The organism is Xanthomarina spongicola, assembly GCF_003148645.1.
GTDB lineage: Bacteria > Bacteroidota > Bacteroidia > Flavobacteriales > Flavobacteriaceae > Xanthomarina > Xanthomarina spongicola.
This window is the reverse complement of sequence record NZ_QGGP01000001.1, coordinates 1-230,686: the sequence shown is the minus strand read 5'-3', so window position 1 is coordinate 230,686 and position 230,686 is coordinate 1. Positions and strand designations below refer to the sequence as shown.

196 protein-coding genes, 1 tRNA gene and 2 pseudogenes (1 of these 199 cut by a window edge) are annotated in these 230,686 nt (G+C 31.5%); 97 read left to right on the top strand and 102 right to left on the bottom strand.

The genetic code is table 11. From position 1 onward, the window contains the following. The 4 genes from LX78_RS00990 to LX78_RS00975 all read left to right on the top strand — a co-directional run. On the top strand, nucleotides 1-76 hold the final stretch of the coding sequence (locus LX78_RS00990) for an antibiotic biosynthesis monooxygenase family protein (RefSeq protein WP_109680774.1). The gene continues 236 nt to the left of window position 1, outside the view; 76 of the gene's 312 nt are visible here — the last part of the coding sequence; the start codon falls outside the window, past its left edge; the stop codon is at nucleotides 74-76. 218 nt (nucleotides 77-294) lie between these two features. Next, entirely contained in the window at nucleotides 295-2,247 is a 1,953-nt protein-coding gene (locus LX78_RS00985; protein WP_109680773.1) for an adenylate/guanylate cyclase domain-containing protein, read from the top strand. Between the two features lie 118 nt (nucleotides 2,248-2,365). Next, nucleotides 2,366-2,965, top strand: coding sequence for an HD domain-containing protein (locus LX78_RS00980; protein WP_109680772.1), 600 nt, complete (start codon nucleotides 2,366-2,368; stop codon nucleotides 2,963-2,965). Between the two features lie 267 nt (nucleotides 2,966-3,232). After that, complete coding sequence (locus LX78_RS00975) at nucleotides 3,233-8,413, top strand: MBG domain-containing protein (protein ID WP_109680771.1); 5,181 nt, start codon at nucleotides 3,233-3,235, stop codon at nucleotides 8,411-8,413. An 85-nt stretch (nucleotides 8,414-8,498) separates the two neighbouring features. Here the strand turns inward: LX78_RS00975 and LX78_RS00970 are convergent, their stop codons facing one another. The 3 genes from LX78_RS00970 to LX78_RS00960 are packed head-to-tail and all read right to left on the bottom strand — an operon-like array spanning nucleotide 8,499 to nucleotide 10,153. Continuing rightward, nucleotides 8,499-9,026, bottom strand: coding sequence for a YciI family protein (locus LX78_RS00970; protein ID WP_109680770.1), 528 nt, complete (start codon nucleotides 9,024-9,026; stop codon nucleotides 8,499-8,501). Nucleotide 9,027: 1 nt separating this feature from the next. Further along, complete coding sequence (locus tag LX78_RS00965) at nucleotides 9,028-9,495, bottom strand: CYTH domain-containing protein (RefSeq protein ID WP_109680769.1); 468 nt, start codon at nucleotides 9,493-9,495, stop codon at nucleotides 9,028-9,030. Next, the gene (locus tag LX78_RS00960; RefSeq protein WP_109680768.1) at nucleotides 9,488-10,153 is read right to left on the bottom strand and encodes an NAD(P)H-binding protein; all 666 of its coding nucleotides are present in this window, start codon (nucleotides 10,151-10,153) and stop codon (nucleotides 9,488-9,490) included. The genes LX78_RS00965 and LX78_RS00960 overlap by 8 nt, the downstream gene beginning before the upstream one ends. 41 nt (nucleotides 10,154-10,194) lie before the next feature. On the opposite strand from LX78_RS00960, the gene dinB reads away from it, so the two are divergent. Further along, nucleotides 10,195-11,301 (top strand): DNA polymerase IV, encoded by a 1,107-nt coding sequence (dinB, locus tag LX78_RS00955; protein WP_109681343.1) that lies wholly within the window; start codon nucleotides 10,195-10,197, stop codon nucleotides 11,299-11,301. 2 nt (nucleotides 11,302-11,303) lie between these two features. Here dinB and LX78_RS00950 read toward each other — a convergent pair whose 3' ends face one another. After that, nucleotides 11,304-13,094 (bottom strand): M61 family metallopeptidase, encoded by a 1,791-nt coding sequence (locus LX78_RS00950; RefSeq protein WP_109680767.1) that lies wholly within the window; start codon nucleotides 13,092-13,094, stop codon nucleotides 11,304-11,306. Nucleotides 13,095-13,176: 82 nt separating this feature from the next. Between LX78_RS00950 and LX78_RS00945 the strand changes: the two genes are divergently transcribed. The 12 genes from LX78_RS00945 to LX78_RS00890 all read left to right on the top strand — a co-directional run bounded on the left by LX78_RS00945 (nucleotide 13,177) and on the right by LX78_RS00890 (nucleotide 23,548). Continuing rightward, the gene (locus LX78_RS00945) at nucleotides 13,177-13,722 is read left to right on the top strand and encodes a hypothetical protein (RefSeq protein WP_109680766.1); all 546 of its coding nucleotides are present in this window, start codon (nucleotides 13,177-13,179) and stop codon (nucleotides 13,720-13,722) included. After that, nucleotides 13,706-14,851, top strand: coding sequence for an aminotransferase class I/II-fold pyridoxal phosphate-dependent enzyme (locus tag LX78_RS00940; protein WP_109680765.1), 1,146 nt, complete (start codon nucleotides 13,706-13,708; stop codon nucleotides 14,849-14,851). The genes LX78_RS00945 and LX78_RS00940 overlap by 17 nt, the downstream gene beginning before the upstream one ends. Beyond that, complete coding sequence (locus LX78_RS00935; RefSeq protein ID WP_109680764.1) at nucleotides 14,848-15,261, top strand: putative signal transducing protein; 414 nt, start codon at nucleotides 14,848-14,850, stop codon at nucleotides 15,259-15,261. Before LX78_RS00940 ends, LX78_RS00935 begins: the two co-directional genes overlap by 4 nt. After that, nucleotides 15,258-15,866 (top strand): dethiobiotin synthase, encoded by a 609-nt coding sequence (gene bioD / locus LX78_RS00930; RefSeq protein WP_109680763.1) that lies wholly within the window; start codon nucleotides 15,258-15,260, stop codon nucleotides 15,864-15,866. The genes LX78_RS00935 and bioD overlap by 4 nt, the downstream gene beginning before the upstream one ends. A 135-nt stretch (nucleotides 15,867-16,001) precedes the next feature. Beyond that, nucleotides 16,002-17,267 (top strand): adenosylmethionine--8-amino-7-oxononanoate transaminase, encoded by a 1,266-nt coding sequence (gene bioA, locus LX78_RS00925; RefSeq protein WP_109680762.1) that lies wholly within the window; start codon nucleotides 16,002-16,004, stop codon nucleotides 17,265-17,267. A 63-nt stretch (nucleotides 17,268-17,330) separates the two neighbouring features. Next, on the top strand, nucleotides 17,331-17,612 hold the full coding sequence (locus tag LX78_RS00920; protein WP_109680761.1) for a GIY-YIG nuclease family protein: 282 nt from the start codon (nucleotides 17,331-17,333) through the stop codon (nucleotides 17,610-17,612). 38 nt (nucleotides 17,613-17,650) lie between these two features. Then, entirely contained in the window at nucleotides 17,651-18,859 is a 1,209-nt protein-coding gene (locus LX78_RS00915; protein ID WP_109681342.1) for a beta-ketoacyl synthase N-terminal-like domain-containing protein, read from the top strand. Nucleotides 18,860-18,916: 57 nt separating this feature from the next. Continuing rightward, nucleotides 18,917-19,489 (top strand): hypothetical protein, encoded by a 573-nt coding sequence (locus tag LX78_RS00910; protein ID WP_109680760.1) that lies wholly within the window; start codon nucleotides 18,917-18,919, stop codon nucleotides 19,487-19,489. 3 nt (nucleotides 19,490-19,492) lie between these two features. Further along, complete coding sequence (locus tag LX78_RS00905; RefSeq protein ID WP_109680759.1) at nucleotides 19,493-20,920, top strand: flotillin family protein; 1,428 nt, start codon at nucleotides 19,493-19,495, stop codon at nucleotides 20,918-20,920. A gap of 56 nt (nucleotides 20,921-20,976) precedes the next feature. Further along, nucleotides 20,977-22,071 carry a biotin synthase BioB gene (gene bioB / locus LX78_RS00900; protein ID WP_109680758.1) on the top strand — a complete coding sequence of 365 codons (1,095 nt, stop codon included), beginning with the start codon at nucleotides 20,977-20,979 and terminating at the stop codon, nucleotides 22,069-22,071. A 39-nt stretch (nucleotides 22,072-22,110) separates the two neighbouring features. Beyond that, nucleotides 22,111-22,977 carry a cupin-like domain-containing protein gene (locus tag LX78_RS00895; protein ID WP_109681341.1) on the top strand — a complete coding sequence of 289 codons (867 nt, stop codon included), beginning with the start codon at nucleotides 22,111-22,113 and terminating at the stop codon, nucleotides 22,975-22,977. A gap of 40 nt (nucleotides 22,978-23,017) precedes the next feature. Further along, the gene (locus LX78_RS00890) at nucleotides 23,018-23,548 is read left to right on the top strand and encodes a DUF6646 family protein (protein ID WP_109680757.1); all 531 of its coding nucleotides are present in this window, start codon (nucleotides 23,018-23,020) and stop codon (nucleotides 23,546-23,548) included. 56 nt (nucleotides 23,549-23,604) lie between these two features. Here LX78_RS00890 and LX78_RS00885 read toward each other — a convergent pair whose 3' ends face one another. Further along, the gene (locus tag LX78_RS00885) at nucleotides 23,605-24,078 is read right to left on the bottom strand and encodes a regulatory protein RecX (protein ID WP_109680756.1); all 474 of its coding nucleotides are present in this window, start codon (nucleotides 24,076-24,078) and stop codon (nucleotides 23,605-23,607) included. A 113-nt stretch (nucleotides 24,079-24,191) separates the two neighbouring features. On the opposite strand from LX78_RS00885, the gene LX78_RS00880 reads away from it, so the two are divergent. Further along, the gene (locus tag LX78_RS00880) at nucleotides 24,192-30,005 is read left to right on the top strand and encodes a T9SS type A sorting domain-containing protein (protein ID WP_170109778.1); all 5,814 of its coding nucleotides are present in this window, start codon (nucleotides 24,192-24,194) and stop codon (nucleotides 30,003-30,005) included. Between the two features lie 66 nt (nucleotides 30,006-30,071). Here LX78_RS00880 and LX78_RS00875 read toward each other — a convergent pair whose 3' ends face one another. The 4 genes from LX78_RS00875 to gdhA form a co-directional block, all read right to left on the bottom strand. Beyond that, nucleotides 30,072-32,489, bottom strand: coding sequence for a TonB-dependent receptor (locus tag LX78_RS00875; protein ID WP_109680754.1), 2,418 nt, complete (start codon nucleotides 32,487-32,489; stop codon nucleotides 30,072-30,074). An 18-nt stretch (nucleotides 32,490-32,507) separates the two neighbouring features. Next, on the bottom strand, nucleotides 32,508-33,230 hold the full coding sequence (gene recO / locus LX78_RS00870; RefSeq protein ID WP_109680753.1) for a DNA repair protein RecO: 723 nt from the start codon (nucleotides 33,228-33,230) through the stop codon (nucleotides 32,508-32,510). After that, a complete protein-coding gene (gene porZ, locus LX78_RS00865) occupies nucleotides 33,230-35,578 on the bottom strand; it encodes a type IX secretion system anionic LPS delivery protein PorZ (RefSeq protein ID WP_170109777.1) in 2,349 nt (782 codons plus the stop codon). The genes recO and porZ overlap by 1 nt, the downstream gene beginning before the upstream one ends. 117 nt (nucleotides 35,579-35,695) lie before the next feature. Continuing rightward, complete coding sequence (gdhA, locus tag LX78_RS00860) at nucleotides 35,696-37,039, bottom strand: NADP-specific glutamate dehydrogenase (protein WP_109680751.1); 1,344 nt, start codon at nucleotides 37,037-37,039, stop codon at nucleotides 35,696-35,698. 236 nt (nucleotides 37,040-37,275) lie between these two features. Here gdhA and LX78_RS00855 point away from each other — a divergent pair, with 236 nt between their 5' ends. Continuing rightward, on the top strand, nucleotides 37,276-38,100 hold the full coding sequence (locus LX78_RS00855; RefSeq protein ID WP_109680750.1) for a THC0290_0291 family protein: 825 nt from the start codon (nucleotides 37,276-37,278) through the stop codon (nucleotides 38,098-38,100). 56 nt (nucleotides 38,101-38,156) lie between these two features. On the opposite strand, the gene LX78_RS00850 is transcribed toward LX78_RS00855, so the two are convergent. Then, on the bottom strand, nucleotides 38,157-39,296 hold the full coding sequence (locus tag LX78_RS00850) for a cystathionine gamma-synthase (RefSeq protein WP_109680749.1): 1,140 nt from the start codon (nucleotides 39,294-39,296) through the stop codon (nucleotides 38,157-38,159). A gap of 90 nt (nucleotides 39,297-39,386) precedes the next feature. Between LX78_RS00850 and LX78_RS00845 the strand changes: the two genes are divergently transcribed. Next, entirely contained in the window at nucleotides 39,387-40,103 is a 717-nt protein-coding gene (locus LX78_RS00845; protein WP_109680748.1) for a DUF3298 and DUF4163 domain-containing protein, read from the top strand. Here the strand turns inward: LX78_RS00845 and LX78_RS00840 are convergent. Next, complete coding sequence (locus tag LX78_RS00840; protein ID WP_109680747.1) at nucleotides 40,098-40,553, bottom strand: DinB family protein; 456 nt, start codon at nucleotides 40,551-40,553, stop codon at nucleotides 40,098-40,100. The two genes, LX78_RS00845 and LX78_RS00840, sit on opposite strands and share 6 nt — an antisense overlap. A 106-nt stretch (nucleotides 40,554-40,659) precedes the next feature. On the opposite strand from LX78_RS00840, the gene LX78_RS00835 reads away from it, so the two are divergent. Together LX78_RS00835 and LX78_RS00830 are read left to right on the top strand one after the other, a co-directional pair. Further along, nucleotides 40,660-41,013 (top strand): arsenate reductase family protein, encoded by a 354-nt coding sequence (locus LX78_RS00835; protein ID WP_109680746.1) that lies wholly within the window; start codon nucleotides 40,660-40,662, stop codon nucleotides 41,011-41,013. Further along, on the top strand, nucleotides 41,006-41,902 hold the full coding sequence (locus tag LX78_RS00830; RefSeq protein WP_109680745.1) for a DMT family transporter: 897 nt from the start codon (nucleotides 41,006-41,008) through the stop codon (nucleotides 41,900-41,902). Before LX78_RS00835 ends, LX78_RS00830 begins: the two co-directional genes overlap by 8 nt. Here LX78_RS00830 and LX78_RS00825 read toward each other — a convergent pair. Then, nucleotides 41,891-42,370, bottom strand: a complete 480-nt coding sequence (locus tag LX78_RS00825) for an acyl-CoA thioesterase (protein WP_109680744.1) — start codon at nucleotides 42,368-42,370, stop codon at nucleotides 41,891-41,893. The genes LX78_RS00830 and LX78_RS00825 overlap by 12 nt on opposite strands. Before the next feature lie 112 nt (nucleotides 42,371-42,482). On the opposite strand from LX78_RS00825, the gene LX78_RS00820 reads away from it, so the two are divergent. Genes LX78_RS00820 through nadD form a run of 3 tightly spaced genes read left to right on the top strand, consistent with a single transcriptional unit; the run spans nucleotide 42,483 to nucleotide 44,558 of the window. Continuing rightward, nucleotides 42,483-43,340, top strand: coding sequence for a YicC/YloC family endoribonuclease (locus tag LX78_RS00820; RefSeq protein WP_109680743.1), 858 nt, complete (start codon nucleotides 42,483-42,485; stop codon nucleotides 43,338-43,340). 42 nt (nucleotides 43,341-43,382) lie between these two features. Next, nucleotides 43,383-43,976 (top strand): guanylate kinase, encoded by a 594-nt coding sequence (gene gmk, locus LX78_RS00815; protein WP_109680742.1) that lies wholly within the window; start codon nucleotides 43,383-43,385, stop codon nucleotides 43,974-43,976. A gap of 3 nt (nucleotides 43,977-43,979) precedes the next feature. Next, nucleotides 43,980-44,558: a nicotinate (nicotinamide) nucleotide adenylyltransferase gene (gene nadD / locus LX78_RS00810; RefSeq protein WP_109680741.1), complete on the top strand. Its 579-nt coding sequence runs from the start codon at nucleotides 43,980-43,982 to the stop codon at nucleotides 44,556-44,558. 158 nt (nucleotides 44,559-44,716) lie between these two features. On the opposite strand, the gene lysM is transcribed toward nadD, so the two are convergent. Both lysM and LX78_RS00800 read right to left on the bottom strand, forming a co-directional pair. Beyond that, a complete protein-coding gene (lysM, locus tag LX78_RS00805; RefSeq protein WP_109680740.1) occupies nucleotides 44,717-45,214 on the bottom strand; it encodes a peptidoglycan-binding protein LysM in 498 nt (165 codons plus the stop codon). A 165-nt stretch (nucleotides 45,215-45,379) separates the two neighbouring features. Continuing rightward, nucleotides 45,380-46,321, bottom strand: a complete 942-nt coding sequence (locus tag LX78_RS00800) for a nicotinic acid mononucleotide adenyltransferase (RefSeq protein ID WP_109680739.1) — start codon at nucleotides 46,319-46,321, stop codon at nucleotides 45,380-45,382. Between the two features lie 131 nt (nucleotides 46,322-46,452). Here LX78_RS00800 and LX78_RS00795 point away from each other — a divergent pair, with 131 nt between their 5' ends. Continuing rightward, nucleotides 46,453-47,454: an NAD(P)H-dependent glycerol-3-phosphate dehydrogenase gene (locus LX78_RS00795; RefSeq protein WP_109680738.1), complete on the top strand. Its 1,002-nt coding sequence runs from the start codon at nucleotides 46,453-46,455 to the stop codon at nucleotides 47,452-47,454. Between the two features lie 109 nt (nucleotides 47,455-47,563). Here LX78_RS00795 and LX78_RS00790 read toward each other — a convergent pair whose 3' ends face one another. The 7 genes from LX78_RS00790 to LX78_RS00760 form a co-directional block, all read right to left on the bottom strand. Then, nucleotides 47,564-47,959 carry a hypothetical protein gene (locus LX78_RS00790; RefSeq protein WP_109680737.1) on the bottom strand — a complete coding sequence of 132 codons (396 nt, stop codon included), beginning with the start codon at nucleotides 47,957-47,959 and terminating at the stop codon, nucleotides 47,564-47,566. 10 nt (nucleotides 47,960-47,969) lie between these two features. Further along, complete coding sequence (locus tag LX78_RS00785; RefSeq protein WP_109680736.1) at nucleotides 47,970-49,388, bottom strand: efflux transporter outer membrane subunit; 1,419 nt, start codon at nucleotides 49,386-49,388, stop codon at nucleotides 47,970-47,972. 6 nt (nucleotides 49,389-49,394) lie between these two features. Further along, nucleotides 49,395-52,538: an efflux RND transporter permease subunit gene (locus tag LX78_RS00780; RefSeq protein WP_109680735.1), complete on the bottom strand. Its 3,144-nt coding sequence runs from the start codon at nucleotides 52,536-52,538 to the stop codon at nucleotides 49,395-49,397. Nucleotides 52,539-52,546: 8 nt separating this feature from the next. Further along, nucleotides 52,547-53,665: an efflux RND transporter periplasmic adaptor subunit gene (locus LX78_RS00775; RefSeq protein WP_109680734.1), complete on the bottom strand. Its 1,119-nt coding sequence runs from the start codon at nucleotides 53,663-53,665 to the stop codon at nucleotides 52,547-52,549. A gap of 12 nt (nucleotides 53,666-53,677) precedes the next feature. Beyond that, nucleotides 53,678-54,181 carry a GbsR/MarR family transcriptional regulator gene (locus LX78_RS00770; protein WP_109680733.1) on the bottom strand — a complete coding sequence of 168 codons (504 nt, stop codon included), beginning with the start codon at nucleotides 54,179-54,181 and terminating at the stop codon, nucleotides 53,678-53,680. Nucleotides 54,182-54,338: 157 nt separating this feature from the next. Beyond that, the gene (gene pheS / locus LX78_RS00765) at nucleotides 54,339-55,358 is read right to left on the bottom strand and encodes a phenylalanine--tRNA ligase subunit alpha (RefSeq protein ID WP_109680732.1); all 1,020 of its coding nucleotides are present in this window, start codon (nucleotides 55,356-55,358) and stop codon (nucleotides 54,339-54,341) included. A 35-nt stretch (nucleotides 55,359-55,393) separates the two neighbouring features. Next, the gene (locus LX78_RS00760; RefSeq protein ID WP_109680731.1) at nucleotides 55,394-55,750 is read right to left on the bottom strand and encodes a hypothetical protein; all 357 of its coding nucleotides are present in this window, start codon (nucleotides 55,748-55,750) and stop codon (nucleotides 55,394-55,396) included. 51 nt (nucleotides 55,751-55,801) lie between these two features. Here LX78_RS00760 and LX78_RS00755 point away from each other — a divergent pair, with 51 nt between their 5' ends. Further along, nucleotides 55,802-56,329, top strand: coding sequence for a CvpA family protein (locus LX78_RS00755; protein WP_109680730.1), 528 nt, complete (start codon nucleotides 55,802-55,804; stop codon nucleotides 56,327-56,329). A gap of 48 nt (nucleotides 56,330-56,377) precedes the next feature. Here LX78_RS00755 and LX78_RS00750 read toward each other — a convergent pair whose 3' ends face one another. The 14 genes from LX78_RS00750 to LX78_RS00680 form a co-directional block, all read right to left on the bottom strand. Beyond that, nucleotides 56,378-58,243: a SulP family inorganic anion transporter gene (locus LX78_RS00750; RefSeq protein WP_109680729.1), complete on the bottom strand. Its 1,866-nt coding sequence runs from the start codon at nucleotides 58,241-58,243 to the stop codon at nucleotides 56,378-56,380. 10 nt (nucleotides 58,244-58,253) lie between these two features. After that, a complete protein-coding gene (gene can / locus LX78_RS00745; protein WP_109680728.1) occupies nucleotides 58,254-58,889 on the bottom strand; it encodes a carbonate dehydratase in 636 nt (211 codons plus the stop codon). A 178-nt stretch (nucleotides 58,890-59,067) separates the two neighbouring features. Next, nucleotides 59,068-60,930, bottom strand: coding sequence for a SulP family inorganic anion transporter (locus tag LX78_RS00735; RefSeq protein ID WP_109680726.1), 1,863 nt, complete (start codon nucleotides 60,928-60,930; stop codon nucleotides 59,068-59,070). 21 nt (nucleotides 60,931-60,951) lie between these two features. Beyond that, a complete protein-coding gene (locus tag LX78_RS00730) occupies nucleotides 60,952-61,575 on the bottom strand; it encodes a DUF2490 domain-containing protein (protein ID WP_185117698.1) in 624 nt (207 codons plus the stop codon). A 62-nt stretch (nucleotides 61,576-61,637) separates the two neighbouring features. Continuing rightward, nucleotides 61,638-62,267 (bottom strand): carbonic anhydrase family protein, encoded by a 630-nt coding sequence (locus LX78_RS00725; protein WP_109680725.1) that lies wholly within the window; start codon nucleotides 62,265-62,267, stop codon nucleotides 61,638-61,640. Between the two features lie 106 nt (nucleotides 62,268-62,373). Next, entirely contained in the window at nucleotides 62,374-62,673 is a 300-nt protein-coding gene (locus LX78_RS00720) for a hypothetical protein (protein WP_109680724.1), read from the bottom strand. Between the two features lie 64 nt (nucleotides 62,674-62,737). Continuing rightward, nucleotides 62,738-63,496 (bottom strand): tetratricopeptide repeat protein, encoded by a 759-nt coding sequence (locus LX78_RS00715; protein ID WP_109680723.1) that lies wholly within the window; start codon nucleotides 63,494-63,496, stop codon nucleotides 62,738-62,740. Beyond that, nucleotides 63,493-65,268 carry a BatD family protein gene (locus LX78_RS00710; protein WP_109680722.1) on the bottom strand — a complete coding sequence of 592 codons (1,776 nt, stop codon included), beginning with the start codon at nucleotides 65,266-65,268 and terminating at the stop codon, nucleotides 63,493-63,495. Before LX78_RS00710 ends, LX78_RS00715 begins: the two co-directional genes overlap by 4 nt. A 28-nt stretch (nucleotides 65,269-65,296) precedes the next feature. After that, a complete protein-coding gene (locus tag LX78_RS00705; RefSeq protein ID WP_109680721.1) occupies nucleotides 65,297-66,160 on the bottom strand; it encodes a tetratricopeptide repeat protein in 864 nt (287 codons plus the stop codon). A gap of 139 nt (nucleotides 66,161-66,299) precedes the next feature. Beyond that, complete coding sequence (locus LX78_RS00700; RefSeq protein ID WP_109680720.1) at nucleotides 66,300-67,337, bottom strand: vWA domain-containing protein; 1,038 nt, start codon at nucleotides 67,335-67,337, stop codon at nucleotides 66,300-66,302. Between the two features lie 185 nt (nucleotides 67,338-67,522). Then, nucleotides 67,523-68,527 carry a vWA domain-containing protein gene (locus tag LX78_RS00695; protein ID WP_109680719.1) on the bottom strand — a complete coding sequence of 335 codons (1,005 nt, stop codon included), beginning with the start codon at nucleotides 68,525-68,527 and terminating at the stop codon, nucleotides 67,523-67,525. After that, entirely contained in the window at nucleotides 68,527-70,188 is a 1,662-nt protein-coding gene (locus LX78_RS00690) for a BatD family protein (RefSeq protein ID WP_170109776.1), read from the bottom strand. The genes LX78_RS00695 and LX78_RS00690 overlap by 1 nt, the downstream gene beginning before the upstream one ends. After that, nucleotides 70,189-71,055 carry a DUF58 domain-containing protein gene (locus LX78_RS00685; protein ID WP_109680718.1) on the bottom strand — a complete coding sequence of 289 codons (867 nt, stop codon included), beginning with the start codon at nucleotides 71,053-71,055 and terminating at the stop codon, nucleotides 70,189-70,191. Between the two features lie 120 nt (nucleotides 71,056-71,175). Then, the gene (locus LX78_RS00680) at nucleotides 71,176-72,177 is read right to left on the bottom strand and encodes an AAA family ATPase (protein ID WP_109681338.1); all 1,002 of its coding nucleotides are present in this window, start codon (nucleotides 72,175-72,177) and stop codon (nucleotides 71,176-71,178) included. Between the two features lie 195 nt (nucleotides 72,178-72,372). Between LX78_RS00680 and LX78_RS00675 the strand changes: the two genes are divergently transcribed. Together LX78_RS00675 and LX78_RS00670 are read left to right on the top strand one after the other, a co-directional pair. Beyond that, a complete protein-coding gene (locus LX78_RS00675; protein WP_109680717.1) occupies nucleotides 72,373-73,125 on the top strand; it encodes an SDR family NAD(P)-dependent oxidoreductase in 753 nt (250 codons plus the stop codon). A gap of 32 nt (nucleotides 73,126-73,157) precedes the next feature. Beyond that, nucleotides 73,158-74,291 (top strand): ATP-binding protein, encoded by a 1,134-nt coding sequence (locus tag LX78_RS00670; protein WP_109680716.1) that lies wholly within the window; start codon nucleotides 73,158-73,160, stop codon nucleotides 74,289-74,291. A 13-nt stretch (nucleotides 74,292-74,304) separates the two neighbouring features. On the opposite strand, the gene LX78_RS00665 is transcribed toward LX78_RS00670, so the two are convergent. From LX78_RS00665 to LX78_RS00630, 8 genes are all read right to left on the bottom strand, one after another. Next, nucleotides 74,305-75,495 carry a DUF1501 domain-containing protein gene (locus LX78_RS00665; RefSeq protein WP_109680715.1) on the bottom strand — a complete coding sequence of 397 codons (1,191 nt, stop codon included), beginning with the start codon at nucleotides 75,493-75,495 and terminating at the stop codon, nucleotides 74,305-74,307. A gap of 1 nt (nucleotide 75,496) precedes the next feature. Further along, on the bottom strand, nucleotides 75,497-76,870 hold the full coding sequence (locus tag LX78_RS00660) for a DUF1800 domain-containing protein (RefSeq protein WP_109680714.1): 1,374 nt from the start codon (nucleotides 76,868-76,870) through the stop codon (nucleotides 75,497-75,499). A 108-nt stretch (nucleotides 76,871-76,978) separates the two neighbouring features. Continuing rightward, nucleotides 76,979-79,423: an FG-GAP-like repeat-containing protein gene (locus LX78_RS00655; RefSeq protein WP_109680713.1), complete on the bottom strand. Its 2,445-nt coding sequence runs from the start codon at nucleotides 79,421-79,423 to the stop codon at nucleotides 76,979-76,981. Between the two features lie 11 nt (nucleotides 79,424-79,434). After that, nucleotides 79,435-80,499 (bottom strand): hypothetical protein, encoded by a 1,065-nt coding sequence (locus LX78_RS00650; RefSeq protein ID WP_342766609.1) that lies wholly within the window; start codon nucleotides 80,497-80,499, stop codon nucleotides 79,435-79,437. A gap of 140 nt (nucleotides 80,500-80,639) precedes the next feature. After that, nucleotides 80,640-81,629 carry an aspartate-semialdehyde dehydrogenase gene (locus LX78_RS00645; RefSeq protein ID WP_109680711.1) on the bottom strand — a complete coding sequence of 330 codons (990 nt, stop codon included), beginning with the start codon at nucleotides 81,627-81,629 and terminating at the stop codon, nucleotides 80,640-80,642. A 116-nt stretch (nucleotides 81,630-81,745) separates the two neighbouring features. Beyond that, nucleotides 81,746-82,147 carry a large conductance mechanosensitive channel protein MscL gene (gene mscL / locus LX78_RS00640; RefSeq protein WP_109680710.1) on the bottom strand — a complete coding sequence of 134 codons (402 nt, stop codon included), beginning with the start codon at nucleotides 82,145-82,147 and terminating at the stop codon, nucleotides 81,746-81,748. A gap of 62 nt (nucleotides 82,148-82,209) precedes the next feature. Continuing rightward, a complete protein-coding gene (gene alr / locus LX78_RS00635) occupies nucleotides 82,210-83,316 on the bottom strand; it encodes an alanine racemase (RefSeq protein ID WP_109680709.1) in 1,107 nt (368 codons plus the stop codon). A gap of 2 nt (nucleotides 83,317-83,318) precedes the next feature. Next, entirely contained in the window at nucleotides 83,319-83,957 is a 639-nt protein-coding gene (locus tag LX78_RS00630; RefSeq protein WP_109680708.1) for a thymidine kinase, read from the bottom strand. A gap of 104 nt (nucleotides 83,958-84,061) precedes the next feature. On the opposite strand from LX78_RS00630, the gene LX78_RS00625 reads away from it, so the two are divergent. The 3 genes from LX78_RS00625 (at nucleotide 84,062) to LX78_RS00615 (ending at nucleotide 86,126) form a co-directional block, all read left to right on the top strand. After that, nucleotides 84,062-84,802, top strand: a complete 741-nt coding sequence (locus tag LX78_RS00625) for a hypothetical protein (RefSeq protein WP_109680707.1) — start codon at nucleotides 84,062-84,064, stop codon at nucleotides 84,800-84,802. Further along, entirely contained in the window at nucleotides 84,802-85,473 is a 672-nt protein-coding gene (rsmI, locus tag LX78_RS00620; protein WP_109680706.1) for a 16S rRNA (cytidine(1402)-2'-O)-methyltransferase, read from the top strand. Before LX78_RS00625 ends, rsmI begins: the two co-directional genes overlap by 1 nt. 83 nt (nucleotides 85,474-85,556) lie before the next feature. Further along, complete coding sequence (locus LX78_RS00615) at nucleotides 85,557-86,126, top strand: uracil-DNA glycosylase family protein (protein WP_109680705.1); 570 nt, start codon at nucleotides 85,557-85,559, stop codon at nucleotides 86,124-86,126. An 80-nt stretch (nucleotides 86,127-86,206) separates the two neighbouring features. On the opposite strand, the gene LX78_RS00610 is transcribed toward LX78_RS00615, so the two are convergent. After that, a complete protein-coding gene (locus LX78_RS00610; RefSeq protein WP_109680704.1) occupies nucleotides 86,207-86,809 on the bottom strand; it encodes a carboxymuconolactone decarboxylase family protein in 603 nt (200 codons plus the stop codon). Nucleotides 86,810-86,932: 123 nt separating this feature from the next. Here LX78_RS00610 and LX78_RS00605 point away from each other — a divergent pair, with 123 nt between their 5' ends. The 4 genes from LX78_RS00605 (at nucleotide 86,933) to LX78_RS00590 (ending at nucleotide 91,510) form a co-directional block, all read left to right on the top strand. Beyond that, nucleotides 86,933-87,355 carry an OsmC family protein gene (locus tag LX78_RS00605; protein ID WP_109680703.1) on the top strand — a complete coding sequence of 141 codons (423 nt, stop codon included), beginning with the start codon at nucleotides 86,933-86,935 and terminating at the stop codon, nucleotides 87,353-87,355. 81 nt (nucleotides 87,356-87,436) lie between these two features. Beyond that, entirely contained in the window at nucleotides 87,437-89,128 is a 1,692-nt protein-coding gene (recJ, locus tag LX78_RS00600) for a single-stranded-DNA-specific exonuclease RecJ (RefSeq protein WP_109680702.1), read from the top strand. 12 nt (nucleotides 89,129-89,140) lie between these two features. Then, nucleotides 89,141-90,241, top strand: coding sequence for an OmpA family protein (locus tag LX78_RS00595; RefSeq protein ID WP_109680701.1), 1,101 nt, complete (start codon nucleotides 89,141-89,143; stop codon nucleotides 90,239-90,241). After that, entirely contained in the window at nucleotides 90,242-91,510 is a 1,269-nt protein-coding gene (locus tag LX78_RS00590) for an MFS transporter (RefSeq protein WP_109680700.1), read from the top strand. Here the strand turns inward: LX78_RS00590 and LX78_RS00585 are convergent. Beyond that, complete coding sequence (locus tag LX78_RS00585) at nucleotides 91,507-92,259, bottom strand: UDP-2,3-diacylglucosamine diphosphatase (protein WP_109680699.1); 753 nt, start codon at nucleotides 92,257-92,259, stop codon at nucleotides 91,507-91,509. The genes LX78_RS00590 and LX78_RS00585 overlap by 4 nt on opposite strands. A gap of 189 nt (nucleotides 92,260-92,448) precedes the next feature. Next, nucleotides 92,449-92,907 carry a 6-pyruvoyl trahydropterin synthase family protein gene (locus tag LX78_RS00580; RefSeq protein ID WP_109680698.1) on the bottom strand — a complete coding sequence of 153 codons (459 nt, stop codon included), beginning with the start codon at nucleotides 92,905-92,907 and terminating at the stop codon, nucleotides 92,449-92,451. A gap of 94 nt (nucleotides 92,908-93,001) precedes the next feature. Between LX78_RS00580 and LX78_RS00575 the strand changes: the two genes are divergently transcribed. Further along, nucleotides 93,002-93,643 carry a 2OG-Fe(II) oxygenase gene (locus tag LX78_RS00575; protein ID WP_109680697.1) on the top strand — a complete coding sequence of 214 codons (642 nt, stop codon included), beginning with the start codon at nucleotides 93,002-93,004 and terminating at the stop codon, nucleotides 93,641-93,643. Nucleotides 93,644-93,744: 101 nt separating this feature from the next. On the opposite strand, the gene LX78_RS14750 is transcribed toward LX78_RS00575, so the two are convergent. From LX78_RS14750 to LX78_RS00565, 3 genes and pseudogenes are all read right to left on the bottom strand, one after another. Then, complete coding sequence (locus LX78_RS14750) at nucleotides 93,745-93,921, bottom strand: hypothetical protein (RefSeq protein WP_170109775.1); 177 nt, start codon at nucleotides 93,919-93,921, stop codon at nucleotides 93,745-93,747. 18 nt (nucleotides 93,922-93,939) lie between these two features. Continuing rightward, nucleotides 93,940-95,274 carry an MATE family efflux transporter gene (locus LX78_RS00570; RefSeq protein WP_109680696.1) on the bottom strand — a complete coding sequence of 445 codons (1,335 nt, stop codon included), beginning with the start codon at nucleotides 95,272-95,274 and terminating at the stop codon, nucleotides 93,940-93,942. Continuing rightward, nucleotides 95,271-95,771, bottom strand: a pseudogene (locus LX78_RS00565) (GNAT family N-acetyltransferase). Before LX78_RS00565 ends, LX78_RS00570 begins: the two are co-directional and overlap by 4 nt. 57 nt (nucleotides 95,772-95,828) lie before the next feature. Here LX78_RS00565 and LX78_RS00560 point away from each other — a divergent pair. From LX78_RS00560 to LX78_RS00550, 3 genes are all read left to right on the top strand, one after another. Then, complete coding sequence (locus tag LX78_RS00560) at nucleotides 95,829-96,626, top strand: universal stress protein (protein WP_109680695.1); 798 nt, start codon at nucleotides 95,829-95,831, stop codon at nucleotides 96,624-96,626. A gap of 90 nt (nucleotides 96,627-96,716) precedes the next feature. After that, nucleotides 96,717-96,959, top strand: a complete 243-nt coding sequence (locus LX78_RS00555; protein ID WP_109680694.1) for a GIY-YIG nuclease family protein — start codon at nucleotides 96,717-96,719, stop codon at nucleotides 96,957-96,959. Then, nucleotides 96,950-97,023 (top strand) — tRNA-Ala (locus LX78_RS00550). The genes LX78_RS00555 and LX78_RS00550 overlap by 10 nt, the downstream gene beginning before the upstream one ends. A 22-nt stretch (nucleotides 97,024-97,045) precedes the next feature. On the opposite strand, the gene LX78_RS00545 is transcribed toward LX78_RS00550, so the two are convergent. From LX78_RS00545 to LX78_RS00525, 5 genes are all read right to left on the bottom strand, one after another. After that, nucleotides 97,046-97,900 (bottom strand): alpha/beta hydrolase family protein, encoded by an 855-nt coding sequence (locus LX78_RS00545; protein WP_109680693.1) that lies wholly within the window; start codon nucleotides 97,898-97,900, stop codon nucleotides 97,046-97,048. Continuing rightward, entirely contained in the window at nucleotides 97,900-100,656 is a 2,757-nt protein-coding gene (locus LX78_RS00540; protein WP_109680692.1) for a PD-(D/E)XK nuclease family protein, read from the bottom strand. Before LX78_RS00540 ends, LX78_RS00545 begins: the two co-directional genes overlap by 1 nt. Before the next feature lie 66 nt (nucleotides 100,657-100,722). Further along, the gene (locus LX78_RS00535) at nucleotides 100,723-102,084 is read right to left on the bottom strand and encodes an OmpA family protein (protein ID WP_109680691.1); all 1,362 of its coding nucleotides are present in this window, start codon (nucleotides 102,082-102,084) and stop codon (nucleotides 100,723-100,725) included. A gap of 125 nt (nucleotides 102,085-102,209) precedes the next feature. Next, nucleotides 102,210-103,403, bottom strand: coding sequence for a glycine C-acetyltransferase (gene kbl / locus LX78_RS00530; RefSeq protein WP_109680690.1), 1,194 nt, complete (start codon nucleotides 103,401-103,403; stop codon nucleotides 102,210-102,212). 21 nt (nucleotides 103,404-103,424) lie between these two features. Next, nucleotides 103,425-106,571 (bottom strand): UvrD-helicase domain-containing protein, encoded by a 3,147-nt coding sequence (locus LX78_RS00525; protein WP_109680689.1) that lies wholly within the window; start codon nucleotides 106,569-106,571, stop codon nucleotides 103,425-103,427. Nucleotides 106,572-106,694: 123 nt separating this feature from the next. Between LX78_RS00525 and LX78_RS00520 the strand changes: the two genes are divergently transcribed. Beyond that, a complete protein-coding gene (locus tag LX78_RS00520) occupies nucleotides 106,695-107,303 on the top strand; it encodes a superoxide dismutase (protein WP_109681337.1) in 609 nt (202 codons plus the stop codon). A 502-nt stretch (nucleotides 107,304-107,805) separates the two neighbouring features. Here LX78_RS00520 and LX78_RS00515 read toward each other — a convergent pair. The 4 genes from LX78_RS00515 to purN form a co-directional block, all read right to left on the bottom strand. Next, a complete protein-coding gene (locus LX78_RS00515; protein ID WP_109680688.1) occupies nucleotides 107,806-109,704 on the bottom strand; it encodes an amidophosphoribosyltransferase in 1,899 nt (632 codons plus the stop codon). A gap of 69 nt (nucleotides 109,705-109,773) precedes the next feature. Continuing rightward, entirely contained in the window at nucleotides 109,774-110,700 is a 927-nt protein-coding gene (locus LX78_RS00510) for a PfkB family carbohydrate kinase (RefSeq protein WP_109680687.1), read from the bottom strand. A 75-nt stretch (nucleotides 110,701-110,775) separates the two neighbouring features. Beyond that, nucleotides 110,776-111,417, bottom strand: coding sequence for a ribonuclease H1 domain-containing protein (locus tag LX78_RS00505; protein WP_109680686.1), 642 nt, complete (start codon nucleotides 111,415-111,417; stop codon nucleotides 110,776-110,778). Then, a complete protein-coding gene (purN, locus tag LX78_RS00500; RefSeq protein ID WP_109680685.1) occupies nucleotides 111,410-111,976 on the bottom strand; it encodes a phosphoribosylglycinamide formyltransferase in 567 nt (188 codons plus the stop codon). Before purN ends, LX78_RS00505 begins: the two co-directional genes overlap by 8 nt. A 277-nt stretch (nucleotides 111,977-112,253) precedes the next feature. Between purN and LX78_RS00495 the strand changes: the two genes are divergently transcribed. From LX78_RS00495 to LX78_RS00455, 9 genes are all read left to right on the top strand, one after another. Continuing rightward, nucleotides 112,254-112,487: an acyl carrier protein gene (locus tag LX78_RS00495; protein WP_007647141.1), complete on the top strand. Its 234-nt coding sequence runs from the start codon at nucleotides 112,254-112,256 to the stop codon at nucleotides 112,485-112,487. A 13-nt stretch (nucleotides 112,488-112,500) separates the two neighbouring features. Continuing rightward, nucleotides 112,501-113,751 carry a beta-ketoacyl-ACP synthase II gene (gene fabF / locus LX78_RS00490; RefSeq protein WP_109680684.1) on the top strand — a complete coding sequence of 417 codons (1,251 nt, stop codon included), beginning with the start codon at nucleotides 112,501-112,503 and terminating at the stop codon, nucleotides 113,749-113,751. An 8-nt stretch (nucleotides 113,752-113,759) separates the two neighbouring features. Further along, nucleotides 113,760-114,500 carry a ribonuclease III gene (gene rnc / locus LX78_RS00485; RefSeq protein ID WP_109681336.1) on the top strand — a complete coding sequence of 247 codons (741 nt, stop codon included), beginning with the start codon at nucleotides 113,760-113,762 and terminating at the stop codon, nucleotides 114,498-114,500. Nucleotides 114,501-114,601: 101 nt separating this feature from the next. Next, nucleotides 114,602-115,087 (top strand): IPExxxVDY family protein, encoded by a 486-nt coding sequence (locus tag LX78_RS00480; RefSeq protein WP_109680683.1) that lies wholly within the window; start codon nucleotides 114,602-114,604, stop codon nucleotides 115,085-115,087. Further along, entirely contained in the window at nucleotides 115,087-116,529 is a 1,443-nt protein-coding gene (pyk, locus tag LX78_RS00475; protein ID WP_109680682.1) for a pyruvate kinase, read from the top strand. The genes LX78_RS00480 and pyk overlap by 1 nt, the downstream gene beginning before the upstream one ends. Nucleotides 116,530-116,598: 69 nt before the next feature. Continuing rightward, nucleotides 116,599-117,855: a Y-family DNA polymerase gene (locus LX78_RS00470; RefSeq protein WP_109680681.1), complete on the top strand. Its 1,257-nt coding sequence runs from the start codon at nucleotides 116,599-116,601 to the stop codon at nucleotides 117,853-117,855. Between the two features lie 6 nt (nucleotides 117,856-117,861). After that, nucleotides 117,862-118,302 (top strand): LexA family protein, encoded by a 441-nt coding sequence (locus LX78_RS00465; RefSeq protein WP_109680680.1) that lies wholly within the window; start codon nucleotides 117,862-117,864, stop codon nucleotides 118,300-118,302. Nucleotides 118,303-118,331: 29 nt separating this feature from the next. Further along, complete coding sequence (locus LX78_RS00460; protein WP_109680679.1) at nucleotides 118,332-120,143, top strand: sodium:solute symporter family protein; 1,812 nt, start codon at nucleotides 118,332-118,334, stop codon at nucleotides 120,141-120,143. A 122-nt stretch (nucleotides 120,144-120,265) separates the two neighbouring features. Next, a complete protein-coding gene (locus LX78_RS00455; protein WP_109680678.1) occupies nucleotides 120,266-120,742 on the top strand; it encodes a hypothetical protein in 477 nt (158 codons plus the stop codon). A gap of 83 nt (nucleotides 120,743-120,825) precedes the next feature. Here the strand turns inward: LX78_RS00455 and LX78_RS00450 are convergent, their stop codons facing one another. The 4 genes from LX78_RS00450 to LX78_RS00435 all read right to left on the bottom strand — a co-directional run bounded on the left by LX78_RS00450 (nucleotide 120,826) and on the right by LX78_RS00435 (nucleotide 127,195). Next, complete coding sequence (locus LX78_RS00450; protein WP_109680677.1) at nucleotides 120,826-121,119, bottom strand: F0F1 ATP synthase subunit epsilon; 294 nt, start codon at nucleotides 121,117-121,119, stop codon at nucleotides 120,826-120,828. A gap of 97 nt (nucleotides 121,120-121,216) precedes the next feature. Then, nucleotides 121,217-122,725 carry a F0F1 ATP synthase subunit beta gene (atpD, locus tag LX78_RS00445; RefSeq protein WP_109680676.1) on the bottom strand — a complete coding sequence of 503 codons (1,509 nt, stop codon included), beginning with the start codon at nucleotides 122,723-122,725 and terminating at the stop codon, nucleotides 121,217-121,219. Nucleotides 122,726-122,907: 182 nt separating this feature from the next. Further along, a complete protein-coding gene (locus tag LX78_RS00440) occupies nucleotides 122,908-124,425 on the bottom strand; it encodes an SGNH/GDSL hydrolase family protein (protein WP_109681335.1) in 1,518 nt (505 codons plus the stop codon). Nucleotides 124,426-124,444: 19 nt separating this feature from the next. Next, a complete protein-coding gene (locus LX78_RS00435; RefSeq protein ID WP_109680675.1) occupies nucleotides 124,445-127,195 on the bottom strand; it encodes a TonB-dependent receptor in 2,751 nt (916 codons plus the stop codon). A gap of 241 nt (nucleotides 127,196-127,436) precedes the next feature. On the opposite strand from LX78_RS00435, the gene LX78_RS00430 reads away from it, so the two are divergent. From LX78_RS00430 to LX78_RS00425, 3 genes are read left to right on the top strand one after another with little or no spacing between them, the layout of a single operon-like run. Continuing rightward, on the top strand, nucleotides 127,437-128,750 hold the full coding sequence (locus tag LX78_RS00430; protein WP_109680674.1) for an arylsulfotransferase family protein: 1,314 nt from the start codon (nucleotides 127,437-127,439) through the stop codon (nucleotides 128,748-128,750). 6 nt (nucleotides 128,751-128,756) lie between these two features. Further along, complete coding sequence (locus LX78_RS14745) at nucleotides 128,757-128,900, top strand: hypothetical protein (protein ID WP_170109774.1); 144 nt, start codon at nucleotides 128,757-128,759, stop codon at nucleotides 128,898-128,900. Further along, on the top strand, nucleotides 128,900-130,288 hold the full coding sequence (locus LX78_RS00425; RefSeq protein ID WP_245881452.1) for a sulfotransferase domain-containing protein: 1,389 nt from the start codon (nucleotides 128,900-128,902) through the stop codon (nucleotides 130,286-130,288). Before LX78_RS14745 ends, LX78_RS00425 begins: the two co-directional genes overlap by 1 nt. A gap of 10 nt (nucleotides 130,289-130,298) precedes the next feature. On the opposite strand, the gene glmS is transcribed toward LX78_RS00425, so the two are convergent. From glmS to LX78_RS00410, 3 genes are read right to left on the bottom strand one after another with little or no spacing between them, the layout of a single operon-like run. Further along, the gene (gene glmS, locus LX78_RS00420) at nucleotides 130,299-132,146 is read right to left on the bottom strand and encodes a glutamine--fructose-6-phosphate transaminase (isomerizing) (protein ID WP_109680673.1); all 1,848 of its coding nucleotides are present in this window, start codon (nucleotides 132,144-132,146) and stop codon (nucleotides 130,299-130,301) included. 6 nt (nucleotides 132,147-132,152) lie between these two features. Next, complete coding sequence (locus tag LX78_RS00415; RefSeq protein ID WP_109680672.1) at nucleotides 132,153-133,733, bottom strand: DUF4270 domain-containing protein; 1,581 nt, start codon at nucleotides 133,731-133,733, stop codon at nucleotides 132,153-132,155. A gap of 24 nt (nucleotides 133,734-133,757) precedes the next feature. Next, nucleotides 133,758-134,567 carry a glycogen/starch synthase gene (locus LX78_RS00410; RefSeq protein WP_109680671.1) on the bottom strand — a complete coding sequence of 270 codons (810 nt, stop codon included), beginning with the start codon at nucleotides 134,565-134,567 and terminating at the stop codon, nucleotides 133,758-133,760. 108 nt (nucleotides 134,568-134,675) lie between these two features. Here LX78_RS00410 and panC point away from each other — a divergent pair, with 108 nt between their 5' ends. From panC to LX78_RS00360, 10 genes are all read left to right on the top strand, one after another. Next, nucleotides 134,676-135,524: a pantoate--beta-alanine ligase gene (gene panC / locus LX78_RS00405; protein ID WP_109680670.1), complete on the top strand. Its 849-nt coding sequence runs from the start codon at nucleotides 134,676-134,678 to the stop codon at nucleotides 135,522-135,524. A gap of 13 nt (nucleotides 135,525-135,537) precedes the next feature. Further along, complete coding sequence (gene panD / locus LX78_RS00400) at nucleotides 135,538-135,888, top strand: aspartate 1-decarboxylase (RefSeq protein ID WP_109680669.1); 351 nt, start codon at nucleotides 135,538-135,540, stop codon at nucleotides 135,886-135,888. Between the two features lie 2 nt (nucleotides 135,889-135,890). Further along, nucleotides 135,891-136,877 carry a lysylphosphatidylglycerol synthase transmembrane domain-containing protein gene (locus LX78_RS00395; protein WP_109680668.1) on the top strand — a complete coding sequence of 329 codons (987 nt, stop codon included), beginning with the start codon at nucleotides 135,891-135,893 and terminating at the stop codon, nucleotides 136,875-136,877. A 65-nt stretch (nucleotides 136,878-136,942) separates the two neighbouring features. Beyond that, nucleotides 136,943-138,091, top strand: a complete 1,149-nt coding sequence (locus LX78_RS00390; protein ID WP_109680667.1) for an alpha/beta hydrolase — start codon at nucleotides 136,943-136,945, stop codon at nucleotides 138,089-138,091. A 93-nt stretch (nucleotides 138,092-138,184) separates the two neighbouring features. Beyond that, entirely contained in the window at nucleotides 138,185-139,543 is a 1,359-nt protein-coding gene (radA, locus tag LX78_RS00385; RefSeq protein WP_109680666.1) for a DNA repair protein RadA, read from the top strand. A 121-nt stretch (nucleotides 139,544-139,664) separates the two neighbouring features. Further along, nucleotides 139,665-140,297, top strand: coding sequence for a hypothetical protein (locus LX78_RS00380; protein WP_109680665.1), 633 nt, complete (start codon nucleotides 139,665-139,667; stop codon nucleotides 140,295-140,297). A gap of 79 nt (nucleotides 140,298-140,376) precedes the next feature. Beyond that, nucleotides 140,377-143,781: an isoleucine--tRNA ligase gene (gene ileS / locus LX78_RS00375; RefSeq protein ID WP_109680664.1), complete on the top strand. Its 3,405-nt coding sequence runs from the start codon at nucleotides 140,377-140,379 to the stop codon at nucleotides 143,779-143,781. Between the two features lie 4 nt (nucleotides 143,782-143,785). After that, nucleotides 143,786-144,166 (top strand): TraR/DksA family transcriptional regulator, encoded by a 381-nt coding sequence (locus tag LX78_RS00370; protein WP_109680663.1) that lies wholly within the window; start codon nucleotides 143,786-143,788, stop codon nucleotides 144,164-144,166. Between the two features lie 99 nt (nucleotides 144,167-144,265). Beyond that, complete coding sequence (locus LX78_RS00365; protein ID WP_245881451.1) at nucleotides 144,266-144,886, top strand: DUF4097 family beta strand repeat-containing protein; 621 nt, start codon at nucleotides 144,266-144,268, stop codon at nucleotides 144,884-144,886. 66 nt (nucleotides 144,887-144,952) lie between these two features. Further along, complete coding sequence (locus LX78_RS00360) at nucleotides 144,953-145,573, top strand: lipoprotein signal peptidase (protein WP_109680662.1); 621 nt, start codon at nucleotides 144,953-144,955, stop codon at nucleotides 145,571-145,573. Here the strand turns inward: LX78_RS00360 and LX78_RS00355 are convergent, their stop codons facing one another. The 4 genes from LX78_RS00355 to LX78_RS00340 are packed head-to-tail and all read right to left on the bottom strand — an operon-like array spanning nucleotide 145,574 to nucleotide 148,422. Continuing rightward, complete coding sequence (locus LX78_RS00355; protein WP_109680661.1) at nucleotides 145,574-146,137, bottom strand: 5-formyltetrahydrofolate cyclo-ligase; 564 nt, start codon at nucleotides 146,135-146,137, stop codon at nucleotides 145,574-145,576. 10 nt (nucleotides 146,138-146,147) lie between these two features. Further along, nucleotides 146,148-147,122, bottom strand: coding sequence for a succinylglutamate desuccinylase/aspartoacylase family protein (locus LX78_RS00350; protein WP_109680660.1), 975 nt, complete (start codon nucleotides 147,120-147,122; stop codon nucleotides 146,148-146,150). A 5-nt stretch (nucleotides 147,123-147,127) separates the two neighbouring features. Then, a complete protein-coding gene (gene rimK / locus LX78_RS00345) occupies nucleotides 147,128-148,000 on the bottom strand; it encodes a 30S ribosomal protein S6--L-glutamate ligase (protein ID WP_109680659.1) in 873 nt (290 codons plus the stop codon). Continuing rightward, nucleotides 148,000-148,422, bottom strand: coding sequence for an ATP-dependent zinc protease family protein (locus LX78_RS00340; protein WP_109680658.1), 423 nt, complete (start codon nucleotides 148,420-148,422; stop codon nucleotides 148,000-148,002). Before LX78_RS00340 ends, rimK begins: the two co-directional genes overlap by 1 nt. 112 nt (nucleotides 148,423-148,534) lie before the next feature. Here LX78_RS00340 and uvrC point away from each other — a divergent pair, with 112 nt between their 5' ends. The 10 genes from uvrC (at nucleotide 148,535) to LX78_RS00290 (ending at nucleotide 163,130) form a co-directional block, all read left to right on the top strand. Next, nucleotides 148,535-150,325 (top strand): excinuclease ABC subunit UvrC, encoded by a 1,791-nt coding sequence (uvrC, locus tag LX78_RS00335; RefSeq protein WP_109680657.1) that lies wholly within the window; start codon nucleotides 148,535-148,537, stop codon nucleotides 150,323-150,325. Continuing rightward, complete coding sequence (locus LX78_RS00330) at nucleotides 150,325-152,556, top strand: patatin-like phospholipase family protein (protein WP_109680656.1); 2,232 nt, start codon at nucleotides 150,325-150,327, stop codon at nucleotides 152,554-152,556. The genes uvrC and LX78_RS00330 overlap by 1 nt, the downstream gene beginning before the upstream one ends. A gap of 225 nt (nucleotides 152,557-152,781) precedes the next feature. Next, complete coding sequence (locus tag LX78_RS00325) at nucleotides 152,782-153,936, top strand: homogentisate 1,2-dioxygenase (protein WP_109680655.1); 1,155 nt, start codon at nucleotides 152,782-152,784, stop codon at nucleotides 153,934-153,936. Nucleotides 153,937-153,950: 14 nt separating this feature from the next. Continuing rightward, nucleotides 153,951-155,111 carry a 4-hydroxyphenylpyruvate dioxygenase gene (hppD, locus tag LX78_RS00320; protein ID WP_109681332.1) on the top strand — a complete coding sequence of 387 codons (1,161 nt, stop codon included), beginning with the start codon at nucleotides 153,951-153,953 and terminating at the stop codon, nucleotides 155,109-155,111. Between the two features lie 146 nt (nucleotides 155,112-155,257). Then, nucleotides 155,258-156,040, top strand: a complete 783-nt coding sequence (locus tag LX78_RS00315) for a DUF3108 domain-containing protein (RefSeq protein WP_109680654.1) — start codon at nucleotides 155,258-155,260, stop codon at nucleotides 156,038-156,040. After that, entirely contained in the window at nucleotides 156,040-156,963 is a 924-nt protein-coding gene (locus LX78_RS00310) for a tryptophan 2,3-dioxygenase family protein (protein ID WP_109680653.1), read from the top strand. The genes LX78_RS00315 and LX78_RS00310 overlap by 1 nt, the downstream gene beginning before the upstream one ends. After that, nucleotides 156,921-158,216: a M23 family metallopeptidase gene (locus LX78_RS00305; protein ID WP_170109773.1), complete on the top strand. Its 1,296-nt coding sequence runs from the start codon at nucleotides 156,921-156,923 to the stop codon at nucleotides 158,214-158,216. The genes LX78_RS00310 and LX78_RS00305 overlap by 43 nt, the downstream gene beginning before the upstream one ends. Before the next feature lie 5 nt (nucleotides 158,217-158,221). After that, on the top strand, nucleotides 158,222-159,865 hold the full coding sequence (pgi, locus tag LX78_RS00300) for a glucose-6-phosphate isomerase (RefSeq protein ID WP_109680652.1): 1,644 nt from the start codon (nucleotides 158,222-158,224) through the stop codon (nucleotides 159,863-159,865). Between the two features lie 162 nt (nucleotides 159,866-160,027). Continuing rightward, a complete protein-coding gene (locus LX78_RS00295) occupies nucleotides 160,028-162,586 on the top strand; it encodes a TonB-dependent receptor (protein WP_109680651.1) in 2,559 nt (852 codons plus the stop codon). 103 nt (nucleotides 162,587-162,689) lie between these two features. Then, complete coding sequence (locus tag LX78_RS00290) at nucleotides 162,690-163,130, top strand: hypothetical protein (protein WP_109680650.1); 441 nt, start codon at nucleotides 162,690-162,692, stop codon at nucleotides 163,128-163,130. 58 nt (nucleotides 163,131-163,188) lie between these two features. Here LX78_RS00290 and LX78_RS00285 read toward each other — a convergent pair whose 3' ends face one another. Continuing rightward, nucleotides 163,189-164,241 carry an endonuclease/exonuclease/phosphatase family protein gene (locus LX78_RS00285; protein WP_109680649.1) on the bottom strand — a complete coding sequence of 351 codons (1,053 nt, stop codon included), beginning with the start codon at nucleotides 164,239-164,241 and terminating at the stop codon, nucleotides 163,189-163,191. Between the two features lie 138 nt (nucleotides 164,242-164,379). On the opposite strand from LX78_RS00285, the gene LX78_RS00280 reads away from it, so the two are divergent. The 3 genes from LX78_RS00280 to LX78_RS00270 all read left to right on the top strand — a co-directional run bounded on the left by LX78_RS00280 (nucleotide 164,380) and on the right by LX78_RS00270 (nucleotide 169,067). Further along, on the top strand, nucleotides 164,380-167,169 hold the full coding sequence (locus tag LX78_RS00280) for a TonB-dependent receptor (RefSeq protein WP_109681330.1): 2,790 nt from the start codon (nucleotides 164,380-164,382) through the stop codon (nucleotides 167,167-167,169). 37 nt (nucleotides 167,170-167,206) lie between these two features. Continuing rightward, nucleotides 167,207-168,607, top strand: a complete 1,401-nt coding sequence (locus LX78_RS00275; protein ID WP_109680648.1) for a DUF5689 domain-containing protein — start codon at nucleotides 167,207-167,209, stop codon at nucleotides 168,605-168,607. Nucleotides 168,608-168,689: 82 nt separating this feature from the next. After that, nucleotides 168,690-169,067 carry a hypothetical protein gene (locus LX78_RS00270; RefSeq protein ID WP_245881450.1) on the top strand — a complete coding sequence of 126 codons (378 nt, stop codon included), beginning with the start codon at nucleotides 168,690-168,692 and terminating at the stop codon, nucleotides 169,065-169,067. A 13-nt stretch (nucleotides 169,068-169,080) separates the two neighbouring features. On the opposite strand, the gene LX78_RS00265 is transcribed toward LX78_RS00270, so the two are convergent. After that, the gene (locus LX78_RS00265) at nucleotides 169,081-170,043 is read right to left on the bottom strand and encodes an endonuclease/exonuclease/phosphatase family protein (RefSeq protein ID WP_109680647.1); all 963 of its coding nucleotides are present in this window, start codon (nucleotides 170,041-170,043) and stop codon (nucleotides 169,081-169,083) included. 75 nt (nucleotides 170,044-170,118) lie between these two features. Here LX78_RS00265 and hflX point away from each other — a divergent pair, with 75 nt between their 5' ends. Then, nucleotides 170,119-171,330 (top strand): GTPase HflX, encoded by a 1,212-nt coding sequence (hflX, locus tag LX78_RS00260; protein WP_109680646.1) that lies wholly within the window; start codon nucleotides 170,119-170,121, stop codon nucleotides 171,328-171,330. A gap of 43 nt (nucleotides 171,331-171,373) precedes the next feature. Here hflX and LX78_RS00255 read toward each other — a convergent pair whose 3' ends face one another. The 18 genes from LX78_RS00255 to LX78_RS00170 all read right to left on the bottom strand — a co-directional run bounded on the left by LX78_RS00255 (nucleotide 171,374) and on the right by LX78_RS00170 (nucleotide 187,793). Continuing rightward, the gene (locus LX78_RS00255) at nucleotides 171,374-172,315 is read right to left on the bottom strand and encodes a DUF3078 domain-containing protein (RefSeq protein WP_109680645.1); all 942 of its coding nucleotides are present in this window, start codon (nucleotides 172,313-172,315) and stop codon (nucleotides 171,374-171,376) included. Nucleotides 172,316-172,428: 113 nt separating this feature from the next. Further along, nucleotides 172,429-172,941 carry a DUF2480 family protein gene (locus LX78_RS00250; protein ID WP_109680644.1) on the bottom strand — a complete coding sequence of 171 codons (513 nt, stop codon included), beginning with the start codon at nucleotides 172,939-172,941 and terminating at the stop codon, nucleotides 172,429-172,431. A gap of 87 nt (nucleotides 172,942-173,028) precedes the next feature. Beyond that, nucleotides 173,029-173,355 carry a DUF59 domain-containing protein gene (locus tag LX78_RS00245; protein WP_109680643.1) on the bottom strand — a complete coding sequence of 109 codons (327 nt, stop codon included), beginning with the start codon at nucleotides 173,353-173,355 and terminating at the stop codon, nucleotides 173,029-173,031. After that, nucleotides 173,355-173,777, bottom strand: coding sequence for a SufE family protein (locus LX78_RS00240; protein ID WP_109680642.1), 423 nt, complete (start codon nucleotides 173,775-173,777; stop codon nucleotides 173,355-173,357). Before LX78_RS00240 ends, LX78_RS00245 begins: the two co-directional genes overlap by 1 nt. Before the next feature lie 51 nt (nucleotides 173,778-173,828). Beyond that, nucleotides 173,829-174,602: an META domain-containing protein gene (locus LX78_RS00235; protein WP_109680641.1), complete on the bottom strand. Its 774-nt coding sequence runs from the start codon at nucleotides 174,600-174,602 to the stop codon at nucleotides 173,829-173,831. An 86-nt stretch (nucleotides 174,603-174,688) separates the two neighbouring features. Next, on the bottom strand, nucleotides 174,689-175,735 hold the full coding sequence (locus LX78_RS00230; protein WP_109680640.1) for a zinc metalloprotease: 1,047 nt from the start codon (nucleotides 175,733-175,735) through the stop codon (nucleotides 174,689-174,691). Between the two features lie 173 nt (nucleotides 175,736-175,908). Then, nucleotides 175,909-177,123 (bottom strand): aminotransferase class V-fold PLP-dependent enzyme, encoded by a 1,215-nt coding sequence (locus tag LX78_RS00225; RefSeq protein WP_109680639.1) that lies wholly within the window; start codon nucleotides 177,121-177,123, stop codon nucleotides 175,909-175,911. Further along, nucleotides 177,123-177,743, bottom strand: coding sequence for an outer membrane beta-barrel protein (locus LX78_RS00220; protein WP_109680638.1), 621 nt, complete (start codon nucleotides 177,741-177,743; stop codon nucleotides 177,123-177,125). The genes LX78_RS00225 and LX78_RS00220 overlap by 1 nt, the downstream gene beginning before the upstream one ends. Before the next feature lie 53 nt (nucleotides 177,744-177,796). Then, the gene (gene sufD, locus LX78_RS00215) at nucleotides 177,797-179,110 is read right to left on the bottom strand and encodes a Fe-S cluster assembly protein SufD (protein WP_109680637.1); all 1,314 of its coding nucleotides are present in this window, start codon (nucleotides 179,108-179,110) and stop codon (nucleotides 177,797-177,799) included. 152 nt (nucleotides 179,111-179,262) lie between these two features. Beyond that, nucleotides 179,263-180,015 (bottom strand): Fe-S cluster assembly ATPase SufC, encoded by a 753-nt coding sequence (gene sufC / locus LX78_RS00210; protein ID WP_109680636.1) that lies wholly within the window; start codon nucleotides 180,013-180,015, stop codon nucleotides 179,263-179,265. A gap of 55 nt (nucleotides 180,016-180,070) precedes the next feature. Continuing rightward, complete coding sequence (locus tag LX78_RS00205) at nucleotides 180,071-180,466, bottom strand: hypothetical protein (RefSeq protein WP_109680635.1); 396 nt, start codon at nucleotides 180,464-180,466, stop codon at nucleotides 180,071-180,073. A gap of 70 nt (nucleotides 180,467-180,536) precedes the next feature. Next, nucleotides 180,537-181,985 carry a Fe-S cluster assembly protein SufB gene (gene sufB, locus LX78_RS00200; protein ID WP_109680634.1) on the bottom strand — a complete coding sequence of 483 codons (1,449 nt, stop codon included), beginning with the start codon at nucleotides 181,983-181,985 and terminating at the stop codon, nucleotides 180,537-180,539. 9 nt (nucleotides 181,986-181,994) lie between these two features. Next, complete coding sequence (locus LX78_RS00195; protein ID WP_109680633.1) at nucleotides 181,995-182,324, bottom strand: HesB/IscA family protein; 330 nt, start codon at nucleotides 182,322-182,324, stop codon at nucleotides 181,995-181,997. Between the two features lie 254 nt (nucleotides 182,325-182,578). Then, nucleotides 182,579-183,085, bottom strand: a complete 507-nt coding sequence (locus LX78_RS00190) for a DUF4251 domain-containing protein (RefSeq protein WP_109680632.1) — start codon at nucleotides 183,083-183,085, stop codon at nucleotides 182,579-182,581. 2 nt (nucleotides 183,086-183,087) lie between these two features. After that, on the bottom strand, nucleotides 183,088-184,161 hold the full coding sequence (locus LX78_RS00185) for a cytochrome-c peroxidase (protein WP_109680631.1): 1,074 nt from the start codon (nucleotides 184,159-184,161) through the stop codon (nucleotides 183,088-183,090). Nucleotides 184,162-184,171: 10 nt separating this feature from the next. Continuing rightward, nucleotides 184,172-184,954, bottom strand: a complete 783-nt coding sequence (locus LX78_RS00180) for an MbnP family protein (RefSeq protein ID WP_109680630.1) — start codon at nucleotides 184,952-184,954, stop codon at nucleotides 184,172-184,174. Nucleotides 184,955-184,958: 4 nt separating this feature from the next. Further along, nucleotides 184,959-186,299, bottom strand: a complete 1,341-nt coding sequence (locus LX78_RS00175; RefSeq protein WP_109680629.1) for a hypothetical protein — start codon at nucleotides 186,297-186,299, stop codon at nucleotides 184,959-184,961. Between the two features lie 12 nt (nucleotides 186,300-186,311). After that, nucleotides 186,312-187,793 (bottom strand): choice-of-anchor B family protein, encoded by a 1,482-nt coding sequence (locus LX78_RS00170; protein WP_109680628.1) that lies wholly within the window; start codon nucleotides 187,791-187,793, stop codon nucleotides 186,312-186,314. 222 nt (nucleotides 187,794-188,015) lie between these two features. Here LX78_RS00170 and thiL point away from each other — a divergent pair, with 222 nt between their 5' ends. Next, nucleotides 188,016-189,062 (top strand): thiamine-phosphate kinase, encoded by a 1,047-nt coding sequence (gene thiL / locus LX78_RS00165; RefSeq protein WP_109680627.1) that lies wholly within the window; start codon nucleotides 188,016-188,018, stop codon nucleotides 189,060-189,062. Here the strand turns inward: thiL and LX78_RS00160 are convergent. Beyond that, complete coding sequence (locus LX78_RS00160) at nucleotides 189,052-189,321, bottom strand: hypothetical protein (RefSeq protein ID WP_109680626.1); 270 nt, start codon at nucleotides 189,319-189,321, stop codon at nucleotides 189,052-189,054. The two genes, thiL and LX78_RS00160, sit on opposite strands and share 11 nt — an antisense overlap. Nucleotides 189,322-189,381: 60 nt before the next feature. Then, nucleotides 189,382-190,158 carry an alpha/beta hydrolase gene (locus LX78_RS00155; RefSeq protein WP_109680625.1) on the bottom strand — a complete coding sequence of 259 codons (777 nt, stop codon included), beginning with the start codon at nucleotides 190,156-190,158 and terminating at the stop codon, nucleotides 189,382-189,384. Nucleotides 190,159-190,200: 42 nt separating this feature from the next. On the opposite strand from LX78_RS00155, the gene brnQ reads away from it, so the two are divergent. Next, nucleotides 190,201-191,481 carry a branched-chain amino acid transport system II carrier protein gene (gene brnQ, locus LX78_RS00150; protein ID WP_109680624.1) on the top strand — a complete coding sequence of 427 codons (1,281 nt, stop codon included), beginning with the start codon at nucleotides 190,201-190,203 and terminating at the stop codon, nucleotides 191,479-191,481. Nucleotides 191,482-191,492: 11 nt separating this feature from the next. Here brnQ and LX78_RS00145 read toward each other — a convergent pair whose 3' ends face one another. Both LX78_RS00145 and LX78_RS00140 read right to left on the bottom strand, forming a co-directional pair. Next, complete coding sequence (locus tag LX78_RS00145) at nucleotides 191,493-192,533, bottom strand: DUF481 domain-containing protein (protein ID WP_146192532.1); 1,041 nt, start codon at nucleotides 192,531-192,533, stop codon at nucleotides 191,493-191,495. Between the two features lie 117 nt (nucleotides 192,534-192,650). After that, nucleotides 192,651-193,940, bottom strand: a complete 1,290-nt coding sequence (locus tag LX78_RS00140) for an aminopeptidase P family protein (RefSeq protein WP_109680622.1) — start codon at nucleotides 193,938-193,940, stop codon at nucleotides 192,651-192,653. A 273-nt stretch (nucleotides 193,941-194,213) separates the two neighbouring features. On the opposite strand from LX78_RS00140, the gene LX78_RS00135 reads away from it, so the two are divergent. From LX78_RS00135 to LX78_RS00110, 6 genes are all read left to right on the top strand, one after another. Then, complete coding sequence (locus LX78_RS00135) at nucleotides 194,214-194,885, top strand: succinate dehydrogenase cytochrome b subunit (protein WP_109680621.1); 672 nt, start codon at nucleotides 194,214-194,216, stop codon at nucleotides 194,883-194,885. Between the two features lie 12 nt (nucleotides 194,886-194,897). Further along, nucleotides 194,898-196,910: a fumarate reductase/succinate dehydrogenase flavoprotein subunit gene (locus LX78_RS00130; protein ID WP_109680620.1), complete on the top strand. Its 2,013-nt coding sequence runs from the start codon at nucleotides 194,898-194,900 to the stop codon at nucleotides 196,908-196,910. Between the two features lie 31 nt (nucleotides 196,911-196,941). Further along, nucleotides 196,942-197,304 (top strand): four helix bundle protein, encoded by a 363-nt coding sequence (locus LX78_RS00125; protein WP_109680619.1) that lies wholly within the window; start codon nucleotides 196,942-196,944, stop codon nucleotides 197,302-197,304. 41 nt (nucleotides 197,305-197,345) lie between these two features. Further along, nucleotides 197,346-198,092 (top strand): succinate dehydrogenase/fumarate reductase iron-sulfur subunit, encoded by a 747-nt coding sequence (locus LX78_RS00120; protein WP_109680618.1) that lies wholly within the window; start codon nucleotides 197,346-197,348, stop codon nucleotides 198,090-198,092. 99 nt (nucleotides 198,093-198,191) lie between these two features. Next, a complete protein-coding gene (locus tag LX78_RS00115; RefSeq protein WP_109680617.1) occupies nucleotides 198,192-199,961 on the top strand; it encodes a MutS-related protein in 1,770 nt (589 codons plus the stop codon). A gap of 69 nt (nucleotides 199,962-200,030) precedes the next feature. After that, complete coding sequence (locus LX78_RS00110) at nucleotides 200,031-200,636, top strand: hypothetical protein (protein ID WP_109680616.1); 606 nt, start codon at nucleotides 200,031-200,033, stop codon at nucleotides 200,634-200,636. Nucleotides 200,637-200,771: 135 nt separating this feature from the next. Here the strand turns inward: LX78_RS00110 and LX78_RS00105 are convergent, their stop codons facing one another. Next, nucleotides 200,772-201,665, bottom strand: a complete 894-nt coding sequence (locus LX78_RS00105; RefSeq protein ID WP_109680615.1) for a thioredoxin family protein — start codon at nucleotides 201,663-201,665, stop codon at nucleotides 200,772-200,774. A gap of 193 nt (nucleotides 201,666-201,858) precedes the next feature. Between LX78_RS00105 and LX78_RS00100 the strand changes: the two genes are divergently transcribed. Together LX78_RS00100 and LX78_RS00095 are read left to right on the top strand one after the other, a co-directional pair. Next, nucleotides 201,859-202,830, top strand: a complete 972-nt coding sequence (locus LX78_RS00100) for a sensor histidine kinase (RefSeq protein ID WP_245881449.1) — start codon at nucleotides 201,859-201,861, stop codon at nucleotides 202,828-202,830. After that, nucleotides 202,827-203,522, top strand: a complete 696-nt coding sequence (locus LX78_RS00095; RefSeq protein WP_109680613.1) for a LytR/AlgR family response regulator transcription factor — start codon at nucleotides 202,827-202,829, stop codon at nucleotides 203,520-203,522. The genes LX78_RS00100 and LX78_RS00095 overlap by 4 nt, the downstream gene beginning before the upstream one ends. A gap of 53 nt (nucleotides 203,523-203,575) precedes the next feature. On the opposite strand, the gene LX78_RS00090 is transcribed toward LX78_RS00095, so the two are convergent. After that, nucleotides 203,576-205,663 (bottom strand): S46 family peptidase, encoded by a 2,088-nt coding sequence (locus LX78_RS00090; protein WP_109680612.1) that lies wholly within the window; start codon nucleotides 205,661-205,663, stop codon nucleotides 203,576-203,578. A gap of 97 nt (nucleotides 205,664-205,760) precedes the next feature. Here LX78_RS00090 and LX78_RS00085 point away from each other — a divergent pair, with 97 nt between their 5' ends. The 3 genes from LX78_RS00085 (at nucleotide 205,761) to LX78_RS00075 (ending at nucleotide 208,156) form a co-directional block, all read left to right on the top strand. Continuing rightward, nucleotides 205,761-206,903, top strand: a complete 1,143-nt coding sequence (locus tag LX78_RS00085; protein ID WP_109680611.1) for a methionine aminotransferase — start codon at nucleotides 205,761-205,763, stop codon at nucleotides 206,901-206,903. Nucleotides 206,904-206,974: 71 nt separating this feature from the next. Then, the gene (locus tag LX78_RS00080; RefSeq protein ID WP_109680610.1) at nucleotides 206,975-207,373 is read left to right on the top strand and encodes a hypothetical protein; all 399 of its coding nucleotides are present in this window, start codon (nucleotides 206,975-206,977) and stop codon (nucleotides 207,371-207,373) included. 3 nt (nucleotides 207,374-207,376) lie between these two features. Further along, entirely contained in the window at nucleotides 207,377-208,156 is a 780-nt protein-coding gene (locus LX78_RS00075) for an amidohydrolase (RefSeq protein ID WP_109680609.1), read from the top strand. On the opposite strand, the gene LX78_RS00070 is transcribed toward LX78_RS00075, so the two are convergent. Beyond that, a complete protein-coding gene (locus tag LX78_RS00070) occupies nucleotides 208,143-209,750 on the bottom strand; it encodes an Ig-like domain-containing protein (RefSeq protein ID WP_170109772.1) in 1,608 nt (535 codons plus the stop codon). The two genes, LX78_RS00075 and LX78_RS00070, sit on opposite strands and share 14 nt — an antisense overlap. Before the next feature lie 57 nt (nucleotides 209,751-209,807). Beyond that, nucleotides 209,808-210,485: a ComF family protein gene (locus LX78_RS00065; RefSeq protein WP_109680608.1), complete on the bottom strand. Its 678-nt coding sequence runs from the start codon at nucleotides 210,483-210,485 to the stop codon at nucleotides 209,808-209,810. A gap of 160 nt (nucleotides 210,486-210,645) precedes the next feature. On the opposite strand from LX78_RS00065, the gene LX78_RS00060 reads away from it, so the two are divergent. Both LX78_RS00060 and LX78_RS00055 read left to right on the top strand, forming a co-directional pair. After that, the gene (locus LX78_RS00060; protein ID WP_109680607.1) at nucleotides 210,646-211,530 is read left to right on the top strand and encodes a coiled-coil domain-containing protein; all 885 of its coding nucleotides are present in this window, start codon (nucleotides 210,646-210,648) and stop codon (nucleotides 211,528-211,530) included. 63 nt (nucleotides 211,531-211,593) lie between these two features. Beyond that, entirely contained in the window at nucleotides 211,594-213,135 is a 1,542-nt protein-coding gene (locus tag LX78_RS00055) for a glycine--tRNA ligase (protein ID WP_109680606.1), read from the top strand. A gap of 108 nt (nucleotides 213,136-213,243) precedes the next feature. Here LX78_RS00055 and LX78_RS00050 read toward each other — a convergent pair whose 3' ends face one another. The 5 genes from LX78_RS00050 to LX78_RS00030 form a co-directional block, all read right to left on the bottom strand. Then, nucleotides 213,244-215,217, bottom strand: a complete 1,974-nt coding sequence (locus LX78_RS00050; RefSeq protein ID WP_109680605.1) for a heavy metal translocating P-type ATPase — start codon at nucleotides 215,215-215,217, stop codon at nucleotides 213,244-213,246. A gap of 10 nt (nucleotides 215,218-215,227) precedes the next feature. Beyond that, complete coding sequence (locus LX78_RS00045; RefSeq protein ID WP_109680604.1) at nucleotides 215,228-216,373, bottom strand: efflux RND transporter periplasmic adaptor subunit; 1,146 nt, start codon at nucleotides 216,371-216,373, stop codon at nucleotides 215,228-215,230. Nucleotides 216,374-216,376: 3 nt separating this feature from the next. Continuing rightward, complete coding sequence (locus tag LX78_RS00040; protein ID WP_109680603.1) at nucleotides 216,377-220,693, bottom strand: CusA/CzcA family heavy metal efflux RND transporter; 4,317 nt, start codon at nucleotides 220,691-220,693, stop codon at nucleotides 216,377-216,379. Between the two features lie 68 nt (nucleotides 220,694-220,761). Continuing rightward, entirely contained in the window at nucleotides 220,762-221,151 is a 390-nt protein-coding gene (locus LX78_RS00035) for a hypothetical protein (protein WP_109680602.1), read from the bottom strand. A 56-nt stretch (nucleotides 221,152-221,207) separates the two neighbouring features. Further along, a complete protein-coding gene (locus LX78_RS00030) occupies nucleotides 221,208-224,642 on the bottom strand; it encodes a hypothetical protein (RefSeq protein WP_109680601.1) in 3,435 nt (1,144 codons plus the stop codon). 121 nt (nucleotides 224,643-224,763) lie between these two features. Between LX78_RS00030 and LX78_RS00025 the strand changes: the two genes are divergently transcribed. From LX78_RS00025 to LX78_RS00005, 5 genes and pseudogenes are all read left to right on the top strand, one after another. Beyond that, nucleotides 224,764-225,531 carry an exodeoxyribonuclease III gene (locus LX78_RS00025; protein ID WP_109680600.1) on the top strand — a complete coding sequence of 256 codons (768 nt, stop codon included), beginning with the start codon at nucleotides 224,764-224,766 and terminating at the stop codon, nucleotides 225,529-225,531. A gap of 5 nt (nucleotides 225,532-225,536) precedes the next feature. Beyond that, on the top strand, nucleotides 225,537-226,496 hold the full coding sequence (locus tag LX78_RS00020) for an OmpA/MotB family protein (RefSeq protein ID WP_109680599.1): 960 nt from the start codon (nucleotides 225,537-225,539) through the stop codon (nucleotides 226,494-226,496). Between the two features lie 18 nt (nucleotides 226,497-226,514). Continuing rightward, nucleotides 226,515-228,680 carry a tetratricopeptide repeat protein gene (locus LX78_RS00015; protein WP_109680598.1) on the top strand — a complete coding sequence of 722 codons (2,166 nt, stop codon included), beginning with the start codon at nucleotides 226,515-226,517 and terminating at the stop codon, nucleotides 228,678-228,680. A 33-nt stretch (nucleotides 228,681-228,713) separates the two neighbouring features. Further along, the gene (locus LX78_RS00010) at nucleotides 228,714-229,751 is read left to right on the top strand and encodes an aldo/keto reductase (protein ID WP_109680597.1); all 1,038 of its coding nucleotides are present in this window, start codon (nucleotides 228,714-228,716) and stop codon (nucleotides 229,749-229,751) included. A 223-nt stretch (nucleotides 229,752-229,974) separates the two neighbouring features. Further along, nucleotides 229,975-230,686, top strand: a pseudogene (locus LX78_RS00005) (hypothetical protein); the annotation flags it as partial.

Here is a 230,686-nt window from a genome sequence, read left to right as displayed (position 1 = left end):
AAGAAGTCAATGGTACAACTGGTATCATGTTAGAATTTGTAAGGTAGAACGTGAATACGATTTTGACTTATCGTAATGAAATCCATCACAACTTAGGTTACTATTTATCATTTTTAATAAGGCTTTACGTAGACTAGAGAAATTAGAATATTCGTATTAATAATGAAAACTTGTAGACTAAAAAATTACTAAGCTCTTGTTTATCCATTTGAAAATGACTTAATTAATTGGTTTATATAGAATAATTTCCTACATTTAACTATTCCCTAAAACTTATTTTGACCCACAACTTTGATGAATCGTACGACTCTATATTCAATCATCTTGTTTTGCATTACGCTAAATTCTTTTGGTCAAAACGACAAAAGTATAGAAGATCTTAAGCAGCTTGTTGTTAAACAAGCCGATGATAGCACAAAAGTTAATACCTTATTAGAGATATCTTCACAGCTTTTTCGATCTCAACCAGACTCATCTTTTGTTTATTCTCAAAAAGCCATTAATCTAGCTACACAAATTAATTTCAAGAGAGGTCTAGCCTATGGACATAAAAATATGGGGCTTGGCCATTATATTAAAGGTGAATTCTCGGATGTCTTGATTCATTGGGAAAAATCATTAGAAATTTTTGAAACAATTAATGACCAAAACGGAATTAGTAACTTACTTGCTAATCTAGGTGCTGTTTACGAAACGAAAGGAAACGACCCTAAAGCTTTAGAATATTTACTAAAGTCTGTCAAGATTGCAGAAAAGATTCAAGATTCTTCAAGAATGGGGACAGCTTACCTGAATATTGGAGCTGTTTATTCTAATGAAGAAACAACTTATGAAGATGCATTTAAATCCTTTAATAAATCCAAGATTATATTTAGTAAAATAGGATACGACGAAGGAGTTGGAGCTGCTGCTATTAATATAGCAGAATTATACTTAAAAAATGGCAATCCACAAGATGCATTACTTCACCTGAATGATGCTTTGGAAGCTTATTCTAAAGCAGGAAGTAGTCTTTCACACACATATAATAGTATGGGCAAGGTCTATAAAGACCAAAAAAAATATGATTTAGCAAAAGAATATCATCTAAAAGCTATAGATGCAGCAGATCTTAATGAGGCTAAATCAGACAAAACTAAGGCACTTATAGCATTAGGAGAAGTTTTAATAGAGCAAAAAGCCTATTCAGAAGCTATTAAAAATCTTAAAGAAGGGCTTGATTTAACAAAAACTACAGGTGTCTATAGAGATAAAAAGAATGCATATGAAGGGCTTTCTAAGGCTTACTCAGGAATGAAAGATTATAAAAATGCATATAGCTATCAGCAACTTTTTACTTCTATAAGCGATACTATTCGAAACGAATCCTATGATGAATCTATAGGCAATATGAGATTTAGGTACGATTTAGAAAATAAAGAAAAAGAAATAAAACTTCTTAATATAGATAATGAACTCAAACAAGCCCAGATTGAACGTGCTACAGCGTCAAAAAGGTTGTTATATGCACTAGCAGCACTTCTTTTAGCAGCAGTAGGAGGTGTTTTTTCACGTTACCGATTTATTCAAAAATCTAATGCATCTCTAGCTAAAGAACGAAACAAAAGTGATAGCATTCTATTAAACATTCTTCCAAAAGAAACAGCCGAAGAATTAAAAGAACAAGGATTTATTAAGACAAAATATTTCAAGGAAGTAACAGTTCTTTTTACAGATTTCAAACAATTTTCTTTAGTAGCAGAAGAGATATCTGCAGAAGACCTCGTTCAAAGTTTAGATTATTTTTTTAAGAAATTCGACAACATTACAGAAAAACACAATCTTGAGAAAATAAAAACCATTGGAGATGCCTATATGTGTGCAGGAGGGCTTCCTACAGAAAACACTTCGCATGTAGAAAATGCTTTTGCTGCTGCTTTAGAGATTATGGAATTTGTTAGAGAAACTCAAAATAATCCACCAGAAGGTATATACCCTTTTGAGATTCGTATTGGAATAAATACAGGTCCTGTTGTAGCTGGTGTTGTTGGAATCAAGAAGTTTCAATATGATATTTGGGGCAATACAGTTAATATAGCTGCGAGGATGGAAAATAATTCTAAACCAGGAAAAATTAATGTTTCAGAAAATACCTACCAACACTTAAAAAACAAATATAATTTCACTTACAGAGGTAAGATAATAGCGAAGAATGAACAGTTGCTTAGCATGTATTATGCAGAAGAGAATATTGGTAAGAAAACCTGATAAATGATTATTTTAAAATAATATTTTATAAATTAGTATTAATTCTAATCGATTTTGGGGATGATCGAAAAATATACAATGGTAATAAAAAGAAAATCATTCTTAAAATTGTAAGTACATGGATCTTGATAACAAAAAGACATATCCAGATATTTGTTTTCAAATTCTAAATGAATTGAAACAGAAATTAGCACCACATTTAAGATATCATTCTTATAAGCATATCGTTGATGTTGCTAATGTATGTGATAAATATATTAAGCTGTATAGAATAGATGATAATATGGCTAAGCTAATCCGAATTGCTGCCATTTGCCACGATTTTGGCTACACTGTTTCACCTATAGATCATGAAGAGCGTAGCATTTTGTTAATTGAACCAATTCTCAATTCTATTCTTACTAAACAGGAATTAGAAATTGTAAACGGTATGATAAGGGCAACAAAGATACCTCAAGAACCAAAAACTTTTTACGATAAGATTCTTGCTGATGCCGATTTGGATTACTTAGGAAGAACTGATTACGATGAACTTAGTGAAAACCTACACCAAGAATTTTTGCATTTTGGAATTATTAGCACAGAAAGAGAATGGTTAGATTTACAAATCAAGTTTCTCGAAAATCACAAATTCCATACACTTTATGCAAAATTAAATAGACGGAAATTAAAGCTGAGTAAATTAAAAGAATTAAAACAAAAAAGGTCTAGTCTTTAACTGCTACTAAACAAGTCATTTTTTAAATGAATTAGTTATTTCTGAACGCTTGACAAAGCTAATTTGTAGGATAAGAACTCCTTTCTTGTTAATTATGTGTTAAAACGAATAGATAACTTCTGTAATGGTTTTTTATTTAATTGATAATGTGTATATTACAAGCTCCTAAGAATGATTTATAGCTTACTCCTCTTCTATAAATGACTTATATAAGCCAATGAGAATCGTTGGTGCATAAACCTATATGGTTATTATAAGTCTAACACTATGAAATCAACAACAACAAGTGGTATATTCTTTACCACAAAAGCAATCAACAAAATTATTTTATCAAGTTTATTTTTTCTGTTAACTACTGTATGGGTATATGGACAGAATTATACAACTACAGGTTTATCAAGTAATTGGGAAGATGCCATAGCATGGGATTGCTCTGGTGGTCCATGTAACAATAACCCATTTCCAGATTACGAAATAAGCAATTCTACAATTACCATAAATCATGATATGGTTTATAATTCCAGTAACCCAATTAAATTGAGGAACAATGCAGAACTGTACATTTCTAATAATGCAAAATTTACAAGTGCAAGTAATCTCAATATAAACCAAGGAGGATTGTTGGTTGTGGATCAAGGGGAGATTTCTATTGGTCCTGGAGTTCTTAAAAATAAAGGTACTATTCAGCTAACAAATGCCTTAATGTTAAAATATGGTAACTTTATTAATGATTCCCAATTACAATTTTCTAATGCTTGTGTCCAACTTGTAGGTGGTAATTTTTTAAATGGAGGAATTGTGTCTGGTCTTGGTAGTGTAAAGACTGCAGATGGTTCAATTAACAACTCTGGTACTTGGGATACGAATGTTATTTATTTTTACAGCCAAAGTGGTAGCGGACTTCCAGGATCTATAAGTACTGAAGAAGAAGTGGCTGCAGTGTGTGCTTGTGCTCTTATAAATTGCGATATTCTTCCTGGTTATCCACCAAATTCTAAAGTTAACGAAATTATTGGGTCTGCATTAACATCGCTATTCAATAACTATAATCCCAATGAACCAACAAATGAGTTTATATACACTATTAATGAAAATGGAGAAGTGTTAATTGAAATAGTCACGTTTAATGGTCAATTCAATGCTGTAGCATCTTTTCTTAACACTTTTGGAGTAAATACGAGTGATTATATTTCAGATGTCTATGATCCACAAGATGATGAACGCGTTATAACTACATTTTTTCCTATAGCAAATTTAGAGGATCTCAACCCAAGATCAGACATCATTAATCAAGTATATGAGGTTTCTCCTCCCATGCCAAACTCCGGACTTATTGATAGTCAAGGAGATATTGCTCAAAATTCAAATACTGCAAGATTAGGATGGAATTTAAGTGGTGATGGTGTTAAAATAGGAGTGCTTTCCGATAGTTACGACAGGAAATCTGGAGTAATATCAGGGATGAGTTCTGCTTTGCAAACAGACATTGCCAATGGAGATATTCCAGGAGATCAAAATCCTGTAACTGTTGTTCAAGATTATCCTTTTGGTATTGCAAGCGACGAAGGGAGAGCAATGCTTCAAATTCTACACGATGTTGCTCCTAGTGCAGAATTGTACTTTAGAACTGGATATATTTCAGAAGGAAACATGGCAGCAGGAATTGCCGAACTTGTTGCGCTAGATTGTAATGTTATAGTAGATGATCTTACTTACATGAGAGCACCATTTTTTAGAGATGGTATTGTTTCAGATGCTATTAATGAAGCAACAGCTAATGGTGTAAGTTATTTTACCTCAGCAGGTAATTTTGGGTCTAAATCATATCAATCTACATTTACCGCTTCTTCTTCTAATCCATTGCGTCACGATTTTGGAGGGAATAATTCTATGCAAAATCTAACTTTAGATGTGGGATCATATATTGTTGTTTTACAGTGGGATGACGATTTTTATTCTTTCGGATCTAATACTGGAGCTACCAACGACTTAGATATTTATCTCTCTGGGAACGATGGTAGTATCCAATACGGATTTAATCGAAACAATATGGGTGCAGATCCTGTAGAAATTATGCCGTTTACCGTTGTAAACCCTACCACAACTAATATTGTTATTGAAAGAGCTTCTGGAACTGGAGCTGCACCACTCTTCAAGTATGTTGTTTTTAGAGCAGGAGACAACGGAAATTTTGAAGCTGTTCCAGCAGCCAATAGCTCAACAATTATTGGTCATGCAAATTCAGAAGGAGCCATTACAGTTGGAGCTGTTCGTTATGATAATACTCCAGATTATGGAGGAGTATTTGCAGCTCAGCAATCATCGTCTCTAGGTGGAACAGTAACAAACGGACAACTTAGAAACAAACCTGATATTATGGCGCCAACTGGAGGAGATACATCTGTAAACTTAGGCGCTCCTGATTTTGATGGAAACTCATTACCTAATTTTTTTGGTACTTCGGCTTCAGCACCACATGCTGCTGGTGTTGCAGCATTAATAATTGAAGCTAAAACAAAATTTGGTGTCGATGTTTCAAATTCTGATTCGAGCTTAAGTGTACGAAATTTGCTTACTGATAATGCTATAGATATTGCACCTTCTGGGTTTGATAATAAATCAGGACATGGTTTCTTATCGGCAGACAGTGCTATTGGTGCGTTTTCGAATCCGTCTCCAAACCTTATCAGATTTAATTTAGAAAATTTAGATATGTCTGTCTACACTCCTGGCGATGTGGCTTTCGAACTTATTTTAGAGGGTAATTCATTCCATGAATCATCTGTAGTAATATTTCGTGGGGAAGAATTGCCAACAACGTTTATTGATGAAAATACACTGTCTGTAATAATACCCGAATTTTTTGGTAATCCACCTATTTATGTATTTACAGAACCAGGACCATTAACCAATGGAGAAGATGGAGGAGAATCAGAAGCATTAACTTTCAATGACACCATTGTAACTGATGTATTAGTGCAGCCTGATAATGCATCACGAAGATATGGTGAAGGAAATCCACAGTTTACTTTCACAACTATGGTAGGCGATACAGAAAACGCACTTCTGCAAGAAGAGTTAAACATTTTATTACCATCTGTCTCAATATCAACTTCTGCTATTAATAATTCGAATGTGGGTATATATGCTATAGAATTGAGTTTAGAGAACATTAATGTTGGTTTATTAGAATTATACAATTTTATTTTGGAACCTGGTGTCCTAAATATAACACCAATGCAAGTTACAATAAAGCCTCAGAATTTAGATGCTATAACTTATGGCGATGCTTTGCCAGAAATTAGTTTTGACTATACTTTTGGAAATCCAAATGAAACAGATTTAGATGTTGATGAAGACGTAGCAGATACTTTTGCATCAAATCATGTTAATGCACTTTCTTTGGTAAATGGAATTTCCTTAGTAAATGGGCTTTCTTTGGTAAATGGAATTTCTTTAGTGAATAACGAGCCAACCATCAATGGTCTTTCATTAGTTAATAAAACATTTTTTGTTTCGCAGAGCACAGTAAATCAATCAGATACTGTTGAGCAGAATGGTTTATCCCTTGTAAATGGTAATGGTAGTGAAAAATTAGTAAATTTTGGAGCTGATATATTTTCTGAAAATGCTATTGCTAGTGGTGAATTTTCGACCATAACCAATGGAATCTCCTTAGTAAATGGTCTATCACTTGTAAATGGTCTATCACTTGTAAATGGAGTTTCTCTGGTAAACGGTGTTTCCTTGGTTAATGGAGTTTCATTAGTTAACGGTTTATCACTTGTAAATGGTCTTTCCTTGGTCAATGGAACAGCTCTTGTCAATGGTACTCCGTTAGTAAACAGTGAAGGCAATTCTATTTTGAATGCTTTCGAGAATATTATTGTAATATTAAATGGCGATGATGCTTCATCTGAAACACCTATCGATATTAAACCTATTAATGTTATAACTGGAATTGATGCTGGTACTCAGTATATTATTCCTGGTGGAGTTTTAGATACAAATTTTGAAATTAGATATGAACCAACTTCTTTAGAAATACTACCAGCCAATTTAACTGTTACAACAGAAGATGCAATAGTTACTTATGGAGATGAGCAAATTACTCCAACTGGAATAATTGATGGATTGCAATACAGTGATACATTAGAAAATGTTTTCCCAGACGGAATAGTTTATAGTGTAGACTGTATACAATGTGGCGTTTTAGAAAGTCCATATTCTTTTCAGGCTTCAGCAATCAATAGTTCTCCAAATTATAATATTACATTTGTTGATCAAGGTGTTTTAACCGTTAATCCATTCGATTTAACAATTACTGTAGATGATGCAACGATTACATATGGACAGTCAAATTTACCTTCATTTGGTATAAGCACAAGTCAAGAAGTTTTACCTTACAACGAGACAATTGAGGAGGTTTTAGGGGAATTATCGTTTACTCCTGACGATTCTTGTACTTCTGAAACAGTTATTACAGTAAGTCATTCACTACCAGCATATAATTATAATATTACGTATGAATCTGGAAATTTAACTATCGAGAATGCTGAACTTAATATAGAGATTGGATCATTTTATATTTTTGAAGGAGACACAGTCCCTACTGATTTTAATATTATAGCAAATGGTCTTGTTTGTAATGATCCATCTCCTACAGCAACTAATTTTATTGTTACAGATCAAAACGGTGTGGTTCAAACAGGTAATTTAAATAGTGGAACATATAATGTGATCGCAGATTTAGCCAGTATATCTGGTTATGATAATTACACAATTACACAAACTTCTGGATTGTTGTTTGTAAATCCATTAGTTGGATGCAACAATCGTATTACTGCTTCTGGTATTTGCCAAAGCCCAGCAACTTTACCTGATAATCCAAATATAGTTAGTTTGTTACAATTTGAATATACTAACAGATTAGAGGTGCCAATATATATTCCAAATGGAGCTAATAATCTTTTAAGAGGTAATGCACAATTTGTTGGGTCTCCTCCTGAACTATTTTTGCCAGGTACTCATACATTTAATATTTATACCAATGGTGGTAGGTTACAATGGGAAGTTAAAACACAAGGCTGTAACAATGCCTCTAAGTCGGCTAATGGATCAAATGCAGATCCATGTACTGAGTCTTTGCGTTCAATTACCAGTGAATCAACAACAGTAGCACAATTTAATAACCTACAAAATGAGAGCCAAATTAGTTTTTATCCAAATCCAGCTAATGATTTTATTAATCTTAAAGTTTCTGAAAATGCAGGCGTTGCAAACCTTCAGATTTTAGATCAAACGGGAAGAATATTGTTTAATCAAGATTATTCATTAAATGAATCATCCAACATTCAAGTTGATGTCTCAGATTTTAATTCAGGAATATTATTTTTCATTTATCAGCATAAAGAAAATAGATCTGCATTTAAAATAATGAAGAAATAAATTAAGTTTATATACTTCATAAAAAGAAGCTCAGACCTAAGTTTAATCTTATAGTCTGAGCTTATATTTATTTAAGAGATTTTAATTAACGTAGAGAATAACCTTTGGCACACCACCAAGGATGCACTTCTATAACCAATCTTCCAGCTTTTACCATAGGATCTAAATTTGCCAAACTATCTGCCATTTTAAGTGTTGGAACATTATAAACTGTGATGCCACGAAATTCACTATCGTCTCCAAAAGGACCAATTAAATCGGCAAAACCTTCTTCGTACATCCTTCCTAAATGTGCCATATGTGCTTCTTGAAGTAAAGCAGCCTCTTCTTCGTTTTGAGATCGAATAGGACCACTTTTTAAAAAGGCCATAAAATATTGTTGCATTAAAATGGTGTCTTGTGTTTTGGCATCTACATAATCGAAGGTTTGATAGCCTTTTGCTGTTAATTCTTCTTTAAGTTCTTTAATAGTTTTTTCAACATCTACAGGAGTATTTTCTTCAATGATTGTATCTGTTACAATTTCAAAATTTTCTATTGCACCTTCTTTATGTTCTTGTTTACAAGCTATAAATGCTATGACACATAAGATTATTAAAAAGAGATTTTTCATGTTACCAGGTTTTAAATGGATGTTTACTTAATTGCGAATTGTAATATTTAATATCTCCAGTCACTTCTTTTCCTAACCAAGTGGGTTTAGTGAAAATTTCAGTGGTATGATTTAATTCAATTTCAGCAATAACAAGTCCTTTGTTGTCACCAAAAAACTCATCGACTTCAAAGGTGTGATTTCCTGATTTTATAAGGTATCTGGTTTTTTCAATCATGCCTTTTTCACATAGCTTAAAAAGCGCTTCAGCATCTGTTTTAGAAATTTCTTTTTCCCATTCAAACCTAGTTAAACCATCATTAGAAGACAAACCTTTCACTGTTAAGAGACCTTGATTATTAGTCAATCTAACACGAACCGTTCTGTCTTTATCTGAATTTAAAAAGCCTTGCTTAATGCTTATTTTTTTATAGGCCTCGTCTTTATAAGTATCACTTTTTATTAAAAATTTACGTTCTATTTCAATCATTATTTTTTACTAATTTTTTTATATCATTAGAAACAATTCTTCCAGAAGGATGGGAACTATTTGCTAAAATAACCATTGATTTTGCTATGGTTATAGGATGAATTGATTTGTATTTTGAAAGCGAACCGAATAATAAAGGATTTAAAATTTTCATAAACAGTTTTGCTATAAATTCTCCAACTCTTTTTTCGTTTCTATCTCCACCAATTAATGAAGGCTGTAAGATATATGTACTAGGTATTTTTTCCAATAAGACAGCCTCTTCCATTCTGCCTTTGGTTCGGTTATAAAAAATGGTACTGTGTTTATCTGCACCTAAAGACGAAACAACTATAAAAGTATTGATATCATTCTCTTTGCAAAGTTGAGCAGCCATTACTGGAATTCCAAAATCTATTTGTAGATAATGTTCTTCGTTTGGAGTTTTGGCTTTTGTAGTACCAATACAGCAAAACACCTCGTCTGCTAAGAAGATATCTTTATAAGATGTTAAGTCTAATAAATCAACTATATGTTCTTCAATCTTAACATGTTTTATATTACATGACGTTCTTGAAAAGAGGATTATTTTACTATATCTGCTATCTATAAGAAGTTGTTCTAACAACAAACCTCCTGTAAGTCCAGTTGCTCCTAAAATGATTGCTGTTTTACTCATTTCGATATGTAATTTTGATAAAGATATTATAAATTTACATGATGCCAGACAATTTACCAATTCGAAAAATTATTCATGTAGATATGGATGCCTTTTATGCGTCTGTTGAGCAAATGGATAATCCTGAACTAAAAGGTAAACCTGTTGCTGTTGGTGGTGGAGGAACGCGAGGTGTTGTTAGTGCTGCAAGTTACGAGGCTAGAAAATTTGGAGTAAGAAGTGCTTTAAGTGGCGCACAAGCTAGACGAAACTGTCCAGAGTTAATTTTTGTAAAGCCTCGATTTGACAGATACCATGAAATATCCAAACAGGTTAAGAAGATATTTTACGATTACACAGATAAGGTAGAACCTTTATCTTTAGACGAAGCTTATTTAGATGTTACTGAGAACAAAAAAGGTAATCCAAGTGCCAGTTTAATTGCCAAGGAAATTAGAGAGCGTATTTTTAAGGAAGTGGGCTTAACAGCTTCAGCAGGAATTTCAATTAATAAGTTTGTAGCTAAAGTGGCTAGCGATTACAACAAACCTAACGGACAAAAAACGGTAAATCCAGAAGAAGTTATAAGTTTTTTAGAAGCTCTTGACATTAGAAAATTTTATGGTGTTGGTAAAGTGACTGCTGAAAAAATGTATCAATTAGGAATCTTTACTGGGAAAGATTTAAAATCTAAAACCTTAGATTATTTAGATACAAATTTTGGGAAATCTGGAAGATTCTATTATTACATAGTTAGAGGGATTCATACATCTGAAGTGAAGCCTTACAGAACCAGAAAATCATTAGCTGCTGAGCGTACGTTTCATGAAAATTTATCGAGTGAAATCTTTATGCTTGAAAAATTAGATCATATAGCTCAAGAAGTTTCCAAGCGTTTGACTAAAAGTAAGGTGTCTGGAAAAACAGTGACTTTAAAAATTAAGTATAGCGATTTTACACTTCAAACTAGAAGTAAAACATTGCCTTATTTTATAAACAATAAAGACATTATTCTTGAAACAGCGAAAGACTTACTATACCAAGACAAGCTAAATAACTCTGTTAGGCTGCTTGGTATTTCTTTATCTAACTTAAATACAGACAAATCTAAAAAACCAATTATTGTAAAACCTAAGGAAGTTAGCGTGCAATTAAAATTTGACTTTTAAGCTTATTCCTTAGCCTGCAACCAATTTTCTCTATTAGTTTTCAAATTTTTATCTAAAGGTTTTTTATCACTTTCCATTAAAGAAATGGTATAAGACGTATCAACCTGAAGTGTTATCGTGCTTGTTTTTGTTTCTCCAAATCGTTCAAAAACTATGTCAACAGTGTCGTTCACTTTATAGGATGTAAGAAGTTCGTTTAAATCTATATCTTCATTAATTTCAGTAGCACCAACTTTTATTAGTTTATCGCCTTTTTGAAGTCCAGCATTATATGCAGATGAATTTATCCTAGGGTTATTCATTAATTTCCCATGTCTTACATAAACACCTAAATCTACTTTTGAGTTATCGTTACTCAAGTTGACACCAACGGTTTCAAATAAACGTTTAAAATCTGGCATCCCACTTTTATAAATATAGTTGTTAAAGAAATGGTTTCCGAAGTCTTTACCAGCATATGCATTTAGCGTTTCGTTTAAGTTTGCAATTGTATAAAACGTTTTAGTTTTTCCATAGGTTTGCCAAACCAGTTTCATATAATCGTCAAGGCTCAAGCCTTTTTCCCTTAAAGATAAATCCAAAGCCAGACCCAACATACTTCCATAAGAATAATAAGAAATAAAGGTGTTTTCTCGATTGGTTTCATCAACCGATTTGGCTGCATCAACAAAAGGAGCTTGATAGCTCATTTCTATTGGATTAAAAAAATCTCGACCTGGAGAATTCCACACATAATTAAAAGCGCCTGTTAATCCAGTTATGTAATTTGGTTGCGAAATAATTCCTGCACGACACAAGGTTAAATCGTCGTAATAGCTAGTAAAACCTTCAGCAAACCAAAGTTCACCACTCATATTAGCTTCTTCAAAATTAAAGGGCTCCAAGCTTTTAGGACGAATACGTTCAACATTCCAACAGTGAAAAAATTCATGAGAAGCAGTCCCTATATTTTGATTTATTCCCCCTTTTGCTAAACTTCTAGTGCTTACCAAATAAGTGGAGTTCCTATGTTCCATGCCATCTCCAGTAGCATTTGGCATATAACACGCTAGAAAAGTGTATTCACCATAATCGAAAACTGGTAATTCGCCATAAATAGCTTTTTGTTGAAGCACTACTTTTTTAATATGGTCGAAATAAGTGTCTAAATCTTCATTAGTAGCTGCATCATCGTGAAGTATTAATTTAACAATTTGATTATCTACTTGAAAAGAACGCGTTCTATAGTTGGTGATTTCTGTAGGACTATCCATAAAATATTGCAGGTTTTTTGCATAGTATGTATTGTCTTCAAGATGTTTTAATTGTGTTGCCACTTTCCAATTTAAATCTTCTCGAACATTAAAAGTGATTTCCATTTCGTTTTCAGACAACTCAGGAACATACATAAACGTAGCTGGCATGTTTAAATGCGCATGAGTTTCATCTATTTGTGCATAGGTTCCATCTCCATGATTTGCAAATAAAGTATAACTAACTTTTATAGTTCCATCGTGTCCAGAAACGTACCATGCATATGGATTTGGACGAGTTATTTTTAATAAGTTTCCTTTGCCATCAGTTACTTTTACGTTATAGACATTTTTTGCAAACTCGTGTATGGCATAGCGTCCAGGGGACGAACGACTCATTCTAAACTCTACCTCATCTGATTTTAAATCAGTAAATGTTACTTGAATACTAGCTTCATGATGTATAGCGTTTTCAAATGAAATATCATATTTTGAAGACACTTGAGCATTCACTAGAATTGAAAAAAGGAATATTATTAAGAGTAATTGAAATTTTTGCATGGAAGTAAATTTAAGGCTCTAATATACTGCTTTTACTGTTTTATTGTTGATTAAAACAAATCTCATTAGTTATATTTGATATATGAATAATGAGAACATTATTATTTCTGAAAGCAATAGACCTTATTGGCAATTAATTATTGCGGCAGCATTGTTCACTTTGAGCTTAGCTTTTATTGTCATGTTATTTCAAAATATAGACCTAGAGAATAAAGGCAAGAGATTAGCAGGAAACATTGAATTAATTTTAATATTGTTTTTATTAGGAACAACATTTTGCTCGCAAAAAAGAGTATACTTAGATTTAAAAAAGTTAAAAATAAAAGCATCTTATGAGGTTGGCCCAATAAAAATTGGGAGATGGCAACCAATAAAAAACTCAGAATATGTTTCTGTATTTCTTAGACCGAAATCAGACGGCAGCACTGTATTTGAAGTGAACCTTTGGTATGAAAGAGTGAAACATATAGAGCTTTATGAAAGGGATGATTATATGGATGCATTTAAAATAGGTTATAATATATCTGAAAAACTGAATATAGATTTATTAGATGCAACTGTTCCAAATGAAAGCAAATGGATTGATAAAAACGAATGGAAAAGCAAAATAAATGAACAACTTTCCTAAAAAACTACAAGAAAAAATCAACCAACGTAAAGCACAAAACATGTTACGTCAATTAGGCACAGAACATGATTTGATAGATTTTTCGTCTAACGATTATTTAGGATTTTCAAATTCTAAAGAAATTTTCGACATGACGCATCATTATTTAGAATCACATAATTTGCATAGAAATGGTTCCACTGGATCTCGTTTATTGTCAGGAAATTATGAGTTTTATAATGAAGTTGAAGCCATGCTTTGCGAGTTTCACAATTGCGAGTCTTCTTTAATATTTAATTCTGGTTACAATGCTAATTTAGGATTCTTTTCATCGGTTCCACAACGTGGTGATATTATTTTATACGACGAATACATTCATGCATCCATAAGAGATGGCATCACCATGAGTCATGCAAAATCATATAAGTTTAAGCATAATAATTTAGATCATCTGGATGAGATGCTGAAACGAGTTCAGCATGACGAATCTGTAATATATATTGTTACAGAATCCGTGTTTTCCATGGATGGCGATTCTCCAAATTTAGTTTCTTTAATAAATATTAGTAAAAAGTATAAAGCTTTTGTTGTAATAGATGAAGCACATGCCACAGGCGTTTTTGGCGAAAAAGGTGTAGGCTTAATTCAAGAATTAGGATTAGAAAACCAAGTGTTTGCTAGATTAATAACTTTTGGAAAAGCACTTGGAAGTCATGGAGCAGCTATCTTAGGAAGCAAAGAACTTACGGAATACTTGGTGAATTTTGCACGTTCGTTTATTTACACCACAGCACTTCCTCCACATACGTTAATGACAATCAAGTCTGTTTATATGGAATTGCCCAAAACACACGAAATATCGAAATTACATAATAACATTACCTTTTTTAAAGCTGAGATTATTAAAAATAAGATTCAGCATCATTTTATAAACAGCAATTCAGCAATTCAATGTTGTTTGGTTTCTGGGAACGAAAATGTAAAAGCTCTTTCAAACCAACTCTTAAAAAAAGGATTCGATGTTAAACCTATTCTTTCGCCAACAGTTCCAGCAGGAGAAGAACGCTTGCGTTTTTGCTTACATAGCTTTAATTCAGAAAAAGAAATAAAAGATATTTTACAGTTATTAGCCTCACTTTTAAAGATATGACAGACACATTTAAAACCATTGCCAGATTTCAGTATTCTTCTGAGGCACAAATTATTAAAGGTCGTCTTGAGGCCGAAGGGATTGAAGTTTTCCTTTCCGATAATTTAACAATCGACACAGATCCGTTAGTAAGTAATGCCATTGGAGGCGTTAAATTAAAAGTATTATTAGAACAAAGTGACGAAGCTATAGAAATTTTAGAATCCATTAGAAAATATTCTATAGACGACGAAGGGAATTCTATAAATTGTCCAAACTGCAAAAGCGAAAAAATAGAACTCTTTTCTACAATTAAAGATGCCAAATCATTAATATGGTTTATTTTTGGAGTCTTATTTTCATCGCTTCCATTTTATACCAGACATAAGTATCGATGTGAAGCCTGCCAAACCGAATTCGATTTAAAATGAAAACCTATTTTGTTACAGGAATCTCTACAGATGTTGGAAAAACCATAGCTTCTGCTATTATAGTTGAAGCACTTCAAGCAGATTACTGGAAACCCATTCAAGCTGGAGAACTAGATAATTGCGATACTAAAAAAGTAGAAAAATTAGTGTCTAATAAAAAGTCAAAATTCCATCCAAATAGTTATGCTTTAAAAACACCTATGAGTCCTCATGCAGCTGCTGATATCGATGCCATTGCTATAACTATAAAAGGAATTATAGAACCAAAAACCAAGAACCATTTGGTCATTGAAGGCGCTGGAGGTTTGTTGGTTCCAATTAATAGTAAGCAAACGGTTTTAGATATTATAAAGCCTGAACATCATGTTGTTGTGGTTTCCAGACATTATTTAGGAAGCATCAATCACACGCTTTTAACGGTAAATCTGTTGAAAGAAAAAGGTTTTCAAGTGTCTATTATTTTTAGTGGGAAAGAACATAAAACAACTGAAGATATCATAAGAAAAATGACGAAAGCCCCAATTATTGGACGAATAGATGAAGAGCCATATTTTGATAAAAATGTGATTTTGGAGTATGCAGAACTATTTCGAAGCAAGTTGTAATTTTCGTCGCACTGAACTTGTTTCAGTGTCACATAATATTTATGAAATTAGTAATACATTTTTACTAATTTAAAGAAAGTTCAAAAGAATAAAATCAAAACAATAAGATGCTGAAACAAGTTCAGCATGACGCATATGACATTAAAAGAAAGAGATAAAAAACATCTTTGGCATCCATTAACGCAACATAAATTGCATCCAGAAACAATTGCGATAACAAAAGCAAAAGGTTGTGTGTTAACAGACGAAGATGGCAAGGAATATATAGATGCCATTGCGTCTTGGTACACCTGTATGTATGGCCATTGTAACGAATTTATTACAAGTCGAGTTTCAAGTCAGATGCAACAACTCGATCAAGTTGTTTTTACGGGTTTTACTCACGAACCAGCTATAAAATTATCAGAAGCTTTAATCCAAATTCTTCCTAAAAATCAGAATAAATTATTTTTTAGCGATAATGGTTCTACCTCTGTTGAGATAGGCATTAAGATGGCTTTGCAATATCATTTTAATAAAGGTGAAAAACGGAACACGTTAATAGCTTTCGAAGATGGATTTCATGGCGACACATTTGGGGCTATGAGTGTGTCTGGATTATCGGTTTATAATGGACCATTTGCAGATTTCTTTTTAGATGTTAAGCGAATTCCAACACCTAATGGAACCAATCACGAAGCTATTTTAAATGCATTACAATCGCTTCTTGAAACACAACAAGTAGCAGGTTTTGTTTACGAACCTTTAGTTCAAGGAGCAGCAGCTATGAAAATACATGATGCAGAAGGCTTAGAGCTTATTTTAAAGTTTTGTGAAAAGAACAATATTGTTACTGTTGCTGATGAAGTGATGACTGGTTTTGGAAAAACTGGAAAACACTATGCTTCAGATTATATGGAAACCAAACCAGATATTATATGTTTGAGTAAAGCTTTAACAGCTGGCTTAATGCCAATGGCAATCACGTCTTGTTCGCAAGAAATTTATGATGCTTTTTATAGCGATGAAATAGGTAAAGGCTTATTTCATGGACACACATATTCTGCAAATCCATTAGCTTGTACTGCAGCTTTGGCTGGAATTGAATTGCTACAATCTGAAGAAATTCAGAATAATATTATAAGAATTAAAGCATCACATGAAGCCTTTAATTTACGAATCAAAAATCATCCAAAAGTAAAATCCACCAGACAATTAGGTGTTATTTTCGCTTTGGATTTGAATACAGAAATGGCTCGATATGGAAATTTAAGAGACAAGCTCTTTTCATTCTTTTTAGACAAAGGCGTTTTTCTTCGTCCATTAGGCAATACCATTTACATTCAAGCACCTTATGTTGTTTCAGATTCGCAATTAGAAAAAGTGTATCAAACCATTGAAGAAGCTTTGTCAATAGTTTAAATTTGTAAGGTCAGTATAAAATGAAACGTCACACTGAACTCGTTTCAGTGTCACATAATATTTATGCAATTAAGTTACACTTACATATTAACAAATAAATATAGAACCACTTTCTATATAGGTGTTATTGCTAATTTATCGAAAAGATTATATGAGCATTATGAAGGAGTTGCTTCAGTCTATACAAAGAAATACAATATAAAAGATTTAATCTATTATGAAGAATTCACAGATATTAATCAAGCAATTGCAAGAGAAAAACAATTGAAAAATTGGCATAAAGAGTGGAAATTAAATTTAATTAGAAAGTTTAATCCAACTTTAAAAACATTAAGTTATCAATAAAAAATGAGATGCTGAAACAAGTTCAGCATGACAACAAAATGATTCAACCCATTTCCATTACTAGCTTAGCAACTATTTCTCCCCTTGGTAAAACAACAGATGAGATTTGGCAAGCTTATAAAAACAAACAACATTATTTTTCAATTAAAGATAATAATTACGTTGCCGAATTACCTGCAGAATTAAAAGCTGAAATTAAAAAGTTAAGAGCATCAGACGTTAAATATAAGGCTTTAGACAATTCGGTTTTATATGCTATTTATACATCCAGAGAAGCCATAAAACAAGCTGGTTGGATAGCTTCCGATGATTTTGGAATTAATATTGGTTCTTCAAGAGGAGCAACAGAGCTTTTTGAAAATCATCATAAGTTTTTTCTTAAAAAAGACAAAACAAAACCATTAAGCTCTCCAACAACTACGTTAGGCAATATTTCATCTTGGGTAGCTCATGATTTACAAACACAAGGCCCAGAAATCTCACATTCTATTACCTGCTCCACAGCGCTACATGCTTTATTAAATGGTATTGCTTGGCTTAATTCTGGGATGTGTAAGAAATTCTTGGTTGGTGGTAGCGAAGCGCCTTTAACAGCATTCACTATTTCGCAAATGCAAGCTCTTAAAATTTATGCGAAATCAAATAGTTTAAGTCACCTAGAGCTCAGTCGAGAGGTTGATATAGGTCTCGACTGCGCTCGACCAGACATTCCAGAATCTTACCCATGTCGTGCCTTAGATCTAAATAAAAATAAAAACACAATGATTCTTAGCGAAGCTGCTTCTATGGCTTGTTTAGAAAAAGGTGAAAATCCGAATGCATTAGCAACAATTAAAGGGATAGGTTATGCCACTGAAATCTTGGAACACAACGCCTCGTTATCAACAAATGCTCTCTGTTTTCAACGCTCCATGAAGATGGCTTTAGGAGATTTAAATCCAGACGAAATAGATGTTATTGTTACTCATACTCCAGGAACTATAAAAGGAGATATTTCTGAATTTAATGCTATCAAAAAAATATTTTGTAACAAAACTCCCTCATTGACAACTAATAAGTGGAAGATTGGTCATAGCCTTGGTGCTTCAGGAATGTTAAATATAGAAATGGCTATTTTAATGCTAAAATACAATGAGTTTGTTTCTGTTCCTTATATCGACGAAGTAAAACCAAAACGCATCAAAAACATCTTAATTAACGCAGTTGGATTTGGTGGAAATGCCGTGTCAATTCTTCTTTCGAAATAATATGAAAGACCAACAAAAGGTCTTATATTTCGTTTTTAATTTTTAATTCTTAATACTATGATGGATTGGTTTTCAAATTTAGAATTATTTGCCAAAATTTATTGGAGTATCGCTTTAATTGGGTCATTTATTTTTGCTATAACAATGGTTTTAACTTTTGTTGGAGGAGATACAAGTGAATTAGATACAGATGCCGAAATTGAAGGAGATACAGGAATGGGATTTCAATTTATCACTTTTAAAAACTTAATAGGTTTCTTTACTTTATTTGGTTGGAGTGGTATTGCTTGTATAGATGCTGGTTTTTCTAAACCAATAACAATTGGTGTCTCATTAATTTGCGGATTAATTATGATGGCCATTATGGCAGCCATGTTTTTCTATATGCGAAAACTAAATGATAGTGGCACTCTAGATTTTAAAAATGCTATTGGTGCAGTAGGTGAAGTTTACTTAACAATTGGAGCAAACAGATCTTCAATTGGTAAGGCTCATGTTAAAATACAAGGTGCTTTACGAGAATTAGAAGCACTTACAGATGCTGAAACCGATTTAAAATCTGGTTCAGTAATAAAAGTAAAGAATATTACAGATAATGGAATTTTAATTGTTGAACAACTAAACAAATAATATATGATTTTAATTACTACTCAAGACGCTTTTAGTCTAGGTTTTCCAATAGCAATTATTGCTGCCATTTTATTTATTTTCTTATTTTTTATTGTTTTAGTTAGACGTTATAAACGCTGTCCTTCAGATAGAATTTTAGTTGTTTATGGAAAAGTTGGTGGAGGTCAATCTGCAAAATGTATTCATGGTGGAGCAGCTTTTATTTTACCTGTAATTCAAGATTACCAGTTTTTAGATTTAACGCCTATCTCAATTGAAGTTAATTTAGTAAATGCCCTTTCAAAACAAAATATTCGAGTAAATGTTCCATCAAGATTCACCATTGGTGTTTCAACAGAGCCTGGAATTATGCAAAATGCAGCTGAAAGGCTACTAGGTTTAGGGCAAAATGAAATTCAGGAATTAGCACAAGAGATTATTTTTGGTCAGTTACGTTTGGTTGTTGCATCCATGGATATTGAAGAAATAAATTCTGATAGAGATAAGTTTTTAACTAATATTTCTGAAAGTGTTGAGTCTGAGCTTAAAAAAGTAGGATTAAAACTTATAAACGTAAATATAACTGATATTGTTGACGAGTCTGGTTATATTGAAGCACTTGGAAAAGAAGCTGCAGCACATGCAATTAATGCAGCTCGTAAATCGGTAGCAGAGAAAAATAGAGATGGTTCTATTGGTGAGGCAAATGCAGTTCAAGACGAAAGAACGCAAGTGGCTGCTGCAAATGCGCAAGCAGTAGAAGGTGAAAATACGGCAAAAATTGCAGTCGCAAATTCCGATTCATTACGTCGTCAAAGAGAAGCAGAGGCAGAACGTGTAGCAATCGCATCAGAAAAAGTTCAAACAGCAAAAGCATTAGAAGAATCTTATGCAGCAGAACAGGTAGCAGAAGTAGCTAGAGCAGAACGAGAACGTTCTTCTCAAATGGCAGATGTTATTGTACCTGCTGAGATTGATAAAAAGAAAGTTGAAATCGATGCAGAAGCACGAGCTGAAAATATAAGAAGAATAGCAAAAGGTGAAGCTGATGCTATTTTGTTTAAAGCTCAAGCCGAAGCACAAGGATTGTTTGAAGTATTAACTAAACAAGCAGCAGGTTTGGACCAAATAGTAAAAGCAGCAGGCAACAACTCTAAAGATGCTGTATTATTATTAATTGCTGATAAGTTGCCTGAGTTAGTAAAGACTCAAGCTGAGGCAATAAAAAACATTAAAATTGATAAAGTAACTGTTTGGGAAAATGGTGGTGGAAAGGATGGAAAATCGTCAACTGCAAATTTTCTATCTGGAATGTATCAATCTGTCCCTCCTTTACAAGAGATGTTTAATATGGCCGGAATGCAGTTACCAGAATATCTAAAAGGAAAAGATTTAGAAGACAAATCTGATCCTGATAAAAAAGATGTTGATAATTCTAAAGATAAAAAGTAAAATAAAATTCCACCCCAAAGGTGGAATTTTCTATTTTTACCCAAATTATTGATTTTATGAACGAGATTAGACACAACTGGACTAAAGAACAGATTTTAGATATTTACAACAAACCTATGATGGAATTGCTTTACGAAGCAGCAACTATTCATAGATTGCATCACGATCCTAATGTGGTTCAGGTCTCTACATTACTTTCAATAAAAACCGGAGGATGTTCAGAAGATTGTGGTTATTGTCCTCAAGCTGCTCGTTATCATACCAATATTGAAGGCAATGACTTAATGAGTGTACAACAAGTAAAAGCACAAGCATTACGCGCTAAAGAAACTGGAAGCTCTCGAGTATGTATGGGAGCTGCATGGAGAAATGTTAAAGATGGCGAAGAATTCAATCAGGTTTTAGAAATGGTTAGAACCATTAATAAACTCGATATGGAAGTGTGTTGCACATTGGGAATGGTTACAGAAAATCAAGCAAAACGTTTAGCCGAAGCTGGACTTTATGCCTACAATCATAATTTAGATTCTTCAGAAGAATATTATAAAGAAGTTATTTCAACTCGTGGATATCAAGACAGATTAGACACGATTGACAATGTACGTAAAACCAATGTTACTGTTTGTTCTGGAGGAATTATTGGCATGGGTGAAAATGTGGCAGACAGAGCAGGTATGTTGGTGGCTTTATCAACTTTAAATCCACAACCAGAATCGACGCCAATTAATGCGTTAGTTGCTGTTGAAGGAACGCCTTTAGAGGATGAAAAACCCGTTGAAATTTGGGACATGATTCGTATGGTGGCAACTACCAGAATTGTGATGCCAGAAACACAAGTACGCTTAAGTGCTGGAAGAACACAAATGAGTCGCGAAGGGCAAGCCATGTGCTTTTTTGCTGGAGCAAATTCTATATTTGCAGGTGATAAGTTATTGACAACACCTAATCCAGATGTAAATGAGGACATGAAAATGTTTAAATTGTTAGGAATGAATCCTCAAAAACCATTCACTAAAAAAGTACAACCACAAACGGTTGAAGCAACAGAATCTGAATATCAGGCTTTAGGTGAAAAACCTAGATGGACCAGACCTGAACATAAAATTGAACGTAACGAAGCTGCCAAAGAAAAAGCTAAAACTTTAAAATAGGTTAGGCTTGAATATTTTTAACCTCTTAAATAAAAGATGTTGAAATTGAACCTCGAAGATATTCCACGTGTTAAATCTATCTCTAAGAAAGATTTTTTGGAACACTATTATAAACCACAAAAACCTGTGGTACTTGAAGAATTTATAGAAGATTGGCCAGCATATAATACATGGAATTTAGACTATTTTAAAGAAATTGCTGGAGATAAAATCGTGTCTCTTTATGACGACAGACCTGTTTCCTGCGACGATGGGTTTAATGAGGCACATGCTAAAATGAAACTAAACGATTATATCGATTTACTTCAAAACGGCTCAACAAAATATCGCATTTTTTTATGGAATATTTTAAAAGAAGTTCCTCAGCTTCAAAATGATTTTACTTATCCAGATTTAGGTCTAAAACTTTTAAAAAAACTTCCTATGTTATTTTTTGGAGGAAAAGGGACACATACGTTTATGCATTACGACATTGATCTGGCTAATATTTTTCACTTTCATTTTGCTGGCGAAAAAGAAATTATTTTATTCGACCAGAATCAAAGCAAATATTTGTATAAAATCCCACATGCATTAATTACTCGTGAAGACATTGACTTTTCAAATCCAAATTTTGAAAAATGGCCAGCATTAAAACAAGCAAATGGCTATAAAACTAATTTAAAACACGGTGAAGTTTTATATATGCCAGAAGGATATTGGCATTATATGAAATATAAAACAACGGGATTCTCTATGAGTTTAAGAGCAATTCCTAGACACCCAAAACATTTAAGTAAAGCTATTTATAACGTATTTGTTATGAGACATTTTGATAACTTAATGAGGCGACTTAAAGGCCAAAAATGGATTGACTGGAAAAATGAGCAAGCTGTTAAAAAAACCACTGCTACTTTAAATACTTAATCTTATATTTGCCCAAATTTTAAAAAGTTAAAAAGTATTTATGAAAAGAATAATAATAATTACCTGTATGCTTACTGCATACTTAGTAAACGGACAAGCTTTTAGTGGTAAAGGAGATCAAAAATTTCAATTAGGCGCTAATTTTCAATCGCATGCTACAGGTCTTAATGTAAGTTATGACTACGGATTAGGAGAAAACATATCTATTGGTGTAAGTTCTAGCTATGCCTTAGGTGTTTCAGGAGATTTACAAGATGGTGTAAAAGATCCATCTGGAAATACAGTTGTAGAAAAAGCAGGATTCGATGATCGTTTTGATTTAAAAGCACGTTTTAATGCCAATATTGGTAATGTTATAAACATTGATGAAAATTTTGATTTGTATCCAGGCTTAAATTTTAGTTTAAAGAATTTTGGTGGTCACCTTGGTGCTCGTTATTTCTTTACAACTGGTTTTGGATTGTATACTGAAGCTCAATTTCCTATAGCAAAATATAAAGACAACTTAACACCAGCACAAGAACTTAATAATCAGTTTTCCGTAAATTTAGGAGCTGTATTTAATTTATAATTTACAAAAACACAGAATAAAAAAAGCCTTTTATAAATACGTATAAAAGGCTTTTTTTATTGAATTAACTCATGTACTTTCCCATAAACTAAAGGACTTTCCCAGCCTCTATAAAGTAAATAATCAGCCAGTTTTTTTCGTTTTTTATACACATTTGGTTCTTTTATGTTTGCAGCTTTTTTTTCGGCTAAAACATGAAAAGTGTTTAAGTAGTCTGTATCTGGAATTTCTTTAAAAGCTTCTTTAATATTAAACTTACTAATCTCTCGTTTTTTTAATTCTAGCTCCAAACGTTTCCGTCCCCATTTTTTAACACGAAACTTGCCACGAACATAGCTTTTTGCAAAACGGGTTTCGTTTAAAAAATTGTGTTCTAATAAGTGAACCACAACCAAATCTATAGCTTCTGGAATCATGCGCATATTTCGAAGTTTTTGCACTACTTCTTTATGGCAACGTTCCTGGTAGACACAGTAGTTTTCAAGGGTTCGTTTGGCCTGTTCTAAGGTGTAGGTTCTAACCGTTTTCATAACTGCAAGATAATAACATTTTGTTAACAACTAACATTCTGTAAGACATGGATTTATCTATAATTTGTACTATATTTGTACGTTTGTCTTGGCAAATAAAAAAAATTTCCCCTATGATTAAGAAATACCCTCTTGTATTAGTAGCTATTTTTTGCTTTGTTTTGTCTGGTTTTGGGCAATATTCAGGCACTGGGACTTTTACAAAAATTACTTCACTAACAGATCTAACGGATGGTTACTATGTTGTTGCAGAAGATGAAGAAGGTTTTGCAATGAATAACTCACATAATGGCACATTTTTAGACAGAACAGTCATTTCTCCTTTAGGTACAACAATTACAGATCCCTCAGTCACAATTGTATGGAAGATAGAAACCAACAGTTCTGGAAGAAGTATATTTAATGAAGATATCTCAAAATATGTTTCTTACACGGGATTTAGCAACAATGTTCAAATAGTTGACAACGTAACTACAAATAATCAAAGGTGGGATGTTACATACTCTGGAGGTTCATTTATTTTTACCAATGTTGCTGTTTCAACAAGAATTTTGCAATACAACCCTAGCTCACCAAGATTTGCTTGTTATGCTAGTAATCAACGAAAATTTGTGTTATTTAAATTGGACACACCAACTGGTCCAAACATCACTGCAACACCAACCAACCTAGCAGGTTTAGATTATATATTAGGTGCTGGCCCTTCGGTTCAACAAAGTTTTGATATTGAAGGAACTTTATTAGTTGCTGGTACAACTGTTACATCTTCATCCATAAACTTCGAGGTGTCTTTAACTTCAGGTAGTGGATATGGTAATTCTGTAAGCGTTCCTGCAGGAACTTTAAATGGGACTACTACCATTTATACACGTTTAGTTGCAGGGTTAGCTGTTAACACATATAGTAGTACTATTACAATTTCTAACTCAACTCCTGGCTTAGGCACAACACCAACTATTAACGTTAGTGGCGAAGTGTTACCTCCACCACCTGCTAATGATTTATGCAGTGGAGCCATAAGTTTATCGCCAACTTCCACGTGTACTTATATAACTTATACCAATGTAAATGCTACAGATAGCGGAGAAGGTAATCCGGGTTGTGCAAATTACAATGGGGAAGATGTTTGGTTTTCTGTGGTTGTACCTGCAACAGGAGAAATTACTATTGACACTAATAATATTGACTTTACTGATAGTGGCATGGCTCTATATTCTGGAACTTGTGGAAGTCTGTCATTAATTGAATGTGATGATGATGGTAGCTTAAATGCTAATATGTCATCTATTTACTTTAATAATATTTCATTAGCAGGGACAACGTTATATATTAGAGTTTGGGAATATAATGGTGGTACCACTGGCGATTTTGGTATTTGTATAACCACACCAACACCTTGTGTTGCGCCTACAGGACAACCAACTAATTTAATTTTAAGTAATATAACAGGTTCGTCTATAGACGGTTCTTTTACCGCTACTACTGCCGATGAGTATTTGGTTGTTGTAAGTACATCAGCTACTCTTGGAGCTAATCCCATAAATGGAACAACTTATTCTGCAGGTGATACTATTGGTTTAGGAACAGTAGTTCAAAGTTCAAATGTTTCAATGTTTACAGCAACAGGATTATCCCAAACCACACAGTATTATTTCTTTGTTTTTGCATTAAATGATGCTAGTTGTTCTGGAGGACCTGCTTATAATACAATTAATCCACTAACAGGAAATTCAACGACTATAACTGGACCTTGTTTAGAGGAAGATTTTACAGGATGGAATCATAGTTATTCAAACTGGACTGAAACCACTAGTGATGGTACTTGGAATTCAAATGGCTGCTATGCTGGAAGCAATAGAGTGCAATTAAATGATGTTGGAGATTGGTTAGAATTGCCTCCTATAAGTAATGCGCAAACTTTTGAATACGAAACGGCAGTAAGTTCAAGCTCTTCAGGTACTCAAGATGGTATGATTCTTCAGTATTTTGATGGAAGTATTTGGGTTGATGTTCAGCAAGATTATTTTACATCCACTGTTTATTCTACAGTTATTGTAAATTTACCATTTGCTGTTTCTAATGGTACCAATATTAGATTGAGATTATACCGTTCAGACGACTATCGTGTACAATTTATTAATAGTATTAAGATATACTGTGGCACTCCATGTACACCTCCAGCTGATCCTTCAGGTGTTATATCAAGTATAGATGCTCCTGACTTTTGTGAAACAGCAGAATTGGCTTTTTCAGGTTCTCCACCTTCAAATATTATTTACTATTGGCAAACAGATGCTTCAGGTATAGATATGACTGATGACGCTGCCAATGCATTAGATGTTACAATTAGTGGTGATTTTTATGTAAGAGCCTATAATACTGTAACATCATGTTGGTCTACTGGAGTTATTGGCCCATATACTGTTACAATAAGTAATCTACCAGATGTTACAGATCAACCAGATAATATTAATGTAGCAAATGGAGCCAATGCAATTTTTTCAGCTACTGTTACTGGAGCTATAAGTTACCAATGGCAAGTAAGTATAGATGGTGGGACTAACTGGACCAATACTGGTACAAACTCAAATACACTTACTGTTTTAAGTGCAAGTATTAGTATGCATGGTTATCTATATAGAATAGTAGCAACTAATTCATGTGGAGACACGGTATCTGATGAAGCTGTTTTGTTTGTACATAGTGGTTCGCCTTGTATTGAGGAAGATTTCAATAGTTTTCCAGATACTGGTTGGACTAATAGTGGAACTATAAATGAAACTTCAGGTGCACATTCAGGAGCTTCACAGCCATGTAGAGTATTTGGCACAAACGATGCTATTATTACTTCACAGGCCGATTATCCTACGATATTAGAATTTTATCAGGACGCATCTGTTGCTGCAAGTGGTAGTTTTGCCACGGTTGATTATCGAATTGGAACCGGAGCTTGGACTCTATTACATAGTTTTAGTGTTACTGAAGCTGGAAAAACAGAATTAGTAGACTTAACAGATGTCTCAGGTGTAAACTTAGCTTCTTTTGCTAATGTTCGTTTTAGGTTTAACTCTACATTTAATAGTTGGTATCTTGATGATGTAAAAGTGTATTGTACACCTTGTACACCTCCGACTACAACAACTAGTATTGACCTATCTTCTGGACCCATTGGAACATATGTAACTATTTCTGGTAGTCAATTAGGAACGGCTACAGTAAGTTTTAACTCAACAACGCTTACTCCTATATCACAAAACACCAACGAAATAGTTATACAAATCCCTCATAATGCAATAGATGGCAGCATCATTATTAAAACTAATTCTATTGTTTGTGACTCTGCTTTTCCTTTTAATGTAATAGATCAAGAATTAAGTTGTCAGACAAATATAACACCTCCTCCTACTGATTTATTTATTTATGAATTGTTTGATGAAGATCAAAACATAGATGGCTCAGGTGGTGCTTGGGGAAATGGTGGAATGATTACTGTTTTTAATGGTACTTTAGAAATTAAAGATTTAAGTGAATATAGACTTTATAGAAGTACTGATTACTCTAATACTGGAAGTTTTCCTTACTCTTTATGGCATTCGCTTTCAGGTACCTTAGCACCAGGAGAGATTTACCGTATTTGGATAAACGGAAGTAATTGTAGTGATTACGCTACACCTTATGAAACTGAATTTATTGGTTTCAATGCCAATGATGGTGTTGAATTACGAAAAGATAACGGTTCAGGTAGCTATATTACCATTGATCAGTTACATACTGCAAATATTGTAGGTTATCATTATTTAAGAGATTTAAGTGTAGCTAAACCTGTTGCTACATACAATTCAGCTGATTGGTCATTTACAGATATTTACCCTTCATCCCCTTACTGTGTTGGTGCAGGTCAAGCTCCAAATTTTGAAGGTGGTACACCAACAATATTATTAGACACACCAACTACTACATGTAACACTTTTGAAATTACTGCTGATGCTACTGAAGGTTATACAGGGATCTTTTCTGCAGATTCTTATGATTTAACTTTTCAATGGTATTACTATGATGGTATAAATGATATGTGGAATCCAATAAGTACTGGAGGTGATTATGTTGTAGTAAATTCAGCTAGTCAAAGTACTTTAACTATAAATAATATTTTTACTAAAACAAATTATCAATTCTATTGTGATGTGAGCGAAGGAAGTAGCTGTTCTACTGCAAGTGAAGCAATAAAAATAGAATTGAATAGAACCACTTGGAACGGAACAGTTTGGACACCTACGACACCAGATATCGATACTATCGCTATAATAAATGATGATTATGACACTGGAGATGGTACAAATGGCCAAACTAGTTTTGATGCTTGTAGTTTAATTATAAATCCAGATAATACTTTAATAGTAAGGAGTGATGATTATGTAAATGTGAATTTTGACGTTACCAATAATGGTACATTTATGATAGAAAATAATGGCTCTTTAGTACAAATTGATGACTCAGGAGTAAACACAGGAAATATCAATATGGAACGTAAAGCATCGGTTGATAATTTAGATTATGTGTATTGGTCTTCTCCTGTAAGTAATTTTGATGTAAATAATATTTCAACAACACAATATATTTACAATTGGAATCCAACTTTTAATAACACAAATGGGACCCAAGGAAACTGGATTCCTGCTAGTGGAAATATGGATTCAGGAGTTGGTTATATTGTTAGAGGATTTGGAAGTCAAGCAGCTCCTGTTAATCCAGGAGATTTAAACTTTACAGTAGATTTCCTAGGTGTCCCATTTAATGGCTTAACAACTGTTACTGTTTCAAGAGGAATAGATAAAGACAATATTGATGATAACTGGAATTTAATAGGAAATCCATATCCTTCTGCTGTTGATGTATTTTTATTTTTAGACCACATTCCAAATAAAAATGCATTAGATGGTTTTGTGCATTTTTGGACACATGGCAACGACCCAATATATACCCAAGATCCATTTTATTACGATTTTGGATCCAATTATACTGCTACAGATTACATAGCTTATAATGCTGTTGGTGCAGGTAATGGACCAGGTAATATATCGATTGCAGCCGGACAGAGTTTTATGGTAAATATGTTAAATGGTACTAACTCTACAGATGATTCAGCTTCAACTAATATTGAATTCAATAATTCAATGAGAAATAAGGCTTTTGATAATTCTCAGTTTTATAGAACAACGGAGCCTAGTTATAATGCAGCAGAAAGACATAGAATTTGGTTAGATTTAGTTTCAGAAACTCAAGGGACTAATAGAATTTTAGTTGGTTATGTGGATGGAGCAACTATGGAGCGTGATAGAATGTATGATGCTATAACTTCTGTATCAAGCAATCAATATTTATATTCATTAATAGATGAAACACCATTTATTATTCAAGGACGTTCATTACCTTTTAATGATACGGATGCTATTCCATTAGGTGTAAACATAGTTGAGCAAGGGAATTATCATTTTGCTATTGCTTTTATTGATGGTTTATTTGAAACAGATAATCAAATCATTTATCTAAAAGATAATGAATTAGGATTTATACATAATTTAATTGAAGCGCCATATTCTTTTGTTTCTGATGCTGGAAATTTTAACAATCGTTTTGAAATAATATTTAGAGATTCTTCCCTTTCTATAAATGAAGAAGAAATTTCAGCGAATAGTGTGACTATCATAGAACATCAAAATGACGAGGTACAATTTAAAGTACCTAATCAATATGAGATAAAAAAGATTGAAATAATCGACCTATTAGGAAGAACTATTTACAATTTAAAAGGAAACAGTAATTCTGAAACGTATAATCTTTCTAACTTAAGTCAAGCAACTTATATTGCCAAAATAACCTTGACTAATGGACAGGTTATTAGTAAAAAGGCAGTGAAAAGAAAGTAAGGATTTAAGCCAATAAAAAGGCCACTACAGACATCTTGTAGTGGTTTTTTTTGTTTTAAATAGACTTTATAAACTATACATTAACGAGACAATGAAGTTTCTTCCTGGTGAAGCAATTCCAGAGGAATAGGTCTTATAACGTTGGTCTGTAATATTCTCTAGGCTCGCAGTAATAGTAGCAGACTTTGTTATTTGGTATTGAGTTCTTAAATTCAAGGTGTACCAAGAAGGTGCGTATGGATTTCCGTTTTCATCTAAGGCATACATATAATCCTTGTCTTGTTCTGAAGGAGCTAATTGATAAAAAGATAACTCGTTATTATACTCTGCAAAAGCATCGACTAAGAACTTGTTTTTTTGCCAGATAAAATGTGTGTTTCCAAAATTTGGAGAAACATGTCTTACTGGGATTTCTGAACCATTTTCGTATTCTTCTTTTCCTCCTGTAACGTTATATTGAGACGTTAATTTAAACTGTTTGGAAAAATTTAAATGAATTCCAGCTTCAAAGCCATAAATTCTAGCATCAGAAGCATTTTGAATAGCTTGAACATTGCTCAATTCGCCATCGTAGATAATTTCGGTTTCGCCATTTAAGCTGTAATCTTTTCTCACTAATGCTTGATCTAAATAGGTGTAATAAGTTGCTAAATCTACTACTAAGATATTGTTGAAATTTAAGGTCAAACCTAGCTCGCCTCCATAAGCATATTCGGCCTTTAAATCTGGATTTGGAACTACAACCGAACCAGGTTCTGAATCGAAAACTTTACCAATGTCGTCTATATTTGGTGCTCTAAACGCCGTAGAGAGGTTAAATTTCCATTGTATAATGTTATTCGGTATCCAGCTAATTCCAGCCGATCCAGTAAGTGCTCCAAAGTTTAAATTGGTTTCGTTGTATGGCAAATTGAGATAAAGATTGTTTTCTGAAAAATCTGCGTGCATGAAAATATAATTATAGCGTAAACCAGATTGAAGAATGAATTTTTCGCTTGGCTTGAACTTTACACTCGTATAGGCTGCAACAGACTGCCAATTTGAACCATTTGGATATCTTGATACAGTTGGTTCAGTTTCATTTGTTTCAATATTTAATATCTCGCCTCTAGATTTTACTTTGTTATAAACATATTCTACTCCATAAAATAATTCGGTTTTAGCTGACAGTAATTTTTCGAAATCTGCATTAAAAGAGAATGCATCTACGGCTTCTTCTCTAATATCTTTTAAGTTTGATTGATAACTTCTATCGTTTCTACTTTCTTTAAAATTTTGATATGCTAGTGTCGTTTGAATTTTATCGTATAAGTTAGAATTACTACGAATTTTTGTCATTTGTATATTTCCCATAAACCATTCCTGTGGACCATAATACCATTCGGCTGAACGCAATTCATCACCACGATACCTTATAAGCCTATCGTATCTAGAATAATCTGATGTTGTTGAATAATAAAGCCCTAAATCGAAACTTAAATTCTCTTGAGGCTCAAAGCGCACTTTCTGTAATAAGTTTATTTGGCTGAATCCAGTTGGCACTTGTATTTTAGGATTTGAATTTGCGACTATTTCATCTACGCCATTGTTAGATACAACATATTCCGGTCTTAAATAATCTTCAGGACCATGGCTTCCCATTCTTAAATCGTTGAAATTAGAATAAGAAACACTTGATAAGAAAGCCCATTTTTTTAACCCAAAATTCAAATCTAAATGACCTGTTTTTTCTTCATTTGCTGAAGCATATCTGGCAATTGCATTGGCTTTAAAATAAGTTTTATTAGAATAAGATAGCTGAGGTTTTTTAGTATAAAAACTCATAACACCACCAATAGCATCACTTCCATATACAACAGAACCAGCTCCTAAAGTAATTTCGGTATTTTGTATGGTAAACGGATCTATTGAAATAACATTTTGCAGATTCCCACTTCTAAAAATGGCATTATTCATTCTAACACCATCTACTGTAATTAGTAATCTGTTAGTTGAAAAACCTCTAATCATAGGGCTTCCTCCTCCTAACTGACTTTTCTGAATATATACATTTCCACTGCTTTCTAATAAATCAGCACTTGTTTGCGGGTTTATTAATTGAATTTTTTTAGCATCAATACTAATAATTTTTTGGGGAATATCTCGTTTGCTTTGTTCGAATTTAGAAGCCGAAATAACCACTTCATCTAAGCCTTCGATTTTAGCTTCTAATAATACGATATGGTTATTCTCGATTATTTTTGATTTATTTGATTCTATTTTTAAATGAAGCAAATCTTCAAAATAAATAGTTTCGAAATCAGAAAAATTATCTAAAACGGCTTTACCATCAAAATCAGAAATAGTTGATTTGGTTCTAGAAGCATTATATATAGAAATTCCTGCAATGGGCTCCTTTGATTCTTGTTCTAAAATTTGAATTTCTTGAGCTTGAATAGTTCCAACAAAAAAAATCCAAACAAAAAATGATAAAATAAATTTCATTCTCAGTTGGTTAAATAACTATGTATTAAATATTTGATTAAAAATCTGCATAGATTGAGGTTTTCTAAACCCATCAAGATGCAACTCAAAATACGTTAGCATCATTTTTAAAAAAGATTGCCTTTGTTTTGAGTTTATTTTTATTGAGTTTAACTCATCAAAATTTGTGCCTAAAAGCTGTTTTAAGAGGATTATATTTTCACCTGAAACAGAATAAATATTATTTTTTACTTTTTCAAATGTCCCTTCACTTAAATTAAAATATAACTCACTGCTTTTGGCCATTTCTGGATAAAACCCTAGATGTTTTGTGAGTTTTAACAAAAAGAGCAAGTGAAAGTTAGAATATTCATCATGTGTATCAAGCCACTGAAGAGTTGTTTCTAAGTATGTATAGAGTTGTTCGTTTGGCTCTTCTTCTTTTAACGCACTTGTTAATGTTTCGGCTAAAAAAAACACAATAGAATTTTTAATAACATGTGTTTGTAAACTGGTGTATAAATATTGAGTTCTAACCTCTTTGATATTTTGTAAAGATCTGTTTTTCTTATGTAATGTAACTAGTTGTAATTGAGATAATAATTGAAAATAAGCAGATTTTGAATTTCCTTTTTTTGAATTGGAAACATTTCTTAAGATATAACTAACAAGACCAAATTTTTGAGTATAACATTTAATTATTAAGTCGTTATCTCTGTATTTTATTTTCGATAAAACAATGGCGTTTGTATTAGTTAGCATTACCTCACTACCATTAATTTAATAACTTTAGTCTCGAAAGTTTCTAAATCATTCAACATTACCATATATACTCCTGAAGCTACAGTATTGTTCCCTAGATTTTTACCATTCCAATAGGCAGTTCCTCCATCTATTTCCAAATTATAGCCTTGATAGCGTAAATTTGTGTTAGATTGAGCTTCAGCAACAAGATTTCCTTCAATATCTGTAATCTTAATATTCATGCTATCTGTAATACCTCTTATTTTCACCTTTTTATTATTTATATCGTAAGATGGCCTAACAGGGTTTGGAAAAATAAAAGCGTTTTCTAAAGTTACCTCTGTTTGCGAACCACCTGCATTATATGAAACTAATCCCTTGTCAGTAGCAATATATACAACACCAGTAGCATCATCTAAGGCAACATCAACTACATTATTTGTAGGGAGTGGAGAATTGTCTTTTGTGAAATGATATATAGTTTGTTGTCCATCTGAGGAGAAATAAAATAATCCAGCTCCAATTGTTCCTATCCATTTGTTGTTTGATCCATCTACTTCTATGTCTGAAACGTACGTTTGAAACAGGAGTTCTTTTGGAACACCATCATCCAAAATAATAATTTGTTGTGCTTCAATGGCTGAATCTGTAAAAAATGCTGATGTATTATATAACACTCTTAAGCCACTAATGGTTCCAATCCAGATTTGATTCCTTTTATCAATTGCTACTGAGGAAACAAATGTTGTTGGCATGTTTTGCTCTTCAGTGTTTATGCTTTTTAATTGAATGCCATTATTATTGTTAAAACCAATTAGTCCGTTATTATAAGCTCCAATCCATTTCGTGCCATTATTATCCACTTCTATATCACTATAACCCCATTCCCCATCAAAGGCATCAGGTATTAAATCAGTAAAATCAAAACTATCCCATTGACCTGAATTAGGATCATAAGAAGTTAATGGTTCTGCAACTCTTCCTGTCATAGTCCATAATACACCACTTGAATCGAAAGTTGAAGCACTTACCCTAACACTTCGAAAATTAGGGTTTGTGGGATGAATTGCAGAATGCAAACCACTATTAGATTCATCGTATAATATAGTTGGCGAATCGTTATTTACTTCAATTAAACCATCTTCAAAAGAACTAATAAATACCTGTTGATTATTGAAGGGGTTAACAGAAATTTTATTTAAATTTCTGGCACCTAAAACACTATCGTACGGGATATTAATCCAAGTTTCATTATTTAAATGACTGAATCCTCTTTCTTTTTCTGGATATGAATTATACGTTAAAGAATAATCACCAAATGTTACCCAAAGATTATTTGGAATTGTTTGAATAGCAAAAGGGCTGTTCAATAATGGGCCATCTGGATGGATTTCAGTAATATCATTATGATTAAAATAAGCTATTTTTAAGAGGCCAAAATCTTCTGTACCAATATACATATAGTCACCATCCATTGTAGTTGCCGAAAATTTAGTAGGGTATTCTACTGGTATAGGAATAAGGTCTATTTGTTCAAACTCACCATTAAAAAAATAAGATTCGTTTTTTGTAGTTAAAAATAGATTGTTATTTACATTTCTAAAATCTATTGTTTGATCTGGGATTTGAACTAAAAATTCTAAATTAGTGTCTACTACTCTATAAACTTTTCTATTTACTTTAACAGTGTATACATCACCTTCATCTGTAGATTCTACTGCTGCAACATTCCCTCCACTGATTATTTCCCATTCTTGAAAATCTATTAAATTTGTACTATTAACTAGAGCTCTTTTAAGACCACCACTATTAATGCAGGCTGCATAAATATAGTCTCCAGAGACTGCAGTTTGTCTAACAATTATTTGTGAACCTCCACTACCTATAAAATAAGTATCACCAAATTCAAGTCTTGACAAGTCATAAACTGAGATGCCATAGTCTGTTGATATGTAAACAAACTCATTATATTCTTCAAAATGATTTATTTTTTTATCTGTAGGAGGTATGGTTGGTTTATCTAAGATATCTACAACAGTTAAAATATTTTCATTATTATCTAAAGCAATTTCAATAAGCCCATTTACATAGCCTATTATTAATAATTCATATGCTTCACTATAGTAAATTTTTGAAATTTCTTCACCAGACAAACCATTTATGGTAGTAAGCGTCTCTAATTCAGATGTTTCTAAATCATAAGTAAAAATAGCGTTTTCAGCAGCTACATATATTTTGCCATTTCCTTTTGAGACATCTTTTACATTTAGATAAGAAAAATAACCATCCCAAAGCGCAGAATAATCTTGGGCTATAGAAATTAAAGGAATAAATAAAATAAATAATAAAGAGACTCTTTTATTCATACTAATTTTTAAACTTTCAAATATATCTATATATAACGAGTTTTATAAATAAAACATATAATTTGAACAAAAAAAAGCTCCCATTTAGGAAGCTTTTATTTTAAATTCTATTAAAAATTATACAACACCTTGTCCAAGCATGGCATCAGCAACTTTAACAAACCCAGCAATGTTGGCACCTTTTACATAATCAATATAGCCATCTTCTTCAGTCCCATACGTTACACATGATCCATGAATATTGTCCATTATTTGCTTTAATTTAGCATCTACTTCTTCGCGAGTCCAATTTAACCTTAATGAGTTTTGACTCATCTCTAATCCTGATGTAGCAACTCCTCCAGCATTTGAAGCTTTACCTGGTGCAAACATAACTTTTGCATTTTGAAAAGCTGAAACACCATCTGGAGTTGTTGGCATATTAGCACCTTCAGCAACTACTTTTACATTATTGTTAATTAGCATATTTGCTTCAACATCATTTAATTCATTTTGAGTTGCACATGGCATGGCAACATCACAAGCTACACTCCATGGTCTGGCGCCTTCATGAAATGTTGCTGAAGGATATTTATTCAAGTATTCACTTATTCTCCCTCTTTTAACATTTTTAATGTCTTGCACAAAGGCTAATTTCTCAACATCAATACCATCAGTATCATGAATATATCCAGATGAATCTGATAAAGTAACTACTTTTGCTCCAAGTTCTGTCGCTTTTTCACAAGCATATTGAGCTACGTTTCCAGACCCTGAGATAACAACCGTTTTCCCTACAAAAGAATCATTTTTAGTAGCGAGCATATTTTTTGCAAAATAAACACAACCATAACCTGTGGCTTCTGGTCTAATTAATGAACCTCCAAAGGATATACCTTTACCTGTTAAAACACCTGTAAATTCATTTCTAAGTCTTTTATATTGACCAAACATATAGCCAACTTCTCTACCTCCAACTCCAATATCTCCTGCTGGAACATCTGTATTTGGACCAATGTGTCGAAATAATTCAGTCATAAAAGATTGGCAAAAATGCATTACCTCATTATCACTCTTTCCTTTAGGATCGAAATCACTTCCTCCTTTTCCTCCACCCATTGGTAAAGTTGTAAGAGAATTTTTAAATACTTGTTCAAATCCTAAAAATTTTAAAATACTTAAATTAACAGATGGATGAAAACGTAAACCTCCTTTATAAGGTCCTATGGCAGAATTGAATTCTACACGAAACCCTCTATTAACCTGAGTTTTACCTTGGTCGTCAACCCATGGAACTCTAAAAATAATTGTGCGTTCTGGTTCAACCATACGCTCTAATAGCATTTTATCTTGGTATTTAGGATTAGCTTCAATAAACGGAATAACAGTTTCAGCTACTTCATGAACAGCTTGTAAAAATTCTGGTTCATGTCCATTTTTTTCTTTTACAAGATTTAAAAATGCATCTATTTTATTTTTCATTTAAGTAATTTTTAATTATGATGAGCTAATTTTATTTTTTCAATGACAAATATACATTAACTTTAAAAATTATATATTATTTTTTTATTTTTCACAATGTTAATTGAATAATTATTAGATTTAACCGTTTAATAACGAACATTCCAATTAAATTGTGTTTTATCTGATTTTTTTGGTGTTTTGTCGAGTTTTTTTATATTTGTTTTATGACACCCTCTAATTTATCGAAAGTTACTATGTTCAATTTGAAACAATTATCCGTAATTATATTCCTACTTATTGGGTCTCAAATGAGTTTTTCCCAACTTGGATTTTCGCATGAAATTGGCGCTATAGTAGGTCCAGTACAGTTTCGTTCTGATTATGGTGTTCGAAATAATGAAGAAACTAATATAGGAAATACAGGAGTAGGTATAGGCTTAATACATTATATTAATTTTGCCTATAGAGCTGATTGTAACTGTTATTCTACAGATACATATTTTAATGATCATTTTAAATTACGAAGTGAAATTTCTTGGAATAAAACTAAGTTAGATCACTTTGGGCAATGGGTTGCTCCTGACAAAACAAGTGAAAATGCAGATAGATTAAGAGCTCATAGTGGTGAGGCTCAAAATTTTGATATTGGTATGCAGTTAGAATACTTTCCTTTAAGTATTCGATCATTTCAAGCCTTTAGCTATCGTTTTGCACCATTTATAAGTTTAGGGATTCATTATACAGCTTATAATCCAAAATCTAGTTCGACTAGAGGAGATGTTTTAAACGAAGATACTATTTATTCTTATTGGTATGCAAATGAAACTTATTTACCAGCAATCCCTCTTGGCGAACAGAGAGAATATCCAATAAATTTAGATAAAGGAAGTACATGGTCTTTAGTAACTAGCGTTGGTGTGAGATATAAATTGACACCACTTTCTGATTTAATGCTTGATTTAAGATGGCAATATTTTGGAAGCGATTGGATAGATGGTTTTAACCACCAATTAGATAGCAATAAATATAACGATTGGTTAATATGGTTAAATTTTGGATATATATATTATCTGGATTAATCTCTAAAACAAAATATATAAAAAAAAATCAAGAAAATTTCTTGGTTTTATTATTTTTAATTGATTGCTTGTTTTAAATCTGCAATTAAATCATCTTCATCTTCTATTCCAACACTTAGTCTTATTAGTGAATCTAAAACACCTGTTTTTTCACGTTCTTCTTTTGGAATACTAGCATGTGTCATACTTGCAGGATGACCAGCTAAAGACTCAACACCTCCTAAAGATTCAGCTAGTGTAAATATTTTCAATTCCTCAACAATTTTAATAGCCTTTTCATAATTATTTCCTTTTGTTGTAAAAGAAATCATACCACCAAAATCTTTCATTTGCTCTTTAGCGACATTGTGATTTGGATGACTTTCCAATCCTGGCCAAAATACTTTTTCTACTTTTGGGTGATTTGATAAATATTCTGCAACTGCTTTCCCATTTTCACAATGACGTTGCATTCTAATATGAAGTGTTTTAATCCCTCTTAAAACCAAGAAACTGTCTTGAGGACCACAAACTGCTCCACTTGAATTTTGAATAAAATATAATTTCTCTGCTAGTTCTTTATCTTTTACAATTAGTGCTCCCATTACTACATCACTATGTCCACCAAGATATTTAGTTGCAGAATGCATTACAATATCTGCTCCTAAATTTAAAGGCCTTTGTAGATATGGCGTAGCAAATGTGTTATCTACGGCTAAAAGCAAATCATGTTTTTTTGTAATTGAAGCACACGCTTTAATATCAATAATATTCAACATTGGGTTTGTTGGAGTCTCAACCCAAATAAGTTTTGTGTTCTTATTAATATAGTTTTCAATATTTGTAGCTTCTTGCATGCCAATAAAATGAAACTTGATGCCAAATTTCTTATAAATTGAAGTGAATAACCTATAAGATCCACCATATAAATCGTTAGTTGAAATAACTTCATCTCCTGATTGTAATAATTTCAAAACAGCATCAATTGCTGCTAAACCAGAACCAAACGCTAAACCATGAGTGCCATTCTCTATGCTTGCAAAAGCATTTTCTAAGGCATTTCTAGTTGGGTTATGAGATCTTGAGTACTCATAACCTTTATGTCCTCCTGGAGTAGATTGAGCATAAGTTGATGTTTGGTAAATTGGAGGCATAACAGAACCATAAGCTGGATCGTGTTCTTGTCCTCCATGTATTGTTTTAGTGTTGAATTTCATATGCTTAAAAACTTTTAACAAAGTTATAGTTTAATTCGGTCTATTCAAATGCAATAATTATCTTTAACAAGAACTTAATTCATTTGTTCCATGCGATTTAAATTTTTAGTTTACACATTGATTATTTCTTTATTTTCTCAAACTTGTAAAGAGGAAAAAACTCTTGAATTTAAAGAAATTAACGTTACAACAAGTGCAAATAAAGTTGTAGAAATTAATATTCCAGAAGCGATTGGCGATGAAGAGGTTGCTAATGCAATTAATAAAAGAATAAATCAAATTATTGTATCTTCTTTAATTCCAAAGTCAGATAATAAGTCAACTACAATGACAGTAACTGAAAGTATAGACTTATTTAATAATGAGTATGTAGCTTTTAAAACTGATTTTCCTGAGAGCGTAATGGAATGGGATGCACAGATAGATGGTGAAATTATGTACCAGTCTGATGAAGTTGTTTCAATAGCCATAACTTCCTATATGAATACTGGAGGAGCTCATGGGAATTTAATTATCAACTTTTTAAATTTTGATGTATATACAGGAAAACAATTAAAAAACGAAGATTTATTTCAAGACTACCTTAGCTTTACAGAAATAGCTAAAGACTATTTTAACGAAGAAATAGCCGATAAAAAAGAGTTGTATTTTGAACCAGATAATTTTAAATTACCCAAAAATATAGGATTTAATGAAGAAGGCGTTATTCTCCTTTACAATACCTACGAGATTGCTCCATATTCTTCTGGAATAACAGAGATAAACATTCCTTGGGAAGACTTACAGAGTACTTTAAACTTTTTATAAAGATTTTTTTAAGGCTAAAATATATCCTAAATGGATGCCTTCATGAAAGTTATTAAAATCGATAGCTTCATCAACATTAGTTAATGTACTTTTAGTAGTAACAGTATATTCGTTATACGTTTGAAACACTTTATTGTTGTAATCTTCCTTAGTTTTTTCAATAGTAGAAAATAACAAACCTTTAATTAAATCTACTTCAGCATAAGTTACATCACGTTCTGGTTTTGTTCCTTTTCTATACATTTCAATCATTTCATCGGATAAAAGCATAGGTATTCCAGATAAATTATATACCAATAATTGTTGTGTTACAATTGTATGAGCAACATTCCAAATAATATTGTTATTGAACCCTTTTGGCACTTTATTTAGTTCCTCTAAAGTAAAAGTCTCTAAAAATGTTTTAAATATTGCTCTGTTTTTTGTGGTAATATCGAAAGCCCAATCCATGATTCTAATTTTTATTTAAAAGTAATTATTTTTCAATAAAAATGGGTTTTCTTTGCATAAAGAAATTAAGTTTTAATTAAAAAATACTCACGATGGTGAGCGCTAGATGAAAAAAGTATATTACTTAAAAACGTGTAGTACCTGTTTAAGAATTTTAAAAGAGCTTAACCTACCAACAGACTTTATTTTACAAGACATTAAAACTGAAGAAATTACTGTAAAGCAACTAGAAGAAATGAAGAAACTTTCAGGTTCTTTTGAAGCTCTTTTTAGTAAACGAGCAAAGCTTTATAAAGAAATGGATTTAAAAAACCAGATACTTAAAAAAGCAGATTACAAACAATATATTCTAGAACATTATACCTTTTTGAGTCGTCCAGTAATTTTATTTAACAATCATATTTTTATAGGAAATTCTAAAAAAACAATAGAACAAGCCAAACAAGTGATTCATGGATAAAACCAGAATTTTTGCATTAATAGGCGTGTTTTTAGTTCAAGTTATTTATGGCTTTACGTTTACGTTTGCAAACAATGTAATAGATGAAGGGTTTATAAGACCTTTTGGGTTTATCTTTCTAAGGGTTCTAGGAGCAGCTATTTTATTCTGGATACTAAGTATTTTTACTCCAAAGCAAAAAGTTGATCCTAAAGATTACATCACATTTTTTTTAGCATCCATTTTTGGAATAGCCTTAAATATGCTTACTTTCTTTAAAGGCTTAGAATTTACAACACCTATACATGCATCGGTAATTATGACTGTTGTGCCAATTGTTGTACTTGTTCTTTCAGCATTCTTCTTAAAAGAAAGAATTACAGGTTTAAAAATTATTGGAATACTTCTTGGTTTTTCTGGAGCAATAGTTTTATCTGTTTATGGTAAATCTTCACATGTTGCAGACAATATTCCATTTGGAAATTTATTAGTTTTTATTAATGCTGTATCTTATAGTATATATCTTATAATTATAAAAAAACTAACTAATAAATACCATCCTTTTACTTTTATTAAGTGGCTGTTTTTGTTCGGATTCATAATAGTTTTACCTTTTGGATATGGAGAGTTTTCTCAAATTGTATGGTCTTCATTTACACCTTATATCCTGTTTTCTGTAATATTTGTTGTTGTTGGAGCTACTTTTTTTACATACCTATTAAACCCAATTGCTTTAAGACATTTAAAAGCTTCAACAGTAAGCACATTTTTATATATTCAGCCTGTAATTGCAAGTATTTTTGCTTTATTAATGGGAAGCGACACCATGAATATGATTAAGATAATTGCAGCTTCATTAATTTTTACAGGTGTTTATTTAGTAACTAAAAGACCAAAATTAAGCAGTTAAATGAACAGGTTTTTTTCCGAAAACTCTGGTATCTGCTTTTGTAAGTATTTTAAAAGTGTTTGTTTTAGGAAAGTTGTCTTGAAGCTTAAATAGTTTTTTTGGTAATCCAGTTAATTTTCTTGTTGTAAAGTCTATCCAAGCTCCAAGCATTTCGCAATGTGCTATGTTTTCGCCTTTATGGTTATAAAAGTTATGGTCGAATTTAAAAAACATGCCATCCTCACTTAAGCCAGATGCTTCTAAACTAACGGTTATTGGTTGCCCTAAAAAAGCTTCTTTAAAATAATACATATGCTCGTAAAAAACCACTGGACTTAAATTGTACTCTTCTATGGTTTTCATATCCAACCCTTTTTCAATAAAGAAAGCCATTCTGGTATGACTCATAAAATTAGTATAAGCACTATTCGCTAAATGTCTATTTGCATCCACATCACTCCATCTAATTTCAAACTGTTTTGTGTACATATTTATTTTTTTATAGCACAAAACTACATAATCTTATTATGCATGAATAATAAAATTAGTGTTTTCTAAGCTCTTAGTTTTACCTACCTTTGTACAACTATAAAATAAGTTTATGATACACTCCATGACAGGTTATGGCAAATCAGTTTTACAATTGCCAACCAAAAAAATCACGATTGAAATAAAATCTCTTAATAGTAAGAATCTGGATTTAAATGCCAGAATGCCTTCAATCTATAGAGAAAAGGAATTGAGTTTAAGAAAACTTATTGGTAGCAGTTTAGAACGTGGGAAAATAGATTTTTCAATTTATGTTGAAATGACTGGAGAAGAAACCACAACACAATTAAATAAAAGCGTTGTTAAACAATACATCAAACAGCTAAAAGAGGTTGTAGATGGAGACGAAACAGAACTTTTAAAAATGGCAGTTCGTTTTCCAGATGCATTAAATACAGAACGTGATGATATTGATGAAGATGAATGGCATACTATTTTAAATGAAGTTAAAGTGGCCTTGAAAAACATTGACACCTATAGATTAGACGAAGGAAAAGCATTAGAAGCAGATTTTAGAATCAGGTTAAAAAATATTGAAGATTTACTGGAACAAGTTATTGCTATGGATCCAGAACGTATTGAAGGCGTTAGAGAGCGTTTACGTAAAGGAGTTGAAGAGCTTAAGGAAAAGGTTGACGAAAACAGATTTGAACAAGAATTAATGTTTTACATTGAAAAATTCGATATCACTGAAGAAAAAGTACGACTAAAAAATCATTTAGATTATTTTAATGCTGCATTAAGTTCTGATGATTCTAATGGAAAAAAATTAGGATTTATAGGACAAGAAATGGGTAGAGAAATAAATACTATTGGCTCTAAAAGTAATTATGCACCAATGCAAAAGCTTGTTGTGCAAATGAAAGACGAATTAGAAAAGATTAAGGAACAATTATTGAATGTACTTTAGATTAAAATTTAAAGCACTTAATTCAAAATTAAAAAAATATTAGTGACAAATAACAATTTAAACAAAGGCAAACTTATTGTATTTTCTGCTCCTTCAGGATCTGGAAAAACAACAATTGTTAGACACCTTTTAAAACAAGAAAAATTAAATTTAGAATTCTCAATTTCTGCAACTTCTAGAGAAAAACGAGGCGAGGAGATAGATGCTAAAGACTATTATTTTTTAACAGCTTCAGAATTTAAAAGCAAAATAAAAAACGATGAATTTCTGGAATGGGAAGAAGTTTATCGCGATAATTTTTATGGTACTTTAAAAACAGAAGTAGAACGTATTTGGGCAAAAGGCAAACATGTTATTTTTGATATTGATGTATCTGGAGGTTTGCGAATTAAAAGAAAATACCCCAAAGAGACACTTGCAATTTTTGTAAAACCACCAAGTATCGACGAGCTTAAAATAAGATTAAAAAAACGCAAAACAGAAAGTGCAGATAAAATTAATATGCGTATTGCAAAAGCATCTGCTGAGCTTGCAACAGCTCCTTTATTTGATGTGATTATTGAAAACGATAATCTAGAAAAAGCTCTTACGGAAGCTGAATCTTTAGTTGGTAATTTTGTTGAAGAGAAACAATAAATTATGAAAGTAGGACTTTATTTTGGCTCTTTTAATCCTATTCATATTGGGCATCTAGTTATTGCTAATCACATGGTGGAACATAGCGATTTAGATAAAGTCTGGTTTGTTGTAACACCTCATAATCCGTTTAAAAAGAAAAGCTCTTTACTTGATAACTACCAACGTTTAGAAATGGTTTATAGAGCGACTAAAGATTATGATACTTTAAGTCCAAGCGATATTGAATTTAATTTACCACAACCAAATTATACCATAAACACGCTTGTTTATTTAGAAGAAAAATTTCCAGATTACGAGTTTTGTTTAATTATGGGAGAAGACAATTTAAAGAGTTTTCATAAGTGGAAAAACTATGAATTGATTTTAAAAAATCATGATATTTATGTCTATCCACGCTTGTCTGAAGGAAAAGTAGAAACTCAATTTGATGCACATAAAAAAATACATCATGTAAATGCTCCAATCATGGAGTTGTCTTCAACATTTATTAGGAATTCTATAAAAGAAGAAAAAAACGTGAAACCTATGTTGCCAGAACATGTCTGGGAATATCTGGATGAAATGAATTTTTATAAATAAAAAAGAAGTTATCTAAAAAGTAAATTATTCGTCAAACTGAACTTATTTCAGTTTCTCATAAATCTTGAATATTATCAAGTTAAGATTCTGAAATAAATTCAGAATGACGGTATTCAATCTTTTTAGATAACTTCTTTAATTTTATCAAGTTTTAATGTTTAATCTAAAGCAGGAATACGTAATACCTGACCTGGATAAATTAAATCTGGGTTTTTAAGCATAGGCTTATTAGCTTCAAAAATAACAGGATATTTCATAGCATTTCCATAATAATTTTTTGCTATTTTTCCTAAGGTATCTCCACTAACAACTGTATGAAATTGTGCTTCTGGCTCAGGATTTTCAACTGTCATTTGGTCATCTACAGTAGCAATTCCGTTAGAGTTACCTACTACTAAAACTACTTTTTCTTTTGTAGCTTGGTCGAAAGCAGCTCCTGTAATAGTTGCTTTATCGTCACTAATATGTACGTTTAAGTTTTCAACTTCTAATCCTAAATCGCTAATAGTTTCTTCTAATTTTTTGGCAGCAGCCTCTTCAGACTTTAACTTAGCAGCCATTGCATCTGCAGCTTTTTCTGCAGCTTCTTCTGCAGTTGTTTTACCAATTCCAAAAACTTTTGCTCCTGCATCTTTAATAAATGAAAATAATCCCATAGTTCTCTGTGTTTTAAATGTTTTAATTAATTATTGTAAAGTTTAAAAAAATCTTTTTTAAATCCTATTTAAAGAAGCAATAAACATACCAAAAAAAGAAACTGTTCGAATTTTACTTCAAACAGTTTCCTTACCAATTAACTAACTTAACTAACCAATCTTTATTTAATCTCTAGAGCTTTCTCTAGGGTTTTCTTTTTTCTCAAATTTTTGCTTTCTCATTTTAGGTTTTTCTTGTATTTGTTTCCCTTCAGCATTTCTCATGAATTGAATGTAACCTCTTCCTGTAAATTCGTAAGTTGTGCCAGACGAAGGATGAAACAATTCTATCCTTGCATCATTAATAACGTGTAAATCAAAAAATTCATTGCCATAAGAATCATAATTTAAGGTTAAAGTTTTCGAATACATATTACTTGTATTTCCTACGTAATAAACTCCAGTATAATCCCAATATATATTTTCTGGATTGCTAATATTATAATCTTGAGAGCTTCTAAATTCCGAGTCATTTCCACCAGCTAAAAACTGTAAATAGTTTTCATTATCAAACTCATTAATATCACCTTCTAGACTTGTATATGTTTTTTCCCAAGCTTCATATTCCTGTAAGAAATAATGGATGTTATCGTAAAACACATAATCGTAATCGAAATTTGAACGTTGATAGCCTCTTAAAAAATACGACGTATCGTTATATGGATTATACAATTCTATGGTATTGCTATTAATTTGATATACATCGAAAGTTTCAAAACCATCAATAACATGATACACATCCAAAATAGTTCCATAAGCATCATAAGTTCCAACTGGAATTCCAAATCCGTTTCCTTGACTACCAAAACCAACTAAATTATTATTAGCATATAGAGTACCATTTCTAAAAGAAATTGTAAAAGCCATTTGTAAAAAAGGCGTTTGTCCATATCCAATAGTTTCGTTAATATCTACATACCATAACTCATAAGAGCTTAATAATTGATTTAAGGATATGGATGGAGGAGGTGTAGGATTATTATGATTAACGTGTAAATCTTCTGTATAACACGAAGTAAATAGTGTTGCTATAATTGCAAATCCGAAAAGTAATTTTACCGTTTTCATAAGCGTCGTTTTTTTAGTTACTACTTTAACGAATTCAAAACACGTGCCAAAGATTTTGATGCTTTCCTTTTAAACATCATAAAAGAGTCAAATTTTATGTATTTTTGATTTTTAATATTTCAATAAAAAACATGGAAAAGCCATTAAAATATGCCGTTTTTGGTTCAGGAAGTTGGGCAACTGCAATAGTAAAAATGTTATGCGAAAATTTAGATGAGGTTGGTTGGTATATGCGAAGTACTTACACTAAAGAACATTTAATTAAAGAACAGCACAACCCAAGTTATTTAAGTTCAGTCGAATTTAAAATTGAACAGCTTAAGTTAAGTAACGACATTAACGAAATGGCAGACTATGCAGATATGCTCATTTTTGTTATTCCGTCTGCTTTTATGCACTCTGAATTAGAAAAACTAACAACAGATGTTTCCAACAAAATTATTGTGTCTGCTGTAAAAGGAATTATTCCAGAATCAGGACTACTTGTTGGCGAACATTTTCATGATATTTATAAAATTCCATTTAAAAACATTGCAGTTATTGCTGGCCCTTGTCATGCTGAAGAAGTAGCACTAGAACGATTATCTTATTTAACTATTTCTTGTGCAGATGCCAATAAAGCTCAAGAAATTGCCGATAAATTATCTAGTAATTATATTAAAACCAAAATTAGTGACGATGTTATTGGTACAGAGTATGCAGTCATGTTGAAGAACATTTATGCCATAGCAGCAGGAATAGCTCATGGTTTAGGTTATGGAGATAATTTTCAAAGTGTGTTAATGAGTAATGCCATACGTGAAATGAAACGTTTTATAAAGAAAACTCATAAAATGAAACGTAATATCAATAACTCAGCTTATTTGGGCGATTTATTAGTAACAGGTTATTCTGTGTTTTCAAGAAACCGTATGTTTGGAAACATGATAGGTAAAGGCTATACAGTTAAATCTGCACAAATGGAAATGAGCATGATTGCTGAGGGTTATTATGCCACTAAAAGTGCTTATTTAATAAATGAGAAGAATAAAAAGAAAACACGTTTGCCAATAATAGATGCTGTTTACGATATTTTATATCAAGGCAAAGACCCTAAAATAACTTTTAAAAAGTTGACTGATAAGTTAGACTAACCAACTTGACTCAATCAAAAGAATAGACGAACATTGTTTCTATCTGTTTACAAGTAAGCACATTGTAATTAAGTCAATAAATCGGATTCATATACTAACGTAAACGAAACTATTTTACCAAAACCCCTTTAGCTTTCATTAAAGGTATTGGTTGTAGCGCCTTTAAATTAATCGTGTTTTTTCTAAACAAGAAGGTTTTATCATACATGGTGTTTCCTTCAAAAAAAGTCACTTTAAACGTGTTGTTTAAAGCAAATAGATCTTCTTGCATGAGCTCTATTTTTGCGTAACTTTTTTTAGGAAGTACATCGAGTTTTTTTCGAAATATTGAGGTGGTCTTTTCTTCAGAATAGCCACTGGTTACTATAAGTACCATCTCTAAATCAACATCCTTATCGTTAATTATATAGGCATTCCAATCCTGGGTTTTATAGATGTCATTGTATTCGTTTACAACTGCTACGTAAACGTTTTCTACTTTTGGAATGATGATGTCTTTTTTCATAAGCAACTATTTATTTCCAACCTCCACCAAGGGCTTTGTATAAATTAACTACAGAAAGCAATTGTTCTAATTTGGTATCAATACTATTTAATTCGGCAGCTAATTCATTTTGTCTAACGGTTAGTAAATCTAAATAAGTAGCATAGCCATTATTTAATAATTCTTCAGAGTTAGCTTCAGCACGTCTTAAAGCTTCTACCTCATTTCTTCTGTAAATAAATTTTTCTGTTTCGGCATCATATGTATAAAGTGCTTCCGAAACTTCTTTTCCAGCTTCTAACAAGGTTCTTTTAAAATTTAAAAGCGCTTGTTCTTGCTGAGCTTTAGAGACTTCGTGTTGTGTTCTTACTTTTCTTTGATTAAAAATAGGTTGTGTTAAACCACCAACTAAATTAGCGAATAAAGAGTTGGCATTAAACCAATTTTGAAACTCTAAACTTTGAAATCCTCCAGATGCACTTAAGGTTAAAGATGGATAGAAATTTGTTAAAGCCACGTTTGTTAATTCAAACGATTGAATAAAATTGTATTCGGCAGCCATAACATCTGGTCTGTTTCTTAATAACAAATATGGCACACCAAGTTTCATGTCTGTTGTAATTTCTTGAGTTTCTAAAACACCTCTTTCGTAATTTTGAGGCTGCTTTGCCAATAAAATACTAAGTGTGTTTTCGGCTCTAAAAATCTCTCTTTCAATATCTATTTGAATGGCTCTTGCATTATTGTATTGCGCAATATTTTGATCTACTGCAACCTGTGTCTCCTGTCCAGCATCTTTAAGAGCTTGAATAGTAGCGACACTATTTTCTCTGGTTTCAACTGTTTGCTTCGTAATTTTTAATTGCGCATCTAAGGCTAACAATCTGTAATAGGTTGTTGCAATACTTTCAATAAGTTTGGTTTTAACAGCTTGATGTGCAGCCACACTTTTTAAGTAACTAGCTTGAAATGCTCTTTTATTACTTCGAATTTTACCCCAAATATCTGCTTCCCAAGAAAGGTTTGCTACCATTTCATATTGCTCTAAAGAACCATTGAAAAAACTACCAAACTGACTGTTTTTAGACAGTTCTTGATGCGTAACTGTTGCTCCACCATTTAATGTTGGTAAATAACCAGCGTTGCCTTGTTTCATATAAGCTTCTCCAGCAATAATTTGTTGTAAAGCAATTCTAATATCAATATTGTTCTCTAAGCCTTCTTCAATATATTGCACTAAATAAGGATCTGTAAAAACTTCTTTCCAGGACACATCTGCCATAGACAAACTGTCTGTTGGCAAATTATCTGTTCTGTAAAGATTTTCGGTTTCATCTTTTAAATCTGGTCGTTCATAATCTTTAGAAACAATACAACTCTGTAAAGTAAACACCGTAAATACAAGAATACCTCCTCTAAAAAATAAACGTTTATTTAAAACTGTTTTCATAATAATTTATTCTTGATGTTTCTGATTAACGGCTTCTGGAACTCCAGTGACTTTTTCTTGTAACCATTGAAAAACAACAAACAAGACTGGAATAACAAACACTCCTATAACGGTTCCAACTAATAAACCACCAACAGCACCTGTACCAATAGAATTGTTTCCAGCTGCACCAACTCCTCTAGCAATTACTAATGGTGTTAATCCTAAAATAAAGGCAAAAGAAGTCATTAAAATTGGACGTAAACGTACTTTTGCTCCATCTATGGCAGCTTCAACTAAAGACAAGCCATGATGTCGTCTTTGTACAGCAAACTCTACAATTAATATAGCATTCTTGGCCAAAAGACCAATAAGCATGATTAAAGCAATTTGGAAATAAATATTATTTTCCAAACCTGTAAAATAGGTTGTAGCATAAGCTCCAGCTACACCAATTGGTAATGAGAAAATAATAGAAAGTGGTAATAGATAACTTTCGTATTGTGCAGACAGTAAGAAATACACAAATAGGATGCTAATTAAAAATATAATTGTTGATTGTCCTGCTGAAGCAATTTCTTCACGAGTAATTCCTGAATAAGCTACTTGATAGCCTTCTGGTAAATTAGTTTCAGCTAATTGATTGATGGTTTTAATAGCATCTCCAGAACTAAATCCAGGAGTTGCTGCACCATTTACAGTAACCGCATTAAATAAATTGAATCTGTTTACAGTTTGTGGTCCATATACACGATTGAAAGAAACGTATTGCGAAATAGGTGTCATTTCGCCACTTGGTGTTTTAACCATCATGCTGTTTAAGCTAGCTTCGTCTGTTCTATCTTCTGGTAAGGTTTGAATAAACACACGGAATTGTTTTCCAAATCGGCTAAAATCGGCTACATAATTCCCTCCAATATAACCTTGCAAAGCAGATAAAATAGCACTTGTTGAAATTCCAGCTTCTTTAGCTCTTTCTACATTGATGTTTAATTCCAACTGTGGAAAATTAGTACTAAAGGAATTGGAAGCATAAGCAATTTCAGGTTGCTGGCTCAAGAGCTTCACAAAATCGGTTGCAGTAGCATCCAGTTCTGCTAATGGTCTGGCATTTCTATCTAATAAACGCATTTCAAAACCATCTGCACTACCAAAACCAGGAACACTTGGAGGTGTGAAAAAGATAATTTTAGCATCTGGAATCATGGCTGCTTTTTGAAACAATTGCCCAATAATACCATTGACAGATTCTGCTTCAGTTTCTCTATCGTCCCATGAATCAAGTATTATAAAGCCCATTGCATTAGAACTTCCTTCACCAGAGAAAAAGTTTCTACCACTAATAAATGAAGCTCCTTTAATTCCTTCAATGTCTTTAATCATTTCGTATAAGTTATTATTAACTTGAAAGGACCGATCTTGTGAAGCTCCAGGTGGTAATTCGGCATTCATAAAAATAACACCTCTATCTTCTGAAGGCACAAATCCGGTTGGAATGACTTTATTGGCTGCAATAATTCCAAAAACGCTTACGCCTAAAATGGCAAACGTAATCCATTTGTGCTTTATTAAAAAACCTAAAGATTTGGTGTACTTTTCTGTTGTTGCATTAAACGCTGTGTTAAATGCTGCATAAAAACGTTGTAATAACGATTTCTTTTTATGCTCTTGCTCGTTATGTGGTTTTAAGAAAATAGCACATAATGCTGGTGTTAAGGTTAAAGCGTTTAATGCTGAAATAAAAATGGCAATCATTAAAGTAACTCCAAACTGCTCGTAAAACACACCTGAAGGTCCTTTGATAAATGTGATAGGTATAAATACTGCCATCATAACTAAAGTAATGGATACAATAGCTCCACTAATTTCACTCATGGCAGAAATGGATGCTTTTTTAGCATCTTTATAACCACCTTCTAATTTGGCATGTACGGCTTCTACAACCACAATAGCATCATCAACAACAATACCAATAGCGAGAATTAATGCGAATAGCGTTAGTAAGTTGATAGAGTAACCCAGCACATTTAAGAAAAAGAAAGTACCAATAATAGATACTGGAACTGCAATAGCTGGAATAAGCGTGGATTTAAAATCTTGTAGAAAGATAAAGACAACAATAAATACCAGTAAAAAAGCTTCTAATAAGGTATGTAATACTTTTTCTATGGAGGCTGTTAAGAATTTATTAGTATCGTAATTTACCAAATAATCTATGCCTTCTGGGAAATCTTTTTTAAGTTCATCTAACTTGATATAAATATTTTCAATAATTTCTTGTGCATTAGAACCTGGTGTTTGAAAAACCCCAAAGTTGACAGCTGGATTTCCTTTTGTTCTGGAAACCGAAGAATAAGAAAAAGCATCCAACTCGACTGTTGCAACATCTTTAACACGCAAAAATTGACCATCGCCTAGGGCTTTGATTACGATATCTTCATAATCTTTGGCCTCTTTGTAACGTCCTTTATATTTAATAACATACTCGAAAGCTTCACCACTATTTTGACCTAAAGAACCAGCAGCTGCTTCCAAACTTTGTTCGTTGATAGCTTTTGTAACATCTCTTGGCTCAATTTTATATGCTGCCATTTTATCTGGATCTAACCAAATACGCATGGAATAATCTTTAGCACCAAAAACATTGACTGCTCCAACACCATTGATACGTTGTATTTCTGGTTTAATGTTGATGTTTAAATAGTTTTGTATAAAGGTATCATCATACTCAGGGTTTGTGGAAAAAATGGCTGTATAGAGTAAGGCAGAATTTTGTTGCTTTTGTGTAACAACACCTGCACGAATTACTTCTGAAGGTAACAGTGCATTTGCTCTTGCTACTCTGTTTTGTACGTTTACTGCTGCAATATCTGCATCATAACCTTGTTCAAAAAACACTTGAATGGAAGCACTTCCAGAGTTACTAGCTGTTGAGGTAATATAAGTCATTCCTTCAACACCATTAATCTGCTCTTCAATAGGAACAATAACACTTTCCAAAATAGTTTCAGCATTAGCTCCTGGATAGAAAGCGTTCACTTGTACTGTTGGTGGTGCAATATCTGGATATTGTGTTATTGGTAATTGTGTGAGTCCTAAAACACCTAGAATAACAATGATTATAGATATAACTGTAGATAATACAGGTCTTTCAATAAATTTTTGTAACATAATAAGATTTATTTAAAAATGGTCTCAAAAGAATTTACAATACTATCCATTGATTTTTCAATTGGCTTAATCTTGCTTCCTGGACCCACTTTATTAAGTCCTTTTGCTAAAATAGTTTCACCAACTTCTATCCCTTCACTTATAATATATAAGCGATTAGCTTCTTTTAAAATAGTGATAGGTTTATCTATTAAAGAATCACCTATAACTTTATAAACAAAAACCTTTCCTTGTCTTTCAAATGTTGATTCAGCAGGAATAACCAACACATCTTCAAAAGTTCTAGGGACTAAAATAGTTCCACTACTTCCATTTCTAAGCAAGCCTTTTTCATTTTCAAATTTTGCTCTAAATGTGATAGTTCCAGTTTGAGTATTAATATCTCCAGTAATTGTTTCAATTTTCCCAGATTTTTCAAATAGTTTCCCGTTTGCTAAGCGTAATTTAACTTCAGGGAATTTTTCTATTTTTTCTTCAGCTGTTTCTCCTTTAGCTTCTTCCATAAACGTAATAAACTCTTTCTCATTCATTGAAAAATAAGCATAAACTTCATGAATAGAAGACACATTTGTTAAAGGTTGTTGATCTTGAGCACTTACTAAAGCCCCTTTTCTATGATTAATAGAACCTACAACACCATCTACGGGACTTTTTACATTTGCGTAATTAATATTTGCTGCGATACTATTATAAGCACTTTGGGCTTGAAGTAGTTTGGCATTTGCTGTTTCTAGTTGTACATTACTAATAATGTTTTTTTCTACTAAGGGTTTTAATTTATCTACTTCAACTTGAGCAGCATTCACATTTGCTTTTGCAGCATTGGCATCTTGGCTTAAAGATTGTGTTTCCAACCTAAATAAAGATTGCCCTTGCTTAACAACCTGTCCTTCTGAAACTAATACTTCTTTGATGTATCCAGATACTTTTGGGCGTACCTGACTATTCACTTTCCCTTCAATACTTGCTGGAAAATTTTTATGAGTTGTAACATCTTTTTTAACAACTTTAACTACTGGATATGGTAATACTGGAGGAGCTTTTTGTTCCGGTTTATTTTTCCCACAGCTTAAAACAAGGAAACTCACAGTTAGTATTAAAATGGAGTATAAATTATTCTTTTTCATTTTTGAAGGTATTTAAAGATCGAAATGGTTGCCTGTTATTTTTGTTCTTAATTTTTCTATGGAAGCTGATGCTTCATCTATAAAATTGATAAAATCGCTATGAAAGTTTAAATCGAATTTTTCTTCTTCATTATCGATTTTTTGCAGATTTATAATTTCCTTATAATTCTTAATTTCTATGTGTAACTCGCGTTCTTCTTGCCATTCAGTTATCATTTTATTTATATTCTGAATGATGGCGTCCTTATTAATTACAAAATATTTTTTGCGATCTCCTGTTTTAGTGAAATACACAATTTTTTTTAAATCTAGTAAATGATTAAGGTGGGTAGAAATAGTACTTTTACTGGCACTAAGGTTGGTTACCATGTCTTCAAAAGTAACTCCCTTTTTACCCGTTAGAATAATGTAAGATAGCATACGAGAGGCAACAGGTGCTAACTGTTCTTTGTTTTCAAAATGCACGCCTAATTTTTCTACTAAGCGCATTTTTTCTATACATATATTTTTTTTCATTAGTAAATGTTAGAATACAGTTTGATTATCCTGAAATTTCTATGCAAATATATAAGTATAGTTCGGTTTTAGCCGAACTAAACGAAGTTAAAAGAGTGTTAAATAAAAAAGTCAATGGAATTCCATTGACTTGTATATATAATATTGAGACTTTTTATTATAATGCTGATTTGAACTGCTCTAAAAAACGCACATCGTTTTCACTAAATAAGCGTATATCGTTAATTTGATGCAACAACATTGCTATTCTGTCTATACCAACACCAAAAGCAAACCCTGAATATTCTTTTGGATCAATATTGCAATTTTCTAATACGTTAGGATCTACCATACCACAGCCACCAATCTCTAACCAACCAGTTCCTTTAGTAATTCTGTAATCGGATTCTGTTTCAAGTCCCCAAAACACATCAATTTCTGCACTAGGTTCTGTAAACGGGAAATAAGATGGACGTAATCTAATTTTAGATTTCCCAAACATTTCTGTAGTGAAGTATTGTAAGGTTTGTTTTAAATCTGCAAAGCTTACATCTTTATCAATGTATAATCCTTCTACTTGATGAAAAAAACAATGAGAACGAGCCGAAATAGCTTCGTTTCTATAAACTCTTCCTGGAGAAATAGTTCTGATAGGAGGTTTGTTGTTTTCCATATAACGTACTTGAACCGAACTGGTATGTGTACGCAATAAAATATCTGGATTTGTTTGAATAAAAAACGTGTCTTGCATATCTCTAGCAGGATGATATTCCGGCAAGTTTAATGCTGTAAAGTTGTGCCAATCGTCTTCAATTTCTGGACCTTCGCTTACATTAAAACCTATTCTAGAAAAGATATCGATAATTTGATTTTTAACAACAGATATAGGATGACGAGCACCAATATCTATAGGTTCTCCTGGACGAGATAAATCGCCATAAATCCCTTTTACTTCTTCTTTACTCTCGAGGTCTTCTTTTAAAGCATTTACTTTGTCTTCAGCCGTTTTTTTAAGGGCATTAATAACCTGACCAAATTCTTTTTTCTGGTCGTTTGCTACATTTTTAAATTCTTTAAAATAGTCGTTAAGCAACCCTTTTTTACCTAAATATTTTATACGGAAAGCTTCAATCTCTTCTTTAGATTGAGATTGGAAAGCCTCTGCTTCGGCTATTAATTCTTTTATCTTATCTATCATGATATGGTTGAAAATGAGGGCAAATTTAAGAAAACTTACTCTATATACTTTGCTTCAACAAAATAATTTACAATAGCCTCTTTCATTAAAACGCTTTGTTCTCCAGCTTTTAAAGTTGGTAACTGTTCTTTTACTTTATAATGTGGCCATTTTTCTTCATCAAAAAAATCAAACTCATAATATCCATAAGGCTCTAAGAGTCTGCAAATGGCTATGTGCATGAGATCTAATTTATGGTCTTTTTTAAAAGTTCTATCAAACTGACCTAATTCTTGAACGCCAATTAGGTAAATAATAGCGTCTAAATCTAATTGGTCTCCATCTGCAAATTGATTGGATAGTTTGTTTACAATCAAATCCCATCGTTGTTTTAATTCCTCGTCTCTTGACATAATAATTTTAAAGTTGCAAAGTTAATTTATATTTGTTTAAAATCTATAATTATGAATGTTTTAGATATTGTTTTGGTAGCCCTATTACTTTTTGGCTCTATAAAGGGTTTTTTAAAAGGGTTTTTTGTTGAAATTGCATCATTGATTGCTTTAATTGCAGGTATTTATGGTGCTATTCATTTTAGTAATTATGCCTCAGAATTTTTATTAGATCATGTAGAATGGAGCGAAAAAACAGTTAACATAACTGCATTTGCAATAACGTTTATTATTATAGTGTTAGCCATTTCTTTAGCAGGAAAGGCATTAACTAAATTAGCAGATTTTGCAGCTTTAGGCTTATTTAATAAAATACTAGGGGCTGTTTTTGGTGCTTTAAAAATTGGATTAATTTTAAGTATTGTCTTAATTATTTTTGATAAAATGAATAAAACCATTCTTTTTGTTGATGAAGATAATATAGAAAACTCAACTCTCTATAATCCAGTAAAATCTTTAGCACCTATGATTTTTCCTAGTATAATAAATAATGTTACTGAGGAAGGCAAAGAACAAGAAACAACCAAAGAAGAAATATAAAAAAAGCCACTATTAAAGTGGCTTTTTTTGATATAGTTTAGAATTGGATTATGCTTTATTTTTTACATTAGCTTTAACCCATTTTAAACAGTCGTTAAAATTGTCAAACAAGTGCTCTTCTGGAATTAAATCAGGAATAATATCTATGCGTTCCATTAAATATCTTGGCTGATTTAAGAGCCCAACAATTAATATATTCATGTTATTCTTTTTTAAATCGATTAAGACATCTTCCAAAGCATATAATCCTGATTGATCTATATAAGCCATTCTTCCAGTTCTAATAATAACTGTCGATGCTGTTTTTGGGATTTGATCTGCAAGAATTTGGAAATCGCTAGTAGTCCCGAAAAATAGAGGTCCTTTAATATGTTTAATAAAAACTTCTTGTTTTAAGTATTCTGGAAAGTTAGCTTCATCATCCCAAGCCTTTTCATTAGCTAAAGATTTTACGTCTGAACGTTCAGTAGTAAGATCCCCAATTTTTTTCATAAACATTAAAGAAGCAAAAATTAATCCAATACCTACAGCATAGACTAAATTCCAAAAGGTAGAAAGCAGTAATACAACTATCATGATTAATACTTCTGAGCTCATTTTTATAGGCCCTAATTTTATGTCTTTAGCCATACTTGGAATGGCTTTAAGTCCTTTATAGTCCATAACACCAATTCCAACAGTAATTAGTATTCCAGCTAACACAGCTGCTGGAATTTGTGATGCAACAGGTCCAAGTAATAAAAGAATTAAAAGCAACATGACACCAGATATCATTCCAGATAATCTGGTTTTTCCTCCAGCATTTATATTAACAACCGTTCTAATAGTTGCACCAGCTCCAGGTAAACCTCCAAATAAACCAGCAATACTATTTCCAATACCTTGACCAATAAGTTCTTTATTTGGATTATGTCTTGTTTTAGTTACATTATCTGCTACAACACTAGTTAATAACGAATCTATTGCTCCAAGTATGGCAAGTGTAAATGCTGTAAAGATGTATGGGGTTAAATTACCAAAATTAAATTCTGTAAAGACTCTTAAATTTGGAATAGGGAAGCCTCCAGGAATTTCTTCAATAGGCCTATAATTTAATCCAAAGCCAATAGCTATTCCAGACATGATTATTAATGCAACAAGAGTGCTTGGAATCACTTTTGTGATATACTTAAAGCCATAAATTATAAAAATAGTACCAAGGGCTAATAATAATTCCAACCAATTTATATGTTGAAGTGCTCTTGGAATAGCCTTAACAGAACCTAAAGCACTTGATGCAGAATTTCCTGCTAGAATTTGAGATTCTTTTAAGATGGCTTCTTCAGTTATTTGTTGAGCTCGTTTATTTATCTCATTGAAATTTTCTAAAACTAAAATACCTTCACTGGATTCTTCTTTTAGTATGTCTTTAAGAATCATTTCTTCAGCTTTTGACTTATATTGGTTAACCAGATCAACATCTTCACCTGGATAGTATCCAACTGCTGGAAGTATTTGAGTTATTAAAATAATAAGTCCAATGGCTGTCATGAATCCTGAAATTACAGGATAAGGTATGTATTTAATATATTTTCCAAAACCAAAAACTCCAAGTGCAACTTGCATCAATCCAGCCAAAATAAAAACGGCTAAAATAATAGGAAGCGATTTGCTAACATCTCCTTCATTTACTGCTAAAAGGCCAGCAATTAAAACCATACTAACAGCTGTTAGAGGTGCAGTAGGACCTGAAATTTGAGTTTTAGTTCCACCAAAGAAAGCTGCGAAAAAACTTAAGAAGATTGCACCATAAAGCCCAGCACTTGGGCCTAATCCAGAAGAAACGCCAAAGGCTAAGGCTAATGGTAAAGCAACAATTCCTGCAGTAATACCTCCAAAAGCATCACCTTTAAAATTTGAAAAGAAATTTTTCATTTAAAAATATTTAAAAATTAAGTTGGTATACATCATCTAATTCAGAATCATTACTGATATTAACTCCTAAGTCTTTTACTATTCCGGAGGTAAGTGCATAAACCCAACCATGAAGACTTAATTCCTGTCCATTTTTCCATGCAGATTGAACAATAGAGGTTTTAGAAAGGTCGAAAACTTGTTCATAAACATTAAATTCAACAAATTTATTAAATCGTTCTGTTTCATCGTTTATTTCATCTAATTCATTTTTATGAACTCTATAAACATCTTTTATGTGTCTTATCCAGTTGTCAATTAGTCCTATGGAATCATTTCCCATGGCAGCTTTGACACCTCCACAACCATAATGTCCACAAACAATAATATGTTTAACTTTGAGTACATTAACGGCATAATCCAGTACACTTAGCATATTCATATCTGTATGTAAAACCATGTTTGCTATATTTCTATGAACAAAAACTTCACCAGGTTTTGCACCTATAATTTCGTTAGCAGGAACTCTACTATCTGCACAACCAATCCATAATAATGGTGGAGTCTGACCTTTAGATAAATCAATAAAATATTCTTTATCTAATTGTAATTTATCATTCACCCATTTTTTATTATTATCTAATAATTGTTTATAAAAATCTTTCATGTAATTGCTGTTGAAGTGTTTATGAATATGATTAAATTATTGTTTGGTTTAAAGATACTATTAATAATTTTTATTGAAGTTGTTTGCCAACTTTTTAGAAAAAAGGTTAAGTCTAAAAAATATGGAAATAAAAAAAACCACTCAGAAGAGAGTGGTTTTTAGTATTAATTAGCTGAACTTAATGCTTGTCTTTTACATTATCTTTAATCCAAGTAACGCAATCTTTGAATGTAGTAAAAATGTGTTCTTCCGAAATTAAATCTGGAATAATATCAATTCGTTCCATCATATACCTAGGTTGTTTTAATAAACCAACAAAAAGAACAGTTATGTTTTTATTTTTTAAATCTAGAAGCATATCTTCCATAGCATATAAACCAGATTGATCCATATATTGCATACGTCCTAAACGCATAATGACAAATGATGCTGTATCTGGAATTTGTAATGTAAGCTGTTGAAATTCACTAGTAGAACCAAAGAATAAAGGACCTTTCAGGTGTTTGATAAATACTTCTTCTTTAAGTTTTTCAGGAAAGTTTATTTCATCTTTCCAAGCCTCTTCTTTTAAAGGTTTTACATCACTTCGTTCAGATGTTACATCTCCAATTAATTTCATAAACATTAAAGAAGCAATTACTAATCCAATACCAACAGCATAAACAAGGTTCCAAAATGTTGAAAGTAGTAATACAATTAGCATTATTAAAACTTCTGAGCTTAACTTAAATGGACCTAATTTTATATCCTTTGGTAAACTAGGAATGGCTTTTAACCCTTTATAATCCATAACTCCAATACCTACTGTTATTAATATACCAGCTAAAACAGCTGCTGGAATTTTTGATGCAATGGGTCCAAGACCTAACAAAATAATTAATAACATAACACCAGCAATCATTCCAGATAATTTGGTTTTTCCACCAGATGTAATATTAACTACTGTTCTAATAGTTGCACCTGCTCCAGGAATTCCCCCAAATACGGCAGCTACACTATTACCTATTCCTTGACCAACTAATTCTTTATTAGGTTTGTGTTTTGTTTTTGTCATGTTATCTGCTACAACACTTGTTAATAAAGAATCTATAGCTCCTAATAACGCTAGAGTTAAAGCAGTAAATATATAGGGTGTGATACTATTTAAATTAAATGACGTAAATATTTCTAAATTAGGAATAGGTAGTCCACTTGGAATTTCTTCAATTGGTCTATAATCTAAACCAAATCCTACTGCAATTCCAGACATAACAATTAAAGCAACTAATGTACTTGGAACAGCTTTTGTAATTCTCTTAAAGCCATAAATAATAAAAATAGTTCCTAATGCTAAAAATAGCTCCAACCAATTAATATTTTGAATGGCTCGAGGTAATGCTTTTATAGCTCCTAAGGCTCCTGATGCTTCTTTAGCAGCTAGTGTTTGAGATTCTTTTAAGATTGTTTCTTGAGAAATTCCTTCAGCTCTTGAAATAGTTTCTTTAAAATCTTCTAATACAAGAATCCCTTCTCCAGCTTCTTCTTTAAGTATGTTTTCTAAAATAACCTCTTCTGCTTGTGGTTTAAATAGATTAACAAATTCAGCATCTTCCTTTGGGTAATAACCTAATGAAGGTAAGACTTGAGTTAATAAAATAATAACACCAATGGCAGTCATAAACCCAGAAACTACAGGATATGGAATATACCTAATGTATTTCCCTAACCCTAAAGCACCAAGACCTATTTGCATTAATCCTGCCAATAGGAACACAGTTAAAATAATTGGCAAAGCCTTGTTTACATCGCCATCGTTGACAGCTATAATTCCTGCAATTACAACCATACTAACAGCTGTCATAGGAGCTGTTGGTCCAGATATTTGTGTATTAGTACCTCCAAAAAGTGATGCAAAAAAGCTAATAAATATGGCTCCATATAATCCTGCTGTTGGGCCTAAGCCTGAAGATACACCAAAGGCTAAAGCCAAAGGTAATGCAACAATTCCTGCAGTAATCCCTCCAAATGCATCACCTTTAATATTTGAAAATAAGTTTTTCATTTTTTCTTTGATTTAACGTTCTTAAAAATTTACGAATGTGATAATGTTTAATTGATCTGTACTACCAATTTCAAAAAATTGGTTCATATAACCCAATTCCATTCTTACAGAATCATTGATTTTGTATCCAAACCCTCCATATAGTCGGTTTCTGTCAAAAATAGGAGACTCAGTGTTAAGAAAAATTTCGTTATATGCTGAAAGGTACCATCTATTAGTTTCCTTTTTGCTTAAAGGTATATTTACACCTAAAAAATAACGTAGTCTTAATCTAAAGTCATCTTCTACAAATCGCTGTTCAAATCTGTAACGATGTTGAACAGTCAAATTTTTATAATTCTGTTTTGTAATCAATTGTTGATAAATACGATTTTCATTGACCTGCTCCTTCTCATCAGAACCTCCAATATAATTTTCTGATAAAATATAACCATAACCTAATAATATATTTGTTTTTTCAGTTAGATTATATCCTAAACCAACACGCAATAATAATTGTTCTAAATCGCCAATAGCATTATAATTTCGGTATTGAACTTCGTTATGAATATTCCATTTAGAATTAATTTTCTTATTTCCAAAATAAATCATCCAATTACCAAAATTACTATCTTGTCCAATAGAGTAAAGTGGTAGCATAAGCATTACTGATAATGCTACTATTTTAAAATCAATTATTTTTCTTTTTTCTATCAATTTATCCCATTTTATTCATAAAAAGTAACTGCTCCAGAATTAATATCGTACATAGCTCCAACAATCATAATTTCTCCAATGTTTTGCATTTCAGCTAATACATCACTTTCTTCAATAATTCTTTCTATAGATAATTCTACATTTTTTGCAGAAACATTATCCACGAAGTCAGTGTTTGACGAATTTCTCAAGCTTTTATCTTGAGGGTTCACTACTGCTTTTACTGCTGGTTTAATTTTTGCTAGCATACCAGTTAAGTTCCCAAGTTTAGCATCGTCGCAAGCGCCTTTTACTGCTCCACAGCTAGTATGACCTAAAACAACAATAAGTTTAGTGCCTGCCAGTTTACATGCAAATTCCATGCTCCCTAAAATATCGGAGTTAACAAAGTTACCTGCTATACGAACGCTAAAAATATCGCCTAAACCTTGATCAAAAACTAATTCTGCTGAAACTCTAGAATCTATACAACTTAATATGGTTGCAAATGGAAATTGCCCATCACTAGTATCGTTAACTTGTTCTAATAAGTTTCTATTAGCCTTTAAATTATTTTGAAATCTTACATTTCCTTCTTTTAAATACTCTAATGACTTTTGTGGTGTCATTGTTGCTTGTGTTTCTCTTGTATGTGCTTTCATTGTTATTAGTTTTTAAACATAAAATAATTGAGCTTTTTAATCTTTTTTTGGATTAAAAGCTAGTATTAATTAAATCTTGGGTAGACTAAACTACCTTTCCTAAAAATTAAATATTTAGTTGTGGAGGTGGTGAGATGAGATTTAGATGGGGTTTTGCATATTTTTTATTGCAATAACCAACGCTATTTTCAGTAGAGTTAAAAACGAAATCTGATTCGTTAGATTTTAAATTTGAAAATAAAATCTCTTTATCTATTTGTTTTTCGTGTCCTCTTTCTTCCTCTTCTGAAGTCGAATAAACAATAGAAATATCAATAGTGTCATCAACTATCATAATAACAGTTGGTGTTACTATAAACAGTATAAATACTACTGATAAGAATATAGAAACTACTTTTTTTGACATTTCAAATTTTATTAAAACGAGCGCTAATATAATAATTATAAATATTAACAATGTTGCCTAAATATTAAATCTCATTTAAAGCTTTAATATCTTGATTCAAAATCCAGCCTGTCTTCCCGTCTGATAGTTTAATTTTTTTCCAATTATTGACTGTGTCCAAAATTTGAACCTTAGTGCCTTCATGCAAAATAAATGCTTCTGTGCTACGTAAATTGGGCTCACTTTTAACTTGACTTTCCTGAACAAATACAATAGCAGGACGGTTTAATTTATCTAGATTATCTTTATGAAAAGCAAAAAGCAATGTTATGCAGGTTAAGCCAATGCATACCATACTAGAAACAAAAGTTAAACGCTTTGTTGTTGTAGAATAAGCAAAATAATAGAATAGAAAAAGTAGAACAAATAAGCATACAAATGCTACTGATGTTTTAGCCCAAAAATCAAAACTTAACTTGTTTGTTATGTTATTAAGATAGTTTGTAAGCCCAACTTCAGGAACAGAACCAATAGCATCAATGGTCATGTTTCGAGCAAAACCAAGATTGTTTTGAATTTCTTTATCTGTTGGATCTAGTTGTAATGCCTTTTCATAATAATAGATGCTAGGAGCAATATGATTTAATTTATAATGTGCATTGGCTAAATTGAAATATAATTCAGATGAATGCTCCCCATTATTTAATATAGCTTCATATTTTAAGATAGCTTGATCATAATCTCCTTCATTATATAGCGCATTTCCTTGCTCGAATAAAGAGCTGTTTTGAGCAAAAGAAAAAGTGCTTATAAAAACAATATATATGTAAATTATTTTTTTCATTTAAATTGTTTATCTATTGCTGAAATTGTTTTGGCAGCTTTATCATAATCTTGCTGCATTTCTACATTTGTAATAGGAGTATACCTTGCTAATTCGCAGTTCTTTAAATTACCTTTAAATTCTGAAACTTCAGCATGACTTACCTGTCTTGAAACTAGTAATTTTTCAATTTTATCTTTAGATAAATCGCTAGTTTCTATATTTAATTTAGCTTTTAAATAATTATGTAGTGCTTTTTCTAAAGCTACATAGAAGGCTTCTTTTTTTCCTAAGGCTTTTTTAGCTTCTCCTAAATAACGTTTTGCTAATTTATCGGCTTTTCTAATTTTATTTCCAACAATATCTGCATCTCGTTCTTGTTTTTTCTTTCTTATAATAATTGCCAACGGAATAGCCAAAAGAGGCAATAATAAACCTGTCCAGAAACCTGTAGATTTAAAAAAGTAATTTGGTTTTACGGAAGTTAAATTAGCATCAGTTTTTATAAATGCAAATTGTTGGCTGTTAACAACAACAGGTTGCTTGCCATTATTTACGGAAGCTATATTATTGTCTGAAGAGGTTGTGTTTGTTGGACCTTCTAGGACATTAATTACTATTTCTCCTGAAGAGATGCGTTTATAAGATTTTGTTTTTAGATCGAAATATGAAAATGAAATACTAGGAATTGGATACTTGCCTTTGTATTGTGGTACAATAGTATAAGCATCTGAAATGCTGCCTTGCATACCATTTAAATTAGTTGATACATTTTCAGCATGTTCTGGTTCATAAACTTCTAAAGAACTAGGCAAAGTTAACTTTGGTAATTCGAATAATTTTAAGTTTCCATTTCCTTTAACTTCCACTCGTGCTTGTAAAGATTCGGATGCATTTAATTCGGTTTTAGAAGTAATAACATTAAACTGAAAGTCTCCAACAGCTCCAGTAAAATCGTTTGGTTTTCCTGCAATAGGTAATTCTTTTACATTTATAGATCTACTACCAGCTGAAATGGTTTTATGAACCTGAGTCATTAATCGTCCTCCAAAAATATCTCTTCTGTTTGTTGGCACTTCAATTGTAACATCTAAACTTAATGGCTCTATTTCTAGCTTACCAGTTTTTTGAGGATACAATACTGTTTTACGTAAAACAACAAACCTATAATCTTCTCCTTTAAAAGTGCCATTTTGAACTTTTAAACCTTTGATATCAATGTTCTGACTCCAAAAATCGTTGTATCTTGGATTGTCTATTTCTCTCCAATTGCTAACTCCTGTATCTGGCGAGACATAAAGCTTATAAACAACAGTAATAGCTTCGTTTAAATATGGGTTAGTATTAGAAACTTCGGCTATTAAATGAATATTATCTTCAGCAATTGTTTCCGGATTATTTTCATCGTTTGGATTATTTACAGCAGCAGTTACAACAACATTTATTGGTGTGGTTTTGTAGATTTCGCCATCTATCTCAATAGTTGCTTGATTAATACGAAAAGAACCTCTTTTTTTAGGTGATAAAAAATAGCTGTATGTTTTTTTATAAGACCTCTTTCCATTAATCCAAGAGGTGCTTACTGCTTGATTTGGCCCTCCAATAACAGTGAAGTTTTCAAAATCTGGAGGATTGAAATTATCTCCATCTTGATTCATTTCAAAATCAACACGCAATCTTTCGTTTATACCAAGCTTTTTCTTACTTACTTTAGCCTCAAAAGAGACTTGAGCACTTGCAAAACTAGTACTTAATACAATTAAAATTAATGTTATGTGTTTTAATAATTTCATTTCTAGATAAGAATTCACAAGATTAAATTTACCAATCTTTCTCTGTTTGAATTTTTACTCCTTTTTGTTTTTCGGCATTCATTTTTTCCTGAACCTTTTGTTCTTGGTTATTCATAGCCTCTAATAAATTCTTTACTTGCTGAGGAGACAACTGACCTTGTTGTGGTTGTGGTTTTTGTTGCTCTTTTTCTTGATCATCTCCTTTGCCTTGATCCTTTTTGTCATCTTTAGGCTTTCCTTCATCATCTTTTTGGTCGTCACCTTCTTTTTTATCTTGATCGCCTTGATCTTTATTGTCTTCTTTGTTATCGCCTTCTTCTTTGTCTTGTTGGTCTTCGTTTTCTTTATTCTCGTTTTGGTTTTGATCCTGATCTTGATCTTTGTTCTGGTCGTCTTTACTATCGTCTTGTTGCTCCTGATCGTCTTTTTGATCTTCAGCACATTTTTTTGCTAAAGCTAAATTATAACGAGTTTCATTGTCTGTTGGGTTATTTCTCAAAGCATTTTTATAGGCATCTACAGCTTCTTGACATTTATTTTCTTTCATCAAGATGTTGCCAATATTATGAAATGCTTTATATTTTTCTTCTTTAGAGGTCGCACTTTTGGTTGCTTGTTGTAATCTATAGAGAGCTTCATTATAACTTCCTTCATTAAAATAAGATGTTCCTAAATTATAAGCACCAGCAACGGAAGTAGGTTCTTTAGATATGGCTTTTCTATAAGCCATTTCAGCTGAAACAAAATCGTCATTAACAGCTAATTCATTGCCTTCATATACATAATTATTAGCTTTTTTTAAAGCCTCTTTCTGTTCCTTTTCTTTGTCCTTATCTTGGGCAAAGCTGGTAACTGAGATAATAGTGAATATGTAAATTAAAAACCGTTTCATTTTTATTTTAAGCTATTTAAGTCTTGTGTTTAGCAATTTCAAATATATAAAACACTTGTACTATTGATAGTTAAAGGTTTTATAAAATTTCTTGCTATAATTGGAGTATTATTTTATTAATTTCTAGCTTTTAGAGTAGCTAGAGATTTTCGTTAAATAAATTTAATTTCTTTAACCAAGATGTTTTACGTTCAAGTAAGAAGATATCTATAAATAAAAAGACAATAGCAAAGATTAAAAACCATTGAAACTGGTCTTTAAAGTCTGCAAATTGTTTGGCTTCAAATTCTTTTTTATCCATTTTATTTAAAATATCTCTAATGTTTTCTACTACATCGTTGGTGTTATCTCCATTTATATAAGCACCATTGGCTTCGTCTGCAATTGCTTTCAGCGTTTCTTCGTTTAATTTAGTAATAACAGTTTCGCCATCCTTATCTTTTTTATAGTTTAAAACAACACCATTTCTTTTTATTGGTATAGGCCCTCCTTTTATGTTTCCAACACCAATTGTGAAAATTCGAATGCCTTCTTCGCTTGCTTCCTCGGCTACTTTTGCTGCTTCTTCACTATGGTCTTCACCATCTGAAAGAATTATTAATACACGATTAGTTTGCTCATCATCGTCATAATAGGTTTTTGCTAATTCTATTGCTTCGTTAATAGCTGTCCCTTGCGATGATAACATGTCTGTATTCATGTTTTGCAAGAACATCTTTGCAGAAGCATAATCTGTAGTAATTGGTAGTTGTGGAAATGCCTTGCCTGCATAAGCTATAATTCCAACACGATCGCTTGCCAGATTATTAATGATTTGTGTAACTAATTGTTTCGATTTTTCCAATCTGTTTGGCGCTATATCTTCAGCCAACATACTTTTTGAAACATCTACAGCAAAGACAATATCGACACCTTCACGTTTAACTGTTTCTAGTTTCGTACCAATTTTTGGATTTACTAATGCTATTGCTAAAGAGGCTATAGCTAAACATAAAATAATAAGTTTTAATATAGATTTAAAAAGTGATTGGTTAGGGCTTAGTCTTTTTAATAATTTCTTATCTGCAAATGTCTTTTGAGCATGACGTTTCCAAAGTTGAAGCACCAAAAAGAGTAGGATTATTACTGGAATAACCGCTAAAACCCAAAACCATATTTTTTCTTCTAATTGATACATGTTTACTTTCCGTGAATGCGGAAATCTTTTTAATTATTATTTATTTTTTTGTGGATTCGGTTATTACTACGAATGCACAGATATTTTTATTTAAAGACCTTTCGACTGCGCTCAAGGTGACATTTTAATTGTTATTTATTTAACACCTACAAGGTTTTTGAAATCTAGCAGGATATTCTAAAAACTTAAACAAAACTTCTAAAAATTGTGAATCTTAATAATAACTCAAAAAGTAATAGCATGCCAGCTAGTAATACTAGTGGTCTGTATTTTTCTTCGTAATTATAATATTTAAATTCTTCTATTTCTGTTTTTTCAAGCTTGTTTATTTCGTCGTAAATCTCAGCGAGTTTTTTGTTATTTGTTGCTCTAAAGTATTTTCCTCCTGTAACTTCAGCTATTTCTTTTAATAGCTCTTCATCTATTTCCACTTGAGCGCGACCATACTGTAAATTACCATTAGGCAAAATACCCATTGGTGTTAGTGCCATTCCATTTGTGCCAATACCTATAGTATATGTTTTTATACCATATTCTACAGCTAGTTCACTAGCAATTTTAGGATCTATAAAACCAGAATTATTAACTCCATCTGTTAAAAGAATTATTATTTTACTTATGGCTTTACTGTCTTTTAATCTGTTTACTGATGTGGCTAACCCCATTCCAATAGCTGTTCCACCTTCAATTACGGTATTGTAATTTATGCTTTCTAAAGAACGTAATACAATGGCTTTATCGCTAGTTATTGGTGTTTTTGTGTAGCTTTCTCCTGCATATTCTACCAAACCAATTCTATCGTTAGGTCTCTCTTTAATAAATTGAGCAGCCACTTGTTTTAAAGCTTCTAATCTATTAGGTTTCAAATCTTTAGCCAACATACTTGCTGAAACATCTATTGCCATAACAATGTCTATACCTCTTGTAGTTTTAGTCTTTGTAGACACATCTACTGTTCTTGGTCTAGCTAATGCTGTTATTAAAAGTGCTAAAACCAATAATCTTAGTACAAACAAAAAATGTTTTAATTTAGGAAGAATGGAATTTCCAGTTTTAAATCCTTTAAGGCTTGAAATTTTAAGTTCGGCTGTTTGTTTTTTATATTTAAAAAGATACCATACCACAGCTAATGGAAGTAATAAAAACAACCAGAAAAACTCTTTATTTAAAAATTCAATTCCTTCAAACATTATTGTGCTGCTTTTTTAAGTTCAATAGAATTAATAATTCTCTCAGATATACTATCTGCATAGGTATCATCCATTGGCCAGATTACCATGATTTGTTGTAAAACTTCAGAATTATCTGAAATAAACTGAAGTAAAGCGTAATGCGCTTCTTTGTAATTATCTGAATTTGAAACAGGAATTTTTAATGTCCCATAAGTTTTTAAACCTTCAGCTCCATTTGGAGTTGCAAATTTTTCTTGTTTTACAAATATGTCTGTAATACCTGCTTCTTCTAATTTTGTAATGCTTTCTTTGGCAATATTAATTGGATCTATTTTTTCTTCTTCTCCTTCTTTTTGCTTTGGAAAGGTTGTAGTACTTAAAGAGATATGAAAATTATCTTGAATAGTTCCATAAACAAAAGTTGTTGTTTGTATTTGCGATTTTATATCTTCTGGAATAGGTAGATTTTCTCTCTTTAAAACCTTTGGTGTTGATATTTCGATTGGAGGTATTCCGTATTCACTTCTTACCCAATCGCCTTCAAGTAGTTCTTTACTATCATGACCAATAAGCGTATCTTTTATATTTGTAAAACCATATTTTAAACCAAATCCTACAAAAATAGCCACAAGTAAACCTAAAATAGCAACTCCAGTTATTATTTTCTTTTTACGGTTCTTTTTACGTGCTTGTTCTTCTTTATATTGTTCGTTTAGTAGCTTCTCTTCTTCTGTTGGTTCTGGCAAGGCTTCTTTAACATGATCTATTTCTAAATCTATGGTTTTTCTGTCTAATTTAGCTAATTCAATGTCTGGTGCAGATTTAGCAAATTTTACTAAATCGGCACGTTTTAATATGCTATCTAGATTTTTAATATCTTCTTTGCTAATGTCTATTTGATTACCATCTTTAAGCAAATTTAATCTATTGATTAATTCATCTGTAGTACTTTCTAATGCTCGATCGTAGACTTTTTCGTCTAGATATTTTCGAATAATAAAAGTTAATTCTGAATAGTATTCTTTTAATTCTGAATGTTCTAAATAATGACTTTCATCTAACTGTTTCAAAGCTAATTTAGCTCTCTCATAAGGAGGAAGTAAGGCTATTTTTTCTTCTTTTGTTAATGGTTTTCTTCGCCATATAAACCAATATATTAAACCACCTACAATACCAATAATAACTAATATTAATAATAAAGTTTTCCACCAATCACTAGCACTTTTTTCTACTTCAATTAATGGTTTAATGTCATACAGTCCTTGTTTGGTTGTGTCTATAGCAATGTTATTTACTAACACCTTTAGAGAATCTGTGAAGAATGTTTTATCTCCAATAAGTACTTTTTGCTTAGGAATAATATAGCTGCCAGAATCAAACTGAGTTAAGCCATATTTTTTAATAAGTTTATAGGTTGCGTCTTTTTTTGTAGTATCTACTTTATAGGACTCTATCATTTCTAAAGGAGAAAATGTTTGTCCTTCAGGAAATACAACTAAATCTGTAGTATCTGCCTCAACTTGTATTCTAAGTGTAATTTGCTCTCCAATTTTTATTTTAGTAGAGTCTATTGATGATGTTATTTGTTGAGAAAAAGAGACATTATAAAAAAGGCAAAAGAAAAAAGCCAGTAAAATACTGCTCTTAAAAATTGTCTTATGTTGTGATTTATAATTCATTTATCCTCTTCTTTTAAAATAGCCAAGCAATTTCTTTACATAACTTTCATCTACACGACAATCTAAAGAACCTGCACCAGATTTGGTAAAACTTTCTTTAAAATAATCCACTTTATTATTGTAAAACTTGCTATAATTACGTCTTACAGTTTTTGAAGTTGTATTTACAAGCATGTACTCTCCAGTTTCCCCATCTTGCATTTGTACCATACCAAGGTTAGGTATAGCTTCTTCGCTTTTATCAAATACTCTAATTCCTGTAACATCATGTCTTCCTGAAGCAATTTTTAGCGTTTGCATATAGTCGTCTGCAATAAAATCGCTTAATAAAAACACAATGGCTTTTTTCTTCATGACATTGGACAAAAACTTTAGAGCTTCAGCAATATTGGTTTGTTTGCTTTTAGGTTTAAATTCAATTAATTCACGAATAATTCGAAGTACATGAGAACGCCCTTTTTTTGGAGGAATGTATAATTCTATTTTATCTGAAAACAGAATCAATCCAATTTTATCGTTATTTTGAGTTGCTGAAAAGGCTAGGGTTGCTGCTATTTCAGTTACTATTTCGTTTTTAAATTGCGATTCTGTACCAAATAATTCTGAACCAGAAACATCAACCATGAGCATCATTGTTAGCTCACGTTCTTCTTCAAATATTTTAATATGTGGTTCGTTATAACGAGCAGTTACATTCCAATCGATATTTCTTACATCGTCTCCATATTGATACTTTCGAACTTCAGAAAAAGTCATACCACGACCTTTGAAGGTTGAATGGTATTCACCTCCAAAAATATGATCAGACAAACGACGTGTCTTAATCTCTATTTTTCGTACTTTTTTTAGTAATTCTTTAGTATCCATCTATTCAGTAAACAGTTTTCAGTCGCAGTATTCAGTTATCAATAAACCGTCAAGTTTTCTTTTAAGTATTCAATTATGAGTAAGCAACTGCTAACTGTAACTGAATACTGAAAACTCTTTTTATGGTACTTCTATTTCGTTTACAATTTTATTGATAATGTCTTCGGAAGTAACATTTTCAGCTTCGGCTTCGTAGGTGATTCCAATTCTATGACGTAACACATCATGAACTATAGCACGAACATCTTCTGGAATTACATAGCCACGACGTTTAATAAACGCATAGCATTTTGCAGCTGTTGCAAGATTGATACTTCCACGAGGAGATGCACCAAACGAAATTAACGGTTTTAAATCGGCAAGTTTATATTTTTCAGGATAACGTGTAGCAAACACAATATCTAGAATGTATTTTTCAATTTTTTCGTCCATGTAAACTTCTCTAACAGCTTTTTGAGCGTTTAGAATTTGTTGTACAGAAACTACAGGGTTTACTTTATCGAATGCACCTTTTAAATTGGCACGAACAATAAGTTGCTCTTCCTCCATTTTAGGATAATCAATTACTGTTTTTAGCATAAAACGATCTACTTGAGCTTCAGGAAGAGGATATGTTCCTTCTTGTTCAACTGGGTTCATTGTAGCCATTACTAAAAATGGTTTATCCAGAATAAAAGTTTCGTCTCCAATAGTTACTTGCTTTTCTTGCATGGCTTCAAGTAAAGCAGATTGCACTTTAGCTGGTGCTCTGTTAATCTCATCTGCTAAGACAAAATTGGCGAAAATAGGTCCTTTTTTAATAGTGAAGTCGTTTTGCTTCATGTTATATATTAAAGTACCTGTTACGTCTGCTGGAAGTAAATCTGGAGTAAATTGGATTCTGCTAAAGCTCCCATCAACAGCTTGAGAAAGTGTATTAATTGCTAATGTTTTTGCTAAACCAGGAACACCTTCTAGTAAAATGTGTCCTTGTCCTAATAAACCAATAAGTAATCTTTCGACCATATGCTTCTGACCAACAATTACTTTGTTCATTTCTAATGTAAGTAAATCAACAAAAGCACTTTCCTTTTCAATCTTCTCGTTAATTGTCTTAATATCAATTGTACTTGTATCTTCCATCATTTTTTAATTTTTAATCTCTCGAATATAGTATCCTTAATTGAGCCATGCAAATTGTTAAATTTTTTGCTTTCTTGTTGTTAATAATTGGTTAAAAATTAACATGTTTAGATAACTTTAAGACTATTATGTTTTATAATTTTAAATTCAATTAAAATCATTCTAGATTTAAAGGGAATGAAAACTATATTTTAAATGAAAAAAATAGCCTTAATTACAGGAGCAACTAGTGGTATTGGAAGAGCAACAGCTCATGAGTTTGCAAATCATGGAATTCACTTAATATTATGTGGAAGGCGTGAAGAACGACTAGAAACCATTAAAAAAGCATTAAAAAAACAGACAGAAGTTTACACGTTAAACTTTGATGTTAAAGATAAGAATGAAACCTTTAAGGCTATTGAGTCTCTTCCAGATGAATTTAAAAATATTGATATTTTAATTAATAATGCAGGAAATGCACATGGACTAGACTCAATTCAATCAGGTAACACAGATGATTGGGATGCCATGATGGATATAAACGTCAAAGGCCTATTGTATGTAAGTAAAGCTGTAATTCCAAATATGACTAATCGTAAAACTGGGCATATAATTAATATTGGGTCTTCGGCTGGAAAAGAAGTCTATCCAAAAGGGAATGTGTATTGTGCTAGTAAACATGCTGTACTTGCTATTACTGAAGGTATGCGAATAGATTTAAATGAATATGGAATAAAAGTTTGCGCCATTAATCCAGGATTGGTAGAAACAGAATTTTCACAGGTTAGATTTAAAGGAGATGCTATTGCAGATAATGTGTATAAAGGATACAAAGCCTTACAACCTCAAGATATAGCTGAAATAATTTATTTTGCTATTACTCGTCCACCACATGTAAATATTGCAGATTTATTAGTGTTTCCAACTGCTCAGGCTTCATCGACTATTGTAAAGAAAGAGTTTTAATTAAAAAAATCCTGCTTTCTCAGGGAGTGAACATGATTAACAAGCGCCTACTTATTAAAAACCTTTTAGCTCATAATGATGAGAATAGTTTTTATGATAAGAAACGTATTATAGATATTAGTCATAAAGAAGGAAAAGCAAAATTTTTAAAACATGTTTGTGCACTTTCAAACAGTAATCCTAAAAACAACTCATACATTGTTATAGGTGTTGAAGATGAGGACAGCAACATTATAGGAGTCGATTTTTTTGACGACAGTAAAATTCAAAACCTTATCAATGCATATCTATCAAATCCACCTATTGTTCAATACGAAAACATTCCGTTTCCACACTTGCCAGACGATAAGGTTGTTGGTCTAGTAACTATTAGATCTATTGATAAAATTACGTCTCTTCGAAAAAACATATGGAAATATTATGGAGGCTCTGTGTTTTTTAGAGATGGAAGCATGAGTATGCCAAAAGTTTTTGATATTGAAATTAAAGATGTTAATTCTGCAATAGTTTCAGCAATTGAAAGTCATTCGCAAAACAATATTGAACATACACTTGATGGTGTTTTCGATTTTTTAAAAACACGACAAGATTTCAATCCACAATATAAGGTGTTTAAAGAGTATTTTGTTTTGTGTTGGTCTGGACTCAAAAAAACAGTTAAAGACGAAGTGTTTTATTCCAGAGTAGATATTAAATTAATAAACGAACAAGTGCGTTTGTTTTATTCAACACTTGATGAGGTTTCTATATCTTTCGATGAGGATTCATTTAGAATTATTGAATATGTAAATTTAGGTCTTCAAAATTCTTATAAATATTATCCTTTAGAAGAAACTGTTATAAATTTCTCTAATAATGTAAGTTATAATATTGATACAACTTTAATTTTTGAAGCACCACAATATGATAAAAAAGTACTTCATCATATATACAATGCCAATAATGCTATTTTAGAAAAATTAAAAAAAGGGATTTCGCTTAATAAAAATGAAGCACAAGATTTAAAGAATCTTCCAGCTACTTATCTTATCTGTTATTTAAATCTATTTCATGAAGCTATAGATAAACTTCATGAAGCTAAACCGTATTTAAAAAATTATAACGAAGAAATGTATATGCTTTATAAAGAGTCTGTTAGAATTTTAAGAAAAGTGAAGTATAGCTAATTCTATAAGTATTTTAAATAAATTCTAAATGATTAAAAGATTCATTCAGGACAACATCATCATTTACATTGAGCCATTTCTTTAGAACAGTTGCATAAATGGTTCTAAAATCTATTTCAAACTTAATATCTCCATTATCATCTAAATCTTCTAAACTACCCATTTTGTTGTAAATTCCAGGAGTCTTTAAATTTTCACCAATAATAAAAAGTGTATTGGCAGAACCATGATCTGTCCCGTTGCCACGATTTTGTTTTACTCGTCTTCCAAATTCAGAAAAAGTTAAAATTAAGGTGTCTTTGAAGGTGTTTTTAGATTTTAAGTCTTTTACAAAAGCATCTATACTTTCTGCATACGCTTTTAATAATCTTTTATGAGTATTTAACTGATTTACATGTGTGTCGAAACCATCTAATGAGGCATAATAAACTCGGGTATTTAATCCTGAATTTATAAACTGAGCTGTTGTTTTTAATTGTTTTGATAATGTATTTTTAGGATATTCTATATTTGATGAAGTTGTCTTACTTGTTTCAAAAATATATTTTGCAGAAGACTCAGTATTTATCATAGTTTTGTATAAATAGCCTAGATTATGTTCGCTTAAATGGGAGTCTTCATAATGTTTCGCCACATTTTTTAAATAAGGATCTTGAGTAGTTCTAAATAAAAGATTTGGGTTTTTAACTGCCATTCCATTTTGGAATTCACCTTTTAAAGCCAATGAAAGACTTTGGTTAATATCTATTGCTGCAGTGGTTTTTTGATTGAAGTTATCTAAATATCTGCCTATCCAACCACTTTGTAAATATTGATTTGAATCACTGGCTGTTTGCCAAATATCTGTAGCTCTAAAATGAGATCTGTTTGGATTTGGATAACCTACATTGTTTATTATTGATAGATAACCATAATCGTATAGTTTTTTTAATGGGAGTAAACTTGGATGAAGACCTAACTCATTATCTAAGTTAATAATGTCCTCTTTTTTTAAACCAATAATTGGTCTTGATTTATAATAATTATCGTCTCTAAAAGGAATTAGCGTATTTAAACCATCATTACCACCAGAAAGCTGAATAATTACTAGGCGTTTATAGCTAGTTTCAGAAGTAATTAAATTGCTAAAAGCTTTAACAAAGCTTGGTACGAAGAACAAACTGCTTGCTAATGATGAGTTTTTTATAAATTTTCTACGATTCATTTTAACACATTTGATATTCTGGTAAAGACATTACTTGTACGCAATATTCTTGCTTACTTTTTTTGCTTAAACGATTTAAATAATCTTGAACACCACTATTAATTGGGCATTGTAGCAAATAATTACCCAACTCTTCAATTTCAACATGTTGATAATTACTTTTAAAAACTTCCCAATTAGCTGAAGCTTTAATTATGGAGTCCCCTTTTCTATTTTCGTAATACTTTTTATAAGCATCGTAAAAGTCTCCTTTTTCTTTGGTTTCAATTTTTGCATTAGATAATAAAACTGAAGGTAGTTTTAAACGAATCATCAATGTATTGCTATCTATCCAACTTTTTCCACCTTTCCATCCAGCGACATTAGGTGGATACAAAAGAAGTTGCCCTAACATTCCTTGAATGCCAAGTATTTGTTCTGTTTCTTTAAAGGTTACAGGAACTGTATGGGATATTCCAGCAATTAAATCAATTGGCGATTTTATTTTATTTCCAATATGTTCTGGACTATAAAACCAATCTTGAGTAAACATATAACGCAAAACAGTTTCTATATTATAATTTGGAAAGAAAACATTCGTCATGTCTTCAATATGAGTTTTATTAATAGTTGTATTTACAAAATAGCGATATAATTTGGTGCAAATAAATCTGGCACATTGTTTTTGTTCTAAAATAATATCAATTATATCGTCTCCATCATAATGTCCAGCTTTACCAAAAACATATTTAAAATCATTATTATGTTGATTCTCTCTAAACTCAAAATCTCCTTCAAAATCGTAATTGTAACCTGTAAATGCTTTTGCAATTTCCTTGATGTCATCTTCTGAATAATTTCCAACTCCAAGAGTAAATAACTCTAAAAGTTCCCTTGCAAAATTTTCATTAGGTCTCCCTTTTTTATTTTGTTTTAAATCCAGATAATCTATCATAGAAGGCTCTTTCGAGATGTCTTTTAAAAAATCTTTAAAATTACCAAGTGCATGATATCGAAGTGTGTTATTAAACTTTTGGATATAAAGAATATACCTGTCTTGACACACAAAATGATTAGCCCAGAATAAAGTCATTTTTTCACGTAACGTTTCTTTAGAATTTGAAACTCTATGAATCCATGCATGATTTAGCTCTTTAACCTTTAGTTTACTTTTTTCAATATATGCTCTATGAATTTTGTTTGTTTTATTAAACTCTTTGTAAGTAAGTGTATCAAACTCAGGTGTATTTATCTTTAAAGGATTAAAGCTTTTAGATTCAGAAAATAGCATATCAACAATGTCTTCTCTATTTTTATTCAATAGAGATTGAAGTGCTTTTGGATCGATACCAAATCCAGCTCGCCAATATAAATGTTGAATATGTTCCTTTTTCATGATTAAGTTATCATTCTAAATGATATTTATTAACGCAAAAACCTTTCCAAATAGTTTATAAACAAAAAAAGTCACTCATTTGAGTGACTTTTTTTGTTTCACATAAGTTTATTTTTTAACAAATTTTCTATTTATCACTTTTCCTTTTTCCTCTAATCTAATAATATAGATGCCACTATTAAGTTGTGATACATCTAAAGATTTATTTAGAAGTTTAGAACTAAATATTTTCTTCCCTGTAATATCGAAAATAGTTGCTACTTTATTAGAAATATCAGCAGTAGATTCAAAATACAGTAAGTTTTCAGTTGGATTTGGATACATCACTAAGTCTGTAAGTGTTTCATCAACAATCGTTAAAGATTGACCTTCAACTACAGAATGCAGCATATTAATATCTGGATTTAAAATATTATCTATTACTCCAGATGGCCAGTAAATAACCATATTATTAATTACGGTATCTGTTCCTAAACCAAAATGTGCAGTTAAAGAACTCATATATTCGAAACCTTCACCACTTCTTACATCTCTAATTTGTGTTCCAGAATCTGTATGAATTTCTATTCTTGCTCCAATTCCATTGTAATTACTTTGAACACCAATAGTGATAATTTTAATATAGTTATTGCCATTTCCGCCATTATTTTTATATAAGTTACCATTAAAAACGTCTAAAAAACCATCGCCATCTATATCTCCTATAGCTCCACTTGGTGGCATATCAGTCGAAATAACAGTAAAGGAATTATCGCCATTATTAAGTAATATTCTACCATTAGATAAGATATCTACATAGCCATCGTTATTAAAATCTCCAGGCGCATTTTCTATACCATAAGGAGCACTTCCAACATTTGCAGTTGCAGTAGCATCAGTAAAAGTGCCATCTCCGTTGTTAATCATGTATTTATGAGCGCCATCAGATCCAGAACTTGCACCAACATAAACATCCATGTCTCCATCGTTATCAAAATCTGCCCAAGCAGAAGACCATGTTTGAACTGGATCTGCTAGTCCAGCTGCGGTTGCAACATTTACAAAATTACCATTTCTATCGTTTCTCCAAAGTTCATTAATTTTATGAGTTACGTTTCCACCACGGCATTTTGCTATAAACATATCAATATCTCTGTCGTTGTCATAATCAATCCAAACAGTTCCATAATTTCCTCCATTTGGATGCGTACCTAATCCGTTTGGCACAGCTGCCGAAGGGCCTTGATAATAGGCTAAACTGCCATCCAATCCACTTCCATTATTAATAAAATACACATTTGGTTGTACATCATGACAAACAAAGGCATCTAAATGGCCATCGTTATCTATATCAACAAAATTTGAACGTTGAGAAAATACATAAGCAGTAGTTACATCAGATTGTGAATAAGCTGTTCCGTCATTATTAGCCTTTAAAAAAGATACACCATTTCCTGCTGCATACAATAAATCGTTATATCCATTTCCATCTATATCTCCTGCAGCCATACTCCAAGTTGGGCCATAGTTTGTTGGAGCAGAATAATTTGTATAAGAAAACCCACCAACTGTTTGATAATTTATATTTAAGTTTGAAGAAGAAGCTGCAATTAAATCGTCTAATCCATCATTATTCATATCAACAACTGCATAACTTGTTCCACTCATAGAAATGCTATTGTCTCTAATAAAAACAAAGTCACCTGGATTTGGTGGTGGTTCTAGAGTTCTAAAATCAATAGAAACCCACTCACTATAGCCATCGCTAACACAATTGGCTCTTATATATGCCTTATAGTTTGTATCGGCATTTAGTCCCGAAGCAGGATAAGGATTGTTTAAATTCGTGCTAATTCCTGAAGTTGGAGGAGTTGCTCCTGAAAGTTGAACAACAATTTGCCAAGAAGTTTCCCCTTGACCTGGTTGCCAGCTAATATTAGCAGAATTATCTGTAATACTTGTTACATTTAAATTTGAAACTACCAAGCAATCAGGTGGATTTGAAGATGTAATAGTAGGAGAGGCATAACACATACCCCAACCAAAAGAACCATTATCATTATAATGAATTCGATATCTAAATCCAGTTAATTGTGTACTTGTAAATGAAGAGATATTTAATTGTGTACTATTAAAAGGGTCAAAAGTCCCTGCACAAAAATCTACATTTGGTGGATTAGTTGTGTCTGTTCCATAAGCAGAGCCCCAATTGTTCCAGGTATTTGCATCTGCATCCCAATACTGTAAAGTAATGGTTTCTGTTTGATATACATTTAAAACATATGTTGAAGTAATATTTATAGTAGTTTCCCCTGCGTTATAAGCATTGGTTAAATTAATTACTGGTGATTGAACTGCTATATTATTTATAGAACCGCCACCTCCTTGATCATCATCAAAAGAAAAATTCGCTGAATCTGTAGTAGGATTTCCAGTAAATATTAAAGGGTCAGAATCAAAAGACCCTGCCAAATCCCAATTTGAGTTAGGCCAGTTAGCATTTTGATTTAAAACTTGTGCTATAGAGCAAAAGCCACTTAATAATAAAGTGATTAGTAGGATAGTTTTTTTCATGGTTTAATTATTTAATTGCATTGCATTGTTAAAGAGTTTATCCACTCTTCAATTAATTGTACACCTTCTTGGTGTTTTAAGGTTCTGCCTAAAAGAGGCATTCTTTCCGATTCTTCAACCGAATTCATTCTATAATATAAAACAGATCTACCATAAGATCCTGGATTGACAATATGAGTTAAACCTGAACCAGGTATTTCTGTGTCTGGCTCTACACAAATTCCTAAATTAATAGGAAGGGCTGAAGATTCAAAATCAAATCTTACAGGTCTGTATGCACAATGTGCCTCTTCTGAATGGCAGTGAGCACAATTAATATCTAAATATGATCTAGCTCTTAAATTTAAAGGTTGTGACACATCGTCCCAACTGGGTAAAGACACAATATCGTCTGGATAAGTATCTTCTAAATAACCCATTTCTACCCATTTTTGTAGTTGATTTTTAGTTTCATTCCCATAATTAAAAAGCTTATTTAAGTTTCTTGGTTTTGGGCCAATTGGAATTGAAACATCTCCTGTTTTATGACAAGTATGGCATTCTGCCCCAGAAGGCACTCTGAAATTTACGCTATTTGTTATACTGTTTTCATTCCATTGAATGTAAACGTCTCTTCCATTTAAATCAAAATCTGCTTCTGTTTGCTCTTCATTCCAAATATATTCTGCAAATACCCACCCTTCAGCTTTTTTAATCATTAAACGCGTTTCGATAATTTTTGTATAATTATCTGGTAGCACATTTTCATAATAAAAATTCTTTATTAAGACTGTTCCAATTGGAAAATCTAAAATATCGCCATCACTTATGTAATTAGCACTAACATTATCTGGCATCCAAATAAATCTCTTTTTATGAGCATAATCAGAAAAAAGTGGTGAGCTCAATTCGTAAGGGACTACACCATAAACAGGGTTTAATTCTTTAAGAATACCATCAAAAAAGTTATATTCTGATAGGGTTTGATATGGTACCTCATCTATATTAAAATTTACTGGAGAAGTTTGCTCAGGTTCTGGTGTTGGATTTGGAATATAATCATCATCTGAAGCACAAGAATAGAAACTTATGCACACAAATAAAAATGCTAATAATCTTATGTAATTTTTCACCATTTATCTTAAAAGAGGCTTCTAAGATAGGAAAAAATTACAATTGTTTAATAATAAATAGATTATAAATACTTATATAATAAACAAAATAAAAAAGGAAACTGTTAGATTAAATTATTAGCAACTAAATATTCAGCAATTTGAATGGTATTTGTTGCAGCTCCTTTTCTTAAATTATCGCTAACAATCCAAAGGTTTAAAGTGTTTGGTTGAGATTCGTCTCTACGAATTCTTCCTACAAAAACATCATCTTTTCCATTGGCATAAATTGGCATTGGATAGGTGTTAGTGTCAATATTATCTTGTACAACAACACCAGGAGTATTATTAAGTATAGTTCGTATTTCAGACACATTAAAATCTGATTCAAATTCAACATTTACTGCTTCACTATGGCCTCCAGATGTTGGAATACGTACTGCAGTTGCTGTTACAGAAATGGTTTTATCGTTTAGAATTTTTTGTGTTTCTCTAACCAGTTTCATTTCTTCTTTAGTATACCCATTGTCTTCAAACACATCGCAATGTGGAAGTGCATTTTTATGGATAGGATAAGGATAAGCCATTTCGCCTTTCACTCCTGAAAGCTCATTTTCTAATTGTTTAATAGCTTTCATTCCTGTTCCAGAAATTGATTGATAAGTAGAAACAACAATTCGCTTTATTTTATATTTTTTATGTAAAGGAGCTAAAGCCATAACCATTTGAATGGTCGAGCAATTTGGGTTAGCTATAATTTTATCTGCTTTAGAAAGTGTATTTGCATTAATTTCTGGAACCACTAATTTTGTGCTTAAATCCATTCTCCAAGCTGAAGAATTATCAATAACAGTAGTTCCAATCTCTGCAAATTTAGGAGCCCATTCTAAAGATGTTTCTCCTCCTGCAGAAAATAAGGCAATATCTGGCTTCATTGAAATAGCAGAAGCTAAGGAGACAACTGAGAATTCTTTTCCTTTGAATGAGATACTTTTCCCAACAGATTTTTCTGAAGCAACAGGAATCAATTCTGTTATTGGAAAATTTCGTTCTTTTAAAACCTCCAACATAACTTCTCCAACCATTCCTGTGACTCCAACGACTGCTACTTTCATAAAATAATTATTTATGAAACAAATTTATAAATTTATTCATGTTGAAGTTTAAAAAAAATCATAAAAAAACAGCTTCTACATGAAGCTGTTTTGTAAAACTTAATAAACGCTAAAAACTATTTTTTCAATGCGTCTCTAATTTCTTTTAAAAGATCGTTGTCTGATGGTCCAGCAGGTGGAGCAGGAGCTGGCTCTTCTTTTTTCTTCATGCGATTAATGCCTTTTATTACCATAAACATTACAAAAGCAACAATAATAAAATCGATAACATTAGTTAAGAAATCACCATATAAAATGGCTACTTCACCAGCAATTTCACCAGCATCATTAGCAACTCCTTCGGTAACTACATATTTTAAATCTTTAAAATCTGTATTAAAAATTAAACCAACAAGAGGAGAGATAATTCCAGCAGTAAATGATGTTACTACTTTGTTGAAAGCTGCTCCCATAACAAAGGCAACTGCAATATCAACCAGGTTGCCTTTCATGGCAAATTCCTTAAAGTCTTTTAACATAATAGTGTTTTTTAATAGTTAGTGTAAGTGACTAATTTAAATAAAAAAAACAGAAAAGAAAACTATTTAATTATTAATCGCTTAATACGTTGCGAAATAGCTGTAATTATTTCGTAAGATATTGTATTTGCTCTTTCGGCAAATTGTGATGCATTAGGCTGTTTCCCAAAAACAATAACCTCATCACCTTCTTGACAATCAATATCTGAAACATTTACCATAATCATATCCATACAAACATTTCCAACAATGTAGGCTGGGTTTCCATTTATAGTTACAAAGCCTTTTCCGTTTCCATATTGTCTACCAATACCATCTGCATGGCCAATTGGAATCGTTGCAGTTTTTAAATCAGAATCACTTTTAAAAGCCCTGTTATATCCAACAGTTTCTCCTTTTTCTATGGTATGGATTTGAGAAATAACAGATTTTAAAGTTGCAATTGGAATGAAATTTTTATTTTCTTTTTCTGAATTTCCAAACCCATAAATTCCAATACCACTTCTAACCATATCTAAATGTGCTTCTGGATAATTTAGAATACCAGAAGTATTACACAAATGAAGCATAGGTTTATAACCAAAAGTATTAATAAATAATTCTGTAATGGATTGAAAAGATTGGATTTGTCTTAAAGTGAATTCATTTTCATTCAGATCTTCACTAGCTGCTAAATGAGAGAAAATGGATTTTACTTTTACAGAGGCAGTTGTTTGTAGTTTATTATAAATCGCTTCAATATCTATTTCATTAAAACCCAATCTGTTTAATCCAGTGTTAAATTTTATATGAATGGGATAATTTTGTTGTTGTTCATTAGTAGCAACTTCAAGAAAATTATTAAAACTATTAAAATTGTACAAACTAGGTTCTAGACAACGCTCAATAAGTGTTTTATAATTTATAGGTTGAGGATGCAGTACTAAAATAGGTTTGGTAATTCCAGCATCACGTAAAGCAACACCTTCATTTGTATATGCTACTGCAAAATAATCAACATCTAATTTTTCTAAATACTTAGCAATTTGGTTAGCATCACTACCATAAGCATATGCCTTTACAACTACTAATAATTTAGCGCCTTTGGTTATTCTGGATTTTAGATATTCAAAATTATGTTTAAGTGCTCTTAAATCAATTTCTAGGACTGTTTCTTGAGTTCTAGGCATACTTATATGTCTGATTTTGGAGAAATTTCTTCAGCGTCATTCACCTTCATATTTCTTACTTTATCTCGTGTCATTGCTTTATAAAAAGCAGCTCTACTTAAGGGTTCGTATTCATCTACTTCACCAAGTAAAACCAGATTATCATTTTTAGACAATCTATAGCTGTATTGAGCTAAATTTCCGGTTCTAGTGCATATAGCATGTACCTTTGTTACATATTCTGCAGTTGCCATAAGATTTGGCATAGGTCCAAACGGATTGCCTTTAAAATCCATATCTAATCCAGCAACAATTACTCGAACACCTTTATTTGCTAAATCGTTACAAACCCGAACAATCTCGTCATCAAAAAATTGTGCTTCATCAATACCAACCACATCGCAACCATCAGCCAGAATAGGAATATTAGCTGCTGCAGGAACAGGAGTTGATCTAATTTCGTTAGCATCGTGAGACACAACCATATCTTCATGGTATCTAACATCTACTGCAGGTTTAAAAATCTCCACTTTTTGCCTAGCAAATTGGGCGCGTTTAAGCCTGCGAATCAATTCTTCTGTTTTTCCAGAGAACATGGAACCACAGATTACTTCAATCCAACCAAATTGTTCTTTATGATTTACTGTATTTTCGAGAAACATTTTGTAATTTTAACACTAAAACGAAGACTTATTTCGTTTTGTATAAAGGTGGCGTAAATTTATTAAAAATCAAAAGCATAAAATAGATTAAATTTTAAAAAGTTATGAAGAAGAAACTTGAAGCAGAATTAATGAGTATTGCTCATAGGATTTTGAAGTTAAAAGGGAAAGATGATATAGACGAAATGCATAAAGAAGTAGCAACACTTTATGAAAAACTAACTGTTTTAAAATTCGCTAAAGAAAATCTTAACAACGAATTACCTACTATTGGTAGCGATTCTTCATTCTTTGGAATGTTGGATGTGGCATTTAATAACAAAGTGAGCGATAACATAGAATTTGAAAATAAAACCTATGTCAATTTAGACGATAGAGAGCAAGATGATATTATGGAACCAGCTATTGAAAAAATTAAAGATATGGTAGCCCAAATGCCAATTGAAGCTCAGCATGTAGATGCCATTTTTGAAAAAGCAATCCCAAAAAAACAGTACCATAAAAGCGATTTAGAAGAAATTACTGCTGGTTTTGAGGAAATTCCAGAATTTGAGCCAGTAACTAATGAAACTAAAAAGGATCAAGTAAAAAAGTCTTTAAACGATAAACTGAAAGGTGGAGGCTTAAATATAGGGCTAAACGATAAGCTAGCTTTTATTAAACATCTGTTTAATGGTGAAGCTTCAGATTATGATAGGGTTCTTTCTCAATTAAATACCTCTAGCTCTTTCAAAGAAGCTGAGAGCCTTATTCAAAATGTAGTGAAACCAGACTATAATAATTGGAAAGACAAAGAAGAATTCGAAATACGTTTTATGGAAATTCTAGAAAGTAAATTTAATTAATGAGTAAACTCTATATTGTTCCTACTCCAATAGGAAATTTAAAAGACATGACTTTTAGGGCTGTTGAGGTTTTAAAGGAAGTCGATTTAATTCTTGCTGAAGACACACGTACTTCTGGAAAATTATTAAAGCATTTTGAGATTACTACACCTTCTCAATCGCACCACATGCACAATGAGCATAAAACAGTTGAAGGGTTGATTAATAAAATTAAAAGTGGTGTCACCATTGCATTAATTAGCGATGCTGGAACACCAGCTATTTCAGATCCTGGTTTTTTACTTACTCGAGCTTGTATTGAAAATAACATTGAAGTAGATTGCCTTCCAGGAGCTACAGCTTTTGTTCCAGCTTTAGTGAATAGTGGTTTGCCAAACGATAAATTTGTTTTCGAGGGCTTTCTGCCAGTAAAAAAAGGCAGACAAACAAGATTGTTATTGCTAGCTAAAGAAACCAGAACCATTATTTTTTACGAAAGTCCACACAAACTCATTAAAACTCTTACTCATTTTTGTGAATATTTTGGTGACGACAGACCTGTTTCTGTATCTCGAGAACTCACCAAACTCTACGAAGAAACCATTCGAGGCACTGCTAAAGAAGTTCTTGAATACTATACAAATAAACCACCAAAAGGAGAAATCGTGATTGTGGTTGGTGGTAAAAAGTGAAGTATTCGTCAAACTGAACTTGTTTTAGTTTAGCATTTTGAGATTCTGAAATTAATTTAGAATGAGGCTTAGTTTTAAGTAAAATGAAGGAATTACTAAAAGATATTAGGCAATGCACCATTTGCAAAGAATATTTACCTCTTGGTCCTAGGCCTATTGTGTCTGCACATCCTGATGCTAAAATTATTATTATTGGTCAAGCACCAGGAACAAGTGTTCATAAAACCGGAATTCCTTGGGACGACCCTAGTGGTAAACAATTAAGAAAGTGGCTCAATGTAACAGAAGAAATTTTTTACGACGAAACTAAAATAGCTTTAATGCCAATGGGATTTTGTTATCCAGGAAAAGGCAATAGTGGCGATTTACCTCCAAGACCAGAATGTGCTCCACAATGGCATCAAAAATTATTGGATAAAATGCCAAACCTGCAATTGGTTATTCTTATTGGCATGTACTCTCAAAAATATTATTTAAAAGAAAAAGCAAAACGAACCTTAACTGAGACTGTTGCCGAATACAAAACTTATTTACCAAGGTATTTGCCTTTGCCACATCCAAGTCCACGAAATAGGTTTTGGCTAACTAAGAATCCTTGGTTTGAGAAGGGGGTTATTCCTGAGTTGCAGGAAAGAGTAAAGACATTGATTTAAAAAAATCTCACTATCTCTAGTAAGGTTTTATTTAATATTTTTAATGAGTCTAGATTCCTGCCTACGCAGGAATGAGAAAACTAATATTGCGAGCCATCGTGTTTTCCAACATTGTAACCATGCTTTCCTAAGTATTTATTGCCACTTTCTACAGCACCTTCTTCAATACTTGTTCCCATGCTGTCGTTCCATCTGTTTAAGTAGCCAAAAAGTGAAATAACACCTAGCATTTCTACTATTTCTCCTTCATTCCAATGTTCGTACAAGCGTTTTTTAATATCTGCATTCACGTTGTTTGGTACTTGACTTGCAGCCAAACTGAAATCTAATGCAGCACGTTCGGCCTCGTTAAAAGCTGGATGTGTTCTGTATTCCCAAATATTATCTAGTTGTTCTTGTTCAGCTCCATAACGCTCTGCAGCACGAATAGCGTGTGCCTGACAATATCTGCAGCCAGTAGAGTTACTAGAAACCCAAGCAATCATACGTTTTAAAGCAGAAGTAACTCTACCTTCATTAGCCATAACAGCTTTATTTAGGTTAATAAAGGCTTTAGAAATAGCTGGTCTTCGTTGCATGGTTAAAACCGAATTCGGACAAAACCCTAGTGTTTCATTAAAGAATTCTGCTAATTCTTTGGTTTCTAAATCGTGTTCTGCTGATAATGGTGTTACTAATGGCATAGTCTAAATTTTATTGGTATTTTTGATTAATAGAGCACTTAAAGTGTGCTAAAGTTATAAGTATTTAAAGTTTTAAACAACAACTTTAAGTATTTTAGACACTCTTAACTTAAAACTATAAAAATGACTAATAAAGTAATAACCCACTGGAAAGGTAATTTGCAATTTGAATCGGATAATCCCAACGGAAAAACTGTCCTAATGGATACTAGTCCAGAACATGGTGGACATAATTCAGGTTTAAGTCCGAAAGCTATGATGCTTTCAGCGCTTGCAGGTTGTTCAGGCTTAGATGTGGTTTCCATTTTAGATAAAATGAAAGTGAAGGTTTCCGATTTTAGAGTGGATACTTATGGTGAATTAACCGAAGAACATCCCAAATATTATCATTCAGTTTCTGTAGAATATCATTTTTATGGTGAAAATCTAGATGAAAATAAAATTAAAAAAGCTGTCGATTTATCAATTGAGAAATACTGTGGTGTTATGGAAATGTTTCGCAAGTTTGCAACAGTAAAAACATCTATTCATTATCATAATAAGTAATAATTGTCATGCTGAGCTTGTCGAAGCATCTCTATGCGAAATTATACACTACTTTAAGAATGGCTTAAATGTTAAAAAAATATGCGTTGGACGCTTAAACCAAAACCAGAGGCTAAAAAATTAGCTCATTTAAAGCAATCTCTTCAAGTAGATGAGGTTGTAGCTACTTTATTGTTGCAACGAGGTATCGAAACTTATGAAGAAGCTAAAACCTTCTTCAGACCTAGTTTAGACCATTTGCACGATCCGTTTTTAATGAAAGATATGGATAAAGCTGTAGAGCGTATAGAACTAGCTTTATCTAAAAAAGAGAATATTCTGGTTTTTGGTGATTATGATGTAGATGGAACGTCTTCAGTCGCTTTAATGTCAACCTATTTAAAAACAAGAACAGAGCTGGTTGCAACCTATATTCCTGATAGATACGATGAAGGTTATGGAGTATCCATTAAAGGTATTGACTTTGCTGACGACAACGATTTTTCACTTATTATTGCTTTAGATTGCGGTGTCAAAGCCATTGACAAAGTAGCCTATGCCAAAGAAAAAGGCATCGATTTTATAATTTGCGATCATCACAGACCAGGAACAAACCTTCCAGAAGCCATTGCTATTTTAGATCCAAAACGAGACGATTGCAACTATCCATTTAAAGAACTTTGTGGATGTGGCGTAGGCTTTAAACTTATTCAAGCTTTGGCTTTTAAAGAAGGGAAGCCAATTGAAGAATTAACTGAATATCTGGACTTAGTTGCCACAGCTATTGGAGCTGATATTGTTCCTATTGTAGGTGAAAACAGAGCTTTAGCTTTTTTGGGACTACAAGTAATCAATACCAATCCACGACCTGGAATTAAAGCCATTATCAATCAAGTAAAAAAAGAAGAACTTACTATTACAGACGTTGTTTTTATCGTGGCTCCAAGAATAAATGCTGCTGGACGCATGAAGCATGGTAATTATGCAGTGACTTTATTAAGTGAAACAGATTATGATTTAGCCGAACAATATGCTGAAGAAATAGAAACCTTCAATACAGATAGACGTGAAGCCGATCAGAGAATTACAGACGAAGCCCTTCAACAAATTGAAAACAACCAAGAACATGAAGGGTTTACAACCGTTGTGTATCATGAAACTTGGCACAAAGGTGTTATTGGAATTGTAGCTTCTAGACTCATAGAAACTTATTACAGACCCACTTTAGTATTTACAAAAAGTGGTGATAAACTAGCTGCTTCTGCACGTTCAGTTTCTGGATTTGATGTCTATAACGCTTTAGAAGCTTGTTCAGAACATATAGAACAATTTGGTGGTCATAAATATGCGGCAGGACTAACTTTAAAAGAAGAAAATTACGAAGCCTTTAAACAAGCTTTTGAAGATGAAGTCTCGCGAACTATTGATAAACACTTACTTGTTCCAGAAATTAAAATAGACTTTAAAATAAATCTTCAACAAATTGATAATAAGTTATGGCGTATTTTATGTCAGTTTGCGCCTTTTGGCCCAGGGAATATGACGCCTATTTTTATGTCGGAAGATATTAAAGATACTGGATATGGAAAATGTGTTGGCGAAGATGATAAACACTTACGCATGACTGTGACTCAAACTGGAAATGAAAAAATAGTCTGTATTGGTTTTAATTTGGGAGACAAGCTAGAACTGATTGAAAATAAAAAACCTTTTAAAATTGTTTATTCTATTGATGAAAATCATTGGAATGGGAATGTAAGCTTGCAATTAAAATTGAGAGATATTAGAGAATAATATTTTTTATAGATGATGAAAACAATTTACATCCTGTTTTTCAATTTTATTTTGATGATTTGTCAATCTCAAAACCTTGTTCTTAATCCAAGTTTTGAAGAAAATAAGTACTGTTCTGAATTATTAGGGAACTTTAATAAAAATGTTTCTAACTGGTCTATACCAAATTTAGGATCTACAGATTATTTTCATTCTTGTAGTAAAGCAGTGGGCTTTGAAAATTTCTTTGGAAGTCAAAACCCTATGACTGGTGAAGCTTATTCAGGAATGTATGTTATGGCTCCAGAAGACTATCGTGAATATATACAAGGAGAGCTTTCTAACGCTTTAACAAAGGGAGAAAAATACACTCTATCATTTTATATTAGCTTAGCCGAAAATTCAAGCCATACCATAAAAGATTTAGGTGTTTTGTTTTTAAAACAACCATTAAATAAGACCTCAGATAAAGTAATTAATATCAACAACGTTTTAAATGAGGTTGAAAGCAGTCATTTTGTTTTAATAAATAGCCTTCAGTATTATACACAAAAAGAGACTTGGGAAAAGGTAACTTTTGAATACGATGCAAGTGGGTTTGAACAATTTTTTATTATTGGAAATTTTGATACAAACAAAAAAATAAGAACCATTAAAATACAAGGAACTAAAAATCCAGATGCATCCTATTACTATTTTGATGAAATAAGTATCAGTCCTTTTGAAGTTGAAACTGCTAGCAGCATCGTAGTCAACACAATAGATGACAATCAACTTTTAGAGAGAAATAAAGTTTATACACTTAAAAATGTGTTGTTTGATTTTGATAAATCTGACTTATTGGATTCATCCATTACAGAACTTGATCAATTATCTCGTTATTTAGAAAAACATAAAAAATTACAAATTGAAATTTATGGTCATACAGATAATGTTGGTTCACAAGAAAGAAACGATAAACTATCTCTATTACGAGCAAAAACAGTTGCCTTATACCTAATTTCAAAAGGATTAAAACCTGAACGAATAATCGCTCAAGGTTATGGAAACAGGTTTCCGTTAACTACAAATGATACTGAAGCAGGTCGTGCCTTAAACAGACGTGTGGAGTTTAAGTTAATTTCAAAAAAATAAATGCAAAAAAAAGATCCTTACGCAGCTTTACGATTTAAAGAATTTAATATCTTTTTATTGGTAAGATTTGCATTAGTGTTTGGTTGGTCCATGCAGTTTGTAGTTATAGAATGGCAAGTTTATGCGTTGACTAAAAACCCATTATCTTTGGGTATTATAGGTCTTTGCGAATTTTTACCTGCTTTTTTTCTCGCGCCATTTGCAGGACACATTGTTGATAAAAAAGAAAAACGAAACCTTTTCACGCTTTGCATTGCCCTATTTTCATTAATAAGTTTTGGATTGTTTTGGCTGACTTCGGCTACTATAGAATCTTCATGGGAAACAAATACAATTTTATATGGAATTTATGGATTAGTATTTTTTGGTGGTGTTTTGAGAGCTTTCTTCGGTCCAACTATTTTTTCACTCATTGCACTTCTTGTTCCTAAAAAAGCATATCCTAATGCAGCAACTTGGAGTAGCAGTACATGGAAAGGAGCTAATGTTTTTGGCGCTTTGTGTGGAGGATTTTTAATAGCTTGGATTGACGTGCATTACACACTCGGTATCATATTTATTTTGGTAATGACAGCATTGGTATTGGTGTTACGAATAAGTCAAAAGCCAATTTTAAACAAAGGAACTAATGAATCAGTGAAAGAAAGTTTAAAAGCGGGACTTAGTTTTGTATTTAACGACAAAGTCATTTTGGGTGCATTAACCTTAGATATGATTGCTGTTTTGTTTGGTGGTGCAGTTGCAATTTTTGCAGTATTTGCAACAGATGTTTTAGATGCTGGACCAAAGGGATTTGGCATATTAAACGCAGCACTTTCTTCTGGGAGTATTATAACTATGTTAGCGACAACATATATACCGATTACAAAAAATACAGGAATGAAATTGCTTATTTCAGTATTTGGTTTTGGCATCTTTATGATAATTTTTGGAGCGTCAAAATTAATGTGGCTTAGTGTTCTAGCATTGTTTTTTTCGGGTGTTTTTGATGGTATTTCAATGGTGGTACGCCAAACAATCCTTCAACTTAAAACGCCAGACAACATGAGAGGTAGAGTAGGTGCTGTAAACTCCATGTTTGTGGGCTCTTCTAATGAACTTGGAGCTCTTGAAAGTGGTATAGCTGCAAGAATTTTTGGTGCGCCATTAGCAGTTATACTTGGTGGTACAATAACTCTTGTTATTGTAACTATAATGGGCATTAAAAACCAGCCTTTGCGTAATCTCGATTTAACAAAAGATATTGAATTGCATGAGAAAGATGATTAATACTCCTTCAACTCCATAGTTTCCCCATCAAAAACACCATAGGTATAATAACTTATCCAATCGCCTAGATTGATGTATTTTGACTTGTCGTTTAAGTCAATATTTAAAGGCAAATGTCTGTGACCGAAAACATAATAATCTCTGTGTTTTTCCTCTTGCTTTTTTTTGCAGTATTGCACGAGCCATTCGTTTTCTTCGCCAAGAAACTTAGCATCTTCATCACCAGAAATTAGTTTATTTTTTACAGACATATATTGTGCTAACTTGACACCTAAATCTGGATGCAACCAACGAAACAACCATTTACTAAACGGATTAGTAAACACTTTTTTCATGCGTTTATAACCTTTGTCTCCAGGACCTAAACCATCTCCATGACCAATTAAAAACGTCTTATTATTAAAAGTAAATTCTTTGGGTTTATGGTAAACAGGAATGTTTAGTTCTTCTTCAAAATAACCATTCATCCAAAGATCATGATTACCAACAAAGTAGTAAATAGGAATTCCAGAATCGCTTATTTCGGCTAATTTCCCAAGAGTTCTTGTAAAGCCTTTTGGTACAACGGTTTTATATTCAAACCAAAAATCGAAGAGGTCACCAATTAGAAAGATAGCAGCAGCATCTTGTTTTACTTCATCTAGCCAAGCCACAAATTTCTTTTCACGAGGACGTGATAGCTCTTGTGTAGGAGCTCCTAGATGATTATCTGAAGCGAAATAGATTTTTTTTCCTTTGGGAATTTGCATGTAGTAAATATAAATAATTCCTGCAAAAGCAGGAATCTTATTGTAATTGTTTACTCTTTTTAATTGAAACTAAGTAACTGCGTTAAGGATTGAGCAATTGTTGGAGCTCCTTGAAAAGAGCGACTTGCGAAAGCCTGACCTTTAGGGAACGCCCAAATCTTAGTTTTTATAGTTTAGAGATCTCTGTTTTTACAGAGAATTATTATCACTCGCATACCATTCTGCAAAACTAGTATCTGTTTCTTGTAGTTTTAAAGAATGTAATGCAATATGACTTGGTAATTGGGTTTTAATTTTATTAGCAAAATCAATCACCATCATTTCACTGGTTGGTTGGTAGTCTACTAAAAGCACGTTATGGCCTCTGTCTTCAAGCTCTTTTGCCAACTCTACATGTGGTGTGTTTTTATTAAAAACTGTAGCATGGTCAAAGACATCAACAATTTCATTTTTTACTATTTTTTTAAGATCACCAAAGTCTATAACCATTCCAAACTTTACATTATCTGTATTGGAAATGGGTGTTCCTATTACTGTAACAGACAGTTTATAACTATGGCCATGGACATTTTTACACTTACCGTCGTAACCATAAAGTGCATGACCAGTTTCGAAAGAAAATTGCTTTGTTATTCTAATTTTACTCATTATCAACTTTATTATGTGTGCAAAGATAGTTGTTTTGTAAAAGCAATTGATTTATAGATTACATTTGCCCACTTTTTTTAAAACTATTAAGAAAATGAATCAGCTTTTTGAAGAAATTGCTTTTGTAGAAAATCCTCAATATGAGCGTATTATTAATGATATTCTAGAACAGAAGTATTGTGTTGTTGAAGATTTTTTTACTGCAGAAGATGTTTTAATTTTAAGACAGTCTTTAATAGAAAAGCATGAAGAAAATGCCTTTAAGAAAGCAGCAATAGGCAATCGAGTAAACGAAACTATTATAAATTCTATACGTGGAGATGTTATTCTATGGATTGATGAGTTGAAAGCAAACGAAGCTGAAATGTTATTTTTTAATAAGATTAACAATCTGGTTAATTATTTAAACAAAACCTGTTTTTTGGGCATTTTACATAAAGAATTCCATTACGCTTTGTATCCAACTGGAACGTTTTATAAGAGACATATAGATACCTTTCAAAACGACGATAGGCGTAAACTTTCTATTGTATGTTATTTGAATGAAGATGGTTGGTTGCCTGAAAATGGAGGCGAACTGGTACTATATCTAGATGAAAACGGTCAAGAAATTGAAAAAGTGATCTATCCATTTCCAGGACGAGTTGTTATTTTTGAAAGCCAGATTATAGAACACGAAGTAAAACCAGTAAATACAGAAAGATTGAGTATCACAGGTTGGTTAAAAACGCGATAGCTTAACGATTTTTTCTTCGGTTATACACATAAATAATTATTAGCACAATTGCCAATACTAGAAACAATCCGTTTCCACCTAAAAAGTTTAAAAAATCCATATTAATTTTTATTTTTTCTGTTTTTATTATATCTAAACAATAAATAAGCTATAATTACAAGGGTTACAAAAGGCAACATACTACCTATAAACACGCCAATTTCATAAGAGTTATCTGGAGCTTCTTTTATTTTTTCGTTGATATCTATTTCTTGAAATAAGCTTATTATAGAAAACATCTTTAATTTTTTGCTAAGTTAATGGTTTTGTGAAAGTGGTAAAAATTCTTTTCTAAATTTTATAACCAATGGGAAACCTCTAAAAATAATCCAAAATGTTAATGCAATAAAAATAGCATTCAATTTTAAATCTAAAGAGTCTAACCAAAATAGTATAGGCACAAAAATAACAAATGTTGAAATTAATAAGAGATTCCTTAAATCTTTCATTCTTCCTAGGCCTTTAAACATGCCATCGAAAATAAAAGCAATAGCACAAAGTGGTTGCATTGCTAAAACAATCCAGAACACATTTTCAAATTGATTCAAAACGTCTTGGTCTTTTGTAAAAATGGTGCCAATTGAATAATAAAAAAGACTTCCTATAATTGCCATGGTTATTCCTAAGAGAACACCATATCTAATTAGCTTATTACTTAAAGAGATTAACGATTTATAATCTTTAGCGCCAAACAATTTACCAGAGAGTATATTACCTGCACTGGCATAACCATCTATTATAAAAGCCCCTAAAAACCATAAATTTATAGCAATTGTGTATGCAGCTATATAGTTTTTACCATAACCTGTTGCAAAACTAGTAGCAAAATATAGTGTAACATTTAGAGCTAATGTTCTAACAAAAAGGTTAAGAATCATAATAATAAATCGATTGATTTCTTTATTAAAAGGAAAACTTAATCTTAATGAAATTGGTGTTTTTTTAAGTAAATAATAAATAGATAAAAGAGCCATAATAAATTGTGCTACAACACTTGCATAAGCAGCTCCTTGAATATGCATTGCTGGTATATAACCTTCAATTCCATATACTAAAATAAAGTCTAAAAGGATATTTGTAATTGCTCCAACAATAGCAATTATCATTGGGTAATAGGTGTTTTGCAATCCTCTAAAAGTTCCAAAGACAGCAATAGTGAATAATGTAAATGGAAAACCAAACACACGAATTTTATAGTAAATAACACTATAATCTAAAATTACATTTGAAGCATTATAGAGTCTAAAAATTTGTTCTGCAAAAGGATAAGTAACTAAAATAATTAAGATACTTAAAGAGGTAATAATAAAAATAGCCTGAGCTGGTAAATTTTTAACCTTATCTAGATTATTGGCTCCTACATATTGAGACATGATAGAAGAAATAGCACTTCTGGTTTGACCTAAAACCCAAATAAGCATTGAAATAAATGCACCAACTATTCCAACAGCCGCTAAAGATTCTGTAGCATTTAAAGACATATTTCCAACAATTGCTGTATCTGTAATAGATAAAATTGGCTCAGAAACTCCAGAGATTAATGCTGGAATAGCTAATTTATTAATATGTTTTAAACTTATCTTGGTACTCATAGAACTAATTCATAACAGTAAAAAGGGAATTTACTTTGTTTTGGGAAATATACTTCACCTACACGTTTATAGTTGCGAAGTTCATAAAATTTTTGATTTCGCTTGTTTTGCGAAAAGGTATCCAATCTAATTGATGTAAACTGATTTTTTTAGGCAAAAGTTTCAGCAAATTCCATTAGTTGTTGTGCAAAACCTTTTTCTTGTTGATTTGGATGAACTGCCAATCTATGAATATACAGATTATTTATATTAGGTGTTAACCATTTTATTGGAATATATTCTTCATCCACAAAAGAAGAAATTACAACACATCCAATTATAACAGATTGTTTTTCTAATACATACAATTCGTTTCTTAACACATCATTTTCAAAAGCTAATTTGTTAGGATAGTTTTCATTCCACTGATTAATGCCATTATTTATCATAAATACAGCACAAGCTTTAGTTATTTGTAAAATGCTATCAATATCTTTATAAGTAGCTTTCCGAATCATTTTTAATGTTTACTTTTGCAAAAATTATCGTGTAAATTTAGTTTTTAATTATTGATTATGAAGAATATATTAGTCCCAGTTGGTTCGTCTAAAAATGCTGTTAGCCATTTACAATATGCTGTTGATTTTGCTAAAGCTTTTGGTGCAAGATTATTTGTAGTACAAATTTATGACATCTATTCTAAAGCCGGAACAATGATTAAGGTAGATGATATATTAGAACGTGAAAGCTTGCTATTTTTAAAAGCACATATTGCAAAGGTTGATACTAAGGGAGTTGAAATACATGCCAAAACCTATAAGGGTAAATTAGTGGAAACTATTGAAGCGAAATCTAAAATTTTGAACATCGATCTTATTATGTTGGAACCTAGAACTAACTCTATTAAAGAAGAGGTTTACTTAGGAAAAACATCAGGTAAAATTATTAAGCAAACTAATATTCCTGCATTGATAGTTCCTGAAGGCTATGTATTTAAGCCGATTATTTATATTTTAATGGCACTAAAATCTGCAGTAATTAAAAAGGATGACGCTTTAAAACCATTAATAGATATTAAAAATCAATTTAAATCTATCATTAATTTACTGTTAGTAAAAACTCCATTTCACAATGATGGTGATTTTGATGTAGATGAAAAATTATCAACATTAATTACTAACACCACATTTGCTGAAAATGCCACAACTTTTCAAGGAGTTTTAGAACATTATAAAGAAAATGATCCAGATTTATTATGTGTTGTTAGACGTAAACGAGGATTTTTTGCTAAGCTTTGGGAAAAGAATACTATTTTGAAAAAAGATTTTCAAAGTAGCACTTTACCAGTTTTAGTTTTAAGTGGGTTAAAATAAACTTTATTTGGGGGATTAGCTCAGTTGGCTACCCGCCTGAACGAATTCATTCGGGCAGGGAGCGCTCTAATCAAGAGTAATAATTGAATAATGTATTGTGTATATATTCTTTATAGCGACACGTATGATAAATATTATGTAGGAATGTCGCATAATGTGCAGAGCAGATTAAAAGAACACAATAGAGGGAAAACGAAAAGTACAAAAGCTTACACTCCATGGAGAGTAGTTCACATTGAAAAATTTGAAACTAGAATATTGGCTAGAAATAGAGAAGTATATTTAAAAACGGCTGCTGGTAGAAAGTGGCGAAAAAGTAATTTGGGGGATTAGCTCAGTTGGCTAGAGCGCTACGCTGGCAGCGTAGAGGTCATCGGTTCGAATCCGATATTCTCCACAATCAAAAAAGTCTTTATGTTTCATAAAGACTTTACTTTTATTAAAAAACCAATAGTTACTTCAACTACAAGTTCTAGTTTTTCTGGAAGTTTATTTTCTTGCCAAGGATGTTTAGAATCAAATACATGATTCGTGTTTTCTAAGGGAAATAGAACACTGTTAGGATTCCACGAGTGTAATGTCTTTGCTTCATCAATTGAAATAGAAGTGTCTGAGTCTCCATGAATAATTAAGTGTGGAATCTTAATTTTTTTTGTAGCTAATTCAATATTTAAACGCGCTTCATTTGCTTTATAATCTTCATAAAACTGGTAATTATGAGGCATTTTCTGTTTTGTTCTTCCGTTTAGAACATATTTAACACCATCTTTTTTCCACTGCTCTAAATCGCCTATAGTAGCAGTTCTACTTCCAAAATCGCACACACTTGCCCAAGTAATTAAAGTTGTAATTCTAGAATCTTCTGATGCTTTAATAGTTACTATTCCTCCTCCTCTTGAGTGGCCAATAAGTGTGACATTTTTTTTGTCAATTTCATCTGAAAAAGGGTTGTTTTCTGAAAGCAAATAATTTAAAAAATCATCAAGATCGTTGAGTTCTTTTGTATAATTGTTTTCTGCAAAGGCATCTAAGTCTGGAAAATCTATTGGGTTTTCAACGGTTCCTCCATTATGTGAAAAGTTAAATTTCACGAAAAAGGAGTGTTCCTTTTTAAAAACATCAGCAACTAAATCCCAGCTTCCCCAATCTTTAAATCCTTTATAGCCATGACAGAATATAACAAGAGGCTTTAGCTTGGCTGTTTTATTAAAATAAGCATCCCAAACAATAGGTCTTTGGTTTTCTCGATATAAAACAAGGTTTTTTTGTGTCATTAGATTTCTTTTTCAATAAAATCTATCTCTGGATTACAGATTTCAATAATGAGTTTTTTTAATTCTATTTCAAATTCTTGAAGTATTTCTTCTGATATTAGAGTTATTTTATTTCTATCATGCGAACTTTCTTTTTTAGAAAATTTTAAAAAACCAGCACTTAAATTTTTAAATGAAATAATTCCTGCTTCTAAAGGTAAATTTGCTTTGCCTTCTTTAACCATGGCATAAGCATATGTTAAAACTTGAAAAGATTTACTGAATTTAATGTAATCTGTAGTTATATCTTCCCAATTAATAACAGAAACTTTGCTGTTATCTACTTTGCCGGATTTGTAATCTATAATTCTTGTTGTACCATTTAATTGATCTACACGATCGACTTTTCCTGTTAAATAGACTGGAAAATCTATTTCGTCTAGCTTTAGAAGCACCTTATTTTCACTTTCAATTGCAATAATTTTAATTTTATTACCATTTTTTAATTCTTCAATTTCTATTTCTAAGAAGTTATTTAGATATCTTTTAGCTATTTCAAAAACAATCAAATTTTTACCTTTTGTAAGATCTCCATCTTTGTAAATCTCTTTAAAATGATGAATTACTCGATCATTTATTTTAGGTTTCATTTCATTTATAATATCTATTGTAAGAAAAATGCCTTCTAAAGGTTTGTATAAATCTTCGAGTGTGTTATGTATAACACTCCCTAAAGTATTGGCAGCTACAGTTTCTTCAACCTCATCGTATTCTTTTATTTTAAGAATCTTTTGGTTGTAAAAATCTATTGGGTTTCTTATATAATTTGTTAATGATGAAGGTGAAAATCCTTTTTCAGCAATTTCTTTTAATCTTTTTAAAACACCATCATCCTTTTTAACTTGAGATAATTGTTTGTTAGTATTAGTTACTATTGGAAGGACCATTTTATGAGTAATGCTATGGATGTCTTCTAACTCTAATTGTGTAATAAATCTACTTTTTTCACCTCCATTAAGGACATCTGCTTCTGTATTATAAAGAATATGAACGTTTTTAGCACGTTGTATTAATCTGTAGAAGTGATAAGAATATACAGCGTCTTTTTCTTTAAATGTTGGAAGGTTGTATTGTAATTTGACATCAAAAGGAATAAATGAATTATGACTTTTTCCTGCAGGCAAAACACCTTCATTAACTGAAGAAATGATTACTGTTTCAAAATCTAATACTCTGGACTCAAGCATGCCCATAACTTGTAGACCTTCTAAAGGCTCTCCTTTAAAATCTAAAGTTTCTGTGCTTAACAAGTTTTTGTAAACTTCAAAAAGAGAATTAATACTTTTTAAATGCGAATATTTTGTATTCAATCTAATCATCTCATTAAATAGCTCATTAAACCGATAAAGATATTCTAGGGATAATATGTGCTCCTGCTTATTTGAATCTAAACATGTTTTTATTTTAAGTATTAGATTTTGAGTCTGTTTTAGGGCAGTCTCTGCGTTGTTTTCCCAGCTTGAAAAAAGCAAGTCTATAATTTCTTCAAACGGATTAGAAAGTGCCTTTAATTGGTTTATATTAAGATAAACTAAATTATTTTCTTGTATTGTTTCAATTATTTCTGAAACTTTAGTTTTATTATTATAGTCAAATAAACAACTAATGTTTTGATGAGATAGGATGCTAATTACATCTTTATAGTAAAACGAAGCATTAGATGTTTTGTGTAGATAAAATAATTTTTCAAAAAGCGAGGCCAATGGAATCGAACTTAAAGGCGAACCCATTGTAATGTTTAAAGCATTAATATTTGATGGAAGTGAATTTAAAACTGGAAGTAATAATGTTTCATCGCTTAAAATAATTGCTGTGTTACTTAAATTTACCTGCTCTTTGGTTAGATGTTTTAATATTGAACCTATTTGTTTGGCCTGACCTATATTTTTTGGAACACCATAAATTGAAATATTTTTTTCTTGGGTGTAATTATTTGTAATCCATTTGAATGTATTGGATTTAAAATAGGACCATTTTTTATGATAGTTTCTAATAAACATACCAGCATCATGTATTGGATTTTCAAAAAACGATTTCTCAATATCCCAATAAATGTCTGCTATTCCATTCTGAAGGAGCTCTTGAATAATAGTTTCTTCAGCAGTATTAAGTGCATTAAATCCTAAAAACACTAATTTTTTATCTGAATTATTCTGTATATATGTTTCAATATTAGAAACAGATTCTCTATAAATAAGGCCTTGATAACCAACATTACTTTCAATTAGATGTTCTGTAAAATGATTGTAATAATCTATAAGCTTATTCCAAAAGGACAAATAATTTTTTACTAAATCTGTTTTATTTTCTTGTTTAGACCAATGGTTTAATTCTTGAATAGCATTTAGATATTCGAAGATTTGTTTTTGAGGAATGAGATAACGGTCAATTTCGTTAAAATCTTGAATAATTATTTGAGCCCATTTAGAAAAGGTTTCAAAATTGTCCTGATTAGATTTATCAGTTAATTTAAGATAGACACTATAAAATTCAAATAATAATTCGGTATTAGAAATAAGTTTTAATTGAGAAAGTTCTGTAGTAAACTCTTCAATGCTTAATATTTTAGGCGAGAATATAGTTTTATTAAAGACACTTGTTATTTTATGTTTAAGAAAAACGCCAGCTCTTTTACTAGGAAGTATAAATGTAATATTAGAAATGTTTTCATTTCTTAATTGTAGTTCTTTTAATACCTCGTAGATAAATGTCTTCATGGTATAAAAATAGAAAACGCCTCGATATATCGAGGCGTTTTCCTATAGAATTTAAGAGTGTTCTAATTAATTTTTGTTTAAATTAATTTCTACTCTTCTGTTGTTAGCTCTTCCAGCTTTAGTTTTGTTAGAATCTATTGGTCTAGATTCTCCATAACCTTTAGCATTAAGTCTATCAGAAGCAACTCCATTAGTTATTAAGTAATTCATAACTGAACTTGCTCTTTCTTGAGATAGTTTTTCGTTTAAAGCTTCACTACCTACACTATCAGTATGACCTTCGATGTTAAAGTTTGCATTAGGGTATTCATTTAAGATACCAATAATGTTTTGTAATACACCAGCAGACTGATCTTTAATAGTAGCTTTACCTGTATCGAATAAGATAGTTTTAGCATAAGCATTTAATGCTTTCTTCACTGCTTCAGGTAACTCTGGACAACCATCGTTAGCAACAGTACCAGCGATATCTGGACATAAATCGTCTTTATCAATTACACCATCACCATCTCTATCTGGCCAAGGGCATCCGTTGTTTGCAGCAGGACCAGCTTCGTTTGGACATTTATCATCTTTATCAGCAATTCCATCACCATCAGTATCAGGACAACCGTTTAATTCTTTAGGACCAGCAACTGTTGGACATTCATCTAAGTTATCTGGAATTCCATCACCATCAGTATCAGGACATCCATTAAATTCAGCTAAACCAGCTTCGTTTGGACAATCGTCTTTGCTATCTTCAATACCATCTCCATCAGTATCAGGACATCCATTGAATTCAGCTAAACCAGCAACTTCTGGACAAGCATCTTCTCTATCGTAGATTCCGTCACCATCAGTATCTTTTCCACCAAATTTAAATTTTAAACCTGCAGTGTGTTGGAAGTGAGAAGATAAGTAATCTTCAAATGCATGTTTGTAAGTACTTTGGAAAGAAAAACCAATATTTTCTGTAAACCATAAATTTAGACCTAAAGCACCATTTAAAGTACCAGCTCCAATAGTGTCTACCCAAGTGTAACCACCACCTACTCCTAAGTAAGGCTCAACTACATTTGAATTAATTAATTTTGCGAAACTATAAGTTACAGTTCCATCTAATCCATAGTAAGATAAGTTTCTTACATCTGAATCACCAAACTTTTCAATTTTATTAATAGATCCAGTTACTCCAAAAGAGAAACCATTGCTAAAATACTTAGAAAGTGTTAGGCTTGATAAAGAAGGTAAGATATTCCAGTGGTCACGAGCATTAAAGTACTCATCAAAATAATCTCCAAGTGGAGCATCTTCACCTGTAGGGTAGAAATCAACGGCGTTTACTCCTACAGTAATAGCCCATGGATTGTTTTCATCTTGTGCATTAATGCTGCTATAACTTAACATAAGCAACATTGCGAACAATAATCTGCTAAGATTTTTCATATTCAAAAGTTTAATTTTTAAGTGTTAATTGTAAGCAAAAGTAAGTTGTTAAATATTATTAACAAAGACAAATATAGAAAAATATTGAATATTTTACCTAAAATCTGCTCGATTGTCTAAATTTTTTAAATAATTTCTAGTTGTTTCCCTACTTTTATGAAGGATTCTATAGCTTTATCAAGGTGTGATTTTTCGTGTGCTGCTGAAAGTTGAACTCTAATTCGAGCTTTTTCTTTTGGAACAACAGGAAAAAAGAAGCCTATAACATAAATTCCTTCTTTTAAAAGTAAATTAGCCATTGTTTGAGATAATTTGGCATCATATAACATAACAGGAACAATTGCAGAGTCTCCATCTATAATATCAAATCCTGCTTCTTTCATACCTTTTTTAAAATATTTGGTATTCCATTCTAATTTATCTCTTAAGGATGTATCGTTTTTTAACATGTGGAAAACCTTAATTGAAGCACCTACTATTGCAGGAGCTAAAGAATTAGAAAACAAATACGGTCTTGATCTTTGACGTAATATTTCAATTATTTCTTTTTTACCTGTTGTATATCCACCCATTGCTCCACCTAAAGCCTTGCCTAGAGTCCCAGTTATAATATCTATTCTGTCTAAAACACCTTTTTCTTCAAGTGTTCCTATTCCAGTTTTACCAATAAAACCAGTTGCATGACATTCATCAATCATTACTAAAGCATCGTATTTATCTGCTAAATCGCAAATTTCATCTAAAGGAGCTACTAATCCATCCATAGAGAACACACCATCTGTAACAATAATTTTAAAGCGAGCACCATTTTTATTGGCTTCAATGAGTTGCTTTTCTAAATCTGCCATATCGCTATTTTTATAACGATATCGAGCAGCTTTGCATAATCTAACTCCATCTATTATTGAAGCGTGATTTAATGAATCTGAAATAATGGCATCTTCAGGGCCAAATAAAGGTTCAAAAACTCCTCCATTAGCATCAAAAGCTGCTGCATATAAAATAGTGTCTTCAGTATTATAAAAATCTGCAATCTTATGTTCTAATTCTTTGTGTATATCTTGAGTTCCACAGATAAATCTAACAGACGACATGCCAAATCCATGCGTATCCATAACGTCTTTTGCTGCTTGAATAACTTCCGGATGTGATGATAGCCCTAAATAATTGTTTGCACAAAAATTTAAAACAGTTTCGCCAGTGTTTAAAGTTATTTCAGCTCCTTGAGCCGATGTAATAATGCGTTCTGATTTAAACAAACCATTGTCTTTTATCTCTTGAATTTCGTTTTCTAAATGTTCTTTTATTTTTCCGTACATATTCTAGATGTTTTTACAAATTTAAAATTCTTTTATTTGAATTCCTTCATTAATATATATAAGTATCTTTTTTACTGTTTTAATATTCATCTCAAGCAGAATGTTTTCGTAAGTAATTAATTGATTCAAGTGCTTTGAATCTTCGTTTCCTGCTTTATAATCAATTATAGTTGCTTGGTTTTTTGAATCTATAACTAATCTGTCTAAACGAAAGATTTCTCCAGTTTTAGACAGAATATCTCTTTCGTTATAAATGGTTACATCATCAGAAAAATAAGTATTTAAATCTTTATGAGTAACTATTTGTAATACTACTTCTTTTAGAATAATTGCTTGTTCTTTAGAAATCATGTTTGAACCTATAAATTCATCTATCACAAAATCAATATCTGTTTTTGTTTTAATTTGAGACATGATATTATGAATGAGATTTCCTTTTTCAATGGCTTCCTTTTGAATAGTGTCCCATAAATATCCAGAGTTAGTTACTATTTTAATGTTGTGTTCGTGTTTTGGTGTAGAAATAAAATCCTCTTGCTCAATCGTGTTTTTTAAATCAAGCTTCTTATCTGAAGTTTTTTGTGGACTTCCAAAAGTATAATGTGATTGATTGTCATCCCAAAGGTTTAATTGGTTTAAATATTGGATTAAAAAACCAGAATATGTTTGTTTATTAACCTCGTCTTTTTTATTGATATCTTTTTTAGTAATAACATATAGCTGTTCTACAGCTCTTGTTAATGCTACATACATAATGTTTATGTTGTCTAATTCAAGATTTGATCTTCGTCTATTGTATATCTGGTTTCCTGTTTCTCCAAAATTTTCAAAATCGCTTGAAAAATTTAAAAGAGCTCGTGAAAATCCTTGAAAATCTTCTGGATTTAAAGGAAACCATTCTTTTGGCTCAATTTCTTTATAAATATCTAAATCTGCATAAGGAAAAATCACAACTGGAAATTCTAAACCTTTAGATTTATGGATAGACAATATTTGCACTGCTTCCTGACCTGGAGGCAAAACAATACTTAACTTATCTTTCTTTTTATCATAATAGTCAATAAATCCAGATAAATCTGGTTGGTTTTTTTGTGAATATTCAAAAACTACATCTAATAAATACTGTATATAAGCATTAGATGTTTTAACTAAGTTAAAAGTTCTAACAATTGTTTCCGCTAGATCAAACAAAGACAATTGTAATAAGTTGTTATGTTGAATATGTATGTTGAAAGTTTTTAGAGATGTAAATAATTCGTCTAAATTTAAATTGATGTGTTTTTCGAAAAACGGATGTTTTTCATCAATATGGAGTGATAATGCTAAATAATTTAATACCTGAATTTTTATTTCGTTGTTTTTTGGTTGTAATAAGAGTTTCAGAAAATTAATAACAAATTCAACTTCCGTAGAATTGTTAAGCAATAATGTATCAGATGAAATTAGAGGAATTTTATGTTCGTTTAAATAATCTGCAATTGCAACTCCTTGCTTATTCTTTCTAACCAGAATACAAATGTCGCTTAGGGCAAATCCGTTTTGTAGACAAAAGGTTATAGTCTCAAGTGTTTTTTCAGAATAAATACTATCTGTATCATCTTCTTTGTTTATTTCTAAAAAATCTAAACTAACAAAGCCTTCATTATTTTTAGTAACATCTTGTTCAGCATTATTATATATGTTTGCATGACTTTCCGAACTAAAAATAGTTCCAGCTAGATATTTAAAGAACCCATTGTTGAAATTAATAATTTCTTGATAGCTTCTAAAATTTTGAGGTAAATTAAGAATAGTTTTTTCTGTGTGAAACGGATTAGCATCATTAAACAGATCTATAAATTGTTCTGCTCTTCCTCCACGCCATCTATAAATAGCCTGTTTAGCATCTCCAACAATCATTAAAGAACCTTTTTCGTTATTAAAATTTTCTTGAGATAATTTATTGTCTATTAAAGGAATTAAATTTTCCCATTGCAGGACAGAAGTGTCTTGGAATTCATCAATAAAATAGTGATTGAATTTTTCACCTAATCGCTCATAAACAAAAGGTGTTGGCTGTTCTTTTATTTCTTGACTTATCATGTTGTTAAATTCTGATATAAGCACTTTGTTCTGCTCTTCCTTTAATACGTTTAATTCTTTATTAATGGAACTTAAAACCGAAAGTGGCGTTATATTTCTATAAAATGCTTTTAGAAACTTATGCTGGTAAAACAGTTTTTTAGTTTTATTAAAACTAGATGCAATTTCAGGCTGAATGTCTTCTATTATTGAAGCAATATCTTGTGTAACCCGTTTGGGGTAAAGCGTTTTGTTTTCTATGTCTTCTTGCCATTTTAAAGTAAAATTTACAGAGAAGTTTAAGTCCACTAGTTTTTGAAAGTGTTTTGGTAAATAACTTCCTGAAAAATCATCAAATTGCAAACCTGCCTCTTCAATTAGGGTTAGTGTTTTTTGTGCAGTATTAACAATAGTTTTCTCAGTTTCCTTAATATTATCTTTTAATAGTAATTTAATTCCTTTAAAATCGGTTAGAGTTTTACCTTCAAGTTTATCAATAAAAGGAATGTCGTTCTCATTAATAAGTAATTTAGATATTTTATTAAAATCGTAGGACACGTCCCAACTTTTATCATCATCTGCTTTTTCTATGGCAAAGTCGATTAAAATTTTTGTTAATTCTTTTTCAGTACCTGCTTTTGCTATTAATCTATTTACAGCTTCAGTTAAAAGTCCTTCTTGATCTAATTCTACCTCAAAATTTAAAGGTAACTTTAAATCGTAAGCAAAAGTTCGTATAATTCTATGTGTAAAGCCATCAATGGTAGAGATATCAAAAAAAGCATAATTATAAATTATGGTGTCTAATAAGATTTTAGCTTTTTTGTGAACATCTAAAGGTTTCATATGTAATTCTTCACAAATAATATGAAACATGCTACTTGAGCTATTTAATATAGTTTCAGATGAAAAAGATTTTAAGGTATCTATAATACGTTCTTTCATCTCACTAGCAGCTTTATTTGTAAAAGTAATAGCAAGAATCTGTTTAAAGGTATCGTTATAAGGTGATTTTAATATAATCTTTAAATATTCTTTTACTAGCGTAAATGTTTTGCCACTACCAGCTGAAGCATTATAAACTAGAAAAGAATTCTTATTATTCATGAATTAAAATTTTACACAAGATAAAAACTATTGATGATTAGATAGGTATTTATTATTTTTAATTGGTTTGATTTATCCGTAAATTTGAAAGAATTAAATATTAACACTAAAAAACATAAGATTATGGCTTTCGAATTACCGAAATTAAAATATGCATATGATGCTCTAGAACCAAATATTGATGCACGTACAATGGAAATACACCATTCTAAACATCATCAAGGCTATACAAATAATTTAAATAATGCAATTGCAGGAACAGATTTAGAAGGAAAAACAATAGAAAATATTCTTACTAATCTAGATATGAATAATAAAGCTGTTAGAAATAATGGTGGAGGTTTTTATAATCATTCTTTATTTTGGGACGTTATGAATCCAGAAGGGAAAGGTTATTTGTCTGGAGAATTAAAAGAGGCAATTATAACTGCCTATGGATCTGTTGATGCTTTTAAAGATGTATTTAGTAAAGCAGCTGCAACTCAATTTGGATCAGGTTGGGCATGGTTATGTGTACATAAAGGAGGAAAAGTTGAAGTTTGTTCTACACCAAATCAAGATAATCCATTAATGCCAGGAGTTACTTGTGGAGGTACTCCAATTTTAGGATTAGATGTATGGGAACACGCTTACTATTTAAATTACCAAAATAGAAGACCAGATTATATCAATGCATTTTTTAATGTAATTAACTGGAATGAAGTTGAAAGACGCTATGCTGAAGCTAAATAGTTAAAGCAATTACTTGTTATAAAAAAAAAGCAAACTTGATCGTTTGCTTTTTTTTATGTGGTGATTTCTAAGAAATATATAAATAAGTGATTTTCCTTGTTGTTGTAAAATGAAAAAAGGTGAACGAGAGTTCACCTTTTTTGCCCCAAATCTACCATAAACTTAACCTACTTATGTTATGGTGCATCAAATATATGGTTGTTATCTTAGAATTGAGAAAATTATTAGATAAACTACTTATAAATTAGTCTAAAAGAGTAATTAAGAAAGAATTAGATGAAAACTTAGAATAAAAAATGAAATTTAGATGTAAAATAAAAAAAGGCGAACGATAGTTCACCTTTTTTTGCCCCAAATCTACCATGAACTTAACCTACTTATGTTATGGTGAATCTAAAGTAGTTTTATTTTATTTAAACTTTTGCATATATCAGTTGAAATGCAAATATTTTAGATAAAAGCACTTATTTCTTAGACAAAGCGTTAATTATTAATAGCTTATCTAGTAAGCTCTTTCTTTATTTCCTTCATAAAAATTAATAAAAGCTTTGTTTACAACTCTATTCCCTCCAACAGTTGGATAGTTGCCAGTAAAATACCAATCGCCTAAGTTTTTAGGACATGCCTTATGTAAACTTTCAATTGGTTGAAAAATGGTCTCTACTTTAGATTTTATGGTATTATCGCAAATTAATTCAGCTATTTTATTTGAAATGGTATCGGCCGAAAATTCAGAATAAAGGTCTTTTACAAAGTTTCTAACATCTTTATCATCTAAATCTACTTGAGCTTTACATTTTTTATAAACCTCCTCGACTAAATGATACTTATTATTTTCTTTTAGTAATTCTAACATAGCTCTAAAAGCTATTAAATCTTCCAATCGTGCCATATCAATTCCATAACAATCTGGATAGCGAATTTGAGGAGCAGAAGAAACAACAATAATCTTTTTTGGGTTTAATCTGTCCATCATTTTAATAATACTCATTTTTAGAGTCGTACCTCTAACAATACTATCGTCTATAATAACAAGGTTATCAGTAGGTTTTATAACTCCATAGGTAACATCATAAACATGTGCTACTAAGTCGTTTCTGCTACTATCCTCTGTAATAAATGTTCTTAATTTAACATCTTTAATGGCAATTTTTTCAATACGAGGTCTTTCGCTTAAAATTTCTGTAACTCTTTCTGCTGAAAGGCCTCCTTTACCATCTAAAATAGCTTGGGTTTTTTTCTCGTTCAAATGTTCTTCAACAGTCTCAATCATTCCAAAAAAAGATGTTTCTGCAGTATTTGGAATATAAGAAAATACGGTGTTTTTTGTGTCATTATTAATAGCTTGTAACACTTTTGGCATTAATAATTTTCCTAGTTTTTTTCTTTCTTGATAGATTTCTGCATCACTTCCTCTAGAGAAATAAATGCGTTCAAAAGAACAAGCTTTTCTCTCTAATGGCTCTATTATTTTAACTATAGAGACTTTGCCTGATTTTTTAGTAATAATAGCATGTCCAGGTTCTAATTCTTTAACATCTTCAAAATCGACATTAAAAACTGTTTGAATTACTGGCCTTTCTGAAGCTACTACAACAACTTCATCATCTTTATAATAATAAACTGGTCTTATTCCTGCTGGATCTCTTAAAACAAAAGAATCTCCATGACCAAGAAGTCCAGCCATAGCATAGCCACCATCCCAGTTTTTTGACGAGCGTTTTAATATTTTAGCCACATTAAGTCGTTCTGCAATTAAAGGAGAGCATTCAATTTTACTATAGCCTTCTTTTTTAAGTTGTTTGTATTTTTTTGCAACAGCATCATCTAAAAAATGACCAATTTTTTCCATTATGGTTATGGTATCTGCCATTTCCTTTGGATGTTGTCCAATTCTAACAAGCTCTTTAAACAGCTTATCAACATTAGTCATATTAAAGTTTCCTGCTAGAATGAGATTTCTATGCATCCAATTGTTTTGTCTTAAAAATGGATGTACGTTTTCAACACTATTTTTACCATAAGTTCCATATCTAACATGTCCAAGTAAAACTTCCCCAATATATGGTAAGTGCTTTTTTTGCAGAGATACATCCTCTTTATATTCAGGATGTTCAAGCATTTCTTTATTAATTCTGTCGTTTATTTGAGCAAAAATATCTTGTATAGGTTGTTGTGCAATAGAGCGTACACGACTTATATAACGATCTCCTGGGCTGGTGTCTAACTTAATGCTTGCAAATCCTGCACCATCTTGACCACGATTGTGCTGTTTTTCCATCATTAAGTACATTTTATTCACTCCATAAAAAGCACTACCATACTTTTCTTTATAAAACTCTAAGGGTTTTAAAAGTCTTATTTGTGCAATACCACATTCATGTTTTAAAGCGTCGCTCATTGTTAGTTATATTGTTGTAGTTGTTGTTTAATAATCAAAAAACGCGCTCAAATAATGGAGCGCGTTTGTTTATCTTAATTCTATATCGAATTGTGTTAAATTCTTAAATTGTTGTAAGCGTTGATGAACTTCGCTACTTTTTAATGCAACCATTCGTTCTGTACCAAATTTTTCTACACAAAACGAAGCTAAGGTCGATCCATATATTACAGCATTTTTCATATTTTCAAAAGACACATCTTCAGTTTTTGCTAAATATCCAGCAAAACCTCCAGCAAAAGTATCTCCAGCACCAGTTGGATCAAATACTTCTTCTAATGGTAAAGCAGGAGCATAAAAAACATTGTCATCATGAAATAATAAAGCACCATGTTCTCCTTTCTTTATTACTACATATTTTGGTCCCATTTCATGAATTTTACGTGCTGCTACAACTAAAGAATATTCACCAGTTAATTGTCTGGCTTCTTCGTCGTTAATAGTAATTACGTTCACTTTTTTAATGACCTCATGAAGCTCTTTTAGAGCACAATCCATCCAAAAATTCATTGTGTCTAATATAACAAGTTTTGGTTTTGATTCCATTTGCTCAAGTACACTCATTTGGACGATAGGATGTAAGTTTCCTAACATAACGATGTCCGAATTTCTGTAATTTGATGGTACTACAGGGTTAAAGTCTGCAAGAACGTTAAGTTCTGTAGCTAAAGTATCGCGAGAATTCATATCGTTATGATATTTTCCACTCCAGAAAAATGTTTTGCCTTCTTTTACTATTTCAACACCAGAAATGTCGATATTTCTATTTGATAGTAAGTCTAAATATTTTTGAGGAAAATCTCCACCAATTATAGATACTACAGAAGAATCTATATTAAAATGTGAAGCTGCTAGACCAATAAATGTTGCTGCTCCCCCTAGAATTTTATCTGTTTTACCAAATGGTGTTTCAATAGCATCAAAAGCTACGGTTCCTACTATTACTAATTTGCTCATATTGAGGTTTGAAAATTTGGTGCAAATATAAGGTATTTAGCCTCTAATACACGAAAGTTTTTTTGAAATAAATAATCACTTTCTCCCAAAGTCAGCAGGTATTTCTCCCCAAGCCTTGGTTTCCCATTTTACAATGGTTGTTTTATAACTGTTTGTTTTAAGCCATTTTACAGCTCTGTCAACCAATTCAAATAAGGCTTTGTTTTTATCGTGGCGCTCCAGTTTGGTGTTACAGGTTTTCTTTTTTATCCAACTTATGGCTGTTTTGGAATCTGTGTAAATTAGTCTATCACTATTGTTTTGTTTTAAAAAGGCTAATCCATGTACAATAGCTAAAAACTCGCCAATATTATTAGTGCCTTCTTCAAAAGGGCCTTGAATAAAAAGTTGTTTTTTTGTTTTGGTATCCACGCCTCTATATTCCATGACTCCTGGATTTCCAGAAGATGCAGCATCAACAGAAATGGAATGGTAGTTAGGTTGACCAATTTTTTTTAGTTGTTCATTAGAAAGACTTGAAGCGAATTTTTTGTTTTTACCAATATAGTCTTTGTAGTTTCCGTTTAAAGCTTTTTTAGCTGCATCAAAGGTTTCAAAAGATTTGTATTGTGCGCCTTCAAAATCTTTTATTTGTGCTTTGCAGTCATCCCAAGATTCAAAAACACCAGTGTGATGCCCTTTCCAGACTGTGTAGTATTTTTTTTTCTTTTTAGCCATTAATTAGGGAATTAACAACCTCTGGAAAATGGTTCATTTCTAAGTCATGGATTTTAGCAGCTACATCTTCAGCAGAATCAGAAGGTTTTACTTCACACTTAGCTTGAAAAATAATAGCACCTTCATCATAATTTTCATTTACATAATGAATTGTTATACCTGTTTCTTTTTCTTTATTAGCAACAACTGCTTCATGTACAAATTTGCCATACATGCCTTTTCCACCATATTTTGGCAATAATGCTGGGTGAATATTAATGACTCTGTTAGGGAATTCTTTTAATATGGTTTCTGGAAATTTCCATAAAAAGCCAGCAAGAACTATTAAATCAGGATTGTTTGCTTTTAAGATATTTAAAACATCATTTGTTTCTGTAAAAGCTATTTTATTGAAAGATAGAGCGCTAACACTTAATTTTTTTGCTCGGTCTAAAACTTTGGCATGAGGATTGTTAGTCAATACTTGAATAACAGACACATTTTTTCTGTTGTGAAAAAAAGTAATTAAATTTTCAGCATTAGTACCACTTCCGGACGCAAAAATTACAATACGTTTCATCTGTTAGTTTTTATTTTAAAAATTAATGTCAGATGTAATTCGTAAATTGAATTTACAACAATGTTCAGCAAAATTATCAAGCTCATTTCATTTTACAGATAATAAAAAGTTAATTATTCAGACAAAAAAAAGAATAAAAATTAACAATTAGAAGGCAAAATTGAAATACTTCAAGGTTATTTTAGTAAATTACCTGCACATTTTTAAAGTAAAGGTGTGTTTTAAAAATAAAGTTTTTTATTTTTGCCAACTAATTAAAACTTAAAATTAAAAGATTATGTCAGACATTGCATCAAGAGTAAAAGCGATTATCGTAGACAAATTAGGTGTTGATGAAAACGAGGTTGTAACTGAAGCTAGCTTCACAAACGATTTAGGAGCAGATTCATTAGACACTGTAGAATTAATAATGGAATTCGAAAAAGAATTTGATATCCAAATTCCAGACGATCAAGCAGAAAATATTGCTACAGTTGGTCAAGCTATCTCTTATATAGAAGCAGCAAAATAATTCACACAAATTTATGGAATTAAAGCGAGTTGTAATTACTGGTTTAGGAGCACTAACACCTATAGGCAATACCAAAGACGAATATTGGGAGGCTCTATTAAGTGGAAAAAGTGGAGCTGCACCAATAACCTATTTTGATACTGAAAAGTTCAAGACTAAATTCGCTTGTGAATTAAAAAACTTTAATGCCACCGATTTTCTTGATAGAAAAGAAGCACGAAAAATGGATCGATTTACTCAGTATGCTATGGTGGCTTCAGATGAAGCCATTGCAGACTCTAAATTAGATCTAGATGCTATCAATAAATTAAGAGTAGGTGTTATTTGGGGAGCAGGAATTGGTGGCTTGGAAACGTTTCAGGATGAAGTTTTAAACTTTGCAGCTGGAGACGGAACGCCAAGATTTAACCCATTCTTTATTCCTAAAATGATTGCAGATATAGCGCCAGGAAACATTTCCATTAAACATGGGTTTATGGGTCCTAACTATACAACTGTATCAGCTTGTGCTTCATCGGCAAATGCTATGATTGATGCTCTAAACTATATACGTTTAGGACATTGCGATGTGGTGGTTACTGGTGGAAGTGAAGCAGCTGTAACCATAGCTGGAATGGGTGGATTTAATGCCATGCATGCTTTATCAACAAGAAATGAAAGCCCAGAAACAGCTTCAAGACCTTTTGATGCAACCAGAGATGGTTTTGTATTAGGAGAAGGAGCAGGAGCAATTATTCTTGAAGATTACGAACATGCTAAAGCAAGAGGAGCAAAAATATATGCTGAAGTTCTTGGAGGAGGTTTATCTTCCGATGCTTACCATATGACTGCACCACATCCTGAAGGAATAGGCGTTATTGCTGTAATGAAAAATTGTTTAGAAAATGCTGGTGTTAAACCTGAAGAAGTTGATCATATCAACACACATGGAACATCAACACCTCTAGGAGATGTTGCTGAATTAAAAGCCATTTCTGAAGTGTTTGGAGACCATGCAAAAAATATTAATATTAACTCAACAAAATCTATGACAGGACATTTGTTAGGAGCTGCTGGAGCCATTGAATCAATTGCTGCAATTTTAGCTATGGAACATGGTATTGTTCCTCCTACAATTAACCATGAGGTTGTTGATGAGAATATTGATCCTGAACTTAATTTAACATTAAACAAAGCACAAAAACGAAACGTTAAAGTTGCCATGAGTAATACATTTGGTTTTGGAGGACACAATGCTTGTGTATTATTCAAAAAATTAGATTAAACAAACGAATGAAGAACATTCGAAACATATTAAATTCCCGTTCAAAAATTGACGGGAATTTTTTTGTGTCTATTAATAAAATTTTAGGGTTCAAACCAAAATCTTTAAATATTTATAAAACAGCATTTACGCATCGTTCTATGAATATTAAAGATAGTGAAGGCCATATTGTTAATTACGAGCGACTAGAGTTTTTAGGAGATGCTATGTTAGGAGCAGTTATTGCTTCTCATTTATACGTAGAAGTACCAAGTGGAGACGAAGGCTACCTTACTAAAATGCGTTCTAAAATTGTAAGTCGAGAACATTTAAATGAACTTGGTAAAGATTTAAACTTAATTAGCCTAGTTGAAAGTAAAATTCCGAAAGGGCAATTTGGAGATAACATTCATGGTAATCTTTTTGAAGCTTTGGTAGGAGCTATTTTTCTTGATAAGGGTTATAAATACAGTGAAAAATTTATCTACAAAAAAGTTATTATCCCTTATGTAGATATTGAAAAATTAGAAGGAAAAGTAATAAGCTATAAAAGTTTGCTTATTGAATGGTGTCAAAAAGAAAAGAAAACATTCGATTACAATGTGTACGAGGATACAGGAAACGATGATGTAAGACATTTTTCAGTGAAATTATCGATAGATGATAAAGTAGTTTCAAAAGCTAGAGCGACCTCCAAAAAGAAAGCAGAAGAAAAAGCTTCAAAACGCGCTTTTTTTGTATTTCAAAAGCAAATTTCTAAAGATTACTAAGCTTTATTTCAAAAAATGCAATAATTACTATTGTGTTAAGATTAATCAAAACTTAATATTAATAAAAGGGGAAGTCTTATCTTTACAAAACAATGTGAGTTATGGCAATTAAGAAACTTAGTTTAGAAGACTTTTTTGATGAAGCAGATTTCACTCTTATCGGCATTCACACTTCTATTGAAGATTACAGACTTGCTTATTTATTAAACACTAAATTAAATTTAAATCTTAAACGTAGAAAAAAGGATTTAGACTTCAGTAATACTTCTAAATTCCCAATATTTGAATGGGAAGACAATAAACAACTTAATACATGGAACTTGGTTTCTAATATATGTAAGATTGAGACTAATAATCCAGTAATAGGTAATAGTTTATTTAATGATACAGGTAAAGTAACTGAAACGTTTTATTTACTGCCAGAATTTAAAAAAGTGAACTATATATTAAAGATTAACGACGACCAACTAAGTTCCAAAAAGAATCAAAGAATTGTAAGTCAAATTCAAGATATTGCTCACATTGTTACAGCTTATATAATAGATGTTAACCAGCTTAAATCAAAAAACAATTTAATATTTAATTAATGTTAAAAAGAAAAAAAACAAAAATTGTAGCCACATTAGGACCAGCAACTAGCACGAAAGAAATACTAAAGGGCATGCTAGATGAAGGTGTTAACGTGTTTAGAATAAACTTTTCTCATGCAGATTATAATGACGTGAAAGAACGTATTAAAATGATACGTGAATTAAATGAAGAATTTGATTATAATGCTGCTATTCTTGCCGATTTACAAGGCCCAAAGCTTCGAGTAGGAACCATGAAAGGTGAGGTTTTTGTTAACGAAGGCGATGAAATTATATTCGAAACTGGTAAACGTTTTGAAGGAACTAAAGAACGCGTATACATGACTTACGATAAGTTTCCTCAAGACGCAAAACCTGGTGAAAGAATTCTATTAGACGATGGGAAATTAATTTTTGAAGTTATTTCGACAGATAAAAAAAGCAAAGTAAAAGCAAAAGTAATTCAAGGTGGACCATTGCGTTCTAAAAAAGGAGTTAATTTACCAAACACTAATATTTCGCAACCTGCACTTACAGAAAAAGATATTGAAGACGCCCTATTTGCAATAGAACAAAAGGTAGATTGGATGGCTTTATCCTTTGTAAGACATGCAGAAGATTTAATGCAACTGGAAGAGTTAATAAATACGCATAGCGATCATAAAATACCAATTATTGCTAAAATAGAAAAACCTGAAGCAGTAGAAAATATTGACAAAATTGTTGCTTATTGCGATGGCTTAATGGTAGCTCGAGGCGATTTAGGTGTTGAAATTCCTGCTGAAGAAGTTCCATTAATTCAAAAGAAACTAGTCTTAAGAGCTAAACAAGCTAGAATACCTGTTATTATCGCTACTCAAATGATGGAAACCATGATTTCCAGTTTAACACCAACACGTGCAGAAGTAAACGATGTAGCAAACTCGGTTATGGATGGAGCAGATGCAGTTATGTTATCTGGCGAAACTTCAGTTGGTAGTTATCCAGTTCAGGTTATTAAGCAAATGTCTAACATTATTAAAAGTGTTGAAGACTCATCATTAATAAAAGTACCTCAAATCCCTCCACATATTCGTACTAAAAGATACATCACTAAATCTATTTGTTATCACGCTGCTAACATGGCTAACGAGATTGATGCTAAAGCTATTTCAACTTTAACCAATAGTGGATATACAGCTTTTCAAATATCTGCATGGAGACCAAGTGCACATATTTTAGTATTTACCTCTAACAAACGTATTCTAACACAATTAAGTTTACTTTGGGGAGTTAAAGCATTTTATTACGACAAGTTTGTAAGTACAGACGAAACCATTGAGGATGTTAATGCTATAGCTTGTAAAAAAGGATATTTAGATGCAGGAGACATGCTTGTTAGTTTGGCGGCTATGCCAATTCAAGCAAAAGGGATGGTCAACACCTTGCGAGTAACTGAAATTACAAGTTGCAATTTATAAATAAAAATAATGTTTAAAAATTGTTGAAATCCGTTATAATCAAAATGGAATATTCAATATCTTTAAACCATGTATGCTCTTGTAGATTGCAATAATTTTTATGCTTCTTGCGAACGGGTTTTTAATCCAAGTTTGCGACAAAAACCCATTGCTATTTTAAGCAATAATGACGGTTGTGTTATCTCTATGAGTGATGAAGCTAAAGCATTAGGGCTTCCATTTGGAGCACCAATTTTTAAATGGGAAGCATTCTGTAAAAAGAATAATATAAAAGTTTTATCGTCAAACTATCCTTTGTATGGAGACATGAGTAGTCGTGTTATGTCTATTTTACAACAATTTTCACCAGATGTGGAAGTCTATAGCATAGATGAAGCTTTTTTAGAATTTAAAGGCTTTGAAGCCTATAATTTTGATGATTACGGAACACAAATTAGAAAGCGTATTTTAAAATGGACAGGAATTCCAACGAGCGTAGGTATTGCGCCAACAAAAGCGCTTAGTAAAGTAGCAAATAAAATTGCTAGAAAATTTCCAAATGAAACGAAAGGAGTTTATATAATTGATTCAGAAGAAAAAAGATTAAAAGCCTTAAAGTGGATTCTGTTAGGTGATGTTTGGGGAATTGGTCGTGGATTGCAAAAACAATTAGCAGAAAAAGGATGTAAAAAAGCATTTGATTTCACACAATTATCAGATGATTGGGTTCGAAAGAATTTTTCAATTACAGAATGGAAGCTTAAAAAAGATTTAGAAGGCATATCGAAAATTACCTTAGACGAAGTCAAGTCTAAAAAAGCTATAGCTACAACACGAAGCTTTGAAAACACTTTTTCTGATATTGAAAACATAAAAGAACGCATATCAACATTTGCAACAAGTTGTGCTGAAAAATTACGTAAACAAGAGTCTAGTTGTTACATGATAATAGTTATACTAAGTAGTGATAGACACAAAAAAGACTTAGAGCAGCATCGTGTTAGTAAAACAGTAAAATTGTCCTATCCTACAGATTCAACCTTAACTATTTGTAAGTATGCAGTAAAAGCTGCTACGTCAATTTTTAAAAAAGGAATAGAATATAAACGAGCAGGAGTTATTGTTACTGGTTTGGTACCAACTTACAACCATCAATTAAATATATTTGAACAAGAAAATCCGAAACACAAACCTTTAATGTTAGCCATCGATGGGATTAATGAAAAGTATAAGGATTATAAAATAAAACTTGGTAATCAAGATTTAGAACGTACATGGAAGATGCGTCAAGAAAGGCTCTCACCAAGGTATACAACTAATATTAACGACATTTTAAAGGTGAAATAAAACATTATGCTACTACATACATCTAAGACTTTAACTTTTTTCACTCCTGAATTTGCAGATTATTCAGGAGCCATTTTCTTCGACACAGGAATTTCGGCTGGATTTCCATCACCAGCTGAAGATTTTAAAGAAGAACGTCTTTCGTTAGACAACATACTAGTAAAAAACAAGCTAGCTACGTTTTATGCTCGTGTTAGTGGGCAAAGTATGATAGATGCTGGACTAGATGATAACGATTTATTAGTAATCGACAGAAGTTTAGAGCCAGAGCACAATAGAATTGCTGTATGTTTTTTAGATGGAGAATTTACTGTAAAACGGTTACGTGTAGAAAAAGATGGTGTATGGTTACAACCAGAAAATTCTAAATATCAGCCAATAAAAATCACAGAAGAAAACGATTTTGTAATTTGGGGAATAGTAACCAACGTAATTAAGAAGGTATAACTTTAATTTAAAGAAAACACAAAATCCTTATGGTAAATCTATCCACGCTAGATATCTCACTTATCGTTATATTTTTTGCAATTACTCTTTTTATAGGCATCTATGTTTCAAAACAATCAGGAAAAAGTGCTGCAGAGTATTTTCTATCTGGAAGAAATATGCCTTGGTGGTTATTAGGTGTTTCTATGGTGGCCACCACTTTTTCTACAGACACGCCAAACTTAGTTACAGACATTGTAAGAACTAATGGTGTTTCAGGAAACTGGGTCTGGTGGGCTTTTTTACTAACAGGCTTACTTACAGTTTTTGTGTATGCTAAATTATGGCGAAAATCTAACGTAAATACAGATATTGAATTCTACGAATTGCGTTATGGAGGTGCTCCAGCTCGTTTTTTAAGAGGGTTTAGAGCTATCTATCTTGGTATTATATTTAATATCCTTGCTATGTCTGCAGTGACGTTAGCTGCTATAAAAATTGGAGCCATTATGTTAGGTTTACAACCATGGGAGACAGTTATTTATGCTGGAACAATTACGGTTATATTTAGTGCGCTAGGAGGTTTTAAAGGAGTTGTTTATACCGATTTTATTTTATTTTTTACAGCAATGGCTGGCGCACTAGGAGCTGCTTATTATTTAGTTGGCTTGCCAGAAGTAGGTGGCTTAGAAGCGCTTCTTCAACATGAAAATGTTGTGGATAAATTAAACATCTTGCCAGATTTTAGTAATACGGAAGCACTAATAACTTTATTGATTATTCCTCTAGCTGTTCAATGGTGGAGTTCATGGTATCCAGGAGCAGAACCTGGAGGAGGAGGATATATAGCACAGCGTATGTTGGCTGCAAAAAACGAGAATCATGCTATTGGAGCTACCTTCTTTTTTAATATCATGCACTATGCATTACGTCCTTGGCCATGGATAATTGTGGCATTAGCTTCATTAGTCGTTTTTCCAGATATTTCAAGTATACATGAAGCTTTTCCTTTAGTAGCCGAAGATAAATTAGGTCATGATTTAGCTTATTCTGCTATGTTAACTAAACTTCCAAGTGGGTTATTAGGATTGGTTCTTGCATCTCTTGTAGCAGCTTATATGAGCACCATTTCTACACACTTAAATTGGGGAGCATCATATATAGTTAATGACTATTATAAACAGCAAATTAATCCAGAAGCATCTGAAAAACAATTGGTAGCTGTTGGTAGAATTGCAACTATTGTACTAATGGTTTGTAGTGCTTTATTGGCTTTAGTACTTACAAATGCTCTACAGTTATTCGATATTATTTTAATGTTTGGTGCAGGAACTGGATTGATCTTTATTCTACGTTGGTTTTGGTGGAGAATCAATGCTTGGAGTGAAATATCAGCTATGTTTGTGTCAGGAATAGTTTCTATACTATTAAACTTTACAGATTTAGGAGCTTATTATTTTGGAGCTGAGGGTCTTTTCCCTTCTTGGGCAAAATTTCCAACTGTTGTATTAGTAACAACTATTGTTTGGGTAGCTGTGACATTTTTAACCCAAGCAGAAAGTAAAACAGTATTACAGAATTTTTATAAGAGAATTCAACCAGGAGGTCCAGGATGGCATAAAATTGTTACAGAAGCAAGAGAAGAAAATATAGAACTGGTAGATGCAAAAGAAGGTTGGAGCGTGCCTTCAGGTATTCTTGCAATGTTGGTAGGATGTGCTTTAATTTATAGTATCATGTTTGCAACTGGATATTGGATATATGGCGAATACACTAATGCTTTATTATTAACTGGAGCGACTGCTGTTTTTGGATTTATACTTATAAAACTTTGGAAAAAAATAAAGGTGAATGTTTTATAGATAAAAACTTTAAATGAATAACTTCTAGTTTATCCATTTAAAGGTCAATATAGTTGTATTAGGTTAGAATGATTTTTTTTTTTTTACCTTTAAAACATTGTTAATCAGTAAATATAAAAAACATGAAGAAATTATTTATAATAAGTTTTTTATCTGTATTTGTTTTTTCTTGTAGTAATGAAGATACATATAGCACATTGGATAAGTTTGATACATCCAATTTTTCAACCAAACAATTTGTTGGAAATATTGTTGCTTTTCAAAAGAATAATGAAGTTAAGTTAGGAATTAAAGACAATAAACTGTTAGAGTCTTTTAATAATTATAGTAAAAAATTAGGCTTAGGTTTAAGTGCTGTTTCTTTACAGCTTGAAGAAATTGATAACAAGGATTATATTCGATTTTTTAATAAAGGAGGATCTGTATCTACAGTAGCCTTATTAAAAGACATTGAAGATAGTAATGGTAGATATGCTATTGGAGAAACAGTTTGTACAACTACTTCTTGTGCAAGTTGTTGTGGTTGTGTACCAGATGGCAATTATTGTTCACCATGCGATTTTAATACAGCAGATTGTAAAAGAACAACTTCAGGATAAATTTTAAAAGATTGTATAAAAAGAAGATCGTCTAAAAATAACTTTTTAGGCGATCTTATAATATATAATAGATTATAAGCTTGTTAATCTGCTAAAACAATCACTTTATTATCTTTCATTTCAATCGTACCAGATTTAATCTTTAAGGTTAAGATTTTATCATTATCGTTATGAGGAATAACTTCAGCATGTAATTCATCAAATACCAAATGGCTTTGTGTATGTGTATGAATTTTTACAGTTCCTTCTTTTAAAAGGGAGACAATAGGAGCGTGATTATTTAACATTTCAAACTCGCCATTAACTCCAGGAACAACTACAGAATCTACTTCTGAACTAAACAATGTTGCTTCTGGTGATACAATTTCTAAATACATATTATCTAAAATTTCAATTTTAAAAAACTAAATCCCGAAATTATCACGTATTGGAATTTAGACTTTTTGTTTTTGGAATTTATCAAGCTTTGCTTGATTAAGCTTCAGCTAACATTTTCTCTCCAGCTTCTATAGCTTCTTCAATAGAACCTTTAAGGTTAAACGCTGCTTCCGGCAAGTGATCTAATTCACCATCCATAATCATGTTAAATCCTTTAATAGTTTCTTTAATATCTACCAATACACCTGGAATACCTGTAAACTGTTCAGCTACATGGAATGGTTGAGATAAGAAACGCTGTACACGTCTTGCTCTACCAACAGCCATTTTATCTTCTTCAGATAATTCTTCCATACCTAAGATGGCAATAATATCTTGTAATTCTTTATAACGTTGTAATAACTCTTTTACTCTTTGAGCACAAGCATAATGATCGTTTCCTAAAATATCAGCAGTAAGAATTCTTGAAGTAGAATCTAATGGATCTACAGCAGGATAAATACCAAGCTCAGCAATTTTACGAGATAATACTGTTGTTGCATCTAAGTGAGCAAACGTTGTTGCAGGTGCAGGATCCGTTAAATCATCTGCAGGCACATAAACGGCCTGTACAGAAGTAATAGAACCTCTTTTTGTTGAAGTAATACGTTCTTGCATCGCTCCCATTTCTGTTGCTAATGTTGGTTGGTAACCTACAGCAGAAGGCATACGACCTAATAAAGCAGATACTTCTGAACCAGCTTGCGTAAAACGGAAAATATTATCTACGAAGAAAAGAACATCTTTACCTTGTCCTTCTCCAGCTCCATCACGGAAATACTCAGCAATAGTTAAACCAGATAGTGCCACACGAGCACGAGCTCCTGGAGGCTCATTCATTTGTCCGAAAACAAAAGTAGCTTTAGATTCTTTCATAACAGATTTATCCACTTTAGATAAATCCCATCCACCATCTTCCATCGAATGCATGAAATCATCACCATAACGGATAATTCCAGATTCTAGCATTTCACGAAGTAAATCGTTTCCTTCACGAGTTCTTTCACCAACTCCTGCGAATACAGAAAGACCACCATGTCCTTTTGCAATATTGTTAATTAACTCCTGAATTAATACTGTTTTACCAACACCAGCACCACCAAATAATCCAATTTTACCTCCTTTTGCATAAGGCTCAATTAAATCGATTACTTTAATACCAGTAAATAAAACTTCAGTAGAAGTTGATAAATCTTCAAATTTAGGTGCTTGTCTGTGAATTGGTAAACCAGCTTCACCAGCCTTAGGTAAGTCTCCAAGACCATCAATAGCATCACCAATAACATTAAATAAACGACCATATACATCACTTCCAATAGGCATTTGTATTGGAGCACCAGTAGCATGTACTTCTGTTCCTCTACTTAAACCATCAGACGAGTCCATTGCAATAGTACGTACAGAATCTTCACCAATGTGAGATTGTACTTCTAGTACTAATATAGAACCATCAGTTCTTCTAATTTCTAATGAATCGTAAATCTTTGGAAGTTCAGCTCCTGCTCCGAATTCAACATCGATAACTGGACCAACTATTTGTGCAACTTTACCTGTAACTTTTGACATTACTATTTTGTTTATTTATTTACTAAATTTTTAAATATGAAAAACACCTAGTTTTTCGCGCTGCAAATATATGCCTTTTAATTTAAAAATAACAGCAATTTTTTTCGCCTTTTTTAAACATAAAAAACACCTTCTTCCAATACATTAGTAGAAGGTGTTAAAAATATTATATTTTGGTTATACTATTGTAATGTAGGAGAGTAGTTAGTTGGATAATCTCCACAATCTACAAAGTTACCTGAAGCTTCAAAGTTTGAACCATAGGTGTCATCAATAGCTCTCATCATTTCATTTGCCATAACAGCATATCCTCTAGAAGTAAGATGTATACCATCTAAACTAACTAAACCACCAGTAACTAATTGTGTATTTAAAATATAATTACCACTAGAAAAGCCAGTTGTTGATGCTTGTATTAAAATGCTTTTAAAATCAACCAATGCAAGTCCATTTGCTGTTGCTACAGACTCTATAGTTGCATTGTAGGCATCTGTTGCAGTTTTAATTGCTTGTTGCTCTTCTGGAGTTAAAACCCATTTGTCAGCTAATGGAATTGCAACACCATTTACTGTTAAAGGATTTCCTGGCACAGCTTCTGTACCTATAAAGTTAGAAGCAGGTAAAACAAATAAATCATCTGCTGTTGCTTGTCTCATACTCACTAATTGAGGATTAATTCCTGTTAAATCTGTTAAATCTTCATCCATGATAACAACAGCATTTGTTTCTGACGCTTCAAACATGATGGTTCTTTGTGCAATTTCAGCATCTGCATCTTCTTGAGTCATAGCACCAACGCCTACTAAATAAGCAAATGCCTGAACAATACCTCCATTATATGGAGCATAAGCGTTATTTACTACAGCAGCAGTACCTGCATCTAATGGAATTGGATTATAAGGAACCGTTGTAAAGTGTGGTAAACTTGTAATATAAGGTACATTAGCAACTACACCTTTAGCACCATTTAAAACTAAGGCATCTACAGAGGCTGTAAATGCTCCTGCAAAAACATTAGGGTCTGTAATGTCATTATTACCATAAGTTGCAGGATTATAATTTCCTGTTTGGTCAACCCCTGTTCCACCTGATGTTGCATAGGATAATACGTCGTTTCCACCTATTTCAGATAAGGTAAAAAACGTTGGGCTTTGTCCTACAGCATCACCAATCATCGAAGCCATTGGGTTGGATGCCATACGTCCAAAATAAGGGTTGACAAAACCATATCCTTCAACTCCTAAATGGAAACTTTTTGCACCTGGAACTCCAACATTGTTAAAAGTGCCTCCTAAAACACTGTAAGCTTCTGTAGATGACATTCCTGGTAATACAGCTGGTCCTGAACCATTAAAATATAATCTTGGTCCAAAACTTCCATCTGGCAATTGCATCCCGTTAAAAAGTAACCCTCCAACATTATCGCTCATAAGTGGTTGTGAAAAACTACTCCCTCCAAGCATATCAAATTTCATTGATAAAATGTTTGGAAACGAATTTTCTTGAGTAGCAATAAATAATGCGTTATCTGAGAAACCAGCAGTAAAAGAAGCTCCTACAGCCACATAATTTGAAAAATCTGCATCACCAGCTGTAAGAGCTGGTAAAGTTTCATCCATTGAAGATGAAGAATCATCATCGTTATTACAAGCTGTAAAACTTAACAGAACAGCAAGTAACCATATATATTTAGTTTTCATAATAATTTGTTTCATGATATTATAAGTTATTAATAGTCCAAGATGCATAATAGATAGAACCAATACTACCAACACCAATTGCTGTGTAATATTCTTGACCTAAAACATTTGAAGCACCTACTTTAAATGTTGATTTAATTTTTGGAACTGTGTAATTAATTTGAGCATCTACGTTATGGTATGAAGGGATATCTCCATCTCCAAAACTAGCTTGCCATAAGTAAGCATCACTCCATCTCCAAGCTACATTAAAACCAAAATTCTTAACTACTTCTGTATGACCAAAAGACACTTTTACTTTGTTCTCTGGTGTGTTAAAACTTGTTCTAAAGTCTGGATAAGTTTCATTATCAAAATCTTCTTTTGCATAAGTATAACTTCCATATAAATCAAAACCACCAAATACATTAACACCAACTCCAATAGATCCACCAAAAGATTTTACATCGGCAGGCGAATTGGTATAAGTTTGATACACTTGGTAATCTCCATTGACAACTGCTCCAACAGATAAAGAATTATCTCCAATAGTACCATATAAAGGAGCAATAACATACTCGTTAGAAATAAAGTCTTTATACTTATTATAATACACACTTAAATCTACAGTTACTATATCTAATTTCCCTCTATAACCTAATTCAAAAGAAGATACTTGTTCTGGCTTAACAAGATCAGGATTTTCCATTTCTAAATCATCTGGATTTCCAGATTCTGCAAATGCTTCAACTGAGGATTGTGAATAAGAATTGTTATAAGCTGCAGCACCTGTTTGTGTAATGCTATTTGGTTGCCCAAAGTTAATTTGACCAGCAGCACTTACAGAATAATCTCTAGAAAATCTGTCTAAGTTATCTGGAGCAGCGCCAATTAAGACATATGGTCCAGCATCAAGACCAATAAATAAATCTTGAGTTGTTGGATTTCTAAATCCAGTTTGGAATGATGCTCTAATATTATGATTTCTATTTACAGTTAAACCAGCTGAAATTCTTGGAGACACAAAGCCATCAAAAAATTCTGATTTGTCATATCGCACAGAACCTGTTAGCTTTAATTCTAAACTTTCGTTTAAATCAAATTGTTTTTGTAATTGTGTATAAATACCATATTCTGAATAAGGGATTGAAGCATCATAATCTGTATATATTGTTCCCGAAGAATTCAAATCGTATTGTCTAAAAGAACCACCAGCTTGAACTTCAACTACATCCCAAAGATGAGTGAAATTATAATTAGCATCTGCATGGTAGTATTTTGAAGCATCTTGGAATTTAGATCCAGTTGTTAAATCAGGGTCGTTGATGCTTCTATTAAAGGCATTATTAAATCCTTCAGAACCAGGTTCAAAACGACCAGTTTCTGCTTGTGCTCTAGCAGCAGAATGTGCTTGATCTTCTGTTGCTCCACCTAGAGTAGCTGCTGCAAAAGCGCCTATATATTCACTAAACCAATCTGTATCACTTTTCCAAGCTCTGTTAATTTGAATACCAGTTACTGTCATATCATAAGAATCACCAGCTTTATCTGCTACAACATAACCTCTTATAAAGAAATTATCGTTTCTAAATTCAATTTTATGTTGTTGTTGGAAGAAATTGTCAATATTATAACGGTTAGATCCTTGATATATAGTAGAACCTGTTCCTACTTTTCCAACATAAGCAATCTCGAAATCGTCTGCCCATGGTCGGAAATATAATCCCCAATCAGCTTTAACGCTTTCTGCATTATAGTCTGTTAGGTCTTCCTCGTTATATCCAGTTCTACTTACTACTACATTAGGAATAATACCTAATCCACCAGAAGCTGCTTTTATGTTGGTAGCTACTTCATCACCATAGACATTATATCCATCATAACCTACACTTGCTCTTGTATCTCCTGTACCTGGTTTCCCTTGATAATTATTAGCATACCAATCGGTTCCTTTTAACCAACCAAAGTTTACTTTTGCAGCAAATTTATCGCTGAATTTAGCAGCAAATCTAACTCCTAAATCCCTGTATGTGTTGTCTCCAGCAGCATCTTGAGAGGTGATTCCTTGTTTGTAATAAGCACTAATACCTTGTACGTCGAAAGGGTTTTTACTTCTCATGAAAAGTATTCCGTTAAAAGCATTAGCTCCATATAAAGCAGAAGATGCACCTGGCAATAACTCAACACTCATAACATCAGTTTCAATCATACCAACTAAGTTTCCAATAGGGAAGTTTAATGCTGGAGTTGAGTTGTCCATGCCATCTACCAATTGCATAAATCGGGTATTAGCAAAAGTGGCAAAACCTCTAGTGTTTATTGAATTGAATGTCAAACTGTTTGTGTTTATGTCGACACCTTTTAAGTTCTCTAAACCATTATAAAAATCTGCAGAAGCGGTTGTTTTTAATTCTTTTAGACCAAATCGCTCTACTGTTACAGGAGATTCGAATATTCGTTCAGGAGTTCTAGAGGCAGATATTACTACTTCGTCTAGAGAAGTTCCTTCTTTTAAAATAAAATTAACGGTTTGATTGTTTGCTGTAACTTCTAATACCTCAGTACTAAATCCTACATTACTTGCTTGAAGTGAAAAAGGAGGTTCTTGACTGACAGTTAAAAAGAAGTTTCCATCGAAATCTGTTGAAGTACCTGTTGAGGTCCCAACCAAAATTACGTTTGCTCCAGGAATAGGTTGACTGTTTTCGTCCGTTACCATCCCAGAAATTGTTGTTTGTGAGTATGATACGGTACACATAAACAACAATAAAAGTGAAAGGATTGATTTCATTTTATAGTTTTAGTTAATTATTAATAATTTTAGTTAATTATATAAAGGCAATATAATTAATATTATGAAAACTTTAAGAAGTTTTTTAGAAAATTATGCACGCATAATAAGTTTTAACAAAATTGAACGTAGTCAATTGCTGTATTATTAAAATTAAAGGATAGTTGCTAGTATGAATTTTATTGCATAATTATTTGAGTTATATTTTATTATATATTTGTTAGAATAAAGATGTATTGATATGAAATTTGTTAAAAAGATAGCTATAATAATAATCCTCCTTTTTTTATTGATGGTATGGAGTGGCATTGTAAGAAATGTTAGTTTAGGGGAGCGTAGTTTAGGCGTATTAACAGAACCTGTTAAAACTTTTTCTGAAACACTGTCTAATATAAAAAAGACTTACACATATATATTTAAGGCACCAGAATATTATATTAAAACAAAAGATGCAGACGCTTTAGATATTAATAGTTTAAGCTATAATCTCTATGGCTTGTATTCATATAGAAATGGTGATGCCTTTAAAATAGAATTAAAAAATTTTAAAGACAATACTTTAAAACATGAATGGAATGTTCCTGTAAATAGGTTATCTGAGGATTATGAAGTAGATGGAAATGATAGATTATATCCAGCAACACTCATGCAGGATTTTGATATAATAGTATCTTGTAATGAAAGACCTGGACTACTTAGAATGGATTCAAATTCCAAAGAAAAGTGGTTTAACAGTGACTTTATTTTTCATCATGCTATGAATCTGGATTCTATTGGGAATATGTGGATTCCGGCCGTGAAACATGACAATGGTATTATTGTGCCAATGAAAGTTTTATTAGAAGGTCACACTACCAGCTATAGAGATGACCTGATAGTAAAAGTAGATGCTAATACAGGGGAAACACTTTATAGTAAATCCTTAACTGACATTTTTTTAGAAAACGACTTAGAATCTTTATTAAATAAGAGCCCTTATGTAAATGATCCTTTTCATTTAAACGATATTCAACCAGTTCTAGAAAGTTCTAATTATTTTAAAGAAGGCGATTTGTTTCTTAGCTTTAGAAGTTCTTCACTTGTTATTCAATATAGGCCTTCAACAAATACTGTTGAAAAAATTATTGAAGGACCATTTACTTTTCAGCATGATGTAGATATTATCTCGCCCAATTCTATTGCTATTTTAAACAATAATACCATTGTAACTCAAGTAAGTTATAGTGAAATTGAATTTAAACCAACAAATCAATCGGTTGAGCGAAAAATAAGTCATTCAAATGTACTTATTTATAACTTTGAGGAAGATACTTATAGGCCTTTATATGAAGAACATTTTATAAAGCATAATATTTTTACAGGAGCAGAAGGGTTGTATCGCATATTTCCTAATGGAGATATGTTTTTTGAAGAACAAGGCTCTGGTATATTGTGGGTTATAAATCAATCTGGTGTGGTTTTAAAAACAACCCTAAAAAGTGATATTGAAGGCTATCATTATTTACCTAATTGGACAACAACTTATTTAGAAGATGAGTTGAATTCCTTAAAATAAAAAATTATGATATTATACATTGGTCCAGGAATAGGTTTGGGCACACTTTTAATTATTGTCTTTATTATTTTATTAGTGCTTTTTGCATTTGGAGTCGTTTTATGGATTCCAATAAAACAATTTTTCCGAAAAATATTTAGAAAAAATTAATGATTTACTTTCTAATTTTAGGCTTCTCAGGGATTATATTTTCTAGTCTACTTATATATTTCAGAAAGCATTTTTTTTTAGCATTAGAGGCTACTCTGGCTTTAGCGAATGCTGTTCTATCTAATGAAGACGAAACTGTAAAACAAAAAAAATTAGTAGTGGCTTTAAAAGCTATGTTAATTTCATTAGCAATTACAATAGGCTTAATTTGTGTTATAGTTGTATTAACATGTTTACCAGTTTATATTTTTAAGTTGATTAAAAATGTAGCCACTCAAGAATTAGATTTAGGTTCTATTTGGGTAATTGTAAGTTTTTCAATTGGAACTATTATTCCGTTTTTAATAAAAAGAAAAAAACCTATTGAAGACTATTCTGAAGCATCTATACTTTTTCACAAACTCATTTTAAATAATTACAACTTATCTAAAATGTTATTTTCTTTCGATCGTAAGTTTAAAAAAGGTGAAAAGATACAAGATAAAAATACATTTTTAATAGTTTCAGGATTAGCTAGAGCAGGCACAACAAGTCTAACAGATCAACTTTTTAAAGCAGGTGCATTTAGTTCATTGGATTATTCGAACATGCCTTTATTGTTAGCTCCAAATCTTTGGAAAAAAATGTATAATCCAAAAAAAACAGATTTAAAGGAACGCAAACATGGAGACAAAATGTTGTTTGGGTTAAATACCATTGAAGCGCTTGAAGAATATTTTTTTAAAGTGTTTTTAAATGATAGTTTTATTTCTGATGCTTATTTGGAAAAACATGAAATTACTGATAATGTTTATACGAATTATATTAAATACCAATCGTTAATTAGACAAGACAACGAATCAACATATCTTTCGAAAAATAATAATATTATTTTACGATATGAATCGTTAAGAAAACTTAATAAATCTTTTAAAATTATTTTCTTATTCAGGAAGCCAGTAGAGCATGCCTATTCTTTATTAAATCAACACCAAAGATTTTCAGAATTTCAAAATGAAGATGAGTTTATGCAAACGTATTTAAATTGGTTAGGACATCATGAATTTGGACAAAACCAGAAAGTATTTAAGTTTAATAATGAAGAACTTCTTATTCCATACGACAAAAGTACATTAGATTATTGGTTAAGTGTTTGGTTAAATTACTACAATTATTTAACAAATATGGAAGATAAAGACTATATGCTTATTGAATATGAAGACTACTTAAATAAACCCAAAGAAGTATTACAATATATAGAAGGAGAAATGAACATGACTTTTAATTTCTCTAACATTATTCCATTTACAAATACAAGAGAAATAGACACCACTAATTGCAACCCAAAACTCTTAGAAACAACGGATGCTATTTATCAAAAACTTAAATTTAGAAAACTTAAATATTAAATTTAAATAATTATTCTACAGTAACTGATTTTGCCAAGTTTCTTGGTTGATCCACATTTTTATCTAGCATTACTGCTATATGGTAAGATAATAGTTGTAATGGAATAGTAGTAAGCAATGGTGATAAAGATTCTAACGTTTCAGGAACTTCTATAACATGATCAGCTAGTCTTTTAACATTGGTGTCACCTTCTGTAACAATACCAATAATTTTACCTTGTCTAGCTTTAATTTCTTCAATATTACTAACAACTTTTTCGTAGTGTCCTTTTTTTGTTGCAATTACAACAATAGGCATGTTTTCATCTATTAAAGCAATTGGTCCATGTTTCATTTCAGCAGCAGGATAACCTTCAGCATGAATATAAGAAATCTCTTTAAGCTTTAAAGCGCCTTCAAGAGCAACTGGAAAATTATAGCCTCTTCCTAAATATAAACAGTTTCTAGCATTTTTATAAATATTAGCTACTGTCTTAATATGCTCATCAGACTCAAGAGCTTTTTGTACTTTTTCAGGAATTAATTCTAATTCCTGTAGATGATATCTATAATTTGAATTGGAAATTTCTCCTTTAACTTTGGCTAGTTTTAAGGCTATTAAAGTTAAAACTGTAATTTGAGTAGTAAAAGCTTTAGTTGAAGCAACGCCAATTTCTGGTCCTGCATGAGTATAAGCACCTGCATGAGTTTCTCTTGCAATAGAAGATCCAACTACATTACAAACACCAAAAACAAATGCACCATTTGCTTTAGCAAGTTTAATTGCAGCTAAGGTATCTGCCGTTTCACCAGATTGTGATATAGCTATAACAACATCTTTATTTGTAATTACTGGATTTCTATATCTAAATTCTGAGGCATATTCAACTTCAACAGGAATTCTTGCAATGTCTTCAAAAATATATTCTGCTACAAGACCTGCATGCCAAGAAGTTCCACATGCAACAATAATTATTCTGTTTGCATTTATAAATTTTTCAATATTGTCGTCAACTCCAGCCATTCTAATAATGCCTTCTTTTACAAGCATTCGTCCTCGATAAGTATCTCTAATAGCACTTGGTTGTTCGTGAATTTCTTTAAGCATAAAGTGGTCGTAACCACCTTTTTCTATTTGCTCTAGATTCATTTGTAATTCCTGAACATAAGGGTCTACTAAAGAATCGTCTTTAATTTTTCGAATTTTAATTCCTTTATTGGCTCTAATAATAGCCATTTCTTCATCTTCTAAATAAATAGCATTTTTAGTGTATTCTAAAAAAGGAGAAGCATCACTTGCAATAAAAAATTCATTATCACCAATTCCAACAGCTAATGGGCTGCCTAGTCTAGCAATTACAATCTCGTCTGGTTTATTTTTATCAAAAACAGCAATGGAGTAAGCTCCAACAACCTGGTTTAAAGCAACCTGAACAGCTTTCCCTAATTTAACGTTTTCTTTTAGTTTAACATCCTCAATTAAGTTGATAAGTACTTCAGTATCTGTGTCAGATTTAAAAGTATATCCTCTTTTTGAAAGCTCTTTTCTTAAAGATTCGTAATTTTCAATAATTCCATTATGAATAATTACTAAATCGCCAGAATTAGAATAGTGTGGATGTGCATTAACATCGTTTGGAACACCATGAGTTGCCCAACGTGTATGGCCAATTCCTAGAGTTCCATTGGTAGTGATTTCTTTTTTAATTCGATCTTCAAGATCGACAACTTTACCTTTAGTTTTAGAAACTTTAAGATCTGTTCCGTCAAATAATGCAATACCTGCACTATCATATCCTCGATATTCTAATCTTTTAAGCCCTTCAATAATAATAGGGAAGGCATCACGATGACCAATGTATCCTACAATTCCACACATAGTATTTTAATTATCTGGTTCTGTGTAATATATTTCTAATTGAACTCTTTTGTTTTCAGGTACGTTAAGGTTACTGCCATGCAAAACAGTCCCTTTTGGAGAAAGCACTGTTCCCATTGGTAATCCTTCTGGTTTTTCTAAATTTAACACATCAGAGTTACTAATTTCATTAATATTTGTTGTAAGATACAATCCTAATTCAAAATTAGTTGAATCTTTTAATAAAATATTATTCATATGTTCAGTAAGTCTAATTTTATACTTTACACCTTTTCCACTTGCATCTCTTTCTAAAATAGATGAATAGTTTAATTTAGAATTTATTGGATCTACTGTATTAGTTGTTAAATCAAAAAAGAAATCAACTATTGGAATGTTGTTTTTCATGTCGTACAGAATGACTCTGTTTGGCTCTTGATCTTCTAAATTATTAATAGTTGCAGCCTGATCTACGTAAAAAATTAAATTAGCTTCATTAATTAACCGACTAGGATTCCCATCATTGTCTTTATAAAGTAATTTAAATTCTTCAAGAACATCTGGGTCTTCAAATAAATTAACAACGGCAATTGAACCTTCGCCACCTTTTAAATATAAATTTTGATCTCCATTAACAACATCTGCATTGTTATCGGCATCATCGATTACTGTATTTGTAGGGTCATTATAAATTGCATTTGCTCTGTTTCCTCTAAAGCCCATGATAAATTTATTGTTTCTAACTATTTCACCATCTTCATCTTCATTGTTATAATAAACGGTTAAATTGGCTACCGAACTTAAAAAGTTTAACATGATAGTATTTCCTTCTCCATTTACTGGTTCTACTTTAAAATATAATCCTCTAAAATAATCTTTAAAGTTGTTGGCATTACTTAACTCTGGCATGCCTTGTTTGTCAAATAATAAACTTTCCCAAAAATTACCACCTGGATTTAATAAAGGGACTCTTAATGCAGGAGCAATTCTATCTACCTCTTCTAGCTGTCCATCTTCATCTTCTTCTTCAATTATTTGATATGAATTACTTGGGTAGAATTCGTCTTCTTCATAGAGTATTTCACCTAAATAATTATCGTAATCATGGTTATTTGAATAATATAATTGCGCTACCAAATCGTCTGTATCAGGACTGTAATCTCTTAAGAAATAATTTGTTCTATAGATAGTTAGTTTTACAGGAGAATCTCCATATAGAGAGTCTAATTTATATATTTCATCACTAATTTCTTCTGAATAATAAGGAATAGTTAAATAGGCTTGTTTAAACTCAGGGTTAATTCCAAAATCTGGGTCATAACCACTAGAGGATGAAGGGAATGCTTGAGTAATAATATTTGTTACAGTTTGGCCATAAATTGGATCTGTGTATACGCCTAAAAAACTGGAAGGCAAACCATTAGTTTGAACAGGATTCAATTTTTTATTATATGCAACTATAGGGAATACATCACTATCTGTATAAAAATTCTCAATACCTTGAATATCGCTTTCTAATGAGTTGTAATCATTTTCGCAAGCAAAAAAAGTAAATAACACAAAGGCTAAAACGCCTAAATATTTAAAGGCTTCAATTTTTCTTTTCATAATTTAATTAGGATGATTTAGGGTTTAGCCTAAGACTTGAGTATTATAAAATTCAACATATGCTTCTCCAAATTCATCTTTTGATTTATAATCTAAAACAGGTTTTTTGGACTTTTTTAAGTGTTTGTTTAATTCTTCTGGTATCTCTTCCGAGCCAATAATTAACGCATCAGAATGGTCGATTGCAACTTTCATTAAACTATTATAAGATGGTTTTTCAAGTTCTTTTATATGACTCTCGTCTATGTTATCAAACTTTACTTTATTTATCATATCCTTATTTAACGTCCCTTCGAAGCTTTGATTGTAAATAGAGGTAACTATTTTACTTTCGTTAAACAAAGGTTCGTCTTTATAATATTGTTTCAAATACATTGGCAATAACGATGCCAACCAACCATGAACATGAATAATATCTGGAGACCAGTTTAATTTTTTTACCGTTTCAATAACTCCTTTTGCAAAGAAAATAGCTCGTTCGTCATTATCTGGAAACAAGTTTCCATCTTCATCTGTTAAAGTAGCTTTTCTTTTAAAATACTCGTCGTTATCAATAAAATAAACCTGAATGCGTTCTTTTGGAATAGATGCTACCTTAATTATTAGTGGCATATCTAAATCATTAATAACTAGATTAATTCCAGAAAGTCTAATTACTTCATGCAATTGGTGTCTTCTCTCATTAATATTCCCATATCTAGGCATAAAAATTCGAATTTGCCCTCCTTGTTGATTTACCATTCTAGGCGTTTCAAACGACATAGAAGAAATTTCGGTTTCTGGTAAATATGGTACAACTTCAGATGATACGTATAATATCCTCTTATCTTTCATAAACTTATTGCTTTTAGTAATTCAAAATAAAAAACACGCAAAAGTACAAAATTTTATGCAGATTCATTGTAAAATATTAAGTTTGCACGCGTTAATATTTTATTAAAGGTGAAGATTTTTTCTGAAAAAATACAAATTCAAAAATACATCAAGCAAATCAAGACAAAAAAATTGTCTATAGGCTTCGTTCCCACTATGGGAGCTTTACATGAAGGTCATTTATCTTTAGTAAAAGAAGCTTTTATAAAAAATGACATTGTTGTTGTAAGTATTTTTGTAAATCCAACCCAGTTTGATAATCAAGAAGATTTAAAAAAATACCCTAGAACATTAGAAGCAGACACTAAATTGTTAGCTAATTTCTCTAAAAACATCATAATCTATGCACCAACAGTAAAAGATATATACGAAGGAGATACAATTTCTGAGAATTTTTATTTTGATGGATTGGAATTTGAAATGGAAGGTAAATTTAGAGCTGGACACTTTAATGGTGTTGGAACTATAGTAAAGCGCTTGTTTGAAATTGTAACTCCTGATTATGCTTATTTTGGAAAGAAAGATTATCAACAATTAATGATTATTAAAAAACTGGTTGAAAAACACCAGATTCCAGTTAATATTATTGGTTGCAATATCCATAGAGAACAAAGTGGTTTAGCCATGAGTTCCAGAAATGTGAGATTAAAAGAAGACTATAAACAAGCAGCACCATTTATATACAAAACATTAAAGACTGCCAAGAAAAAGTTTGGCACAAAAAGTGCTAATAAGGTTACGGAATGGGTTGAAAATGAATTTGCTAACCACAAATTATTAACATTAGAGTATTTTATTATTTCTGATGCTAAAACATTAAAACCTGTTAAAAGAAAAACAAAGAAAAAAACATATCGTGCGTTTATTGCTGTTTATGCAGACGATATCAGATTAATTGATAATATCGCACTAAATTAATTACCTTTGCCACATGCAAATACAAGTTGTAAAATCTAAAATTCACAGAGTAAAGTGTACAGGTGCAGACCTTAATTACATAGGTAGTATTACTATCGATGAAGATTTAATGGATGCTGCCAATATTATTCAAGGTGAAAAAGTCCAGATTGTAAATAACGATAATGGAGAACGTTTAGAAACATACGTAATTCCAGGCCCTAGAAAAAGTGGAGAAATCACGCTAAATGGTGCAGCAGCTAGAAAAGTAGCTGTAGGTGACACACTTATTTTAATTACGTATGCATTTATGGACATTGAAGAAGCCAAAGTGTTTAAGCCTTCATTAGTGTTCCCAGACGAAGCGACGAATAGACTTATATAAAGTTGAATCCATCGATAAAAAAATACCTTAAAATCCTACTCCCAATATTGTTGGGAGTTTTTTTAATATGGTATTCTTTATCTAAAGTCCCTTTAACAGAACTTCTAGCCTATTTTAAAAATGCTAATTACAGTTGGATAATACTAGGTATGAGTTTTGGTTTGCTTAGTCATTTATCTAGAGCTTATAGATGGCAGTTTCTATTAGAACCTTTAGGTTATAAAGTTCGTTTAAGTAATAGTATTATGGCTGTTTTTGCGGCCTACTTAATTAATTATACCATACCTAGAGCTGGAGAAGTTGCCAGAGCATCTGTATTAACTACTTACGAAGATGTTCCTTTCGAAAAAGGTTTTGGAACTATTGTGTCCGAACGTATTGCAGACCTATTAGTTATGGTTTTTATTATTGCCATCACGCTTTTTATTCAATTCGATTTTATCTATCAGTTTTTTGTTGAAAAATTTAACACTTTACATATTGCTATTGGTTTGATTGTTTTGTCAGTTCTTGCTTTTGTTGGCATGAATTTTATTAAATCAAGCAAAACCACATTTGCTCTTAAAATAAGAACCTTTGTTTCTGGCCTTTTAGAAGGAGTTTTAAGTATTTTTAAAATGAAAAAGAAATGGGCTTTTATTGGTCATACCTTTTTTATTTGGAGCATGTATATTGCTATGTTCTACGTAACATCATTTTCATTAACCGAGTTAGATAACATCCCTTTTGGAGCAATATTAATAGGATTCATTTCAGCCAGCTTCAGTATTGCAGCAACTAATGGAGGTATTGGTTCTTATCCTATTGCTGTTTACGCAGCTTTTTCACTTTTTGCTATACCAGAAGCCCCAAGTATAGCTTTTGGTTGGATTGTTTGGACATCTCAAACATTGCTACTTGTTTTAGGTGGAGGATTATCATTAATACTATTGCCTGTTTTTAACAAGAATAGAAGCGTTAAAATAAGCAATAATAAAGATGAAGTTTAAATAAGATATATTTTAAATCTTATTTGTAATTTATTACCTTGCATGGCAACCTTAACCATGTGAAAATGAAAAAATACATCTATTTACTAGTCTTTTTTATTTGTATCCAATTTGCAAATGCGCAATTCATTTACGAACCGTTTAATTCTGCAAAATTATCAGAAACTCGTGAAGTAAAAATTCAATTGCCAAGAGGTTATGATGACCATCCAGATAAAAAATACCCAATAATTATGGTGTTCGATGGCGATTATATGTTTGAAGCAGTTGCAGGAAATGTAGATTATTATTCTTATTGGGAAGACATGCCAGATGCAATTGTTGTTGGTGTTAATCAAGTAGACACAAGAAATTCAGACGTGTATTATTCAGAACAAAATTCTCTGCCAATTGAATCTGGAGCTGCATTCTTCGAATTTATAGGAATGGAATTAATCCCTCATTTAGAAAATAATTATAGAACTGAAAATTTTAGAGTTGCAATTGGTCATGGAGAAACTGCCAATTTTATAAATTATTATTTATTAAAAGGCGATCCATTATTCAAAGCCTACATAGCAATTAGTCCAGATTTGGCTCCAGATATGATTTCGTATATTCCGGAAAGACTTACAAAATTTCAAACAAAAATATTTTATTACTTAGCAACTTCAGATAATGACGTTACAGCTATAAAAGCGAGTTCAGAAGCTTTAAATACTGCCATTTCTGGAATTGATAATAAGAATATTCTTTACAATTTTAAAAAGCTAGAAGAGCCTTCTCATTATTCTTTGCCAGCTTATGTTATTCCAGATGCTTTACAGAAAATCTTTTTTGTGTATCAACCAATCAGTAAAAAGGAATACAAAGATGCCATATTAAAGCTTGATTCATCACCAGTTGTATATCTAGAAGAAAAATATCAAACGATTTTAGATTTATTTGGAATCGATAAACAAATTTTAATAAACGATTTTAAAGCTATTGAAGCTGCTATTGAAAAAACAGAACAGTTTCAGTATTTTGAAGACTTAGGTAAAATAGCAAGAAAGCAATATCCTGAAACTATGTTAGGAACGTTCTATCTAGCAAGATTTTATGAAGAAACAGGAGAGCCTAAAAAAGCTATGAAAACCTATCAATCTGCTTACTCTTTAAAAGAAATTGGAGGCATTACAAAAGATTTAGTTCTTGAAAAGGCAGATGAAATTAAAGCAGATTTCGGATATTAAACCACTTGAAAAATCGAAAAAACCTTGTAAAATTCTAAACAAGAAAAGTATTAAATCTAAAAAATAAGATTCCTGCTTTCGCAGGAAGTAAACATGGCTAAAGTAAAAACAACTTTTTTTTGTCAAAATTGTGGCTCGCAATATTCTAAATGGCAAGGACAATGTACGGCTTGTAAAGAGTGGAATACTATTGCAGAAGAAGTCATTCAAAAAGCTGAAAAAAGCGATTGGAAAACACCAACTTCAGCATCAAAACGTGTTTCAAAACCCTTATTAATTAATGAGATTGACGCATCTCAAGATGCGAGAATGGCAACTAGCGACCAAGAATTTAATCGTGTACTTGGTGGAGGTATTGTTCCTGGTTCATTAATATTGTTGGGAGGCGAACCTGGTATTGGAAAAAGTACCTTATTACTTCAAATAGCTTTAAAATTACCTTATAAAACCTTATACGTTTCTGGTGAAGAAAGCCAGAAGCAAATAAAAATGCGTGCTGAACGCATCAATCCAAATAGTAGTAATTGTTACATTTTAACTGAAACAAAAACTCAAAACATTTTCAAGCAAATTGAGGATCTGGAACCAGACATCATTGTCATAGATTCTATTCAAACTTTACATAGCGATTATATTGAGTCTTCTTCAGGAAGCATTTCTCAAATAAAAGAGTGCACTACAGAACTAATAAAATTTGCAAAAGAAACTGCAACTCCAGTAATTCTAATTGGTCATATAACTAAAGATGGTAACATTGCAGGGCCAAAAATTTTAGAACACATGGTCGATACGGTTCTACAGTTTGAAGGCGACAGAAATCATGTGTTCAGAATTCTTAGAGCCAATAAAAACCGATTTGGTTCTACCAACGAATTAGGTATTTACGAAATGCAAGGTTCTGGATTGCGTGAAGTGTCAAATCCAAGTGAAATCTTAATCTCCAAAAAAGACGATGAGCTTTCAGGAAATGCCGTAGCCGCAACTCTAGAAGGTATGCGACCATTAATGATTGAAGTACAAGCCTTAGTTAGTACTGCAGTTTACGGAACTCCACAACGTTCTGCTACAGGTTTTAACGCAAAACGTTTAAACATGCTATTAGCTGTTTTAGAAAAACGAGCAGGATTTAAACTTGGAGCAAAAGATGTCTTTTTAAATATTACTGGAGGTATTACAGTGGACGATCCAGCAATTGATTTAGCAGTAGTTGCAGCCATTTTATCTTCTAATGAAGACGAAGCTTTACAAAAAGATATTTGTTTTGCAGCCGAGGTTGGTTTATCAGGAGAAATCCGTCCTGTGCAACGTGTAGAACAACGTATCCTTGAAGCCGAAAAATTAGGATTTTCAACCATATTTGTTTCTAAATACAATAAAATAGCCTTGAAAAACACAGTTATTAAAATCCAATTGATTTCTAAGATTGAGGATTTAGTTGGATTTATTGTTTAGCGTCATTGCGAGACCTTTAGGTCGTGGCAATCTGTTTATTGTTTGTAATAAATCAGACTCTTGAAGTCGCAATATGCAACTCCAAAAAATTAATCTCATTTTTAAAAATCAATATAAATAAATGAATCATGCCAAAAAACAATCATGGATTACAAATCAAATCATTTTTGCATTTGTATTATTTCTGTTGTTTTTTCCCTTGAAAACGCAATTCTATAATCTCATTTATTTTCTTCTAGATACTTTAATAACTAGAGGCGAAATATCAAAAGTTTTTACCTATAACTATTTAGGATTTTTGCTTGGATGCCTTGAAATTCAAGAATTAAAGGAAACTTTGGGTTTTAAGTCTGAAATTTTTAATTCTACGGCTATTTCATTCTTTTTTTTGTTATCTATTGTAAGTTGGTTTTTCCTAAAAAGAAGGGTTTCAGATAAACATAATTTTAATTATACCGATTGGATATTGTTAGCTGTATTTAGTTTTTCGTTAGTTGACAGTCTAGATTTTTTATTGAATTTATTTAATAATTTTTCTGCTTATATGACTGATATTAATAAGCACTTTATCCGAATTATTAAAAATGGATTCATCCTATTTTTAGCTGGATATTTCTTCTTTAAAGTCTGTAATGTAAATATGAAAAAACAAATTCTGTTCATAGTTTTTCCGGTATCAATAATCAGTTTTATAGTTTGGTTTTTTTATTTGGGACCCATGTTTTTGCCAATAGTAACCAGATTAGATTATTAATTAGGGATTTCAAGACATTTTCAACGCCTATTTTCCTAAAAATCATTATTTTCGCAGGTCGAAAAGAATGAATGATATCATGAGTACAAAATTCCCTGAATATAAAGGACTTGACTTGCCAAATGTAGCAAATGAAATAAGCAACTACTGGCAAGAAAACAACATCTTTGAAAAGAGCGTTACCACCAGAGAAGGCAACAAACCCTTTGTGTTTTTCGAAGGACCTCCTTCAGCAAATGGACTTCCAGGAGTGCATCACGTGTTAGCTCGTGCTATTAAAGATATCTTTCCTCGATATAAAACCATGAAAGGATTCCAAGTAAAGCGTAAAGCTGGTTGGGATACACATGGTCTACCTATTGAACTTGGTGTAGAAAAAGAATTAGGAATAACCAAAGAAGATATTGGGAAAACCATTTCAGTTGAAGATTACAATGCAGCTTGTAGAAAAGCCGTTATGCGATATACAGACGTTTGGAACGACCTAACTCAAAAAATGGGTTATTGGGTAGATATGGATGATCCATATATTACTTACGAGCCTAAATACATGGAATCTGTTTGGTGGTTATTAAAGGAAATCTACAATAAAAGTTTGCTTTATAAAGGTTATACTATCCAACCATATTCACCAAAAGCTGGAACTGGATTGAGCTCGCATGAGTTAAACCAACCTGGAACCTATCAAGACGTAACAGATACAACGGTTGTTGCTCAGTTTAAAGCCAATGAAAAATCGCTTCCAGACTTTTTACAAAACGAAGGAACTATTTATTTTCTAGCTTGGACAACTACGCCATGGACGTTGCCTAGTAATACAGCATTAACGGTTGGACCAAAAATCGACTATGTTTTAGTTGAAACATACAACCAATATACTTTTGAACCTATAAATGTTGTTTTAGCAAAGCCTTTAGTTAATAATCAATTTGATGGTAAATTCAATAGAGTTGAAACTAAACCAGAATTATTAGACTATAAATCTGGAGATAAAAAAATTCCTTATTACGTTGTAAAAGAATTTAAAGGGAAAGATTTAGTAGGAATTACTTATGAACAGTTGTTGCCTTATACGTTGCCAAATGATAATCCGGAAAATGCATTTAGAGTTATTTCAGGAGATTTCGTTACGACTGAAGATGGAACAGGAATTGTGCATACAGCACCAACCTTTGGAGCAGATGATGCTATGGTTGCAAAACAAGCAACACCAGAAGTGCCTCCTATGTTAGTAAAAGATGAGAATGGAAACTTGGTGCCTCTTGTAGATTTACAAGGTAGATTCAGACCAGAAATGGGCGAATATGCTGGCAAATACGTAAAAAACGAATATTACAACGATGGTGAAGCTCCAGAACGTTCTGTAGATGTTGAACTTGCCATTAAATTAAAAGAAGAAAACAAAGCCTTTAAGGTTGAAAAATATAAACACAGCTATCCAAATTGCTGGAGAACAGATAAGCCAATTCTGTATTATCCATTAGACTCTTGGTTTATTAAAGTAACAGACATAAAAGACAGAATGTTTGAACTTAATGAAACCATTAACTGGAAACCAAAATCTACTGGTACAGGTCGTTTTGGAAACTGGTTAGCAAATGCTAACGATTGGAACTTATCGCGTTCACGTTATTGGGGAATTCCATTACCAATTTGGAGAACCGAAGATGGGAAAGAGGAAATATGTGTTGGTTCTGTTGAAGAATTAAAAGCTGAAATGAAACTTGCTGTTCAGGCAGGAATGATGAAGGCTGATATCTTCCAGAGTTTTGAAATTGGAAACAATTCCGAAGAAAACTATGCAAAAATAGATTTACATAAGAACATTGTAGATGAAATTGTTCTAGTTTCAAAAAGCGGGCAACCCATGAAACGTGAAGCAGATTTAATAGATGTCTGGTTCGATTCTGGGTCTATGCCTTATGCACAATGGCATTATCCGTTTGAAAACGCCGACTTAATTGATGACAAAAAGGCTTTTCCAGCCGATTTCATTGCAGAAGGTGTCGACCAAACTCGTGGATGGTTCTATACGCTTCATGCCATTGGAACGATGGTTTTCGACTCGGTTGCTTATAAAAATGTGGTTTCAAATGGTTTGGTTCTTGACAAAAACGGACAGAAAATGTCCAAACGTCTTGGGAATGCCACAGATCCTTTTGAGACTTTATCGACTTATGGAGCAGATGCCACACGTTGGTATATGATTGCCAATGCAAATCCTTGGGATAACTTAAAATTTGATGTGGATGGTATTGAAGAAGTAAAACGCAAGTTCTTCGGAACACTTTACAACACCTATTCCTTCTTTACTTTATATTCAAATCTGGATAATTTTAGTTATGCTGAAGCAGATATTCCTTTAAACGAAAGACCTGAAATTGATAGATGGATTCTTTCAGAATTACATACTTTAATTCAGAAAGTAGATACGTTTTATGCAGATTACGAGCCTACAAAAGCTGCCAGAGCTATTTCAGATTTTACACAAGATTATGTAAGTAACTGGTTTGTACGTTTAAGCAGAAGGCGTTTTTGGAAAGGCGATTATCAGCAAGATAAAATTTCGGCTTACCAAACATTATATACGTGTATGGTAACTATTGCTAAGTTAGGAGCACCAATTGCGCCTTTCTTTATGGATAGATTGTACTTAGACTTAAATTCAGTAACTAAGAATGAATCGTTTGAAAGTGTGCATTTAGCAGATTTTCCAGTTTTTGATGCTGCTTTTGTAAATAAGAGTTTAGAACGCAAAATGGAAGCTGCTCAAACAATATCATCTTTGGTATTATCGTTAAGAGCTAAAGAGAAGATTAAAGTACGTCAGCCACTACAAAAAATCATGATTCCTATTGATTCTAAACAACAAAAGGAAGAAATTTTAGCAGTTGCCAATTTAATTAAACACGAAGTAAACGTTAAAGAAATAGAGCTTTTAGAAGACGCGTCAGATATTTTAGTAAAACAAATTAAACCTAATTTTAAAGCTTTAGGACCTCGATTTGGTAAGGATATGAAATTGATTGCCAATACGATTATGCAATTTACCTCTAGTGATATTAAAAAAATCGAGCAAAGTGGTGAAATTGAGGTTGTAATTAACGGAAAAAGTATTACTTTAGGACTTGAAGATGTAGAGATAACATCTCAAGATATCGAAGGTTGGTTAGTGGCTAATGAAGGCGCTTTAACTGTTGCTTTAGATGTTACTATTTCTGATGATTTACGAAAAGAAGGGATTGCTCGTGAGCTCGTTAATCGTATTCAAAATTTACGTAAAGATTCAGGATTTGAAGTAACAGATAGAATTGATGTTATACTTCAAAAAGATGAAAATATTGTTGATGCAGTTAATACCAATATGGCGTATATAAAAGCTGAAACATTAACAGAAGAATTAGAAATTAAAGACCAAATAAATACTGGTATAGAAATTGTATTCGACAATGTAAACACCAAATTATTTATTCAAAAACATTAAGAAAATGGCGGAAGAATTAAACGTAAGATATTCAGATAAAGATTTAGCTGAATTTAAAGGACTTATTCAAGAGAAAATAGGTAAAGCACAGCACGATTTAGAACTTATTAAAAGTGCTTATATGAATGATCATAACAATGGTACAGACGATACGTCTCCTACATTTAAAGCATTCGAAGAAGGTAGTGAAACCATGAGTAAAGAAGCAAATTCGCAATTAGCAATTAGACAAGAAAAATTTATTCGTGATTTAAAAAATGCGCTTATTAGAATAGAAAACAAAACATATGGTGTTTGTCGTGTTACAGGTAAATTAATTAACAAAGATCGCCTAAAATTAGTGCCTCATGCTACCTTAAGTATTGAAGCAAAAAACATGCAATAAAATCCTAAACATTTAGGAACTAATATAACTTATAGAAACGCTTCAATTTTTTTGAAGCGTTTCTTTTTTAACCTATTTTTCTTTAGTCAAGAATCCACAATGAAGCATATAATTTATATTGGAATTCTATTTTTTGTTTTTCATGTTCAAGCACAAAAAACAATTAACAAGTCGTTTCCTTCTGAGGGAATTTCGACACTTGTAATTGACGGTAGTTCTGTTTTTAAAATTTCAGTTGAAACAACAAAAGCTAAAACGGTTTCTATTCAGTCTTTAATAGAAGGCGAAAATTATGAACATGTTATATTGTTGGCTGCAATTAAAGATAAGCAACTACATGTTTCAAGTAAATATCAACCACTGTACGTTGATGCTAATGATAAGTTAAGTGTTCATAAATATATTTCAATTGAGTTTAAAATAGTTGTTCCAGAGCATTTAGATGTATCGATTTCTAGCAATATTGCTTCGGTTTTTATGATTGGGAGTTATAATCAAGTGACTACAGAACTAATTAATGGTTCTTTTAATGCTACTAAATTTCTTGGAAATTTAGTAGTAAATACCATTCATGGAGATATCCATTTAGAAACAAACCAGGCTACAGTTGAGGTTTCAAGTAAACATGGATTAATAAATGAAGAAGTTATAACAAACGGAAAAAATAGCATATCATTAAATTCTATAAATGGTAATATTACTGTTTCTAAAACTGAATAATATGTCTATTTTTGAAAAAAATTACTACGCCTAATTTAAAAGACATCTACTGTTGTTGGAAATAATATGACCATAAAAAAATCCATTCTTTTCATTATTCTTATTCTTTTAATAGACCAAATAAGCAAAATATATATTAAAACACATTTTGTTATTGGCGAAGAGTTAGAAGTGTTATCATGGTTTAAGATATATTTTGTAGAAAACGATGGCATGGCTTGGGGAACTAAACTAAGCGATTTTATTTCTTTTATTTCAGACAGAACAGCCAAATTATCTTTAACCATTTTTAGAATTATAGCCATTTTTGGCATTGGTTATTGGTTGTACGATTCTGTTAAAAAACAAAGCCCAAAGGTATTAACTTGGGCCATAGTTTTCATTTTTGCTGGAGCTTTAGGCAATATATTAGATTCTGTGTTTTATGGCGTTTTGTTTAACGATAGTTACGGACAAGTGGCTTCGTTTTTACCAGCAGAAGGAGGTTATGATAGTTTGTTGCATGGTAAAGTAGTAGATATGTTGTATTTTCCAATTTGGAAAGGCTATTTGCCAGAATGGTTACCAATTTATGGAGGACAATATTTTACCTTTTTCGAACCTGTTTTTAATGTAGCAGATGTTGCTATTAGTACAGGTTTTTGTCTGCTTATTTTCTTTAATAAGAAAGCGTTTTCTAAAGACTAATTAAAACCTATAAACCTGCTTTGGTGTCACACAATAATCCAAAGCCATATCGCTTTCAAAAACATCTTCTATTATAGTTTCTGCTTCAAAAAAGGACAAACCAATTTTTATAGTTTCAGGTTTACATTCGGCTAAAAACCTATCGTAAAATCCTTTTCCATATCCAACTCTGTGTCCTTGTATATCAAACGCTAAAAGAGGCACAAATACCACATCTATTTTTTGACAAGGAATCTCTATTCCATCAACTGGTTCTGGAATGTTGTAGTTGTTTTTTTTGATAATTGTATTATCAGTTAAAAGAAAATGAGTCATCTTTCCAGTAGAAAAATCACTTTTAGAAATCACGATATTTTTATCCTTTCCAGAAAGGATATTTAATATAAAATCGGTGTTTATTTCTTTTTGCTCTTCAATAGAAAGGAAGAGATGGTAAAAAGAAAAATCCCAAACAGGTAATGTTAACAACCTATTTGCAATTTGCAGGCTTAAATCTTCAATAATTTCTAAAGAAAGCTCCTTACGTTTTTGCTTATAGTTTTTTCGTAATTCTGCTTTAGTCATTAGTAAAAAATTAGCTCTTTAATATTTTGGTTACGTGGAATAAAGCATCACCTTGATAAACTAATGAAGCTTCATTTACATTAATAATGTAGCCTTCTATTGTAGATTTTACTGTATGGTGTACTTTTCCGTAAGGGTCTGTAATTTGTCCTAAAATATCATCCACTTTTACTTTTGTATTTATAGCGACTTTAGCTTTAAACATCCCAGATTTTTTAGCACGTATCCATTTGCTTTTTTCTACAAAAACAGTTTCTAATTTAGGTGGATTTGCTTTTACTTGAGAATTAAGCATTTCAAAATGAGACAAAATTCGTTTCACACCTTCTACACCAACTTTAGAAATATTATCGTTTACAAATGAAGATTTTCCTCCTTCATATAATAAAACAGGTTTCCCTAATTGGAAACATGCGTTTCTAAACGATTTTACAATATGTTTTGAATATAAAACAAAAGGAGCTGCAAAGACTTTTGCCAATTCATCAAGTTGAGGTTGGTTATTTACAATACGTATTTGAGCTGCATTAAATCGGCTGGCTCCTCCAGTATGAAAATCAATAACTAAATCCACTTCAGGTATAAGCTCATTCATTAATCTGTGAGCCACTCTGCTTGCTAAAGAACCATTTTCGGAACCAGGAAACGACCTATTTAAATCGCGACCATCAGGAAAATTACGTGAGCCATTTAAAAAACCAAACACATTAAGAATAGGAATACAAATGATGGTTCCTCTTTTGGGTTTATTAATTTTTCTAGAAATAAGTTGTCTTACAATATCTACTCCATTTATCTCATCGCCATGAAGTCCAGCAGTAAATAAAATAGTAGGACCAGGTTTTTTAGAACGTTCAATAATAACAGGAACTTCAATTTTTGTAGCAGTATGAAGTTTAGCAATATTAAAATTTATTTCTTTTGAAGTTCCTAATGGAATTTCATGTCCTAAGATTGATATTATTTTTTTGTAATCAGAAGTCATAAAAATTAAACATTTCGTTCAATAAAACGAATAATGGATTTGGCAATATCTTTTTTAGTTGCTGCTTCAATTCCTTCTAATCCAGGTGAAGAATTTACCTCTAAAATTAATGGACCACGAGCAGATTGTAACATGTCTACACCACAAATACCTAAGCCTAAAGCTTTGGCTGCTTTTAAAGCAGCATTTTCTTCTTCATCAGTTAATTGAATAATTTGTGCACTTCCACCTCTATGTAAATTAGATCTAAATTCACCTTCTTTACCTTGACGTTTCATAGCGCCAACAACATTACCATCTACAACAAATGCTCTAATATCTGCTCCCTTAGATTCTTTTATAAATTCCTGTACAATAACTCTTGCTTGTAAACCATTGAAAGCTTCTAGAACAGATTCGGCTGCATTATTAGTTTCGGCTAATACAACACCTAATCCTTGAGTTCCTTCTAATAACTTAATCACTAATGGTGCGCCACCAACATATTCAATAACTTCTGCTACATCTTTCGTGTAATTTGAAAACACAGTTTTTGGCATTCCTAATCCAGCACGAGATAATACTTGTAAGCTTCTTAATTTGTCCCTAGATCTAACTAAGGCTTGAGATTCTACAGTCGAGAAAACTTTCATCATTTCAAATTGTCTTACAACTGCAGTTCCATAAAATGTAACCGAAGCTCCTACTCTTGGAATAATTGCGTCTATTTTCTCTAAGGTTCTTCCTTTATATAAAATAGCTGGATTTTTTTTCTCAATAATAATTTCACACTTTAAAGGATCTATTACTTCAACATGATGTTTACGTTGTTGAGCAGCTTCTACTAAACGCTTAGTGGAGTATAAATGAGGATTTCTAGATAATATTACAATATTCATTAATTCTTTTTTAGATAAGATAAGTTTTTCAAACTTACATCGACCACAAACTTTTTATTTAAAAAACGTCTCCCAATTAATATAGGATACTTCATGTCGTCTCTGGTGCTTAGGGTTAAATTTATTTTGTATTTTTTATTAAAAATTATAATGGTAGTTTTTACTTTATAGCGTTCTTGTACAATGCCGTTACTGCTTTTAACTTTAGCAGTATCGTAGGTTTTAAATACAATTTCTTTTCCATTATAAAGTGGATGATCTTTATCATAAAATGTACACTTAAGCAATCCGTCTTCTACTTTTACTTGATGACAATGTATTGAAGAGGTATAAGCTCCTGAGTCAATCTTAATATCTATATCATATAAATCGAGTAAAGGGAAATCTGCTTTATCTACTCTACCAATTACTTTTTTAGGCATTAAAAATGGAATTATTCAGGCTTGCAAGGTAATAAAAAAACGAATGCTAATACACCTTCTAAAATAGTATTAAAATGAATAGTTTTTACAGATATATCTTATCTTTGAGCATATGAGTAAGCCTACCTTAGAAATTCAACTTAAAACCTTGCCTAATCAGCCAGGAGTGTATCAATATTTTGATGCAGAAGGTAAAATTCTATACGTTGGGAAAGCAAAAAATTTAAAAAAACGCGTAAGCTCTTACTTCACAAAACAACACGATTACGGAAAAACTAAAGTTCTTGTAAAAAAAATAGCTAGCATCAAGCATATTGTAGTAAACTCTGAAACAGATGCCTTGCTTTTAGAAAATAACTTGATAAAAAAGCACCAACCTAGATACAATGTCATGTTAAAAGACGACAAGTCGTATCCTTGGATTTGTATAAAAAACGAACGGTTTTCTAGAGTTTTTTCTACTAGAAGAGTTGTTAAAGATGGCAGTGAATATTTTGGACCTTATACAAGCATGAAGACCGTTTCCACGTTATTAGATTTAATAAAAGGACTTTTTAAATTAAGAACATGTAAATATGATTTGTCTAACGAAAAAATAAATGCAGGAAAATATAAAGTGTGTTTGGAGTATCATTTAGGGAACTGTTTAGGTCCATGCGAAGGATTTCAAACGCTTGAAGATTATAATGAAGGTATTAAAACAATAAGAGAAATATTAAAAGGAAACTTTAAAGATTCGCTAATACAATTCAAACAGCAAATGAAACATTTTGCTGAAGCAATGCAGTTTGAAGAGGCTCAAATAATAAAAGAAAAAATTGAGGTATTAGAAAATTATCAAGCAAAATCTACCATTGTAAATCCTAAAATCAGCAATGTGGATGTATTCTCAATTGTTAGTGACGAAAGTTATGCCTATGTCAATTTTTTACAATTATCTTATGGTTCAATAATCCGTTCACATACCTTAGAGATTAAGAAAAAATTGCAAGAGGCAGATAAGGATTTATTAGAATTAGCAGTTATAGAATTAAGGCAACGTTTTCATTCCAATTCCAAAGAAATATATGTGCCATTTAAAATAAATTTAGGTGAAGATGTAAAAGTGTTTGTTCCACAATTAGGCGATAAAAAACACATTTTAGATTTGTCTATTAGAAATGCTAAATACCATAGATTAGAGCAGTTAAAACAAGTAAAGATAGTGGATCCTGATAGACATGCCAATAGAATTATGGCGCAGATGAAAGCCGACTTGCGTTTAAAAGAAGAGCCAAGACATATAGAGTGTTTCGATAACTCTAATATTCAAGGTACACATCCAGTAGCTGCTTGTGTGGTTTTTAAAAACGGGAAACCAAGTAAAAAAGATTACAGGCATTTTAATATTAAAACTGTTGAAGGACCTGACGATTTTGCCTCTATGGAAGAAGTGGTTTACAGACGTTACAAAAGAATGTTGGACGAAGGAAGCACATTACCACAATTAATTATTATCGATGGAGGAAAAGGACAACTTTCTTCTGCTTTAAAGAGTTTAGATGTTTTAGATTTGAGGAAAAAAATTGCAATTATCGGAATTGCGAAACGTTTGGAAGAATTATTTTATCCAGACGATCCAATTCCATTATATTTAGATAAAAAAAGTGAAACTTTAAAAATAATTCAACAATTAAGAAACGAAGCCCATAGATTTGGTATTGAGCATCACAGAAATAAAAGAAGTAAAAGCGCACTAAATACAGAGTTGGAAACCATTCCTGGAATTGGTGAAAAAACAATAGTAGAATTGTTAAAAGAATTTAAATCTGCCAAACGTATTGCTAATGCTAAATTAGATGAACTTGAAGATGTTGTTGGAGTTTCAAGAGCTAATAAAATATATAATTACTATCACAAATAATGAAGTATTTAATCCTAATATTACTATTAATAATACCATTTAACACCTTTTCTCAAGATCAAAAAACTGAGGATGTTAAGGTTGGGTTAGTCTTAAGTGGTGGTGGTGCAAAAGGCTTAGCGCATATTGGTGTCTTAAAAGTTATTGATAGTTTAGGAATAAAAATAGATTATATAGCTGGAACAAGCATGGGAGCAATAGTTGGTTCATTATATGCTTCTGGATATTCGGGAAAAGACATCGATTCTATATTTAAGGATGTAAATTTCGATAAAATTATAAACGACGATTTACCTAGAGCAGCTAAAACATTTTACGAAAGAGATAATTCGGAAAAATATGCTCTAACATTACCATTCGAACATTTTAAAATAAAATTACCTTCTGCTTTATCTCGTGGTCAAAACATGCTTAGTTTACTGTCTAAACTAACATTACATGTTAGTGATATTGATGATTTTAGTAAACTGCCAATTCCATTTTTCTGTATGGCAACCAATGTCGAGACTGGACAGGCAGTTATTTTAGACAAAGGTAGCTTGCCATTAGCAATAACTGCAAGTGGCGCATTCCCATCCTTATTTCAGCCTGTTATGATAGACAATCAACTTTTAATAGATGGAGGTGTTATTAATAATTATCCTATCGATGAATTAAAAGCAAAAGGAATGAATTTAATAATTGGTGTAGATGTTCAAGATGGTTTAGCAACAAGAGAAGATCTAAAATCTGCTCCAGACATTTTACTTCAAATCAATAATTATCGAACAATTAATGATATGAAGAAGAAAGCTAAAGAAACAGATGTTTATATAAAACCAGATATTACAGATTATACGGTTATTTCATTTAGTGATGGAAGAAAAATAATAGAAAATGGAGAAATAGCTGCAATAAAAAAAAGCGATGCTTTAAAACATATAGCATCAATGCAAATTCAAAAACCAGATAATCCTATTCAAATAAAACCTGTAGATAGTATTCAAATAAATTCCATATTTATTTCGGGAAACGAAAAATATACAAATGCTTATGTTATTGGTAAACTTCAGTTTAAACAAAACGTAAAAATAAAATACAAACAGTACGTAGATGGTGTTAATAATTTAGCAGCAACAAATAATTTTGAAAGTGTTATTAATCAATTAAAACCATCTACAGGTGTTGATGGTTACGATATGTATATTAATTTAAAAGAAAGTACAATAACAACTTTTTTTAAGTTTGCTGTTCACTATGACGACTTGTATAAAACGGCAGCTTTAGTAAACTTAACTAAAAAACAGTTGCTATTTAAAAACGACGTCCTTTCTTTCGATTTTATTGTTGGAGATAATATTAGGTATAATTTTGAATACTATATAGACAAAGGGTTTTACTGGAGTATAGGGTTAAAATCTAAGTTTAATCAGTTTAAAAAAGTTATTCCTGCTACAGCATTGTTAACAGATGAAGAATTAGAGATTATTAATGTTAATAAATTAGATGTAGAATTAGACGATCTTACTAATCAGTTCTACTTGCAAACACTTTTTAGAAAAGACATGTCGCTTACGTTAGGAGCTGAACATAAAAAATTGCATATCACAACGGAAACCGTATTGACAGGTGATAATGAGGATGAAACTATTTTTGAAGATAGCGACTATTTAAGTCTCTTTGGTAAAATAAAAATCGATACTTACGATAATAAGTATTTTCCAAATGAAGGGGTGTTTTTTGATGGTGATTTTCATTGGTATTTGTACTCTTCAGATTTCAACAAAAATTTCAGTCAATTTTCAATTGCTAAAGCAACTATGGGTTATGCGTATAGTTTTTCAGATAAATTTACAGCAAACATTACTGCGCAAGGTGGATTTAATATTGGAGAAAACGATAATCCTTACCTAAATTTTGCACTTGGAGGCTATGGAAACGATTTTATAAATAATTTCGAATCTTTTTATGGTTATGATTTTATTTCTATCTCTGGAAATAGTTTTGTAAAAGGAGTTATCACTTTAGATTACGAGATTTTTAGAAAAAACCATATTAATATTGCTGCAAACTATTCGAATATTGCAGATAATATTTTTGATGATGGCGAATGGATTACTTCTCCAGATTATTCTGGATATGCTATAGGATATTCTGTAGAAACCATTATTGGGCCTATAGAATTAAAATACACCTATTCGCCAGAAGCAGATCAAAGTATTTGGTTTTTTAACCTCGGATTTTGGTTTTAGTGTATCATTCTTTTTGAATAAAATAGAGTATTCTAACTAAGTTTAAATATCATATATTTTTCCGATATTTGTAGAACTATGAAACCATTTTGGAAAGATTTATTAAGACATCTTCAATTTCTTATAAAAAGAAATCCAGAATAAGTAGAGGTTATTGTATCTTTAAATAACTTTTTTAAGTTAAGCCTCTAGGCTTTTATTATTAACTTTTTTAATTTTAAAAAAATGCCATTTTATCATAAGTTAGGAAACATACCTCCTAAAAGACACATTCAATTTAGAAAACAAGACGGAAGTCTTTATAGCGAGCAGCTTTTTGGGACTGTTGGTTTCGACGGAATGTCTACAAATTCGTATCACGAACAAAGACCAACAAAAGTAAAAGCTATTAATAAGCAATACAGTGTTGCTCCAAAAATTGCTAAAGAAAACAGCATACAATCGTATCGATTTAGAGGGTTTCAAGTAAAACCAGAAAACGACTATTTAGAAAGCAGAAAAACAGTATTAACAAATAGCGATTGCAGTATTATTCTTGCTGCACCAAAACAATCCACTACAGATTATTTTTATAAAAATTCTGATGCAGACGAATTAATATTCATTCATAAAGGTACTGGAAAGCTAAGAACACATCTTGGAAATTTAGACTTTAAATATGGCGATTATCTAATAGTACCAAGAGGTACAATTTATAAAATGGATTTCGATACAGAAGATAACAGATTGTTTATTGTTGAATCCAGAAGACCTATTTACACACCAAAAAGATATAGAAACTGGTTTGGACAATTATTGGAACATTCACCATTCTGCGAAAGAGACCTTCGTCAGCCACAAGAATTAGAAACATATAACGAGTCTGGAGATTTTTTAATGAAAGTTAAAAAACAAGACGATATTTTCGAAATGGTTTATGCATCACATCCATTCGATGTGGTAGGTTATGATGGTTACAGTTATCCTTATGCCTTTTCAATTCACGATTTCGAACCTATTACAGGACGTATTCATTTACCACCTCCAATACATCAAACTTTTGAGTCTGATGCTTTTGTGATATGCAGTTTTGTACCACGTTTGTATGATTATCATCCAGAAAGTATTCCTGCACCTTATAACCATAGTAATATAGATAGCGATGAGGTGTTGTATTACGTTGATGGGGATTTTATGAGCAGAAATGATATTGATGCAGGACATATTTCCTTACATCCAGCAGGTATTGCTCATGGGCCACATCCAGGAGCTGCAGAACGTAGTATTGGAAAAGTAAAAACAGACGAATTAGCAGTTATGGTAGATACATTTAAACCATTAAAAGTAACAGAAGACGCATTAAAAATAGCAGACGAAGATTATTATAAATCTTGGTTATAATAAAACAAAACAACATGAGTAAAGAAGTAAAATCAGTAGAATACGGATTGGAGAAAATATTTGAAGGAGCTCAAGATTTTCTTCCATTATTAGGAACCGACTATGTAGAATTCTATGTAGGAAACGCTAAACAAGCAGCACATTTTTATAAAACAGCATTCGGCTTTCAATCATTTGCCTATAAAGGCTTAGAAACAGGATCTAGAGATGAGGTTAGCTATGTTTTAAAACAAGACAAAATAAGATTGGTATTAACAACACCACTAAACAGTAAATCTCCAATAAACGACCATATTGTAAAACATGGAGATGGTGTAAAAGTAATTGCTCTTTGGGTAGATGATGCAAGAAGCGCATACGAAGAGACAACAAAGCGTGGAGCAAAATCATATATGGAACCTAAAGTAGAAACAGACGAGCATGGAGAAGTAGTTCGTGCAGGAATCTATACTTATGGAGAAACAGTTCATATGTTTGTAGAACGCAAGAATTACAAAGGCACATTTATGCCAGGATTTAGAGAATGGAAATCAGATTATAATCCAGAACCTGTAGGTTTAAAATATATTGACCACATGGTTGGTAATGTAGGTTGGGGACAAATGAATAAATGGGTTAAATGGTATGAAGATGTTATGGGATTTGTTAACTTTTTGTCTTTTGATGATAAACAAATCCATACAGAATATTCAGCACTAATGAGTAAAGTAATGAGCAATGGAAATGGAAGAATTAAATTTCCAATAAACGAACCTGCAAAAGCTGCTAAAAAGTCTCAAATAGAAGAGTATTTAGATTTTTATGAAGACTCTGGAGTGCAACATATAGCAGTAGCTACAGACGATATTATTAAAACTGTCTCACAACTTAAAGCAAGAGGAATCGAGTTTTTACCACCTCCACCTCAAGCTTATTACGACGATATTCCTAGGCGCTTAGGAGAACATATGGATATGATGAAAGAAGACATTAACGAACTTCAAAAACTATCCATTATGATTGATGCAGATGAGGAAGGATATTTACTTCAAATCTTTACAAAACCTTTAGAAGATAGACCAACGCTTTTCTTTGAGATTATCCAACGAATGGGAGCTCGTGGTTTTGGAGCTGGGAATTTTAAAGCCCTTTTCGAGTCTATAGAACGTGAACAGGAATTAAGAGGAACATTATAACAAATATTTAACTAAATAAATATCTAAAAACTCTATCAAAACCAATGATAGAGTTTTTTTGTTTTATACATTTGGAATGGTAATTGTAATATTGAAAACAGACAATAAAAATGTAATCAATTAGTTACATTTACAGATATAAAATTATGAAAAAACCACTTCTAATACTTTTAACCATTTTTATAGTACAAACAGTTTCAGCACAAACTGAAAGCTCTTTTGGTGTTGGAGAATGGTTTCGTTTTGAAATGAGTTATAGTGGATTTTTAAAAGCTGGAGAAGCTACAATTACCGTTAATGATGCCATGTATAAAAACAAACCTGTCTATCATGTAGTTGGTAAAGGCTGGACTACTGGAGCTATATCGTGGTTTTTTAAAGTTGAAGATAGATATGAAAGCTATTTTGATAAAGAAAAAATAGTTCCTTATAAGTTTGTACGCAACATAAATGAAGGCGGTCATACTAAAAACATAGAAATTACATTCGATCAAGACAAAAATAAAGCTCATGTAAATAACATAAAGCATAACAGACAGTCGGTTTTCGATACAAAACCGAACATTCAAGATATGATTTCTACTTTTTATTATTTAAGAGATAATCTTGATATTATTAATTTAAAAGTTGGTAATGAGGTTCATGTAGATATGTTTTTTGATGATGAAAACTATGGTTTTAAATTAAAATATTTAGGGCAGGAAAAAATTGATACTGAATTTGGAAAAATAAATGCTTTAAAATTTAGGCCTTATGTAATGGCAGGAAGAGTTTTTAAAGAAGAAGAAAGCTTGACGTTATGGGTTTCAAATGATAAAAATAAAGTACCTTTACGTATCCAAGCAGATTTAGCTGTTGGCTCTTTAAGAGCAGATTTAGACGCATTTAAAGGATTAAAATACCCATTTAAAATAGTAGTAGAAAACTAATGGAATTAGACAAAGAATTAACCAGCCAATTAAAAGAAAAATTCGATGCCATTGGGCAAGATTTAGATGTTCACTTAAAAGGATTGTTATACAGTAAACCAATTAACTATTGGGATTATGTTCAAACAGATGCTCTCCTAGACCTTCAAACACAACGTACAGTGTTACCAGACGAAATGGTTTTTATCATGTATCATCAAATCAACGAATTGTTGTTTAAAATGATACTTTGGGAAATAGACCAAGTAGCGAATACAGTTCATATCGAGCCTGAATTCTTTTCAACAAAATTAATGCGTGTTAGCAGGTATTTCGATATGCTAACCTCTTCTTTCGAAATTATGAGAGAAGGCATGGAAGTAGAACAATACAACAAATTTAGAAACACTTTAACACCAGCAAGTGGTTTTCAAAGTGCGCAATACAGAAAAATTGAATTAGCCTCAACAGAGCTTATCAATCTAATAGACAATAGGTTTAGAGAAACAATAGATAGAAACACATCTTTCGAGCACGCATTTAATCATCTATATTGGCAAGCAGCTGGTAAAGACTATAAAACTGGCAAAAAAAGTTATTTATTAACAGTTTTTGAAGAAAGATACAAAGATGAATTTATTAGATTTGCCAAGTTCTATAACACTAATAATTTGTGGACTAAGTTTAAAGAACTGCCACAAGACGTTAGAGAAAATAAAGATCTAGTAAAAGCCATGCGTCATTATGATTACACTGTAAACATAAAATGGGTCATGGCACATTATAACACAGCAAATCACTACTTAAATATTGGTGGAAAAACAGCTGAAGCAACAGGAGGAAGTGAATGGGTAAAATATATGCATCCAAAATATCAAAGAAGAATATTTTTTCCAGAACTATGGACCAAACAAGAGTTAGAAGATTGGGGAAAAAATGTCTAATTATTTTTGCAATTGTTTTTGGATTAAATAGTTGCAAAGAAGAAAAGCCTCTAATTGTTCAAGAAGAATTGGCAGTTGTGGTGCCAGAAGATATCTACGAATTTGGTTTTAATTTAAACGATTTTTACGTAAAAAGAGATACCGTTAGAGCTGGAGATAGTTTTGGCGAAATTATGCAACGTAATAACATTGGCTATCCTAGAATTTTTCAAATTGCCGAAAAAGCAAAAGATAGTTTCGATATTAGAAAACTCCAAATTGGGAAACCATACACCATACTATGCTCTAAAGATACTTTACAAGAGCCAAAATGCTTTATTTATCAGCCAAATAGAGAAGAATATATTGTATTAAATTTCCAAGACTCTATTCATGCCTACTCAAGCAGAAAGCCAATTAAATATGTAGAGAAAGAAGTGTCTGGTGTTATTACTAGCAATATTTCCGAAACCTTAGACGAAAAAGGCATTAGCTTTGTTTTAGCCTATAAAATGTCTGATATTTATGCTTGGACCATAGACTTTACAAGACTACAAAAAGGCGATAGGTTTAAAGTAATTTACACAGATAAATATATAGACGATACTATTTATGCTGGAGTAGATAATATTAAAGCTGCTTTCTTCGAACATAAAAAAGAAGACTTTTATGCATTCGAATTTGAAACAGATAGTGTAAAAGGGTTAAGTGATTATTTTAACGAAGAAGCTAATAATTTACGAAGAGCCTTTTTAAAAGCTCCAGTAGAATACAAGCGTATTTCATCTAGATATAACCTTAGAAGGCGTATTGCTTTATATGGTAATAAAATTAGACCACATAAAGGAACAGATTTTTCAGCAAATGTAGGAACACCAATTCGAGCAACTGCAAATGGTACAGTTATTAAATCTGCTTATACAAGAGGGAATGGGAATTATGTAAAAATAAAGCACAACTCAACTTATGAAACACAATACCTTCACATGAAAAAACAAAATGTAAAGGTTGGTCAGTATGTAAAACAAGGCGATGTTATAGGTTGGGTAGGTATGACAGGTAATACCTCTGGACCACATGTATGTTATAGATTTTGGAAAAACAGAAAGCAAGTTGATCCATTTAAAGAAAAATTGCCTGAAGCAGAGCCTATTTCAGATAGTTTAAAGACTAGATATTTAGATTATATTGCTCCATTAAAAATTCAATTAGATTATATTAAATTTGAAGATGATAAAAAGCCTACAAAAGCTTTTATTACTCAAGGAAATTAATTTTTATGGCTTTACCAAAGATTGATCCAACATCTACAGTTGCCTGGAAAAAACTACAGGAACATTTTCAATCTATTAATGGTATTCATATGGAAGATTTATTTGCTCAAGATGCAGAAAGAGCAAATAAAATGACCATTCAATGGGAAGATTTCTATGTTGATTATTCTAAAAACAGAATAACCGAAGAAACACTTAATCTGTTATTAGAACTAGCCCAAGAAACGAAACTTAAAAAAGCTATTGAAAGCTATTTTTCAGGTGAAGCTATTAATGAAACAGAAAATCGAGCAGTGCTTCATACAGCTTTAAGGGCAAAAGAAGATACAAACATTTCTGTGGATGGGAAAAACATAATTCCTAAAATTTCTGAAGTAAAAAATAAAATTGAAAACTTTACTAATCAAATTGTAAATGGTTCTAAAAAGGGATTTTCAGGAAAAGCATTTACAGATGTTGTAAATATAGGAATTGGAGGTTCAGACCTTGGTCCTTCAATGGTGGTTAGTTCTTTGGAGTTTTACAAAAATCATTTAAAATCACATTTTGTAAGTAATATTGATGGCGATCATGTAAATGAAGTCATAAAAAAACTAGATCCAGAAACCACGCTTTTTATTGTTGTTTCAAAAACCTTTTCTACTCAAGAAACACTTACAAATGCAGAAACTATTAAAAGTTGGTTTCTACAATCTGCAAAGGCCGAAGATATTTCAAAACATTTTGTAGCTGTTTCTACAAATATTGAAAAGGCTAGAGAATTTGGAATAAACGAAAACAACATTTTTCCAATTTGGAATTGGGTTGGAGGCAGGTTTTCTCTTTGGAGCGCTGTTGGTCTATCCATAAGTCTAACTATTGGTTATCGTAATTTTAGCAAATTACTTTTAGGAGCTAATAAAATGGATAGTCATTTTAAGACTGCAGCTTTCGAGAAGAATATGCCAGTTGTTTTGGCGCTAATAAGTATTTGGTACAATAACTTTTTTAAAACCGAAACAGAAGCTATTATTCCGTATTCTCAATACCTAAATAGGTTTTCAACATATTTGCAGCAGAGCATTATGGAAAGTAATGGAAAGAGTATTGATAGAAATGGGAATACAATTAACTATCAAACAGGATCTGTTGTTTGGGGACAACCTGGAACTAATTCGCAACATGCATTTTTTCAATTAATGCATCAAGGGACTAAGCTAATTCCTGCCGATTTTATTGGTTTTGCTGAAAGCCTTCATGAAAACAAAGAGCATCAAGATAAATTAATATCAAATTTTATAGCTCAAACAGAAGCTTTGTTAAAAGGAAAATCAAAAGAAGACGTTTTAAAAGAATTAAAAGAGCAGAAACTATCTGCAGAAGAAATAAACAAGTTATTGCCTTATAAAGTTTTTGAAGGAAACAAGCCTACAAATACAATCTTCATTAAAAAATTAACTCCAGAGAGTCTTGGTAAATTAATCTCATTATATGAACACAAAATATTTGTCCAAGGGATTATTTGGAATATTTTTAGTTTTGATCAGTTTGGAGTAGAATTAGGAAAGAAGTTAGCTGGAAATATTTTAAAAGATATAAAAAATAACACTTTTAACAATCATGATGTTTCTACCTTAAATTTATTGCATTATTATAAAAATTTAACATAAAATATGTTGAAAACCATGTTAATAGCTTTTTTGTTGTTAAAGTCATAACAGCTTTTTTAATGTATACCTTCATTGTATTAAAATTCTTATCAATTACAATATAATTATCAATTAATTAAATGTAATTTTGCAAAAAATTTAGAAACCAATCTTATTAATACAATGAAAAAAATTACAAGATTATTATTTTTAGCAGGAACATTCATGTTTACTGCTTTTTCAATGGCACAAACTACTGTAACAGGTACAATTATGGATGCCGAAATGGGTGCACCACTTCCAGGTGCTAACATCGTTGAAAAAGGGACTACTAACGGTGTGTCTTCAGATTTCAATGGTTATTTTACTTTAATAACAGAATCTACAGAAGGAGAAATTGAAATCTCTTATGTTGGTTATGGTAAAGTATTAGTAAAATATAGTGGTAGTACTAGCCTAGGTGAAATAACTCTTTCTTCAGATAACTCTTTAGAAGAAGTTGTTATTATTGGTAGTGGTATTATCGATTTAGCAGAAGATAGAAAAACGCCTGTGGCTGTTTCTACTATTACTGCAAACCAAATTAGAGAAAGAGCTGGTAACTCAGATTTACCAGAAGTTTTAAAATCAACACCTTCTGTACAAAGTGTACAAGCTGGTGGATTTGGTGATGGACAGATGTTTTTACGTGGTTTCGACCAAACAAACACAGCATTCTTATTAAATGGACAACCAATTAATGGAATGGAAGATGGTAAAATGTACTGGTCTAACTGGTCTGGTGTTTTAGATGTTGCTAACGCTGTACAAGTACAACGTGGTTTAGGAGCTTCTAAATTAGCAATTTCATCTGTTGGTGGAACTGTAAACATTGTAACTAAAACAATAGATAGAAGAGAAGGTGGTTTTGTACAACAAATGGTTGGAAACGATAACTACATTAAATCGACTGCATATTACTCTACTGGAGTAAACGAAAAAGGATGGTCTTTAGGTGTTTTATTTGGACACTGGCAAGGTGATGGTTATGTAGATTATACGCAAGGTCAAGGACAAACTTACTATATTTCTGTAGGTTACCAACCTAACGATAATCATGCTTTAAATTTCATGTTAACAGGTGCACCACAATGGCATGCAGCTGCAGGTGGTGGAAAAATATCTGATTTCTTAGATCCAGCCGTAAATGAAGGTAGAGGTAGAAGATATAATTCTTGGAACTTTACAGGAGTGGATAGCCCAAATAATTTAAATGGAGGTGTGTATCCTGGAGGTAGAAATATTTACCATAAACCAGTAGCAAACTTAAGTTGGGATTGGACGATTAATGACAAATCTGAACTTTCTACGGTATTATATGGTTCTATGGGTAGAGGTAGTTTTGCTCAAGCAAGAACATCTGGAGGAGATGTTACTTATGCAAGAGGATCAAACAATAACCACAACTGGTTTGGTTTAGTAACTAACTATAACAACCAATTAACTGAGACTTTAAACTTTAATGTTGGAGCAGATGTACGTTTATATAACGGAATCCACTTTAGAGACGTAAGAGAATTTATGACTGTAGATTCTGTAAGTAATAGTTCAGACTATAGTGGTGGAGAAACTTATTATTTAACTGAAGCAGGTGGAATTAACCCTTGGACAGTTTTCTTTAACCCTAACACAGATCATTTACAACGTTTTGGATATGATTACGAAGAGCAAATAAACTATGCAGGAATCTTTGCACAATTAGAATATTCTAAAGATCAATTATCAGCATTTTTTCAAGGAGCACTTTCTAACCAATCTCATGTAAGAACTGAATTTTTAAACACATCAACTCCAGGTCAAGGAGAAGAAGGTGATAAAGTAAATAATATTGGTTTCAATGCAAAAGTTGGAGCTGCATACGAAATTTCTGATATGCATAAAGTTTTTGTTAACTTAGGATATTATTCTCGTCAACCTTTCCATGATACTTTATATAAAGATGATAGAAATAGTAACGAATTATTACAACCTGAAGTTGAAAACCAAGAAATTACTGGTATAGAAGCTGGTTACCAATTTGGTGGAGAGCGTATTCAAGCGAATCTAAACTTATATCATACAACTTGGGCAAATGTATCGCAAGGATTTACAAATGGTGAAGATGGAGTAGATTTTTTAAGTTTTCAAACTCAAGGTATTAAACAAGTACACATGGGAGTGGAGTTAGAAGTATTTACGCAACCATTAGATAATTTAAGAGTAAACGGTTTCCTTTCTTTAGGTGATTGGCAATATAAAGACAACGCAACTCAAAGAACCTTCAATGAAGATGGTAACCAAGTAGGTGATGATGTAGTAGTTGAAATAGATGGGTTTAATGTTGGTGGTGCTGCTCAAGTAACTGCAGGTATTAATGCTAGTTTTGAGTTTTTACCAAGATTAAGTGTAGATGGTGCATGGAATTGGTATAACGACATGTATTCTACAGGGTCTTTAGAAGAGCCTACAATAGCTATGCCTTCTTACGATATGGTTGATACTGGTTTATCTTACAAAATGTTAGTTGGAAAAGACGATAGAAATTCATTACAATTTAGAGTGAATGTTAACAACGTTTTCGGAGAAGTTTATTTAGAGTCTGTAAACGGAAATACTGCAGCTTCAATGAATCCGGATGAGAACTACAAAGGTGTTAATACAAGTAATACAGGTCGTTTTGGTTACGGAAGAACTTGGAATACAAGTATCCGTTTTAACTTCTAGTATTATTTAAATAATATTTTAAAAAACCTCTTCATATCGAAGAGGTTTTTTTATGCGTTTTAATTACTACATTTGCTTTTTTAATCATAAAATCTATAATAGTATGTACGACATGGTAAAAACGCTTCACTCTTATTGGGCATATTTAGTGCTTTTAATTTTAGTTTTAGCTGTATTTAATAGCATAATAAAAAAAGCAAGTAAAAAAGAATATGAAGCAAAAGATTTTAGAATAGCTTTATTCTCATTAATTGTATCTCATATTCAATTGTTATTAGGTTTAATCTTATACTTTGTATCACCAAGATTTAGTTTGTTTAGCGAATCTGGAATGGGAGAAATAATGAAAAATTCTATAGATAGACTTTATTTAGTAGAACACCCTTTGGTTAACATTATAGCAATTGTCTTAATTACTATAGGTTATTCTAAACATAAAAAGAAATTACTTTCTGAAGCAAAATTCAAAACCCTATCAGTGTTTTATACTATTGCATTAATATTATTTTTATCGAGAATTCCTTGGAATACTTGGTTAGGATAAAATAATTCATAAAAAAAGCGACTCAATTGAGTCGCTTTTTTTTGTATTATAGTAAGACTTATTCCACTTCTTTAATTACAAAAACATATACAGGAAAGTGGTCGCTAAATCCACCTGTAAAGCCTCCATCGGCAAAACTACGTAATGGATAACCTTTCCATCTTCCTTTTTTATTTACTAAATAGTTCTTGTTGTAAATACCAGCCTTATAAAATCTAAATGAAGAATAATCTTTTTCAATTAATGGTTGTGTAACCAAAATTTGATCGAATAAACTCCAGCTATCTCTATAAGCGTTAGTGCCTAATCCCATTTTAAAGAAGCTCTCCATTGGGTTGTAAATACCTTTTAGACCAACATCTTCTTTGTCTTTTTCTGCTTTTAAAACATCTTTAACACTTGCATTGGTTGGATCGTCATTTAAATCTCCCATGATAAATATTTTAGCATAAGGATCTATAGTTTGTAACGAATCAATAATCTTTTTATTCAACTTAGCTGCTGCAACACGTTTTGGTCTGCTTCTGGCTTCTCCACCACGTCTTGAAGGCCAATGATTAACTATAACATGAATCATCTCGTCTTCAAGTTTTCCACTTACAAGTAATTGATCTCTGGTATAAACTCGTTCCCTAGAATCATCGTCGTAGATAATTAGCTCATGACTACTAGTGTACAAAGGCGTGAATAATTTTTTCTGATAAAATAATCCAACATCAATACCACGTCGGTCTGGAGAATCATAATGCACGATGCCATAATCTTTATCTATCAATAATGGATCGTTTATAACATCTTCCATAACTTCTCTGTTCTCAACTTCTGAGACACCAATTATTACAGGAGAATTGTTAGATACATCAGCTCCAATATCAGATAATACACGAGCCATATTTTGCACTTTCTTTTTGTAAACTGCTTGAACGTCGCCTTTCATTTCCATAATCGGACTCGCTTCATCAAATTTAGTTGTGTCGTTTATGGTGTCAAATAAATTTTCTAAATTATAAAAAGCAACAGTATGGATTTTAAATTTCTTTTTCTCTTGGGCATTAACGTTTAAAAAGGAAGTTATAAGTAACGTTATAACCCAGAATTTCAAGTTTTTCATTTATTAGAATGTTATGTTATTATTATGTTAATACAAAACCTTTGCCAAAAGTAAATATTTATTATAAATAATGTAAATTTGCACGCTTTAATTAATTATTATTTAATGCAAAAAGAATTATTAACTATAAATTCAAGTATGAAAAAAGGTTTATTTATTTTTCTATTTGGGATTTTTTCATCTGTTTCAGCACTAGCTCAAGAAACTGTTGTAAAAGGAAGTGTTACTGAAGCCATTTCTTTTGAACCTATTCCAAATGTAACTGTAGCCATTGAAGGCACAGTAATCTCTGTAGAAACTAACGATTTAGGAGAATTTGAATTCTTAGTGGAAGTACCATTAGGAGAGCAAGTTCTAACTATTTCTAAAAGTGGCTACTTTTCAAAGAGATACCCAATTGTTGTAAACGAAGGACAAACGGTTAACATTACAGATATGACTTTATCTAAAGATGTTTCTGAAGCTGATTTGTTTACAATTACATTAACAGACGACGAACTTGATAATGACGATAGTGGTTTAGATAATATTTCTGGACTTCTACAATCTTCATTAGATGTTTTTCAACGTACTGCAGCTTTTGAGTTTAGCTCATCTTTCTTTAAAGTTAGAGGATTAAATTCAGAAAATGGTTCTGTTTTAATTAATGGAATTGAAATGAATAAATTATATGATGGGAGACCTCAATGGAGTGATTGGGGAGGTTTAAACGATGTTCTTAGAAATCAAGAATTAACTACAGGGCTACAACCATCTAGTTATAATTTTGGTGGAATTTTAGGAACAACAAACATGATTGTTAGAGCTTCTAAATATAGAGAAGGTGGTCGTGTTACTTATTCTTCTTCCAATAGAAGTTATACAAATAGAGTTATGGGAAGTTATTCATCTGGATTATTAGATGGAGGCTGGGCATATACTATTATGGCAGGAAGACGTTGGGGTAAAGAAGGATATCAAGATGCTACTCTTTATGATGCTAACTCGTTTTTTGCTTCTGTAGAAAAAGTAATTAACGAAAAACACAGCTTAAACTTTACGTCTATTTACACACCTAATCGTAGAGGTAAATCTTCTCCAAATACGCAAGAGGTTTACGATTTAAAAGATATTAGATATAATGAATATTGGGGATGGTTAGATGGTGAAAAGAAAAATTCACGTATCAAAGAAGTAGAAGAGCCTATATTAATGTTAAATCACTATTGGGATATTAACAGTAAAACAAGTTTAAACACAAACGTAGGTTACCAATTTGGTAAAATAGGTAATAGTCGTTTAGATTATGGAGGTGGAGCAAATCCTAGTCCAGCTTATTACCAATTATTACCTAGTTATTTCTTAGCAGATCCAGATGGACCAGATTATGCTGGAGCCTATGAAGCTGAACAGAATTTTATGAATGGTGGTCAAATTAATTGGGACAGAATTTTAGATGCTAACCTTACAAATTCATCAGTTGGGTTAAATGGAGCTTATGTGCTTTATGAAGACAGAAATGATGATAAGCAATTATCTATTAATTCAATTTTAAATTCAGAGATTAACGAAAACATCATGTTAAATGCTGCTATTACTTATAAAGATTATAAATCTGAAAACTTCGGTGAGATTATTGACTTATTAGGTTCTAGTGTTGGTTATCTTAACGTAGATTCTTTTGACGGCTTTCAATACGATTACCAAAATCCAAATAGAGTTTTAGGAGAAGGAGATAAGTATAGATATAATTATAATATTTCATCTGATGTTATTTCAGGTTATGCTCAAGCTCAATTTAAATATAGTAAAGTAGACTTTTACTTATCAGGTAGTGTAACTAATACTACTTACCAAAGAGATGGATTATGGCAAAATGAAGCCTATATTACAACTGATGATGCAGGTAACGTGCTTACAGATAATTCATCAGGTAAAGGCGAAAAATTATCTTTTACAGGTGTTGGAGCTAAAGGTGGATTAACTTATAAAATTACGGGGAAACACTTAATTGATTTTAATGCAGGTTATATTACTCAAGCACCTTCTATTAGAAATACCTTTTCAAATTCAAGAGAGAATAATAACATAGTAGATAATATTACTGAAGAAAAAATAACATCTGCAGATATTAGCTATATTTTTAGATCTCCAATAATAAAAGCAAAACTTACAGGATATTATACTAAAATCGAAGATGCAAACGAAATTTCATTCTATTATGCAGATGGTTTAACAAATGCCAATATAGAATTAAATGAAACGTCTGCTTTTGTTCAAGAAATTTTACAAGGTGTAGATAAACAACATATTGGAGGTGAATTAGGAATTCAGGCTCAAGTTACACCAACTATTTTATTAAAAGGTGTTGCATCTGTAGGTCAATATACTTACTCTAACAATCCAGATTTATATTTAACATCATCAAGTTTTGAAGGAAATGGAAGATCAGACACATTTACATCTAACTTAAAAGATTATAAAGTAGCTGGTGGACCACAACAAGCATATTCTATAGGTTTCGAATATAGAGATCCAGATTATTGGTGGTTTGGTGCAACTGCAAACTTCTTCTCTAATACATATGTAGATGTTAGTCCATTAACTAGAACAGAAAATTTCTATCTAGATAGCGATGGATTACCATTTAACAATTACGATGAAGATGTTGCTAATCAATTATTAAAACAAGAAAAATTTGACAGTTACATGGTTGTAAACCTTACAGGTGGAAAATCGTGGAAAATAGGTGATTATTATATTGGTTTCTTTGCAAGTGTTAACAACTTATTAGACGAGCTTTATAAAACAGGTGGTTTTGAGCAAGGAAGAAATGCTAATTACGAAGAACTATTAGCAGATAAAAGCAATGATAAACCAGTGTTCGGATCAAAATATTGGTATGGACGTGGAACAACTTATTTTTTAAATGTTAACTTTAGATTCTAAAAAAAGAAAAAGAAAAAATTAATTAAAATTATTACTCATGAAAACAAATAAATTTTTAAAAGTAGTACTTGGTTTAATGGTGACTTTCGCTGTTGTATCATGTGTACAAGATGATGATTATACAGTTCCATCTAGTATGGGAGATGAGGAGAACACAAATTTAAATTCTTTAATTGCAAGCTCTACAGAAGTAACAATTGCTGAAGCTTTAACATATTTTGTTCCTGGTGAAGTAACACCAATTGTAACAAATGTGTATGTAAAAGGTTATGTGTCTTCTTCAGACCAAACAGGAAACTTTTATAAAGAATTCTTTATTCAAGATAGTCCATCAAACCCAACAGCAGCAATTAAAATTATTTTAAATCAGGTTGATTCATACAACCAGTTTAATCTTGGTAGAGAAACTTATGTAAATTTAAATGGCTTGTTTATTGGTGAAGCTAGATCTGGAGACGATGTTATTGCTATTGGAGGAAAACCAAATTTAGATAATGAAGTTGAAGCATTAACTGCTAATCAAATTCCAACACATGTATTAAGATCTCAAGTAACAGAAGCATTAATGCCATTAACATTATCAATATCTCAAATTAGCGATGCCAATATTGGAATGTTTATTGAAATTGAAAATGCTCAATTTTCTAGTAGTTTAGATGGAGAATTTTTTGTAGATCCAATGGATGATTTCGATTCATCTAGACCTATTGAAAGTTGTGAAGGTTTTGGATATTCTTATTTTCCATTAGAAACTAGTTCTTTTGCCAATTTTGCTCAACAACCTTTACCAACAGATTTTGGAGGTACTATTGCTGGTATTGTTTCTAAAACGTATAACGGAAGTAATCTAGTATTAGCATTAAACTCTACAGACGATATTAATTTCGATCAAGCAAAATGTACTCCTTTAGACATTAGCGATTTTACTGTAGTTGTTGATGAAGATTTCCAATCTGCTGTAAATAATACTGATTTTGATTTTCCAGGCTGGACTAATTTTTCTGAAGTAGGATCTCGTATATGGCGTGAAAAAACATTTTCAGGAAATGGTTATACTGAATTTAGTACGTATGGTTCTGGAGATGCAGAAAATATTGCTTGGTTAGTAACTCCTAGCATTGATATGACTGGATTAGATAATGTATTCTTAAACTTCAAAGCAGCACAACACCATTTAGATTCTGAAGAAAATACTCTAGAGGTTTTTGTTTCTACAGATTTTGATGGAACAAATGTATTAGGTGCTACTTGGGAGCCAGTTGCTGCTAATCTACCTTCTCAAGCAAATTCTTGGTATGAGTTTGTAGATTCAGGTTTAATTGATATCTCTGAATATTCTGGAACACTTTACGTAGCTTTTAAAGTTGTAGGTTCTGGTACAGACTTAGATCTTGATGGAGCATACCAAATAGACGATTATAAAATATTAGCTAATTAATTTTAGTTATTAATTAAATATCCTAAAACCTGCTAATCTTTAAAGTTAGCAGGTTTTTTTAATCTTTATTATAGCAAAATATATGTCAATTTTCGATTCTCTTTTTTTTAGTGTATTTAAGCATTATAAAGATGCTAAAAGCAAAAAAGCTAATCAAATAGCTACTATCTATATTTCCATTTTACAATGTGCTTTGTTATTGGTTTTAGGTGTTTTTTTTGCTGGATTTTTTAATCAAATGAATATGGATACCATGTCTCAAGATAAAGCATGGACATTATTTATTATGGTTTCAGTTTTTATATTTTTTAAAAATTGGATGCAATATGCAGGAAGAAAGCGCAAAGTACTTAATGCAAAAATGCTAAAAACTAAATCGCAAAACTATTCTATTTTTCTGCTTTGGTTGCTTCCAGTTGCATGTGTATTATTAGCAGCAATTATTTGGCAAGCAGTTTAAGTTTAATAAAAACCTATTTTTTTAAGGTAATGTATACAGGAAAATGGTCGCTATAACCACCATGATATTTTTTTCCAACGTATGTTCTAAACGGAGCCCCTTTAAACTTTCCTTTCGAATTTTTTAAGAATTGCGCATCAAAAATATCTGCTAATTCAAATTCAAACGATTTATTTTTAGGCGCTAATAAACTATCTGTAAAAAATATCTGATCGAATACATTCCATTGTTTATTATGGGTTGTAGTCCCTCTGCTATATGTTCGAAGTGTTTCCATAGGATTGAATAATTGAAAACCATCAACCAAACGTTTTACATTAAAACTTGAAGGCTCATCATTAAAATCTCCCATTATAATAATCTTAGAGTGCGTATCTGCACTTTTTATAGTAGATATTATTTCTCCTACTTTATTTGAAGCTGCTAAGCGCTTGTGTTCAGTTTCTTTTGTTCCAGCCCTTCTAGAAGACCAATGATTTAATATAAAATGGATTTTATCTCCTTCTAGCATACCAGTAACTAATAATATATCTCTTGTATAATCAACTTTTCCAGAATTATTAAATAACTCAATAGAATAAGGCTTAGATGATTCAATTTTAAAAAGAGTTTCATCAAAAATTAGTGCCACATCAATGCCTCTTTCATCTTTAGAGTTATAATGAATATAATTATAATTGAAATCTTTTAGATGGCTAGTGGCAATTAAATCGTTAATTACAGAACCGTTTTCTACTTCAGCTAATCCAATTAATGCAGGATGTTTTTTGGTTTCTTTTTTACCAATTTTAGAAATAGTAAATCCAATATTATTTAATTTTTCACTATAACGCTTTGCTGTCCATCTTTTATCTGCAGTTGGAGTTAAATCAGAGTCTGAAGTTTTTTTACTATCGTAAATGTCAAATAGGTTCTCTGTATTATAAAATGCAATAGTATGAGATAATAATGAAGTGTTATTTATTGATGAGTTCATTCATTTCTAATAAAGCATAAAAATATAAAAATTAAACTGCTTACAATTATGTAACTTTGTTCTTTATTTATAACTATGATAGAGAAGAAAGATATAGCCTTAGAAAGAGCTGTTTTAATTGGAGTTGTTACTAAAGAGCAAAACGAAGAAATGTCTAAAGAATATTTAGACGAATTAGAATTCTTAACATATACAGCAGGAGGAGAAGTTGTAAAAAGGTTTACACAGAAGATGGATATGCCAAATCCTAAAACTTTTATTGGAACTGGTAAGATAGAAGATGTAAGAAAATTTATTAGTGAAAATGACATTGGTACAGCTATTTTTGATGACGAATTATCTGCTGCTCAAGAACGAAACATTAGTAAAATATTAGAATGTAAAGTATTAGATAGAACCAATCTAATATTAGATATTTTTGCGCAACGTGCACAAACAAGTTATGCTAGAACTCAAGTAGAATTAGCACAATGCGAATATTTATTACCAAGATTAAAAGGTATGTGGACGCATCTTGAACGTCAGAAAGGTGGTATTGGAATGCGTGGTCCAGGTGAAACAGAAATTGAAACAGATAGACGTATTGTAAGAGAAAAAATTACACTTCTAAAGTCTAAAATAAAGACCATAGACAAACAAATGGCAGTGCAACGAGGGAATCGTGGTAAAATGGTTCGTGTGGCTCTGGTAGGCTATACAAACGTTGGAAAATCTACATTAATGAACGTAGTGAGTAAAAGCGATGTTTTTGCAGAAAACAAGTTGTTTGCAACTTTAGATACAACTGTTAGAAAAGTAGTCATTCAAAACTTACCTTTTTTATTAAGTGATACAGTTGGTTTTATTAGAAAGCTACCTACACAATTGGTTGAAAGTTTTAAAAGTACTTTAGATGAAGTTCGTGAAGCAGATTTATTACTTCATATAGTGGATATTTCTCATCCTAATTTTGAGCATCATATAGATTCAGTAAATAAAATTCTAGGAGAAATAGACAGCTCAGACAAGCCTACTATTATGGTTTTTAATAAAATTGATGCTTATAAACCAGAACCTTTTGATGAAACAGATTTAATAGCTGAAAGAACTGAAGCTCATTATACATTGCAAGAATGGAAAAAAACTTGGATGAATCGTGTTGGAAATAACGCTCTATTTATTTCAGCATTAAACAAACAAAATCTGGATGATTTTAAAAAACGTGTTTATGATGAAGTTAGAGAAATTCATGTAACCCGTTTTCCTTACAATCATTTTCTGTATCCAGATTATACTGAAGAAGAATAAAAAAAGCGCCATTTGGCGCTTTTTTTATTTCATATTTTTGTCACTAGAAATTATAGCTTAAACCAAAAGTAGTATAAACTTGAATGGCATTATCTACATTATTAAAATCTGGTTGAGGATCTGTTCCAGTAGAATCCCAATTATTGAACGCATAGTTAAGAGCTTCTTGTTTGTTGTCTCTTAAACCTAATTCAAAACCAAGACCAATACCTTTCCAAACAGTATAACTTAAAGAGTTTATCCATGTCCAGTTTGATAAATCTGAATCTTCATAACTCATAAACGCAGAAAGATTTGTGTTGAATTTTAATTTTCCAAAAGAGCGATTATAGTTAGCAACTACTTTAGCACCTAAAGAAGAATTGAAAATAGCATCGTTGTCTGCAAACACAAAGTTGTAGTTTAATGGATGTACAACTACAATTAAATTTTCTACAGGAGTCCATGTAATACCAACACCAACATCTAAATAACCAGGATCGTTAAAATTGTTTATTAAAGTTGTTCTATATTCTGCTAAAGTAGATGCAGCTAAATTTTTAGCTATTTTATATCCAAAAAGAGAGGTTACATTAAATACATCGCTAGCTTCTCTAAAGCTGTCATCATCATTTGGATCGTCTTTGTCATCAAATTTCACCCAACTTAAATTGATAATAGCCATATTGTACCAAAAATATTTTTCTCTATCTAATTTTGCATGTGGATTAACTGTAATGGTGATGTTACCAGCAGAATTGTTAGGAGATCCTTGACCATACCAGTTATTAAATTCAGAAAAACTTGCACCTATAGTACCAAAAGCACCAAATTTCCAACCAGGAAATGCATCTATTTGTTTTTGTAAATCATCTACACTAGTCTGTAAAGCTTTAATGGAATCTTTTTTTGCTGCTTGTTCAGATTTCAATTCATCTCTAGTTTGAGCGAATCCTGTTGTAATAGTAAAAACTAAAATTAGGATTGAAAGTAATTTTTTGTTCATTTTCAAAGTTTTAAGGATTATTTAATTAATTAAAGCCTGCAAATATATAGTTTACAATACATTAATCAAAAATATTTGAAAAATTAAACCGTAAACTTAACTTAATATACTAATTAGTTTTTTGGTTTTTTGTATAATGGAACAGAAGAGCAAGCTTCTCCAAACATAATAGATTTAGCAATTGGTTTAAGTCTATTTGTAACCATTAAATAGGCATTAACAGGAACAGGTTTTTTAGAACACCCTTTTATAATTACAGGCTTGTCTTTATAAGTTTCAAGATTTAAATTATTAATAATGTCTTGATAAATAGAAGTTTCTAAAGAATCTAAATCACCAATTATTGTTTTTTTAGAATAAGGCTCTAATTCCAGTATAATTAGCATATAAGCCCAAGCAGGAACAATGGCGTCTGTTGAACAATATAGAGCTACAAAACAATTTTTGTATTGTGTCCAATCATGATGTTTTACGTGTTCTCTAAAATCTTTTTCACGCAGCACGAAGCCTTCAAAAAGCCAGTCTTTAATGTCTATAATAATACGCTTTCCCTCAGGATAATAATCTTCAAGGTCAAATACCATTAAGGCACTATTTGTTACACGATTTATGATTTCTTCACTCACTGTTTGTTGTATGTTGTTATGTCGTAAAGTTGTAAAGATACTAACTGTACACACTGTTTACTGAAAACTGCCTATTGCAAAGAGTTTTTAAAGCATTCCAAGTTCTAGTTTCGCTTCTTCACTCATTAATTCTTGAGTCCAAGGTGGATCGAAAGTAATTTCTACTTCGGCTGTTTTAACTTCGTTTAACGATTTTACTTTTTCTTCTACCTCTAATGGTAATGTTTCTGCAACAGGACAGTTTGGGGTAGTTAAGGTCATTAAAATCTTTACTTCGTAATCTTCGTTTACAAAAACATCGTAAATTAAACCTAATTCGTATATGTCTACTGGAATTTCTGGGTCGAATATAGTTTTAAGTACACGTACTATTTTTTCTCCTAATTCTGCTGTATTTATTGTTGTTTCGCTCATTATTGTAATTGAGTTTGGTATGCAATGGCATACATTTTTAATTGTTTAATCATACTTACTAAGCCGTTGGCTCTAGTAGGTGATAAATGCTCTTTTAAGCCAATTTCATCAATAAAACTTGTATTAGCTTCAATAATATCTTTAGGATGCTGATTTGAAAAAACTCGAATTAAAATGGCAATAATACCTTTGGTAATTATAGCATCACTATCTGCAGTAAAGACTATTTTGTCATTAATTAAATCTGCATGAACCCAAACTTTACTCTGACAGCCTTTTATAATATTGTTATCTGTTTTATACTTTTCATTGATAAGTGGTAATGTTTTACCAAGATCTATCATGTATTGATAACGTTCTTCCCAGTCTTCAAACATGGAAAATTCGTCAATAATTTCGTTTTGTATTTCTTGAATTGTCACCTCTAATTATTTTGTTCAAAAATACGATAAGTATTATTACTAATCAATTATTTACTGCTTTTCAGCAAGTGTTAAAAAAGTAGAAATTAAAGAAGCAATATACTCATTTGGTTCACCATGGTCGAACTGTTGTGTTTGATAGGTTTTTCCCAAATAAGTGATTTCTAAAAGAGCAATTGCTGCGCCATCATAGAATCTTTTTTCTGTTGGTGCTTCTAAAGTGGTTATTTTTTCTAAATCTAATACCTTTATTTTTTCCAAAATGGCATTTGCTTCTTTTTTAGTACAGGATTTAATAGTTGGTGTAGAAGTTCTGTCTTTTTGAATGGATAGTTTTCCGTTTTCAAAAATATATTGATTAAATAATCCTCTAGATGTGGCCGTATATTCTATTCTATAACTACTTTCTTGTAATGTACTTAGCATGTTTACATTGTCTTTTAGAAGTGATATCGATCCATTTTCTGAATTAATAGTATTTGTATTTGAAAGCGCTTCTAGCATTTTTGTTTCAATAGTATTAACCGAATCCATACAAGCCATTCTTGTTGAAGCTAATGATCCAAATTTTATTGTGTTTCCATTTAACGTATAAGTTCCAGAGAAACGATTACAACCTGAAAATCCAGAAACGGTTTTTATACTATCGTTAAATTCAATGGTTAAGTTATATTCAGATACATCTTCTGTTCCAATTATTGAAACTTGATACTTTCCAGAAATATTATTCATAGTTTGTTTTTCATTTTGCATAGCAGAAGCATTTTTAGAGTTTCCACAAGACATTAAAGTAAATAAGGTAAGTATTAATGTTAGATATTTCATAGGGATTATATTTTTAATTATATGTAAAGATAAGAAACAAAAAAGACGCCAAAGTAGGCGTCTTTTAAATATTATATCAAATTTTTTTAATTTGCCATTGAAGCTCTAGGACCACCAGAAGCAAATAAAGCTCTCATTCTAGATTTTTGACCTTCAGAGAACATGTACATACATGCATCATCTGTGTAATCCATATAGTTCATTGTCATATCGTTAGAGCGACAATTTACTGTTGGGTAAGAAGGACAGCCATAATTTGGAGCATCAGAAGTTGGTGTGTCTGCTACAAAATCGTCTCTATTACATCTTCCATCTCCCCAAATATGTCTTAAATTTAGGTAATGTCCTACTTCATGAGTTGCAGTTCTTCCTTGATTGTATGGAGCTGCAGAACCACCAGGTAAACTAGAATATAATAAAACTACTCCATCAGTACTTGAAGACCCTCCAGGAAATTGTGCATATCCTAAAATTCCACCACCAATATTACATACCCAAATATTTAAGTGTGTTTCAGGTGTTACAGGTGGATAAGCACTTTTAACAGCATCGTTTGTTCCCCAAGAAGTTCTTGAATTTGCGTGTCTAAACGTTCCAGCTAAAGAGAATGTAATTTCACTATCTGCAGTTATTCCTGAAAATTCTGAAGGCACTTGGTTGATGTCGTTATTGGTTTTTCTAAAGTCCTTGTTTAAAACAGAAAGTTGAGAATTGATTTGATTATCACTAACGTTTTCGCTAGAATTACTATAAACAACATGAACATAAACAGGAATGTTTATAACTCCAGTAACTTCATCACCACCTCCACCAGGTCCACCTCCATTACCATTCCCATTCCCATTGCCTTTTTTACCAGCAATAAGAGATCGTGTTTGATATTCTATATCAAACATTTTTTGTTCTAAGCTAGGATCTTCATTCAATTGTCTGTTTAGATTTACCATAGAGTAGCAAGATTTACCTTTTCCTTCAGCAAGTCTTGACGTTTCATCAACATCAGCATCTGTGTAAACATAAAAATCACTCATATCAACTTTAGATTGATCGGTGTTTTCAATTGAGTTTTGATCGTCATTACAAGAAGTAAATAACATGGCAAGAGCTGCCATTCCTAAAAATACTTTTTTCATACTTGAGTTATTTGGTTAAAATTTTGATGAATATATATTTTTTTTGTAAAAATTTTAAGAAAAGGATAAATAAAATATCATTTTTTCGATAAAATGCAAAAAGCATATTTTTAGCTTAAACCAAAAAAAAACACCCAATGGGTGTTAATAAAATGATAGTCAAAAAGTTAAGCTTAAGATAGCATCATTTTAGCTTTCTTAATACCTTCAACTAAAACATCAACTTCCTCTTTTGTATTATAAAAAGCAAAAGATGCTCTAACAGTTCCTGGTATTTTATAAAAATCCATAATAGGTTGCGTACAATGGTGTCCTGTTCTAACTGCAATTCCCATTTTATCTAAAATGGTTCCAACATCGTATGGATGAATACCTTCTAAATTAAATGAAATAACTGAGGTTTTATTTTTGGATGTACCATATATTTTTAAGCCTTCAATTTCAAGTATTTTTTTTGTGGCATATTCTAAAAGCTCGTGTTCGTATTTTGAAATGTTATCCAAACCAATAGCGTTTAAATAATCTATAGCAGCACCAAAAGCGATGCCTCCACATATGTTAGGCGTTCCAGCTTCAAATTTATGAGGCAAGTCTGCATAAGTTGTTTTTTCGAAGGTTACTTCGGCAATCATTTCTCCACCACCTTGATAAGGAGGCAATTTTTTAAGCCAAGCTTCTTTTCCATAGAGCATACCAACTCCTGTTGGACCACACATTTTATGAGCAGATGCTACATAAAAATCAACATCAAGAGCTTGCACATCTGGTTTTAGGTGAGGACAAGCTTGAGCTCCATCTACTAAAACGGCTGCGCCAACCTGATGTGTTTTTTTAATAATTTCCTTAATAGGATTTATGGTTCCTAATGCATTTGAAATATGATTTACAAAAACCAGCTTCGTTTTTTCTGAAAGCAGTTTGTTGAATTCCTCCAAGACTAATTCGCCTGCATCATTCATAGGAATGACTTTTAGGATAGCTCCAGTTTTTTCGCATAACATTTGCCAAGGCACTATATTACTATGATGTTCTAAAGCAGAAACAATAATTTCATCCCCTTCTTTTAATAAGGAAGCAAATCCATGAGCTACTAAATTGATGCTTTCGGTAGTACCAGAAGTCATGATAATTTCATGCGCATGTTTCGCATTAAAATGGGCTTGAATTTTGTGTCTAGCTTCTTCGTATTTATCTGTGGCTTCTTGACTTAATGTATGAACACCTCTATGGATATTGGCATTGTAATTTGAGTAATAATCAACAATAACATCAATAACTTGAATAGGTGTTTGAGACGTGGCTCCATTGTCTAAATACACTAAGGGTTTGCCATGTACTTTTCTAGAAAGTATGGGGAAGTCTTTGCGTATTTTATTTATAGGAAACATTACTTATTTATTATTGATTCTAAGTTAAAATTTAAATTTAAATAAGCTCCTGCTGTTCTAATTTCCATTGGTTCAGATTCAGAAATATCTGAAAAACCATAATCTCCCAAAATTTCTAAAGCAAACATTTTTGCTATTGTAACACCAAAACCAAATTGTGCTCCAAAATTGGTGCTTTTATAAAAATTTGTAACATCGTTTCCAGATTGATCTTTAGCAGACAGAACAAAACTCATTCTTGGGCCTACTAATAAATAACCACCTTTATAATAACCTGATTCACTAGCCACATCAAATTTTAAGTGTGGGATTAATTGAATGGAATTTATACTAAATTCATCAGAGAATGAGTTAGGAATATAGTAAAATCTATATCGTTCGTAAGATCTGTTGTATTGTGTATTTAATTTGACTCCAAATCGCTCTGAAAATTGATAGTCAACAAAGACTCCAAAATGGGTGTCAAGTTTTTCAGGAGGCGATTCAGTTATTGAATTAGAAGATTTTTGTACTGTACCATCTATATAACTTGCTCCTAAAACAACACCATAAGTAAAGTTTTGAGAAAATAGATTTGTTGAAGTAATTAGAACAAAAGCGACTAATAGTATTTTTTTCATAAATTTAGTTTTGGGGTAGGTTATTATCTTAGATTTCTGCGCAGGCAGGAGTTTTAAAGATCAAACCCAATATTAACACCTAATTTAGTTGCGATAATCTTAGTAATTCGTTGTTTGATCTCTGGAATTTTAACCGAACTTAAAACATTATTACTAAAAGCATACATTAATAATCCTTTAGCTTCTTTTTCTGGAATGCCTCGAGAACGCATATAAAACATAGCGCTTTCGTCTAATTGTCCAATAGTACAACCATGTGAACATTTTACATCGTCTGCAAAAATTTCTAATTGAGGTTTGGTATTTATAGACGCTTTATCGCTTACCAAAATATTGTTGTTTGCCTGAAAGGCATTTGTTTTTTGAGCTTCTTTATTTACAACTACTTTTCCGTTAAAAACACCAGTTGAACTATCGTTAAAAATACCCTTATAATCTTGGTGACTTTCGCAATTTGGCTCAATGTGGTGAACCAATGTGTTATGGTCTACATGTTGCTTGTTACCAATAATAGTAACACCTTTTAAGGTAGAATCTATACGTTCGCCATTTTGGTAGAAATTTAGATTGTTACGTGTTAATTTACCACCAAAAGTAAAGGTATGAACAGAACAATGGCTTTCTTGTTTTTGATTGATAAAAGTATTGTCTATTAATGATGCTTTTTCGTTATCGTTTTGAACTTTATAATAATCAACTATAGCACGTTTATTAGCAAAAATCTCTGTAACACTATTTGTTAATACAGGGTTTTCTGTTAGGCTTTGATGACGTTCAATAATTTGCACATGAGAATTCTCGTTAACAACTATTAAATTCCTTGGTTGTTGCATTAAAGCAGACTCATCTCCAGTAGAAAAGTGGATAATTTGAATAGGCTTATCAACTATCTTATTTTTAGGAATTTGAATATAGGCACCTTCTTGAGAAAATGCTGTATTTAAAGATGTTAAGCTATCTTTTGTGGCTATTTTATTAAAGTAATTTTTAATAATTAATTGATATTTTGGTTTGTTTAAAGCTGCAGACATTAAACAGACATCTAAACCATCATGAGTTGTTTGAGATAGATGCGAAGAATATTTTCCATCAATAAAAACAATTTTATAACTGTCTATTTCGTGAATAAAATATTTTTTCACATCGTTATATTCTATTCTATTTTCATTCTTAGGAAACACGCTATAATCATGTTTTAAAATACTATTTAATGACGTGTATTTCCAAGCTTCATCTTTTTTTGTAGGGAAGCCTTGAGTTTCAAATATTTTTATGGCTTCGCTTCTAACATCATGAACTGGTGAATCGATGTCCACACGATTTTCGAATGCTAAAAAGGATGATATGAGTTTTTCTTTTAATTCCATTTAATTCCGTTTTCAGTTTTCAGTAGCAGTAATCAGTGTTTTGAATATGCAATAGAAAACTGTTTACTATTTATACATTTTGAAAGCTTTACCATTTGAGTAATCAGTTATGAGTTGGCAACTGCAAACTAATACTGAATACTGCTAATAATTTAGGCGTTTGCTTCTTCTTTAATCCAATCGTAACCTTTTTCTTCAAGCTCGTGAGCTAATTCTTTAGTGCCAGATTTTACAATTCTTCCGTTATGTAAAACATGTACAAAATCTGGAACTATATAATCTAAAAGTCTTTGGTAGTGCGTAATTACAATTACAGCATTGTCTTTACTTTTTAATTTATTGACACCATTTGCAACAATACGTAAGGCATCGATATCAAGACCAGAATCTGTTTCATCAAGAATAGCTAATTTTGGTTCTAACATGGCCATTTGAAAGATTTCGTTTCTTTTCTTCTCTCCACCAGAAAACCCTTCGTTTAGTGAACGAGATAAAAACTTACGATCTATTTCTAATAATTCAGATTTTTCGCGTATTAATTTCAACATTTCGTTAGCAGGCATATCTTCTAAACCTTTAGCTTTTCTAGTTTCGTTAATGGCAGTTTTCATAAAGTTTGTTACCGAAACACCTGGAATTTCAACTGGATATTGAAATGATAAAAAGATGCCTTTATGTGCTCTTTCTTCTGCAGCTAATTCATCTATATTTTCTTCATATAGAAGAATTTCTCCTTCTGTAACTTCGTATTCCTCTTTTCCAGCAATAACTGAAGCTAAGGTGCTTTTTCCAGAACCGTTTGGTCCCATGATTGCATGAACTTCTCCTGGCTTAACTTCTAAATTAATACCTCTTAAAATTGCTTTATCTTCAACACTTGCGTGTAGATTTTTTATTTTTAACATATGCTTTTTAATCTATAGATTCTGATAAACAGAGATCATTTATTTGTCTTATAGTTTATTCTTGGCTTCCTAGTTTTACCACATCGTTTTTATTTGGATCTGGTTTGCTAACCTTAATAATTTCTTTTATTTCAACCTTAAATGGCCAACCTTCTTCGCCTTCTGGTTTTGGAATTAATTTTCCTCTTATTTCAACAGGAACCATATCTGTAATTTCCATTTTAAATGGTTCTACCTGATTGTTTAATTCATGCATTTTTTCATCAATAACAACACCATAAACATCTTTGCGAGTCTGAATGACTGCTGCATCTGCATAATAAACAAATTCACCTTGTATAAAAGTTAATTCGGTATTTTCATTTTCCACCTTGCTGTCTTCCGTTTTAGAATCGTTTTTACAACTAGTTAATGTTGTAATTGTTAAGAGTAAGATAAATAGTTTTTTCATGATTAATTTTTAATTAAATATTGTTGAGATGCTTCTACTACGCTTAGCATGACATGTCATTCTTTTAAGTTTAACCTACACTTCCTTCTAATGAAATTTCCAATAATTTTTGAGCTTCAATAGCAAACTCCATTGGAAGTTTATTTAAAACTTCTTTGCTAAAACCATTTACAATTAAGGCAATGGCTTTTTCTGTATCGATACCACGTTGGTTACAATAGAAAATCTGGTCTTCTCCAATTTTACTTGTTGTAGCTTCGTGTTCTATTTGAGCCGATTTATTTTTTGCTTCTATATATGGAAACGTATGTGCTCCACATTCATTACCCATTAATAAACTATCGCATTGAGAGAAATTACGAGCATTGTCTGCATTAGCACTAATTTTAACTAAACCTCTATATGAGTTTTGAGATTTTCCAGCTGAAATTCCTTTTGAAATAATAGTCGATTTGGTGTTTTTACCCAAATGAATCATTTTGGTTCCAGTATCTGCTTGCTGATAATTATTAGTTACAGCAATGGAGTAAAATTCTCCAACCGAATTGTCGCCTTTTAAAATGCAACTAGGATATTTCCATGTTATGGCAGATCCTGTTTCTACTTGTGTCCAAGATATTTTTGCGTTTTTCTCGCAAATACCTCTTTTTGTTACAAAGTTGTAGACACCACCTTTTCCTTCATCGTTTCCTGGATACCAGTTTTGTACAGTTGAATATTTTATTTCGGCTCCATCCATTGCAATTAGTTCTACAACTGCAGCATGTAATTGGTTTTCGTCTCTACTTGGAGCAGTACAACCTTCTAAATAACTAACATAACTATCTTGGTCTGCAATTAAAAGAGTACGTTCAAATTGCCCTGTTCCTGCTTGGTTAATTCTAAAATATGTTGATAATTCCATTGGGCAACGAACGCCTTTAGGTATGTAGCAAAAACTACCATCGCTAAATACAGCTGAATTTAAAGCTGCATAAAAGTTGTCTTTTTGAGGAACAACAGTTCCAATATATTTTCTAACCAATTCAGGATGCTCTCTAATTGCTTCGCTAATCGAGCAGAAAATAATCCCTTTTTCGTTAAGCGTTTTTTTGAATGTTGTGGCTACAGAAACGGAGTCTATAACGACATCCATAGCAACATTGGCTAATTTTTTTTGTTCGTCTATAGATATTCCAAGTTTCTTAAAAGTCGCTAATAATTCTGGATCTACTTCGTCTAGACTATCGTATTTAGGTTTGCTATTTGGAGCAGAATAATAAGAAATAGCTTGAAAATCTGGTTTTACGTAATTTACATTAGCCCATTCTGGTTCTATCATTTCTTTCCAAGCACGAAAAGCTTCTAATCGCCAATCTGTCATCCATTTCGGCTCTTCTTTTTTAAGAGAAATGGCTTTTACTATTTCTTCGTTTAATCCAACAGGAAATGTATCTGATTCAATATCAGTATAAAAACCATATTCGTATTCCTTGGTTTTTAATTCTTCTCTTAAATCGTCTTCGGTATATTTATTCATTATTTTATTTTATAGAGAGAAACTTTCACCACAACCACAAGTTCTGTTGGCATTTGGATTATTAAATACAAAACCAGCACCATTTAAACCTCCTGAATACTCAAGAGTTGTTCCAATTAGGTATAAGAAACTTTTTTTATCGACTATAATTCTCACACCATTGTCTTCAAAAACCTTGTCTTCTTCTTGTTGTTCTCTGTCAAATTTTAGATCGTAAGACAAGCCAGAACAACCACCACTTTTTACACCAACTCGAACATAGTCTGTTGTTGCATTAAAACCATCTTCAGTCATTAGTTCAACAACTTTCTTTTTGGCTATTTCAGATACTTTAATCATAGATTAAATAGATTAATTCACGTGTGTCTTTTAATTTCTCTATTTATACGTTTTGCCTTAGTTAAAAATAGACCTCTTTCGAATAAAGTAATTTTTATTAAGAAGGTTTCTAAATAGAAACGCAAATATACAATATCTGTCTAATTTTTCCATAGAACCTAACATGATATTATAGATAGATAAATAGATATAACTTATAGTTAGAAAGGCTTTTTATAATATGTAGAATAATAGTAATTTTTTAATGGTAAAAGCTAATCAATTTTAGAAACAAATCCATAGTATTTTATTGGATCTCTTCTAATACTCCTAATTGATAATAGAGCTTTGTTTTTACCAGAAACAGTTAGAATAATATCAAAGTTTTCGTCGTCAGTTTGAGTTGTAAATTTGATATAAATTTTTTTCCTTTTGTTGTTGTATTTTATATTGTAATTGATTTTATCATTTTGATAAGTAATGCTTCCAATGCTAGTCGAATCAGTACTTTTATCCATTTGAGTTGCACCTAAATATGGTAGAGCTGCCAAAGAATGGTTACCAATAATGGTTAGTATACTTTTATCATTATTGAAGTTAAATACTCTTCCATCTTCAGTTGATGCTGATATTGGTTTAAAGAAATACTCTCCAGATTCTATTATTACTTTATTACTTTGATAGTCTTCATTTTTTTGGGCTTCTTTAAGTTCCTTTTTAGTTTGAGCAGTTAGATTATTTCCTATTAAAAAAATAAATGTGACGATAAAAATTCTTTTCATTATCAGTTTTGAAAGTCTGGATTATTTATAAAAGATGGATCGGAAAGGGTTAATAAGAAAGCTTTTAAATCTGATTTATCCTGTGGCGTTAAGTGTACGCCACCTTCATCTACTTTTTTCATTAAAGGGTCAATAGTTGGAGAATCTACTAATCCTTCGCTATAATGATTTATAACTTCGTCTAAGGTGTTAAATCTGCCATCATGCATATAAGGTGCTGTAAAAGCTAAATTTCTTAGAGAAGGAGATTTAAATTTTCCATTATCTGTAGGATCTCCACTTATTTCACCAAGACCTAAATCTGTAAATGTCGCGTCTAAACCATTATTGTGAAATATATTATCTGTCCAAAGAGGATTGTTTGGATTTCCATGACAATGAAAACAATCGCCTCGAGTTTCGTCCATAAAGACATTTAGACCGTTTTGCTCTTCGGGTGTTAATGTGGCTTCACCAAGTAAATAACGATCGAATTTAGAATTAGCTGAAATAAGCGTTCTTTCGAATTGAGCAATGGCTTTTGTTGCTAGCTCTTTTGTTATGGTTTGATTACCAAAGGCAGCTTGAAATAATTCGGGATATTCGTTACTTTGTTGTAGTCTTGAAACAACAACTTCCCAAGTATTGTGCATCTCTATTGGGTTTGTAACAGGCTCTATAGCTTGATGCTCTAAACTAAATACGCGTCCATCCCAAAAGAATAACTCATCGTAATTCCAAGCCATATTAAATAAAGGCATGGAATTTCTATTTCCTGCAATTCCATCGATACCTATACTAAATCTAGCTGAATCTGTAAAGGCATTTTGTGGTGCATGACAAGAAGCACATGCTTGTGTGTTGTCTGCAGAAAGAATAGGGTCGAAAAATAATTTTTTGCCAAGAGCAATTCCTTCAACTGTTTGAGGATTATCTATTGGAAGTACAGGAGCAATAATATTCTCTTCGAAAAGAGGAGGTATATTTAACGGTTGAGGTGTTGGAGAATAAGAAACATAATTATCTGCAGGTTCATTTGTACAGGATGTATAAATAAGCCCAATAAGACAACTAATATATAAGAATTTGGATCTCAACTGTTTTGTTTTATTGTGAAATATTCTTTAAGCTAAATACATTTTGCCCATTTTCATATATCATTACTTGTGCATCAAAATTTGGCATAAGCATATTATATAGTACGTTTAAATCCCATTGATTTGGGTTTTTAAACCATTCGGCAATATTCATTTCAATATTAAAAGAAATGTTATTAGTAATGTTTACAGGTCCTAAATTGACAGTAAAAAAGGTGTCTTGGAATAATAAATCTGGAGCATTGCTCATGTTTACTGCTCTAATAGCATGATAAGCATATCCTGTTTCCACATCTATTGTGTTTATGTATTTGCCTTCAAGTTGCATGTAATGATATCCTCCTCCCATCATATCTGGAACATTCCATAAGGCTGAGTTTAAATCTGGATAATTGTTATTGTAATTGTCTTCATTGTTAAAACCAAATGTAAAAGAGACGTTTTCATAAGATCCCGTTGGGATGTCAATATTTGGTGTGTAAGTTAATTCAGAATCATTAGTAACATCTATTAAATTATAACCATCTATAACAATTGTTTCGCCATTAGATTTATAAAATGTCACGTTAGAAATAAGGTATCTTAATTTTTCGATACTCATTTCTTCACCATTTGCATTGGTAAACTGTATGTTGTTAAAATCGGCACTTGAAACTGCTGTACCATCCCAATTATGTGTAAAATTAAATGTTGTATTTACATTTTGAGGCACGTTGTTAGGTGTATTGTTATCATCGTCACTACATGAAACGATTGTGAATATAATACTAAATAGGGCAATTATTTTTTTCATCTTATTAGTTAATTTTAATAATTAATACATCTGAAAACCCTTTATTTTCGGTTATATCTCCATCATTGCTTTCAGATTCGCCAACAATTATTACTGAATTATCATGTAGTTCTGTTGCATCGTAAGCATAATCTATATTGGATCCACCAAAAGATTTTTGCCATAATAGTGACCCTTCAGAATTTATTTTAAAAACCCAAGCATCATTTTGTCCTTGGTTTTTGGTTAGATCTCCATTTGCACTACGTGAGCTACCAGAAATTAAAAAGCCATTATCTTGTGTCGCTTTAATAGATCGACTAATGTCGAAACTACTACCACCAAAAGATTTCTCCCAAATAATTTCTCCAATTGGAGATATTTTAATAACCCAAACATCTGCTCCACCAAAATTTTGAGACACATCTAGATCGTTACTTCTAGTGTCTCCTACAATGATGTAATTTCCATCGTTTGTAGCAGCAATTGATCTGGCTTCATCAATCTGTGAGCCACCATAACTTTTCTCCCAAATAAGTTCTCCAGTTGCAGAAATTTTAATCACCCAGAAATCGTATTCACCAAGATTGTTAGAAATATCCACATCATTACTGTCTGAAGAGCCAACAATTAAATAACCATTATCATTAGTTTGAACAACATCATAAGGTGTGTCTGTAAAAGAACCACCATAATATTTACTCCATTGCTTGTTACCACTAGCATCTAGTTTTATTGCCCAATAATCTCCACCAGCATGTTTGGCATTATTCAATTTTGTGTTTCCTTCACCCTCTGATGCTGTAACATCGAGAACACCAATTAAAAGAAAACCATTATCGTTAGTTTGTGTAAAAGAAATTCCAGAATCTAATCCTGGATATCCGAAGGATTCTTGCCAGTTGATATTTCCAGAAGCATCTAGTTTTACTACCCAATAATCTTGTAGTCCAGCATTTAGAGTAACATCTAAATCGTTACTATAACTATAACCTAATAAAGCATAACCACCATCTGGAGTCTGTGTAATAGAATAGCCTCTGTCGTCTTCACTTCCACCATAAGTTTTAGACCATTGAAGTGTGTTATTCGAGTCGAATTTTAAAACCCAATAGTCATAACCTTCATTAGGTTTATCTGTAATGTCTTCATCATTACTTTGTGTATAGCCTAATATGGCATAGCCTCCATCACTTGTTTTAGTAATTGATTGAGCTTTGTCGTTTTTAGAACCACCATAGGTTGATACAAAATCTATCGAATTTTGAGGTGTATCTTGAGATGGATTATTATCAGACTCACAACTTAAAATTAAAACGAATAATTGAATTAAAAGTGTAAATTGTATGTTTCTATTTAAGAACATAAATGGGTTATTTTATGTGCCACTTTTTCTTACAATAAATAAGCCTCTATTAATATCACTTACAATAATGTTACCACTTGCAAAATAAGGATACACATTCCAAGCACCTTTAAAACTTGTGTTATTGTTTTCTGGATAAGTGTCAAAATACCCAATCTCTTCCATTGAATTTGAAGAGACATTGGAAATATCGATAATTCTTAATCCAGCCGAATAATTAGCTTGATAATAGTCATTTCCTTTTACATAACCATTATGATCAATGGCAGCAGTTGGACCGTTGTAATTCATATGTAAAGTTGGATTATCTAAATCTGAAAAGTCGAAAACAATAGTTCTTGTATTATTCCCAAAACCTAATTCGTCTGTTTCATCACCTAATAGAAAATAGGTCATATCTTCAGTAAACCATCCTTGATGTACATAACCAATATTGTTGTATGTAACAGTTGAGATAGGAATAGGATTGCTTTTGTCTGTTACATTGGCTAGTACTACTTCATTTGCATTCGATCCAATTAAAATTTCTTGTCCAGCATAATCTGCATCTGGACCATTATAAGTTACTACTTGAGCATCATGAGAATAACCAGGAAAACTTCCTTCGTTAACTGGGTTTGTTGGGTTTTGAATATTAATAAACAAAGGTCCACCCGAATTAATATTACTTCCCACTATATATGCGTAACCTGATGTTTCGTTTATTACAATATTATGAGCAGAACCAAAATCGGTATAATGTGCATCTGCTGTAAATGTTTCTGGTGGAGAAGTGACATCTCTTAATCTAGTTAGATCGAATACTTGCATACCATGTCCAGTTGCTTCACTTACTATAAAAGCATAATTATTGTAAGTTTTCACATCTCTCCATTTGTTTCCACTATTACCTGGATTTGCACTTGCTAATTTACCGAGTAAAATAGGCGCTGTAGGATCTGTCATATCTACAAAAGCTGTTCCTTGTGTTGAACAAACTAAAGCATATTCTTTATTAGTTGTAGGGTCTGTCCAGCCCCAAGAATCGTTTCCTTCGGCTCCAATTTCAGCTAATTCTTCTAAAGGAATATAACCCATTAAATCGTAATCATTACAAGCGTAAGGTCCAGCCATACCACCTTCACATGGATATAATGGTGTTAATGCAGGCACGTCATCACAAGCATCACCAATACCGTCATTATCTGTATCTTCTTGTCCTGGATTTGGTATCAAAGGACAGTTGTCAACATCGTCAAAAATACCATCATTATCAGTATCAATTTCCGATACTGATTCACAAGCATCACCAATGCCATTATCGTTAAAGTCTTCTTGATCAGGATTAAAATCATTTGGACAGTTATCACTAGCATCAGGAATGCCATCATCATCAGTATCGACAACAACTAAAGGGTCAACAGGCTCATCATCACATGATTGAAAGCACGTTAAAACAATACATCCAAATAAAAATATTTTAAAAAAGGTAGAAAGAGTTTTAAAAGTAAACATTAGCAAATTTTATTAATTAGAATTAGGGATATAAGACAAAACGAATTCATTTAAAAGAATATTGTCTAATACAATTTATATCCACAAAAATAACAGAATAATGTAAAAAGGAGTTGTTTGCGCATCTTATTTTGTGTTAAATGTTAATATTTATAAAAATTATTAGAGTAATTATCAGCATAATATGTGTAGACATATAAATAAGCTTCTTATTTTTGCAACATGATAGAAGATAAAAATCAAAACAAAACACCATTAAGTGAATTGGGTGAGTTTGGACTAATAGACCATTTAACTAAAGGTTTTAAAATTAAGCATGCATCAACTATAAAAGGAATTGGAGATGATGCAGCTGTTTTAGACTTTAAAAATGAACAAATAGTAGTTACTACAGACATGTTAGTTGAAGGTGTTCATTTTGACTTAAGCTATATGCCTTTAAAGCATTTAGGCTATAAAGCTATGGTTGTAAATCTATCTGATGTTTATGCAATGAATGCTCAAGCATCTCAAATTACAGTTTCAATTGCTGTTTCTAATAGGTTTCCTTTAGAAGCTTTAGAGGCACTTTATTCGGGAATTGAAACTGCTGCTAATATGTATGATGTAGATGTGGTTGGAGGAGATACAACTACTTCTACGGCTGGATTAATTATTTCTATTACAGCTATTGGTTATGTAAATTCTAAAGAAGTAATTTATAGAGATGGTGCAAAACCAGACGATTTGTTAGTTGTTACTGGAGATCTTGGCGCAGCTTATATGGGATTACAAGTATTAGAAAGAGAGAAAGAAGTGTTTAAAGTCAATCCACAAAATCAACCGGATTTAGAAAGTTACACTTATATTATTGAGAGACAATTAAAACCAGAAGCAAGAAAGGACATTGTTAAGTTGTTAAAAGATTTAGATGTTAAGCCAACATCTATGATTGATATTAGTGATGGATTATCTTCTGAAATTATGCATTTATGTAAACACAGTAATGTTGGTTGTGATTTGTATGAAAATAAAATTCCTTTAGATCCTCAGGTTATTTCTACTTGTGAAGAATTTAATATAGATAGTACAACAGTTGCTCTTAATGGTGGAGAAGATTACGAATTACTTTTTACAGTTTCTCAAGAAGACTTTACAAAAATTAAAGCCAATCCAAATTTTTCAATAATAGGATTTATGAAAGAGAAAAGTGCTGGAATGCATTTAATAACAAGAGCAGAAACAAGTATTCCTTTAAAAGCCCAAGGCTGGAATTCGTTTAACAGTTAGTTAATTGACTAACAAATGTTTTGTTTTTTAAATACACCATTCGTCTGTTATAAAAATCTTCTAATAATCTATTTATTTCTCTATATTTTGGTGTTAACTCAGTAAGATTGCCATTGCTATTTGTAGTCAATTGCTTTTTACAACACTTACAAGTGTATTCTTTAACATGGGAAGTTACTTTTTTTGAAACTTCATAGTTATGCCCAAAGAGATCGCAATAAATCTTAAGAGCATTCTGGTTGCTAGTAGTATTGTTCATTTTAGTAGGATTTGGAAGTACTAACTTAAACAAAAAAGCAATATAACAGACAAAATACACTTAATTTTCGATGAAACGCATTATATTGTAAGTTAATTCTTGCGTATTTTCAATGTGTGACATATGTCCATCAGAAAAAACTATAATTTCAACATCAGAATTAAGTAGTTGTTTTTTTATGGATTCAGGTTCAATAACAGGATCTTTAATTCCTATTATTATTGATTTTTTAATGGGAAGATTTATAAACAAATTCGCCCTATTTTTTCTAATTTTCATACCTTCATTACATGCCACATATCCTTGCAAAGAGGTGTTTAATGCTTGTTTAAGAGCATTATCTAATTCTTTTCGATAAGTTACTTTACTTTCATTACTAAATAAATTAGTAAAAGACATTCTAACCATGTTTTCAAAATTAGACTTAACCATTTTGTTAGCTCTTGTTCTTAAAAGCTTTCTTTCGTTATCATCTGCTTCAAAAGTGGAATTCATTAAACAGATTCCATTTAATGCTTTAGGATTTTTTTCAGCAAAAGCTAAGGCTACATAACCTCCCATTGAGTGACCTATGATTATAGACTTTTCGATTTTCAAATAATTTAAAACAGCTTCGACTGCTTCTGCCATTAATTCCATGCTGTGTACATAACCTAAGCAACCTGTCTTTCCATGTCCTAATAAATCTATTGTAATAGCTTTGTTATGCTTTGTTATTTCTGGAATAAGCGTATTCCACATACTACTATTTTCAAGAAATCCATGAAGTAAAACAACGGCATCTCCACTACCTTGAACATTATAAAAAATCTGAATCCCTTTGTAATCTAAAATCATATTTAACTTATCTTGTGCAAAGATAAAAAGACTAAAAGGTTTATGAATAAAACAAAGGAAGTTCTTATAACATCGTTTGCGCTTTTCTCATTATTTTTTGGAGCAGGGAATTTAATTCTTCCACCATTTCTAGGTTATACTTCTGGAAATGATTGGTTTATTGTAACAATTGGTTTTGCAATTACTGCTGTTTTAATTCCAATTTTAGGGATATTGGCTCATGCAAAACTTCAAGGAACCATGTTTGATTTTGGTAAGAAAGTATCTCCTTTGTTTAGTTCTATATACTGTTTTCTAGTTTATTTAATTGCAATTTCATTACCAGCTCCAAGAACAGCATCTGTTACTCACGAAATTGCAATTGCTCCTTTTTTCAACAATAGTACTTTATTAACAAGTACTATTTATTTTGCTTTAGTGTTTGTGTTTGTAATAAACCGTTCTAAAATAATTGATTTAATAGGTAAGTTTTTAACACCATTAATTGGTATCATATTAATTTCAATAATATTTATAGGATTAATTACTTCACCAGTTGCTGTTAGTCATACTTTTTTAGAGGCGCCTATAGTGAATGGAATTTTAGAAGGTTATCAAACTTTTGATGCTATTGGAGCTGTTGTTGTTGGTGCAGTAATTGTTATTTCTTTAAATTTAAAAGGGAATAATACTTATTATGACAGAAAGGAATTAATATCAAAATCTGGTTGGATTGCAGGTGCAGGATTATTGGTAATTTATGCAGGATTAATTTTGTGTGGCTCATTATTCCAATCAGAATTTTCTGAAGATGCTACTAGAATAGAGGTTTTAACAGGGTTAAGCAATTTTACATTAGGTCACTTTGGTACATTGTTACTTAGCGTTTTAGTCGCTTTAGCATGTTTCACTACAGCTGTAGGAATTGTTGTAGGAACTTGTGATTATGTGAAAGTGTTATTCAATAACTCTCAAATTGCATATATAATTACTGCAATACTTAGTTGTATTATTGGAGTGCTTGTAGGTAGTTATAATGTTGGTTTTATTATAGAAATTGCATTGCCAGCACTCATGTTTATTTACCCAATAACCATAGTTTTAATACTCTTAAATGTAATACCAGAAAAATATGCTTCTAATTTAGTGTTTAGAGTTGTAGTGCTTATTACTTTTATATTTAGTATTCCAGACTTTTTAAAGTTCTTAATTCCTGAAGAGAAAATTCAATCAATAATAGATATTATCCCTTTAGCCAATTACAGTTTAGGTTGGTTAATTCCGGCGTTTATTTCTTTTATTTTTGTTAATTTTTATGCATTCAATATGAAAAAGAATATTTGAACCTCTGAGTGTTAATGAAAAGAATAAGAGAGTTGTAAATTTATTCCATAATCGTTTGTAGAGGCAGCATCAGAAGGTGGTTTACTATCGTAAGTGTAGTAAAATTTTAAACCAACTTTAAAATTATCACTTAAAAGATTGATTTTAGGGTTTAAATTAAAAACAGCTCTATGTCTTCCAGAATCTGTAAAATATGGTAAATAGCTAATATCAGTATCCACCCATAATTTAGGTGCTTTATATTTATAAACTTTCCAAACCATTTGAAATAATCCAGCCAAATCATTTTGTTCTGTAATATTCCCATAGGGAATTTCGTGTGTAACATTTAAACCAGCTCCTGCATAAAGTCGGTTCCAATTATTATAAGACAAATCTTTAATTCCCATTAAATTCAATGCCCATCTTTCTTTAATACCTAACTCGGAGTTTTGACTAAATCCTGTAGATACTTGGCTAGACCATCCATTTTTTAATAAGCGTTGCCAAGCTAAAGAAATATCAGCTTTCCTAGAACCTAAGGTGTCTGATTGATAGGTGTTGTTTTGATCCCAAGCTAATTCAAAATAAGCTTTCTTTTTCCTGTAATTCATATTTCCAGAAAATGAAAGTGTTGCTATATCACTACCTTTAGTATAGTTTAATCCTAGACTAAAATTACCACTTAATTTTAACCAAAAGCTATTTTTTATTGGATAGATTTCTACAATATCGCTTATATTAACTAGGATTTTGTTTTTTTTAGTTACTATATAAACTGTTCTAAAAGTATCGGATGCTTCTAATGAGCCAAAATAGACAGCATCATTTTTTAACTTAATCTCAAATTGTTTTTTAGAAATTATAGTATTTACTTTTATCTCTTCAAGACTTATAGTTCCCATACCATCCATTTTCCATGTAACAACTCCATAGGCTAGGTTTTTTAAGTCACCTGTTAAAGTATTCTTATTAACGTGATAAATTGTATCTGTTTTTTGAGCCATTACACTTTTAAAAGGAATGACTAAAAACATAAAAAAGAGAAATGTATTAAGTGTGTTTTTATTCAAGTTTTGAATTTTTATAAGAGTAAATTTAGTTTTAAGTTTTGATTATTAGGAGTAAAAATATAAAAACCTCATGAGTTTTTAGCTTATGAGGTTTTTAATTCATTATAAAATTTAATACTAGTTCATTAGGTCTTCAATTTCTTCAACTTCAATAGGAATGTTTTTCATTAAATTTATTGGTTCTCCTTTCTTTTGAATCACTACATCATCTTCTAGTCGAACTCCAAGACCTTCAGCAGGAATATAAATTCCAGGCTCAACAGTAAAAACCATATTGGCTTGCATTGGTTCGGTTAAAATTCCATAATCATGCGTATCTAATCCCATATGATGAGATGTTCCATGCATAAAGTATTTTTTATAAGCTGGCCAATCTGGATTTTCGTTCTTAACATCAGCTTTGTCAAGTAATTTTAAGCCTAATAATTCTGAAGTCATAAGTTTCCCTACTTCTACATGGTAATCTGCCCAAATAGTACCTGGTACTAGTAATTTTGTTGCATCATTTTTCACACGATTTACAGCATTGTAAACCTCTTTCTGACGCTTAGTAAACTTTCCAGAAACAGGAATAGTTCTAGACATATCACTAGAATAATTTGCATATTCTGCTCCAGCGTCTATAAGTATTAAATCTCCAGCTTTACATTGTTGATTGTTTTCAATATAATGTAACACATTGGCATTATTTCCAGATGCAATAATAGGCGTGTAGGAGAATTTTTTTGAACGATTTCTTAAAAACTCATGTATAAACTCAGCTTCAATCTCGTATTCCCAAACATTAGGTTTCACAAAATTTAAAACGCGTCTAAAACCCTTTTCAGTAATATCACAAGCTTGTTGAATTAAGTCTAATTCTATTGGGTCTTTTACAGAGCGTAAACGTTGTAATATAGGATTGCTTTTAGCAACACTATGAGCAGGATATTTTTCTAATAACCATTTTGTAAAACGGTCTTCTCTGGTTTCTGTCTCTACATTTGCTCGGTAATGCTCGTTGGTATTAATGTAAACCGTTTCAGCTTGAGTCATTAATTCAAACATCACTTTTTCAAGGTCTTGTAGCCAATATACAGTCTTAATTCCAGAAGTTAATAAAGCAGCTTCTTTAGTTAATTTTTCGCCTTCCCAAACAGCAATATGATCGTTCGTTTCTTTTAAAAATAATATTTCTTTATGACTCTCTTTAGGGCAATCTGGAAATAAAACTAATACACTTTCTTCTTGGTCCACACCACTTAAATAGAAAATATCGCGATGTTGTTCAAAAGGCATTGTGCTATCTGCACTTATAGGATAAATATCGTTCGAATTAAAAACAGCTAAGCTATTAGATTTCATTTTAGCTGTAAAATTTCTACGGTTTTTTATAAAGAGTTTGTTGTTTATTAAATTGTATTTCATAAAAAATTTATTTTTTCATTTCCTTCAAGACGGAAATTTCATTAATTATTTTATCAAAAATACGTATTTACTTTTGGCAAATAAAAAAGGCGCTTCACTTTATTATATATTTAACGAAGTCAAAGAGGTTTTTTTTCTTTTAGATCATTAAATTATGAGTTACTAATTGTGTTTCTGTTTAAAATCATTCTAAATACTTATATTAAAGTGCTTCGCTTTTGTCTAAAACTGATTGGAAGCGTATATTTGTTTGATATAAATTAAACTTCAACAATGAGCGGAATTTTGAATTCTTCGATTGGAAGAAAATTTGCCATGGCACTTTCGGCATTCTTCCTAATGATTTTTTTACTACAACATTTTGTAATTAACTTAACCTCAATTATAAGTGCTGACACTTTTAATGAGATCTCACACTTTATGGGAACTTTTTGGTTGATACAATATGTAATACAACCTATTTTAATTTTTGGTGTTATTTTTCACTTTATCATGGGTTTTGTATTAGAAATTAAAAACAAAAAAGCACGAAATGTTAAATATGCTAAAAATAATGGTGCTGCTAATTCTAGTTGGATGAGTAGAAACATGATTTATAGTGGGCTTTTTATTTTTATCTTTTTAATTATTCACTTTATAGATTTCTGGATTCCGGAAATTAATACAAAATATATTATAGGTGACATGTCTGGAATGCATAATGGAGAGTTTAGATATTTCCACGAATTGCAAGAAAAATTCATTCCAATCTGGCGTGTGGCTTTATATTGTGTAGGTTTTGTGTTTTTAGCACTTCATTTATTACATGGTTTTAATTCTGCTTTCCAATCTGTTGGAGCAAATAACAAATACACAAAAGGATTAAAAGGTTTTGGAAAGGCTTATGCTATTCTTATTCCATTAGGATTTATCGTTATTGCGTTAGTTCATCATTTTAATCACTAAAAAATATCTAATATGGCTTTAGATTCTAAAATACCAAAAGGTCCAATTGCAGACAAATGGACAAATTATAAAAATCATATCAACCTAGTAAATCCTGCAAACAAGCGTAACATAGATGTTATTGTTGTTGGAACAGGTTTAGCTGGTGGTTCTGCAGCTGCTACTTTAGCAGAACTAGGTTATAATGTAAAAGCATTTTGTTTTCAAGATTCTCCAAGACGTGCGCATTCTATTGCAGCACAAGGAGGAATTAATGCAGCAAAAAATTATCAAGGTGATGGTGACTCTACTTACAGATTGTTTTATGATACTGTAAAAGGTGGAGATTACCGTTCTCGTGAAGCAAATGTGTATCGTCTAGCTGAAGTTTCAGCAAATATTATCGACCAATGCGTGGCTCAAGGAGTTCCTTTTGCTCGTGAATATGGTGGCTTATTAGATAACCGATCGTTTGGTGGTGTTTTGGTTTCCAGAACATTTTATGCTGCTGGACAAACAGGTCAACAATTATTATTAGGCGCTTATTCTGCCATGAACCGTCAAATAGGTCGTGGTAAAATTAAAATGTATAACCGTCACGAAATGTTAGATGTGGTTGTTGTAAACGGAAAAGCTCGTGGTATTATTACACGTAACTTAATTACTGGTGAAATTGAAAGACATTCAGCTCATGCTGTTGTTCTTGGAACAGGTGGTTATGGAAATGTGTTTTTCCTTTCTACAAATGCTATGGGAAGTAACGTAACTGCAGCTTGGAAAGCACACAAACGTGGTGCTTATTTTGCAAATCCATGTTACACGCAAATACATCCAACTTGCATACCTGTTTCTGGAGATCATCAGTCTAAACTAACATTGATGTCGGAATCTTTAAGAAACGATGGACGTATCTGGGTTCCAAAACACATGAAAGATGTTGAGGCTATTCGAAACAGAACACTAATGCCAAAAGATTTAAAAGAAGAAGACAGAGATTATTATTTAGAGCGTCGTTATCCAGCTTTTGGAAACTTGGTACCTCGTGATGTAGCTTCTCGTGCTGCTAAAGAACGTTGTGATGCAGGTTTTGGAGTTAATGCAACAGGTGAAGCTGTATTTTTAGATTTTGCTTCTGCCATTCAACGTTATGGAAAAGAGCAAGCAACCGTTAGACATTTAGATGTTAATGATGCAGATTTAGTGAAGAAATTAGGACAAGAAGTAGTTAAAAATAAATATGGAAACTTATTCCAGATGTACGAAAAAATTGTAGATCAAGATCCATATAATACTCCAATGATGATATATCCTGCAGTGCATTATACCATGGGAGGAATTTGGGTAGATTACAATTTAATGACAACCGTTCCTGGTTTATACTGTATTGGTGAAGCCAATTTTTCAGACCATGGAGCAAACAGACTTGGAGCTTCGGCTTTAATGCAAGGTTTGGCAGATGGTTATTTTGTATTGCCTTACACGATAGGAGACTATCTTGCTGATGATATTAGAACTGGAAAAATTCCAACAGACTCTAAAGAATTTGATGAAGCTGAAAAAAATGTGAGAGATCAAATCAACCATTTAATCAATAATAAAGGGACACATTCTGTAGACCATTTCCATAAAAAACTTGGTAAAATCATGTGGAATAAAGTTGGAATGGCTAGAAATGTTCAAGGTTTAACTGAAGCGATTCAGGAAATAAAAGAACTTCGTGCTGAATTCTGGAAAGATGTGAAAGTGCCAGGAACGAATGATGAATATAATGATGAACTTGCAAAAGCAGGTCGTGTAGCAGATTACCTTGAATTAGGAGAATTATTTGCTAAAGATGCATTACACAGAGAAGAATCTTGTGGAGGACATTTTAGAGAAGATGCCGTTGAATTAGATGGCGAACAAAAAGGAGAAGCAAAACGAGATGATGAACATTTTGCTTATGTAGCAGCTTGGGAATATAAAGGAGAACCAAGTGATGCTGTGCTTCATAAAGAAGAATTAGAATTTAAAGATATTGAGTTAAAACAACGTTCGTATAAGTAAATTAGCGAAGAGGAATTAGCGAAGAGGATTAGTGACTAGTATAAAATCATACAAAGAGTTATTGGTTTGGCAAAAAGCCATGGCACTTGTAACGCTGATTTATAATCTCACTAAAACATTTCCTGAAGATGAAAGATTTGGTTTAACAAGTCAAATGAGAAGATGTTCTGTGTCTATTCCTTCAAATATTGCTGAAGGTTGGGGAAGATTATCACGAAAAAATTATATTCAATTCTTAAGAATTTCAAGAGGTTCTTTATATGAATTGGAAACACAAATATTAATAACAAAGCAGTTAAACTATATAAATGATAGCGAAAAAGTAGAAAGCTTAATAATAGAGATTAGCAAAATGTTAAACTCATTAATAAGAAAACTTGAAGAGAAAGAGTAATACTCTTCGCATTTCGCTAATCACTAAATACTAAAATAGTTATGAATTTAACGTTAAAAATATGGCGTCAAAAAAACGCTAACGATAAAGGAGGTTTAGTTGATTATAAAGTCAGCGATGTCTCTCCAGATATGTCTTTCCTTGAAATGCTAGACGTATTAAATGAAGACTTAATTAATAAGGATGAGGAGCCAGTAGCTTTCGATCACGATTGTCGTGAAGGAATCTGTGGTATGTGTTCACTTTATATTAATGGTGAGGCTCATGGTCCAGACAGAGGGATTACTACCTGTCAGTTGCACATGCGTATGTTTAAAGATGGAGATACTATTTATATCGAACCATTTAGAGCAGCAGCTTTTCCAGTAATTAAAGATTTGATTGTTGATAGAACATCTATGGATAGAATTCAACATGCTGGAGGTTTTATATCGGTAAACACCTCTGGAAATACTATTGATGCAAATGCCATTCCAATTAATAAACATGATGCTGATACAGCTTTCGATTCTGCTACATGTATTGGATGTGGAGCTTGTGTAGCGAGTTGTAAAAACTCATCAGCCATGTTATTTGTTTCAGCTAAAGTATCTCAGTTTGCATTATTGCCTCAAGGAAAAATTGAAGCTACAGATCGTGTGTTAAACATGGTAAAACAAATGGACGAAGAGGGTTTTGGTAACTGTACCAATACTGGAGCTTGCGAGGTGGAATGTCCAAAAGGAATTTCACTTGAAAATATTGCTCGAATGAATAGAGAGTATTTAAAAGCAAGTTTAAAAGGATAACAAATTCTTGCGAAAGCAGGAATTTCATAAATCAATTTCAATAATTAAATCCCAAGCTAAGTCTTGGGATTTTTGTTTCTTTACAGTTCAAATTTAGTTATGAAAAATCCGAGTACATTTTATAAAAAGCAACTTGAAAAACATCAACAAAACTTAAAGAAATTCAATAAGAAGTTGATTGGAATGAGTAGTTTAAGATTGTTAGTGTTTTTAATAACTGCAGCAGGAATTTATGTTACTTTCAATATTTGGCAAGTAGCTTTGGGTATTGGAATTATTGGAGTCGCGTTATTCATTTTTCTATTGTCAAAATATACAGACGTTAAGCGTTTACGAAATGTTAGTAAGGCATTAGTATTAATTAATGAAGAAGAGATTAAGATTGCTTCAGGAGATTTTCATCATAGAGATACAGGAGAGAAATTTCTAGATCCACATCATTTTTACAGTTTGGATATTGATTTATTTGGAAGAGGTTCTTTCTTTCAATTTATAAATAGAACAGCCATAAATGAAGGTGCAGAAACTTTAGCCAAAGCTTTAACTGCAAATACTATTGAAGAAATTGAATTAAAGCAAAATGCCATTAAAGAACTATCTAAAAATCCAGAATGGAGACAACAATTTTCTGCATTTGCTACTTTAATAGAAGCAGAAACGCCAGCTTTAAAAATTATAGATTGGTTAAATAATCACAACTCTTTTCTGCCAAAATTTATGTTATGGATACCACGAGTGTTTTCTTTAGCTTCAATAATAATTATAACACTTGGTATGTTTAAAATTGTCGATTTAGGCTTTGTTGGCTATTGGTTGCTTCTAGGTTTAATTATTACAGGCTTGTATTTAAAAAAGATTAATGTTCTAGCAAGTAATACAGACAAAGTAAGAGATACCTTCAGGCAATATGCTTTACTTCTTAAACAGATTGAGAACGAAACATTCTTTTCAGAATTATTAAAAAATAAGCAAGCATATATTCAGCAAGAGCATAAAAAAGCCTCAGAAATATTTTCTCAATTTTCAAAATATCTAGACGCTTTAGATAACAGAAATAATATGATTTCGGCCATTTTTGGGAATGGATTTTTTCTTTCAGATTTAAAAAATGCTTACAATATTGAACAGTGGATTTCTAAATACAAAACAACTGTTGACCATTGGTTTGAAGTAGTTTCATTTTTCGATGCCTACAACACTTTAGGAAATTATGCCTTTAATCATCCAGAATATGTTTTTCCAGAAATTGTAAATAATAAAACAGTTATTGAAGCTAAAAATTTAGGGCATCCATTATTAGACAAGAACAAACGAGTTGATAGTAATTTAGAAATCCATAATCAGGAATTTTTTATTGTCACAGGAGCTAATATGGCTGGAAAAAGCACGTTTTTAAGAACCGTTTCTCTGCATATTGTTATGGCAAATTCTGGATTACCAGTTTGCGCAAAATCTAGTAAATATGCTCCAGTAAAATTAATTACAAGTATGCGTACTAGCGATTCTTTAACAGACGATAGTTCATATTTCTTTTCTGAATTAACCAGACTGAAGTTTATAGTCGATGAAATTGCTAAAGAGCCTTACTTTATCATTTTAGACGAAATTTTAAAAGGCACTAACTCTACAGACAAAGCTATTGGTTCACGTAAGTTTGTTGAAAAATTAGTTGCTGGAAATGCCACCGGAATCATTGCCACTCACGATTTAAGTTTATGTGAAATTTCCAAAGAGTTAGACGAAGTTAAAAACTATTATTTCGATGCTCAAATTATTAACGACGAACTCTTCTTCGATTACAAATTTAAAGATGGTATTTGCCAAAATATGAATGCAAGCTTTTTGTTGAAGAAGATGGAGATTGTTTAAAACCTTTTAGGTATAGCAATTGATACTGATAATAAAATAAAAATTTTATTTTAAAAAGAATATTTAAAAATGAAAAAAGCTTTATACCTACTATTATTTCTTTCTTTTTACTCTTTTAGTCAAAATGAACCAGAAAATCCAAAAAAAGACGTTGACAAAAACAAAGGTTATTTTAACATTACTAAGGTTAGCTTTTCAGTTATAACAAAGTTAAAAAAGGATATTTTTATTGAAGGAGAAGGTGGTTTTTTCTCTGATTTGGATACAGGAGGAGCTCATGCTTGGGGTATTCAAACCATAAACGGTTATTTTATTTCGCCTCATTTTTCTCTAGGAATAGGAATTGGACTTGATGGTTATCATGAACCTGATTTTAATACCTTGCCTGTTGTTCTTGATATTAGAACATACATTTCAGACGATGAAAATTCTATTTATGTATATTTAGATGTTGGTCCCAATATAAGACTTGGAGGAGATAGTTCTGAATTTAGAAAAGGAATGGCTTTGAATCTAGGATTTGGATATAAATTTAATGTTGGAGAAAATTTATTTCTCGTTTCAGACATATTCTATTCTCATAAAACAGTTAGTTTAACAAATGAAGGTATTCGCACTTCTGATTATGTAATTAAAGCAAATGGAACTGGTTTAAGTTTAGGGTTTATATTTTAACTTTTTATTTTACTACAATTAGTTCTCGATAAATTTTTAGGTTTTATTTAAAACCAAAAAATCACTCGAATTGACGAAAGGTTAACAAAGTCACTTCGAGTGATTTGCGAAGAATGAGAAAATTGTATCGAGAAGTTATTTGGCGTCACCCTTTATCTTTTCAATCATCTCAACAGCATTTTTATCATCTGGCTTTAAACTTAATACTTTGTAATAATTTTTTAGAGCTTCTGCGTTATTTTCAGATTTATAATAAGCTTCACCTAGGCTATCGTACACATTGTATTTATATGGAAAGATCTTCGTGTTTAAATCGAAAACATATAAAGCTTTATCAAGTTGATTAGAACGTAATAAAGAGTATCCAAAAGTGTTTAGCTCTCTACTTCCTTTTACAAATTCTGCTAGTCGAGGCACAAGAGTGGATTCTTCTAACTTTAAACTATCCAATGTTTTTTCTTGTAACAAATAGTTTAAATAATTAGCAGCCATATAATTAGGTGAATACTTATTATCTGTAACAATTTTAAGCATATCGCGTTCTAAAGTTTCATTAGGATGTTCAACAATTCGGTTGACTTCTTTTCCATTTTTGTAAAATATAAAAGTTGGAACTCTATGAATATTCAAACCTTTTTCTTCATGATTGGGAGCTTGTTTATAGGCATCATCTGTATTATCCACAGCAATAACTTCTAACTGACTTTCTGGAAATTTTGTTGCATCTAAAATGCTGTAAAATTGAGGCACTTCTTTCTTACTATCACCACACCATGTGCCTAAAAACACTTTAATGGTATATTGATTTAGGGAATCCTTAAGTTTTTTAATAATTTTATCATTCACTAAGTAATCATCATAATTTGGGTCAAACCACGTATTAAAAGGTGCTGTTTCCAATCCTATCTTATTAATAATTCCTAATAGTTTTTCTTTGCCTTCATCATCTTTTATAACATTATTTATAGTTTGCGAGTATGCAGATTGAGAGCTAATTAAAATGGTTAAAAAAAGTAATATTCGTTTCATGATTGTTCTGTTTCCTTCAAAAATATTATGATTGTAGATTGATAACTAATAATCTGTATTTTCAACATCTTTAGATACACCAATGGAGTATTTTAAGGTATAAATGGTTGTTTGTTGCTTTAATATTGACTTTTGTACATTTAGTTTGATGAAATAAATAATTCTATTTACTTTCAACAAAAGATAATTCAACTTGAAACCTTTAAAGAAACATACGTCACAAATTCTAGTACATATCCTGTTTTGGATGCTATTTGTATTTGTGTCATTATTTGTGTTTTCTCAATACTATTGGCGAGAAAATCCATTTTTACAATATGTATCTATTTTGGTAGTTATTGTCTATGTTAACAATTTTTTACTGCTTCCTTTTTTTATAAAAAAACGACTTTACATTTTGTATGTTTTTGTGTTTGCAGCTATTTCATTTTTTGCTACACAATTGTATTGTAATGTTTTTGCACAATGTGGCTGTTCTATTATGAAATGTCTTAGTGACTATTTGTGGCAAACGTTGGTACCATTAATATTCTTTTCTTTTATATGGATGCTTTATCGTTTTTTAGATAAGCAAGATGAAGTAGAACAAGTAAAGCAGGAACATCTTGAAATGGAATTGAAGTTCTTGAAATCGCAAATCAACCCTCATGTATTATTCAATAATTTGAATACTATTTATTCGTATGCATTGGAAAAGCCAAATGAAACTCCAGAGCTTATTTTAAGGTTATCAGATAATTTAAAACATGTGTTATATGAAAGTAATGCTGAAACTATTTCATTAGAAAAAGAAATACAGTTTATTGATAATTATATAAAATTTCAGGAGTTACGAACCGAAGGAGTAAAGACAATTACTTACACAAAAAATATAAAGTCATTCAATTATAAAATTGCGCCACTTCTTTTAATCACCATTATTGAAAATGCTTTTAAACACAGCATTATGAATAGCAATATTAAAATAGCAATAAATGAAGATAATGGTGTTCTGGAATGTATTTGTGAGAATGAATACAATAGAAATGAAACTAATCTTGAATCCTTTAAAATAGGTTTGCAAAATTTAGAAAAACGCTTACAATTAATTTATAAAGATAAATACGAATATAAAATTGAAAAGAACGATATTTTTAAAGTGTATTTAAAATTGGAATTACTATGAATTGTATAATTATAGAAGATGAAATTCCTGCTCAAAAAATTCTAAAGAACTACCTTGAGAAGCTTCCTAATTTTGAATTAAAAGGTGTTTTTAAAGCAGCCATTGAAGCGAATGGTTTTTTAAATGAGCAATCTGTAGATGTGGTTTTTTTAGATATTAATCTCCCTGATATTTCTGGAATTGACTTTATTAAAACCATTAAAAATCCACCTGCTATAATAATGACAACAGCTTATCCAGATTATGCAGTATGTAGTTTTGAATTGGATACTATTGTAGATTATTTAGTAAAACCTTTTTCCTTCGATCGCTTTTTAAAAGCTATAAATAAAGTTAAAGAGCGTGCTGAAAAACCAGAAAAGAAATTAAAAGTAGAAGGTGAAGAATTCTTCTTTTTAAACGTAGATAAAACACTTCATAAAATTGAAACGAATAGTATACTTTATATAGAATCAAGTAGAAATTACATTACAGTAATTACAGACAAGAAAAAATTATCTTATATCGACTCTTTAAAAAATTGGTCTGAAAAATTACCAAAAAACCAATTTATACAAGTGCATAAATCGTTTATAATAAACAGAGTATTTGTCGAAAAAATTTCAGGTAATGAGATTTATGTAAAGGGAACTCGGATTCCAATTGGTAGAACCTATAAACAAGAATTATTAAAGCAATTAAATATTAAATAAAAACCTCATTGTAATTATACAATGAGGTTTTTATTTATAATTAAGAATGTTAATTATTTCTTAGGATGAACCAATTTCATTTCGTCAATTAAGTGTTTTGCTCCAGCGTATTTATCTACAATAAATAGCACATAGCGTAAATCGACCATAATATTTCTACAAATTTCAGGATCGTAGTTCATATCACTCATAGTTCCTTCCCAAACTCTATCGAAATTCAGACCAACTAAATTACCATGAGCATCAATAGCAGGACTTCCAGAATTTCCTCCAGTTGTATGGTTTGTACCTAAAAAGCATACTGGTACTTTTCCATTAGTATCTGCATATTGTCCGTAATCTTTAGCTTCATATAAGTCAATGAGTTTTTGTGGCACATCAAATTCATAATCTCCAGGAACATATTTTTCAATAACACCATCTAAATAACTTACTGGCATATAGTAAACGGCATCTTTAGGAGAATAACCTCTAACTTGACCATAAGTAACACGTAATGTGCTGTTGGCATCTGGAAAATATCTAGCATCAGGTAAAGCTATCATTAGTGCTGTCATATATTCTGTTTCTAAGGCAGTAATCAATTCGTTTTCTACCTGAAATTCTGGATTAATAACATTATAAAAATTATCAATCATTGGTTTTGCATAAGCATAAGCTGCATCGTTATTTAAGTTTTTAAGCACTTCTTCAGCAGAACCATCAAATAATTTTAAAGCAGCATCTAAATTTACAAAAGCCGTTTTATCATAAATAGTTGCATCCACATTATCTGTATAAAAAGGCATCACATTAACAAAAACTCCTTTATCTACTTTTGCGTTATAATTTTTATGAACACCTGTTAATGTAGATTCTATTGATTCTTTTGCTTTATCGAATGCTTCTGGATTTTGTGTAACAGCTTGCTCAAATTGATTTGCTCTAAAAGTCATATTCATTAATTCATTAGTAACAATAAAGACTTCAATAAAACTTCTTCGTTTTATATTAATGTCTGCAAATTTTTCATATAAAACATCAAATTGAGGGAGGATATTTCCATACTTTTCTTCCAAGCCTTTTTCTTTTAATGCTTTTGTAAAAGTGGCTTCAAAAGCACGTCTTTCTTCAACAGCATTACTTTTTTCAATACCTAAATTTTCGCCAATCCATTTTTTCCAAGCATTCGCAATTCTTGCTTGTTTAGAAGCATACTTAATTCTAATATCATCGCTAGCTTTCATGTTTTTATCGATTACTTCTAAAGCAGCCTCACGAATGGCAATATTACTTGGGTTGTATTCTTTAGTAATATGCTCTATTGCAACAGCTGGCAAATATTCATCAGTTGTTCCAGGGAAACCAAAAACCATAGTAAAATCTCCTTCTTCAACACCATCTAAAGAAATTGGTAAAAAATGCTTTGGTTTGTATGGTACATTGTCTGTACTGTATTCTGCTGGACGATTATCTTTATCTGCATAAATTCTAAACATAGAAAAATCTCCAGTATGCCTTGGAAAAACCCAATTGTCTGTATCAGACCCAAATTTCCCAATACTTGATGGTGGAGCACCAACCAAACGAATATCATTAAAGCGTTCTGTAACAAATAAAAAGTATTGATTGCCTTTATAAAACGATTTGATTTTAGTGTCTTGCCAAGCTTCTTTTTTCACTTCAGCTTCAAAAGCATTTGAGTTTTTAGAAATGGTAGACTGTTTTTCTTTTTCAGTCATTTCTTCAGTAACACCATTTAAAACTTGAGTTGTTACATCTTCAATTCTAACAATAAATTCTATAAATAATCCTGGATTTGGAAGTTCTTCTTCTAAACTCATAGCCCAGAAACCATCTTTTAAATAATCGTTTTCTAAAGAAGAATGCGATTGAATCTGACTATAACCACAATGATGATTGGTAAGAATTAATCCTTTAGGAGAAATAACTTCACTTGTACAACCACCATTAAAATGCCCAATAGCATCTTTTAAACTAGAGTTGTTTACATCGTAAATATCTTTGGCTGTAAGTTTGCTTCCAAGATCTGTCATTTCTTGTTCGTTCATGCCTTCTAATAACGAAGGAATCCACATGCCACCTTGTTGAGCAGACACTTGAAGCGTAATAAAAAGTAATAGAATTTTAATGAATTTCATAATGAGATAATTTAGAATCCTTCAAAGATAAAAAACCAAGATATAAAAGATGTTAAAATGAATTAAATTTATCAGTCTAACTAACTATCTTTATGGTATGAAGCATCTGTCTAAACTTCCAAATATCGAGACTACCATTTTTACTGTAATGAGTGGTTTAGCAAATAAACATCAAGCTATAAATTTATCGCAAGGTTTTCCAAACTTTAAAAGCGATCAGAAACTGATTGATTTGGTTTCTAAGGCTATGAATTCTGGATATAATCAATATGCATTGATGCCTGGAAATATGGAATTGCGTGAAGCTATTGCTAAAAAGTTTGATCTGCTTTACGGAAGTTCTTACCATCCGGATTCTGAAATCACCATTACAGCTGGAGCAACCCAAGCGATTTACGATGTAATTTCGGCTTTTGTAAGACAAGATGATGAAGTGATAATTTTTAAGCCAGCTTACGATTGTTATGAACCATCTGTAAGAATTAATGGAGGAAAACCAGTTTCAATTCAATTGGAAGCGCCTAATTATCAAGTGATTTTGAATGAGGTGAAGCAGAAAATTACTGCAAAAACTAAAATGATTATCGTTAACACACCACATAATCCAAGTGGCACTATTTTTAGTGAAGCAGATATGTTGCAACTTCAAGAGCTTACAAAAAACACAAATATTATTGTGCTAAGTGATGAGGTTTATGAACATATTGTTTTTGATGGTGAAAAACACCAAAGCGTTTGTTTATTTCCAGACTTAAAATCTAGAAGTTTTATAACAGCATCTTTTGGAAAAACGTTTCATAACACAGGCTGGAAAACAGGCTATTGTTGTGGACCGAAAGCGTTGATGGAAGAGTTCAGGAAAATACATCAGTTTAATGTGTTTAGTGTAAACCATCCTGTACAGAAAGGCTTGGCAGATTACATGCAGGACCCGAATACATATTTAGAATTATCTGAATTTTTTCAGGAAAAGCGTGATTTGTTTTTGAGTCTAATTAAAGATTCTAGATTTAAATTTAAACCATCTCAAGGAACTTATTTTCAAGTATTGAATTATTCTGAGATTACTCAAGAATACGATGTAGATTATGCCAAGAAATTAACGATTGATTACGGTTTGGCATCCATCCCACTTTCTGTGTTTAATGACAATCAATTAGATAATAAAGTACTTCGTTTTTGTTTTGCTAAAACAGATGACACATTAAAGAAAGCAGCCATAGTTTTAAATAGGCTTTAAATTATTGATTTTTGTCTATTATGGCCTACTTTTTGAATGTTTATATTTAAATAAATATAAACTTATATATAATGAAAAAAATATTTTTAACTCTAATTTTGTTGGGATTAACCTATCACTTTAACGCTCAGGAAATAGGCATTAAAGAATTACATGAGCCAACTTTATTAAAATCTATAGACAATGAAAAAGCTACAGAAAAACATAAAAAAGAGCTAAAAAAGAGCCAGAATAATCAAAAAAAAGCTGAAAAGAGTCAAAAAAGAGCAGAAAAGGCTTTAAGAAAAAAAGAACAGGCACAAAAGGCTTTTAATAAGTCCAACAAAAAACTAGAAAATACTCAGAACAAATATGAGGCACTTAAGAATAAAGGAAAATTATCTCCTCTTGATGAATCAAAATGGCTTAAAAAAATAGAACGATTAAATACAGATAAAAAAAAGGCGGAAATAAAATTAAGAAAAGCTTAATATATGCAAGAATATCTTAAAATAGCACTTATTCAAACAGAATTGTTTTGGGAGAATCCTCAAAAAAACAGAACACATCTTACAGAAAAAATTGAAAGTATTTCAGAATCTGTTGATATTATTATTCTTCCCGAAATGTTTACATCTGGTTTTACTATGAAAGCAGAGAAAGTGGCAGAAACTATGTTTGGCGAAACCGTTGTTTGGATGCAAGAATTGGCTTTAAAAAAGCAAACAGCAATTATAGGAAGTATTATTATTTCAGAAAATAGCAATTTTTATAATAGGCTATTATTTGTGCATCCAAATGGTATTATAGAAACCTATGATAAGAAGCATACATTTACACTTGCAGGCGAAGACAAAGTCTATACAGCAGGAAAAAGTAAACTTTTGGTAAGCTATAAAGGCTGGAGAATTTGTCCACTTATTTGTTACGATTTGCGCTTTCCTGTTTGGGCAAGAAATGTGGAAGAATATGATGTTTTAATTTATGTAGCCAACTGGCCAAAAGTTAGAATAGCAGCTTGGGATGCGCTTTTAAAAGCAAGAGCTATAGAAAACATGAGTTATTGTATTGGTGTTAATCGTGTTGGAGAAGATGAAAATAACCATGAGTATTCTGGACATTCAGCAGTTTATGATGTTTTAGGAGAGAAATTAGATAATATTCCAGAGAATCAAGAATATATTGAAATAGTGACTTTAAATAAAGATCATATAAAAACCTACAGAGAAAAACTCAACTTTCTAAACGATAAAGATATATTTACAATAGAATGAAATCAATCGTATAATCGAAATTTGAACGCACTTCTTGTATTTCAGGGAAATAACTAATTTTTTCTGGTTGCTGCTTTTTGAGAAAATTCCCAGAATCGAATTTTTTGTTTTTATTAGTATCATGTACTACACGTATATAATACTTATTTGGCGTTATATATTTAAAATCGATAGGCTCATGTTTCCAAACAAATTGTTCCAATTTCACCTCTCCTTTATCATCTGTTAATTGAACAATCACTGGGTATTTTGCATTATTTAAATTAATTCTAATATTACCATAATCTGCATAAGTTTTAGTGCTTAAAGTGTAATTTATGGTGTCGTTTTTATTGCCAAAAAAATCAATAAATGCATCAGGTAGTATTTGAACGCTATATTTATTGCTTTCAGTTTTTTCAAAACTTAACGAATATGTATTTGCTAAAGAATCTAATTTTGATTTAAAAGATACATCTGTCGAATCTTTATCAAGTATGTTGATTTTGCCTTTTCTAATTTTATCAAAAGGAATGTTGGCTGAAATAATAAAGTCTTCTTCAAAATTGATAGTACCTGTTGGATTCCCTTTTATGATTAGAGAATCTCTTGGTTGCTCGCTAATTCTAACCTTAAAATCTTCATAGTAATTTTTATTTGTTACCTGAAATAACAAAGAGTCTGTGTTCTTAAAACGAGGGTTGTACCAGTAATTAAGAGAATCTGTTTTAGCATCTTTGGTTACTCTATATGAAAAATCTTGAGGGACTTCAGATGTTATTTTAATCTTCATGTTTTCATAATCTCCTTCAAAACCAAAAGCAATTTTTTCGCCAGAAATTAGTCTGGGATTTACAATTTTAGTATCTGCTTCTTCTTTAAATAATTTTAAGGTATAAAGTGAATCTGTAGGGACAGTAATTGGGTTTTTTAAAAAGCCAATTTTATCGCTTCTCTGTTGGTATTTGCTATCTTGGTTTTCATCTTTTAAAGCAATAAGCATATAGTTTCCTGCTTTAATATTATCTATAGAAAATGTGGTTGTACTATCTAGGGTATTAGTTATGTATTTTGGTTTTTTCTTATAAACAGTAGAATCTGTATAAGTTGAATCCATTTCGTATAACATAACCGAAACATATTCATCTGGTTTAAGTAGTGTAGCGTCAATAATATGTCCTTTTACAGAAAGAGAATCTATATAGTCTCCAGTTGAAAAAACATATCTATAATAAGGATACGGATTACTTTCGTTGTTATCAACAATACTATTTCCAAAATTAAAAGCATAAGTTGTATTTGCATCAAGAGTATCTGTAATTTTTATGGTAATGGTTTTACTTGCACTTCCAAGAGGCATTATTTCTGGTGCAGGATCCATTGGAGGCGAAATAATTAACTGCTTTTGTATGTTGTTAATTTTAATAAACTCGTCGAATGTTATTTTTATTTCCCTACCAGTAAAATTAGTTGAAAAATTTTCAGGTTCCGATTTAGTAATCATTGGAGGAGTTACATCTTTATCTCCACCACTTGGTCTTCCACGATTGGCGCAATTAGCTAAAAACAAACAAATAATAACTATAAATATGAAATTGTAAAAAGCTTTACTCATTTTTATTTTTTAAAGTTGTACAAAGAAACAATTTAATTCTCATTAACGAAACTAACATTAAGCTATTGCCATAGAAGCTACACTAATTTTAACATTATCTACTTTATTTAGTACTGCTATACACGCTTCCATGGTTGCGCCAGTTGTTATAATATCATCAACAAGTAAAACATGTTTATTATTAATTTTCTCTTTGTTTTGGATAGTAAATAATTCTTCGTTATTAACCCATCTGTTAAATCTATTTTTAGTGACTTGAGAAGATACATTGGTTATTTTTATCAATACATCGTCTACATATTCAACCTCTAATTGCTTTGCAATTTCTTGGGCAAATTTCGCAACTTGATTATAACCTCTTTTCTTTAATTTCTTTTTGTGTAAAGGTACAGGAATTACCATGTTAATGCTTTTATATTCGTTTACAGTTTTTAATTCTGCACCAAGCCATTTGCCCAAAAATAAACCAACATCTTCATGTCCTTTGTATTTTAAATTATGTATTAGTTGCTGGGTAATTCCTTTTTTTTCAAAACGCAATAAAGCTGTTGCGTGTTCAACTTTTGCACGACCATAAAAAGTTTTTAAAACGGTTTGATCTGAATCTAGATGGTAATCTGTTACAGGTAATTTATGTCTGCAATTTGTACAAACATAAGATTCGTTATCTCCTAATTGTAAATTGCATGCAAAACAGACTTTTGGAAAAAATAAATCAAGAATAGATTGAAGCATTTTTTTTGAATTTAACCTAAAGATATTAATTACAAATTAACTAATAATCAGTTTTTAAGGAAACAATTTTGGACTTCAACAATTTTTTTATCACTTCATCGATTAAAATAAAATAACATAATCATTATTTATAGTTTAGTGAGGTAAAATAAAAATTAAGATGATAGTTAACCCTCAATTATTTAACTACAGATTAATTATTGGTACATTGGTAATTGCAATTGTTGTACTAGGGTCTTATAGCTTTTCAAATTATAACTCTCTTAATAGTCATCAAGAATTTATTGAACAGGAAACATTACTTGTTCAAAATGAATTGAATGAAATGATTAAGAGTTATGATGACTTAAAGATAGACAACAATACCATTGAATTAGAATTAACAAGCACTAAAGCAGAATTACAAGCTGCTTTAGAGTCTTTATTAAATTCCAAACCAGATGTAACTTTAATTTCTAAGTACAAAAATCAAATAGTAACTCTTAAAAGAGAGCGAGCAAAGTTATTAGCTCAAACAGATTTTTTTCAGAAACAAAATTTGTCATTACAAGAAGAAATTACTTCTATTTCTGAAAAACTCAATTCGCAACAATCTCAATTTCTTAGTTTAGTCAAAGAAAATAAAAGACTTTCTCACACTATAGATGAAATGGTTGCTCTATCTGCTACAAATGTTAGTGCTATTGCATTAAACAATTTAAATTCCAGAACAGATATTAAAACAAATCGTATTAATAAACTTGACAACATTGAAGTTTGTTTAACACTTTTAAGTAATCAATATACACCAGTTGGGAATAAAAATATTTATGTACAGATTTTTGGACCAGACAATCAATTAGTTGTAGAAAGAGGTAATGTTAATTTTAAAGACGAATCTCTTAGTTACAGTGGAATGACAGTTGTAAATAATAATTACAGTAATATAGATGTATGCACAAAAATTAATGTAGACTCAAAAAAATCTATGAAAGAAGGCATCTATAATGTTATTGTTTATCAAGATAATTTGCCAATAGGAAATACAGAATTAGAACTTAATTAACTAACCAATTATATTTTTGTAAAAACCGTTCCATTAGTTGGAACGGTTTTTTATTTTTGCAGCATGGCAAACGACGATCAATTTAAAAAAGTAATCTCTCACGCAAAGGAGTATGGTTACGTGTTCCAGAGTAGTGAAATCTACGATGGACTTAGTGCAGTTTACGATTACGCACAAAATGGAGCAGAATTAAAGAAAAACATACGCGACTATTGGTGGAAAGCCATGGTGCAAATGAATGATAACATTGTAGGTATTGACTCTGCAATTTTCATGCATCCTACTATTTGGAAGGCCTCAGGACATGTCGATGCTTTTAACGATCCATTGATTGATAATAAAGATTCCAAAAAACGTTACAGAGCAGATGTTTTAATTGAAGACTATTGTGCTAAAATTGAAACTAAAATAGATAAAGAAGTATCAAAAGCTGAAAAGCGTTTTGGTGATACTTTTAATAAAGCTGAATTTGTTTCTACAAATCCTCGTGTTGTAGGCTATCAAGAAAAAATAGAAAGCATTCTTACCAGAATGGGAAAATCTTTAGGAGCTGAAGATTTAGCAGATGTTAAAGCTCTTATTGAAGAACTAGAAATAGCAGACCCATTAACTGGTTCTAAAAACTGGACAGACGTTAAACAATTTAACTTAATGTTTGGAACCAAGCTTGGTGCAAGTGCAGAACATGCTATGGATTTATATTTACGTCCAGAAACAGCTCAAGGTATTTTTGTTAATTTTTTAAACGTTCAGAAAACTGGACGCATGAAAATTCCTTTCGGAATTGCTCAAACAGGAAAAGCTTTTAGAAATGAAATAGTAGCAAGACAGTTTATTTTTAGAATGCGCGAGTTTGAACAAATGGAAATGCAATTTTTTATCAAACCTGGAACACAAAAAGAATGGTTTGACTATTGGAAAGAAACTAGAATGAAATGGCACTTATCTCTTGGTTTAGGTGAAGAAAATTACCGTTTTCATGACCATGAAAAATTAGCTCACTATGCAGATGCTGCAACTGATATCGAGTTTAAATTTCCATTTGGTTTTAAAGAATTGGAAGGTATTCATTCCAGAACCGATTTCGATTTAAAACAACACGAAGAATTCTCAGGTAAAAAATTACAATATTTCGACCACGAAGATAACGCAAGCTATACACCTTATGTGCTTGAAACATCTATTGGTTTGGACAGAATGTTCTTAGCAATATTTTCAAATGCTCTAGTTGAAGAAGAATTAGACAATAATACTACCAGAACAGTTTTAAAATTACCAGCTGTTTTAGCTCCAGTAAAAGCTGCTATTTTACCATTGGTTAAAAAAGATGGTTTACCAGATATTGCAAAACAGATTGTAGAAGATTTAAAATGGGATTTCAATGTAGATTACGATGAAAAAGATGCTGTTGGAAGACGTTACAGACGTCAAGATGCTAACGGAACACCATTTTGTATTACTGTAGATCACGACACTTTAGAAGACAACACTGTAACTATTCGTCATCGAGATACTATGGAACAAAAACGTGTGAAAATTGCAGATTTAAAAGATATTATTAAAGCTGAGGTTGATGTGAAACATTGGTTGATGAAAATGAAATAAAAAATGTCACACTAAGCTTGTCGAAGTGCAACATGAGTCTATCTGCCTTTACAAAGAATCTTTAAAAATAAAACTCCCAAGCTAATTTAGTTTGGGAGTTTTATTTTTTTAATCTAATTTATATCGAAGTAATCGCAAGGCATTTATTACAACAACTATGGTTGAACCTTCATGAAAAAGTACAGCTAAGCCAATATTGGTAAGTCCTAAAATAGTAACAGGAACTAACAAAGCAACCACTCCTAAACTTATAAAAATATTTTGTTTTATAATACGTTTAGATTCTCTGCTTAAACCAATAACAAAGGGAAGTCTTTCAATTTTATCAGACATCAAGGCAACGTCTGCAGTTTCTAGAGCCACATCGCTTCCTGCTGCTCCCATAGCTACACTAACTGTGCTTAAAGCCATTGCTGGAGCATCGTTAACACCATCGCCAACCATGGCTATTTTTTTATCTTCTTTTAGAAGTTTTTTTATAACTGCAACTTTGTCTTCTGGGAGTAAATTACCTTTGGCTTCGGTTAAACCTATCTGTTTTGCTATGGTGTCTCCTACATTTTGGTGATCTCCAGTGAGCATAATCATTCGTTTGATGCCAATTTCTTTTAATCGCTTCAAAGTGCTTACTGCTGTTTTTCTTGGAACGTCCATGACGCTAATCAAACCAATAATATCATTTTTAAATGCTACAAGCATCACAGTATGTCCTTGTTCCAATAAATCATTCATTTTAGAAGTGATGGAATCTTCAACCGAAATACCTTCGTCTAGCATAAGTAAAGTATTTCCAATAAATACACTTTCATTTTCATAAATAGCTTGAATGCCTTTTCCTTGAATGGCATTTATTTCAGAAGCATTTCCTAAATAATCAATGTTATATTTTTCCATAAGATCTTTAGAAATTGCTTTAGCTAGTGGATGATTGCTTAAACTTTCAACCTCTAAAACTAATTGTACAAAGTCTGTTTCTTTAAAACCTTTAAAAGTAATAACGTTAGTTAGCTTAGGTTTACCTTCGGTAAGCGTTCCAGTTTTATCGAAAGCAATAGTTGTAATCATGCCTAAATCTTCCAGAGCTTTTCCACCTTTTATTAAAACCCCTTTTTGCGCAGCTCTAGCAATTCCACTTAAAACTGCACTTGGAGTAGAAATAGCCAAAGCACAAGGACTTGCTGCTACTAAAACTGTTATGGCTCGATACAAACTCTCTTGAAATGATTCGTCTATAATAAGATGCGCAAAGCACAAAATACTAACTAATAATATAACAATAGGCACATAAATTTTTTCGAACTTCTTTGTAAGACGTTGGGTTGGCGACTTCTGTGTTTCAACTTCGCTTACCATTTTAATTAAACGAGCAACTGTTGAATCTTTACTTAGCTTTAATACCAGAACCTCAATATGGCCATCTCCATTAATAGTTCCAGTAAATGCAATATGAGTTTTGTCAATATCTTTAAAATCTGGTAAATTTTCAATACTTGGAATAGCCATTTTGTCCACAGGCATGCTTTCTCCAGTAATTGGAGCCTGATTAATACTGCTACTACCTGCTATAATAACACCATCTGCTGCAATTTTTGTGTGAGGCTGTACAACAATAACATCGTTTATTTTTAATTGATCTATTGGTGTTTCTACTAGTTTCCCATCTTCTTTTACAAGTGCAGTATTTGGCGATAAATCGCCTAAAGCTTCAATAGATTTTGTAGCCTTGTTCATGGCATAACTTTCTAAAGCATGGCCTAAACTAAACAGAAATAATAGCAATGCACCTTCTGCCCAACTACCAATATAAGCAGCTCCAATAGCAGCAGCAATCATTAAAAAATCGATATCGAAGCCACCTTTAGACATTTTTTGAGTTGCTTCAATACTTATAAAGTAGCCACCAAAAAAGTAAGCAATGATATAACTCGATTGATAAACCCAAAAAGACCCCAGATTTGTTTTTTCGAATGCAAATCCAAGAATTAAAAAGACACCACAAAGAATTGAAAAATAGAGTTCTGTTTTCTTTCCAAAAATGCCACCATGTTCGTGATTATGAGTATTCTCTTTGTGTTTATTCATACAATTCTAATTAATGGTCGTGACCTCCACCTCCTTCATTTAGTAGCATATATGTGCCTTTTGTTAAAATTTGCTTGTCATTTAGAGCATCTATGTTTAAAATTTCAACAAAAGCTTCTGTTTCGTTTCCTTTTTCAATTTTAACTTTTTCCAAATGAAATTCTGTTTCAGTTTCATTTTTTAAAACTAATACATAAAATTCATTTTCTAGATTAATAATAGCTTCTTTAGGTAAAGCTGAACTTTTACGGCTTTTAACTAAAATTTCAGCTTCCACAAACATACCAACAATAAAGTTTGTTTGTGTATTATCAATATGCCCATGAACCTTTACTCGTCTACTTTTTTCGTCTATTGTTGTTCCAACCAAATGAACTTCTGCAACAAAAGTTTTGTTTGAAGCTTCTGGGATTGTAAATAGAATGTCTTGGTCTTTTTTAATTTTTAAAATGTCTTTTTCAAAAATAGAAAGTTCTAAATGTATGTGGTCTGTATCTACTATTTCCATAATAATATCTGCAGGAGAAACATACGTGCCATTACTAACATTTACTTTTGTAACATGGCCTTCTATTGGAGCATATATATTAATGGTTGAAGAAATATGTCCTTGTTCAACAGAAATGGGATTTATATGCATCATTTCAAGTTTTTTACGCAAACCATTGTAATGAGCTAAATTACTTTTATAAGTGCTTTCGGCTTTTAAGAAGTTTTTTTCTGAGGTGATGTTTTCGTCGAATAAGGTTTTTTGTCTGGTAAACTCAGATTTTAAATAGTTTAATTGTTCGGCAACTTCTAAATAGTTTTGTTGTATTTCTACATATTCAGTATTTTCAAGAGTTACCAATAATTGTCCTTTCACCACTTTATCTCCAACCAATAATGGTGTTTTGGTAATATAACCTCCAAAAAAAGATGTGACACTAGACTTGTTATGAGGAGGAACATCTATCATGCCATTGGTTTTTACGGTTTCGTTAAATTCTTGTTCTGTAAGCGAACCAAAAGCCATTTTTTCACCTTTAAATTGTTCTTTGGTAATGTCTATTTCATTTGAGCCTGTTTGAATTTCTTCAACAGTTTCTATGTTTTTTTCTGAATTTCCACAGGCTATTAAAACCAATGAAAATATAAGGATATATAGGTTTTTCATTTTTTATAAAATTAAATAATTGATAGCAATTATTGTTTGATTGTATGTGTTTAAATTATCGAGATACGTAAGTACTATTTCTTTAGCTGTTTCAATACTTTGTATGTATTGAAAGAAATCAATTTCACCTTCTTTAAAAGTTCTTTCTGCAGTTTTTACTATTTCTTCTGAAAGCTTTTTCCCTTGACTATTATAATAATTTATAGCTTCTTCATTCTGCTGAAGCTTCGCCAAAAGTGATTGATATTCTGTGTTTAGTTTTACTTTATAATCTTGCTCTTGTTCTTCTATAATTTCTTGAGCTATTATTGAGGCTTTAATTTTAGAGTTATGTCCTTTAAAAAATAAGGGTAATTTAAGTCCGAATTGGTAGCCTATTAAATTTTGATTTAACCCACTATTAGACCCTTGAAAATATTCTGCGTTTAAATCGGGAAGTAAACTTTGTTTTTCTTTTACTATTAAAGCTTTGTAATAGTTTTTAGAATCTTCAAAATATAGTAAACCAACATTTTCTTTTGGAGTAATACCTTGTAATTCTAATTTTATTAAAGGTTCATCAACTATAATAAGTGTATCTGTTTGTATTACTTTTTTTAATTGCTCTTTAGCTAAGACAATATCTTGCAAAGCTTGTTTATAGAGAGTTTCCAATTGCTTTTGTTTAGATTGAGCAGTTATCATTTCTAAATAATTAGTTTCACCTAATTCGAAACGACGTTCAGCAGATTTAGCAAAATTTTGATATAAACTATCTAAAACCTGATAAGTTTTTGCTTTATTCTTAGCATAACTTAATTGATAATATCCAGCGTACACATCCTTTTTTAAGTTTTGAAGTGTTATGTTATACTTAGATGTTTGCATTTGGTATTGTGCATTGTTAACTTTTTTTTCAGCAAAATAAACGGTTGGAAATTTAAAGTCTTGCGAAATGCCAAAGGTGTTTAATGGCCTATTGTTTTGCCCCAAATTACTTTCGTCATAACTGTAATAAACAGATGTTTTATCGAAAGTAAAAGCGCTACCAATAAGAGATTCAGCTTCATCTACTTTTAATGAAGAGGCTTTCAAACCCGAATTATTGTTAATTGCAAGTTCTAAAGCTTGATTGATATCTATTGGACTTTGTTGTGCACTTAACCCAAATGATATTAGTAAAACAGCTATTGAGACAATTCCTTTTTTATTCATTTTAAGTTCTTTTTTTTGTTCAGCCCAAGCATACAAAACAGGAAGTACCACAAGGGTTAAAATAGTTGCACTAACCAAACCACCAATAACAACAGTTGCTAAAGGACGTTGGACTTCGGCTCCTGCATTAGTAGATATTGCCATAGGTAAAAATCCAAGTGCTGCAGCTGCTGCTGTTAGTAAAACTGGTCTTAAACGCTCGCTTGTGCCACGTTTTATGCGTTCCTCAATATTTTTAACACCTTGCTCTTTCAGCTCTTTAAAATGTTCAATAAGTACAATGCCATTTAATACAGCAATACCAAATAAGGCTATAAAACCAACTCCTGCCGAAATACTAAAAGGTAAATCTCTAAACCATAATAAAAGGATACCTCCAACAGCCGAAAGTGGAATAGCAGAATAAATAAGTAAGGCGTCTTTTGCCGAATTGAAAGCAAAATAAAGTAGCACAAAAATGAGCACTAAAGCTATAGGAACGGCAATCATTAAGCGTGCTTTGGCACTTTGTAAGTTTTCGAATTGCCCTCCATAAGTGATACTGTATCCAGCAGGAAGTTTTAATTTACTGTCTATAATTTTTTGTACATCGTCCACAACAGATTGTAAATCTCTATTTCTAACATTGATGCCTACAACAACACGTCGTTTAGTATCGTCTCTAGATATTTTTGCTGGACCAGTTGTATAGGTAATATCAGCCAATTCGCTTAAAGGAATTTTTCCTTCGTTATTAGGTAAATCAACATACAAATTTTCAAGGCTTTCAAGATCTTTTCTATGTGCTTCTTCTAAGCGAATAACTAAATCAAAACGTTTTTCGCCTTCAAAGACAGAGCCAACAGCATCACCTGAAAACCCCATTGTAATTATTTGATTTAAATCGGCAATATTTAAGCCATATCTGGCAATCTTACTTCGGTTGAATTTAACGCTCATTTGTGGTAAACCTTCAACCTTTTCTATGATGATATCTGAAGCGCCTTCAACATTTTCAATAAGACTTTTAATTTCATTAGCTTTATTGGCAAGAACAGTTAGATCTTCACCAAAAATTTTAATAGCAACATCTGCACGAACACCAGTAATTAACTCATTAAAGCGCATTTCTATTGGTTGTGTAAATTCAACTTCCATTTCAGGAATAACTTCTAATGCTTCTTTAAACTTATCTGCCAATTCGTCTTTGCTAGAAGCATTAATCCATTCATCTTTAGGTTTTAGTTTTATAATAACATCGCTTTCTTCCATAGACATTGGATCTGTAGGAACTTCGGCAGCTCCAATTCTACTAACTACTTGTTCTACTTCAGGGAAATTATCTAATAAGATTTGCTCGATTCTTGTAGTAATTTCTATGGTTTTGCTTAGTGATGTTCCGGTTTTTAAAACAGGTTGTATTACAAAATCGCCCTCATCTAAAGTTGGTACAAATTCACCTCCCATTCTACTAAAAATCCAAATACTTGAAGCTAATAAAATAACCGAAAGTGAAATAACGATTCTTTTGTTTAACAAGGCCCAATTAATTATTGGTTTGTAGACTTTGTTTAAATAAGCCATGAGCCTTACAGATATATTTTTATCACTTTGAATGCTAGGTTTTAAAAACATAGAAGAAATTACTGGTACATATGTTAAACAGAAAATCATGGCTCCAATTAGTGCAAAACTAAAAGTCATTGCCATAGGTTTAAACATTTTTCCTTCAATGCCACTTAACGATAATATTGGAATAAAAACAATTAATATAATAAGCTGTCCAAAGATGGCAGAATTCATCATTCTAGACGAACTTTTTAAAGTAATGGTATCAATATCTGCTTGTTGGTCTTTTTTAGAGAGCGAGGTAATTTTAGCACTTTGAGCCGTAATTTGGAAGGCAATATATTCAACAATAATTACTGCTCCATCGATTATAATTCCGAAATCGATAGCTCCAAGACTCATTAAATTAGCATCGACTCCAAAGAGATTCATTAAGGAAATAGCAAATAGTAAACTTAAAGGAATTACAGAAGCTACTACTAGCCCAGAACGCCAATTACCTAATAATAATACGACTACAAAAATTACTATGAGAGATCCTAAAATTAGATTTTCGGCAACGGTAAATGTGGTCTTATTTATTAACTCACTTCGCTCTAAAAACCCATTTATATAAACACCTTCTGGCAGTGAATTTTGTATCGATTTTATGCGATCTTTTACATTGTCTATTATTTGTTTTGAGTTACCATCTTTAAGCATCATTATTTGCCCAAGAACTTTTTCTCCTTCACCATTTCCTGTAATGGCTCCAAACCTTGTAGCATTTCCAAAACCTACTTTAGCAACATCTTTGATAAAAATGGGAACATCATTGTTTTTAACAACAATATTTTCAATATCTGCTAAGCTACCTACTAAACCTTCACCACGAATAAAAAAGGCTTGATTAGTTTTTTCAATATAACCTCCACCAGCAACACTATTATTTTTTTCTAAGGCATCATAAATTTCCGAAATAGAAATCTGCATGGCATGAAGTTTCTTAGAATTAATAGCAACTTCGTATTGTTTTAAATAGCCTCCCCAAGTATTCACTTCAACGACTCCTGGAATTCCAGACAATTGGCGTTTTACAATCCAATCTTGGATGGTTCTTAAATCGGTAATAGAATAGTTGTCTTTAAATTCAGGTTTAACATCTAATATGTATTGGTAAATCTCTCCCAAACCAGTAGTTATTGGTCCCATTTCTGGAGAGCCAAAACCTTCAGGAATTTTCTCGGAAGCAGACTTAATTTTCTCTGCGATTAATTGTCTAGGTAAATAAGTTCCTAAATCATCTTCGAAGACAATGGTTACTACTGAAAGGCCAAACTTTGAAACTGAACGAATTTCTACAACTCCAGGTAAATTAGCCATTTCTAACTCGACTGGATAAGTAATAAATTGCTCTACATCTTGAGTCGATAAATTTCTAGAAGTTGTAATAACTTGTACTTGATTGTTGGTAATATCTGGAACGGCTCCAATAGGAATTTGAGTAATGGAGAATATTCCAAAACCAGCAACAAAGACCATGAAGAGAAGAATAATGAGTTTATTCTTTAAACTGAATTTGATTATATGTTCTAACATAATTCATTGTATAAAATGGATTAAGCTATTAAGAAATAGCTAATAAATTTGATTTTACTGCAATTGAATTATGCGAATTTTGGAGGCTGGAAAACAGAAGATTTTTCGAATAAAGAAGAAGATTCTTTATAATAGAAGTTACAAGGAATTTCAATAAATGGTTGGTATTCCAAAGTAAAATTTAATGTTGGCAGAGTAAATGCAGCATTAGTATGAGCACATGTTTGATGTTGATGCTTGAAGGGTAAATCTTCATGTTCTTCATGATTGTTGCCATGAGCAAACTTAGATTCTCCATAGTGTTCAGATATAAAATCTAAAAAAGAATCGCCATAATTTTCTTGATGATATTCTGCATGTTCTAACAACACGCTTAGTTTTGAAAAGTCTTCAAAACTAAAATTGAAACTTTGTACAAGAATCAAGAAAGAATATGTTATGGCTATTAGCTTGTTCATTTACATTACAAAGCTACGAAAAATTATTGCTTAAAACGTAACATAAGTTACATGTACTAAAAGTAGGCTTTTAATTGAATACTTCCGGTATGAATAACCTTACTGGTTTCGCTTTTTCTACCAAGATAGTTGAGGTTTAAATCTAGAAAGGACGTAATTTTCTTTTGTGCTAATAAACTCCATGTGTAATTTTTTCCAGGTTGTAAACCTTCCATCATTTGATAAGCAACAGGTGAGTTTGAATTTCCAATAAAATCGTTTGAAAAGTAATTAAACTCTCCAATTATAGACATTTTTTGAAAGTTAGTAAATGAAAAGGAGACGCCATAGTTTTGTTGTTTTAAAGTTTCTAAACCACCTATGGTATTCTTTTTACTAGTGTATTGATAAAACACATCAAAACGTGTAAAATCGTTTAATAAATAAGATAGCTTTGGGTTGACATTTGCGCCATCTATATTATAATTTTTGCTAGCAAAATTTTCGCTAATACTCTCTGTATTATTTAAGCTTGTCTGGAAATTTATCAACCAGTTTAGTGCAAATTTATGATTGAATTGTAAAATGTGGTTTATTAACGAATTTTCAATATAGCCAACGGTTAGAATATTTCGAGTGTCGTTTTTTAAGAACGTATAAGAGGTTGTATAATGTTGCTTACCTCGATTAAAGAACAAGACATTTCTAAAATTAAGTTGGAGTCCTAATTCGGTGTCTGGATCACTTTTAAATGGATTTAAATTAATATCGTTTCCTTCACGTTTATTTTTTCTGTCAACAATATAAGATGTTTGATTGTATAAATGAGATAAGACTTTTTTCATACCACTAACTTCACTCGACCATTGTTGTGGATTGATTGTTAATGTCTGGCTTAATCTATTTTGATGGGTTTTAATAAATACTTGGTTAGGCAGTAATACACGAATATATTTTCCTTGATCTTGAAATTGTGCAATTTCAAACTCTTCTAATTCCTGAATACCATTTCCGTTATAATCTATCCATGTGTAATTTCCTTGTCCTGGCTCTACTTCAACAAAGGTAAAATCTTGTTGAGGCAAGGTTCCAGAATTTGTTTCGTAAACAGTATTCCATAAGAAAAACTGTTTAATAAAGCGTTGACTATATTGTATTCTAGAATTTAAAGATTGTTCGTTTTCTATAGTTTTATCTGAATTGTTTAATATTCTATAATTTGCATAAAGCGATAAATTTGTGCGCTCGTTTTGAATAATTCTAGAATCAACATAGTAGGTGTTAGAAGAGTTTACTTTTGTTAATAGATTGTTTCTAATACTATCGTTTACACGAAATTTATAGCCAATTTCAGCAAAAACACTGGTACTATCTCCAATTCCTGTAAAGACTTCGTAAGATTTATATTTTTGACTATTTGGTAAAAAGGCTTCTGTTTCCTTTTCTTTGTCTTGGTTATCTTCCATAGCCAACTTTGTTCCAGTCCAACCATGTTTATAGCTATAAGTTATTAAGTTATAAGTTCTAAAAAACGTCGAATTATTTGTTGTCGAGGTGGTGTTTAACAAACTTGATTGCGAAACAATTTGCCATTTATTAAGCATTAAATTGGCTGAAACAATATGTCTATTTCCATTAAAGTTTTTAGAATAGTTTAAGTATTCAAACTGGTAACTAGCTATACCTTTTTGGTTATGGAAAGCTTGAGCACCAGTTTTTATAAATGTTTGAGTGCCTAAACTAGTTGCAGTTGTTGGACTTGTTGTACTACCTAGATTCCAATCTCTATTAAATTCGGCATTGTAAATTCTTTGAATAGATCTAAAATCTTCTTGAATATAATCAGTATCAGCAAAAGCGCTTAAGTTCCAAAGACTATCATTTTTAATGATAGCTTGATTAACTCTAAGTTTTCCAGCAAAACCATCATTATTATCATCATCAATAGTTGAAAATAAATTTAAATCGTTTTTACTTCCAGCAACTTCAAAATCAATACTTGTTTTTTCTGAAGGCTTATAAGCTCCATTTACAATTGCCATTTGTAATTTAGTAGGAGCTACCAATTGTATTATAGGTTCGTAATTACCTTGAGGTACACCAGCAATAGGTTCAATATATTCGAAAATGGTATTAATGGCATCATTACTACTTATAATGTAATTTCCAAGATTATCTCCAACCAAAGTAAAACGAGCACTATATAATTCATCGTCTGGATTGTTAGAAAAAACAAGAGCTTCAACACCATTAATAATTTCTTTTTTATAAAGAATTCTATTTTCGTTATAGGCTTCAGGTGTAATGGAAGGTGCTACCATTTTGGTTCTATCGTCTCCAGCTTCAGCTAAAGTTTCAACTTGTTCGGCAGATAAATTTTGTTGTAAAGGGTTGTTTTTTGAATCACTTTCACTATAAATAGAGGCACCAACAATTAAATTTTCACTTTCGTATCTACCTCCACCAAAAACTACTAAACGCGAATAATTTCTATCGCTATATTGGTAATCTACAGTCACTCTCATTTCGGATGTAACAGGAAAAGTAGCGTTGAAAATAATTTCACCTGCATTATAATCAATTATATAATCGTTGTATTCACCACGTTCTAAAGCAATACCATTAACATAAACTGTTTCACTTCCAGAGACTATAAGCACGTATAATTCTTCGTTTGGACCTTTTAATTTATAAGGACCTTGATTTCCTTCTTGAGCTGTAAACTGGCTGGTTGTAAATTGACCTCTAACTAAAGCACCAGAGGCAAATAAATTGGTGCTTGATTCTGGATGATGTAAAGTTGCACCTATGGATAAACCTTGTACACGTTTCGAAAAGTTTCCATAGTAAGAATAAGGGTTTGCTAAATCAATATCTCCAGCACGAATCTTCCAGTTATCACTAAAAAGTTCAATAAAAACCTGATCAAATTCATCTAATCTTTGCGAATAACCACTTTCTTGTAAAGGTACATTAGCATCTTGTATAGAAGCTCTTAAAGACACTTTCTCACTTAATTTTCCCGTAATTTGTAAGTCTAATTCGCTATTTAAAACTGAATTTTGATTATTACCAATTACAACACCTCTAGAAATACTACCAGAAGTTGAAAGACCATCGAAAGGAGTAAATGTCTTTTTCTCACTTGGTTGAGAAAGTTTATAAAGTTTTGCAAGATTTCCTGTATTCTCTACAATAATACTATCGCTTATTTGTCTATAGGTTTTGGTTAAGTATTCAGGATATTTTAAATAATTAACAATTAATGAATCTGTTTCAATAGGTTTCTTAATTGTTAAAATAGCATTTTCAAAATCAATATCATAAAAGGAAGTATCAACAAAAGAACTGTCTTTTTTTTTAAGAGTAAAAAAGTTTGAATTAATACTAACACTATCAATAACAATAGAATCTCTAACAGCAACTGTTTTAGTTCTGTAATTAGAATTTTGATCTTGAGCAAATGCACAAACACCAAAGAGAAGTATCATTAATTGGAGTATTAACTTCATGAAGTAGTAAACTACATATCAATAAAAATATTTTGTTGATAGCTTTTGTTAAAACGTTTTTAAATTAATAGTGTAAATGTAAAGCATTATTTATTTTAGCTGAAATTCTTATATCATTAAAATGAAAATCATTTCTTATAATGTTAATGGCATTCGTGCAGCACTAAATAAAGGCTTTATTGCTTGGCTAAAAGCAGCAAGCCCAGATGTTATTTGTTTGCAGGAGATTAAAGCAATGGAAGAGCAGTTGGATTTAAGTTTATTTGAAGAAGCTGGTTACAAATACCATTATTGGTTTAGTGCGCAAAAAAAAGGCTATAGTGGTGTTGCTATTTTAAGCAAAACAAAACCCAATCATGTAGAATTTGGGACAGGAATAGAATCTATGGATTTTGAAGGTAGAAATATTCGAGCAGATTTCGATGGTATTTCAGTAATGAGTTTATATCTGCCATCAGGAACTAATGATGCTAGATTACAACACAAGTTTGATTATATGGATATGTTTCAAGACTTTGTAAATAAGTTGCGAAAAAAGATTCCAAATCTAATTATCTGTGGCGATTACAATATTTGTCACGAAGAGATAGATATTCATAACCCAAAAATGAAAGGTGTTTCAGGTTTTTTACCAGAAGAAAGAGAGTGGCTCGGAAATTTTATTGACAGTGGTTTTATTGACTCTTTTCGCTATTTACATCATGAAAAACAAGAGTATAGCTGGTGGAGTTATCGCGCAAATTCTAGGGCGAATAATAAAGGTTGGCGTTTAGATTATGCTATGGTAGCAAAGCCGTTACAAGAAAAAATAAAAAGAGCCGTTATACTTTCGGAAGCAGTACATAGTGACCATTGTCCTATTTTAGTTGAAGTAGAAAATAAAAATTAATAAAAATGAAAAAATACATTTTATACACCTTAACCTTTGGAGTTTTATTATCATCTTGTGTTTCACCTAAAGTTTATAAAGACTTAGAAAGCAAGTACGGAGTTTTAAAAGATGAAAATAAACAATTAGCTGAAGAAAACGAAAGCTTATTAAACGCTAAAAATACTGCAGAAAACGAGTTAAGTCAATTGCGAGATGCCTATAACGAAGCTATAGCAGATCGAGACAAAATACAAGGAGATTATAATGCGACTAAAGCAAACCTAGATAACTTAAAAGCATCTTATGAAGCCTTAGAAAAAAACAGCTCTTCAGCAATTGCAGAAAATGTTCAGAAAAACAAAGAATTGTTAGCACAATTAGAAGCTAAAGAAAACGCACTAGAAGCAGAAAATGCTAGATTAGAAGCTTTGAAAACAGAATTAGAAGCACGTTCAAATCGTGTGGTTGAATTAGAGAGTATGATTGCTGCCAAAGATGCAGCCATGACTGAACTAAAAAATGCTATCTCAAGAGCCTTAATAGATTTTGAAGGTAAAGGATTAACAGTAGAACAAAGAGACGGAAAAGTATATGTGTCCATGGAAAACAAACTGTTATTCCAATCTGGAAGTTGGGCTGTTGGAGTAGAAGGAAAAAAAGCCGTTAAACAATTAGGAAGCGTACTTGCTGATAATCCAGATATTAATGTGCTTATAGAAGGACATACGGATAATGTGCCTTATTCAGGAAACGCAACCTTATCTGGTAACTGGGATTTATCTACCAAGCGTGCAACTGCTATTGTAGAAATATTAAGAGAAAATGCTAATATTAATCCAGAAAGTTTAACTGCTGCAGGAAGAGGAGAATATGCTCCAATTGCAACAAACGAAACTGCTGAAGGTAAAGCAAAAAACAGACGTATTGAGGTTATTTTAACTCCAAAGTTAGACGAAATCACTAAATTGCTAAACAAAGAATAATAAATCATTTTGCTTTATATGAAAAACCTTTTTTGGATTGTACTTACCCTATTTATTGTTGCGTGTTCAAACAATTCTAAAAAGGATTCGTATGTTGAAAAAGATCAAATAAAATCGGTTCATAAAGATGGTTATATTGGAGACACTCAATGTGTTTCTTGCCATAAAGATGCAGTTGATTCTTGGAAAGGCTCAGACCATGATTTAGCAATGCAAATTGCTGATGAAACGACAGTACTTGCAGATTTTAATAATGTAAGTATAACACTAGATGGTGTGTCTTATTTTTTTACAAGGAATAATGAAGATTATATTGTTCAGGTTAAAGAGATAGATGGAAGTGAGATAGAATATAAAATTTCTTACACTTTTGGAGTAACACCATTACAGCAATATATAGCAGATTTCGATAATGGAAAAAAGCAAGTATTAAGAGTTACTTGGGATGTAATTAATAAAAAATGGTATCATCAATATCCTGGAGATAAATTCAGTCCACATGATTGGATGCATTGGACAAAAAGTTCACAGAATTGGAATACCATGTGTGCCGAATGTCATTCAACCAATTTAAAAAAGAATTATATAGTTGAGGAAGATGCATTTAACACAACATATTCTTATATAAATGTAAACTGCGAAAGTTGTCATGGTCCAGCCGAACAGCATGTTAACTGGGCAAATACAATTCAAGACACTTTAGATAATAAAAAATATATCTTATCAGGAAAATCACAATTCAATCAAATGAATATGTGTGCGCCTTGTCATTCCAGAAGGTCTAAATTAACTCAAAACATGATTCCTGGTAAATATTTTGAAGACCAATATTTGCTTCAAAGTTTATCTGATGAATTTTATCATGGAGATGGTCAAATAGATCAAGAAGATTATGTGTTTGGTTCTTTTGTTCAAAGTAAAATGTACCATAATGATGTTACATGTACTGATTGTCATGATGCTCATACTTTAAAATTAAAAGAAGTTGGAAATAATTTGTGTATGCAATGTCATGAGCCAAAATATGATACGCCTTCACATCATTTTCATACACAAAATACAGAAAGTTCTCAATGTATAAATTGCCATATGACAGGTGTAACTTATATGGGAGTTGATTATAGAAGAGATCATAGCTTTAGAGTTCCAAGACCAGACCAAAGTGTTACTTATGGCACTCCAAATGCTTGTAATACGTGTCATAACGATAAGTCGAATAAATGGGCTGCAAATAAAGTGGTAGAATGGTATGGGACAAAGAGACAGGAGCATTTTTCCGATGCTTTGTTGTTGAGCAATCGTGATAATATTTCAGATAAAGAACGTGAATCTTTAGATGTATTTATTAACGATTTAAACTTTCCAGCTATAGCAAGAGCAACTATTATTGATAATATAGAAATTACCAAACCACAAGATTTTGAAGCTATACTTAAAGGGTTAGAAGACCCTTCACCTTTAGTTAGATTTCATAGCTTACAAAAATTTGATGCATTTAGTTTGCAAGACAGATTGGGAATAGCTCTAAAACATGCTAACGATACAACTAAACTAGTTAGAATTGGAGCAGCAAAACTATTATTGGGAGTAGATATAAATACACTTACAGATATAGATGTAAGTGGACTAAAAAAATCTAGAAACGAACTTGAAGAGATGTTAAATAGTAATGCTGATTTTTCGTTAGGAAGAATGCAGTTGGCAGATTATTATTTACAAAATAATGATATTAATAACGCCATAAAGCATTATAAAGTGGCTTTGCAAAAAGATAGCTTATTAATCCCAGCTTATTCTAATCTAGCGTCTGCCTATAGTCTAAATGGGCAACCAGAAGAAGCGTTAAGCATTTTAAATATATCAATATCAAAACAACCAGATTTAGCCAGAACATATTATCTAAGAGCTTTGCTATATTTTGAAATTCAACAACCTGAATTAGCTGTTAAAGATTTAAATCAAGCAATTAAATTAGAGCCATCGAACACAAGGTCAATGTATAATTTAGCTACTTATTATTATCAGAATAAAAATCTTTCTGAAGGTGAAAAAACCATTAAAAAAGCATTGAAGCTTGAAAAAAATAATCAAGATTATAAATATTTATTGGCGTTAATTTATCAAGAACAAGGTAAGATTAATGAAGCTCAAATAATCATGCAAGAGCTTAATGCAAATCAATAAAATTTTTAAACTCTTTTCAATTGAAAAATTAAAATGAAATATACCACTTTACCAAATACAGATATTAAAGTAAGTAAACTTTGCTTAGGAACAATGACCTGGGGAAACCAAAACACCCAAGAAGAAGGTTTTGCTCAAATGGATTTAGCAACAGATAAGGGTATTAATTTTTTTGACTGTGCCGAATTGTATCCAGTCCCTGCAACTGCAGAAACATATGCTAAAACAGAAAAAATTATAGGAAATTGGTTTGAAAAAACAGGAAAAAGAGACAAAATAGTTTTGGCTACAAAAATAGCAGGACCAGGAGACTATACAGCGCATATAAGAACAAATGGATTTAGTAATGTAGCTTTGCATGATGCCGTTAATAATAGTTTAAAAAGACTTAAAACAGACTATATAGATTTGTATCAGCTTCATTGGCCAGAGAGACAAACTAATACCTTTGGAATAAGAGACTATAAGCATCATTCTGAAGATAGATGGCAAGATAATTTTAATGAGATTCTTCATTCATTAAAAGAAATTATTAAGGAAGGAAAAATTAGACACATAGGAATTTCAAACGAAAAAGCTTGGGGAACCATGCGTTATTTAGAAGAATCTAAGAAAAACAATTTGCCTCGAGTAAGAACCATTCAAAATGCCTATTCCTTATTAAATAGAGTTTTTGAAGGCGACATGGCAGAAATTTCAATGCGAGAGAGCATAGGGTTATTGGCTTATTCGCCAATGGCATTTGGCGTGTTATCTGGAAAATATATAAAAGGAATTGCAGCAAATAATTCTAGATTAAAACTATTTCCAAGGTTTGCAAGATATAGTTCCGAACAATCTACTCAAGCTACCAAGCTATATCTAAAATTAGCTGAAGAACATAATTTATCTCTAGCACAAATGGCATTAGCTTTTGTAACGCAACAACCGTTTGTTACAAGTAATATTATTGGAGCAACAACTTTAGAACAGCTAAATGAAAATATTGAAAGCATCCATATTGCTCTAAGTCAGGACATTATAGATTCAATTAATGAGGTGCATACTGTAATTCCGAACCCTTCTCCTTAATAAATATATTTTTTTCAACTTCACTTCAGCGAAAAAAAAGCACATTTTGACAAATAAAGATAACCTGACAGTAATAAAACTATAGTTTTTATCTACTTTAGGCTTCCTATTTATTTCCAAATCTTGGTCCCAAATTTATTTTATTGATGATTTTACTATTATATAGTATTTTCTATTAGCCTAGTTTTTTAATTTAAATAACTAACAATAATTTATCATTAAAATGAAAAAAATTACACTTTCACTTTTATTTGGGATTATATCTTTCTTCGGATTTTCTCAAATAGGATTAGTAGAAAATTTCGACGCAGGATTAACCCTACCTCCAGGTTGGAGTGGTGCAGGTTATTCAGGATCCGTTTTTCAACCTTGTAGTGTGGTGTCTGTTAGAGCCAACTTAAGTGCTACAAATTTAACAGATGACTTAATATCGCCTAATATTGTTGGAGAGTCTAATGGAACAGATTTAACAGTTGCTTTCGACTATAAAATTGTTGATTGGTCTGCTGCTGTAGACCCTACTCCTCCAGGTTGGGGAGAATTGAATATTCAATATTCTACAAATAATGGTGGTACTTGGACTACAATGGGTGCTGTTAATGATATAAATCATGTAACTTCAAATACGTGTGCTAATATAAGTTTTGTATTACCTGCAGCAAGTATACCAGCAGGTTCCGATTTTAAATTAAGATTTGAAAATAATTATTTTTCTGGAGATTACTATTTTTATATAGATAATGTAACAGCATCACAAGTTGTGGTAGATCCACCATCTTGTTCTGCTTTAATGAATCCTCTTAATGGAGCTACAGGTGTAGCAATTACCGAAAATTTGAGTTGGCAAGCAGCCACTGGAATTCCTCAAGGATATACTCTTTCTGTAGGAACTACACCAGGAGGAACAGATATAGTAAATAACTTGGATGTAGGTT

What these genes read in the sequence shown, in the direction of transcription:
- recJ (WP_109680702.1), top strand. Translation starts at nt 87,437, where the DNA reads ATGCGTTGGACGCTTAAACCAAAACCAGAGGCTAAAAAATTAGCTCAT.
- LX78_RS00610 (WP_109680704.1), bottom strand. Translation starts at nt 86,809, where the DNA reads ATGCCATTAGTAACACCATTATCAGCAGAACACGATTTAGAAACCAAA.
- LX78_RS00135 (WP_109680621.1), top strand. Translation starts at nt 194,214, where the DNA reads ATGAGCGGAATTTTGAATTCTTCGATTGGAAGAAAATTTGCCATGGCA.
- LX78_RS00735 (WP_109680726.1), bottom strand. Translation starts at nt 60,930, where the DNA reads ATGAAAAACTTATTTTCAAATATTAAAGGTGATGCATTTGGAGGGATT.
- LX78_RS00795 (WP_109680738.1), top strand. Translation starts at nt 46,453, where the DNA reads ATGGAAAAGCCATTAAAATATGCCGTTTTTGGTTCAGGAAGTTGGGCA.
- LX78_RS00875 (WP_109680754.1), bottom strand. Translation starts at nt 32,489, where the DNA reads ATGAAATTTATTTTATCATTTTTTGTTTGGATTTTTTTTGTTGGAACT.
- LX78_RS00325 (WP_109680655.1), top strand. Translation starts at nt 152,782, where the DNA reads ATGCCATTTTATCATAAGTTAGGAAACATACCTCCTAAAAGACACATT.
- LX78_RS00455 (WP_109680678.1), top strand. Translation starts at nt 120,266, where the DNA reads ATGAAGAAATTATTTATAATAAGTTTTTTATCTGTATTTGTTTTTTCT.
- LX78_RS14750 (WP_170109775.1), bottom strand. Translation starts at nt 93,921, where the DNA reads ATGTTTTCTATAATAAGCTTATTTCAAGAAATAGATATCAACGAAAAA.
- LX78_RS00720 (WP_109680724.1), bottom strand. Translation starts at nt 62,673, where the DNA reads ATGTCAAAAAAAGTAGTTTCTATATTCTTATCAGTAGTATTTATACTG.
- LX78_RS00945 (WP_109680766.1), top strand. Translation starts at nt 13,177, where the DNA reads ATGAATAATGAGAACATTATTATTTCTGAAAGCAATAGACCTTATTGG.
- LX78_RS00020 (WP_109680599.1), top strand. Translation starts at nt 225,537, where the DNA reads ATGAAAAAATACATTTTATACACCTTAACCTTTGGAGTTTTATTATCA.
- LX78_RS00230 (WP_109680640.1), bottom strand. Translation starts at nt 175,735, where the DNA reads ATGAAAAAAGTATTTTTAGGAATGGCAGCTCTTGCCATGTTATTTACT.
- kbl (WP_109680690.1), bottom strand. Translation starts at nt 103,403, where the DNA reads ATGTACGGAAAAATAAAAGAACATTTAGAAAACGAAATTCAAGAGATA.
- LX78_RS00545 (WP_109680693.1), bottom strand. Translation starts at nt 97,900, where the DNA reads ATGACACAAAAAAACCTTGTTTTATATCGAGAAAACCAAAGACCTATT.
- LX78_RS00390 (WP_109680667.1), top strand. Translation starts at nt 136,943, where the DNA reads ATGAAAAAATACATCTATTTACTAGTCTTTTTTATTTGTATCCAATTT.
- LX78_RS00645 (WP_109680711.1), bottom strand. Translation starts at nt 81,629, where the DNA reads ATGAAAGTAGCAGTCGTTGGAGTCACAGGAATGGTTGGAGAAGTTATG.
- LX78_RS00045 (WP_109680604.1), bottom strand. Translation starts at nt 216,373, where the DNA reads ATGAAAAACCTATATATCCTTATATTTTCATTGGTTTTAATAGCCTGT.
- LX78_RS00255 (WP_109680645.1), bottom strand. Translation starts at nt 172,315, where the DNA reads ATGAACAAAAAATTACTTTCAATCCTAATTTTAGTTTTTACTATTACA.
- LX78_RS00970 (WP_109680770.1), bottom strand. Translation starts at nt 9,026, where the DNA reads ATGAAAAATCTCTTTTTAATAATCTTATGTGTCATAGCATTTATAGCT.
- LX78_RS00535 (WP_109680691.1), bottom strand. Translation starts at nt 102,084, where the DNA reads ATGAAAAATCTTAGCAGATTATTGTTCGCAATGTTGCTTATGTTAAGT.
- LX78_RS00975 (WP_109680771.1), top strand. Translation starts at nt 3,233, where the DNA reads ATGAAATCAACAACAACAAGTGGTATATTCTTTACCACAAAAGCAATC.
- LX78_RS00700 (WP_109680720.1), bottom strand. Translation starts at nt 67,337, where the DNA reads ATGTATCAATTAGAAGAAAAAATATGGTTTTGGGTTTTAGCGGTTATT.
- LX78_RS00835 (WP_109680746.1), top strand. Translation starts at nt 40,660, where the DNA reads ATGAAAAAAGTATATTACTTAAAAACGTGTAGTACCTGTTTAAGAATT.
- LX78_RS00690 (WP_170109776.1), bottom strand. Translation starts at nt 70,188, where the DNA reads ATGAATTATAAATCACAACATAAGACAATTTTTAAGAGCAGTATTTTA.
- LX78_RS00280 (WP_109681330.1), top strand. Translation starts at nt 164,380, where the DNA reads ATGAAAAAAGGTTTATTTATTTTTCTATTTGGGATTTTTTCATCTGTT.
- LX78_RS00460 (WP_109680679.1), top strand. Translation starts at nt 118,332, where the DNA reads ATGGTAAATCTATCCACGCTAGATATCTCACTTATCGTTATATTTTTT.
- LX78_RS00115 (WP_109680617.1), top strand. Translation starts at nt 198,192, where the DNA reads ATGAAAAATCCGAGTACATTTTATAAAAAGCAACTTGAAAAACATCAA.
- LX78_RS00890 (WP_109680757.1), top strand. Translation starts at nt 23,018, where the DNA reads ATGAAAAGAATAATAATAATTACCTGTATGCTTACTGCATACTTAGTA.
- LX78_RS00695 (WP_109680719.1), bottom strand. Translation starts at nt 68,527, where the DNA reads ATGTTTGAAGGAATTGAATTTTTAAATAAAGAGTTTTTCTGGTTGTTT.
- LX78_RS00410 (WP_109680671.1), bottom strand. Translation starts at nt 134,567, where the DNA reads ATGAAAGATAAGAGGATATTATACGTATCATCTGAAGTTGTACCATAT.
- LX78_RS00170 (WP_109680628.1), bottom strand. Translation starts at nt 187,793, where the DNA reads ATGTTTACTTTTAAAACTCTTTCTACCTTTTTTAAAATATTTTTATTT.
- LX78_RS00655 (WP_109680713.1), bottom strand. Translation starts at nt 79,423, where the DNA reads ATGAAAAAAACTATCCTACTAATCACTTTATTATTAAGTGGCTTTTGC.
- LX78_RS00305 (WP_170109773.1), top strand. Translation starts at nt 156,921, where the DNA reads ATGGACCAAACAAGAGTTAGAAGATTGGGGAAAAAATGTCTAATTATT.
- LX78_RS00820 (WP_109680743.1), top strand. Translation starts at nt 42,483, where the DNA reads ATGATACACTCCATGACAGGTTATGGCAAATCAGTTTTACAATTGCCA.
- LX78_RS00195 (WP_109680633.1), bottom strand. Translation starts at nt 182,324, where the DNA reads ATGATTAAAGTATCTGAAATAGCCAAAAAGAAAGTTGTTGAACTAATG.
- LX78_RS00780 (WP_109680735.1), bottom strand. Translation starts at nt 52,538, where the DNA reads ATGTTACAAAAATTTATTGAAAGACCTGTATTATCTACAGTTATATCT.
- atpD (WP_109680676.1), bottom strand. Translation starts at nt 122,725, where the DNA reads ATGTCAAAAGTTACAGGTAAAGTTGCACAAATAGTTGGTCCAGTTATC.
- LX78_RS00575 (WP_109680697.1), top strand. Translation starts at nt 93,002, where the DNA reads ATGAATCAGCTTTTTGAAGAAATTGCTTTTGTAGAAAATCCTCAATAT.
- bioD (WP_109680763.1), top strand. Translation starts at nt 15,258, where the DNA reads ATGAAAACCTATTTTGTTACAGGAATCTCTACAGATGTTGGAAAAACC.
- LX78_RS00785 (WP_109680736.1), bottom strand. Translation starts at nt 49,388, where the DNA reads ATGAAAACAGTTTTAAATAAACGTTTATTTTTTAGAGGAGGTATTCTT.
- LX78_RS00730 (WP_185117698.1), bottom strand. Translation starts at nt 61,575, where the DNA reads ATGCTTATGCTACCACTTTACTCTATTGGACAAGATAGTAATTTTGGT.
- LX78_RS00710 (WP_109680722.1), bottom strand. Translation starts at nt 65,268, where the DNA reads ATGAAATTATTAAAACACATAACATTAATTTTAATTGTATTAAGTACT.
- LX78_RS00760 (WP_109680731.1), bottom strand. Translation starts at nt 55,750, where the DNA reads ATGTCAAGAGACGAGGAATTAAAACAACGATGGGATTTGATTGTAAAC.
- LX78_RS00515 (WP_109680688.1), bottom strand. Translation starts at nt 109,704, where the DNA reads ATGAGCGACGCTTTAAAACATGAATGTGGTATTGCACAAATAAGACTT.
- dinB (WP_109681343.1), top strand. Translation starts at nt 10,195, where the DNA reads ATGCCAGACAATTTACCAATTCGAAAAATTATTCATGTAGATATGGAT.
- mscL (WP_109680710.1), bottom strand. Translation starts at nt 82,147, where the DNA reads ATGTTAAAAGACTTTAAGGAATTTGCCATGAAAGGCAACCTGGTTGAT.
- rsmI (WP_109680706.1), top strand. Translation starts at nt 84,802, where the DNA reads ATGAGTAAACTCTATATTGTTCCTACTCCAATAGGAAATTTAAAAGAC.
- fabF (WP_109680684.1), top strand. Translation starts at nt 112,501, where the DNA reads ATGGAATTAAAGCGAGTTGTAATTACTGGTTTAGGAGCACTAACACCT.
- LX78_RS00480 (WP_109680683.1), top strand. Translation starts at nt 114,602, where the DNA reads ATGGCAATTAAGAAACTTAGTTTAGAAGACTTTTTTGATGAAGCAGAT.
- panD (WP_109680669.1), top strand. Translation starts at nt 135,538, where the DNA reads ATGCAAATACAAGTTGTAAAATCTAAAATTCACAGAGTAAAGTGTACA.
- LX78_RS00615 (WP_109680705.1), top strand. Translation starts at nt 85,557, where the DNA reads ATGAAGGAATTACTAAAAGATATTAGGCAATGCACCATTTGCAAAGAA.
- pheS (WP_109680732.1), bottom strand. Translation starts at nt 55,358, where the DNA reads ATGATAGATAAGATAAAAGAATTAATAGCCGAAGCAGAGGCTTTCCAA.
- LX78_RS00085 (WP_109680611.1), top strand. Translation starts at nt 205,761, where the DNA reads ATGAAGCATCTGTCTAAACTTCCAAATATCGAGACTACCATTTTTACT.
- LX78_RS00680 (WP_109681338.1), bottom strand. Translation starts at nt 72,177, where the DNA reads ATGGAAGATACAAGTACAATTGATATTAAGACAATTAACGAGAAGATT.
- LX78_RS00190 (WP_109680632.1), bottom strand. Translation starts at nt 183,085, where the DNA reads ATGAAAAGAATTTTTATCGTCACATTTATTTTTTTAATAGGAAATAAT.
- LX78_RS00905 (WP_109680759.1), top strand. Translation starts at nt 19,493, where the DNA reads ATGATTTTAATTACTACTCAAGACGCTTTTAGTCTAGGTTTTCCAATA.
- can (WP_109680728.1), bottom strand. Translation starts at nt 58,889, where the DNA reads ATGAAAGATTTTTATAAACAATTATTAGATAATAATAAAAAATGGGTG.
- LX78_RS00245 (WP_109680643.1), bottom strand. Translation starts at nt 173,355, where the DNA reads ATGAGCGAAACAACAATAAATACAGCAGAATTAGGAGAAAAAATAGTA.
- LX78_RS00630 (WP_109680708.1), bottom strand. Translation starts at nt 83,957, where the DNA reads ATGTTTCTCGAAAATACAGTAAATCATAAAGAACAATTTGGTTGGATT.
- LX78_RS00220 (WP_109680638.1), bottom strand. Translation starts at nt 177,743, where the DNA reads ATGAAAAAAATACTATTAGTCGCTTTTGTTCTAATTACTTCAACAAAT.
- hppD (WP_109681332.1), top strand. Translation starts at nt 153,951, where the DNA reads ATGAGTAAAGAAGTAAAATCAGTAGAATACGGATTGGAGAAAATATTT.
- LX78_RS00340 (WP_109680658.1), bottom strand. Translation starts at nt 148,422, where the DNA reads ATGCCTAAAAAAGTAATTGGTAGAGTAGATAAAGCAGATTTCCCTTTA.
- LX78_RS00265 (WP_109680647.1), bottom strand. Translation starts at nt 170,043, where the DNA reads ATGAACTCATCAATAAATAACACTTCATTATTATCTCATACTATTGCA.
- LX78_RS00920 (WP_109680761.1), top strand. Translation starts at nt 17,331, where the DNA reads ATGCAATTAAGTTACACTTACATATTAACAAATAAATATAGAACCACT.
- LX78_RS00590 (WP_109680700.1), top strand. Translation starts at nt 90,242, where the DNA reads ATGCAAAAAAAAGATCCTTACGCAGCTTTACGATTTAAAGAATTTAAT.
- LX78_RS00910 (WP_109680760.1), top strand. Translation starts at nt 18,917, where the DNA reads ATGATGGATTGGTTTTCAAATTTAGAATTATTTGCCAAAATTTATTGG.
- LX78_RS00665 (WP_109680715.1), bottom strand. Translation starts at nt 75,495, where the DNA reads ATGAATCGTAGAAAATTTATAAAAAACTCATCATTAGCAAGCAGTTTG.
- LX78_RS00310 (WP_109680653.1), top strand. Translation starts at nt 156,040, where the DNA reads ATGGAATTAGACAAAGAATTAACCAGCCAATTAAAAGAAAAATTCGAT.
- brnQ (WP_109680624.1), top strand. Translation starts at nt 190,201, where the DNA reads ATGAATAAAACAAAGGAAGTTCTTATAACATCGTTTGCGCTTTTCTCA.
- LX78_RS00605 (WP_109680703.1), top strand. Translation starts at nt 86,933, where the DNA reads ATGACTAATAAAGTAATAACCCACTGGAAAGGTAATTTGCAATTTGAA.
- uvrC (WP_109680657.1), top strand. Translation starts at nt 148,535, where the DNA reads ATGAGTAAGCCTACCTTAGAAATTCAACTTAAAACCTTGCCTAATCAG.
- LX78_RS00040 (WP_109680603.1), bottom strand. Translation starts at nt 220,693, where the DNA reads ATGTTAGAACATATAATCAAATTCAGTTTAAAGAATAAACTCATTATT.
- LX78_RS00415 (WP_109680672.1), bottom strand. Translation starts at nt 133,733, where the DNA reads ATGAAAAGAAAAATTGAAGCCTTTAAATATTTAGGCGTTTTAGCCTTT.
- LX78_RS00675 (WP_109680717.1), top strand. Translation starts at nt 72,373, where the DNA reads ATGAAAAAAATAGCCTTAATTACAGGAGCAACTAGTGGTATTGGAAGA.
- LX78_RS00825 (WP_109680744.1), bottom strand. Translation starts at nt 42,370, where the DNA reads ATGTACACAAAACAGTTTGAAATTAGATGGAGTGATGTGGATGCAAAT.
- LX78_RS00075 (WP_109680609.1), top strand. Translation starts at nt 207,377, where the DNA reads ATGCAAGAATATCTTAAAATAGCACTTATTCAAACAGAATTGTTTTGG.
- LX78_RS00800 (WP_109680739.1), bottom strand. Translation starts at nt 46,321, where the DNA reads ATGAAAACGGTAAAATTACTTTTCGGATTTGCAATTATAGCAACACTA.
- LX78_RS00940 (WP_109680765.1), top strand. Translation starts at nt 13,706, where the DNA reads ATGAACAACTTTCCTAAAAAACTACAAGAAAAAATCAACCAACGTAAA.
- LX78_RS00950 (WP_109680767.1), bottom strand. Translation starts at nt 13,094, where the DNA reads ATGCAAAAATTTCAATTACTCTTAATAATATTCCTTTTTTCAATTCTA.
- LX78_RS00435 (WP_109680675.1), bottom strand. Translation starts at nt 127,195, where the DNA reads ATGAAATCAATCCTTTCACTTTTATTGTTGTTTATGTGTACCGTATCA.
- LX78_RS00090 (WP_109680612.1), bottom strand. Translation starts at nt 205,663, where the DNA reads ATGAAATTCATTAAAATTCTATTACTTTTTATTACGCTTCAAGTGTCT.
- LX78_RS00070 (WP_170109772.1), bottom strand. Translation starts at nt 209,750, where the DNA reads ATGAGTAAAGCTTTTTACAATTTCATATTTATAGTTATTATTTGTTTG.
- LX78_RS00440 (WP_109681335.1), bottom strand. Translation starts at nt 124,425, where the DNA reads ATGAAAACTAAATATATATGGTTACTTGCTGTTCTGTTAAGTTTTACA.
- LX78_RS00160 (WP_109680626.1), bottom strand. Translation starts at nt 189,321, where the DNA reads ATGAACAATACTACTAGCAACCAGAATGCTCTTAAGATTTATTGCGAT.
- glmS (WP_109680673.1), bottom strand. Translation starts at nt 132,146, where the DNA reads ATGTGTGGAATTGTAGGATACATTGGTCATCGTGATGCCTTCCCTATT.
- LX78_RS00885 (WP_109680756.1), bottom strand. Translation starts at nt 24,078, where the DNA reads ATGAAAACGGTTAGAACCTACACCTTAGAACAGGCCAAACGAACCCTT.
- LX78_RS00120 (WP_109680618.1), top strand. Translation starts at nt 197,346, where the DNA reads ATGAATTTAACGTTAAAAATATGGCGTCAAAAAAACGCTAACGATAAA.
- sufB (WP_109680634.1), bottom strand. Translation starts at nt 181,985, where the DNA reads ATGAATAAATATACCGAAGACGATTTAAGAGAAGAATTAAAAACCAAG.
- sufD (WP_109680637.1), bottom strand. Translation starts at nt 179,110, where the DNA reads ATGGAATTAAAAGAAAAACTCATATCATCCTTTTTAGCATTCGAAAAT.
- LX78_RS00285 (WP_109680649.1), bottom strand. Translation starts at nt 164,241, where the DNA reads ATGAAAAACTTGAAATTCTGGGTTATAACGTTACTTATAACTTCCTTT.
- LX78_RS00050 (WP_109680605.1), bottom strand. Translation starts at nt 215,217, where the DNA reads ATGAATAAACACAAAGAGAATACTCATAATCACGAACATGGTGGCATT.
- LX78_RS00025 (WP_109680600.1), top strand. Translation starts at nt 224,764, where the DNA reads ATGAAAATCATTTCTTATAATGTTAATGGCATTCGTGCAGCACTAAAT.
- LX78_RS00060 (WP_109680607.1), top strand. Translation starts at nt 210,646, where the DNA reads ATGATAGTTAACCCTCAATTATTTAACTACAGATTAATTATTGGTACA.
- LX78_RS00130 (WP_109680620.1), top strand. Translation starts at nt 194,898, where the DNA reads ATGGCTTTAGATTCTAAAATACCAAAAGGTCCAATTGCAGACAAATGG.
- gdhA (WP_109680751.1), bottom strand. Translation starts at nt 37,039, where the DNA reads ATGAAAAATAAAATAGATGCATTTTTAAATCTTGTAAAAGAAAAAAAT.
- LX78_RS00450 (WP_109680677.1), bottom strand. Translation starts at nt 121,119, where the DNA reads ATGTATTTAGAAATTGTATCACCAGAAGCAACATTGTTTAGTTCAGAA.
- hflX (WP_109680646.1), top strand. Translation starts at nt 170,119, where the DNA reads ATGATAGAGAAGAAAGATATAGCCTTAGAAAGAGCTGTTTTAATTGGA.
- LX78_RS00270 (WP_245881450.1), top strand. Translation starts at nt 168,690, where the DNA reads ATGTCAATTTTCGATTCTCTTTTTTTTAGTGTATTTAAGCATTATAAA.
- alr (WP_109680709.1), bottom strand. Translation starts at nt 83,316, where the DNA reads ATGCCTAGAACTCAAGAAACAGTCCTAGAAATTGATTTAAGAGCACTT.
- LX78_RS00580 (WP_109680698.1), bottom strand. Translation starts at nt 92,907, where the DNA reads ATGAGTAAAATTAGAATAACAAAGCAATTTTCTTTCGAAACTGGTCAT.
- LX78_RS00015 (WP_109680598.1), top strand. Translation starts at nt 226,515, where the DNA reads ATGAAAAACCTTTTTTGGATTGTACTTACCCTATTTATTGTTGCGTGT.
- LX78_RS00370 (WP_109680663.1), top strand. Translation starts at nt 143,786, where the DNA reads ATGGCGGAAGAATTAAACGTAAGATATTCAGATAAAGATTTAGCTGAA.
- LX78_RS00355 (WP_109680661.1), bottom strand. Translation starts at nt 146,137, where the DNA reads ATGACTAAAGCAGAATTACGAAAAAACTATAAGCAAAAACGTAAGGAG.
- LX78_RS00670 (WP_109680716.1), top strand. Translation starts at nt 73,158, where the DNA reads ATGATTAACAAGCGCCTACTTATTAAAAACCTTTTAGCTCATAATGAT.
- rimK (WP_109680659.1), bottom strand. Translation starts at nt 148,000, where the DNA reads ATGAATATTGTAATATTATCTAGAAATCCTCATTTATACTCCACTAAG.
- recO (WP_109680753.1), bottom strand. Translation starts at nt 33,230, where the DNA reads ATGCTAACTAATACAAACGCCATTGTTTTATCGAAAATAAAATACAGA.
- LX78_RS14745 (WP_170109774.1), top strand. Translation starts at nt 128,757, where the DNA reads ATGATATTATACATTGGTCCAGGAATAGGTTTGGGCACACTTTTAATT.
- LX78_RS00585 (WP_109680699.1), bottom strand. Translation starts at nt 92,259, where the DNA reads ATGCAAATTCCCAAAGGAAAAAAAATCTATTTCGCTTCAGATAATCAT.
- LX78_RS00350 (WP_109680660.1), bottom strand. Translation starts at nt 147,122, where the DNA reads ATGACTTCTGATTACAAAAAAATAATATCAATCTTAGGACATGAAATT.
- ileS (WP_109680664.1), top strand. Translation starts at nt 140,377, where the DNA reads ATGAGTACAAAATTCCCTGAATATAAAGGACTTGACTTGCCAAATGTA.
- LX78_RS00175 (WP_109680629.1), bottom strand. Translation starts at nt 186,299, where the DNA reads ATGTTCTTAAATAGAAACATACAATTTACACTTTTAATTCAATTATTC.
- LX78_RS00715 (WP_109680723.1), bottom strand. Translation starts at nt 63,496, where the DNA reads ATGAAAAAAATAATTTACATATATATTGTTTTTATAAGCACTTTTTCT.
- LX78_RS00755 (WP_109680730.1), top strand. Translation starts at nt 55,802, where the DNA reads ATGAATGTTTTAGATATTGTTTTGGTAGCCCTATTACTTTTTGGCTCT.
- LX78_RS00465 (WP_109680680.1), top strand. Translation starts at nt 117,862, where the DNA reads ATGCTACTACATACATCTAAGACTTTAACTTTTTTCACTCCTGAATTT.
- nadD (WP_109680741.1), top strand. Translation starts at nt 43,980, where the DNA reads ATGAAAGTAGGACTTTATTTTGGCTCTTTTAATCCTATTCATATTGGG.
- LX78_RS00790 (WP_109680737.1), bottom strand. Translation starts at nt 47,959, where the DNA reads ATGAAAAAAGACATCATCATTCCAAAAGTAGAAAACGTTTACGTAGCA.
- LX78_RS00035 (WP_109680602.1), bottom strand. Translation starts at nt 221,151, where the DNA reads ATGAACAAGCTAATAGCCATAACATATTCTTTCTTGATTCTTGTACAA.
- LX78_RS00275 (WP_109680648.1), top strand. Translation starts at nt 167,207, where the DNA reads ATGAAAACAAATAAATTTTTAAAAGTAGTACTTGGTTTAATGGTGACT.
- LX78_RS00845 (WP_109680748.1), top strand. Translation starts at nt 39,387, where the DNA reads ATGCGATTTAAATTTTTAGTTTACACATTGATTATTTCTTTATTTTCT.
- LX78_RS00380 (WP_109680665.1), top strand. Translation starts at nt 139,665, where the DNA reads ATGAATCATGCCAAAAAACAATCATGGATTACAAATCAAATCATTTTT.
- LX78_RS00960 (WP_109680768.1), bottom strand. Translation starts at nt 10,153, where the DNA reads ATGAGTAAAACAGCAATCATTTTAGGAGCAACTGGACTTACAGGAGGT.
- LX78_RS00705 (WP_109680721.1), bottom strand. Translation starts at nt 66,160, where the DNA reads ATGAAACGGTTTTTAATTTACATATTCACTATTATCTCAGTTACCAGC.
- LX78_RS00225 (WP_109680639.1), bottom strand. Translation starts at nt 177,123, where the DNA reads ATGTTTCCTATAAATAAAATACGCAAAGACTTCCCCATACTTTCTAGA.
- LX78_RS00065 (WP_109680608.1), bottom strand. Translation starts at nt 210,485, where the DNA reads ATGCTTCAATCTATTCTTGATTTATTTTTTCCAAAAGTCTGTTTTGCA.
- LX78_RS00525 (WP_109680689.1), bottom strand. Translation starts at nt 106,571, where the DNA reads ATGAATAATAAGAATTCTTTTCTAGTTTATAATGCTTCAGCTGGTAGT.
- purN (WP_109680685.1), bottom strand. Translation starts at nt 111,976, where the DNA reads ATGAAACGTATTGTAATTTTTGCGTCCGGAAGTGGTACTAATGCTGAA.
- LX78_RS00915 (WP_109681342.1), top strand. Translation starts at nt 17,651, where the DNA reads ATGATTCAACCCATTTCCATTACTAGCTTAGCAACTATTTCTCCCCTT.
- LX78_RS00235 (WP_109680641.1), bottom strand. Translation starts at nt 174,602, where the DNA reads ATGAAATATCTAACATTAATACTTACCTTATTTACTTTAATGTCTTGT.
- LX78_RS00660 (WP_109680714.1), bottom strand. Translation starts at nt 76,870, where the DNA reads ATGAAAAAGGAACATATTCAACATTTATATTGGCGAGCTGGATTTGGT.
- LX78_RS00315 (WP_109680654.1), top strand. Translation starts at nt 155,258, where the DNA reads ATGAAAAAACCACTTCTAATACTTTTAACCATTTTTATAGTACAAACA.
- LX78_RS00105 (WP_109680615.1), bottom strand. Translation starts at nt 201,665, where the DNA reads ATGAAACGAATATTACTTTTTTTAACCATTTTAATTAGCTCTCAATCT.
- LX78_RS00775 (WP_109680734.1), bottom strand. Translation starts at nt 53,665, where the DNA reads ATGAAAAAGAATAATTTATACTCCATTTTAATACTAACTGTGAGTTTC.
- LX78_RS00625 (WP_109680707.1), top strand. Translation starts at nt 84,062, where the DNA reads ATGAAGAAGAAACTTGAAGCAGAATTAATGAGTATTGCTCATAGGATT.
- rnc (WP_109681336.1), top strand. Translation starts at nt 113,760, where the DNA reads ATGAAGAACATTCGAAACATATTAAATTCCCGTTCAAAAATTGACGGG.
- LX78_RS00855 (WP_109680750.1), top strand. Translation starts at nt 37,276, where the DNA reads ATGTTCAATTTGAAACAATTATCCGTAATTATATTCCTACTTATTGGG.
- LX78_RS00880 (WP_170109778.1), top strand. Translation starts at nt 24,192, where the DNA reads ATGATTAAGAAATACCCTCTTGTATTAGTAGCTATTTTTTGCTTTGTT.
- LX78_RS00840 (WP_109680747.1), bottom strand. Translation starts at nt 40,553, where the DNA reads ATGGATTGGGCTTTCGATATTACCACAAAAAACAGAGCAATATTTAAA.
- bioA (WP_109680762.1), top strand. Translation starts at nt 16,002, where the DNA reads ATGACATTAAAAGAAAGAGATAAAAAACATCTTTGGCATCCATTAACG.
- LX78_RS00560 (WP_109680695.1), top strand. Translation starts at nt 95,829, where the DNA reads ATGAAGAATATATTAGTCCCAGTTGGTTCGTCTAAAAATGCTGTTAGC.
- LX78_RS00520 (WP_109681337.1), top strand. Translation starts at nt 106,695, where the DNA reads ATGGCTTTCGAATTACCGAAATTAAAATATGCATATGATGCTCTAGAA.
- LX78_RS00540 (WP_109680692.1), bottom strand. Translation starts at nt 100,656, where the DNA reads ATGAAGACATTTATCTACGAGGTATTAAAAGAACTACAATTAAGAAAT.
- LX78_RS00430 (WP_109680674.1), top strand. Translation starts at nt 127,437, where the DNA reads ATGAAATTTGTTAAAAAGATAGCTATAATAATAATCCTCCTTTTTTTA.
- LX78_RS00030 (WP_109680601.1), bottom strand. Translation starts at nt 224,642, where the DNA reads ATGAAGTTAATACTCCAATTAATGATACTTCTCTTTGGTGTTTGTGCA.
- LX78_RS00360 (WP_109680662.1), top strand. Translation starts at nt 144,953, where the DNA reads ATGACCATAAAAAAATCCATTCTTTTCATTATTCTTATTCTTTTAATA.
- LX78_RS00180 (WP_109680630.1), bottom strand. Translation starts at nt 184,954, where the DNA reads ATGAAAAAAATAATTGCCCTATTTAGTATTATATTCACAATCGTTTCA.
- LX78_RS00850 (WP_109680749.1), bottom strand. Translation starts at nt 39,296, where the DNA reads ATGAAATTCAACACTAAAACAATACATGGAGGACAAGAACACGATCCA.
- LX78_RS00155 (WP_109680625.1), bottom strand. Translation starts at nt 190,158, where the DNA reads ATGATTTTAGATTACAAAGGGATTCAGATTTTTTATAATGTTCAAGGT.
- LX78_RS00470 (WP_109680681.1), top strand. Translation starts at nt 116,599, where the DNA reads ATGTATGCTCTTGTAGATTGCAATAATTTTTATGCTTCTTGCGAACGG.
- LX78_RS00770 (WP_109680733.1), bottom strand. Translation starts at nt 54,181, where the DNA reads ATGAAAAAAAATATATGTATAGAAAAAATGCGCTTAGTAGAAAAATTA.
- sufC (WP_109680636.1), bottom strand. Translation starts at nt 180,015, where the DNA reads ATGTTAAAAATAAAAAATCTACACGCAAGTGTTGAAGATAAAGCAATT.
- LX78_RS00985 (WP_109680773.1), top strand. Translation starts at nt 295, where the DNA reads ATGAATCGTACGACTCTATATTCAATCATCTTGTTTTGCATTACGCTA.
- LX78_RS00095 (WP_109680613.1), top strand. Translation starts at nt 202,827, where the DNA reads ATGAATTGTATAATTATAGAAGATGAAATTCCTGCTCAAAAAATTCTA.
- LX78_RS00205 (WP_109680635.1), bottom strand. Translation starts at nt 180,466, where the DNA reads ATGAAAAAACTATTTATCTTACTCTTAACAATTACAACATTAACTAGT.
- LX78_RS00935 (WP_109680764.1), top strand. Translation starts at nt 14,848, where the DNA reads ATGACAGACACATTTAAAACCATTGCCAGATTTCAGTATTCTTCTGAG.
- LX78_RS00555 (WP_109680694.1), top strand. Translation starts at nt 96,717, where the DNA reads ATGTATTGTGTATATATTCTTTATAGCGACACGTATGATAAATATTAT.
- lysM (WP_109680740.1), bottom strand. Translation starts at nt 45,214, where the DNA reads ATGGGATTATTTTCATTTATTAAAGATGCAGGAGCAAAAGTTTTTGGA.
- LX78_RS00365 (WP_245881451.1), top strand. Translation starts at nt 144,266, where the DNA reads ATGAAGCATATAATTTATATTGGAATTCTATTTTTTGTTTTTCATGTT.
- LX78_RS00510 (WP_109680687.1), bottom strand. Translation starts at nt 110,700, where the DNA reads ATGAGCAAATTAGTAATAGTAGGAACCGTAGCTTTTGATGCTATTGAA.
- LX78_RS00290 (WP_109680650.1), top strand. Translation starts at nt 162,690, where the DNA reads ATGTACGACATGGTAAAAACGCTTCACTCTTATTGGGCATATTTAGTG.
- LX78_RS00010 (WP_109680597.1), top strand. Translation starts at nt 228,714, where the DNA reads ATGAAATATACCACTTTACCAAATACAGATATTAAAGTAAGTAAACTT.
- LX78_RS00295 (WP_109680651.1), top strand. Translation starts at nt 160,028, where the DNA reads ATGAAAAAAATTACAAGATTATTATTTTTAGCAGGAACATTCATGTTT.
- LX78_RS00685 (WP_109680718.1), bottom strand. Translation starts at nt 71,055, where the DNA reads ATGGATACTAAAGAATTACTAAAAAAAGTACGAAAAATAGAGATTAAG.
- LX78_RS00570 (WP_109680696.1), bottom strand. Translation starts at nt 95,274, where the DNA reads ATGAGTACCAAGATAAGTTTAAAACATATTAATAAATTAGCTATTCCA.
- thiL (WP_109680627.1), top strand. Translation starts at nt 188,016, where the DNA reads ATGATAGAAGATAAAAATCAAAACAAAACACCATTAAGTGAATTGGGT.
- LX78_RS00505 (WP_109680686.1), bottom strand. Translation starts at nt 111,417, where the DNA reads ATGGCTAAAAAGAAAAAAAAATACTACACAGTCTGGAAAGGGCATCAC.
- bioB (WP_109680758.1), top strand. Translation starts at nt 20,977, where the DNA reads ATGAACGAGATTAGACACAACTGGACTAAAGAACAGATTTTAGATATT.
- LX78_RS00965 (WP_109680769.1), bottom strand. Translation starts at nt 9,495, where the DNA reads ATGATTGAAATAGAACGTAAATTTTTAATAAAAAGTGATACTTATAAA.
- porZ (WP_170109777.1), bottom strand. Translation starts at nt 35,578, where the DNA reads ATGAATAAAAGAGTCTCTTTATTATTTATTTTATTTATTCCTTTAATT.
- LX78_RS00110 (WP_109680616.1), top strand. Translation starts at nt 200,031, where the DNA reads ATGAAAAAAGCTTTATACCTACTATTATTTCTTTCTTTTTACTCTTTT.
- radA (WP_109680666.1), top strand. Translation starts at nt 138,185, where the DNA reads ATGGCTAAAGTAAAAACAACTTTTTTTTGTCAAAATTGTGGCTCGCAA.
- LX78_RS00330 (WP_109680656.1), top strand. Translation starts at nt 150,325, where the DNA reads ATGAAGTATTTAATCCTAATATTACTATTAATAATACCATTTAACACC.
- pgi (WP_109680652.1), top strand. Translation starts at nt 158,222, where the DNA reads ATGGCTTTACCAAAGATTGATCCAACATCTACAGTTGCCTGGAAAAAA.
- LX78_RS00140 (WP_109680622.1), bottom strand. Translation starts at nt 193,940, where the DNA reads ATGAAATACAATTTAATAAACAACAAACTCTTTATAAAAAACCGTAGA.
- LX78_RS00080 (WP_109680610.1), top strand. Translation starts at nt 206,975, where the DNA reads ATGAAAAAAATATTTTTAACTCTAATTTTGTTGGGATTAACCTATCAC.
- LX78_RS00425 (WP_245881452.1), top strand. Translation starts at nt 128,900, where the DNA reads ATGATTTACTTTCTAATTTTAGGCTTCTCAGGGATTATATTTTCTAGT.
- pyk (WP_109680682.1), top strand. Translation starts at nt 115,087, where the DNA reads ATGTTAAAAAGAAAAAAAACAAAAATTGTAGCCACATTAGGACCAGCA.
- LX78_RS00980 (WP_109680772.1), top strand. Translation starts at nt 2,366, where the DNA reads ATGGATCTTGATAACAAAAAGACATATCCAGATATTTGTTTTCAAATT.
- LX78_RS00495 (WP_007647141.1), top strand. Translation starts at nt 112,254, where the DNA reads ATGTCAGACATTGCATCAAGAGTAAAAGCGATTATCGTAGACAAATTA.
- LX78_RS00725 (WP_109680725.1), bottom strand. Translation starts at nt 62,267, where the DNA reads ATGAAAGCACATACAAGAGAAACACAAGCAACAATGACACCACAAAAG.
- LX78_RS00055 (WP_109680606.1), top strand. Translation starts at nt 211,594, where the DNA reads ATGGCAAACGACGATCAATTTAAAAAAGTAATCTCTCACGCAAAGGAG.
- LX78_RS00830 (WP_109680745.1), top strand. Translation starts at nt 41,006, where the DNA reads ATGGATAAAACCAGAATTTTTGCATTAATAGGCGTGTTTTTAGTTCAA.
- LX78_RS00595 (WP_109680701.1), top strand. Translation starts at nt 89,141, where the DNA reads ATGATGAAAACAATTTACATCCTGTTTTTCAATTTTATTTTGATGATT.
- LX78_RS00750 (WP_109680729.1), bottom strand. Translation starts at nt 58,243, where the DNA reads ATGAAAAATTTCTTTTCAAATTTTAAAGGTGATGCTTTTGGAGGTATT.